The sequence below is a fragment of the Volucribacter amazonae genome (genome assembly GCF_029783845.1).
In the GTDB taxonomy this organism is placed as follows: domain Bacteria; phylum Pseudomonadota; class Gammaproteobacteria; order Enterobacterales; family Pasteurellaceae; genus Volucribacter; species Volucribacter amazonae.
In genome coordinates this window covers 1,091,259-1,321,944 of sequence record NZ_LWID01000001.1, presented here as the reverse complement: position 1 = coordinate 1,321,944, position 230,686 = coordinate 1,091,259, and the positions used below count along the sequence as shown (strand labels likewise).

Here is a 230,686-nt window from a genome sequence, read left to right as displayed (position 1 = left end):
GGAATATTGTCCTTTGCAATGGGGGTTAAATCTAAACCTTGTCGCTGGCTAATTTGTTCAGCTAATTGACTAACCTGCCCCATTTTTCGTTTAATCAACCAAATAATCGCCCCTGTCAGCAAGGGTATAAGCAATAAAAATGGCACAACATTATCCAATGCCACATCAACCGCCAAGGCAATACGATAAGCATTATTTTGCATCACCACCACATAGCCCCGCTCGCTCACATTTAAATAATAGCGATAACTGTCGTCATTATGCTGAAAATCGTAAAATCCTGAGGCTTGTTGAGCCGTAATATCCAATAATCGCTTAGCTGGCGGAGTGGCTGAAGTTTCAATATAAAGCTCTGATTGAGCATTTGACAAGTTTTTATCAGCATACACATTCACTTGTGGATCAATATAATAAGCCACTTCCTTTAGGGTTTTATCTTGTAATTCAAGGGTTTCTTGCAAAACATCATAAAAATTGACGAGGGTATTAATGCCACAAGTGAGCAATAACAAACTGATAATTGCCAAGGTTAATTGGTTTTTAATGGAATTTTTCATCAATTTCCCCCTTGTGCCTTATTAACACACCAGCCTACGCCACGAACATTTTTAATATGTTGTTTACCAATTTTCTTACGCAAGCCATAGATTAAAAAATCTACCGCATTACTTTCCACTTCCTCGCCCCAACCATACAATTTTTCTTCCAACTCTGCCCTTGAAAAAATCTTGCCTGCTCGCAATACCAAGGCTTGTAAAATTAAAAATTCTTTATTGGTCAAAGAGATCCTTTCATTTTGCTGATGAAGATAAACTTGATAGGTTTGGGGATCAAGGGTAAGTTCGCCGTTCGTAGGGTTAGGTTGTGTTTGTTGATGATGACGGCGTAAAATCGCACGCATACGAGCCTGCAACTCCGCTAAATCAAAGGGCTTAATCAAATAATCATCTGCCCCACTGTCTAATCCAGCTAAGCGACTTTGTATATCATCACGAGCGGTAATTATGATAACGGGCGTATCATTGCGTGCCTGTCTGACCTTATTTAACACCTGCAAGCCGTCTTGCTGTGGCAAGCCTAAATCTAACAACACCATATCATAAAGCTGATCCAACCAAGCTCGTTCCGCCTGTTTACCGTCCTTAACCCAGTCCACCGCATAACCAAAATCCTTTAAACTTTCCGCCACCACAGTGGCAATCATTTCATCATCTTCAATTAATAAAATACGCATAATATTGGGGGAGTTTAGTTGTTTTACTTTGAAATAATACGGCGTTAAACCTTGGTTTTGTAAATTAAAACCACTATATATTTTAGCAATTATTCTGTCCTTGGTTTTCTCGTATTCTATTCTCTTGAAGTGCCAATAAAGTAAGTTGCACTAATGTGTAAAATACATTTTGAATATCGAAAAACTAGCAGTAAAAAATCCTAAAACTAACCGCACTTTTGTTGTAAAAAACCAAGTGCGGTCAGTTCTAAGATAATTTCTTTAAAAATTACCCTAATAATCCTCCAATGTATTTGCTCAATGTCATCAAGCTCATTACAGCCATGGCAATAACCACAATAAAGCCGCTGATCGTGAGCCAAATAGGGTGTTTATAATCGCCTACAATGCTGCGTTTATGGGCAGCGAATAAAATTAAGCCTAGTGAGATAGGAAGAATTAGACCATTTAATGTGCCGACAAAAACTAAAACTTGAGCAGGGCGTCCTATGGTGGCAAGGACAACCGTTGAAATCACAATAAAGGCTACAATCCAGCGGTTTTTATGTTGTTCAATTTTCGGCGAGAAACTGGTAATAAATGACACTGAGGTGTAAGCTGCTCCGATCACAGAAGTAATAGAGGCTGCCCAAATAACCATACCAAAAATCATTAAGCCAACTTCGCCTGCTACATGGGAAAATGCGGTAGAGGCGGGATTTTTCGGATCAAGGATCACGCCTTGCGATACCACGCCAAGGACAGCTAAGAATAATACCACACGCATAATTGAGGCAATTAAAATGGCAGAGATTGAGCTTTTGCTCACTTCATTGATTGCTGCTTTGCCTTTTACGCCTGCATCTAATAGGCGATGAGCGCCTGCAAAAGTGATGTATCCACCAACTGTACCCCCTACTAAGGTAACAATAGCGATGACATCAAGTTTTTCAGGCACAAAAGTATGCACGACGGCATCGCCTAATGGCGGATTGGCTTTAACGGCTACATAAATGGTTAAGGCAATCATAATAAAGCCCATAATCTGTGCAAAACGATCCATGGCTTTGCCTGCTTCTTTAAACAGGAAAATTCCTACCGCAATAGCACCACTAATGATAGCACCTGTTTCGGCGGATACGCCTGTCAGAATATTGAGTCCAAGTCCTGCTCCGCCTACATTACCAATATTAAAAGCAAGTCCCCCCATGACAATAAGTAAAGCGAGGAAATAACCTGCACCGGGTAATACGTCATTAGCAATATCTTGTGCTTTTTTTTCGGAAATGGCAATAATTCGCCAAATGTTAAGTTGTGCACCAATATCCAATAGAATTGACAATAAAATCACAAAACCAAAACTGGCTAATAGGCTTTGGGTAAAGGTAGCGGTTTGGGTTAGAAAACCTGGCCCAATCGCTGAGGTTGCCATTAGGAATGCAGCCCCAAGTAAAACATTACGATTGTTTTTTTGCATCTTATTATCCTTATTCTGTTGCTTTAATAGCAATATTATGTTGTTGTAATTCTTGACGAATGCGTTGAGCAAAGGCTAAGGCATGTGCTCCATCGCCATGTAAACAAATGCTATCTGCTTGTACTTTGATAACATCACCCTCTACGGATTTTACTGTGCCTGTTAATACCATTTGTAAAACCTGTGCGATAGCTTCATCATCGCTTTCTACTAAAGCATCTGCTCGGCTACGTGGTACAAGTGAACCGTCTGCTAAATAATGGCGATCGGCAAAGACTTCAGAAATCACTGCTAAACCTTGTTGTTGTGCTGCTTTAATCAATAAACTGCCCGATAATCCCATTAATTTTAGTTTGGGATTAAAAGATTTTATGGTGGAAGCGATTAATTGTGCCAGTGCCATATCTTTAGCTGCTTGGTTATATAATGCACCATGGGGTTTTACATAACTTAATTGTACTTGTTGTTCATCACATAAGGCTTGTAATGCACCGAGTTGGTATAATAAACAGGAGGTTAATTGTTCTGGGGCAAGTTGCATATTGTTGCGTCCAAAATTTTCACGATCAGGAAAACTTGGGTGTGCACCAATGGTTACTTTATTTTGTTTTGCCCAAGAGATTGCTTTACGCATTTCATTATAATCGCCTGCATGTAAGCCACAGGCAATATTGGCTGAGCTGACTAAACTAAGCAATTTTTCATCATTAGCGCAGCCTTCCGCAAGATCTGCATTTAAATCAACGTGTTTCATTTGCCATTCTCCTTACATAATCTAAATATTGCTGATTTTTTTGTTGTTGTGCCAAGGCTTGTTCTACGGAAACTTGGCGGAAGTAAATATCTTGTCCAAAAGGATTTTGAGCCAATCGTCCTAAGTCGGCACGAATGACGGTGGCAATTTTAGGATAACCGCCAGTAGTTTGAGCATCTGCCATTAATACAATAGGTTGTCCTTCTGGTGGAACTTGTACTGTCCCCACAGGTACTCCGTGGGATAACATTTCTAAGGGGTCATTGAGGACTAAAGTTTGCCCTTGTAAGCGATAGCCCATACGGCTACTATTTGATTGTAAACGCCAAGGGGTTTGCCAAAAGGCTTGTTGGCTCTCTGGGGTAAAATGATCATATTCAGAGGAAGCTATCGCAAAAATTTTATTGGTAAAAGCAATAGGTTCAATCCCTACTGAATGGAGATAACAATCTCGTTTTCCTGTGGCAATATGATCGCCAGCTCGTAATAAGCGTCCATGAAAACCGCCAAATCCTGCTTTGAGATCGGTGCTGCGTGAAGCTAATACTTCAGGTACGGCAAAACCACCTGCAACACAAAGATAAGCATAATTACCCACCACAGCACGTTTTAAATGCAATGTTTGTCTTGCTCTTGCGGTATAACGCCAGTAAGGAAAAATGGGTTTTCCATCAAGCTCTGCCTCAAATAATGCTCCAGTTAAACAAAATGGTGTGTCGCAATCAAAGGTAATAGCTAAACGCCCTAAAGCAATTTCAATAGCGGTATCATTAGGATCATTATTAAGTAATAAATTCCCAGTTTGTAAAGCAAGAGGATCCATTGCCCCTACGCTGCCCACGCCCAAACCACGAGAGCCAAAACGTCCTAAGTCTTGTAAATGGGCAAAAGATTGAATGTATTGAATATAAATCATAGCACCACCGTTTCAGCCACAAAACGAACTTGATCACCTGCACTTAATAACACAGGATTTTCTCGGTTTAAATCAAATAGAGCAATAGACGTACGCCCTAATAATTGCCAGCCCCCCGGTGAGGCAAAAGGATAAACTCCCGTTTGGCTGCCACCAATTCCCACTGAGCCTGCGGGTACACGCATTCTTGGCGTTTTATGACGAGGTGTATGCAAATTTTCTGGCAATCCGCCTAAATAAGGAAAGCCCGGTTGAAAGCCCATCATAAATACCGTATAAGTGGGTTCGGTATGACGGCGAATAATTTCTCTTGGTGTGGTTTGATGATATTCTGCCACCGCCACTAAATCTTCGCCTAGAGAACCGCCATAATTTACAGGGATTTCAATTAAGCGTCCTTGATGACGAGGCTGTTGTGTGCTTAATTGTTGCCAACATTGCTCAAGTTGTTGCTGTAAGGCACTAAACTTAGCCTGTTCGGTAATAAATAAGGTAAGGTTATTCATACCAACAACCACTTCGTCAACATCAGCAAAATTCTCAGCGAATTGTGCTAGCACCCATAAGCGTTGTTGTTTTTCTAAGTCGGCGGGTGGAGGTAATGAACACAATAAAGAATATTCACTGGTATAATGAATTGTCAGCATAAAACACCCCAAAGTTAAATCAATAGTAAAACTATATTTATCTTTAAATTTGGGGTTGTCAATCTATATCTAAGTCGGCGATAGCAAATGATAAGAAAATTAATATTTTTTCCTAAAAAGTGCGGTTGTTTTTAGAAAGATTTTAATATTATCCCTAATTATTATTAAATTTTATAGTCATTTCCATTTAAATAAGGCAATATGGTACGCTGAATACCGTACAACTAGTACGGCGAGGCGTACCAACGCCGTATTATTTTAAAATGGGACGACTATATATCAAAGTAAGGATTTTAATTGATACAAATAAGCCAATGCTTGTTTGGGGGTTAATTCATCGGGATCGAGTTTTTCCACCATATCCCAAATGACTTGTTTACTTTCTTGTTCATCAATTAAAGGCAGTTCCACTTGGTTTTGCATAGCTTCACGCAAAGGTACTGTTTGATTTTTCTGAGCAGAGAGGCTTTCCAAATGTTGTAATTTTTGTTTTGCCAATTTGATCACCGTTGGCGGTACACCGGCTAAACTGGCAACCGCAAGCCCATAGCTTTTGCTGGCAGCACCTTCCTGTACTTGGTGCATAAAGGCAATGCTATTATTATGCTCTAAAGCATCTAAATGCACATTTACAGCCCCTGTAAGTTGCTCGGGTAATACCGTAAGCTCAAAATAATGGGTGGCAAATAAGGTTAAGCAACGTAATTTTTGCACAAGCCATTCCGCACAAGCCCAAGCTAAAGCAAGCCCATCATAAGTAGAAGTGCCTCGCCCAATTTCATCAATGAGTACCAAACTTTGTTCAGTGGCTTGATGAAGAATATTCGCCATTTCCGTCATTTCCACCATAAAGGTAGAACGTCCTGAAGCGAGGTCATCTGATGCCCCAATTCGGGTAAAAATACGATCAATTTTACCAATTACTGCTTGTTCAGCAGGCACAAAACTGCCTATATAAGCCATTAAGGTGATCAGTGCCGTTTGTCGCATATAGGTACTTTTACCACCCATATTTGGACCAGTAATAATCAATAAATGACGCTGTTCATTCAATAACAAAGGATTAGCAATAAATGGCTCGGAAATTACTTGTTCTACCACAGGGTGGCGACCTTCTTGAATATCAAGTTCAATCTTATGACTAAAACGTGGTTGTACATAATTCAGCGTATCTGCTCGTTCAGCAAGATTAGTCAGTACATCAAGTTCTGCCAGTGCCAAACTTGCTTGTTGCAATGCGGCTAAGTGCGGTAATAATTGGTCAAAAATTTCCTCATAAAGCTGTTTTTCTAACGCAAGGCTTGCCCCTTTGGCTTTTAACACCTTATCTTCATAGGTTTTTAACTCTGGAATAATATAACGTTCCGCATTCTTTAAGGTTTGTCGGCGTACATAATGGATCGGTGCTTTGTGGGCTTGTCCTTGACTAATCTGAATATAATAACCATGCACTGCATTAAACCCTACTTTAAGGGTATCAATACCTGTACTTTCTCGTTCTCGTTGTTCTAATTCCTCTAAGTAACGAGTTGCACCAAGGGAAAGTTCCCGCCATTCGTCCAGTTCTTGATGATAACCTGTGGCAATTACCCCGCCATCACGAATAATCAGCGGAGGATTTTCAACGATTGCACGTTGTAATAAGTCCACTAATTGAGGAAATTCATTGATTTGTTGTGAACGTAAGGCAAAAATCGGCGAAATGCGTAAAATTTGCTGAATAAAAGGTAATTGTTGTAAGGCATTGCGTAAACGGGTTAAATCTCGAGGACGAGCAGAACGTAAAGCAACGCGTGCTAAAATACGTTCCATATCGCCAACTTGACGCAATAGAGGCTGTAATTCCGTCATTAAGTCTTGTTCAATCAAGGTTGCAATGATTTGTTGCCGTTGTTCTAATTCCGCAATTTGGCGAATAGGTTGATGAATCCAGCGTTTCAATAAACGGCTTCCCATAGGGGTAACACATTTATCTAATACGGACGCTAAGGTATTTTCAGTTCCCCCTGCAAGGTTTTGGGTTAATTCTAAATTTCGCCTTGTGGCAGCGTCCAATAGGATATTGTCGCTATTTTGTAATAAGCTAATACTATGAATATGGGGTAAAGCAGTACGTTGTGTTTCTTTGGCATAATGCAATAAACACCCTGCGGCACAAAGCCCTAAGATTGCCTTTTCAACCCCAAACCCTGCTAAGTCTTTTGTACCAAACTGGCGGTTTAATAATTGTACTGCTGTGGCTAATTCAAATTCCCAAGCAGGGCGGCGGCGTAATCCTTTAATATGGTTAATCAGCGCCATATCCGCAAAGTCTTCACTATATAATAATTCAACGGGAGCAATGCGTTGTAATTCTGCTTGTAAACTGACCGCACTTTCTTGCTCACTTAATTGGAAACGCCCAGAAGTCATATCCAAGGTGGCTAAACCAAAACGATTTTTTTCCTGATAAACGGCAGCAATTAAATTATCTTGTCGTTCTGGCAACAAGGCTTCATCACTGACTGTTCCCGGGGTAACAATACGCACAATTTTTCGTTCCACAGGACCTTTGCTGGTGGCAGGATCGCCAACTTGCTCACAAATGGCAACGGATTCACCTAGTTGTACTAATTTGGCTAAATAACCTTCTACCGCATGATAAGGCACGCCAGCCATTGGAATATTATTGCCGCCTGATTGCCCACGTTTGGTTAAAGAAATATCCAATAATTCCGCTGCTTTCTTGGCATCATCATAAAATAATTCGTAAAAATCCCCCATACGGTAAAACAACAAAATATCAGGATTTTCCGCCTTAATTTTGAGATATTGTTGCATCATAGGGGTATGTTGAGATTGATTATTTGTGGTCATAAGATTTTAGAAATTGTTATAAAATTTGATTCGCTTCTCATTTTAACAAAAAATTTTAGGAAAAAATAAAAATTTACTTGATACTGTATTATTATACAGTATAAAATAAGCCCTGTTCGATGATTAACAGCATAACTAATGATTGAGGTTACTATGGCAAAAAATGACAACAGCAAAAATAAAAGTGTAAATAAAGAAAAACCAACAACAGAAGAAGAAAAAGCGAAAGCACTGGCTGCCGCCTTAGGGCAAATCGAAAAACAATTTGGTAAAGGTTCTATTATGAAATTAGGCGATAGCCAAGCCCTTGATGTGGAATCTGTACCGACTGGCTCAATTGGTCTGGACGTTGCTTTAGGGATTGGTGGATTGCCAATGGGACGGATTGTGGAGATCTTTGGACCAGAATCTTCAGGGAAAACTACCTTAACCTTAGAACTTATTGCTCAAGCTCAAAAAGCGGGTAAAACCTGTGCGTTTATTGATGCCGAGCATGCTCTCGATCCTATTTATGCCGCTAAATTAGGAGTGAATACCAAAGATTTGCTGATTTCACAACCCGATCATGGTGAACAGGCCTTAGAAATTTGTGATGCCTTAGTGCGTTCTGGTGCGGTTGATGTGATTATTGTTGACTCGGTTGCAGCTTTAACCCCGAAAGCAGAAATTGAGGGCGATATGGGGGATTCTCACGTTGGTTTACAAGCCCGTTTAATGTCGCAAGCTCTGCGTAAATTAACTGGGAATATTAAAGCAGCAAATTGTTTGGTAATCTTCATTAACCAAATTCGTATGAAAATTGGCGTTATGTTTGGTAATCCTGAAACCACAACAGGGGGTAACGCCTTAAAATTCTATGCTTCGGTACGTTTAGATATTCGCCGAGTGGGATCGGTAAAAGAGGGAGACGAAGTAATAGGTAACGAAACCCGAGTGAAAGTGGTAAAAAATAAATTAGCAGCACCATTCCGTCAAGTAGAGTTCCAAATTCTTTATGGCGAGGGAATTTCTAAAGGTGGCGAATTATTAGATCTCGGTGTAAAACATAAATTAGTAGATAAAGCAGGTGCTTGGTATTCTTACCAAGGCGAAAAAATTGGACAAGGTAAAAATAATGCCTTGAAATGGCTTGCAGAAAACGTTGAAAAAGCGAAAGAGCTAGAAACCAAGTTAAGAGCGGAATTATTGGCTCACCCTGAAAAAATGCTGATTGAATCAACAGCGGAAGAAGATAACGAAAACCCTAATGAGCAAGATGCGTTAGAGTTTTAATTATGTTATAGTCATTCCATTTTAAAATGATACAGCGTTGGTACGCCTCGCCGTACTACTTGTACTGTCTTCGGCGTACCGCCTTGTCTCATTTTAAATTGAAACAACTATAAAAGTGCGGTAATTTTTGACCGCACTTTTTATAGTCGTTCCCTTTTGAAATAATACTGTGTTAGCACGCCTTGCCCTACTTTTTGTACTGTCTTTGACGTGCCAGCTTGCCTTATTTTAAATTGAAACGACACTATTATAGAGATAACAAGATTAAGAGAAAAATGAATAGAAGACATTTTATCAAAATAGGAGCAGGTGCTTTATTGGCATTAAATACCTCAAGTTTTGCTTTAGCCAATCCACAACATCAAATTCATTTACGCATTATTGCTACTACGGATATTCATGGTTTTTTGACGGATTTTGATTATTATAAGGATACGCCTACCGATAAATTTGGCTTTAGTCGAGCCGCAAGCCTGATTGAACAAGCAAGAAAAGAAGTAAAAAATGTACTATTAGTGGATAACGGAGATTTGATTCAGGGTAATCCCATTGCTGATTATTATGCGGCTAAAGGCTATCCTGCTAAAGAAAAAAATCCAGCAATTAGTGTATTAAATCAAATGCAATATGATGCAGGAACATTAGGTAATCACGAATTTAATTATGGCTTAGATTTTCTGCAAAATAGCATTGAGCAAGCTAATTTTCCAATCGTTAATGCTAATGTGGTAAAAGCCGGAAGTAACGAACCATTTTTTACCCCTTATGTTATTCAAACTAAATCGGTTATTGATGAGCAGGGTCAACCGCAAGTTATCAAAGTAGCTTATATCGGTTTTGTACCACCACAAATTATGGTGTGGGATAAAGCACATTTAACTGGTAAAGTTAATGCCCTTGATATTGTGCAAACAGCTAAAAAATATATTCCACAAATTAAACAACAAGGGGCAGATATAATTATTGCTCTTGCTCATACAGGTCCGTCTGATGAACCCTATCAAGAAGGAGCAGAAAACTCCGCCTTCTATCTTGCTGATATAGAGGGGATTGATGCGGTTATTTTTGGGCATTCTCATCGTTTATTTCCTCATACTGAATTCGCTAACAGTCAAAAGGTCAATATTGAACAGGGAACAGTGAACCACATACCCGCAAGTATGGCTGGTTATTGGGCAAATAATATTAGTGTGATTGATTTGCAAATTAGTCAACAAAATAATCAATGGGTAGTAACCAATGGAAAAGCTGAATTACGCCCAATTTATGATAACGCTCAACATAAAGCTACCGTAGAGAATCACTCTGAAATTACGGCTTTACTTCAACCCATACATCAAGCAACTCGAGATTTTGTTGCCCAGCCTATTGGTTTTTCTCAGCAAAATATGTACAGCTATTTAGCCTTGTTACAAGATGATCCTACGGTACAAATTGTTAATCTTGCCCAGCAAGATTATGTACAAAATGTGATTAAAAATTTACCTGATTTAGCTGATATTCCTGTATTAAGTGCGGCTGCACCTTTTAAAGCTGGGGGGCGTAAAAATGATCCTCATGGTTATACAGAAGTAGAAAAAGGACAATTAAGTGTGCGTAATGCAGCGGATCTATATTTATATCCTAATACTCTTGTGGTGGTCAAAGTAAATGGCGAACAATTAAAAGAGTGGCTTGAATGTAGTGCTGGTATGTTTAATCAAATAGATCCTAATACTGACAAACCACAATATTTACTAAATTGGCAGGGATTTCGTACCTATAATTTTGATGTGATTTACGGCGTAAATTATCAATATGACCTGACTCAGCCTGCGCGCTATAATGGCGAATGTCAGTTAATTAACCCAAATGCCCAGCGTGTCATCAATTTAACCTTTAATGGTAAAGCGGTAAATTCAAACGATGAATTTTTAATCGCTACAAATAATTATCGAGCTTATGGTAATAAATTCCCAGGTACAGGTGAACAACATATTGTTTACGCATCGCCTGATGAAAATCGCCAAATATTGATTAATTACATTAGTAAAGTAAGTCAAGCACAAGGTTCTGTTCAATTAACACGAAATCAAAATTGGCGAATTGTACCGATACAAAGTAAAACTGCCTTAGATATTCGCTTTGAAACCTCTCCAACAGAGAAAGCTAAAGCCTTTATCGCTCAACAAGCACAATATCCAATGCAGTTTAAAATGCAAGATGAAACTGGATTTGCGGTTTATCAAGTTGATTTGACTAAATAAATCAACAGCCCAAAATTCTTTGGGCTGTTTTTTGTGTTATTCGGTTAGACCAGATTGGATACCATGCATATTCGGCAGTTGATGAGCAATGCCTTTATGGCAATCAATACAGGTTTTGCCTTCAATTTGTGCTAAACGGTGCATTTTTTCAGCAACGGTTTTTTGTTGAGTGTAGTCCATACTGTCAAATTTATGGCAGTGACGACATTCAGCAGAATCATTAGCTTTCATTCTTGCCCATTCCCGTTCTGCCATGGCTAAACGAGCAGCCTCAAATTTTTCTTTGGTGTCAACTTTACCAGTAATATGTGCATAAACTTCTCGGCTAGCGATAATTTTGCGTTTCCATTTATCCACAAATTCATGGGGTACATGGCAATCTGAGCAAATGGCTTTGACACCACTACGGTTCATATAGTGGCTTGACATACGGTATTCCGGCACAACATCGTTCATATGGCAATCAGAGCAAAATTGTTCGGTATTGGTGTATTCTAATGCGGTGTTAAAACCACCCCAAAACACAATGCCAGCAATAAAAGCTAAACTCAGTAATGTACCAACGGCAATACGGCTTGGGGTACGAAACCAACGCCAAAAGCGTTTAATCAAGTTGATCATCATCGCTCCTTATTTGCCATAACCCGGCATTGGTTGGAAGTCATTAGGTACAATAGGTTCAACATCAGATTGCGAAACATGGCAATGTAAACAGAAATAACGGCGTGGTGCGGTTTGTCCTGCCACAATATTGCCATCACGATCCGCAAAATGAGTTGGGCTAATGCGGGTTGCCCCTGTTACCCTTGAACCTTCCACACTATGACACATTAAGCATTGATTAACATTTTTGCTAATTTGATACCCCTTTACCGCATGTGGAATCATTGGCGGTTGATTGACATAATTCAAAGGGGCGAGTTCACTTTCTTTTTTGGGCATATTAAAGCCCGGTGTTACATTTTCAGGACTATCTTGTAAAGAATGACCAATATTTCCCTCATTTGCCAACAAGTTGCTAGCAAAAAGTGCGGTCAAAATTAGCATTGTTTTTTTAATCATTTTTGTTCCCCCGAATGATTAAATCTTGTGGTAAAAATAAATACTTTTTCAGCGCAAACATCAACACAACGTCCGCAACTGATACAATCTTTTGAAAGTACGAGTAAACTTTCATTTTTTTTGCCATGTAATGGCGAACGTAACACTTGTGGTTCAGGACAAACGTGATAACAGTCCATACAATTATCGCATTTGGCACGATCGCTGACTTTAATACGAGCGATAGCTTTCGCACCAATCACGCCATAAGTTGCCCCTATCGGGCATAAATGCCCACACCAACCATGTTCAACAATCAATAAATCAAATAAAAAGACCGCAACGACTAGCCACAATGTTGCCCCTAATCCATAAATGATACCTCGTCCCAACGCAGAAACTGGATTTAGCCATTCCCATAACAACATTCCGCTACTGGCACTACCAAGTAAAATCATCAATAACACCACATAACGCAATGATCGTGGTAATTTAGCGGTTTGCCGAATACCCAGTTTACGCCGTAACCAAGCTGCACTATCTGTTACTATATTCAGTGGACAAACCCAAGCACAAAAGGCTCGGCTAGCAATACAAGCGTAAAAAACAATAATGATCAACGCCCCAAGTAATGCTCGCCAATCAGGTAAATAACCTGTGGCAAGGCTTTCTGCCACAATCAATGGATCACTGAGTGGTACGGTATCCAATAATAGGCTACTGCTGTAATTGCCTTTTAATAGCCAAACATCAAACCAAGGCCCGGCTAAAAACATTGCCATAATGCTAAGTTGGGTTAATCTACGCCATAGCAAAAAGCGGTTTGCATACCACCAACCCCATTTTTGTCTGGCTTCACGCCCTGCATATTTGGGTGCATTTGCCATTATTTATTCCCCCCTTGATTGCGATTGGGTAAGAATAAACCTGACTCTGGCACAAACTCAGGTATTGACGTTCGCCCTTTTTGTTCCTTTTCAGCAGGAATAACAGATTGCTCTGTGTTTTGACTATGTTGCCAGCCAAAGCGGTAATGTTTCCCCAACATACCTTTTGCCAAGGATAAAGGTAAAACCTTAATGGCTGCCTCTTCTAAGACACAAGCCTCTTCACATTTACCACAACCTGTACAAGCCTCAGAATGTACTGTTGGAATAAACAACGCATGTTTACCTGTTCGCTCATTACGATGATATTCAAGGGTAATGGCTTTTTCTATCAAGGGACAAACCCGATAGCAAACATCACAACGCAACCCCTGCCAATTTAAGCAAGTTTCGTGATCTAATAAGACCGCCAACCCCATACGAGCTTGGTTAATGTCTTCCGCTTGATTATCCAATGCCCCTGTGGGACAGGCTTTGGCACAAGGAATATCCACGCACATTTCACAAGGTTTTTGCCTTGCCACAAAATAGGGTGTGCCTGCTTCTACTGGCGATAACAAAGAGGCTAAATGCAACATATCATAGGGGCAAGCCTGCACACATTGTCCACAGCGAATACAAGCCGCCGCAAAATGCTGTTCATCAGCTGAAGCAAAGGGGGGACGTAAAGTTACCCCTTGCCGAGCTAAACTTTGTTTTTGTTGTAACCCGAGTAACAATCCCAAACCTGCCACGCCCCCAGCGGTACGAGTCGCATTTTTGAGAAACCTACGGCGTTCTGGCGATAATGTTTTTCCTGCCATAATCAGTTCAAAGTGCGGTCTGTTTGGCGTATAGTCGTTCCACTTTAAAATGACATTGTGTTGGTACGCCTCGCCGTACTCGTTGTACTGCCTTCGGCGTACCGCCTTGTCTCATTTTCAATTGAAACAACTATAAATTTTTACGCTTTTTCCACTTTTACAGCACATTTTTTGAAATCCGTTTCCTTGGAAATCGGATCTGTTGCATCTAAGGTTAATAAATTAGCTAACTGTCCTGCATCAAAGAATGTGGTAAAAATTAATCCTTTTGGCACTTTATTACGCCCACGCGTATCAATATAAGAAATCATTTCGCCACGACGAGAAATGACTTTCACTTTATCGCCATGACGTAATCCTCGTTGGCTTGCATCATCTGGGTGCATCCACACTAAATTATTTGGGAAAGAACGATGTAGCTCAGGCACACGGCGAGTCATTGTGCCAGTATGCCAATGTTCTAATACACGCCCTGTGGATAACCAAAGATCATATTCTTGATCAGGCACTTCCGCAGGTGGCTCATAAGGCACAGCTAAAATAATTGCTTTTTTGTCAGGATAGCCATAAAAAGCTACTTCTTCCCCTGCTTTTACATAAGGATCATAGCCCTCACGATAACGCCATAGGGTTTCTTTGTTTTCTACCACTGGCCAACGTAAGCCACGAGCTTGATGATAAGTATCAAAATCCGCTAAATCATGCCCATGTCCACGTCCAAATGCAGCATATTCTTCAAATAAGCCTTTTTGCAAGTAGAAGCCAAAATGTTCTGATTCATCGTTTAAATGTCCCTCTAATTCCTCAAGGGAATATTTATCCACTTGCCCATTACGGAATAGCACTTCATACAAGGTTTTACCTTTATATTCAGGATTGGCATTTAAAACTTGCTCAGGCCACATTTCATCAGTGGTAAAATATTTAGAAAATTCCACTAATTGCCATAAATCGGAGCGTGATTCGCCCGGTGCTTTCACTTGCTGACGCCAAAATTGGGTACGGCGTTCTGCATTACCATAAGCCCCTTCTTTTTCTACCCACATTGAGGTTGGCAAAATTAAATCCGCCGACAAGGCACTCACTGTCGGATAAGGATCAGACACGATAATGAAATTCTCCTCATCACGCCAACCCGGTAAACGATCTTGATTAATGTTTGGCCCTGCCTGCATATTGTTGTTACACATTTGCCATAACACATTCATCTTACGATCTTTTAACGCTCGATCCTGTGCCACAGCGTGATAACCCACTTGGTCTTGTACCACACCAGCAGGCAATTTCCATAGTTTTTCCGCAGTTTCACGATGTTTTGGATTGGTTACCACTAAATCCGCAGGTAAACGATGAGCAAAGGTACCGACTTCTCGAGCTGTACCACAGGCAGAAGGTTGTCCTGTTAATGAAAAAGGTCCACAACCTGGTAAGGAAATCTTGCCGGTTAATAGATGAATATTATAAATAAGATGGTTCGCCCATACTCCACGTGTATGCTGATTAAAGCCCATAGTCCAAAATGACACAATTTTCTTATCAGGGTCAGCATAAAGTTTGGCTAACGATTCTAATTGATCCTTAGGAATTCCTGACATCTGATGAGCTTTATCCAAGGTATAATCCGCCACCAAGGCTTTTAGCTCATCAAAATTACTGTCATACATTTTACCGCTATTTGGGTTTTTCGCTTTTTGTTGCAATGGATTATCATCGCGTAAACCATAACCAATATCGGTTTCACCACGTTTAAACTTGGTATGTTTATTCACAAAATCCCAATTAACCGCATCATTTTGAATTAAATAATTAATAATATAGTTAAGCACCACCAAGTCGGATTGCGGCTGGAATAACATACCATTATCCGCTAATTCAAAACTACGATGCTCAAAGGTAGATAATACCGCTACATGGACATTATTATTAGATAAACGGCGATCCGTGATACGTGACCATAAAATAGGGTGCATCTCCGCCATATTAGAGCCCCATAATACAAAAGCATCTGCTTGCTCAATATCGTTATAACAGCCCATTGGTTCGTCCATACCAAAGGTACGCATAAATGCTACCGCTGCGGAAGCCATACAATGGCGGGCATTAGGATCAATATTATTAGAACGCAAACCCGCTTTAAACAGCTTGGATTTTGCTACGCCTTCAAAAATGGTCGATTGCCCAGAGGTAAACATACCTATCCCATTCGGCCCATTTTTCTTGATCGCCGCTTTCATTTTTTCTGCCATAATTTTAAAGGCATCGTCCCAACTTACCGCTGTAAACTCACCATGCTTATCATATTTCCCATTGGTCATACGCAACATTGGCGATGTTAAACGATCCTTACCATACATAATTTTTGGCAAAAAATAGCCCTTAATACAGTTTAAGCCACGATTCACTTCTGCATCAGGATCACCTTGTGAAGCAACAACTCGCCCATTTTGAGTTCCCACTAAAACACCACAACCTGTACCACAAAAACGGCAAACGCCTTTTTCCCACTTAATCGTTTTATCATCTGCCGCCAAGGTTTTAATTGGAATAGATAACCCCGCTACTGCCGCCGCGGCAGCCACCGCATTGGCTTTCATAAAATCACGACGTGTTAAACTCATCGTTTTCCCCCACTATTTACTTGATTATTCTTGATCTTGAGTATGCTGAATATCCTGTTGATGATAAACCAATGACACCACCAACACCCCATCAATATTTTTTGCCTTTTCCATATTCTCTAGCAAAATTTGTTCATCATGGGATTGCATTACCACCACTAATTTTCCTGTTTGTTCATCGATTGCTGCGACTTCTGTATGCTCAATAGTTAAAAGTGCGGTCTGAATTGACAATAATTTTTCTGGCTTACCTTGCACCACTAAACCGCATACATGCCAATCATCAGCATTAGTCGGATTGTATGTTTCTTGCATAAATTTATTCTATACGACTTAAGAAGAGCTATTATCTGCATAGATAATCAGGTTATTAATTACCACAAAGGGGTATTCCAAGAAAAAAGTGATATTTTTTTGAGGTAAATCAAGTTATAGCGGTTTAAATTTGAAATAAGACAAGGCATATTAAAGCCCTATTATTTTAAAGTATAACGACTATCGGAGATATAATTATGCTTATTCGCCCTGCTCGTGCTGAAGATGCGGAAGCATTAATTGCCATTTATGCTCCTTATGTGGAACAAACTGCCATTACCTTTGAATATGATGTACCAACAGTCGCAGAATTTGCCGAACGGATTACTTGCATTAGCCAAGATTATCCTTATTTGGTGGCAGAACAAAATGGCAAGATTGTAGGTTATGCCTATGGCAGTGCCTTTGCCAAACGGGCAGCTTATCACTGGAGTGTGGAATTGTCTATTTATCTTGACCAACAACAACGTGGACAAGGAATTGGTCAGCAATTATATCAACAGTTAGAACAACAATTAGCCGAGAGAGGTATGGTTAATCTGCTAGCCTGTATCGCCTTGCCAAATGATGCTAGTATCGCTTTCCATCAAAAACGAGGTTATCAGCAAGTGGCTCATTTCCCAAAAATTGGCTATAAATTCGCTCAATGGCATGATATTGTTTGGCTGCAAAAGCGGTTATTAGTGGAAGATAAAGAGTAAGTCGTTTCAATTTAAAATAAGGCGTGCCAATACGGTATGATTTTAAAATAGGGCGACTATAAAAGTAACGCGTTGAAAAATTTTTCCTAAATTGACCGCACTTTTATTGTCGTTTAAATTTGAAATAAAACAAAACGCGCCAATGCCCTATATTTTAAAGTGTGGCAACGATATTCATCTCATTCCTCCCATTGAAAAAGTAAACTTCAAGCAATTTCACCATATTTGTTGGCAATCCTTCTCTTGAACAGGTAAACTTAGCCACAGCTTTTTTAGTCGTTTCAATTTAAAATAAAACAAGGCGACACGCCGAGAACAACGGCAAGTTATGTCAATGTCTATTATTTTAAAAATGGGGCGACCATAACCTTTTGTTTTAAGCTTAGTTTGTAAAATATTGCGTGAGGTTTACCTTGTCCAAATCATCTCAATTTATCTTGGCATTGGCATTTTTTTGTGGCTTGGCGATGGCAGATCAGCAGGTTGAGTTACGTGTTGAGGGAATTGATAACCCTAAACTTTCTGAAAATGTTCATCTTTATGTCAACAGTATCAGCAATGAAGAAGCTGATGGATCGCCTCGCTATGAAAGTTTAGTGAGTGATGCCATTGATAAGGCTTTGCGTGCAGAGGGATACTATAATTCTACGGTAAGTTATCAATTAGATAATAATCTGTTGATTGCAACGGTAAAACTTGGTACAGCGGTAAAAATTGCTGGTATTGATGTGGATATTTTGGGGCAAGCCAAGCAAGATCCCGCATTTGAACAAATCGCTAAACAAACGCCTAAAATTGGTACATTATTAAATCATGGTACTTATGATAATTATAAAAGCGAATTACAAACTTTAGCCTTAAGACGAGGGTATTTTGATGCCAACTTTTTGATTCATCGCCTTGAAGTGATGCCGTCCACAGGGCAGGCTTGGTGGCGTTTGGTTTTTGATAGCGGTGAACGCTATCATTATGGGCAAATTCGCTTTGAACATTCGCAAATTCGTGAAGATTATTTACGTAATATTTTAAAAATTAAATCTGGTGAACCTTATTTGCTCAATGATTTATCTAACTTAACCAATGATTTTTCTTCCTCAAATTGGTTTAGTTCGGTATTAATTCAACCGCAATTAGATAGCGAAGACAAAATTGTTAATCTTGATGTGCTACTTTATCCTCGTAAAAAAACCAGCATTGAACTTGGTGTGGGTTACTCTTCTGATGTTGGGGCTCGCTTACAAGCAAGCTGGAAACGCCCTTGGATTAATAGCCGAGGACATAGCGTAGGGGCAAATCTCTACTTATCCGCACCAAAACAAACCTTAGAAGCAAGTTATAAAATGCCCTTATTAAAAAATCCATTGCGTTATTATTATGAATTTGCCACAGGGGTGGAACGAGAAAACGATAATGATACGAATTCATTAGCCACTACCTTTAGTGCATTACGTTATTGGAACAGAGAAAGTGGTTGGCAATATTCTGGAGGAATAAGATTACGCTATGATTCTTATACTCAGGCTGATGTGACTAATGACACCTTTTTAGTGTATCCTAGCTTAGGCTTAAGCCGAACAAGATTAAGAGGCGGATTATTCCCAACTTGGGGTGATGCACAAAGCATTAGCCTTGATGTAGGCAATAAGGTTTGGTTATCTGATGTGAATTTTATTAGCTTACGCGCCTCTACCGCTTGGATTCGCACCTTTGCTGAAAATCATCGCTTTTATGTACGAGGCGAAATAGGTTGGTTAAATACCAAAAACTTAGAACGTATCCCACCTGCTTTACGTTTCTTTGCGGGGGGCGATCGTAGTGTGCGGGGATATGGTTATAAAAAAATCTCCCCTAAAAATGCGGAAGGAGAATTAGTCGGAGGTTCTCGGTTAGCCACTGCTACCTTAGAATATCAATATCAAGTTTATCCAAAATGGTGGCTTGCCACTTTCTTTGATTCAGGTTTAGCGGCAAATTCTTTTTCTAGCAGTGAATTACGCCATGGGGCAGGAATGGGCGTGCGTTGGGCTTCGCCAGTGGGGGCAATTAAATTTGATATTGCGACACCCATTCGTGATAAAGATAATAGCCGTAATATTCAATTTTATATTGGTTTAGGTTCGGAACTCTAAAATATGACAGAACAAAAAACAACAGAACAAACAAACAAAACCGCACCTGTTGCACCAAAAAATAAGGATAAAAAAACTTGGTGTCGCCGTATCCTGTGCGGTATAAGTGCGGTCATTATTGGCTTTATTTTTGTCCTACTATTATTACTCACAACCAGTCGTGGGCAAGTGGCTTTAATCAAATTCAGCGATAAATTACTCGATAGTTTAACTATCGGTGATGTAAGCGGTGGTTTACAAGAAGGGTTGGTGCTAAAAAATGTACATTATCATACAGAAGGTATTGAATTTAGTCTGGCACAAGCACGTTTACAACTTGATCTACATTGTTTATGGCAACGCAAAATTTGTCTACAAGATCTCAGCTTAAACCAACCACAAGTTAATATTGATACCGCTTTTTTATCCTCTAATGAAACCGAAAATAATGAGGATAGCACAATGCAACGGATTCGCTTACCAATCAGTTTACAAGCGGATAACCTTGCCATTGAGCGACTTTCTCTCAATATTGATCAACAACAAATTCAGCTAGCACAGTTTAAAAGTGCGGTCAGTTTAAACAATGAATCTGGCTTGACCCTTGCGCCAACAGAAATCACACAATTACAAATTCATCAACAAGTTGCACCAACTACTGAATTAGATCTGACGGAAGCACATGCTCACACAACAACACCAATAGATTGGCAACAACTAGAACAGCGTTTACAACAACCCTTATTAACAAATTTAAATCAGGTTCAACTGCCTTTTGACCTGCATATTACCAATATTGAAGGTACAAATTGGTCTTATCAGCAAACAGATGGCGAACAAATTTTGCAGCATATCACTGTATCAAACCTGCAATTACAAGCAGAGGCTGTTAATGACAAAATTCAATTAACCACCCTAGTAATTAATAGTTCCTTGGGCGATATTAATGGCTCAGGGCAAATTCAATTACAACAGGATTTTCCACTGGATTTTCATCTTAGCAGTACCCTTAATGCGATAAAACATGAACAACAGGTTTTATTATCAGAAACGAAACTTGCTTTACATTTAACGGGCAATCTACTTAAACAAACACAATTATCATTAACCAGTCAAGGGGGCTTAAATGCAGAATTAACGGCACAAGCCGAACTTAATCAAGCCAAAACCCCTTTTCAGCTACAAGTTGATCTTCCTCATTGGCGTTATCCTGCTAGTGGCAATGATCCATTAAACACAAAAGATATTCATTTCATGGCACAGGGTAATCTATTAGATTATCAACTAGATTTTAATGGACAAGCTCAGGGTATGGGCGTCCCTAAATCACAGCTTGCAATGCACTTACAAGGGGGCTTAACCCAAGCTCAAATTCAGCAATTTCAGCTAAATACCTTGGGTGGTAGCGCAGAAATAAATGGAGAAGTTGATTGGCATAATGGTTTAGCTTGGCAAAGTGATTTAACGCTCAAACAGATCAACAGTGCCGAATTAAACCTAGACTGGCGAGCATTATTATCAGGTCAACTAAGTACTACAGGCTACGCCAATGCCGAAGATTGGCAAATTGCGGTAAATAAACTCGCTTTACAAGGGCGTATCAATGGGCAACCCTTGGATCTTCAAGGCAATTTCACTGCCAATAAAACCGAGTTAATCAATATTCCGCAATTTGTGCTGAATTATGGTAAAAATAATTTGCATCTCCAAGGACATTTAAATCAACAATCTGATTTAAAACTGGATATTAATGCCCCTAATTTAACGGGATTATTGCCTAACTTATCAGCAAATTTAATGGGCTATATAAATATTAAGGGCGACATTAATGAACCCAATGTGGATATTGATTTAACGGGCAAAAATATTCGTTTTCAACAACTTTCCATTGCGGACATTAAGCTCACAAGCCACATTACCAGCCAACAACAAATTCAAGGCAATGTTGATCTGAATTTACGCCAATTCCAATTTGATCAATTTAAGCTCAATTCCGCCCAATTACGCTTAAGCGGTAACGAGCAACAGCATCAATTACAGTTACGCTCACAGGGACAACCTGTAGCAGCTAATTTAGATCTTAACGGCCATTTTTCTCGTGCTGAGCAAATTTGGCAAGGTGATCTCACCAATCTCAATATTCATTCCCCTATTGGGCAAGTGAGCAATAACAAAGCCATTACCATTAGCTATAATCACACCGATCTTTTGGCTAGTGTTTCTGCCCATTGTTGGGATAATCCAAATCTTGAACTTTGTTTTACCCAGCCTTTGAGCCTTGGCGAAAATGGCGAGGTGCATTTCACTATACCTCGCCTAAATCTTGCCATAGTCAATCAACTGACTGAACAAGCCAATTTACTTAAAGGACAATTAACCAGCCAAGGACAAGTGAGCTGGTTTGCTGACAAACCCCTTGATTTAACCTTACAAGTAGAGGGCAAAAATCTCGCAGTAAACCAAAAAATTGACTATCGTTCTTTTGAGTTAGCCATAAGTCAATTAAGTTTAGCAACGAGCCTCAAAGAAAATAATCTCGCAGTAAAATCTGAAGTGCAATTAGCCAATAATGGGCGATTAAATACCAATCTTCAAATTAATGATATTGCAAAACAACGCCAATTAGGCGGTTCTTTGGCATTAAACCATCTCAATTTAGCTTTATTCGATCAGCTATTAACACGAGGAGATAGCATTAAAGGAGAAGTAAATGCTAACTTACATTTCTCTGGCGATTTACAGTCCCCTTTACTCAACGGCAATATTCAACTTGAACAATTAAAACTCTCAATGATTGCGCTTCCTGTTCCAATTAACAATGGACAATTAGCAATCCAGTTCAATGGCAATAGCTCAACCTTACAGGGTATGATCGAAAATCAAAATAATGACCGTTTAACCCTAACGGGTTCGGCAAGTTGGCGTGATTTAGAACGTTGGACGGCGGAAGTCAGTGCTAAAGCCAACGAGTTTGAAATAGATATTCCTAATATGGCTCGTTTGCGTATTAGCCCTGATATTCAGGTTTCTGCCACACCAAAATTATTAAATCTCTCAGGTGAGATTAATATACCTTGGGCAAGAATGAGTATTGAACAACTCCCTGAAAGTGCGGTATCAGTGAGCAGTGATGAAGTGATTTTAGATCAAACACCAACAGCACAAATTCGTATCCCACGACAAGTAGAACAACCTACGGGAATGTTAATACAATCCGATTTAAAAATTCATATTGGGGATAATGTCCATTTAGATGCTTATGGATTAAAAACGGGCTTACAAGGTGTTTTATCTGTTAGACAAGAAAAAGGAAATTTAGGCTTGTATGGGCAAATTAATTTACAAAATGGACGTTATAGTTCTTTTGGGCAAGATTTGCTTATCCGTAAAGGACAAATTAGTTTCTCAGGATTACCTTCTCAACCCTTGTTAAATATTGAAGCTATTCGCAATCCAGACGTTATGGAAGATACAAATGTTACCGCAGGGGTAAAAGTGGTAGGCTTAGCCGATTCTCCAGAGGTAACCATTTTTTCTGAACCAAGTATGTCGCAAGCACAAGCCTTATCTTATTTATTAACTGGGCGTTCCTTAGAAGATAGTGGTGATGCAGGTTCGGGTAACTCCGTGGGTGCGGCGTTATTAGGCTTAGGTTTAGCCAAAAGTAGTAAGCTAATTGGCGGAATAGGCGAAGCCTTTGGTATTCAAGAGCTAAATTTAGGTACACAAGGTATTGGCGATAGTTCACAAGTTGTGGTAAGCGGTTATATTACGCCAAGATTACAAGTAAAATATGGCGTAGGGCTATTTAACGGCTTAGCCGAATTTACGGTAAAATACCGCTTAATGCCACGCTTATATTTACAATCTGTTTCTGGTGTCAATCAGGCCTTTGATATATTGTATCAATTTGAATTTTAACGAGTATTGAATATGAATGATTTATTTCCTCAAGCACAAGCATTATTGAACCAGCATCACAATGAAGGGCGAGAAATTGCAGCCATTGATCTTGGCTCAAACAGCTTTCATCTTATTATCGCTCGTATTATCAACGGCTCAGTCCAAATTCTCTCAAGACTCAAACAAAAGGTACAACTTGCGGAGGGGCTTGATGAAAATAATGTATTAAGCCAAGCAGCAATTAATCGTGGCGTACAATGTCTTGCATTATTTGCCGAACGATTACAAGGGTTCTCGGCGGAAGATGTTAATGTAGTCGGTACTTACACCTTACGTCAAGCCATTAATAAACAACAATTTCTTGACCAAGCAAGCAAAGTATTTCCCTACCCCATTCATATTATCAGTGGGCAAACAGAAGCAAAAATTATCTATGCTGGTGCATCACATACTCAACCTGAAACAGGGCGTAAATTTGTAGTAGATATTGGTGGTGGCTCTACAGAAATGATCATCGGCGATGGTTTTACCCCATTAGTGGCAGAAAGTCGCCATATGGGCTGTGTTAGCTTCGCCAAACAATTTTTTCCACAGGGCATCATTTCGCCGCATAATTTTGAGCGAGCTTATCAATCCGCCTTGAGTAAAATTGAAGATTTAAGTTTTGATTACCAACAATTAGGCTGGCAAGCTGTTTTAGGCTCTTCTGGCACAATTAAAACCGTAAGCCAAGTCATTAGTGCTAACATTGATAAAACAGGCATTATTACCCCAAAATACCTTGAACAACTGGTCAACCAAGTGTTACAAGTGGATCATATGGACAAGCTACAATTAGCGGGCTTAATTGAAGAACGTGCTGATGTTTTTGTACCCGGTCTTGCCATTTTAAAAGCAGTATTCCACACTTTTAATATTCAACAAATGCGTTACTCAGACGGCGCATTACGTGAGGGCGTAATTTATAGCTTAGAAAAAACCTTTCAAGTTACCAATATCCGCCAGCGTACTGCCGCAGGCTTAATGGAACAATTTAACATTGATGAACACCAAGCCTATCGGGTTTATCAAACTGCTAAACTACTTAGCCAACATTATTGCCATTGGAAAATCACTCCCCTTAGCCAAGAAATGAAAAGTATCTTGTTATGGGCTGCACAGTTACATGAAGTGGGGCTTGTGATTAATCATCGAGGGCTTACCAAACATTCCAGTTATATCCTGCAACATTGCGAGCTTCCCGGCTTTGATAAAGAACAACAAGCCTTACTTGCCACCTTAGTACGCTATCACACAGGTCCATTAAATCGGCGTAAAATTGCTAAATTTGCTCGTTATCACGACCTTGATGTCCTTGCCCTTATTCGCTTGTTACGCCTTGCGGTTATTTTTAATAAATCTCGTCAAGCAACTGAATATACCGATAAAATTTCTCTAAAAATCAACCGCACTTTACTTGAGTGGCAATTAACCCTGCCACAAGATTACCTAGATCGTAATCCTTTAATTTTAAATGAGCTTGAAATGGAACAAAAATGGCTAAGCCATAAAAGTGCATTGCGTTTATCTTGGCAACAAAATTAACCCTTTGCTTAAATCCACCAACGGCGTTACTGCATATTGAATAACGCCAGTTCTTATCGTTGTTCTATCTTGAAAATAGTATGGCAAGACGTACCAACGCCCTGTTTTTAATAGTGGACTATATTTTAAACGTTGATTTAAGGTGCGGTAAGTTTTGGGATTTTTTTACTGTTAGTTCTCCGTATTGACGAACGGGTTTCGCCCGTTGGGCGACTCACTTTTCTTTGCTCGTGCAAAGAAAAGTAAGCAAAAGAAACACGCCCCTAGAAAAAGCCTTTTTCCACCCTTTCACTAAGAACGATATACGAATAATTTTGGAACTCGCTACGCTCAAACAGCCAAAATTATTCTATCGTTCTAAGTTTAGGCTGGGGCTTTTTAAGGAGGTAAGGGAGCGTTATTGTTATTTTTGCGGTAATCTATTGATAATAAATTCAAAAGTGCGGTCAATTTTTTAATTATTTTCCCCAAAATCTTAATTTTCCGATCATTCCCCCTTAAAAATTCCCTGTGTAAAACTTAGAACCATAGGTACATTTCTGCTGTCTGAGCCTTGCAAAGCAAGGCGAGTTCAGAAATGTGGCGTGATGGTTCAAGTTGAAACACAGGATCAGAATTTTTCTAGGGGTGCATTTCTTTGCTTACTTTCTTTGTGCAAGCAAAGAAAGTAAGTCGCCAACTGCGAAACCCGTTAGCCAAGACGGAGAAATGAAAGTGAAAAAATAATTCAAAAATCAACCGCACTTTAACAATATAGCCGTCCCTCGTCAAAACAATACCGAATTGGTACACCTTGTCTTATTTTAAATTGAAACGACTATACTTTTAATCCATTAACTCAATATCAAGACACACTTTGCTTTTTATAGTCTAAATATAATACTGTTGCCGCTACCCGAGAATGAACATTGAGTTTACGCAACAAATTGCGGATATGGACTTTCACCGTTTCTTCCGAAATAAATAATTGCCCTGCGATTTGTTTATTAGATAGTCCTGTTGCAATTAATTGTAATACGTCCATTTCTCTATCCGTAAGCGAATGAATAGGTTCTTTGGCTGGGTGATGCTCTAATAATAGCTGTTTGACCGCATCGCTTAATACTACTTCGCCCTGAGCAATTTTTCTTAGTTGCTCTAGCAATAGATCTGGTTCGGTATCTTTTAATAAATAGCCGTCAGCCCCTGCCTCAATTAAAGCAAAAATATCCGCTTTCGCATCAGACACCGTCAAAATCACAATACGTGCATCAACATTCTCGTCACGCAATGCCCTTAATGTATCTAAGCCTGATAATCCTTTCATATTCAAATCAAGAATTATCACATCAGGTGCAGTTTTCAGTGCTAAAGCAATACCTTCATTGCCATTGCCCGCTTCGCCAACCACCTGAAAACGGTTCTCTAAGCTTAATAATTGTTTAATCCCCCGCCGCATAAGTGGGTGATCATCAATAATTAGAATATTCTTTTGTTCAAGCATATACGCAACCCCAAAAATGAAAGGACTATAAAAACGCCATTATTATCAAGTTATGTAGAATAAAATAAACTTGTCTATTATATAGCAAATTCGCTTAATTACCATTAGCGAGAAGTCATGATCTGCACTGGTAGGATAATGAATAACTTAAAAGTGAAACAATGAAAATTAACTCGCACATTGTTAAAAAGATTTTTTCTTTTTTGTGAAACGTTTCACAAAATCCTTTCAACAAATACCTTATAATAACAAACAGTAACATTATGTTTACAATATAAGCGTTTCAATTTGAAATAAGGCAAGGTGTACCAACACCCAATTATTTTAAATTGGAGCGACTATAGTTGTTTCAATTTAAAATGAGACAAGGCGGTACGCCGAAGACAGTACAAGTAGTACGGCGAGGCGTACCAACACCGTATCATTTTAAAGTGGAACGACTATATAATATGAATAACCACTTTTTAACGGAGTATATATGGCATTATTTTTAAGTATTTTCCCCATTATTTTACTGATTTATCTTATGGTAAAACGTAATGGAATGCCCTCTTATATAGCATTACCGCTAATTGCACTATTAGTGTATATTTTACAGATTACTTATTTTGATCAACCTGCGATTTTATTAAATGCCAATATCATTTCAGGTTTAATTTCAACCCTTACCCCTATTACCATTATTTTCGGTGCAATCTTATTTAACCGTATGATGGAAGAATCTGGCTCTACCAACATTTTACGCCAATGGCTCGCCAATATTAATCCTAATCCAGTGGCACAACTTATGATCATTGGTTGGGCTTTTGCCTTTATGGTGGAAGGGGCATCGGGTTTTGGTACACCTGCCGCTATTGCTGCCCCAATTTTAATGGGATTAGGTTTTAATCCGATTAAAGTGGCTATCTTTACCTTAGTGATGAACTCTGTGCCAGTGTCTTTCGGTGCAGTAGGCACACCAACTTGGTTCGGCTTTGCCCCATTAGGCTTAAGTGAACAAACCCTATTAGAAGTGGGTTATCAAACCGCTATTATTCACTTCTGTGCGGCATTTATTATCCCTGTGATTGGTTTACGTTTTATTGTGTCTTGGCAAGAAATTAAACGTAACCTCGGTTTTATCTATATCAGTGTCTTTGCCTGTGCAATCCCTTATCTGTTATTAGCAACATTCAATTATGAATTTCCGTCCTTACTTGGTGGAGCGATAGGTTTATTTATCTCCGTATTAGTTGCCAACAAAGGCTGGGGAATTGCTAAAACGGAACAGCAAGAACAGCCACAAAAAGTATCAGGTTCAGCCTTATTTAAAGCCTTATTACCGACTTTATTATTGGTTTCCATTTTAGTGGTAACCCGTATCCACCAATTAGGGCTAAAAGGCTTATTAAACGACACCACCGAATGGTTTAGTGTTTCCTTGGGTTGGTTAGGGCAATTTGAAGTCAGTCGTGCTTTAATTTTGAGCTTAAATAATATTTTAGATCAAGGGGTAAATGACAGCTATCGTACCTTATATGTTCCCTCGCTGATTCCATTTATTGTTACCGTACTGATTTGCTTAGCGGTATTTAAAGTCAATGGTAAAACCACTAAAGTGATTTTTAGTAGCAGTTTTGCTCAAGCGAAAAAACCATTCTTCGCCCTTTTTGGTGCATTAATTATGGTAAAACTGATGTTGCTCGGTGGCGAAAAATCCATGGTACAAATTATTGGACAGGGCTTTGCTGATGCCACAGGTTCAAATTGGACGTATTTCTCCTCTTATCTTGGTGCCATCGGTGCATTCTTCTCAGGCTCAAATACGGTATCTAACCTAACCTTTGGCGGTATCCAATACTCCATCGCACAAACTGCTGGACTTTCTACCACTTTAATTTTAGCATTACAATCTGTCGGCGGTGCGATGGGTAATATGGTGTGCTTGAATAACATTATTGCAGTATGTAGCGTATTAAACGTACAAAACCAAGAAGGTTATATTATCAAGAAAACCGTGATTCCAATGTTTATTTATGGCATTATCGCTGCCTTAGTTGCCGTAGTGATTTTTTAATTTTCTTTATCTTTATAGTCGTTTCAAGTGGGACGACTATGTTTAATTTTGTGGGACAAGTCGCTCTTTTCTAATAAGTTATAGAAAAGAGCGGACTTTATTTATGGAGTGATTTATGAATGTCAATTTCTATGTTACCTGCATTGGCGATGCGTTAAAAGCCAATGTGGCGAAACAGTCTGTGCTATTACTTGAAAAGCTAGGCTGTCAAATAACCTTCCTTGAACAACAAAACTGTTGTGGACAACCTGCCCTAAATAGTGGCTATGTACATTCTGCGATAGCAGGTATTAAGAACCTTATTCAAACTTTTGAAGTCAATGATTATCCAATCGTTGCCCCAGCGGGATCTTGTGTGTATGCCATAAAAAGTTATGCCCATTATTTGCAAGATGAACCTGAATGGGCAAAACGAGCAGAAGCGGTGGCAAACCGTTTTCACGATCTTACCGATTTTATTGTGAACCAGTTAAATATTACTGACGTGGGGGCAAAATTAGAAGGTAAAGCGGTGTATCATCCCTCTTGCAGTCTATTCCGTAAATTAGGCATTACCAGTGAACCCATCGCCTTACTTAATAAAGTGCAAGGACTAGAATTATTACCCATTGCTAATCAACAAACCTGTTGCGGTTTTGGTGGCACATTCTCGGTCAAAATGGCAGAAATTTCGGGAGAAATGGTAAAAGAAAAATGCCAACACATTATGGAAGTTGAGCCAGATTATCTCATTGGTGCGGATGTGAGTTGCTTACTCAATATTGGCGGACGTTTACATCGTGAAGGGCGTTCAGTCAAAGTGATGCACATCGCCGAAGTGTTAATGAGCCAATAGGAGGAGTTATGTCATTAAAAACCAGTAATACTGCCTTTAAACCACGCATAAAAGAAGAAATTAACGACCAAATTATGCGTAAAGCCGTAGTAATGGCACAAGAACGCATTGGCAACAATCGCCAAGTTATGGTTGATGAACTTGGGCATTGGGAAGAATGGCGTGATCTTGCCAAAGAAATTCGTAACCACGTATTAGAAAATTTAGATGCCTATTTATACCAATTATCAGAAAAAGTTACCGAAAATGGTGGGCACGTTTATTTTGCAGAAACCGCTGAAGAGGCAACTAACTACATCAAACAAGTGGCGTTAGCCAAAAATGCCAAAAAAATCGTTAAATCCAAATCTATGGTAACCGAAGAAATTGGCTTAAATCACGCCCTTGAAGCAGAAAATATACAAGTGATTGAAAGCGATCTTGGTGAATATATTTTACAAATTGCAGGCGATAAACCCTCGCATATTGTGGTGCCAGCCATTCATCGTGATCGTCATCAAATTCAACAAATTTTACAACAAAAATTAGGCTACCAAGGGGACGCTACCCCTGAACAAATGACCCTCTTTATTCGCCAGCAATTACGCAAAGAATTTATAGAAGCAGATATTGGTATCAGTGGTTGTAACTTTGCGGTTGCTGAGACAGGTAGCGTTTGCTTAGTAACCAATGAGGGTAACCTACGTCTTGCCACCAGTTTACCGAAAACCCACATTGCAGTAATGGGTATGGAACGTTTAGCCCCAACTTTTAAAGAAGTGGACGTATTAATTACCTTACTGGCTCGTAGTGCAGTAGGCGCAAAACTTACCAGCTATAATACTTGGCTCACTGGCCCACGCCTTGAGGGCGAAACCGACGGTCCAGAAGAATTTCACTTGGTGATTGTGGATAACGGACGCTCCAAAGCCCTAGGTTCAGAATTTCAAGAAGTCTTACGCTGTATCCGCTGTGGGGCTTGCTTAAATACTTGCCCAGCCTATCGCCAAATCGGCGGACACGGCTACGGCTCAATCTATCCCGGCCCAATCGGTTCAGTAATTTCCCCTATTCTTGGCGGCTATGAAAACTTCAAGGATCTCCCTTATGCTTGTTCACTTTGTACCGCTTGTAACTCCGTATGCCCAGTGAAAATTCCCCTAGCCCAACTGTTACTCAAACACCGACAAAACATTGCAGAGCTAGGCTTAACTCATAAACTGGAACAATTTACCATTAAAGCCTTTACCTATGCCAATAGCCACCCAAGCCTATGGAAAGTGGGTATGAAAGCAGGGGCAAGAATCAGTAGCCTTATGCTTAAAAATGGCAAAGCGCCTATCAAATTTGGGGCAATCGGACAATGGACAGAAGCCCGAGATCTGCCGACCTCCGATGGCGAAAGTTTCCGTAGCTGGTTTAAAAAACATCAAGCACAACAAGGATAAAAGAAAGGACAAAGGATAACATTATGTTAGATCAACAAAATCGCCAAGCATTCCTTGCGCGTTTAGCCGAAAAAATGGGGCGAGCAAGCAGAACAGAAGTAGTAGGGCATTATCCACAGGTCAACCATTACCCTAGCACACGCCTTACTGAACTAAGCGAACAAGAACTATATCAAAAATTCGTTACCACCGCTGAGCAAACCTTAGTGGAATGTGTCGCCACCACGCCACAAAACGCCGCTCAAGATTTGCTCCAGCTTTGTGAAAAATACCAAGCCAACCGCATTATCTTAAATGATGATCAACGGCTAGTGGATTACGGCTTAACTGAAGCAATCAGCCAGCAATATCAACACCATATTTGGTCAACACAAACAAGCCAACAGAACCGCGAATTTGCCACCAATGCGGATATTGGTATTGTCTTCGCTGAATATGGCTTAACGGAGTCAGGGGGAATCGTCCTTTTTTCAAAACCACATTATGGACGTTCAGTGAGCTTACTGCCTAAAATTTCCATTGTGGTATTAAAACGTAGCACAATTCTCCCTAGGGTCGCCCAACTCAGCGAAATCCTCCATCAAAAAGCCCAACAAGGCGAACGTATGCCCTCTTGCATCAACCTTATTTCAGGCCCAAGCTCAACCGCCGATATTGAACTGGTCAAAGTCGTAGGGGTACACGGCCCAATTAAATGTGCTTATTTGATTATTGATGATAAATACACCGCTTAATGCCTAATGGCTGAATAGGCAATATAAACAAAGTGCGGTCAGTTTTACAAAAATTTTTCCTTATAAAAATTTCAAAAACTGACCGCACTTTTATAACACATGCATTTTGTTTAAGGTTGCACAATTAATACTTTCATCTCATTCCAATTAAATTGGGAAAGTATGTGTTTTACATTTTCTAACGAGATAAAATCCGTTAATTGTTGCATTTCGGTTAAATAGCGAGGATCTGCGTATTGTTGTTCACTCAAAATAAGTCTTGTTAGCCAAGTATTTATTTGTTTTAGCCTATTGCTTTCTTGTTGTTGAAAAAGAGTTTTGACTTGCTCAATATCCTGTTCAGTTATTGTATTCGCTAGTTGTTGTAATACTTGTTCTGCTTGTTTGATTAACTTCTCGCTATTTTCAGGGCTTGCTGTGAATTTTAATTCACTTTCAATTTGTTGTGTTTGCGGATTAAGTTTACTTGTGAAACTTAAACTGTATATGCCAAGTTGTTGATCTCGCAAGGTTAATTTTAATTTGTCGCTTGCAATTTGCTGTATTAGCGATACCAACATTGCCTCTTTCCCCTGCCAAGGATAAGGGGTCGCCCACCACATAGTAATATCCTGTTTAGCTTGATTACCTAAGGATAATTGAGCAGTTTGTTGCCCTTTGGTCATCAATAATGGGGCAAAGGTTAAAGGTTTACCACGAGGAATAGTGGCTAAATAGGTGCTAACAAGTTGTTGCATTTCATCTTTGCTGAGATGATTAGCAATATAATAAGTGGTTGGCGTTTGTTGCATCATTTGCCATTGTTGGTTGAGTTGCTGTTCATCAAGTTGTGCCAATTCCTCAGTATGTTGAGGAAGATGATAAATGCTTATATTTTTACCATATTTAAGCAGTTCAGTGGTTTCTCTTAGTTTCTGTTGATGAGGTTGGCGAAGTTGCCGTTCAAGTTGTTGTTCAATGCTTTGTTTAATATCGTCAATATCCTCTGCTTTAATCTTGGTTTCTTGTTGTATTGCATAGAATAAACGTAATAATTGGGCAAAATGGGCATTATCCGCTTGCCCGCTAAAAGTCAGTTCCTTTTCTGTTTGATTTAAGGATAAACTTAACTTTAAGTGTTTTTTCCATTGTGCTAGCTGTTCTTGTTGCCAATCAAGGGGAGCGGATTGGGCGATAATTTGGCTAGCAATTTGACTTTGCCAATTAATGAGTTCTTTAGCTTGAAAACCTGCTTGACTAATCGCTCTAAAATAACTTTTATCATCAGCTAAATCTGTTTTTAACCACACCACTTTATCGCCATTAGCGAGATGCCAATGAATGACATTTTGTTCGGTAAAATCTTGCTGTTTAACAATATTGCCTTGTTTTTTTAATGGTGCAAATTCCATTGGCTCAAGTTGAGGGGGAATATAAGGCGGTGTTATTTCTTGTTGTGCCACTTGTTCCTTTAGTTGTGCCAGTTGCGATTGATTAAGGGAAAAGGTTGGAACGGCATTAGGCAGTTGGTATTGCACAATCTGATCTGGCGAGGATAGCCATTGATTAAGCCGTTGTTGCACATCTGCTAGCTGGATTTCCGCTAATAATGGCGCAAGCATTTCGGCTATTTTGGCTTGTGAAAAATAGCTTTTATCCATCAGTAACGTATTATTTAAACGTTGTACCCATTGGCTAAAATCTGCACTTTGCTGATTGTTACGAGCAAAAGCAATTTGTTCTCCGCTCAGTGTTTTTTGTTGTTCAAATTCAGCTTGTGTGAAAGGATAGCGTTTTAAGCGTTCAACTTCTTGTAAAATTTGTTGTAAACCCTGTTGATGAGATTGTTTTTCTACCCCTGCGAAAATGCCTAATGCCACCGTATTTTTGCCAATTTCTGATTTACGCACCACCAAAGAATTAACCCCTTGAGCTAATTGCGATTGTTGGTTGCGTAAACGTTGATTAAGCATTGCAAGGGTTAGGCGATCAATTAACCTTGCTTTGCGTGCTTGTTTATCATCGCCACGACTTTGGCTTTCATCAAACCGCCAAATATAAGCGATTTGGCTTACCGCACTTTGTGGATCTTGCAGTTGATGAATACGAATTTGATTGCTGAGCTGGGGCTCATAATAATCTCGTTCAGGTAAGATTTTAGGTCTCGCTTGAGCAAAATATTGTCGTATGTGGTCTATGGTGTCTTGTGGATTCACATCGCCAACAATTAATAATGTCATATTATTTGGCACATACCATTGCTGGTAAAATTGTTTTAAACTTTCAAGGCTAATTTGTTCAATATCTTCTGCTGTGCCTAGCACTGAACCTCGAGCATAACGTGAATTGACGCGGACTGATTGTGTACGTTGCAAATTCATTCTGGCAGCCACACCTTGTTTGCTACGCCATTCTTCCAAGACAATTAAACGTTCCTTAGCTAAATCCTGCTCAGTTAATTGAGCGGAAAAAACCATTTGGCTCAGTATTTGCAAACTATCAGCAAGAGTTTGCTTGGCAGGTGGAAGCAACATATAGGTGGTACTCTCCGCATTGGTTACCGCATTATAATGACGACCTCGTTGCCAGCCCTGTTGATGCAAATGGGTCATTACCCCTTGTGGATAACCTTCACTGGCACGAAATACCATATGTTCCAACATATGGGCAACACCATTTTGCTGATCAGTTTGATCGATTGCCCCCGCTTTTACTTTAAGCCGAATTTCTATTCTTCCTTTATCCTGCTTTAGGGGCAAAATAAAGTAGTTTAAGCCATTTGTTAATTGCCCTTCAATCAGTTGAGGCTCTGTTTCAGCATAGCTAAAGGTAGCAAACAATAGGGTAAATAACAGAAACATTACTCGCATTTTTACTCCTAATAACAAAAGTGCGGTCTATTTTTAAAAAATTTTTTATTAATAATGCAAGGACAGCCAAAATAGCTGTCCATTAATTCTATACTTGTATTACCAGTTATAACTTACCCCAAACCAGAAATTTCTACCCATTTTATAGGTACGATTATTACCGCTATTATCGGTGGCTGAAGCCACAATTTTGCGGTTTAGCACATTATTAATATCAAGGGTAAATTCAATATATTGGTTTTGATAAGTGGGTTGTTGATAAGTAAAACGCCAATCCCACATAAAGTAACTGCCTTGTTTTTTCTCCTCATAAACAATCACATTACCCTCATAGTCGCCACAAATGGTGCCATAGCTTGGGCAAGCGGTTCTGGTTGAGGAAAAGTGGCGATAGCCTGAGTTATAACTTAAACGATGCCCCCAATCTAACCGAATGGCAGGGAAATGCAAATCAATATTAAGGAATGTTGACCAAGGGGAATTGTAATCTGTGGCAGGCAAACCATCAGTAATATCCATTAATTTGCCATTTAAGATCATTTTGTCATAGCCCTCGTCAAGCGCAGTGGCATCATATTGGTTGAAATTAGTGCGAGTTTTACTGATTCTTGCCCCAATATCCCAATTTAATTGAGCATAATGTAAATTATAGCTTTCAAGCGGTTTAACGGTTAAGGTAAAACCATTGGTTTTACTGCGTCCATCATTGGTTTGTTGATAAGTGCGTGTGGTGCTGTCATAAAGTGAAGTAAATTGATCTCTGCCACGACGCTGTACCCATTTAAACGTCCATAAAGTATCCCAAATATTTTGGCTAATACCTAACGTATATTCATCACTATAAGGGGTTTTTAGTCCTTCAACATTATAATCTCTTAATGTCAATGTTGATTGTCGCCATTCGCCAGTGGCAGAAGAACGGGTATATTGTTCACGATAAGTAATACCATTGCGTAATTTATAAGCCAAAATATTACTTGCATAATAACGGTTTATCCCACCAAATAATTGCGTTTTTTGGTTACCAAAAACATCATAAGAAGCAGAAAAACGAGGGGCTAAATCGGTATTCCCTAAGGATTGTGAACGATCCATACGCAAGCCTAATACCGCATTAAAATTATGCCAACTGATACTATCCTGTAAATAGAGGGAATAGACATTATCATTAGCTTTAACTGTACGAGCAGGATAATAGCTCATCGTCCGAGCATATTGTTCATTTGGGATACATAAACTACAATCATTTCCCGTATTGCTGGATTTTGCATAAATATAGCTATAAACATCTTGCATACGCTGATATTTTGCTCGAGCAAAATCCACTTCCCAGCCAAAGCTGATTTTATGCTCTAGTTGTGCGGTATCAAAGGTTTTGATCTCAAAATTTTGTTTTAAGGTGTAAGTTTCTTTTTCCGTTTTAAATTTACCATAACCCCCTTCGGCAGCATAAGTACAACTACCCGAGCGAGAATAAGAGGAACACCAATCAATGCTTGCGGTACTTTGATAGTAACTATAAGTATTACTTTCGTGTTTAATTTTATTGCCCGATTGATTATAAGCAATTTGGCTGGTCATTTTTAACCAATCAAACTCTTTTTGCCATTCTAAATTAAAGCGAAAACCACCGCCTGTATTGGTAAAAGCCCCCTCTTTAATATTGCGTTTCAAGTATTTTGATTGATGAGGAGAATACATTAATGTCGCTCGCCATAAATCGCCATTATCAGGCAAATAAACCCCTCTTAACAAAAAAGTTTCATTTAAGCGACGTTGATTTTCCCAAATATCTAAGCCTGAATGATGATAAGGCATTTTAGATTGCGTACGAGAATAGCTAAATAATAGCCCTACTTTGTCATTAATTGGCTGATTTAATACAATGCCAAATTGCTGTTTAGTAAATTGGGGCTGATCGCCTAAAGTTTCGGCAGCCTCAAAACTTTCTCGATCATCAACATGAAATTTCGCCCATTCATCACGGGTAATCCGATAAAATACTTTACCACTGGCTCTAGTCAAATCAGGATCTTTCAACTCTGCATTAATCACACCACCAGAAAATTGCCCATATTTGGCAGAAATATTACTATCAAAGACTTCAACATTTTTTAATAAACTGCTATCAATCCAAAAACTTTGTGTACCGCCACCGGGTAAATCAGTGGGGCTATAACCGTCCACATCAGTACCGTTAATAACGCTATTATTCCCTGCAGGATTGAGATTGTCATTATTGGAAATACCATCAATGGTATAGTTATTGTTATAGAATTTCTCGCCATGAATAGATACTTCATTTGGGGCTATTTCACCCCCTAATTCCGAGCGATCGGCATCATTGGAAAAAATAACATTGGGATTGCCTTTCAATAGTTCGGTAATGTTGCCATTTCCTGTTGGACTGCGAGCAATTTGCTGTTCAGTGATTTTTTGTGTGCCGACTTGTTGGCTAAAAGGTGTGTCAGAAACGATAATGGTATCAAGCGTGGAATTGGCTAAATTTTCGTCATGGGGGGGGGTAATTCCATTTTCTACCGCATTACTTTCAACGGCATAAAGATGCACACTAAAGGCGTTAGCAATCAATAATGTCAACAGTTGTTTTTTAAACATAAAGACTCCTCGTATTTATGGAAATATCGCTATTTGCAAAACACAATAGCAAATTGAAATAAAGCTAAAAGGTTTCAGTTGAAAATTAAAATAAGATTAATTCTCAATCAATAAAGCGAAAAATGTTATTTTTTTCTTGGTTTGTTGTCAAGATTTAATCAATTTATGCAATAAATTAATCATTTGGAGTTATGCTTTAACCATAAAAACCTTGACCAAGCACAATTAAGGTATAAAATATGCCCAATTTATTTTTGCATAAAAATAAATAATCTAGCTAAATATAGTCGTTTCAATTTAAAATGAGACAAGGCAGTATGCCGAAGACAGTACAAGTAGTACGGCAAAGCGTACCAACGCTGTATCATTTTAAAGTGGAGCGACTATAAAAGATAACCTTATTAATTAGCTATCAATAAAAGACTTAATCTATCTTACTCGGAGTTCATATGTCAGGATTATTTGTACAAACCGATCCTAGCCGTCGTCGCTATGGAATCGCTATTTTTGTTGGTATTGTGGCAGGATTAATTTCTGCTTTCGTAAAATGGGGGGCGGAACACCCATTCCCACCGCGTAGCCCTTTTGATTTTTTTGCAGCCGCTTGCCAAGATCCAAGCCAAGCAATCGAAGTTTGCTCCCGTGCCTTTTTAAATCCGCCTCACGTATTTTTACGTGACTATATTGGTATTGACCCTACCGCTGCGGTATTTACTTTTGCTGATCATGGTTTTGACTGGATTGGCGTTACCCATATAACCTTTTCCTTAGTTTTTGCTATTGGTTATTGTCTTGTAGCAGAACGTTTCCCTAAAATTAAATTTTGGCAAGGCATTGGGGCTGGGATCATCGCCAATATTTGCGTGCATTATATTTCTTTCCCTTTACTTGGCTTAGTGCCACCAGTTTGGGAATGGCCAGCTTATGAACATATTTCAGAATTAGTTGGGCATATTTTCTGGTTCTGGACTATTGAGGTTATTCGCCGTGATTTGCGTAACCGCATTACCAAAGAACCTGATCCAGAAGTGCCTTTAACTTCACCTTATCGTTAATTCAATCAGCCGAGCTTTGCTCGGCTTTGTTTTTTAATAATATTTGCGTTGACACACTTTGCTGTATTATCTGTACTGTCTGTGGTGTGTTTTTTGTTTTATTTCAATGTGAAACAACTTATATAGTAAAATTCAATTAAATACGCTACATCATTCATATGGTATACTCACAAGACTACCGACAAATGATATTAGTCAAACTCAAAGGTAGCGCAAGCTTTAGAGAATTGGCAGAAGTGTTTCAGTTCAGTATCCACACCATCCAGAAGAACCCCTGAACGAAAGAAACGTATTGTTAAACCTGATAAGATTGATAACGCGCTTCTTAAAGCCGATGTTGATGCTTATCCCGATGATTATCAATAGCTGTGAACAGCGTTTAGGTTGTCGTCAAAACGCCATTTGTACGGCTTAAAAAGCTAGGGATAACACGTAAAAAAGATGTTAGCGTATTCTCAAGCAGATATTGAAAAACGAAAGTCTTTTCTTAATGAGCTAAAAGCATTTAAAAAAGGGGGTAGAAAAATCATTTGTTTAGATGAAATCGGTTTTAAAATGCATGACAACAGAGCGCATGGGTATGCTCAAAGAGGTAAGCCTTGTATTAGCCAGTACAACAGGTAACTTAAAAATCAGAGCAATGCCATTGGTGCTGTGTTCAATCAACAGCTTTTTGCTGTGGGGCTGTATGATTGCAGTATCAATAGCGATGTTTTTCATGGTTGGGTCAAGCTGTTATTACTTGGGTATGGGCAGCTCTCCGATAACAGTGTCATTGTGATGGATAATGTCGCTTTTCATAAACGTTCAGACACAAAAGCGCTGGTAGAAACAGCAGGTCATACCATTCACTGGCTCCCTCCTTACTGTCCAGACCTTAATCCAATTGAACATATTTGGGCTTGGATAAAGTAAAAACGCAAAGAGTGGTGGTTAAATTGCATCAACCGTCTATTCTTTTATTTTATGTGATTATGTGGTGATTTTTAATGGGTTTTACTATATCTGCCTGATAAGGCTATACATCATCAATATCTGGAGAAATATGAAAAATTTAAGTGGCTGTATTATCAAGTAAATAATGGTTGATAAGTTTTATGGGTAATACTTTTTTGAGAAAGAATGAGGTTAATATTGAGTTTATGGCATATTCAAAGCAAGTTATAGCCGTCCTACTTTAAAATAATACGGCGTTGGTATTCCTCGCTGTACTACCTTGTGCTATTTTAAATTGAGATGACAATAATCTTTTGCAAATCGGTTTGTTCAGAATGGCATTTTGATTTGCCATTGTTAAATATTGCATAACAAAATAAAGAAATGTAGTGGCTATATATACTTTGAAATAACGCCACTATCCAATCAATTTTAAGACGCTTAGATCATAAAAATGTCCTGTAAGATAATCAAGGATAGATTGTTTTACTAACGGACTGCGGGCGGTTTGATTTGGTTGTTGGCAATAATGATTGAATTGCTCTAAAGTAAGCCATTGTCCGCCTACAATTTCAGGATCTTGGGGGATAATAGTGGTTGGTTCTGCTAACTCAATGGCAAAGGTAAAACGAATAAAGTGGGTTTGTGTTCGTGGTGCGTGCCATTGATAAATATTGATTAACTTTTGTGGCTGTGCTTGAATACCTGTTTCTTCAAATAACTCTCGGCTTGCTCCTTGTATTAAACTTTCCTGTTCTTCTAAATGGCCTGCGGGTTGGTTCAGAGTTAATTTGCCATGTTCATATTCTTCAACAAATAAAAACTTGCCTTGGCTATGTACCACACAAGCTAAGGTTACATTAGGTTTAAACATATTATGTCCTGATTTGTAGAAATTGATATAAGTCTATAAGCTCTTGGGTTGATAAACGGCGATATTCACCACTGGCTAAGCCCTCTAAATTAAAACAGGCGATTTGATAACGCACTAAACGTAAGGTTGGATAACCAATATGTGCGGTCATACGACGTACTTGGCGATTTTTACCTTGTTTAATTTTTAATTCTAACCAAGCCGTTGGAATCGTTTTTCTCTGTCGGATAGGGGGCGTTCGTTGCCATAAATTTGGTGGGGAAATTGACCGCACTTTGGCTGGTAAGGTCATACCGTCTTTTAATTCCACCCCTTGTTGTAGCCGTTGTAAATCTTGTGGCGAAGGAATATTTTCTACTTGTACCCAATAAGTTTTCTCCGTTTTAAACTGTGGATCGGCAAGTCGGTGTTGAATTTCGCCATTATTAGTTAGGATTAATAATCCCTCGCTATCACGATCTAATCTGCCTGCAGGATAGATATTAGGGATAGGAATAAAATCTTTTAGGGTTAGTCGCCCAATTTCATCGGTAAATTGGCATAGCACATCAAAGGGCTTATTAAATAGTACAACTTCGGTTTGTTCTAGGTTAAGTTGTGTTGTAGATTTGATTCTGTTTTTTGCTTGCCAAGTTGTGAGCTTTCGCCGTTTTATTGGCTTATTTCTTGGTTGCTGATGGGGTGTTTTCTTGATTATCATTTGTCTATTATGTTATGTGTTGAACCAACGCCAAATAAAAAAGCCTGCAAAGGTGCATAAAATCCCGCCTAGAAGATGTGAGGTCATCACTAAAAATGCGGAGGTATATTTTTCATCAAGTAAATTCTGCACAATTTCAGCAGAGAAAGAGGAAAAAGTGGTAAAACTTCCGAGAAAACCAGTAATAAAAAAGAGTTTCCATTCGGTGGATAATTGGGGAAATTGTAACATGACAGCTAGCATTATGCCGATTAACAAACAACCGATATAATTGGCTAATAGCGTGCCTAATTGTAAGCTGTGGAGAATAGGATTAAAGAGTAGCGTTAATCCCCAACGTCCTGTCGCACCAAGTATTGCACCAATACAAAGGTAAACAAAATTCATCATAATCTCGTTTTGTATAGTCATTCCACTTTAAAATGATACAGCGTTGGTACGCCTCGCCGTACTACTTGTACTGTCTTCGGCGTACCGTCTTGTCTCATTTTAAATTGAAATGACTATAATAGGGTTATTTCAATTTAATAAAGAAAGGGTATCTTGCGATACCCCTCTTACATTTGCTTTATTGCATCAATTATTTAATAATTTTAGCAACAACACCTGCACCTACTGTACGACCACCCTCACGGATCGCAAAGCGTAAACCTTGATCCATTGCGATTGGGTGAATTAGACTTACAGTCATTTTGATGTTATCGCCTGGCATTACCATTTCCACGCCTTCTGGTAACTCGATTGTACCTGTTACGTCAGTAGTACGGAAATAGAATTGTGGACGGTAACCTTTGAAGAATGGGGTATGACGACCACCTTCTTCTTTTGATAATACGTAAACTTCTGATTCAAAGTCGGTGTGTGGTGTGATTGAACCCGGTTTCGCTAATACTTGACCACGTTCGATCTCTTCACGTTTGGTACCACGCAATAACGCACCAATGTTCTCACCCGCACGACCTTCGTCTAATAATTTACGGAACATTTCAACACCGGTTACGGTTGTTTTGGTGGTTGGTTTGATACCAACGATTTCTACTTCATCACCAGTGCGGATAATACCACGCTCTACACGACCTGTTACTACGGTACCACGACCTGAAATTGAGAACACGTCTTCAATTGGTAATAAGAATGGTTGATCGATAGCACGCTCTGGCTCTGGGATATAGCTGTCTAAATGACCTGCTAATTCAAGAATTTTTTCTTCCCATGCTACATCGCCTTCTAAGGCTTTTAACGCAGAACCACGTACGATTGGTGTATCATCACCTGGGAAATCATATTGAGAAAGAAGCTCACGCACTTCCATTTCAACTAATTCTAATAATTCTTCATCATCAACCATATCACATTTGTTTAAGAATACGATGATGTATGGTACACCTACTTGGCGACCTAAAAGGATATGCTCACGAGTTTGTGGCATAGGACCGTCTGTTGCTGCTACTACTAAGATAGCACCGTCCATTTGTGCCGCACCAGTGATCATGTTTTTAACATAGTCCGCGTGTCCCGGACAGTCAACGTGTGCATAGTGGCGAGTTGGTGTATCGTATTCAACGTGTGAAGTATTGATAGTAATACCACGCGCTTTTTCTTCTGGTGCATTATCAATTTGATCGAATGCTCGCGCAGCACCACCGTAATGTTTTGCTAGTACTGTGGTAATTGCCGCAGTTAAAGTTGTTTTACCATGGTCAACGTGACCGATTGTACCAACGTTTACATGGGGTTTGGTACGTTCAAATTTTTCTTTAGACATTGCTAAATTCCTTTGTGAGATAACCATAGCATAAATAATGCTATGGTTTTGTTAAAAAATTATTTTTTACGTGCTTCAATAACTGCTGCCGCTACATTAGCTGGCGCTTCAGCATACTTCAATGGTTCCATTGAGTATGATGCACGACCTTGAGTTTGTGAACGTAAGTCAGTGGCATAACCAAACATTTCTGACAGTGGTACTTCTGCACTGATCATAGTAACAAACTCATTACTTTCTTGACCGTTCACGATTGCACGACGACGGCTCAAGTCACCAATTACATCACCTACATACTCAGGTGGCGTTTCTACTTCAACTTTCATAATTGGCTCAAGTAACACTGGGTTTGCTTTCGCAAAGGCAGCTTTAAATGCGATAGAAGCTGCTAATTTAAACGCTAACTCAGAAGAGTCAACATCATGGTAAGAACCGAAGTGTAAACGAATACCGATATCAACCACAGGGTAACCCGCTAAAGGACCAGATTTAAGTTGTTCTTGGATACCTTTATCTACCGCAGGAATATATTCACCCGGGATAACACCGCCTTTGATTTCGTTGACAAACTCGTAACCAGGACCTTCTGGATCTAATGGGTACATATCAATAACTACATGACCATATTGACCACGACCACCAGATTGTTTTGCGTGTTTACCTTCAACATCTTTAACGGCACTACGAATAGTTTCACGATAAGATACTTGTGGTTTACCGATGTTCGCTTCTACTTTAAATTCACGTTTCATACGGTCAACGATAATATCTAAGTGTAACTCACCCATACCAGAGATAATGGTTTCACCAGATTCTTCGTCAGTATGTACACGGAATGAAGGGTCTTCCTGAGCTAAACGACCTAACGCAAGACCCATTTTTTCTTGGTCTGCTTTAGTTTTAGGTTCAACAGCAACAGAAATTACTGGTTCAGGGAATTCCATACGCTCAAGAATAATTGGTGCATCTACTGCACATAATGAATCACCTGTGCCTACATCTTTCAAGCCGATTGCCGCAGCAATATCGCCCGCACGAACTTCTTTGATTTCTTCACGTTTATTGGCGTGCATTTGTACAATACGACCAAAACGTTCACGTTTTTGTTTGGTTGAGTTAACTACGGTATCACCAGAATTAATCACCCCAGAATAAACACGGAAGAAGGTTAAGTTACCCACAAATGGGTCAGTGGCAATTTTAAATGCAAGTGCTGCAAATGGTTCATCATCACTTGCATGACGCTCACCTTCAGTTTCATCAGGTAAAATACCTTTAATCGCTGGAATATCTGTTGGTGCTGGTAAATATTCAATTACCGCATCAAGCATCGCTTGTACACCTTTATTTTTGAAGGCAGAACCACAGGTTACTAGAATGATTTCATTTTCTAATACACGTTGACGTAAAGCTGACTTGATTTCTTCTTCTGTTAGCTCTTCGCCACCTAAGTATTTTTCCATTAATTCTTCTGAAGACTCAGCAGCTGCTTCAATAAGGTTATTACGCCATTCTTCACAAGCTTCAAGCATATCCGCTGGAATATCTTCATAAGTAAATGTCATACCTTGATCAGCTTCATTCCAGTTGATTGCTTTCATTTTAATTAAATCAACCACACCTTTGAAGTTTTCTTCAGCACCGATTGGTAATTGTAAAGGTACGGCATTACCCCCTAAGCGAGTTTTGATTTGCTCAACAACGCGTAAGAAGTTTGCACCAGTACGGTCCATTTTATTTACAAAAGCGATACGAGGTACTTTATATTTATTTGCTTGACGCCATACTGTTTCAGATTGTGGTTGAACACCACCTACTGCACAGTAAACCATTACCGCACCGTCAAGTACACGCATTGAACGCTCTACCTCAATAGTAAAGTCAACGTGTCCCGGAGTATCAATCACATTGATACGGTGTTGTTCAAATTGTTGCGACATACCGCTCCAGAAAGCTGTTGTTGCCGCAGAAGTAATTGTAATACCACGCTCTTGCTCTTGCTCCATCCAGTCCATGGTTGCGGCACCATCATGCACCTCACCAATTTTATGACTTACACCAGTATAGAACAAGATACGCTCAGTAGTAGTGGTTTTACCCGCATCAATATGCGCACTAATACCGATATTACGATAGCGTGAAATAGGAGTTGTACGAGCCATTATTATTTCCTTGTTTGGAATCTAAATGTGAAATTTTAATATGCGTAAGGCTTTATCCATTTTGTTCACACAAAGATGAGATAAAGCCTATAAAACGTTGCTAAAAGCTGATTACCAACGGTAGTGAGCAAACGCTTTGTTAGCTTCAGCCATACGGTGAACGTCTTCACGTTTTTTCACCGCTGCACCTTTGTTATCTGCTGCATCAGATAATTCGTTAGCTAAACGTAATGCCATAGATTTATCACCACGCTTACGCGCAGCTTCAACAATCCAACGCATACCTAACGCATTACGACGTACTGGACGTACTTCAACAGGTACTTGGTAAGTAGAACCACCAACACGACGAGATTTAACCTCAACAGTTGGGCGAACATTTTCTAACGCCGCTTCAAAGGCTTCTAAATGTTCTTTACCTGTACGTTGTGCTAACGTATCTAAGGCGTTGTAAACGATTTTTTCTGCGATAGATTTTTTACCATCTACCATTAAAACATTGATAAATTTAGCAAGTAACTCTGATCCGAACTTTGGATCTGGAAGGATCTTGCGTTGACCAACAACACGACGACGTGGCATGGTATTTCTCCGTATATAAAAATAATCTTCAGGATATCCAAAACTCTTGTATAACATACCGCACTTTGGGCGGTATTGATTTTTTACTGGAGTTTATGGTTAATTAATTTACTAATTAGCGTTTGGCCTTACTTAACGGAGTTCCATTAAGCTTTAGGACGTTTAACGCCGTATTTAGAACGGCCTTGTTTACGATCTTTCACGCCTGCACAGTCAAGTGCACCACGAACGGTGTGATAACGCACACCCGGTAAATCTTTAACACGACCACCACGGATAAGCACAACACTGTGCTCTTGAAGGTTATGACCTTCGCCGCCGATATAAGAGGTTACTTCGTAACCATTTGTTAAACGAATACGGCATACTTTACGTAATGCTGAGTTCGGTTTTTTAGGTGTAGTTGTGTACACACGAGTACACACGCCACGTTTCTGCGGGCAAGCCTCTAGTGCAGGAACGTTGCTTTTTACAACCTTTTTAACACGCGGTTTGCGTACTAGCTGGTTGATAGTTGCCATTAAATAAGCTCCAGTTTTTAATGATTATATAAAACACATATTTCTTGTTTACTATCTGATATACAGATAGACACGCAATTCTAGACCTCAAAATGCAGGCTGTCAAGAAATAAGCAGAGATCTTCGTTATTTAAGTAAGGAAATTTATCGTTGTTTCAATTTAAAACTAAGACAACAATAAAAATTATAAACTCAGTTGTGGATAATATTGTTCCGTTAATTGCACAAGATCTATCAGCGAAATCAACCGCACTTTTTGCGGTAATAATTCAAGGATATTGCGTGCTTGCACGTCAATATCCAATACATAACAATCCGCCAACAACTGAGGATATTTGAGTGCCAATAAAACACCGTCTTGCCACAATAATACGGCATCTTTTTCGCCACATTGTGCCAAATAATATTGAAGTTGTTGGGCAGAATAATCTGCCTTTGCAAAGGTATAAAGCATGGTAGTTAAAAAGTTAAAATTTTTTCAGCTTGAGCCAATGTTTGAAAAAGGTCATTTTCCTTTAGCCTTATCACAGGTAAACTTGGCGATAAATGGCTTAATCCTAAGGCTTGCCAAGATCGCTGACAAAGATAACATTGTTCAATATCATATAATGTCAGCAATTTTAAACTTGCCGCCACATCTTTTTGTAAAATCCGATCTGATTGTTGATTAGGCAATAAATTTAGCACCCCGTCATCAAGAAAAAAAACGGCGATTTGATCTTCAGCACAAAAGGCACTTGTGGCTAATAACGCATCAAGCCCTTCACGTATTGCTGATGAGCCATAAGGGGGAGAGCGAAAGACAAAAGCCACTTTAATCATAATGTTATCACTCTATCAGCGGTTAATAAGGCTTGGCTAAACTCGCCTAAGCCTGCTAATTGAAAGCCTTCTGCTAAATTTGTTTGTTGAGGATTAAAGGCACTATGTTCATCAACAACCCCTCGCCGTTGAGCAGCAGCAATACATAAATGCAATGGCACTTGATATTGTTGGCTTAATTGTTGCCAAGCATGGGTTAAATTAAATTCATCATTGGCAGGATAAACAAAAGCGTTGCCATGGCTTACCCCCTCTTGATAAAAGAAAATTTGGTTTAATTGATGCCCAGCAACTAATAAGGCTTGAGCAAATTGATAGGCTAAAAATGCCCCTTGCGAACCATATACCGCTTGTTTTACCACCAATACATATTGCATTATTTTGCCTCGTCTTGCTTGATTTGACGAATATACAAATAAACGGTATGACGAGAAATATTTAAACGCTCTGCTACCTGATTAATGGCATCTTTAATATCAAAAATACCTTTTTCAAATAGGGAAACCACGATTTGCCGATTTTTGTTATTATTTGCCACGAGCCGATCGGCAGTTACTTCTTCAATGGTATGTTCTAAAGTTTGGGAAACCAATTCTTCCACAGAACTCGCAAAATTCACTGGCGAGGTTTCTTGCTGTTGCACTGTGGGCATAAAACTGTGTAAAAACTGCGAAACAGGCACATCTAAGTTAATATTAATACATAATAGACCAATAATACGTTGTTGTGGATTACGAATAGCAATAGTGATGGATTTCATTAAACCATTCCCTTTTGCTCGGGTAAAATAAGGCTTAGACACATTCTCTGATTTCATATTATGCAGGGATTTTAACGCAAAATCCGTAATAGGCGAGCCTACTTTGCGGTTGGTATTATGCCCATTGGCAATACAAATTGCCGAATGTTCAATATCCGCTAAAGAATGTAGCACAATCTCACAATGTTCCCCAATTAACAAAGCCAATCCCTCTACCACTGCTTGATAAGAATTGAGAATACTTTGATCTTGCTCCGTAAAAGGACGTTTATCCGTCAACATATTAATAACCTATTTTTTTCAAAAAGCACCGCACTTTAATCGGAATAAAGTGCGGTCTGATTTTCATTTATTTTTTCGCAGGAATAACGTCTAATAATTCAATATCAAAAATCAAGGTAGAATTGGCAGGGATATTACCTGTGGCTTGATCGCCATAAGCCAATTCTGGTGGTAAAACTAATTCTATTTTGCCCCCTTTCTTGATAAGTTGAATACCCTCAACCCAGCCCGGAATAAGCTGATCTAATTTGAATTCAACAGGCTGACCACGTTTTACCGAGCTATCAAATTCAGTACCGTCAATTAATTTACCCACATAATGGACTTTAACGGTATCTTCAGGTTTAGCCGAAATGCCTTCCCCTTGTTTTTCTATTTTGTATAAAAGACCAGAGGCGGTTTGTTTAACATCTTTTTGTTTTGCATAATTTGCACGATATTCATCGCCCTGTTGTTTGGCTTCTATTGCGGCTTTTTCTAACTTCGCTTGTTCAATTTCAGCAAGTCTATTGGTAAGTGCTTGTAAACGCTCGCCAACTTCTTGATCCGATAAGCTCACTTTGCCCTGTAAACTGTCTTCCACCCCAGCGAGAATACGTGAAGTATCAAATTGAATAACGTCTTTTTGTGAATCCACCATATCTTCAAGCTGTTTGCCCATGGCAACCCCTAACGCATAAGAAGAGTCATCAATAAAGGTTTTATCGGTAATTTGCTGTGCCATAAGGTTGGCAGAAAATAAAGTTGTTACCAATAAAGCAACCGATGATAATTTTTTCATATAATATCCTTGTTAAGTTAATAAAAAATCAATATTCACTTTCCTGTTTATCATAGAATAGGTTAAAGTGTCTTAGCAACAATTTATCGCATTTATTTGGAATAATATATGGACAATGTGCAAAATTTTAAACAGCGAATAAAGGAATTGGAAATGAAAGTTACTTTTCAGGAAAGTGTGATTGAAGATTTAAACCAATCCTTAGTGGCACAACAATTTCTTTTAGATAAAATCCAGCGTCAATTACGTCATCTAGCCAATAAACTCAAGGATTTACAACCGAGCAATATTGCTAGTCAAAGTGAAGAAACGCCACCTCCCCATTATTAATCATAATAACGAGAAAACATTATGCAGGCTTATCAACTCGCACAATATATTGATCATACCGCATTGAGTGCGGAAAAAACTGAACAGGATATTTTAACCCTTTGCCAAGAGGCATTGCATTATGGCTTTTATTCTGTGTGTATTAATCCTTGCCATATTCCGTTAGCGAAAGAGAAATTACAAGGTAGCAAGGTAAAAATTTGTACGGTAGTCGGCTTTCCTTTAGGGGCTAACGCAACGGCAGTCAAAGCCTTTGAGACACAACAAGCCATTTGTGCAGGAGCTGATGAAATTGATATGGTGCTCAATATCGGTTGGTTAAAATCGGGTCTTTGGGCAAAGGTTGAACAAGATATTGCCCAAGTTAAACAAGCCTGTGGCAATATACCGTTAAAAATTATCTTGGAAACTTGTCTATTAAGTCCCACAGAAATTACACAGGCTTGTGAAATCTGTCGGCAACTTAAAGTGGCTTTTGTTAAAACATCAACGGGCTTTAATCGCAGTGGTGCAACGGTTGAGGTAGTAAAACAAATGGCTAACCTTGTGGGCGATAGTGTAGGGGTAAAAGCCTCTGGCGGTATTCGTGATCAGAAAACAGCGTTAGCAATGATTGAAGCCGGGGCGACTAGAATTGGAGCAAGTGCCAGTATTGCCATTGTGGAAAATACGGATTTAACAAGCTCTTATTAAAAATAATTAGCCCCTTAATTGTCTATTATAAGTAAACTGTTAAGGGGCATGTAAAAAATTAATGTCTGTTAAGACGCTTATTTAGCAAAGTAGGCTTCAAGATCTTCACTACCGCCAATATATTGACCGCCGATAAAGACCTGTGGCACAGAAGTTTTGCCAGTAATTGCACGCACAGAAATGGTACTTGCATCACGTCCTAATACGATTTCTTCAAAGGTATAACCTTTCACTTTTAATAATCCTTTGGCTTTTGCACAGAATGGGCAACCTGGTTTTGTGAAGATAGACACTGAAGGTTTTGCTTCCCATTTTGGATTTAAGTATTTGATCATCGTATCTGCATCAGATACTTTGAACGGATCGCCCGGCTCGTTAGGTTCAATAAACATTTTTTCAACGATGCCGTTTTTAACTAGCATAGAATAACGCCATGAACGTTTACCAAAGCCAAGATCTTCTTTGCCCACTAACATACCCATACCTTCGGTAAATTCACCATTACCGTCAGGTAATACCGTTACATTTTCACATTCTTGATCCATTTTCCAAGCATTCATAACGAAAGTATCGTTTACAGAAAGGCAGATAATTTCATCAACACCTAAGGCTTTGAATTCACAAGCTAATTCATTATAGCGTGGTAAATGTGTTGAGGAGCAAGTAGGGGTAAATGCACCAGGTAATGAGAAAAGTACCACTGTTTTGTTATCAAATAATTCTGCACTTGTTACATCAACCCAAGCATCGCCTTGGCGAGTATGGAATGTAACTTGAGGAACTTTTTTTCCTTCCATATTTGTCATGATTGTTCTCCTAATAATTTTAATGATAAATAACTTAACTTAATCAATTTTTATGTGTGTATTATAAAAAAGAATATGGTATAGTTAAAATCAATTAATTCTATTCTTTTAATTGCTCTTTTCTATGTTTAAAACGAGGTAATAATGAATATTCGTGATCTTGAATACTTAGTGGCGTTGGCAGAATATAAACATTTTCGCCGTGCTGCTGATGCTTGCCATGTCAGTCAACCAACCCTAAGCGGACAAATCCGTAAATTGGAAGATGAGCTTGGCATTATATTATTAGAAAGAACCAGTCGCAAGGTGTTATTTACCCAATCAGGTTTATTGTTAGTTGATCAAGCTCGCACCATTTTGCGAGAAGTCAAATTATTGCGTGAAATGGCGAGCAATCAAGGTAAAGACATGACAGGACCTTTACATATAGGCATCATTCCAACCATTGGTCCTTATTTATTGCCTTATATTGTGCCTACCTTAAAACAAGCCTTTCCAGAATTAGAGCTTTATTTGTACGAGGCACAAACTCGCCAGTTATTAGATCAACTAGAAACGGGGCAACTAGACTGTGCAATTCTTGCTCGTGTGCAAGAGTCCGAGTCTTTTATTGAAAGTCTGCTTTTTGAAGAAAAAATGTTGTTAGCTGTGCCAGAAAATCACCCATGGGCAAACGAGCAAAATATTAGTATGGATAAGCTCAAAGGCTTAGAAATGTTAATGTTAGATGATGGGCATTGTTTGCGTGAGCAAACGCTGGGTTATTGTTTTGCTGCTGGTGCAAAAGAAAATGCCCATTTCCAAGCCACGAGTTTAGAAACCTTACGCAATATGGTGGCAGCTAATGCTGGGGTAACCTTAATGCCAGAATTAGCCGTGCTTAATGAGCGTGAACGCAGTGGGGTTAAATATATTCGTTGTGCAACGCCTGAACCTGCTCGTTCCATTGCATTGGCTTATCGTCCGGGTTCGCCATTGCGTAATCGCTATGAAAAGGTTGCAATGACTATTAGTAATGTTATTCGCCCAATCCTTAATTCTGAGCAAGCGTAATAGGAAAATTATGGTTGGTATTCGTGCTATTCAAAAAGAAAAAACACGCCGTGCATTAGTTGATGCGGCGTTTAATCAGCTGAGTGCAGAAAAAAGTTTTTCTAGTCTGAGTTTGCGTGAAGTGGCTCGTGAGGCAGGCATTGCCCCTACTTCATTTTATCGTCATTTTCGTGATATGGACGAACTTGGCTTAACTATGGTTGATGAGGCGGGGTTAATGTTACGCCAGCTTATGCGACAAGCTCGTAAACGGATTGAAAATGGGGGCAGTGTTATTGTGATTTCAGTGGATACCTTTTTTGAGTTTATTCATAATAGCCCCAATGTTTTCCGTTTATTATTGCGTGAAAGCTCAGGTACATCGCTAGAGTTTCGTACCGCAGCCGCACGAGAAAGCAAACATTTTGTTGATGAGCTTGCTGAATATATTGCGAATAAAAATAATATTCCTGCTGAGTTAGCTTATGTACAAGCGGAAGGTATGGTAACCATAGTCTTTACAGCAGGATCTAATGCCTTGGATATGAATAATAAAGAGCGTTTGCAGTTAAAAGAACGGGTTATTCTACAATTACGTATGCTGGCAAAAGGGGCAATGTTTGCCCAAGAAAAATACCAAATAGACAGTAAAGGCTGAAAATAAGGCAAGGCGTGTATTTTAAACTATCATAAACGAATACGCACCACTGTTCCCCCTTGTGCTGCACGATAAATGGTTAAATTTGCTTTTAATTGAGCAGCACGTTCTTGCATAATATTAAGCCCATAATGTCCGTCAGGTTCTTGTAAAGAGGCAATACCAATACCATTGTCTATGACCATAATTTCACGCTCACCATCGTCATTGGTATGGGCAATCACACGAATTTCACTGCCTTGTGAGTGTTTAATGGCATTTAAAATAGCTTCTCGTACAATTTGCAAAGCATGTACCTGTTGCTGGGCATTAAAGGTTTGTGAGGGAAGTGAGCAAGCTAAATGGATAGCTATTTCCGTTTGGCTTTGTAAAGAAGCGATAACCTGCTCTAGTGCTAAGGTTAAATTTGCCTCTTGAATGGTTAAACGGAAAGTGGCGAGTAGCTCACGCAACTGAATATAGCCATCACGCAAGGCTTGTTCAAATTCGTTAATAATGGTTAAGCGTTGCTTTTGTGCCTGTTCTGAGTTTTCTTTACAGTTATGTTTTAATAAGGTTAGCTGGATTTGTAAGAAGGACAACACCTGTGCTAAGGAATCATGTAATTCTCGTGCAATGATTGCTCGTTCTTCCATTAATAACAGTTGCTGTTGTTGACGCTGAGTTTGGCTTACATACAATGCCCGTCCTAACATTTGAGCAATATTTTGAATAGTACGATGATCAGGGCAAGGAAAGCCTGCTTGCCAACGTAATTCGCCCAAACATTCTTCCTCCACCATAATGGGGGCTGATTGACAAGGATAATCCGTAACAAGTTTTCCTAGTTGACAAGTTAATTGCTGTTGTTGATAAATTTCAATATCAAGATAACGCAAATGTTCGTTGGCGTAGACTTGTGATAACACTTGTTTTAGTAAATTTTGATTTAATTCATGGCTACTTAATTGTTGTGAGCAATCATATAATGTGGATAAAGTGCGGTTAAATTGGCTTAATTTTTTGGTTTTTTCATCAACTTGTTGCTCAAGAGAATAATACAATTTGTGTAAGTCGCTTGCCATTTTGGTAAATACCCGGGCAAGCATACCTAATTCATCATCTTTTTCGGTATTTAATTTCACATGGTTAAAAATACCCATTTGTACTTGCCCACTTGCCTTAGCAAGTTGGTGTAACGGAATAACCACTTGTTTACGGGTATAAAAAATTACATAGGAAACCATTGCCACAATCCACAACATAGATAAGCAAATAATAGCAACCACAATAATTAATTTCTTTTCTGCATATTGTTGCAAAGCGTATACAAATTGATCCACTTGATCCACATAATGTGCAATATTGGCACGATAAGCCGTTTGATTATCGCTGCGAACATAATGCTCCATAACCTGCCAACGCTGGATAAGATTACGATAGGCTTGTTTTACATTATCGGATACCAAAAAGTGATTATTCAGCTCAACCAAGGCTTGTGAATGTAAACTGAGCCGATAGCGGCGTAAATCCTGTTCTACCTGAGAGGGAGCATACTGCATAGTATAAATTAAACGATAACTCTGCATACGCAGAGAACCTGAAACATTAATTAATTCCGCATCGGATTTATTGCTTGCCATAATGGCTAAACTTAATGAGGTAATAATGCCTGCGAAAACAATAATAATGAAAAGATAATTAGCAATGCGTGTTGAAACAGAATGTTTAATATTCACAAATTCATTCCAGCGTAAATAAAGTGTAAAAGGAGACGTTCAGTAACTTTGCTATGCTACCATAACTTAAATGTAATACCTTGTCTTATTTTAAATTGAAATGATTATAGTGATTTCAACTATATAAAAGTGCGGTCAAAAAACAGAAAGGATTAAGAGCAGTATAACTCTTAATCCTTCTATTCTTTAATGATAGTTGTTCTACTTTAAAATAAAATTAAAAACTGACCGCACTTTTTAATTTTTTCAGCGCATTACTCTCAAGCTGACGAATACGCTCAGCGGAAACATTATATTTTGCCGCTAAATCGTGTAATGTCGCTTTATTTTCATCTAGCCAACGGGCTTTAATAATATCCTGACTACGAGCGTCTAAAGCAGATAATGCCGTAGCAAGTTCTTCTGTGGCTTGATTTTCATAATTTTCATTTTCCAATTCAGCCGCAAAATTTGAATTTTTATCTTCTAAATATAATGACGGCGAATATACTTCATCATCATTATCTTCATTAGGTAAGTCAAAAGCCAAATCCGATCCCGTCATACGAGATTCCATTTCTACTACATCTTTAGCACTCACACCAAGTTCATCGGCAATAAGATTGACTTCATTATCACTAAACCAACCTAAACGTTGTTTTGTTTTTCTTAGATTAAAGAAGAGTTTACGTTGAGCTTTAGTCGTGGCAACTTTAACGATACGCCAATTACGCAATACATATTCGTGGATTTCCGCTTTAATCCAATGTACCGCAAAAGACACTAAACGCACCCCCACTTCAGGATTAAAACGTTTAACCGCTTTCATTAAACCAATATTTCCCTCTTGGATTAAATCCGCTTGCGGTAAACCATAACCAGAATAGCCTCGTGCTACATGAATAACGAAACGCAGATGAGAAAGAATGAGCTTTTTCGCCGCTTCTACATCTTCATGATAGTACAAACGTTCAGTCAAGCTCTTCTCTTCCTCTGCTGTTAGCATCGGATATTCATTGGCAGCACGAATATAACCTTCAAGACTACCTTGAGGAACAAGCATCATTGTTTGTGTTTCTTTATTCATTATCTTCCTTCTTAATTCAATAAAAAATTACCTAGTTGTTATAACATAAATTTGACTAGGGTCAAGAGAGAAATAACATTATCTGTCTTTTTCTCACTTTTAATTAGACTGGTTTAATGGGGAAAAGTTCTGCCCTAGACAGAAATAATTGTGAGTATTAAAGTACGGCTAATGCGTTTGCATAGTCAGGTTCTTGCTTAATTTCAGGCACTAACTCACTATGTAAAACTTGGTTATTTTCATCTAAAACAATGACTGCACGAGCCGTTAAACCAGCAAGTGGACTTGAATTTATTGCAACACCGAGTTGTTGGTGTACTTCTTTATGGCGAAAAGTGGATAAAACCACTACATTTTCAATCCCTTCTGCACCACAAAAACGTGCTTGGGCAAAAGGTAAATCCGCCGAAATACAAAGTACAACCGTATTCACTAACTTTGCGGATTGTTGATTAAATTTACGCACAGAGGTGGCACAAATTCCTGTATCAATACTTGGAAAAATATTTAATACCTTACGTTTACCAGAAAATTCACTAAGTTTTACTTCTGATAGCTCTTTATTGGTTAAACAAAAATCTGCAACCTTCTCTCCAACTTGTGGAAAATGACCACCGATTTCTATGGGATTTCCTGCTAAGGTTACCGTCATCTTATTTTTCTCCTAATGATTTTGAGCAATAATATCCTCGTTTCAATTTATCTTAGCATTATTTACAAAATAATGTATATGAATTTAACGATTGCAATAATTATAGTCGTTTGTATTTGAAATAAGACAAGGCGTACCAACGCTGTATCATTTTAAAGTGGAACGACTATAAAAAAGTCCTAGCATAACTAGGACTTAGTTTAAGGCGACTATTGCCTTGATGATTATCTTTTAGTTAAATGGCGAATTAAACTTCTTCCCCATAATAGGCTTTTGTCAGAATTTCTTCCATATCTTCCACCACAGGTAAACGAGGGTTCGCTGGTGAACATTGATCCTCAAATGCCGCTAAAGCAATGGCACGACGAGCTGCTAACCATTCTTGTTCATCAAGCCCTTGCTGTTTAAAGGACATTTTAATGCCAACTTTTTCTGCTAAATCGTGGCAGGCTTTGGCATAAGAGGCAACCCCTTCTGCTGGTGTGGCACAAGGTAAACCAAGCATACGTGCAATTTCTTGGTATTTAACGTCTGCTTTATAATAGTTATATTTCGGCCAAGTAGAGGTTTTGGTTGGTTTTGTGCCGTTATAACGAATCACATAAGGCATTAAGATCGCATTGGTACGTCCATGTGGGGTATGGAAACGCCCACCAATTTTATGGGCTAAAGAATGGTTCATACCTAAGAACGCATTGGCAAATGCCATACCTGCAATGGTTGAAGCATTGTGCATTTTTTCTCTTGCCTCAGGATCTTTGTGATTAACGGATAATTCAAGGTATTCAAAAACTAGCTTAATGGCTTGTAAAGCTAAACCATCAGTAAAGTCATTGGCTAATACCGAAACATAAGCCTCTGTTGCGTGAGTTAATACATCTAACCCTGTATCCGCTGCGACATGGGCAGGTACGCTCATTACTAAAGCAGGATCAACAATGGCGATTGTCGGTGTTAAAGAATAATCAGCAATAGGGTATTTTTTATCGCCCTCTGTAATTACCGCAAATGGCGTTACCTCTGACCCTGTCCCCGAAGTGGTTGGAATACCAATAAATTTGGCTTTACGTCCTAATTGTGGGAATTTAAAGGCACGTTTACGAATATCCATAAATTTCTGCACAAGATCGCGGAAATCCACTTCAGGCTGTTCATAGAACAACCACATCACTTTTGCAGCGTCCATGGCTGAACCACCACCTAAGGCAATAATGGTGTCAGGTTGGTAACTGCGTAATAATTCTACCCCTCGGCGTACGGTGGCAATAGACGGATCTGGTTCAACATCGGCAAAGAGTTGGTAAGTAACATGATTGCCTCGAGCGGTAATTTGTTTCGCAATTTTCTCTACAAAACCTAAGTCAACCATTGTTCTATCTGTAACAATTACAACCCTTTCTAGCCCTTTCATAGATTGTAAATATTGAATTGAATCACGTTCAAAATAGATTTTTGACGGGACTTTGAACCATTGCATATTATTTCTCCGTCTTCCCACCCGTTTAATATTTAATAAATTCACCGCACTAACATTATTGCCTACTGAGTTTTTACCGTAAGAACCACAACCTAAGGTCAATGAAGGTAGGAAAGAATTATAAACATCACCAATACCACCAAAAGTAGAAGGGGAATTCCAAATTACCCGAATGGCTTTTACTCGTTCGCCATAAGCCTTTGCAATCTCGGCATCATTGGTATGAATTGCCGCAGAATGCCCTAAACCATGGAAGTTTACCATTGCCTCAGATAAGGCAAAACCCTGCTCAGTAGAATGGGATTTTAATAAGGCTAAAACAGGCGATAATTTTTCTCGTGTTAATGGCTCTTTTTCTCCCACTTCTGCACATTCTGCCACCAAAATATTGGTTTTAGCGGGTACAGTAAAACCTGCTTGTTCGGCAATCCACGCAGCAGGTTTGCCCACTACATTAGCATTTAATTTTGCACCAGCACAATTTTTACTGTTTGCTTTAACCCCAAAAATAAACTCTTCTAATAATGCCTTTTCTTTTTTGTTTACAAAATAAACACCATAAGACTTCATTTCTGCCACAAATTCTTGATAAACCTCTTGATCTACAATCGCCGCTTGCTCGGAAGCACAAATCATACCGTTATCAAAGGATTTAGACATCACAATATCATGCACCGCTTGCTTGATATTTGCCGTTTTTTCCACATAAGCAGGCACATTACCAGCACCCACGCCCAAAGCAGGTTTACCGCAAGAATATGCGGCTTCTACCATCGCATTTCCCCCAGTTGCCAAAATTGTGGCAATACCCGGGTGTTTCATTAATGCGGAAGTTCCCTCCATGGACGGTTTTTCAATCCATTGAATACAGTCGGCAGGTGCACCAGCAGCGACAGCAGCGTCATAAACCACACGAGCTGCGTGGGCAGAGGATTGTTGAGCTGATGGGTGAAAAGCAAAAATAATTGGATTGCGGGTTTTTAAGGCGATAAGGGATTTAAAAATAGCGGTAGAGGTTGGATTAGTGGTTGGTGTAATACCGCAAATTACCCCAACAGGATCAGCGATTTCTGTAATGCCCGTTACATCGTCTTCGCTAATAATCCCTACTGTCTTGAGATGCCGCATATTATTAACCACATACTCACAAGCAAACAGGTTTTTGGTGGCTTTATCTTCAAACACACCTCGCCCTGTTTCTTCATAAGCGTGCATAGCTAATACACCATGCTGATCAAGAGCCGCCACAGAAGCCTTAGCCACAATATAATCCACTTGCTCTTGATTGAGCTGGCGAAATGCCTCCAAAGCCACTAAGCCTTTTTCAACCAAAGTATTCACTTCAGCCTGCGCAGGCGAAGGGTTATGATCTAGATTACCCATAGTAATTTCTCCTAAAGTTGTTTAATTTTTAAATTATTTTACTGGGAAAAATTATACCTATTTGGTGTTAGAGATAAATACTATTTTAGTGATTAGTTAGAATAAGTCTTGATCTAGATCAAGATTTTTATAAACAAATTGAGAAGCTGAGAATAACGAATTTTACAGCAAATGTAGTAGCTAAATTTTGTAGAAATACACCGCACTTAATATATAGTCGTTCCACTTTAAAATGATACAGGTTGGTACATCTTAATCCCCAAATAATATGAAAAGGCAATAATTTAATTATCGCCTCATTCTGTTAAATATTTCCGTTAAATATTCATCTGCTGGAATAAATTTAACCGATCTGGCACTAAATAAACCTGTTCCGCCACTTTATATTGTGCTTGTTGATAGTTATCTTTGGTAAGAATAACCTCAATGGGTTGTTCACTTTGTGGGCTGGCGATTTCAATTCTGACAATAAAGCCGATAGCGTTGATATGGGTAATTTTGCCAGAGGCTAACGCATTTGTTGACTGGCGAGAAAGGGTAAGTTCATAGGGGCGGATATAGGCAGTGGTGGCACTATCCCCTTGGTTAGGGTGTTGTTGATTTAACTTATGGGAAAATTCGCCCACAATAAGATTGCCTTGCTCAATATGCCCGTGAAACACATTCACATCGCCCACAAATTGAGTAACGAAAGGGGTTTGAGGGGCATAATAAATTTGGCTAGGATCGTCAATTTGTTCTACTTGCCCTTTGTTCATCACCACGATACGGTCGGAAACATCAAGGGCTTCATCTTGATCGTGGGTAACAAAAATGCTAGTTACATTTAATTGTTGATGCAAATCTCGTAGCCAACGGCGAAGTTCTTTACGCACTTGTGCATCTAATGCCCCAAAGGGTTCATCTAATAACAAGACGTTGGGCTGTACCGCCAAAGAACGTGCCAATGCCACCCTTTGTCGTTGTCCGCCTGATAGTTGGTTGGGGTAAGATTGCGCCAGCCAATCCAGTTTGACAAGGCGTAATAGATCCATTACTTGTTGCTCAATTTGCTCTTTCGGCAGGCGTTCTCGGCGAGGCTTTACTTGTAAACCAAAAGCAACATTGTCAAAGACGGTCATATTTTGAAACAAGGCATAATGTTGAAACACAAAGCCTACCCCACGTTTAGCGGCAGAAAGTTGGGTAACCTCTTTATCGCCAAACCAAATTTGCCCACTATCAGCGAACTCAAGCCCTGCAATAATGCGTAATAAGGTGGTTTTGCCACAGCCACTCGGGCCGAGCAAGGCAGTGAGTTTATTTTGATCAAATTGTAGGTTGATATTTTTTAGGGCGTGAAAATTGCCAAAATATTTTTCCAGTTGGGTGATTTTTATGGACATTGTGTTTTCCTCACGGTTATGGCTTATTTCAGCATATCTAAATGTTCAATCCCATCTTCCAAATAAATAGCGGAAATAGGTTTAAAGCCAAAGGATTGGTAAAAATCCTGTAAGTAGGCTTGGGCTTGTAGGGCGATAGGGATACCTTGCCATTGTTGTGCAATAAATTGCAGAGCTTGTTGCATTAATTGTTTGGCAAGCCCTGTGCCTCGTGCCTGTTGGCTTACAAGAATTCTGCCGATATAGATTTTATTTTCCTTAGGAATAATACGGCAATAGGCTGTAATGGCGGAGGATTGATCTGTGCAGAACAAATGCCAAGCAAGGAGGTCTTGGTCATCAATTTCTTGATAAGCACAATGTTGCTCAACTACAAAAACTGCCACGCGTTGTTTATAGATTTCCACTAATTGGTGGGTTGAAAGTTGGTTAAAGTGTTTTATTTGCCATTCCATTTTGTTCCTCTTTTTATACTGTTTGTTTAAAAGTGCGGTTGTTTTTTTATTTATTTTTTATTTTTGCCAATATTTTTTATTGTTGGCGATTTGTTTTTCTTTCTTTGTATTTGCTAACGAATTTCGCCGTTGGCGACTGACTTTCTTTGCTTGCACAAAGAAAGTAAGCAAAGAAATGCCCCCCTAGAAAAACCTTAATCTTCACTTCGGCAAGAACCATTACGACTTATTTCTGAACTTGCCTTGCTTTGCAAGGCTTCGGACAACAGAAATAAGTCTATGGTTCTAAGCCTTGTTCAGCGGTTTTTAAGGGGAAAGGGGCATTATTCCCTTTTCTCTTAGTTTTATTAACCAAAGTGCGGTTAGTTTTTTATTTATTTTTCGTTTTCGCCAATGCTTTTTATTGTTGGCGATTTATTTTTCTTTCTTTGTATTTGCTAACGGATTTCGCCGTTGGCGACTGACTTTCTTTGCTTGCACAAAGAAAGTAAGCAAAGAAATGCCCCCCTAGAAAAACCTTAATCTTCACTTCGGCAAGAACCATTACGACTTATTTCTGAACTGCAAGGCTTCGGACAACAGAAATAAGTCTATGGTTCTAAGCCTTGTTCAGCGGTTTTTAAGGGGAAAGGGGGCATTATTCCCTTTTCTCTTAGTTTTATTAACCAAAGTGCGGTCAGTTTTTCATTTATTTTTTCTGTTTTTACCAATATTTTTTATTACTGGCGACTTACCTTCGCTAATTTTCGCTGTTGAATAAACATTACCACTTGTTGCACTACCAATGTCAAAATCGCTAATAATGCCAATAAACTAGCGCAAGCAAAGGCGGCGATAAACTGATATTCATTATAAGTAATCTCCACATACAACGGAATGGTATTGGTTAAGCCACGAATATGTCCTGATACCACACTAACCGCCCCAAATTCCCCCATTGCTCGTGCATTACTCAAAATAACCCCATAAATCAGCGGCCATTTTATTTTAGGTAAGGTAATTTTATAAAACAGTTGCCAAGGCGATGCACCAAGAATTAAGCCTGCTTGTTCCTCGCTGTTTCCTTGAGCGGTCATTGAGGGGATCAGCGATTTGGCAATAAGCGGAAAAGTAACAAATAAGGTGGCTAACACAATGCCCGGTAAAGCAAAAATCACACGAATATTTTGATCCTGTAACCAAGCACCGAACAAACCGTCTAAACCAAATAGTAGCAGGAACATTAAGCCTACCACCACGGGCGAAATAGAAAAAGGCAAGTCTAATATAGCGGTGAGTACGCTTTTGCCTTTAAAGTTAAAGTAAGCAATAGTCCAAGCAATAATAATCCCCAGCACCAAATTAATCGGTAAGGTAATCAATGCCACTTTTAAAGTTAAATAAATGGCAGCCAGGCTTTCTTCATCATTCAATGCCAACCAAAATTGTTGCCAGCCTTCCGCTAATGCGGCATAAAAGATAGTCAGCAATGGCATTAAAATAATAATAAAAAAGAAAGCGAGAGCGAATAAAATTAAGCTAATTTGTTGCCAAGTTAATGATTTTTTAGACATTTTTTCGTCCTTTTAGGCTTTCGGTTGCATTTTTTTGCTCACTGACCATTGAGCAATATTCATCAGCAAAATTAATACAAAGGAAATGGATAACATTAATAGAGCAATGGCGGACGCACCCTGTACGTCATATAAATCTAATTTAGACATAATAATCAAGGGAGCAATTTCGGACACTAACGGTACATTGCCTGCAATAAAAATCACTGAGCCATATTCGCCTAGACAACGAGCAAAGCCCATACCTGCTCCACCAATAATGGCAGGTAAAAGGCTAGGTAAAATCACTTTGCGTAAGGTGGTGCATTTTGATGCCCCTAAAATGGCGGCTGCCTCTTCATAACTTGGATCAAAGTTGGCTAATACAGGTTGAATGGCACGCACCACAAAAGGTAAGCTGACAAAAATCAATGCCATTGTGATGCCAGCGGGGGTATAAGCCACTTGAATCCCCAAATGGGCAAGGGCTTGTCCAAATAAACCTGTTGGGGCATAAAGGGTGGCGAGGGCAATGCCTGCCACTGCGGTGGGTAGGGCAAAGGGTAAATCAATTAAGGCGTTCAATAGTTTTTTGCCATAAAAATCATAACGCACCAGTACCCAAGCCAATAATAAGCCGAATAAAATGTTCACCAATGTGGCGATAGCTGCCATTTTAAACGAGAGTAAGACAGAGGCTATCACACGTTGGCTCGTAATGGTTTGCACGAAATCATTCCAGTGCATTTGTTGGACGGAGAGGATCAATAAAACCAACGGCAAAATCACCATTGAAGCTAGCCATAATAAGGTAACAGTTAGCCCGCATTTAAAGCCGGGTAACACTGAAAATTGACTTATTCGCCAGTTATTCTTTTTTATTACCGCCACAGAACCCCCACGAATTAAAACCACATAGATGAAATAGACGAAAAAATAAGGCTAACTTTGCCGAATATTTTTCCAACTTGCAAAGAACATAAAATTATTTTTTATCTGTTTTAGTTATAAGAATTAATCTTATTGATCTTTGTTTATTTCAAAATTGAATAATAAATGCTTTTTAATTATTTCTTTAATGGGGGATTTTCACTTATAAATTTAGGGCAAGTGAATTAGGAAAACATTTTGAATGTTATTTATTTCTTAGAAAATTATTAAATAACGGATTTCGCCGTTGGCGACCTACTTTCTTTACTCGTGTAAAGAAAGTTTATATTGACGGTAAAAAATAAATAAAAAACTAACCGCACTTTGATTAATAAAACTAAGAGAAAAGGGAATAAAGCTCCCTTTCCCCTTAAAAACCGCTGAACAAGGCTTAGAACCATAGACTTATTTCTGTTGTCCGAAGCCTTGCAAAGCAAGGCAAGTTCAGAAATAAGTCGTAATGGTTCTTGCCGAAGTGAAGATTAAGGTTTTTCTAGGGGTGCATTTCTTTGCTTACTTTCTTTGTGCAAGCAAAGAAAGTAAGTCGCCAACGGCGAAAACCGTTAGCAAATACAGAAAAAGAAAAGTAAATCGCCAACAATAAAAAGCATTGGCAAAAACAAAAATAAATGAAAAAACAACCGCACTTGCGTTAGTAAACCAAAACCAACAAACTAGGAGCAAACAATGAAAAAATATTTATCTGCAGTATGTTTGATCATTTTGATTGCTCTTATTGCCTTTACCCTAAGCCATAAGCCCAACCATAAAACCGTCTTACTCAACGTGGCTTATGATGTGATTCGTGATTTTTACCAAGATTACAACCCTTGGTTTTTACAACAAACAGGCTTACAAGATCAACTTAGCATTTCGCAATCACACGGCGGAGCCAGTAAACAAGCCATTGCGGTGGCAAGTGGCTTACCTGCTGATGTGGTTACTCTCACCCAAAGTAGCGATATTGATATTTTAGTGAATAAAGGCTTGGTCGCCACAGATTGGCAACAACAATATCCCAATAATGCCTCGCCTTTTGGCAGTGTAATGGTGCTACTGGTTAAAAAAGGCAACCCAAAGCACATTCAAGATTGGTCGGACTTAGCCAGACCTGATGTAAAGGTAATTTTGCCTAATCCAAAAACCTCTGCCAATGGACGCTTTGCTTATTTGACACTTTTAGCTTATGCCCAACGCCACTTTGCCGATGCTCCTCAACAACAGCAATTTTTACAACAAGTGCTAGCCAATGTGCCGATTTTAGAGGCGGGCGCAAGAGGGGCAACCATTAGCTTTACTCAGCGACAAATGGGCGATGTTTTAATTGCCCCTGAAAATGAAGCTGCATTAGCAAGCAAAGCCATTGGCGACAGTTTTGATTTAGTCTATCCAAGTTTAACCCTTTATACCCCAGTATTTGTGGCGGAAGTGGTAAAAAATACCCAGCATAATCATACCGCCCATTATGCTCAACAATATTTGCAGACCCTTTGGTCGCCAGCGGCACAACAGTTGGCTGCCAAGCATTATTTTCGCCCAGTGGATCAACAAGTGGCGAAACAATATCAAGCCAGTTTTCCTGCCATTGAACAACTTGATGCCAATCAAACCTTTGGCAGCTGGCAACAAATTAATGCTGAGCATTTTGCCGATAATGGGTTATTTGATCGTTTATATATTGCCGCTCAAGCAGAAAAAACGCGGTAATTTTTGTCTTTGTGGAGTGAAAAATGAATTATTTTCCGATTTTTGCCGATCTAAATCATCGCCCTGTGTTGGTGATTGGTGGCGGTTCAGTGGCGACACGCAAAGTGTCTTTATTACTTAAAGCCAACGCTGAAATTCGCCTAGTTGCCCCCAAATTATCCGCTAAATTAAATGAGTTGGTGGCGCAAGGCAAAGTGATTTGGCTGGCTAAAACCTTTAATGCGGAACAAGTGCGGTCAGTTTTTTTAATTATTTGTGCCACCAATGATAGCGAGTTTAATCAACGGGTTTACCATATTGCTCAGCAACAACATAAATTGATTAATACCGTTGATGACCAGCCCCATTGTAATTTTATTTTTCCGTCCATTATTGATCGCAATCCCATTCAAATTGCGATTTCCAGTGGCGGAACAGCCCCTGTATTAGCCCGTTTATTACGCGAAAAATTAGAGGCGTTATTGCCACAGCATCTCGGCACAATGGCAACCATTGCAGGACGTTGGCGAGATAAAATTAAACAAAAAATCAAAGGCTTAACCGCAAGAAGACGTTTTTGGGAGCAATTATTTAATGGCAAGTTTGCCCAGTTAGTAACCAATCAACAATTAGCCCAAGCGGAGCAGGAACTGGCACAACAGCTTGAACAAGATTATCAAGGCGGTTTTGTGTCTTTGGTGGGGGCAGGTCCTGGCGATGCTGGGTTATTAACCTTAAAAGGCTTGCAGGAAATTCAGCAAGCGGACGTGGTGCTATACGATGCCTTAGTATCCAAAGAAGTATTGGAGTTAGTTAGACGTGATGCGGATTTGGTATTTGTGGGCAAGCGAGGCAAAGGCGAGCAAACCAGCCAGCAGAAAATTAACCAATTATTGGTGCAATATGCTCAACAAGGAAAACGTGTGGTACGGCTAAAAGGTGGCGATCCCTTTGTGTTTGGGCGTGGTGGCGAAGAATTAGAGGCATTAAAAGCAGAAAATATTCCTTTTGCCGTTGTGCCGGGCATTACCGCTGGCATTGGGGCAACCGCTTATGCAGGTATCCCATTAACTCACCGAGATTATGCACAAAGTGCGATTTTCGTAACAGGACACCGCAAAGATCAGGCAGAACAACTAGAATGGCAAAGCCTTGCTCGTTCGCAACAAACCCTGGTGATTTATATGGGGACAATTAAAGCCAAAGACATTGCCGACAAATTAATCCAATTTGGACGAGCCGCCACCACCCCAGTGGCGATAATTAGCCAAGGTACTCAACTTAGTCAGCAAACCTTAATTGGCGAGTTACAACAGTTAGCGGAACTCAGTGAGCAAGTGCCAACCCCTGCTTTAATTGTGATTGGCGAAGTCGTGCAGTTACATCAGCAACTGGCTTGGTTTGGCGAGCAAAAACAGGCGCAAAAAGCACCGCACTTTACCATTGATAATTTACGCATTAGTCAAGTGGCATAGGGGGCGAGCAATGAGTTTAATTAAACCAAAATTATGGCAAATTCCTACGCCAAATAATGAGGTGGTGGCGAGTTTAGCGGATAAGGTACAAACCCTAACTGAACGGCTACAACAGATTGCTCAACAACATCAACAAGCCCGTTTTGCCAGTAGTTTAGCGGTGGAAGATATGTTGATTACCGATATTATTGCGAAACAACATCTTCCCATTCAGGTGTTTACCCTAGATACAGGTTTATTACATTCCGAAACCTTGGATTTGTTACAACAAATTGCCCAAATTTATCCGCACTTGGATTTTCAAGTTTTTCAGCCACAAGCGGATAAAGCAGAGCAATTTGTGCAAGAATTTGGCAAACACGCCTACTATGAAAGCGTGGCGTTACGCAAACAATGTTGTTATATCCGCAAAATTGAACCCCTTAACCGCGCCTTAGAGGGAGCGGACGCTTGGCTAACAGGGCAACGGCGTGAACAATCGGTAACCCGTACTGAATTACCCTTTGCCGAACAAGATGAGGCTCGTGCAATGGCGAAATATAATCCGATTTTTGATTGGTCAGAACAGCAAGTGTGGGCATATATTTTGCATTATCAAGTGCCTTATAACCAGTTGTATTTACAAGGCTTTCCTAGCATTGGCTGCGATCCTTGCACCCGCCCAGTAAAAGAGGGCGAGGACATTCGTGCTGGTCGCTGGTGGTGGGAAAATAAGGATAGTAAGGAATGTGGGTTGCATAAATAGGAAGAGTGTTTCGCACTTTGTGCGACCTACTTTCTTTACTCGTGTAAAGAAAGTAGGCAAAGAAACACGCCCCCTAGAAAAAGCCTAATCCTTGCTTTCGGCAACAACGATATACGAATAATTTTGGAACTCGCTACGCTCAAACAGCCAAAATTATTCTATCGTTGTAAGCCTTAGCAAGGGGCTTTTTAAGGGGGGAGTAAAAAATAAATAAAACTAAGAGAAAAGGGAATAAAGCTCCCTTTCCCCTTAAAAACCGCTGAACAAGGCTTAGAACCATAGACTTATTTCTGTTGTCCGAAGCCTTGCAAAGCAAGGCAAGTTCAGAAATAAGTCGTAATGGTTCTTGCCGAAGTGAAGATTAAGGTTTTTCTAGGGGGGCATTTCTTTGCTTACTTTCTTTGTGCAAGCAAAGAAAGTAAGTCGCCAACGGCGAAATCCGTTAGCAAATACAAAGAAAGGAATGTAAATCGCCAATAGCGAAACTATCAATAAATATAGAAAAATAATTTAAAAATTAACCGCACTTTTTAAGGAGTGATAACAATGACAACACAACCACAACTCAACAACGGACACCTTGATTGGCTAGAGGCTGAGTCCATTTATATTATCCGTGAAGTGGTGGCAGAATGTGAAAACCCCGCTTTATTATTTTCTGGCGGTAAAGATTCTGTCGTTTTATTGGCGTTAGCTCGCAAAGCCTTTCAGCTTGGCAATCGCCCTGTACAATTACCCTTTCCCCTTGTGCATATTGACACAGGGCATAACTATCCTGAAGTTATCGCCTTTCGTGATCAAGTGGTGGCAGAGTTAGGGGCAAAATTGGTGGTAGGCTCGGTAGAGCAATCCATTGCTAACGGCACAGTGGTGCTACGCAAAGAAACGGACTCACGCAACGCTGCTCAAGCGGTAACCCTATTGGAAACCATTGCGGAACAAGGCTTTGATGCCTTAATGGGCGGGGCAAGACGTGATGAAGAAAAAGCCCGAGCCAAAGAGCGAATTTTCTCTTTTCGTGATGAATTTGGGCAATGGGATCCGAAAGCACAACGTCCTGAATTATGGGAACTTTACAATGCCAAATTGCATAAAGGCGAAAATATGCGTGTTTTCCCTATTTCTAACTGGACGGAATTGGATATTTGGCAATATATCGCCAGAGAAAATCTTGCCTTGCCTTCCATTTATTATGCTCACCAACGTGAAGTGGTACGCCGTAAAGGCTTGTTAGTGCCTGTAACGCCATTAACACCGAAAGCACCGCAAGAAACCAGCGAGGTATTATCGGTGCGTTTTCGTACTGTGGGCGATATTAGTTGTACCTGCCCTGTGGCAAGTGAGGCGAGTACGCCATTTGACATTATTCGTGAAACTGCATTAACGGATATTTCCGAACGCAGTGCCACCCGTTTAGATGACCAAGCCAGTGCAGCGGCGATGGAACAACGCAAAAAACAAGGTTACTTTTAAGGAGCAGAGCGATGACAACCTTTACTACCCCATTACGTTTTATTACCGCAGGCAGTGTTGATGATGGCAAAAGTACCCTGATTGGTCGCCTGTTATACGATAGCAAAGCCCTATTAAACGATCAGCTTAGCTTATTAACTCAATCACAACAAAATAATCAGCAAGCCATTGATTTTTCTTTATTAACCGATGGTTTAGAAGCAGAGCGTGAACAAGGCATTACCATTGACGTTGCCTATCGTTATTTTTCTACCGCAACCCGTAAATTTATTATTGCCGACACACCGGGACACGAACAATATACTCGCAATATGGTAACAGGGGCATCTACCGCCTCAGCCGCTGTGGTGTTGCTTGATGCCTCACAAATTGATTTTAGTCAGCAACCCCTTGCATTATTACCACAAACCAAACGCCATTCTGCTATTTTGCGTGAATTAAATTGTCCGCATATTGTGGTTGCCATTAATAAAATGGATTTATTGGGCTATGACCAACAAAAATTTGAGGCAATTTGTCAGGCTTATCAACAACTTGCCCAACAATTAGCCATTCCTCAGGTGCATTTTATTCCGGTTTCTGCCTTATTGGGCGACAACATTGTGCATAAAAGTAGCCAAATGCCTTGGTATCAAGGCGAGCCATTATTGAGCTTATTAGAAAATTTGCCAACGGTGGATAACCAATATCAACAACAGGATTTTTATTTCCCTGTGCAATTTGTGATTCGCCAAGATGCGGATAAACAAGATGATTTTCGTGGTTATCAAGGGCGAATTGAGGCTGGGCAAATCAAAGTGGGGCAACAGGTACGCATTGAGCCGTCAGGTTTGCAATCCACCGTAGCAGAAATTATCACGCCAAAGGGCGAAGTTGAGCAGGCTCAAAGTGGGCAAGTGGTTACCTTGCGTTTAACCGATGATATTGATATTTCTCGTGGCGATGTGTTAGTGGCATTGGATTCGCCATTGCAACCTACTAAAAATCTGGTGGCAACCCTATGTTGGTTTGATCAACGTCCGTTAAATACCGCTCGCAAATATTTGCTTAAACATAGCACCCAAACCCTATTTGCTAAGGTGCGTCAAGTGAATAATGTGCTTAATGTGCAAACCCTGACCCAAGAAACAGGGGCAACGAGCTTACAAATGAATGATTTAGGCGAAGTGGAATTGAGTTTGCAAAAACCGATTTTGGCGACACCTTATGAGCAAAATCAAGCCATTGGTGCCTTTATTTTAATTGATGAAGCCACTTATCATACGGTGGCAGCAGGTATGATTCGTGTGGTGGAGGCATAATCAATGAGCAAAATTGACCTACCCTTTCAGCCAGAACAACTGCAATTATTACAGCAATGTTTACAACAGAGCGATGCTCGCCAATTAGCTTGGCTTTCAGGTTATTGTTGGGCATTATCCGCTCAACAGGCTAATGCAACGCAGGATATTGCACAAAATTTATCGCCAAATCAGACCGCACTTCAAGCCGAACCCTTAAAGGTTACGGTATTATCTGCCTCACAAACAGGCAATGCCAAAGGGGTGGCAGATCAATTAGCCCAAGCCTTACAAGCGGTGGGGATTGAGGTGCAACGTAAAAATGCAGGCGATTATAAAGCCAAGCAAATTGCCGATGAAACCTTGTTATTATTAGTGAGTTCCACCCAAGGGGACGGCGAACCACCAGAGGAAGCGGTAAGCCTTTATAAATATTTATTTGGCAAAAAAGCCCCTCAACTCGCCCAACTGAGTTTTGCGGTATTAGGCTTGGGCGATTCCTCTTATCCTGATTTTTGCCAAGCAGGCAAGGATTTTGACCAACGTTTAGCGGATTTAGGGGCGACACGTTTACTTGAACGTGTAGATTGTGATTTAGATTTTAATGAACAAGCGGAACAATGGATTGCCCAAGTGGTTACCCTTTGTCAGCAAAAACAGGGACAAACCCAACAATTACAAGCGGTGAATGTGGGCAATGAAACGGTCGCCACCGCTCAAGTTAGCCCTTATAACAAACAAAATCCTTTTACCGCCACCTTATCGGTTAATCAAAAAATTACCAGTCGCCAAGCGGAAAAAGACGTGCGTCATTTGGAGATTGATCTCGCCGGCTCAGGCTTGCAATATCAAGCAGGCGATGCCTTGGGGGTATGGTTTGAAAACGATCCAAATTTGGTGGCAGAAGTGTTGCAAGCGGTACAGCTCAATGGCGATGAGCAAGTCAGTATTAACAATGCCCCTGTTACCTTGCGACAAGCCTTAATTAGTCAGCTTGAATTGACCCAAAATACAACGGTTTTTGTGAAAAAATATGCGGAATTAAGTCAGCATAATGCGTTACAAGACTTAGTGGCAGATCCGCAAAAATTGAATGATTATGTACAACAAACCCCGTTAATTGGCGTATTACAGCATTATCCAACGGCATTAACGGGCGAGCAATTAGTCAGTTTATTGCGTCCGCTAACACCAAGACTGTATTCCATTGCCTCGGCACAAGCGGAAGTGGGCGAAGAAGTGCATTTAACCGTTGGCGTTGTGCGTTATCAATATGATGATAAAGCCAGAACAGGCGGCGCATCAGGCTATTTAGCGGATCGTGTTGAAGAAGATGGCGAAGTGAAAGTCTTTATTGAGCCTAATGCCCATTTCCGTTTACCGCAAGATAACAGCAAGCCTATTATTATGATTGGTTCAGGCACAGGTATCGCCCCTTTTAGAGCCTTTATTCAGCAACGTATCGCCGAAGAGGCAGAGGGACAAAACTGGTTGATTTTTGGTAACCAGCGTTCTACCGATGATTTCCTTTATCAATTAGAGTGGCAAGAGGCGGCTAAACAAGGCTATTTGCATAAATACAGCTTTGCTTGGTCAAGAGAGCAACAAGAAAAGGTCTATGTTCAACATAAAATTTTGCAAGAAGCCACCGCACTTTGGCAATGGCTACAACAAGGGGCGTATATTTATGTCTGTGGTGATGCCTCAAAAATGGCAAAAGACGTGGAAAATGCCTTAATTCAAGCGGTAGCTCAAGCAGGGGCAATGAGCCTTGAACAAGCTGAAGACTATATTGAACAACTACGAGAAGATAAACGTTATCAGAGGGATGTGTATTGATCTGAGGACGGAAGACAGAGGACTGAAGACAGAGTTATTTTTATATATTTAACTGATGGGTGTTTTAACTCTTTATTCTGTTCTCTGTTATTTATCTTCTGAAAGTTGCTAACAATAAAACTGTTGGCAAAAAAACAAAAATAAATAAAAAACGACCGCACTTTTAGCAACATTGAGCATAGAACAACAAACTTGGAGTGAAAATATGACCGACAAAACAACCGAATGGAAAAACAAACCTCTCGCCGATAATGAACGGCTTAAAGATCAAAGTGATTACTTACACGGCACCATTGCTCAAGATCTCAATGAACAACTTACAGGCGGATTTAGCAAAGATAACTTCCAATTAATCCGCTTTCACGGTATGTATGAACAAGATGATCGGGATATTCGTGCTGAACGCATTGAGCAAAAACTTGAACCTAATAAAAATGTAATGTTGCGTTGTCGTTTACCTGGGGGAATTATTTCGCCGCAACAATGGTTAGGTATCGATCAATTTGCTAGTGAACAAACCACTTATGGCAGTATTCGCTTAACCAATCGCCAAACGTTCCAATATCACGGTGTACTAAAACGTAATATTAAAGCAATGCACCAATGGTTGCATCAACTTGGGCTAGATTCCATTGCCACCGCAGGCGATGTGAACCGTAATGTGCTTTGTACTTCTAACCCCGTAGAAAGCCAACTGCATAAAGAAGCCTATGAATGGGCGAAAAAAATCTCTGAACATTTGTTGCCTCGTACTACCGCTTATGCAGATATTTGGCTTGATGGCGAGAAAGTGTTTACCACAGAAACCACGAAGCCTTTATTAAAAGAATCCAGCGATAAAATTGAACCAGTGCTAGGCAAAACCTATTTACCTCGTAAGTTTAAAACCACCGTAGTCATTCCGCCACACAACGATGTGGATTTACACGCAAACGACCTAAACTTTGTTGCCATTGGCGAACAGGGCAAGTTAGTGGGTTTTAACGTGTTAATCGGTGGTGGTTTATCAATGGAACACGGCAACCACAAAACCTATCCCAATACTGCTTTAGAGCTAGGCTTCATTGGGCTAGACAACGTATTGGCTTGTGCTGAAGCAGTGGTAACTACCCAACGAGATTGGGGCAACCGTAGTGATCGGAAAAACGCAAAATTACGCTATACCATTCAACGTGTGGGCTTAGATCGGGTGAAACAAGAAGTTGAACAGCGTATGGGCGTTGTTTTTGAGCCAATTCGTCCTTATCAATTTACCGAACGAGGCGATCGTATTGGTTGGATTAAGGGCGAAGACAATAAATGGCATTTAACCCTATTTATTGAAAATGGGCGTTTGCTTGACTATCCTGATCGCCCATTAAAAACTGGTATGCGAGAAATCGCTAAGGTACATAAGGGGGATTTCCGCCTAACCGCTAATCAAAATTTGATTGTGGCTGGGGTAAGTAGCCGTGATAAAGTTAAAATTGAACGTATTGCTCGAGAATATAAATTAATTGACGACCGAATTAGCCCTCAACGTGAACATAGTATGGCTTGCGTTTCACTGCCTACTTGCCCATTAGCAATGGCAGAAGCTGAACGCTTTTTACCTGAATTTATTGATCGGATTGATGAGTTAATGGCAAAGCATCAAGTTAGCCAAGAACATATTGTATTGCGAGTAACAGGCTGCCCAAATGGTTGCGGACGAGCAATGCTTGCTGAAGTGGGATTAGTGGGAAAAGCGGTAGGACGCTACAATCTTCATCTCGGCGGCAACCGAGCAGGCACACGCATTCCTCGTTTATTCAAGGAAAACATTACCGAACCTGAAATCCTCGCCATTTTAGACCAACTTATCGGCAACTGGGCAACCCAACGCCAAGCTGATGAAGGTTTCGGCGATTTTGTTATCCGCACAGGCATCGTTAAACCTGTTATCAACGCCCCTGTTGATTTTTGGGATGTGAGTAAGGTGGCTTAAAAAGTAAATGAGTTTAGTTATAAGGCGAGTTGTTCGCCTTTTTTATAGGTGTAATGGACAAAATGGTTGCTAATAATAACTTTCTCAAATTATTAGCAACTATTTTTTCCACTTGAAAAGCATAATGGGCAGATCAGTAACTATTTACATCATTAAATACCACAAACTCACTTCTCATTCCGTAAAAAGTAACCTTGTGGTATGGGTTGATTATTTGAATTTATTTGCATAATCACTGGTATTTATCCATGCGTGATCTTTTTCCCAGCTAAATTGCCATTTGCGGACAGGGCCTGCCATTACATTGAGGTAATAATTATTGTAACCCGCAATGGTAGCAACGGGGTGGTAGCCTTTGGGAACTTGTACCACATCGCCGTCATATACAGCCATACATTCATCTAGGCTACGATCGTCAGTATAAACTCGTTGTAATGCAAAACCTTGGCTTGGTTCAAAGCGGTGATAATAGGTTTCTTCTAAATAGGTTTCCTGTGTGCTGTGTTTATCATCGTGTTTATGGCTAGGAAAGGAACTTGTATTACCCTCATCAGTAAACACTTCAACCACTAATAAGCTATCAGCAGGTTCGGTTTCTGGCAGAATATTATGCACTAAGCGTTTGTTGTTGCCATATCCTCGTTGTTCAACGCCTACTTGTTGTGGGGAAATTAAACGAGCAGGGTAATTTCCTTGGCTTGGGGCACGACAAACTGCTAATTCTAAGGGGGTTATTGCAATAATTTCCACTTGCTGATGAGGTGGAATATAAACAGAATAAGGCGGAATTCGTTCAAAAGGGGATAAGCGTTTACCTATTTGGCTAAAAGTTTGTTGGGCTGTCTTAATAGTCGCTTGCCCAGCCACTAATACAAAACAGACTTCGGTATTCTCGCTGTTATAGCTTAGTTGTTGCCCTGCTGATAAATGATAGACTTCAAAGCCAACATATTCCCAATTTGCACTGTTTGGTGTTACGCATTGGACTTGTCCATTGGGAGCAGGATTATTTTTTTGTGATTTCGCTAATAATTTGCTCATGATATACCTCGCTATTGATAAATTCTGTCTAAAATCATACCGCACTTGATAAATTTTGCGATGAGATTTTGTCAAAACTGTAATCTATATCACAAAAATGAAATAAAAATTTCATATTTGGGGGTTTTGAATTGAAATTTTTATTTAATTAGCATAATCTAATTATATATTCATTGAGAGTGTGTATTGTCGTTTGATTTGAAATAAGACAGGTATGCCAGAGCAGTATTATTTCAATGTGAAACGGCTATAAGTGTGGTGAGTGGATTCGTTTTTTCCTAATTTGCTTTGATCATTAAAGGAGTTCAGTAATGGAAACAGTATTAAATTTTATTAATGGTAAACAAGTTCCGAGTCGTGGTACAACAGCGTGGCCGATTTATAATCCAGCTACGGGGCAGCAAATTCGTCAAGTGATTATGAGTAGTGCTGAAGATGTTAATGAAGCGATTGATGTGGCGCAAGCGGCTTTTCCTGCTTGGGCTGAAACTTCGCCGTTACGCCGTGCGAGAGTGATGTTTAAGTTTAAAGAATTATTGTTGCGTGATTTTGATAAGTTAGCTCGTGTTATTACTGAGGAGCATGGCAAGGTATATTCTGATTCTATTGGTGAGCTACAACGTGGATTAGAGGTGGTAGAGTTTGCTTGCGGTATTCCGCATCTATTAAAAGGTGAATTTTCTGAACAGGCAGGGCGTGGCATTGATATTCATTCGGCTATGCAACCTTTAGGCGTAACAGTAGGTATTACCCCTTTTAATTTCCCAGCTATGGTGCCAATGTGGATGTTCCCAATTTCTTTAGCTTGTGGTAACACCTTTATTCTCAAACCTGCCAAAGCCGATCCATCGTTATCTATTTATTTAGCAGAATTATTAAAAGAAGCAGGTTTGCCAGATGGGGTATTCAATGTTGTACATGGCGATCGTCACGATAATGAAATTTTAATGCGCGATCCTCGTGTACAAGCCATTAGTTTTGTGGGGTCAACGCCAGCGGCGGCTTATGTGCATAAAGTGGGCGGTGAGTTTGGTAAACGTGTGCAAGCCCTAGGAGCGGCAAAAAACCACGCTATTATTATGCCTGATGTAGATATTGAGACAACCGCTGATGCGTTATTAGGTGCTGCTTTTGGGGCAGCAGGCGAACGTTGTATGGCATTGCCATTAGCGGTAACCATTGATGATGATACCGCTGATAAATTAGTTAAAGCGTTGAAACCAAAAGTTGAGGCTTTACGTTATGGGCCGGGGATTGCAAAAGATGGCGAAAAAGAAATGGATTTTGGGCCATTAATTACCCAACAACATTTGAATAATGTAACAGGTTATATTGATAAAGGCGTGGTTGAAGGGGCAACATTAGTGGTTGATGGACGAGGTAAAAAACCAGCAGGTTATGAGCAAGGGTTCTTTATTGGCGGCACTTTATTTGATCATGTGAAACCTGATATGGTGATTTATCAGGAAGAGATTTTTGGACCAGTGCTAGGTATTGTGCGAGCGAAAAGTTTTGATGAAGCTTTACAACTGATTAATCAACACCCTTATGGTAATGGGGCAGCGATTTTCACTGCTAATGGTGCAGCAGCCAGAGAGTTTACTTATAAAGTACAGGCAGGTATGGTGGGGGTTAATGTGCCTATTCCTGTGCCAATGGCGTTCCATTGTTTTGGTGGATGGAAACATTCTGCCTATGGACAATTAAATGCCTATGGACCAGATGGTGTACGTTTTTATACCAAAATGAAAACAGTAACGACTCGTTGGCCTGACTATCGTGAAGGCAATGAGGGGGCGGCATTTAGTATGCCGACATTATAAATCATCAAAAGAAAGGAATGGAATAACCATTCCTTTTTTATTATAGAGGCAATAAATGATGAACAAGTTACGAATAGGTTTAATTGGCACAGGTTATATAGGGCGTTGTCATGCCATTGCTTATGCTCAAGCCCCAACAGTGTTTCCATTGCAAGCACAATTAGAATTAACCCATTTAGCGGAAATTAATTTGGATTTAGCGCGGCAACGAGCGGCTGAATTTGGTTTTAAACGATTTAGTGCTGATTGGCGAGAAGTAGTTAATGATCCAGAAGTGGATATTATTGATATTTGTACCCCGAATTTTTTACATAAAGAAATTGCTTTGGCAGCGATTGCTCAGGGGAAACATATTTATTGTGAAAAACCTTTGGCGTTGAATGCGGAAGATAGTGCTTTAATGTATCAAGCCGCCCATAATGCTGGGGTAAAAACCTTAGTAGGTTTTAATTATATTAAAAATCCAACCACTCAGCTTGCCAGACAAATTATTCAAAATGGTGAAATTGGCGAAGTGGTGCATTTTTATGGAACACATAATGAAGATTATTTGGCAGATCCGCATAGTCCTTTAGATTGGCATTGTTTAAAACAAAAAGCGGGGTTAGGTGCTTTGGGGGATTTAGGGGCACATATTGTCCAAATGGCACAATTTTTAGTGGGGAGTGATATTCAAAAGGTTATTGGCGATATGCAGACAGTGATCAAAACTCGCCCTGACCCAAATGATTTAACCCAACATTTGGCAGTAGAAAATGAAGATCAGGCAAGTGCCTTGTTACGTTTTGCTAACGGTTGTATGGGAACGATTGAAACCTCTCGCATTGCTTGTGGGCGTAAAATGGGGTTGAGTTATGTGATTACAGGAACCAAAGGCACAATCAGTTATACACAAGAACGTATGGCAGAATTAAAACTTTATTTACATCATGATGATCCCAGTCGGCAAGGGTTTAAAACCATTTTAACTGGACCTTTACACCCCGATTACCGCCATTTTTGTGTGAGTGCAGGACATGGCATCGGTTTTAATGATCAAAAAGCGGTTGAAATTCGTGATCTAATTAATGGTATCGCCAATGATCAACCGCTATATCCTGATTTTTTAGAGGGATATAAAGTGGCTTTAGTGCTTGATGCCATTGCTTTATCTTGTAAACAAAAACGTTGGATTGAGGTAGATACTATTTGCAGCCGTTCCCCTTAAAAACATTAACGTTCTTCTTTCAATAGCCCCAATAATGGCGTGGTATCAGGCATAACGCCACGCCAAAGAGCAAAAGCGTGTGCCGCTTGTCCGATTAACATTCCTAAGCCATCGCTTAATTGCCCCACGCCGAGCTGTTTGCCTCGTTGGATAAAGGGGGTATCCTGTTGTTTGGCGTATTGCATATCATAAAGTGCGGTGGCATTTTTCAAAATTTCTTCATCAATATCCACGACTTGCCCTTGTAAGCCAAGAGATGTTGCGTTAATAATTAAATCAAAATGTTGCAATGGAATATGGGCAAGGTCATAAGCCTTAATTTGACCATAATGGGCAAATTTTTCCGCTAATTGTTGGGCTTTTTCAAGGGTACGATTAGCAATGCTAATATGTTGTTGGGCTTGTAGTAGCGGTAATAGTACGCCTTTACTCGCTCCGCCAGCACCGAGAATAAGAATTTTTTGTTGAGGTTTCAGCCAATTTAAGCGTTGTAAATCGGAAACTAAGCCTGCTCCATCGGTATTATCCGCATATAATTGCCCATTATCTAAACGTTTTAGGGTGTTACAAGCCTCAGCGGTTAAACAACGTTCGCTATGGCTATGGGCAAGGGCAAAGGCTCGTTCTTTAAAAGGGGCAGTAATATTGCAACCTTTGCCCCCTTGGGCAAAAAAGTCTTGTAATTGCTGTTCAAATTGGTCTAAATCGCCTAATTGAGCAGAGTAAGACAGAGTTTGTCCTGTTTGTTGGGCAAAAAATTGGTGAATTTGTGGGGATTTGCTTTGGGCGATAGGATTGCCCCAGACGGCATAGTGATCCATAGTGTTTTCCTTATCCATTTCTAATAATTTGATCGGTAAAAATATCACGAATTTGTGAGGGATTTTGTGCTTGCCCTACGGGTTGATTATAAACAGGAAAATTTAAACCAAATTGTAACCGTACTTCTTCTGCAGTTTTACAAGGGGGCAAGCCAGAAAGATTGGCACTGGTAGAGGTTAAGGCAAAATGGGTGTGGCGACAAAGCTCAACGACCGCAGGGTGGCGGCAGAGGCGAATGGCAATGCTATCAAATTGCCCAGTGAGCCAACAAGGGGTATCGCTGTTGCTTGGCACAACCCAAGTGGTGGGCTGTGATGAAAGTGCGGTCAGTTTTTGCCAATGTTTTTCGCTAAGTGCAGACTGATCGATAAAAGGGAGTAGTAATTCAAGCGTTGGAGCAATGAGGATCAAGCCCTTTTCTTTTGGGCGTTGTTTTAATGTGAGTAATTTCTGCACAGCAACTTCACTATAAGGGTTACAGCCTAAACCAAATACTGCTTCGGTAGGATAGGCGATAATGTCATTTTGTTGGAGGTAAGAAACCAGTTGTTCAATCTTCATTTGTGGTGAAAGTATGTTTACATTGTTTATTGGCACATTGATAAACAGTTGTTTTTTTCTCAATGCTTAAAGGGTAATGGCATTGTGGGCAAGCCAACTGAATGGGCTTGCTTGGCAAGGTAAATTTACATTTGGGATAGCGATCGCAAGCATAAAAGGTTTTACCTTGCCGTCCACGCCGAGCCACTAGATGCCCTTGCCGACATTCAGGGCAGTCAATTTGCTTTTGCGGTGTTTCATTGGGATTATCTTGCACAATAAAATGGCAGGCAGGGTAATTACTACAACCAATAAACATACCAAAATGCCCTTGTTTAAGCACTAAATGATGACCACAATCAGGACATTGTTCATCAAGATGTTTAAGAATTTTGTTTTCTGGCGAATGGTGTAGCGGTTGTAGATAATCGCACTGAGGGTAAGCACTACAACCTAGAAATAAGCCTTTTTTCCCCTGTTTTATTTGCAATGTTGCACCGCATTGTGGGCAGAGATTGGTTTGTTTGGTCGGCGTAAAAAGCTGATTTGCCATATTGATTTGTTGTTATGCAAGTGGTTTTGTTAATCCTAAGGTTATGCTAACGCTTTTTATCGCATTATGCAAAACCAATTCGCTAAAGCCGTTGATATAATCCATCTTGTTCACTGATTAACCCTTGCAGTTGTAAAGCTAATAATTGGATCAGTAATTCTTCTACCGCTAAATTGAGCTGTTCTGCTAGTTGATCAAGGCTAATGCCCGTATGGGGAATATGGGCGAAAAGTTCGGGATATTCTGGTGATATGGCGGGTTCAGTTTTAGGCGGTGTTTGAAGTGGGGGATTGGTTATTGTTGCTGCCACATAATTTTGTGTATAGTGAGAGAGATTTTCAATAATATCTGCCACATTTTCTACTAGCATTGCTCCTTGTTTAATCAGCTTATGACAACCTTGACTAAATTGGCTTTGGATATGACTGGGGAGGGCAAAAATATCACGATTTTGTTCTAGGGCATATCTTGCGGTAATCAGTGAACCGCTATGTTCATTGGCTTCAATAACTAGTGTGGCTAAGGAAAGACCACTAATAATACGGTTACGGCGAGGAAAATTTTTAGCAACAGGAGGTTGTTGAGGCAGAAATTCCGAAATTAATGCCCCTTGATTAGCAATAATTTGTTGAGCAAGCTGTTGATGTTTCGTTGGATAGATATGGTCTAATCCGCTGCCTAATACCGCAATGGTTTGCCCTTGTTGAGCAATGACCGCTTGGTGAGCAAAACCATCAATGCCTAGGGCTAATCCACTCGTGATAATAAATCCTGACGTACAAAGTTCAGAAGCAAAATATTTCGTCCAATATTCTCCATAACTTGAGCAATGACGACTACCAACAATGGCAATTTGGGGCTGTGGAAGACAAGCTAAATTACCTTTGACAAACAAAATGGGGGGAGCGGAATGAATTTGTCGTAACAAATAAGGATAATCAGCTTGGAGAAGGTGGATAATATGCTGATCAGGTTGCTGTTGTTGCCATTGTAGAGCAGGTTCAATATATTGCATTTTGGGGTGAAACCAGGCTTGAATTTGAGTGGAATGCCACCCTATTTGTTGGAACGCAGTACGATCGTAATTAAGTAGATCAGCTAGCGTTACTTGCTGGAGTAAACGAATAATGGTGGACACATTAAGTTGGGGGATTTGTAGTAAACGTAATAAAACGGCAAGTTCCTGATTTTGCATAATATGATTAACCTTCATTAAGGCTTAAAAGTGTTATTAGCTTAAAAGTGCGGTCAAAATAAGGCGAGAATTTTATGTTATCAGCATTTATTTTTGGAATGGGTATCGCAAAATGATAAAAAAATGATGACTTTTTCAATAAAAAGTACATTTTTTGTTGTGTTTTTGTTTAGAAGTTTATGGCGATAAATAAAGAGATAATAAGCGTTTTATTTTGATAATAAATAAGTTATTAGAATGTATCACTAAAGTTTTCGCTTTTTTATGGTATTAATCTCTAGATAAGTCTATTTTTAAGCATTTGACAATATTTTATATTGCTCTATATTCATTGCTTTAATTGATTTTCATTCTAAGGAGCAAAAAATGGCAAAGTCCACTTCTAAGGTTCGAGAAACCTTTGCAGGGCGTAATGCCTTTATTTTAGCAGCAATAGGTTCTGCGGTTGGTTTAGGCAATATTTGGCGATTTCCCTATGTAGCTTATGAAAATGGCGGCGGGGCATTTATTATTCCCTATATTATTGCCTTATTAACCGCAGGTATCCCCTTATTATTTTTAGATTATGCCATTGGGCATAAATATCAGGCATCAGCCCCTTTAGCTTATCGCCGTTTAAATAAAAAATTTGAAATTTTTGGTTGGTGGCAGGTCTTAATTAATATTGTTATCGGGCTTTATTATGCGGTGATTTTAGGTTGGGCAGCGATGTACACCTATTATTCTTTTAATAGTGCTTGGGGGAATGATCCAGCTAGCTTCTTTTTCCATAATTTCCTCAAAATGTCCAGTGATGTAACGGTAGGCTTTGATTTTGTTGCCACAGTGGCAGGGCCTTTGGTTGGGGTATGGTTAGTCACTTTAGCCATTATGGCATTAGGTGTACAAAAAGGCATTAGCCGAGCCTCTTCTTTCTTTATGCCAATTTTGGTCATAATGTTTTTTGCCTTGGTAGTAAGTGCCTTATTCTTACCGGGGGCGGCAAAAGGACTAGATGCGTTATTTACCCCAGATTGGTCAAAATTATTTGAACCAACAGTATGGGTAGCGGCTTATGGACAAATCTTTTTCTCATTATCTATTTGTTTCGGTATTATGATTACCTATGCCTCTTATTTAAAGCGTAACTCTGATCTAACCGGTTCAGGCTTGGTAGTGGGCTTTGCCAACAGTTCTTTTGAATTGTTAGCGGGAATTGGTGTGTTTGCTGCACTGGGTTTTATGGCATTATCAGCAGGTAAAGAAGTGGGTGAAGTGGCGACTTCAGGTATTGGGCTTGCCTTTATTGCTTTTCCAGCTATTATTGACCAAGCACCTTTTGGGGCAGTGATTGGTGTGCTATTTTTTGGTTCATTAGTGGTTGCTGCGTTGACCTCTTTTATGTCGGTATTAGAAGTAATTATTGCCTCAGTACAGGATAAAATCAAAATGAACCGCATTGGAGCGACGTTCTTAGTCGGCGTGCCTATGATGATCGTTTCTACTTTATTATTTGGGACAACCACAGGTTTGCCAGTGTTAGATGTACTGGATAAATTTGTTAATAACTTTGGTATTGTAGCGGTGGCATTAGTTTCCACTTATGCCTTGTTATTAACAGAATCCTTATCTAAATTAGCAGCACATAGCAATAAAACTTCCTCATTTAAATTAGGCATGGGTTGGCGTGTTTGTGCTGGGGCATTAACCCCAATCGTATTGGTCTATATGTTATTTACCGAAATTAGCAAAGTACTTACCGAGGGGTATGGTGGCTATCCGAGTTGGTTTATTGACACCTTTGGTTGGGGAATGGCGATAGGCTTAGTGGTAATTGCTTATCTATTAACCCGCCTAGCTTGGGAACATGAAGATAAATTTGTGGAGGAAGAAGAATGAGTTTAACCGCAATCATTATGATGAGTATTGCCTTAGTGATTATTTGGGGCGGTTTATTGCTTGCCATTAAACGCTTACCAAAAGAATAAAAACTTTTGCAGAATTGACCGCACTTGGGTTATAAAGTGCGGTCAAATTTTAGAATATTTTTGTTTTATTTAAATACAAAAAAGAGAAAACGTGGATAAGTTTGTTGCAAAAATGTGCATTTAAATAAAAAAAGCAAAAAAATTGCAAAAAGCACTTGCAAGGCGAAATGAAATCACTATAATACGCCCCACACAACGACGCTGTAGTTGACAAGATGAAAAATCAGCGTCGTTTTTCTTTCTGAATAGAAAGTTGTTCTTTAACAAGATAATCAGACAATCTGTGTGGGCACTCGTGTGCTTGAGTTTGAAAATATTGAAAATTTTAGATTTAACACACCAGTGCTGAACAATTTATTTGAAGTCAGTATTGAGTGGAAAGATTAAACTGAAGAGTTTGATCATGGCTCAGATTGAACGCTGGCGGCAGGCTTAACACATGCAAGTCGAACGGTAACGGGAAAGAAACTTGTTTCTTTTGCTGACGAGTGGCGGACGGGTGAGTAAGGCTTGGGAATTTGGCTTATGGAGGGGGATAACCACGGGAAACTGTGGCTAATACCGCGTAAAATCGAGAGATTAAAGTAGTGGGACTTTTTAGCCACTAGCCATAAGATAAGCCCAAGTGAGATTAGCTAGTTGGTGGGGTAAGGGCCTACCAAGGCGACGATCTCTAGCTGGTCTGAGAGGATGACCAGCCACACTGGGACTGAGACACGGCCCAGACTCCTACGGGAGGCAGCAGTGGGGAATATTGCGCAATGGAGGGAACTCTGACGCAGCCATGCCGCGTGAATGAAGAAGGCCTTCGGGTTGTAAAGTTCTTTCGGTGGTGAGGAAGGTTGTTGCTTAAATAGAGTAACAAATTGACGTTAGCCACAGAAGAAGCACCGGCTAACTCCGTGCCAGCAGCCGCGGTAATACGGAGGGTGCGAGCGTTAATCGGAATAACTGGGCGTAAAGGGCACGCAGGCGGTTGCTTAAGTGAGGTGTGAAATCCCTGGGCTTAACCTAGGAATTGCATTTCATACTGGGTGACTAGAGTCCTCTAGGGAGGGGTAGAATTCCACGTGTAGCGGTGAAATGCGTAGAGATGTGGAGGAATACCGAAGGCGAAGGCAGCCCCTTGGGGAGAGACTGACGCTCATGTGCGAAAGCGTGGGGAGCAAACAGGATTAGATACCCTGGTAGTCCACGCTGTAAACGCTGTCGATTTGGGGATTGGGCTTTGAAGCTTGGTGCTCGTAGTTAACGTGATAAATCGACCGCCTGGGGAGTACGGCCGCAAGGTTAAAACTCAAATGAATTGACGGGGGCCCGCACAAGCGGTGGAGCATGTGGTTTAATTCGATGCAACGCGAAGAACCTTACCTACTCTTGACATCCTAAGAAGCCTTTAGAGATAGAGGCGTGCCGTAAGGAGCTTAGAGACAGGTGCTGCATGGCTGTCGTCAGCTCGTGTTGTGAAATGTTGGGTTAAGTCCCGCAACGAGCGCAACCCTTATCCTTTGTTGCCAGCACATGAGGTGGGAACTCAAAGGAGACTGCCAGTGATAAACTGGAGGAAGGTGGGGATGACGTCAAGTCATCATGGCCCTTACGAGTAGGGCTACACACGTGCTACAATGGTGCATACAGAGGGCAGCGAGAGTGCGAGCTTGAGCGAATCTCAGAAAGTGCATCTAAGTCCGGATTGGAGTCTGCAACTCGACTCCATGAAGTCGGAATCGCTAGTAATCGCAAATCAGAATGTTGCGGTGAATACGTTCCCGGGCCTTGTACACACCGCCCGTCACACCATGGGAGCGGGTTGTACCAGAAGTGGATAGCTTAACCGCAAGGAGGGCGTTCACCACGGTATGATTCGTGACTGGGGTGAAGTCGTAACAAGGTAACCGTAGGGGAACCTGCGGTTGGATCACCTCCTTATAAAAGAGCTTGAGTGCACGAGGTGTCCACACAGATTGTTTGATAGATAAGAGATGACTCTGCGGGTCTGTAGCTCAGGTGGTTAGAGCGCACCCCTGATAAGGGTGAGGTCGGTGGTTCAAGTCCACTCAGACCCACCACTTGATAAAAGCAAGTGGCAGAGTGAATAGAGGGTATTTGGGGATATAGCTCAGCTGGGAGAGCGCCTGCCTTGCACGCAGGAGGTCAGCGGTTCGATCCCGCTTATCTCCACCAAATCACTTTATGGCGAAATCCTTATGGGTAAAAGGTGATAAGAAATGACTTTTTACCCATGATGATTGATAAGATTATCTGATGTTCTTTAACAAGTAGGAAACAAGCTGAAAACTGAAGACTTTCAAGAAAAGTCTGAGTAAAGACCTTAATTTATTAAAAAGGGTAAATTAAGGACATTCTTAAGTAGACCTCAAGTGAGAGCACTAGAGGTTGTATAGTTAAGTAATGAAGCGTACAGGGCGGATGCCTTGGCAATCAGAGGCGAAGAAGGACGTGCTAATCTGCGAAAAGCTTGGATGAGTTGATAAGAAGCGTTTAATCCAAGATGTCCGAATGGGGAAACCCAGTAGATGAAGAATCTACTATCATTAACTGAATCCATAGGTTAATGAGGCGAACCGGGAGAACTGAAACATCTAAGTACCCCGAGGAAAAGAAATCAACCGAGATTCCGTAAGTAGCGGCGAGCGAAAGCGGAGTAGCCAGTAAGTGATAGTTTTGTTATCAGTAGAAGGTGTTGGAAAGCACCGCCATAGCGGGTGATAGCCCCGTATACGAAGATAATGGAATGGTACTAGGCTTACGAGAAGTAGTGCGGGACACGAGGAATCCTGTATGAAGATAGGGGGCCCATCCTCTAAGGCTAAATACTCCTGATTGACCGATAGTGAACCAGTACTGTGAAGGAAAGGCGAAAAGAACCCCGGTGAGGGGAGTGAAATAGAACCTGAAACCCTGTACGTACAAGCAGTGGGAGCCTGTTAAGGGTGACTGCGTACCTTTTGTATAATGGGTCAGCGACTTATATTTTGTAGCGAGGTTAACCGCATAGGGAAGCCGAAGGGAAACCGAGTCTTAACTGGGCGAGAAGTTGCAAGGTATAGACCCGAAACCCGGTGATCTAGCCATGGGCAGGTTGAAGGTTGGGTAACACTAACTGGAGGACCGAACCGACTAATGTTGAAAAATTAGCGGATGACTTGTGGCTGGGGGTGAAAGGCCAATCAAACCGGGAGATAGCTGGTTCTCCCCGAAATCTATTTAGGTAGAGCCTTAAGTGAATACCTTCGGGGGTAGAGCACTGTTTCGGCTAGGGGTCCATCCCGGATTACCAACCCGATGCAAACTGCGAATACCGAAGAGTAATGCTTAGGAGACACACGGCGGGTGCTAACGTCCGTCGTGGAGAGGGAAACAACCCAGACCGCCAGCTAAGGTCCCGAAGTCTATATTAAGTGGGAAACGAAGTGGGAAGGCTTAGACAGCTAGGATGTTGGCTTAGAAGCAGCCACCATTTAAAGAAAGCGTAATAGCTCACTAGTCGAGTCGGCCTGCGCGGAAGATGTAACGGGGCTAAAATATAGCACCGAAGCTGCGGCATCAGGCGTATCACTAATAAGTCTAATGAGAGACGATTAACAACGTGTTCGCGTAGCGAACGGGTTGTTCAAGCGTCAACCACGTTGAGTGGTAAAGAGGTAGAAAAATAGACATATTAGTGATACGCCTGTTGGGTAGGGGAGCGTTGTGTAAGCCGTAGAAGGTGTATTGAGAAGTATGCTGGAGGTATCACAAGTGCGAATGCTGACATAAGTAACGATAAAACGGGTGAAAAACCCGTTCGCCGAAAGACCAAGGTTTCCTGTCCAACGTTAATCGGGGCAGGGTGAGTCGGCCCCTAAGGCGAGGCTGAAAAGCGTAGTCGATGGGAAACGGGTTAATATTCCCGTACTTGAATAAACTGCGATGTGGGGACGGAGCAGGTTAGGTTAGCAGTAGATTGGATTGTACTGTTTAAGTTTGTAGGTGGGGTTTTTAGGCAAATCCGGAAACCTGATAACACTGAGAAATGACGACGACGCTCTAAGGAGCGGAAGTAACTGATACCCAACTTCCAGGAAAAGCCACTAAGCTTCAGGTTTATTTAAACCGTACTGAAAACCGACACAGGTGGTTAGGTAGAGAATACTCAGGCGCTTGAGAGAACTCGGGTGAAGGAACTAGGCAAAATAGCACCGTAACTTCGGGAGAAGGTGCGCTGGCGTAGTGTGAAGTTTGCACAAATGGAGCACGAACCAGTCGAAGTGACCCGCTGGCTGCAACTGTTTATTAAAAACACAGCACTCTGCAAACACGTAAGTGGAGGTATAGGGTGTGATGCCTGCCCGGTGCTGGAAGGTTAATTGATGGTGTCATCGCAAGAGAAGCACTTGATCGAAGCCCCAGTAAACGGCGGCCGTAACTATAACGGTCCTAAGGTAGCGAAATTCCTTGTCGGGTAAGTTCCGACCTGCACGAATGGCATAATGATGGCCAGGCTGTCTCCACCCGAGACTCAGTGAAATTGAAATCGCCGTGAAGATGCGGTGTACCCGCGGCTAGACGGAAAGACCCCGTGAACCTTTACTATAGCTTGACACTGAACCTTGAATTTTGATGTGTAGGATAGGTGGGAGACTTTGAAGTGGTAACGCCAGTTATCATGGAGTCGTTGTTGAAATACCACCCTTTAACGTTTGATGTTCTAACGAAGACTGCGGAACGCGGTTTCGGACAGTGTCTGGTGGGTAGTTTGACTGGGGCGGTCTCCTCCCAAAGCGTAACGGAGGAGCACGAAGGTTTGCTAATCACGGTCGGACATCGTGAGGATAGCGCAATGGTAAAAGCAAGCTTAACTGCGAGACGGACAAGTCGAGCAGGTGCGAAAGCAGGTCATAGTGATCCGGTGGTTCTGAATGGAAGGGCCATCGCTCAACGGATAAAAGGTACTCCGGGGATAACAGGCTGATACCGCCCAAGAGTTCATATCGACGGCGGTGTTTGGCACCTCGATGTCGGCTCATCACATCCTGGGGCTGAAGTAGGTCCCAAGGGTATGGCTGTTCGCCATTTAAAGTGGTACGCGAGCTGGGTTTAGAACGTCGTGAGACAGTTCGGTCCCTATCTGCCGTGGGCGTAGGATAATTGAGAGGGGCTGCTCCTAGTACGAGAGGACCGGAGTGGACGCATCACTGGTGTTCCAGTTGTCTCGCCAGAGGCATTGCTGGGTAGCTAAATGCGGAAGAGATAAGTGCTGAAAGCATATAAGCACGAAACTTGCCTTGAGATGAGTTATCCCAATCGAGAGATTGTAAGGGTTGTTTGAGACGAAGACGTAGATAGGCTGGGTGTGTAAGCGTTGTGAGACGTTGAGCTAACCAGTACTAATTGCCCGAGAGGCTTAACTATACAACGCTGTAGTGTTTTTGCGTGGTAGTAAAGGATAAAGAAGAGAGTATCAGACAGTAGAGAATAGAGAGTTAAAGGTAGACAGCTTGTTTTTGAAGTTAGAGAGAAGAATAAAAGATAAAAGAAAAGGCGAAAGATAAGCGAGAAGTCAATCATCGAAAGGATTATCTTGGCGGCGATAGTGCGGTGGTCCCACCTGACCCCATGCCGAACTCAGAAGTGAAACGCCGTGACGCCGATGGTAGTGTGGGGTCTCCCCATGTGAGAGTAGGTCACCGCCAGGTTGTTATTTATGAATAGTGCCCCTGTTGTAAAGCAATGGGGGTTTTTGTTTATTCAGAAAAAATTTTGGGGCTGTACTAGAGATAACTATAGTAAAATCTAATTAAATACGCTACAATATTCACATGGCATACTCAAAAGACTACCGACAAATGATATTAGCCAAACTCAAAGGTGGCGCAAGCTTTCGAGAATTGGCACAAGAGTTTCAGCTCAGTACTAACACCATCCAGAGATGGAAGAAAAACCCTGAACGAAAGAAACGTATTGTTAAACCTTATAAGATTGATAACGAGCTCCTCAAAGCCGATGTTGAAGCTTATCCCGATGATTATCAATGGCAGCGAGCACAGCGTTTAGGTTGTAGCCAAAACGCCATTTGTACGGCTTTAAAAAGGCTCGGAATAACACGTAAAAAAAGACGTTAGCGCATTCTCAAGCAAATACTGAAAAACGAAAGTCTTTTCTTAATGCGCTAAAAGCATTTAAAAAAGCGGGAAGAAAAATCATTTATTTAGATGAGAGCGGCTTTAAAATGCATGACAACAGACCGCATGGGTATGCTCAAAGAGGTAAGCCTTGTCTTAGCCAATCCAACTGGCAACTTAAAAACCAGAGCAATGCCATCGGTGCTGTGCTTAATCAACAGCTGTTTGCTGTGGGGTTGTATGATTGCAGTATTAATAGCGATGTTTTTCATGGTTGGGTCCAGCAGTGATTACTTCCGCAACTTCCTGATAACAGTGTTATTGTGATGGATAATGCTGCTTTTCATAAAGGTTCAGACACAAAAGCATTGATAGAAGCCGCGGGGCATACCATTCTCTGGCTCCCACCTTACAGTCCTGACCTTAATCCAATTGAACGCACTTGGGCTTGGATAAAGCAAAAACGTAAAGAGTGGCGGTTAAATTGCATCGATCGTCTATTCTTTTATTTTATGTGGTTGTGTGGCGATTTTTAATGGGTTTTACTATATGCGTGTGTACCTTGTTCGGGTAACTTAGTAGATATATTAATATCATTCTTATTTTCATTAACTATATAAGTATGGGAAATCTAAATTTTAGAGAAAGGGATATTATGTGAGTACTGTGGGTCTAAATATAAAAATCGGTGTAATGGACAAAAATGTGGGATTTTGTCCATTTTTATTCCAAGTGGACAAAAGTGTGGGATCTCATTATTTTTATATCATTTTATTGACTCTTTTTATTCAAAAAATCCTTTATAAACATAACCTTACGATTTCTACTTAATCCATTATGATTAATTAATTTCCGCTTAAGTTCACTAAATAAACCTTCTAACCGATTTGTTGTTTTTTCAATATTTTAATTCCTCATACTTTTCAAAAGTAAATAAATACTTTTCATCATATTTAATACTCGCTAATGCCCCTCTTAATCCTTTATGTTTATAAGGAAAATAACCTTTTTCATTACATTTCTCTGAGCGTTCATTCAAATAATCTTGATGTTTTAAATACCAATAATGCAAACGACGAAAAAAATCATGTTTTTGGCTTTCTTTTAAGGTTTTCATAATAATTTTTAATTCCTTTCCAGCCTGAGATTGATGTTTTTTTCTTAATTTTCTCATCACCATTGCCACAAGATGAAAATGGCACATTTGAACAGGTGTATTGAATATCTCTTTTAACAGCCCACGACGACCATCACAGGTAATTGATTGAATAATATAGCCTTTTTCTCTTAATTTATTTAAAGCTATTTGATAATAAATAGCCTTTTCTGTTTTTACAATTTGATGATAAATCACTTTTTCTGTCAAGCTATCCATTAACACTAACACACCAAAATCTCGCTTAAAGAAAGTGGTATCCATAATAATATTTAAATGTATTGATAGAGGAAGTTTTAACGCTGTTTTAGGGGCTTCATCAATATCTCTTTGGATTGTTTTAACAGAACATTGATATTTAATGGCAAGCTCTTTATACGTTTGTTTTCCTTGAGAATAATAAAACCAAATTTCGGTGGGATTTAATTTATTTTGAAAGGTAAAAGTTTTATTACAATGATTGCATTTATAGCGTTGAATGGTATTTTTCTTTCCATGTTTGTGGATTGAGTTATTTTGACAATATGGACAATTTTTTATTCATTTTCAAAAAAGTAGGTTAAAGCCTTGCAGCATAAGGTCTTAACCCACTTTTTTCCCACATTTTTGTCCATTACACCTAAAAATCGTAGAGGAATGAATCAAAAAAAAGAATATATTTCCTCCTTTAAGGGATAAGCAATGTGATTGTGCGGTTATCAGTGCTCATATGCCCATAAGGGCATATGAACTAATAGGGCTCTTATAGGATAACCTAAAAAACGCACGTTTTACGTGCGGATTTTTATTTATACGTTATCAATTTTACCCAATAATGAACGCAAACGTTCTTGCCAGTTTGAATGTTCATTTTTTAGGCTTTCATTTTCACGACGTAAGTTATCATTAGTTTGTTGCGTTTCATTTTTCTCTTGTTCTAACGCCTGAATTTTTTCATTTTTTTCTTCAATTTCTAATTGAAGTAATTGGATTGTTTCAACAGCTTGTTTAATTTTTTCTTCTAGTTGATCTAAAATTTCTAAAGACATGACAATTTCCTTTGTTAATAACCTGAAAAATTAATGACTTATTCTACCGCACTTTAGTCATGGAATTAAAGGATAAAATAAAAATTTTACTTTTCCTGATTATCAGGATTACGCAAACGTTTGCTAAATGTTAGAATAGCCAGCAAATCATCATCAAATATAAGGATTAGACTATGAATAGAGCATTAGCCATTGAATTTTCACGGGTTACCGAAGCGGCTGCCCTTGCTAGTTTTGCTTGGTTAGGGAGAGGCGATAAAAATGCAGCGGATAATGCTGCGGTTAGTGCGATGCGATTAATGTTAAATCTTATTGATATGCAAGGCACTGTGGTTATTGGCGAGGGCGAAATTGATCAAGCCCCAATGCTTTATATTGGCGAAACCTTGGGAACAGGAAAAGGCGAAGAAGTGGCGATTGCAGTGGATCCCATTGATGGCACGAGAATGACCGCAATGGGACAAGCTAATGCTTTATCGGTTTTAGCTGCTGGAGGAAAAGAAACCTTTTTATCTGTGCCTGATATGTATATGGAAAAATTGGTTGTCGGTCCACAAGCTAAGGGAATGATTGATTTAAACCTAAGCTTGGAGCAAAATTTACGCCGCGTTGCCTCTAAAATGGGGAAATTACTTTCTCAACTCAATGTGATGGTACTTGCTAAACCTCGCCACGAACAAGTAATAGCCCAAATGCATGCTTTAGGGGTACGGGTTTTTGCTATTCCTGATGGCGATATTGCAGGCTCTGTATTATGTTGTTTGCCAGAGGGCAATGTAGATTTATTATATGGCATTGGCGGTGCTCCTGAGGGTATCGTTGCTGCTGCCGCAGTGCGTGCATTAGGGGGTGAAATGCAGGCAAGACTGATACCTCGCAATCAGGTTAAAGGGGAAAGTAGTGAAAATCAGCAAATTGCACAACAAGAAATTGCTCGTTGTCAGCAAGCAGGGGTAGAAGTCAATCAGGTGCTAAAATTAGAACAGCTTGTGCGTGATGACAACCTTGTTTTTGCCGCAACAGGGATTACCAATGGCGATTTATTAAAAGGTATTCAACGCAAAGGCAATTTAGCTAGCACAGAAACCTTAGTCATTCGGGGGCGTTCTCGTACAATCCGCCGTATCCAATCTACCCATTATCTTGATCGTAAAGATGGCGCATTATATCGTTTGATTAATGTATAGAAAAATTTTTTAAAACAGACCGCACTTGGGAGAAATACTGATAATATCAATCATTTGAGCTTCTAGCAGAATATTAATATTGCTCAACTTATTTCTATTTTTCAACAGAATAAGGTTGAGCAATTTTATGTTTTAGTTATTTGGCTAGAAAGTACGTTATTAATGTTGATTTCTTAACTTTAATAATAAGAATGCTCACCACGTTGATGCTCTGTAACATCTTTTGCCCCTGTGAGCTCATCAGGGAATAGGCTAACTAATTGTTTTTCTACCCCATCTTTTAAGGTTACATCTACCATTGAGCAACCGTTACAACCGCCGCCAAATTGTAAAATCGCTACGCCATCATTGGTAATCTCAATTAGGGTTATATGCCCGCCATGGCTTGCTAATTGTGGATTTATTTGGGTTTGAATAACATATTCAACACGTTCAATTAATGGCGCATCGTCTGCCACTTTACGCATTTTAGCGTTAGGGGCTTTTAAGGTAAGTTGTGTGCCTAATTCTTCCGTAACATAGTCAATTTCCGCCTCTTCTAAAAATGGCAAACTTACTTCATCAACAAATGCTGAAAAACCGTTATATTTCATTTCGGTATCAGTATCTTCAATGGCGTCAGCAGGGCAATAAGAGACGCCACATTCGGCATGCGGTGTACCTGGATTGACCACAAAAATACGAATATTTGTCCCTTCTGCTTGTTGTTCCAATAATTTTCTAAAATGCCCTTGTGCGGCATCTGAAATCATAATTTGCATAATCACGTCCTAATTTCATTATAAATAGCAATAATAGTTGACTTGTTCACTCAACTAATAATACGCCTAGCAAGACATTTTTTCTAGTAATATCTTGATTATAGTTGTCCCATGTTAAAATAATACGGCGTTGGCACGCCTTGTGTTATTTTATAGTCGTTTCAATTTAAAATGAGACAAGGCGGAACGCCGAAGACAGTACAAGTAGTACGGCGAGGCGTACCAACGCTGTATCATTTTAAAGTGGGACGACTACAAATTGAAACCACTAATATCATCGGCTAATTTGTTTATTTTACACTGCTATATAACAAAAGCTAGGTTTTGCATAACCCCCAAACTTGAATATGTTTAATTCCTGCGGCACGCAATAGGGCGATAATGGCATTAAGCGTTGCCCCAGTGGTAATCACATCGTCAACTAATGCCACTGATTGGTAATGCTCAGCTTGAAAGCTCGGCATTAATTGAAAGGCATTTTTCATATTTTGTTGTCTTGCTAAGGCATTTAGCCCACGTTGGCTTGAGGTATATTTTCGCCGTTTGAGCCAGCGATTTGAATAAGGAATTTGCAAATGTTTAGCCAATAAACGCCCTAACAGATCCGCTTGATTATAACCTCGCCACCATTGCCGCCAATGATGCAATGGAACAGGCATAATTAAATCAGGTAAAATTAATCCATGGGTGCGTCTAGCTTGCCAAATGGCTAACAATAATAATCTTGCTAAGGTTCTGTCTAGCCAAAACTTACCTCTAAATTTAAATTGATGAATATATTGTGCTAATGAGGATTGATAGTTTCCCACCACTACTAAATGATCCCAGCTAAAGTCTAATGTTAGGCAATGACCACAAAAATGGCTATTTTCCACTAAACTATGCCCACAACCGCTACAATATGCCGTATAAACAATAGATTTGTAGCAGCGACTACAAATGCCATGATGCCCAATATGTAATAAACGTTGACATTGAAGACAACGAAAGCCCCAAATATTCATAAAAAATTTTGCTAAAAATTACCGCGCTTTTGTCATTATAATCCCATCGTAAATCCTGTCTATAAAGGGATTAAATCTTTGCGATCTTGATCGAAAAGATAACAAATTTCGCCTATAATAATAGGGAAAATATGTTCTTTTTAAAAAAGAACTTAGCTTAATAAGGAAAGAAAATGAACATAAAACATTATCGTGATCAAATAAAAATCGTATTTTTTGATATTGATGACACCCTCTATTTAAAACATCAGGATCACTTACCAGACAGTATTCAACCTGCTATTCAACAATTAAAAGCCAATGGTATTATTCCTGCCATTGCCACAGGAAGAACCTATTGTGCCTTTCCACCAGTGTTGCAACGATTAATTTCTGAGGAAAATATTGAGGCTTTGGTAACCATGAATGGACAATATGTGAGTTATCAACATAAAACCGTCAAAAAATATCCTCTAGCAAAAGCAGATCTCTTGCGTTTAACCCAGTTTTTTCAGCAACAACAAATAGAATATGCTTTTATTACGCAACAAGAAATTTTGGTTTCTAATATTAATCCCCCGCTAGAAAATGCCCTTAATCCGATTACTAAAAATTATCGTTTAAATGAAGATCCTGATTATTTATTGCATAATGATATTTTTCAGTTGCTCGCCTTTTATCCGCAACAACAGGATCAACTCATTGCCGATAGTCATATTTTGCAAAATGTTAAAACCGTACGTTGGCACGAGGATTCTGTGGATATTTTTGATGCCAAGGGTTCAAAAGCCAGAGGAATTCGTGCTATGTTAGAGCATTTAGGGCTTGATATGCAACAAGCTATGGCATTTGGTGATGGGTTAAATGATATAGAAATGCTACAAGAAGTGGGTGTTGGCATTGCGATGGGCAATGCCCATGAACAATTAAAACAACAAGCCGATTATGTTACGGATACTGTCGCTGAACATGGTATTGCCAATTTTCTCAGTAAAGCGGGGTTGATTTAGTATAGTAAAATAATACCCTGTTGGCACGCCTCGCTATACTCTTTTAACTGGCTTCGGCGTGCCGTCTTGTCTTTTTTCTAACAGGTCTGTTGTCGCCAAGCCAGCACTTTGATACGCAATAAATCATAACCCCAGTTAAAGAAAAAAGCGTAAAGCATAATTAATAAGGTTAAACCAATATCCGCCAGCAAGGCTTGTAGCCAAGTAAGTTGTAGAAAATAAGCGATCACCGGAATGGTAAATAATAACAACCCAGCTTCAAAACTTAACGAATGGAAAATTCTGAGTTTTACCGAGCGGTTCTCTCGTTCGCCTGTTGCCCATTGATCAAAAAAGTAGTTAAACACAAAATTCCAAAGCATAGCAATGCTTGCCATTAAAACACCTACACCAAGGGCTTTATTAAGATGAGTATTGCTCAATAGTAGGACGGCTATTGCTGATACGGTTATCGCACCGACTTCAAATAATATTGCGTGAAATAAACGTTCTTTGAATTGCATAATATTTTCTCCATGAGTGTTTAAAGACGGCTATTATCCATTGTCTTTTCAGATAAATAAAATTATCATCTATCATATTTTGTGATAGATGGGGAGTGATAATGTATAGCTTAGAACAATTAAAAATCTTTGTGATAGCAAGTGAAAAAGGCTCGTTAGCGGAAACCGCAAGAGCATTAGGACGGGCACAGTCAGGGGTAAGTCAAGCAATGGCGAATTTAGAGGTGGACTTAAATCAAACGTTATTTATTCGGTCAAAAAGCGGGCTGACGCTGACGTCGGCGGGCAAAAGTTTATTGCCTTTGGCTCGCCAATTATTACGCCAAGCTGATTTTTTTGATCAACAGTTATTGGCGTTGCAACGCAATGAAGAGGCGGAAATCAGTTTAGCGATAGATGAAAGTTTATGGAGCGAGGGGCTTTTACAGGCATTTACCCCATTGCAACAACAGTTTCGCCAAACACGTTTTCACCTGATTACCGCTTCAACCTTTGACATTGAGCAAATGGTGGCAGAGGGTAAGGTACAATTAGGGGTCATTTATCAAGATTTTGATATGGCAAAATTTGTGGAATTTGATTTCCATTTTTTAGGCAATTATCGGTTTATTACGGTTGCCTCGCCACAGCATCCGCTCGCCCAGTTAGCGGAAGTATCACCTCAAGATTTGATGAATTATGTGCATTTAACCCATCGTAGTTTAAACGGGCAAGAGCTATGGTTTGCAGGCAGCGATAGTGAACATTGTTGGTACGCCAATGATCGGCTTACCATTTATCAATGGGCATTACAAGGCATTGGCTGGGCGGATTTGCCTGAGCAAATGGTGCAAGCGGATCTCACGAATGGACGTTTAATTCGTTTACCTTTAGCCGTAGAGCCTGAGGGCAATCAAGTGGGGGTTGTATGCTTACGTTCACGCAGTCATTCGCATGGTGCAGTGTCCGAATGGTTATTGGCAATGTTTAAACAGTTTTTTGCTCAAATTAAGGGCTAAAAGTGCGGTGGGTTTTGATGATATTTTTGCGTTACCCTTTGACGACAATTTTGAAGGAGAAAGAATGAAACAATATTGGCAACCTATTGCGATAACAGAGCAAGATCTTGAAAAGGTTTATCAGCTTTGTTTAAGCAATCCAAATTATTATCAAGCAATGAAAGAGTCTTTAACACTTGATAAAATTCGCCATAATTTGACCGCACTTCCGCCACAAGCCAAAGCGGAAGATAAATTTTATTGGGGATATTGGCATAATCAAACCTTAATTGCGGTTTTGGAGGGCGTTTTTCATTACCCCACAGAGGATTGTGTGCTTATCGGCTTTTTTATGGTGGATCAATCTTGGCAAAGACAAGGGATTGGAGCAAGCATTATTCAGCAGTTCCTAAATCAATTAGATAAAAGCGGAATTTCCCAAGCCATTTTAAGTTACCCCTCAGACAGTGAAAGCAGCCGCCGTTTTTGGCTAAATTGCGGTTTTACCCCAACCGGCGAACGTGATGAGTATGAGGATTTGACTTTGGTGGTGATGGCGTGGGGGGAATTTAAGAAAATATAAGGATAATGATGGGTAATTTTAGGGTATTATTTGAATTGAGTAAAAATATCAAAATAGCAAACAACTTTTACTAAACACCTAGAATGCAACACAATATGTTCTATATTGATTAGAAATAAAAATTCAACGACTGGTAGGCGAGAATAATATATTAAAAATACCAATAAAGAAATCAAAGAGTCCCCATTGTACAGTAGTGATTGTAAACATCAAGAAGAAAAAATTGTACTGATAGAAAAATAATGGAAGTTAGAAAGTAAACATAATAAACATGATAGGAATGATTTGCTAATAAGATGAAATTGATGTAGTGTGTTAAGCATTAGAAATCGGATTACAAGTGGATGCAAAACGAATTGTTTTTGATTGAATGGAGAATAATTTAATGATACAAAATAAAGATCATATTGGCTCTCGTTGGTGGAAATTTGATTTTCATACTCATACCCCTGCTTCCTTGGATTATCGTGGAGATAAAAACACCACGCCAAGAGAATATTTACAAGGCTATCTTAATGAAGGAATTAACTGTATTGTTATTACTGACCATAATTCGGGAGTTTGGATTGATAAATTAAAAGACGAATTAAATTCTTTGAAAAGTCAAGATAATAAATGGGAGGATATGTTTATATTTCCAGGTGTAGAGCTTTCATGTAATGGTGGTGTACATTTGTTAGCAATTTTTGATCCCAGTAAAAATTCTTCAGATATTGATAAAATTCTAGGAGCTGTTGGTTATCAGGGTAAACATGGTGATAGTGATAAGGTTACGACAGAAAGTATTTTAAACATTATTCATATTATACAAGAGCACGGGGGGATTACTTGTGCTGCGCATGTAGATCAACCCAAAGGTCTTCTTGTATCAATAAATGACCATAATACATTACAACCTATTTTTGCCACACTGGATGCTATTGAGGTTATTGATCCTAAACATGAACTTATTCAAAAATATGAAGATTCATTGAAAGACTTTGCTTCTGTGCTAGGTTCTGATAGCCATCAATCAAGTGATATTGGAAGGGGTTATACATGGATTAAGATGTCTAACCCTTCTATCGAGGGGTTAAAGTTGGCTTTGCTTGACCCTGAATTAGCTGTTCGTCGTAGTGATGATAGTCCTAATTATCCGCAACGATTGGATCACTTAAAAATTAAAAAGATTACCATTGAAAAACTACGTTTACGGCAAAAAAATCCACTTATGATTAATTTTAACCCTGGTTATAATGCTTTAATTGGTGGGCGTGGGAGTGGTAAATCTACAGTATTAGAGTGTTTGCGTTTAGGGCTAGCTAGGGAAAATGAATTACTATCAGGAGAAATTGATAGTGCATTAAAATCCTCTTTTGAAAATTTTAGAAAAGAAAAAACTACTCGTGATTCTCCAGGAATGATACTTAATGATACAAAAATTACCATTGAGCTATCAAAAGGTTATGCTGCATTAGAAGATAAATTTCAATATTGTTGGGAAAAAGGAGAGAATAATACATTCTCAGTGTTAGTAAAGCAATGGCGTAATGATGAGTGGCAGGAAATACAACTAACAGAAAAACAAGCAAGAAATAATTTTCCTGTAAAAATCTTTAGTCAAAAACAGATTATTTCTTTGGCAGATCATCCTCAATGTTTAATTAAATATATTGATGATATGTTAGGAGAGGATAAAAAAAATTGGGAAAATAATTTTAAAATTAAATGTGAGGCTTTATTAGAATCAAGAAAAAAAGTTGTTAGGCTAGAAAAACAAGTTTCCGAAAAACCTATTATAGAATTGCAATATAATGAGGCATTACACAAGACTAGTGTTTTCAAAACTAGAGACTTTGGTAATGTTGGTAATGTTCTTAAGGAATATAAGGAATATGAAAAAGCATTAAAGCAAAAGCAGACTGTTTCTAAATTATTTGATGATCTGAGCGAATATATTCAAAAATTACAAAGTCATTCAGGTGAATCTACTGAGATAAAACAGTTTAACGCTGCAGAGTTTAGTATTGCAGCAGAGTTTGAGGAAACTGTCAATCAGCAAATAAATACTTTATTTGGTCAATTGGCTATTAAACATGAACAAATTGTAAGTATAATTAATGAAATGCATAATAGTGTATTAGTTGCTAAAAAAACTATTGAACTTAGTGATTGGTACAAAGAAAATGAACAGCATATTGATAGTTATCAAAGTTTAGAAGGAATCAATAATGCTGAAGATGTCTCTAATGCATTAATCCTTGAAAAAAAATTAAAAAATCGTTTAGAAGAAATTAAAAAGATTAGTACTGAGCTTGAACAAGCAAAAAATGATGTTGTTCAAGCACAAATAGCGTTAACTCAAGAACGTTTAAAATTAACAGAATTACGACAGAAGTTTCTAGATAAAGTTTTGGAAAGTGTTCCAACTCTAAAAATTACTCTTCATTCAATGTGTGATGTTGAAGATGGAGAGGTCAGGCTGCGAGAAATTCTGCGTATAGAAAAAGAGAAAACATTTGTTAAAGAAATCTATGGAGAAACAGATGATATCCCACCTAAATTATGTGGCATACTTTGGGATCTAATTGATCCTGATATAGATTTATCTAGGGCTGATCGTATTCAAAAGATAAAAAATTCACTTGAAAATATGAGCGATCAAGTGCTAAATACAAAATTACATGGAAGGTTTGTAAAAAAACTAAAGGATATGAATTCAGATGTTGCCACCACAGTTTTTGATGAATTGTCTGTATGGTATCCAGAAGACTTAGTTGATATTCAATATAAGAGAGAAAATTCAAATTCATTTCAAAGTCTTAAACAAGCATCTGCGGGCCAGAAAACAGCTGCAATTTTATCTTTTTTATTGGCTCATGGTGATGATCCTCTGTTAATGGATCAGCCAGAAGATGATTTAGATAATGCATTAGTGTCTCACTTGGTGGTATCACAGCTGAGGAATAATAAGAATAAAAGACAGCTTATTGTTATTACTCATAATGCCAATATTGTTGTAAACGGTGATGCTGATTTGATAATTCCAATGGAATTTGCAGGTGGTCAAATAGTTAATAATATTTCAGGTGGATTACAGGAAAAATCTATAAGGAAAAAAATTTGTGAAATTATGGAAGGGGGAGAAAAAGCGTTTGCACAACGTTATAAACGAATCTTGAAAGATATAAATAGGTAGTTATTTTGATTAATAAAATGAAAGTTTATATACAAATAAAGGAGCACTTTAGTCAAGTACCAAGTATTCGTGCTATGCGAATATTTAGTATGTTTAGCGAAATAGGATTTATATTAATAAACAGGGAAAAGTTTTGTTATTTAATAAATATTCTGGGATAATGAAAGATATTTCAATTGAAAGTTTAATAATAGGTTTTCTGAATTTGCTAAAAATTTTTCAATACAAGAGTATGGCTTAAGGTCAGAAATCCTTTAAGATTGAAGGGATTGTTGGCAATATGGCCCTATTGGCAGTGCATCATAAAAATATTAATGATCAATCAATGCAAGAATTAAAAAAGAGATTATTGCCTTACTCTTCTTATCTTGGGGCAAGGCACAATGTAGCTTGTTACCCAATCAATAAATAGTGAGTGATATATTAATAAAGCAACAGTATAATGCTTATTTCCAAAGGAATATTTAAAAGAGAACAAAAAACTAATGCGATTGGACAAGATTTTACCTATATGAACCACTTAGAACTAGTTTGGATAGAATGTACCTTTAATTATCAAAAATTAGGCAGAAGAGCAAGGTTATGATAGCTTTATTTATGAAAATTATAATGAAGGAGAATATTGTTTTATTCCATTAAGAAAAGATCAAGTTGCTAAAACCAATAAGTCATTATCTTTTGCAGAAAAATATTATCAAAGAAAAGTTACTGGAATAATGAAAAATATGGTCAATAATCTTGAAAAATATCCCGAATTTAACTGTAAATATTTCTTATGGGGTAATGAAATATTGGAAACCTAAAAACATTTTATCTAAACTATTTTTATGCTTTAGCACTTAATATCATATTAACAATAAAGAGAAAACCCTATGACCCAACTCCTTGAACTCACACATCGTGAAATTGGCGATTATTTGGAATACCCATTGCCCAAAAAAGTCAAAGCCACTTTTGCAAGCAGTAATCAAATCCAAATTCAAGGATTGGCAACAGCAATTAAACCAGCTTAAAGATACGCTAGAAAGCGCAGGTGTTAATCCTGATAACGTGTCTAAGGTACAGGAATTGCGAGGTAAAATTGAGCAAGCCCACCAAGGCGGTATCAATGCTGAGGCTGCGGTGTTCTCGCATTTATTAACTTTTTTCTCGCGTTATTACGAGGACGGCGATTTTATTAGTCAACGCCGTTATAAGGGCGATACTTATGCCATTCCTTATAGTGGTGAGGAAGTGATGTTGCATTGGGCGAATAAAGACCAGTATTACACCAAATCGGGCGAGCATTTCAGCAATTATCGTTTTAAATTAGACGATGAGCGTGAGGTGTATTTCCGTTTGGTGAGCGCCGATGTAGCAAGAGATAATCGTAAAGATAACGATGGCAAACGTTTGTTTGTGTTAGCTACCGAACGCAGTGCACAAAGAGCAGATGAAGACGGCGAAATCATTGAAGAGTCAATTGTTCCGTTTAAAATCAGTGATGATGGCAAAACGTTGGAAGTGTTTTTTGAGTATCAATTGTTCGGCAAAGGGGAAAAACAAGAAACCTATAATCAGCAAACCTTAGCCACTTTGCAAACCTGTCTTCCCCCCCCCATACAGGATTTTCCGATAAATGGCAAGCCCTTTGGCAAAAAGACCCTACCGAGAAAAATCCCAACCGCACTTTACTGGAAAAGCATTTAAGCGTTTATACCCAGAAAAATACCGCTGATTATTTTATTCATAAGGACTTGGGCGAATTTTTGCGCCGCGAATTGGATTTTTATATCAAAAACGAAGTGATGCACTTGGAGAATATCCAGCACGCTGATGGTTTTAAGCAGATTGAATCGTCGTTGCGTCAAATTCAGGTACTGCGCACCATTGCCCTTGAATTGATTGATTTTTTAGCGCAATTGGAAAATTTTCAGAAAAAATTGTGGCTGAAAAAGAAATTTATTGCCAGCTGTCATTATTTGGTTACTCTCGATCGTCTGCCCGAAGAATTGCTGCCTGAAGTGTTGGCAAATGAAAACCAGTTGCGTCAGTGGCAAGGCTTATTTCATTTTGATAAAAACGTCTATCAGGGAGATATTAAAAAATTTTTGCAAAACGAACCGCACTTGGTGGTAGATACTTCACTTTTCCCAACTCAATTTCAATGGAAATTGCTTTCTTTGTTGTCTGATAAATACGATTTGGACGACAGCACCGATGGGGTGTTAATTCATGCCGATAATTTCCAAGCACTGAATTTATTGCAAGCGCGTTATCGTGAGCAGGTGAAATGTATTTATATTGATCCGCCGTATAATACCCAAAATGATGGTTTTATTTATAAGGACGGTTATCCACATTCCAGTTGGTTGTCTTTAATGGAAAACCGATTGCTAGCCGCTTATTCTTTATTGCGTCAAGATGGGGTTAATTTTATTTCTATTGACGATAACGAGCAGGCGCAGTTGAAGATTTTATGCGATGAGGTTTATGGTGCAAGTAATTTTATTTCATCAATTTGCCATAAGTCTAGGGCTTCTATCTCTAACGATAAAATTATTTCTCAAAATCATAATTTTCTACTATTTTTTTCTAAAGATTACTTATCTATACACTGTCAAAGAAAAATGTTTGGTGTTATAGCCAATTTAGATGGATATAATAAGGTAGATAAAAATGGTGATAAATATAAACTTACTCCTGTTGATGGACCTGGAGGGGCGTCAAAAGGAAATCCTTATTATGAATTTATGGGAGTTTCTGGTTACTGGAGGTATTCTTTTGAAACAATGAATAAACTTTATGAGCAAGGTCATTTAGTAGTTACAAAAAATAATATACAGAAAAAAACATACCTTAAGGATATGATAAATAAAAGACAAACTGTAACAACTTGGTGGGAAGAAGGATTTTTAACTTCTAATGGAACAAGAGATCTTGATCATATTTTGACTAATGATTTTAGTAATCCGAAAAATATTAATCTTATAAAACAAATTGTTGATATCTCATCTAATTATATTAATGAACCTTTAACCCTTGACTACTTCGCAGGCTCTGGCACCACTGCCCACGCGGTGATTAATTTAAACCGCGACGATGGCGGAAAACGCAAATATATTCTGGTGGAACAAGGCGAGTATTTTGACACGGTACTCAAGCCGCGCGTGCAAAAAGTGATTTATAGCGAAAAATGGAAAAACGGCAAGCCCGATGCGGATAAAGACAAAGGCTTTAACGGTGTTTCGCAGTTGGTGAAAGTCCTCAAGTTGGAAAGTTACGAAGATACCCTCAATAATCTGGAATTAAAAGGGCAGGCGAAATTATTTGATAGCCTGTCTGAAAGCGCGCGTGAAGATTATTTATTGCGTTATATGTTGGCGGTGGAAAGCAAAGGTTCGTTACTCAATACTGATCATTTTAAAAATCCCTTTGCCTATCAATTAAATATTGCAACGGATTCAGCTGGCGCGTATCGTCGTCAAACCATTGATTTGCTGGAAACCTTTCATTATTTAATTGGCTTGCGTGTGGCAAAATGGACGGATAAGCGCGAGGCGCGCGGTTTTGTGTTGGTGGAGGGACGGCTACCGAATGGTGAAAGTTGTTTGCTGGTATGGCGTGATGGTAACAAAGTGAGTTATCAAGAAGTGGACAAATTATTTGAACAGCTCAATATTCAGCCCAATTCAAATCAATATGATGTCGTTTATCTGAATGGCGATCACAATATTGCGACACTGTGGCAAAGCGATGATGGTAGCGAAACACGCGCACTGAAATTGCGTCCAATTGAACCTGAATTTTTGCGTTTGATGTTTGGGGAGGAGGCGTAATGGCGAAGAAAGCAAAACAAAAAGGGGAAAAATCACAAGCTAAAAGCAGTTTTCATCAACATTTGCTGCTTAATCGTTGGTTGTTGTCCTTATTCAATCAAACGCAATTGTCTGCATTTAAGGAACGTTTGAACGATGAGCGTTTGCTAGGACTTGGCAACGATGGGCAGACGCACTTTTTTGCGCAATTAAACAGCGCGTTTTTTAGAAACGATCGGCTTTCGGAGCAGGATTTACGCCGTTACGATTTGAATATTATTGCTCATTGGCAAAAAATTACCAGCAAACGCAATGAAGCAGAGGGGCATATTTTGGAAATGAAATATTTCCAATACTTGTCGTTGTTGTTTACGGAAATTTATTTGGATTGGTATGTTCATCGTCAAGAGGCATTACTTTCGCAATTAAATCGCGTATTAGAGGAATATAATAAAGATCAAACGCGCAAATTATCCCCTTATCAAGCGCAGGATCTCAATAAAATCGCCTTTTGGAGCGCCACAGGCAGTGGCAAAACCTTGTTAATGCATATCAATCTGTTGCAATATCAGCATTATGTGCAAGATAAAATAGACAATATCATTATTTTGACCCCCTCTGAGGATTTAAGTCGGCAACACTTACAGGAGTTGGAACAATCAGACTTTTCAGCCACGCTGTTTGATAAAAATGCAGGACGTTTATTTCAAGAAACGATCTTTGTGATGGATATTAATAAACTGGCGGATAAAACAGGCGAGAAAACCGTCGCCGTGGAGGCGTTTGCGGGCAATAATTTGGTGCTAATTGACGAGGGGCATCGTGGTATGTCGGGCAGTGAATGGTTAGCGCGCCGTGAAAAGCTGATTGATAAAGGCTTTGCCTTTGAATATTCGGCAACCTTTGGGCAGGCAGTTGTTGGCGCAAAAACGGCGCTGGAACAAGAAGAGGAATATCGCAAAGCCAAAGCCAAATTGCTGTTTGGCAAACGATCCCTAAATGGACTAAACGAAACGCAATTAACACAAATTGCGTTATCCGATTTGGAAAAACAACAAGCCAGACAAACGGCGATGTTTGAAGTCTATGCCAAAGCGGTGTTATTTGATTATTCATATAAGTTTTTTTATGAAGATGGCTACGGCAAAGAAAGCCTGATTTTGAATTTAAAAGATGAAGATTATGCAATGCACAGTGATGTGTATTTAACCGCCTGTCTTTTGGCATTTTACCAACAGCTTTATTTGTTTGATAAGCACCGTCAAGCGCTGCGTGAATGGAACATTGAAAAACCGCTATGTGTCTTTGTGGGCAACAAAGTGGCGGACGAAGATAGCGATGTGTTAAAAGTCTTGAACTTTTTGGCACTATTTTGCAACGAACCCGCACGCATACAAAGCTGGTTGCACGACTTATTAGCGGATACCGCGCGCTTAACCGACCGTGCGGGCAACAATATTTTCTTTGGACGTTTTACCCCACTGATGGAATTTTTGGGCAAAGAGTCTGATCTTTATGCGGATATGTTGCAACGCCTTTTTCATGCCACCGCGCGTGGGCGTTTGCGTTTGACCTTGCTGAAAAAAAACACAGGCGAATTGGCGCTATCGGTAGGGAATGCTTCTGCTTTTGGCGTGATTAATATTGGTGATGCGACGAGTTTTTATAAAACCGCGGCGCAACAAACCGCTTTTGACTGCGACAGCGATGATTTTTCAGACAGCCTGTTTCACCATATCAACCAAACCGACAGCCCCACTCATTTGCTTATCGGATCGCGTAAATTTGCCGCTGGCTGGTCAAGCTGGCGCGTATCCACGATGGGGCTTTTGAATATGGGTAAAAAAGAAGGTAGCCAAATTATTCAATTATTTGGGCGTGGTGTGCGTTTGAAAGGTAAAGATTTTTCCCTGAAACGCAGCCTACCTGCAAACCGTCCGAAAAACATTCATTTAGAAAAACTGGAAACTTTAAATATCTTCGGTATTGCCGCAGGCTATATGGAACAATTTAAACAGTATTTACGCGAAGAGGGCATCACACCGAGCGATGAATTATTGGAAATTCAATTTAAAGTCCGCCCGAATTTACAAACTGCGCGCCTTAAAACCCTGCGTTTACAAGACGGCTACAAAGACAATCAAGCAAAAGGTTTCAAGCGCCAAGTGCGGGTAAAATTGTACGAAATTCCAGAAAACTGGCACAACAACACCGACAATATTCAACGACAATTGGCAAATTTACAAGCAGAATTGGATTGTTATCCCAAAATTGAACTTTATCACAGCCACAAAGAACAACGAACAGTGATGGATAAGCGTCAAGTTAATCGGTTTAACAAAAGGGTGTTTGAATGTTTTGATTGGGACAAAATCTATCTTGCCTTGTTGGATTTTAAACTCAAAAAAAGCTGGTTTAATTTGCAATTAGACAAAGCGTGTTTGCGTCAATTTGCCGAACAAAACCATTGGTACAAACTCTATGCTCCTGATGAAGAACTTACTATCAACACCTTTGCTGATATTAACAAACAACAAAGTTGGTTAATTGAACTGCTTTGCCGTTATACCGAACGCTTTTATCAACGCCTCAAAGCTTTATACGAAGGGCAATATTATCAAATCGTAGAAGTGGACGAAAATCACCCCTCACTGCAAAACACCTATTTATTTAAATTCAAGCAAGCAAACGAAGATGGAGAAGAATACCATCAACGCTTGATGGAATTAAAAAATATTGTTGAAAATGGCACACTGCAACAGGCTTTGAGCTGGAATAATGGCAGTAAAAACATTACGGCAATTTGTTTTAAACCACATTTATATTATCCATTGATAAACTTAGACAATCTGGAAAATCTCCCCTTTACTATGCAACCTTTGGATATGAATGAGGCGAGTGAAATCCGATTTGTTAAAGACTTACAATCCGCCTTTGAAAACGGCGAATTGGCAAAATGGATTGGCGATAAGGATTTGTATTTACTCAGAAACGCCGCCAATCGTTCCAAAGGCTTGGGCTTTGCTTTAGCAGGCAATTTTTATCCTGATTTTTTGTTATGGATTGTAGATAAAGACAATCAAAAACAATGGCTTAATTTTATTGATCCCAAAGGTATTCGCCAAATGAGCCTAAACGATCCCAAATTCGCCCTTGCTGAGGAAGTTAAACGGCTAGAAAAAGAATTGGCTTTGGATATTCAGTTAAACGCGTTTATTTTGTCGGTAACCGATAGTAAGGACTTAATAAATGCCCAGACGATAACCGAAGAAATGCTAAAAGAAAAGAATATTTTGTTTATGAAGGAGGATTGTGGGTATTTAGAAGAGATGTTTGGGCGAATTTTGCTGGGGTAGGGGGGTAGTTTTTATCATTGCTCGTTATTTATCTGTTTGCTCTCTTTAGGAGAGTAAACGGATATTTTTATCTACTGAAATGTTATTTTCCCATATCCACCACAATCCTCTATAATGGATTTAATAGTCTAAAATTCAGTAATGAAGTGCGGTCTCAAATAACCTAAAAAAATGTTTTTGTATAGCCTTGATTCCATAAACGAACGCACTACTGTAGAAGAAGCATTGCAAACTCAAGTGCCAGATAACCAGCTAAATCAGGATAAAAACTGTCTTGATCCAAAATATTTTCTAATTCTGCTCGGCTATCTACCATTGATAATGACCAAAGTTGAGGTTTGGGAAGTATCAGTATAGTCGTCTCAATTTAAAATAATACAGTGTTGACACACCTGGCTCTACTAATTGTATTGTCTTCGGTGTGTCGCTTTGTCTTATTTTAAATTGAAACGACTAGATTCTTAAGGTTAATTATTTTTATTCAAAAATTTTACCGCTGTATCAGGGAAATCGGTAAATATCCCGGTTGCACCTGCTTGATTTAATAAAGCATCGTACATTTGTTCTACATTATCAAAGAAAGTAGGTAAGGCATCTTGGCGAACAGTATAAGGGTGTAATTCAAGTTTGGTGCTTGCAATATCAACAACCATTGGGGTATAAACAATATGATTTGGTTGCGAAGTTTTATCATTAATTAACATATACCAAGCTGGCCCCACCCCATCGGCATATTTAGCAATCTTTTTCATTGCACCTTGGTTAAACATCCAATTATAATCATAATTAATCCACTGCCCTTGAGCATTTTTTTCTTGGGTTTCTTGCCAGTCGTTATAAGCGATTAATTGTACCAGTTTTATGTCCATTGCCAGTTGCGGTAAAAGTTCTGTTTTGATCCGTTTCAATTCATTAAAGTCGAACGTTTGTAAATAAACTCGATCATTTTTATTGCTATAACCGTATTTTTTCAGGACTTTTAAGGTGGCTAACGCAATATCTTTGCCTTCTTGATGATGTAACCAAGGGGCTTTGATTTCTGGATAAATCCCAATTTTTTTGCCTGTAGATTTTTCTAAACCTTGGATAAATTCGAGTTCTTCTTCAAAAGTATGAATACGAAAATGCGATTGCCACATTGGAAAACGATTTGGATAAACTTGGACTTGTTTACCCTCTTTGAGCGTGAAATTTTCTGTCATTTCTAGCGACTTAATTTCTGCTAAGGTAAAATCCATCACATAATAACGCCCATCTTGGCGATGACGTTTAGGAAATTTTTTTGCTACATCAGTAAGACCATCTAAAAAATGATCGTGAATAACAATGAGATGATTATCTTTGGTCATAACAAGATCTTGTTCTAGATAATCTGCTTGTTGCCCAAAAGCTAAAGCTTTTGCTTCGAGAGTGTGTTCAGGTAAGTAACCACTTGCACCACGATGGGCAATGACTAATTTTTCTTGATTATTCATAATGTTTACTTGATGAGTACAAGCTGTCAGACTTATAAGTGCGGTCAATATTGCCAATGTTTTTACTTTCATTATTTTCTCCATAATATTAAGGTTTACACAATAAAAAAGGAAGAACATTGTTATTCTTCCTTTTGATTGTTTGGTTAATTATTTACCATAATGATCTTCAAGTTTGGCTTTGTGTTTACCTTCTGCCACCATAACGATGAACATCAGTAATACCGCTAAAACACCGCCACCAATCATCACATAGAAACCACCGTCCCAGCCGTAATGCTCAGCTGCCCAACCTACGACTGCTGATGCCGATACTGTACCACCAAGATAACCAAATAATCCTGTAAAGCCCGCAGAAGTACCTGCCGCTTTTTTCGGTGCAAGCTCAAGGGCGTGTAAACCAATTAACATCACTGGACCATAAATTAAGAAACCAATGGTTGTCATCAAAATGAAGTCAGTTAATTGATATGGATTTTCATACCAAGCATGTCCCGCATATTGGGCGATTTCATTATCAGGTGTTGCTGGATTTAGCCATAGAGCGGTAACAGCTACGGTGGTTAAAATCATAAACACGAAACCTGTTACCCCACGTTTGCCTTTAAAGATTTTATCTGATACCCAGCCGCATAATAATGTCCCCGGGATTGCGGCTAATTCATAAATGGTGTAAGCCCAAGCTGTACCTTTAATATTAAAATGTTTTACTTCGCTTAAATAAACTGGCGACCATTTTAATACACCATAACGAATTAAATAGACGAATACATTTGCAATGGCGATATACCATAACAATTTATTTTTTAAAACATAAGTAACAAAGATTTCTTTTGCGGTAAGTTCTTGCTCGGATTTTTTCTCATCATAATTATCAGGATAATCATTACGCCATTTTTCAATCGCCGGTAAACCGCAAGATTGAGGGGTATCTTTCATCACAAAATAAATAGGGATAGATGCAATCATTGCTGCAATACCCGGATAATACAAGGCTTGTTGCCAAATATCTTTGGCGGTAGCCTCTACGCCATGGGTTGAATAGTAAATCGCTCCTGCTAACAACACCATCATACCCGGCACCATACCGCCTAGGTTATGTGCACAGTTCCAAATTGACACGATTGAGCCACGTTCTGACTTAGACCACCAATGCACCATTGTACGTCCACAAGGTGGCCACCCCATACCTTGGAACCAACCATTTAAGAAAATTAAGGTAAACATCACTAAAATACCTGATGTTGCCCAAGGCATTAAGCCCATTAGTGTCATACATAAACCTGACAATAATAGCCCAAAAGGCAAAAAGACTTTTGGGTTAGAGCGGTCAGAAAGGGATGCCATAAAGAATTTTGATAAGCCGTAAGCTAAACCAGCCCCAGTACCAATAATCCCCAATTCGGCTTTATTATACATTCCTGATGCAATTAAACCGGGTTGTGCTAAATCAAAGTTAGCACGAACAAAATAATACGCTGCATAACCAAAAAAGATCCCAGCAAACACCTGCCAACGCAAGCGTTTATAGGTGGAATCTATTTTGTTGGCAGGAAGTTCCGCAATATGCGGAGCAGGTTTGAATGGACCAAACATAAACATCTCCAATTAAATGTAGTTTATAAAACGTAAAATAGGGTAATTTTGCCAAGGCAAGATAACATAAAAATAAAATACATAGGAAAGTTTGTTGATTAAATGTGATAGCTATCACAATATATTTATACTATTTGAGCGAAAAATAACAAAAAAGATCCATTTAATTCAGCTTTCTGTTCTTTTTTGCCTATTGTAAGGATAATTTTGTTTAATTATGAAAGCAAATAGCCTTGTTGAGGTAAATATGGTTGCCCAATTTTAAAATAATACGGCGTTGGCATGGTTTTGTACTATTTGGCTATCTGCGATGTACTATCTTACTTATTTCAAATGAAAACGACTATACTTATAACGCCAAAATTTCTTTTACAAAGGGAATGGTTAATTTGCGTTTTGCTTGTAGTGAGGCTTTATCTAATTGTTCAAGTACATTAAATAAAGTGTGGCTATCACGTTCTAAACGTTTTAATAAAAAATTGGCGGTATCATTAGGTAGCTCTATACCTCGGCGTTGAGCTTTTTGTTGTAATACCTCAATTTTTTGTTCATCATCTAAGGGCTGTAATTGATAGGTTTCGCCCCACGTTAATCTTGAGGCTAAATCTGCTAACTTAATAGGTAGGGTTTTGACAGAATGATCAGCGCTAATCACTAAAAGTGTTTTGCCATTTTCTTTTATGCGATTAATTAAATCAAAAATCGCTTCTTCCCATTGCAGATCGCCGAGTACAGTATGAATATCATCTAAACACACTGCGGCTTGCTGTTCTAGGTTGTCTAGCACTGCTGGAGAAAAATAGCGAGATTCCTTAAGCGGTACATAAATGGCTGGGCGTTGTGCCAACAGAAAATGGTTAGAAATGGCTTTGAGCAAGTGAGTTTTGCCACTACTTGCCGTTCCCCAAATAAAAAAGAAGGGTTGGCATAATTGGCTAAAGTTAGCTTGCAAAGAATTAAGTAGCAATAAATTATTGCCACCATAAAAATTTTGCAATGTATCATCATCAATTTGATGAATGGGTAACGGAAGTTGTTCGGTCAAAAACTCACCTTAATGTTATTTTGCTCGCTTGCGTATTTTATCTTATTTCTGGTGATCTTGGCTAATTTCTGAATTTTTGGTTTTAGGTAAAATTAAATTGAGCAAAATTGCTACCACCGCACATAAACTAATACCTTTTAGGGAAATTTCACCAACATTAACAAACATACCGCCAATACCAAAGGTCATTACCACAGAAATAATGCAAAGGTTGCGTGCCTCTGTAACGTCAACTTTGGCTCGAATTAGGGTACTCATACCCACAACGGCAATAGAGCCAAAAACTAGCATCATAATCCCGCCCATCACAATGGTTGGAATGGTGGAGAGAAATGCCCCCACTTTACCACAAAAAGAAATAGCAATCGCCCAAACTGCTGCCCAAGTCATAATATTCGGATTGAAATTACGCGTAAGCATCACTGCCCCTGTTACTTCCGCATAAGTGGTATTTGGTGGACCGCCAAGAAATGATGCGGCAGAAGTGGCAATACCGTCCCCCAATAAAGTGCGGTGCAATCCCGGTTTTTTTAAAAAATCTTTGCCTGTTACTGAGCTAATCGCCATAATACCGCCCACATGTTCCACCGCTGGGGCGATAGCAATAGGTAATAAATAGAGAATAGCCTCTAATTTAAATTCTGGTGTGGTAAGCTGTGGTAGGCTAAACCAAGGGGCATCAAATACAGGTTGGAAATCAATTAAACCAAGGCATAAACAAAGGATATAGCCCACCAAAATACCAAACATAATCGGCACTAATTTCATCATTCCCTTGGCAAACACTGCAACGACTAAGGTGGTAATCAGGGTAACCATTGACACCAAAATGGCATCATTGTAAGCATAGCTACTGTTTTTACCCAATGCCATATCCACTGCCACAGGGGCTAACCCCATACCGATAATAATAATCACAGGCCCTACCACCACAGGGGGAAAAACCCGTTGTAACGCCTCAGCCCCTTTTACTTTCACTAAGGCACTCAAGGCAAAATAGACCAAGCCCGTAAACACCAAACCGCCCATGGTTACCGAAATGCCCCAAGTTTGGATACCATATTGAATTGGGGCAATAAAGGCAAAAGAAGAAGCTAGGAAAATCGGCACTTGGCGACCAGTACAAAATTGGAATAATAATGTACCAATGCCGGCGGTTAATAATGCGGTATTGGCATCAAGCCCTGTAATTAAAGGGACAAGTACCAATGCCCCAAAGGCAACAAATAACATTTGTAAGCCCACAAAGGCTTGTTTTGGTTGGCTTTGTATCGCCACATTTTGTTCATTTTGCATAAAGTTTCAACTCTCTGACTGAATTAACTTTGTTAATGGATTAATAAAAGGATTGATAGAAAGATAGAAAAAGTGCGGTCTGTTTAGCAAAAATTTTTGTAAAATAGACCGCACTTCAACTTATTTCGTCCCAAAGATTTTATCGCCTGCATCGCCCAAGCCCGGCACAATATAGCCTTTCTCATTTAGACATTGATCAATAGAGGCGGTATAAAGCTCAATATCAGGGTGAGCCTGTTGTAATGCGGTAATCCCCTCAGGGGCAGCGACTAGCACTAACACCTTAATTTGATTACAGCCTTTTTGCTTTAATAAATCAATGGTTGCAATCATTGAACCACCAGTGGCAAGCATAGGATCAACCACAATGGCTAAACGTTCGGATAAATCACTTGCTAATTTTTGGAAATAAGGCACAGGTTGCAAGGTTTCTTCATCACGATAAATCCCTACTACACTAATTCTGGCACTGGGAATATGCTCTAACACCCCGTCCATCATACCCAAACCTGCACGCAAAATCGGCACGACAGTAACTTTTTTCCCCTTAATACGATCCACTTCCACTTGACCGCACCAACCGTCAATAATCACTTTTTCGGTTTCTAAATCCGCAGTGGCTTCATAGGTTAATAAACTGCCCACTTCGGTGGCTAATTCACGGAAATGTTTGGTATTAATATTAGCGGCTCGCATTAAGCCCAGTTTATGTTTAACCAAAGGGTGTTTCACTTCCACGATTTTCATTATCTGCTCCTTTTGCCTTATTCAACACAAATCAACGAATTTTAAATCAGAATAACGGGAATGAACAGTGAAAAAATGAATTTCTCGCAAAAATGACCGCACTTTTTATACTTTAGTGGTTTTACAGTCAATAAAATAAGAATGATGTACATATCTGCTAAGTTACCCAAGCAAGGCAATACAGCACGCATATATTTTGAATGGTATGTTTTTTAATACTCAAATTTAAGTGAATGAATGAGCTTTTATTAATTTTCAAAAAAGCGAGTTGATGCTTTATACAGTAAGGTTTCAGGACACTTTTTAGTAACTATTTTGCCCATTATGCAAATTTTTAAACGAAATAAGAGTAGAAAAATATTTTTCTACTCTTATTTATAGAGCTAGATAGGCATTGGATTATGAAAGTCATAATTACAATTCTAGCAATAATCAATCACCCCCTATAATATTGGAGGTGATTGTATGATTTTTTAAGTTACCAGCTAAAGCCAACACCTACACTACCAGACATATCGCCTCGAGAATTGGTGCTACCTGATAATTTAAGCATCACTTTACCAGAATCACTTACTTTTGAGTAACCCATTGCTACGGCATTTTCACCACCATATGTACCTGCGGAAATAGCAAAAGTATTTTGTCCTGATAATGACGCCTGTGGTAAACCAGCCATTGCAACTGCACCTGCAATACCGCTTCGTAAACGACGATCCATTCGGTTCATTTCTTTCGCCAAATGTTGAACAGCTTGTCTGTTATTGTTTACTTGCTGGCTTAAGGTATAGAATTGACCGCCTGTAATAGCATCAGTTGAACCTTCTTTCACTTCGCCACTAGCAATATTCGTAATTCTATTACCACCATTATTCAAGCCTTTGTCGGTTAAACTTACGATTGAAGTATCATCTCCATTAGCTGGTTTTATAGTAACTCCAGTTCCATCGACAACAGTGGTTGACGTTGTTGTTACTGAACCATCAGCTTGAGTTGTTTTTGCAACATAAGTGGTACTATTCATCTCTTGGAGATCTTTAGCGAGTTTAACTTTCACTCCATCTGATCCAGAAGCGACTACTCCAATATTGTTGTCAGATAAATTATTATTTGCTCCACCAATAATATTGAATGTACTACCTAATTCACGTTTAACGGTTATGCCATCATCGCCTTGGAATGTCATTCCACTATTTTTCAATTCGTAAATTTGACCTGCATTAACCGCTTTTTTGCTACCCTCCTCAATGGTAACGTCAGCAAGGTTATCAATCGTTTTATTGCCAGCATCAATACCACTATCTTTGGAGATACTAATATCGCCAACGGCAACGCCTGTATTGGTAACTTTGACGATACCTTCAATATTTAATCCGTCTTTAGTTAGAGCAACATTGTCAACGGTAACGCCAACGGTATCAATGTATGTATCGCCAATTTCAATACTGCCATCGGAAGTTAAATCTAAGTGTTTATTTAGCTTAACATTTAGAGCGTTATCTTTAACTTCGGTTGTAATATTTGTACCATCACCTTTAATGTTAATCTCACTACCTAAATCTCCTGTAATGGTATTGCCTTTTTCATCACTTAGACCAAAACCACCACCATTATTTGAACTCGTAATTGAGTTAATCGCACCTTGTAAATCACCGATGTTGGCTACATTATTTAATGTATCACCTTTAGCCTCAGCTAATTTCGTTTCACCTAAGCCACTTGCGACATTGGTAATTTGATTTCCACCATTATTTAGCCCTTTTTCTAATGATAAACTAACGGTTTTGCCATTACCAGTAAGACTGATTTCAGTAGCACTATGACGACTAATATTACCGTTACTATCCGTCATGGTAATTAAATTCGCTTCAACGGAAGTTCCATTAGCTGGCTCGGTAGCAGTTCCCATTTCACCAAATGTTGCACTGGTTAAATTACTTAGTTCTTTTGCTAAACGAACCTCTAAGGCATTTGTCGTGGTATTTGCTACAACCCCGATATTTTTATCAGCTAATTCAGTGAGATTAGTTTCTGTTGTTTCTCCACCAGTAACATTCAACTGCTCGTTTAATTTACGTTTAACAATTTCGTTTCCATCGCCTTTAAATGTTAAACCATCGTTTAATGTTGCTACAGTTTGTTTTTGGTTATTGTTATCGGTATATTCAATACGTGTAATACTTGTACCATCAACAGCATTAGCCCCATCTTTGCCATTAACAATCAAGGTGGCGTTTGAGCTACTGTCTTCGCCTTTCCCGTTAATCACAACTTCATCTGATTCAACTTTTGCCCCACTAATTCCATCTTTGGTTAGTGAAATTGGCGTTGCTCCTGCTTCACTTGGGGTAATGGTAATACCGTTTTTATTAATAACGGTTTTACCATTATCATCATCGCCAAAGGTTACACTGTCTAAACCAGTTAGTGCTTTCGCTAGCGCAATGGTAATATTACCCGAGCTATCAACTTGGCTCATAATGTTTTTACCTGAATCAAACTTAGACCAATCACTATTAGCAACGGCACCTCGAATATTTACTTGGCTATTTAGCTTAGCTTGATATGCGGAGCCATCGTTCGCACCAAATACCAAACCATCATTTAAGGTTGCTACTGTTTGTTTTTGACCATTATTATCAGTATATTCAATACGTGTAATACTTGTATCATCAACACCTTTAGCGCCATCTTTGCCATTAACAACTAAGGTGGCGTTTGATGTGTTATCTTCGCCTTTTCCGTTAATCACAACTTCATCTGATTCAACTTTTGCCCCACTAATTCCATCTTTAGTTAGTGAAATTGGCGTTGCTCCTGCTTCACTTGGGGTAATAGTAATACCGTTTTTATTAATAACGGTTTTACCATTAGTATCATCGCCAAAGGTAATGCCATTCGTATCGATTTTGGTTTTACCCACAAGCAGGGTACCATCACTGCCTAAATCAATATTTCTCGCTAGTTCTATGGCAATTGTTCCTGTTGTGGTATTTGACGTAACTTTAATGTTTTTCGCCGTAGTTGCATTACCAGTTGCTCCACCAGTAATGTTTAACTGTTCATTTAATTTACGTGTTACAACATCAGTATTATCGCCTTTAAACTTCAAGCCATCTTCCAAGGTTGCGACAGTATGAGAATTATTATCCGCATCGGTGTATACAATCCGAGTAATGCTATTATCATCTAGATTTTTCGCTCCAGCATCACCATTGGTTCCATTATCGCCATTAGTGCCATTCACACCATCTTTACCTGCTATGGCAATGGTAGTTGCACCAGTGGTGGTTCCTTCTTCTGAAGTGGTTCCCCCCATTTGGATAGTTTTAGTTTCAATATTATCGCTTGAAACTTTTGCTCCACTGATACCATCTTTAGTTAGGCTGATGGTATCGCCCTCTTTTGGAGTAATAGTAATACCGTCTTTATTGATAACGGCTTTACCATTATCATCATCGCCAAAGGTTACACTGTCTAAACCAGTTAGTGCTTTCGCTAGCGCAATGGTAATATTACCCGAGCTATCAACTTGGCTCATAATGTTTTTACCTGAATCAAACTTAGACCAATCACTATTAGCAACGGCACCTTGAATATTTACTTGGCTATTTAGCTTAGCTTGATATGCAGAGCCATTGTTTGCACCAAATTTCATACCGTCATTTAATGTTGCCACAGTTTGTTTTTGGTTATTATTATCGGTATATTCAATACGTGTAATACTTGTATTATCAACACCTTTAGCGCCATCTTTGCCATTAACAACTAAGGTGGCGTTTGAGCTACGGTCTTCGCCTTTTCCGTTAATCACAACTTCATCTGATTCAACTTTTGCCCCACTAATTCCATCTTTGGTTAGTGAAATTTGCGTTGCTCCTGTTTCACTTGGGGTAATAGTAATACCGTCTTTATTAATAACAGTTTTACCATTAGTATCATCGCCAAAGGTAATGTTATCAGCACTTACTTTGGTATTGCCTACGAGTAAGCTACCATTGCTACCTAAATTAATATCTTTTGCTAATTCGATGGCAATTGTTCCTGTGGTGGTATTTGACGTAACTTTAATGTTTTTGGCAGTGGTTACATCGCCAGTTGCTCCACCAGTAATATCTAACTGTTCGTTTAATTTACGTGTTACAACAGCATCATTATCGCCTTTGAACTTCAAGCCATCATCTAAAGTAGCGACAGTATGATCTGTTGTACCATCGTTATACACAAGACGAGTAATATTATTTCCATCAACACCTGCTGCCCCTTTAGTTCCGTCTTCTCCAGTTACACCATCTTTTCCTTTAAGCGCTAAGGTAGCTGTGCCGTTGTCATTACCGCTTCCATTAATTACAACTTCTTTTGTTTCAATTTTGTCTGCTGAAACATCGCCACTGGTTTCAATAGTTAATTTGCCTGATTCATCACGACTTAACTTCACATTTTTACCAGCAACAACAGTAAGAGTTTCTTCTGGAGTAATTGTTTTCGCATCACCTGTTGCTTTATCATCAATGGCTCCATCGCCTTTTTCAACAGCTAATGTCCATCCTTTATTGGCTTTATTTACGGACTGTTGCACAGTAAATAACTGTCCACCTGTTACCACATCTTTGGAATTTTCCGCAAGACTACCATCGCCCACATTGGTAATAGTCTTACCGCCTGCGTCAATACCAGCGGTAGTTACACTTGGACCATCAGTAATGGTTAAGCCATTGCTATTTAAGCTGGCTTTGCCACCTTCAAAGGTAATACCATCGGCACTTACTTTGGTTTTATCCACTAATAAGCTACCATCGCTGCCTAGATCAATATTTTTTGCTAATTCGATGGCAATCGTTCCAGCCGTATTTGAGGTTACCTTGATATTTTTCTTAGTTGTTACATCGCCAGTCGCTCCGCCAGTAATCTCTAACTGTTCGTTTAATTTGCGTGTTACAACATCCTCATTATCGCCTTTAAACTTCAAGCCATCATCTAAAGTGGCGACAGTATGATCTGTTGTACCATCGTTATACACAAGACGAGTAATATTATTTCCATCAACACCTGCTGCCCCTTTAGTTCCGTCTTCTCCAGTTACGCCATCTTTTCCTTTAAGAGCTAAGGTAGCTGTGCCATTGTCATTACCGCTTCCATTAATTACAACTTCTTTTGTTTCAATTTTGTCTGCTGAAACATCGCCACTGGTTTCAATAGTTAATTTGCCTGATTCATCACGACTTAACTTCACATTTTTGCCAGCAACAACAGTAAGAGTTTCTTCTGGTTTTATGGTTTTCGCATCATCAGTAGTAGCTTTATCATCAATGGCTCCATCGCCTTTTTCAACACCTAATTTCCAGCCCTTATTAGCTGTTTCTGCAGATGTTTTCACATCAAACAATTGTCCACCAGTAACCACCTCTTTAGAGTTTTTTGTAACACTACCATCACCCACATTGGTAATAGCCTTACCGCCTGCATTAATACCAGCGGTAGTTACACTTGGACCATCAGTAATGGTTAAGCCATTGCTATTTAAGCTGGCTTTGCCACCTTCAAAGGTAATACCATCGGCACTTACTTTGGTTTTATCCACTAATAAGCTACCATCGCTGCCTAGATCAATATTTTTTGCTAATTCGATGGCAATCGTTCCAGCCGTATTTGAGGTTACCTTGATATTTTTCTTAGTTGTTACATCGCCAGTCGCTCCGCCAGTAATCTCTAACTGTTCGTTTAATTTACGTGTTACAACGTCCTCATTATCGCCTTTAAACTTCAAGCCATCTTCCAAGGTTGCAACGGTATGTGTGCCATCAGAGTCAGTGTAAACAATACGAGTCATGCTCTTATCATCTAAATTGTTTGCTCCAGCAACACCACTGGTTCCATTATCGCCATTAGTGCCATTCGCACCATCTTTACCAGCGATAGCAATGGTAGTTGCTCCTGTGGTAGTTCCGTCTGAAGTTGTTCCCCCCATTTGAATGGTTTTGGTTTCCACTTTATCTGCTGAAACATTGCTACCAGTTGCAATAGTGATCTTACCGCCCTCTTGGGTAAGGTTAATGTTATTACCAGCCTCAATGGTTACCTTAGCATTTTCGCCAATAGATTTCTCTTCTGTACCAGATACAGTGCCTCCTGTTGTGGCGGCAGTGGTTAATGTCCAACCAGAATAAGAAGATCCACTATTTTGACTGCTTGTTATATCTTTAATAGCGGCTTGTAATTGGTCTTCCGTTGCGGCTCTCCCACTTGTAATATTATCTTTATCCCAGCTAGTATTGGTTAAGCCTGTAATGGTGCCATCGGTGCCATTAATGGTAATCTTTTTATCACCACCAATAGTAATGGTATTTGCTAAAGATAAGGCAATGCCATTTGCTGAGGCAGTAGAAAGAATATTGCTATCGCCAGTGATATTAACCGTACTATTTAGAGCAAAGGTATAATTTGTTGTACCGTTACCAACTTTAATGCCCTCTTGTTTTAATGTAGTAAACTGTTGATAATTTACCGCATCGCCATTGCTTGTGCCATTTGCCACATTGCTGATTTTTTTATTACCAGCGTCAATACCATCGGTAGTTACATTTGGGCCATCAGTAATAGTTAAACCGTTGCTATTGAGACTTGCATTGCCACCATCAAAGGTAATGCCATCTGAACTTACTTTGGTTTTATCGACGGTTAAACTACCGTCAGAACCCAATTTAACGTCTTTTACTAACTCAACATTTAAAGTGCCATTCTCAGTATCCGTAGTAACTTTAATATTTTTATCGCTTGTTGTTGTGCCTGTCGCACCCCCTTTAATGGCTAAAGATTGCCCTAACGTGCGATTAACGGTCTCCCCTGAATCTGCCGTAAAACTTAAATTGCTTGTTGCTACATCTTTTAATTGTGCCACAGTTACCACATCATCATCTAGCACACCATCGGCGACATTGGTAATACGGCGAGCAATGGTGCTACTACCCACTGACACAATCCCTGCTTTACTTTGGTCTTTTGCGGTGCGATATGATGTCGTTTCTGCAGTTACTTTATCGCTTTCTATAACTTTAGATAATGAACCAATTGCCACAGAGTTATTTATGCTAGCATTTGCTTGATAACCTAAGGCAACGGCAGTTTTTGTTGCATTAGCTTGCCCACCTAGTACGGTTGCTCCGCTATCACCTGTTGAGTTATAACCAATTACTACACTACTTGCATTGCCTGTACTATTTGTCCCTAGCACAATTGAGCCAGTACCATTACCTGTGGCATTTACCCCAATAACAATTTCATTACCATGAGTTAATGATGTCGTTTTTGACTCACGTCCAATGACAATGGCATCAGCACTATTTGCTACCGCTTTTTGTCCAATAGCAATTGAACTTTCGCCCTGTGCATTAGCGGCATTACCCATAGCAATGGTGCTTGCATTGTTAGAAATTGAGCTAACACCAATCGCAATGGCATCTGTTCCTGTTGCACTTGCCGCCGTTCCAGTGGAATTTGCTTTGAAGTATTTATTTTCGCTTGAACTGCCAGTGTTGATATTTCCCGTTAGAGCGATTTTAACGCCTGTTGAGGTAGTGGTTACCTCAATATTATCGCCACCCTCTACTTTAATGCTATCGCCTAAATTGAACGTGTTTTGTGTTGTAGCGTTACCAAATTTAATCCCTTTCGCAATTTTTTCACTTACCGCAAAAAGTTGTTGCCCTGTTACGGCTTCTTTGGAGGTTGCGGATAGCGTGGCATTGGACATATTGGAGATTTTTTTGCCGCCCATATCTAAGCCATTGCTATTTAGATTGACAGAACTGTCAGTAAAGAGAACACCATCAGCAGAGACTTTTGTATTTCCCACAGTAAGGCTACCACTGCTGGTTAAATTCACATCTTTCGCTAGCTCGACTAACAGGCTATCACCGCCAGCGGTAACTTTAATATTATTGGCAGCGGTTGTCGTTGTGCTATCCGCACCGCCTTTAACGGTAATGGTATCGCCCAAGCCTTTTTGCACACCTGTACCCGTATCGCCATTAAAGGTAATCTTTTTCGTAGCTTGTGTATTAACTTCTCTGATAGCTTCTTCTATCGTTGTTTTTCCTGTGCCACCCACATTATTCAGGGTAACTTTACCATCGCTACCAATGGTTGCATTGCTACCTAAAACAGATTTTAAGTTATTTTGAGCTTCTTTTAATTGAGCGACAACCACGACATCGTTATCGTCTTGACCACCTGCTACATTAATAATACGGCGTTTTACGTTATCGCTCCCTACGGAAACCACGCCACTGGTTGTATCGGAATTGGTTGTTTGTGTAAGATAGGCTTGAGTATTGGTTGCAATCGTCGTAGCAGCGGCAACAGAGTTAGAACCTAATGCCACAGAATTTGCCGCATTAGCATTAGCATTCGTACCAATTGCCGTTGCATAATTCGCACTGGCGTTGGAATTTACCCCAAGGGCTAATGATTGTTCGCCAGATGACTTGGCAATATCACCAATCGCAATAGCAAATTTTCCAGAAGCGTTAGCGGAGGTACCAACGGCAAGGGAGCTATAGTTACTTGCTGAGGTATTATATCCCAACGCCAAAGCATTTTCGTTAAGGGCTTTAGAGTCTTTCCCTAATGCGACAGCACTTTTACCGTCAGAAGCATTTGCATTATAGCCAATAGCAACAGTCCCTTCTTGGTTGGTTCTAGCGGCGTAACCTAATGATAAGGAACCTACACCTAATGCTTTTGTTTCATAACCTAATGCGGTGGCAGCATCAGCGTATGTATTTGAATCTCGACCAATTGCAACAGAGTTTTTATACATAGAAACGGAATTTTGTCCCATCGCAATACTAGCATAGCCATCTGTAATTCTTGTTCCGTTGCTGTGCATTGAGCCTACTTTACCACCGGACATCGCAATACCGTAATCACCCGAAACATAACTGTTCCCTAAGGCTACGGAAGAAGTCCCATTTACCCCCCCCCAGCCCAATAATACAGCGGAGCCTCCTTTTGCGGTGCCGCCACCGATAGTTACCGCTGAAGCACCTAATGCTTTTGAGGCGGCACCAATTGCTACCCCATTGGTATTCCCTTCTACCTGTGCTGAGTCAGGACCAATGACTAATCCATGACCATCCAGAAATTTTACACAACTTTGTGGGTCGGACTTACTGGTACAACTTCCTGAAATAATAGCATGTGCGGTATTGACTCCTACGACATTTGATACTAATAAGGCGGGTAAACTTAAGGCAAAGAATTTACAAAATGATAAGGCGACATTGCCTTGAGATTTCTCCTCTGGCGAATGGCTACTTGCTTTACATTCGCCTTTACTTAATTCCGAGGTAACCACTAAACGTTGTAAAGTTTTGTTCCAAATAATTTTAAAAATTTTGTTCATAACGAGCCCTATAATAAATTAAATGTGTAATAATATGTAAAAATCATCAATTAAATTTCGAGATTATAGTATAGATATAAATGACAATGATAACAACCGTAAATATCGTTAAATTAATACCTAATTTAGGTATTAAAACATAAAATGCTTGTAAATCAGGTTGCAATGATAGGTTAGATGCTGAAACCTGTAAGCTGTGTTAATAAAAAGTGCGGTGAGTTTTTGAGATTTTTTGGTTTTTTATCTGATTTTGTTAATGGTGCCTTGGCGATAGGACAGAAAACAGAGGACAGAATAATGGTAAACTAATTTAGTGATAGCTAAGATTAATGTTGTATTTTGTCTTTGGTAGTGTAAGGAAAAGAAAACAAGGGTGTAGGGTTGCAGGGAAAATACCTAATATATAACCATTTAACTCAACGCTTAGCTAAGTCAAATAGCAAGATTTATACAGAAAATCCTGCCTATGACGATTTGGTTTTTTATTATGATTTATAGTAGGTCAATCATTTACAAGAATACTGTTTAAAAAAGGGGATAATCAATAACCTTACAGAATCTTTTTCTCACCCTTATGGCGAGCTTTATCACAAGATGACTAATAAATATCTACTATATTATGTCAATGAAATGGCATAGAAAGTGTTTTTCGTTGTTAAGACGTGAACGGTAAATAATAGTATTAAGGGAAAAATATTTATAGAGGGGTAATCCTTATATCTTTTCCTCGTTTGGGTAATCTTAATAATCTATTTTATTCCAATAAAAAGCGAGAGAACGTATTTTTCTCTCGCTTTTTCCCATTTTTTATCCATTACATCAAGAGTTAATATTATTAACTTTTTATAATGTTAAAAACGTAATATTCTAATTATTTTAGCTTACCAGCCTTTTACCACACCGTCTTTAAAATGTTTTTTCGCTTCGGCTTCTACTTCATCAGTTTGGTAGGCTTTTACGAAATTTTGTATGGCGGGGCTGTCTTTGTTATCTTTGCGTGCAACGATGATATTTACATAAGGAGAATCTTTGTCTTCTACAAAAACACCATCTTCAATGGTTAATCCAACTTGTCCTGCATAGGTATTATTAACCACCGCTAAGGTTACATCATCTAAAGCTCGAGCAGCCACAGAAGTATCTACTTCTTTAATTTTTAGATTTTTCGGATTTTCAACAATATCTAATGTGGTAGAGAAAAGATTAGTGTTGTCTTTTAATTTTATTAAGCCTTGTTTTTCCAATAAAATTAATGCACGAGCGAGGTTACTTGGATCATTAGGTACCGCAACGACATCACCTTCTTTAAGCTCATCAACATGTTTAATTTTTTTGGAATAGCCTGCTAATGGGTAAACAAAGGTATTGCCTACAATAACCAGATTTTTTAGGCCTTTTTCTTGGCTATCTTTATCCAAATAAGGTTTGTGTTGCATGGCGTTAGCATCAAGATCTTTACTGGCAACTGCTGAGTTTGGTAGGGCATAGTCATTGAATAATACATATTCAACATCTAAGCCATATTTCTCTTTTGCTACTTTGGCAGCGACTTCTGCTACTTCATGCTCAGGACCCGCCATTACGCCGACTTTAATTTTTTCTGCTAATGCATTGGTTGAAATAAGGGTTGCAAGTGCAGTTAATGCAAATACTTTAGTTAATTTCATAGGTAAACCTCTTTCGTTGAATAACTAACGATGATCGACTTTTTTTGCCAGATCATCACCGATTTTTTGGCTGATCATTACGATCAACACGATGATTATGGTTGAAAGCCATTTAACATAGCCCATATTACGATATTCGCCATAGTTAATGGCTAAACTACCTAGACCTCCACCGCCGACAATGCCTGCCATTGCAGAATAGCCAATTAAGGTAACTAGTGTCAGCGTAATACCATTCACTAAGGCAGGTAATGCCTCAGCAAGATAGAATTTGCGGATAATTTGCCAGTTTGTTGCCCCCATAGCTTTACCTGTTTCCGTTAAACCTACTGGAATTTCCATAAAAGCATTAGCGGTAAGTCGAGCAACAAAAGGCATTGCAGCGACACTAAGAGGCACAATGGCGGCGGTAGTACCGAGTTTAGTGCCGACAATAAATTTTGTTACAGGCAATAAAATAATTAACAAAATAATAAAGGGAACAGAACGCCCAATATTAATGATGGCATCAAGGATACGATGTAAGGTTAAGTTTTGTAATATTTGTCCTTTGCCACAAGTGAAAGTATAAATACCTAGAGGGACACCGACTAAGACAGCAAAAAAAGTTGCCACAAAGCTCATATAAACAGTTTCCCATGTTGAGGTTGCGACTAATTCCCACATTTTGGGCGTTAATTGGTTTAAAAAATCATTCCACATAGCCTAACACCTCGACTCGAACATTATTTTCCATTAAATAAATTTTGGTTTGGGTAATAGCATCTTCATCGCCTTCTACTTCAGCAATGGTATAGCCGAATTTCACGCCACCGGCATAATCAATTTGTGAAGTAAGAATGCTCAATTCAACACCATATTTTTTTGATGCTTGAGAAAGTAAAGGGGCATCAACAGAACGTCCTGTAAACTCAAATTTGATAATCGGATAGGCTTTTTCGTGTTTTGGACTTTCGGATAGTTTTTCCAAATATTCTTCAGGTAAATTAATATGAAATGTAGAACGGATAAATTCTTGCGCCAATTCTGTTTTGGGATTAGAGAAAATCTCGCTGACAGAACCTTGTTCAATTAATTGCCCTTTATCAATTACAGCCACTTGATCGCAGATACGCTTAACCACGTCCATTTCGTGAGTAATCAATAAAATGGTAATGCCTAAAGTGCGGTTAATTTCTTTTAATAATTTTAAAATGGATTGCGTTGTGGCAGGATCTAAGGCACTGGTCGCTTCATCACAAAGTAAAACCTTTGGATCAAGGGCTAAAGCTCTTGCGATTGCTACACGTTGTTTTTGCCCTCCCGAAAGATTTGCGGGATAAGTGTCTTTCTTATCTGTCAATCCAACTAAAGCTAAAAGTGCGGTCACTTTTTGTGTTATTTTTTCCTTAGGTTGTTGAGCAAGTTCTAATGGTAAAGCAATATTGTCATAAACTGTGCGTGAACTCAGTAGATTGAAATGCTGAAAAATCATACCAATATTACGGCGTTCATGTACAAGCTGTTGCTGATTAAATTGAGTAAGATCTTTGTTATCGACAATGACTGAGCCGAAAGTTGGTGTTTCTAATAAATTCACACAACGAATTAATGTGCTTTTACCTGCACCAGAAGCACCAATAACACCAAAAATTTCACCTTTTGGTACGGTCAAGTTGATATTGTCCAAAGCAGTTAATTTCTTGCCTGCGACATCAAAAATTTTACTGACATTTTTTAATTGGATCATATAGAAAGCGATTTCCCGAATAATATTATGTCAACATAAGGTTAAATTGCCATTTTAGACGTCTAGATCGCTATGTCAATAAATATTACGGATATTTTTAGATGATATGGCTATTTCTTTGTTCGGTTTCTTATAAGGCTATGATGATGGATAATATTTGCTAAAACGGTATAGGCAGGCGATAATTTTGTGCCAACAATTTTAAAGTAAAATGAAATAATGAAGGATTAATTTATGAATAAAGCTGTTTTTTTAGATCGAGATGGCACGCTAAATATTGATTATGGTTATGTGCATGAAATTGACAAATTCCATTTTATTGAAGGAAGTATTGAAGCCTTACAACAATTAAAACAAGCAGGTTATTTGTTAGTGCTGGTAACCAATCAATCAGGTATTGCGAGAGGCTATTTTAGTGAACAACAATTTTTACAATTGACAGAATGGATGGATTGGTCATTAGCAGATCGTGGTGTTGATCTTGATGGTATTTATTATTGTCCACATCACCCTGAGGGAATGGGGGTATTTAAACAAGTTTGTGATTGTCGTAAACCCAAAGCAGGAATGTTATTACAAGCCATACAAGAATTACATATTGATCCTACACAATCAATTATGATTGGCGATAAACTTATTGATATTATGGCAGGAAAAGAAGCAAAAATTGCAACGAATATTTTAGTGAAATCGGGACAATGTGTTGATATAGAGGGAGAAAAAATAGCAGATATCGTACTTAATTCTATTGCTGATTTACCGAGTTGGCTTGGTATATCGTAGCAAAATATTCAACAAACTTTATGTTTTGTATCTATTTCAAGAAAAGTGCGGTCAAAATTTCATTTATTTTATCAATCTTAAGAATGTGCGCAAGATAGGTTGTGTTGAAAGAAGCAACGAAAAATGAGTAGAAAATATTAAGATTGTTTAAGAAAAAAGCAATTGTGATTTTTTTATAAAAAATCCCTTGCAGGCTAAGAAAAGATCCCTATAATACGCCTCCGCAACGCAATGATGTGACATTTAACAAATGGATAGCATTATTCTGAAGTTAAACAAGATAATCAGAATATAAAAATTTGATTGACAGCGTATTGCGAATTGACTAGAATAGTCAGCCTTGCTTTTAGCAAGATGTTCTTTAACAAGATAATCAGACAATCTGTGTGGGCACTCGTGTGCTTGAGTTTGAAAATATTGAAAATTTTAGATTTAACACACCAGTGCTGAACAATTTATTTGAAGTCAGTATTGAGTGGAAAGATTAAACTGAAGAGTTTGATCATGGCTCAGATTGAACGCTGGCGGCAGGCTTAACACATGCAAGTCGAACGGTAACGGGGAAGAAACTTGTTTCTTTTGCTGACGAGTGGCGGACGGGTGAGTAAGGCTTGGGAATTTGGCTTATGGAGGGGGATAACCACGGGAAACTGTGGCTAACACCGCGTAATATCGAGAGATTAAAGTAGTGGGACTTTTTGGCCACTAGCCATAAGATAAGCCCAAGTGAGATTAGCTAGTTGGTGGGGTAAAGGCCTACCAAGGCGACGATCTCTAGCTGGTCTGAGAGGATGACCAGCCACACTGGGACTGAGACACGGCCCAGACTCCTACGGGAGGCAGCAGTGGGGAATATTGCGCAATGGAGGGAACTCTGACGCAGCCATGCCGCGTGAATGAAGAAGGCCTTCGGGTTGTAAAGTTCTTTCGGTGGTGAGGAAGGCTACTGTTTTAATAGAGCAGTAGATTGACGTTAGCCACAGAAGAAGCACCGGCTAACTCCGTGCCAGCAGCCGCGGTAATACGGAGGGTGCGAGCGTTAATCGGAATAACTGGGCGTAAAGGGCACGCAGGCGGTCACTTAAGTGAGGTGTGAAATCCCTGGGCTTAACCTAGGAATTGCATTTCATACTGGGTGACTAGAGTCCTCTAGGGAGGGGTAGAATTCCACGTGTAGCGGTGAAATGCGTAGAGATGTGGAGGAATACCGAAGGCGAAGGCAGCCCCTTGGGGAGAGACTGACGCTCATGTGCGAAAGCGTGGGGAGCAAACAGGATTAGATACCCTGGTAGTCCACGCTGTAAACGCTGTCGATTTGGGGATTGGGCTTAAATGCTTGGTGCTCGTAGTTAACGTGATAAATCGACCGCCTGGGGAGTACGGCCGCAAGGTTAAAACTCAAATGAATTGACGGGGGCCCGCACAAGCGGTGGAGCATGTGGTTTAATTCGATGCAACGCGAAGAACCTTACCTACTCTTGACATCCTAAGAAGCCTTTAGAGATAGAGGCGTGCCGTAAGGAGCTTAGAGACAGGTGCTGCATGGCTGTCGTCAGCTCGTGTTGTGAAATGTTGGGTTAAGTCCCGCAACGAGCGCAACCCTTATCCTTTGTTGCCAGCATTTGAGGTGGGAACTCAAAGGAGACTGCCAGTGATAAACTGGAGGAAGGTGGGGATGACGTCAAGTCATCATGGCCCTTACGAGTAGGGCTACACACGTGCTACAATGGTGCATACAGAGGGCAGCGAGAGCGCGAGCTTAAGCGAATCTCAGAAAGTGCATCTAAGTCCGGATTGGAGTCTGCAACTCGACTCCATGAAGTCGGAATCGCTAGTAATCGCAAATCAGAATGTTGCGGTGAATACGTTCCCGGGCCTTGTACACACCGCCCGTCACACCATGGGAGCGGGTTGTACCAGAAGTGGATAGCTTAACCGAAAGGAGGGCGTTCACCACGGTATGATTCGTGACTGGGGTGAAGTCGTAACAAGGTAACCGTAGGGGAACCTGCGGTTGGATCACCTCCTTATAAAAGGGCTTGAGTGCACGAGGTGTCCACACAGATTGTTTGATAATTTATAGTGAAGATAAGCGAGTGAAAGTATCTTTATATGTTGTCCCCATCGTCTAGAGGCCTAGGACATCGCCCTTTCACGGCGGTAACCGGGGTTCGAATCCCCGTGGGGACGCCATATAAAGATGATTTTAATCGATTATCTGATGTTCTTTAACAAGTAGGAAACAAGCTGAAAACTGAAGACTTTCAAGAAAAGTCTGAGTAAAACCTTAATTTATTGAAAGGGTAAATTAAGGGCATTCTTAAGTCAGCCTCTAAGTGAGAGCACTAGAGGTTGTATAGTTAAGTAATGAAGCGTACAGGGCGGATGCCTTGGCAATCAGAGGCGAAGAAGGACGTGCTAATCTGCGAAAAGTCTGGAGGAGTTGATAAGAAGCGTGATAACTCCAGAATATCCGAATGGGGAAACCCAGTAGATGAAGAATCTACTATCATTAACTGAATCCATAGGTTAATGAGGCGAACCGGGAGAACTGAAACATCTAAGTACCCCGAGGAAAAGAAATCAACCGAGATTCCGTGAGTAGCGGCGAGCGAAAGCGGAGTAGCCAGTAAGTGATAGTTTTGTTATCAGTAGAAGGTGTTGGAAAGCACCGCCATAGCGGGTGATAGCCCCGTATACGAAGATAATGAAATGGTACTAGGCTTACGAGAAGTAGTGCGGGACACGAGAAATCCTGTATGAAGATAGGGGGCCCATCCTCTAAGGCTAAATACTCCTGATTGACCGATAGTGAACCAGTACTGTGAAGGAAAGGCGAAAAGAACCCCGGTGAGGGGAGTGAAATAGAACCTGAAACCCTGTACGTACAAGCAGTGGGAGCCCGCTCACTCAATGTTATTGAGTGGCGGAAACGTTGAAAAAACAGACCGCACTTTAGGGTTAATTTTTCGTGAAACGAAAAATTTAACCCCCAAAGAAGCAGTGAGATTGAGTGAGCGGGTGACTGCGTACCTTTTGTATAATGGGTCAGCGACTTATATTTTGTAGCGAGGTTAACCGCATAGGGAAGCCGAAGGGAAACCGAGTCTTAACTGGGCGAGAAGTTGCAAGGTATAGACCCGAAACCCGGTGATCTAGCCATGGGCAGGTTGAAGGTTGGGTAACACTAACTGGAGGACCGAACCGACTAATGTTGAAAAATTAGCGGATGACTTGTGGCTGGGGGTGAAAGGCCAATCAAACCGGGAGATAGCTGGTTCTCCCCGAAATCTATTTAGGTAGAGCCTTAAGTGAATACCTTCGGGGGTAGAGCACTGTTTCGGCTAGGGGTCCATCCCGGATTACCAACCCGATGCAAACTGCGAATACCGAAGAGTACTGCTTAGGAGACACACGGCGGGTGCTAACGTCCGTCGTGGAGAGGGAAACAACCCAGACCGCCAGCTAAGGTCCCCAAGTCTATATTAAGTGGGAAACGAAGTGGGAAGGCTTAGACAGCTAGGATGTTGGCTTAGAAGCAGCCACCATTTAAAGAAAGCGTAATAGCTCACTAGTCGAGTCGGCCTGCGCGGAAGATGTAACGGGGCTAAAATATAGCACCGAAGCTGCGGCATCAGAGTAAACTCTGTTGGGTAGGGGAGCGTTGTGTAAGCCGTAGAAGGTGTATTGAGAAGTATGCTGGAGGTATCACAAGTGCGAATGCTGACATAAGTAACGATAAAACGGGTGAAAAACCCGTTCGCCGAAAGACCAAGGTTTCCTGTCCAACGTTAATCGGGGCAGGGTGAGTCGGCCCCTAAGGCGAGGCTGAAAAGCGTAGTCGATGGGAAACGGGTTAATATTCCCGTACTTGAATAAACTGCGATGTGGGGACGGAGCAGGTTAAGTTAGCAGTAGATTGGATTGTACTGTTTAAGTTTGTAGGTGGGGTTTTTAGGCAAATCCGGAAACCTGATAACACTGAGAAATGATGACGACGCTCTATTGGGCGGAAGTAACTGATACCCAACTTCCAGGAAAAGCCACTAAGCTTCAGGTTTATTTAAACCGTACTGAAAACCGACACAGGTGGTTAGGTAGAGAATACTCAGGCGCTTGAGAGAACTCGGGTGAAGGAACTAGGCAAAATAGCACCGTAACTTCGGGAGAAGGTGCGCTGGCGTAGTGTGAAGTTTGCACAAATGGAGCACGAACCAGTCGAAGTGACCCGCTGGCTGCAACTGTTTATTAAAAACACAGCACTCTGCAAACACGTAAGTGGAAGTATAGGGTGTGATGCCTGCCCGGTGCTGGAAGGTTAATTGATGGTGTCATCGCAAGAGAAGCACTTGATCGAAGCCCCAGTAAACGGCGGCCGTAACTATAACGGTCCTAAGGTAGCGAAATTCCTTGTCGGGTAAGTTCCGACCTGCACGAATGGCATAATGATGGCCAGGCTGTCTCCACCCGAGACTCAGTGAAATTGAAATCGCCGTGAAGATGCGGTGTACCCGCGGCTAGACGGAAAGACCCCGTGAACCTTTACTATAGCTTGACACTGAACCTTGAATTTTGATGTGTAGGATAGGTGGGAGACTTTGAAGTGGTAACGCCAGTTATCATGGAGTCGTTGTTGAAATACCACCCTTTAACGTTTGATGTTCTAACGAAGACTGCGAAACGCGGTTTCGGACAGTGTCTGGTGGGTAGTTTGACTGGGGCGGTCTCCTCCCAAAGAGTAACGGAGGAGCACGAAGGTTTGCTAATCACGGTCGGACATCGTGAGGATAGCGCAATGGTAAAAGCAAGCTTAACTGCGAGACGGACAAGTCGAGCAGGTGCGAAAGCAGGTCATAGTGATCCGGTGGTTCTGAATGGAAGGGCCATCGCTCAACGGATAAAAGGTACTCCGGGGATAACAGGCTGATACCGCCCAAGAGTTCATATCGACGGCGGTGTTTGGCACCTCGATGTCGGCTCATCACATCCTGGGGCTGAAGTAGGTCCCAAGGGTATGGCTGTTCGCCATTTAAAGTGGTACGCGAGCTGGGTTTAGAACGTCGTGAGACAGTTCGGTCCCTATCTGCCGTGGGCGTAGGATAATTGAGAGGGGCTGCTCCTAGTACGAGAGGACCGGAGTGGACGCATCACTGGTGTTCCAGTTGTCTCGCCAGAGGCATTGCTGGGTAGCTAAATGCGGAAGAGATAAGTGCTGAAAGCATATAAGCACGAAACTTGCCTTGAGATGAGTTATCCCAATCTAAGGATTGTAAGGGTTGTTTGAGACGAAGACGTAGATAGGCTGGGTGTGTAAGCGTTGTGAGACGTTGAGCTAACCAGTACTAATTGCCCGAGAGGCTTAACTATACAACGCTGTAGTGTTTTTGCGTAGAGAAGAAAGAGTTAGAGGATAGAGAGTTGAAGTAGGCAGCTTGTTTTTGAAGTTAAAGAGAAGAAAGAGAAAAGGTAAGAGAGAAGTTAATCATCAAAAGAATATTCTTGGCGGCGATAGTGCGGTGGTCCCACCTGACCCCATGCCGAACTCAGAAGTGAAACGCCGTAACGCCGATGGTAGTGTGGGGCATCCCCATGTGAGAGTAGGTCACCGCCAGGTTTTTTATATTGTAAGAATATTTTAATTGAGTATTTTTACAATATAAAATTTTTTGGCAGCAATAGTGCAGTGGAACCACCTGATTCCATGCCGAACTCAGAAGTGAAACGCTGTAACGCCGATGGTAGTGTGGGGTTTCCCCATGTGAGAGTAGGTCACTGCCAATTTACCATACATAGCGGAGTGGTAGTTCAGCTGGTTAGAATACCTGCCTGTCACGCAGGGGGTCGCGGGTTCGAGTCCCGTCCATTCCGCCAATTCTAGGGGCGTAGTTCAATTGGTAGAGCACCGGTCTCCAAAACCGGGTGTTGGGAGTTCGAGCCTCTCCGCCCCTGCCATTTATCATTTCTTTTCTCAAATAAATTTATTACTTATAGAATAATTCTTATTTTTTTAATTCAATTGTGATAGTAAGCTCTTTTTGTTCTTTACGAAAATGAGATAATACTTATTCTGAGTTGAGAGCGGTCTATTTTGAAATTATTTTTCCCAATAATCTTAATATTTTTCAATTATTTCCTTTTTTAAACTCTTTTGTGTAAATTTGAGATCATAGATACATTTTTGTTGTCTTGAATCTTACGGAGCAAGGACATTTTTACTTATTTTTCATATAAGCGAAAAAAGTAAGTTGTATAAATAGGCTTATTCCACTTTGAAAAATATTTCAAGTGGAATAAGGATAAAAGAAAAAATCACGAAATTAACCGCACTTTGGATTTGGTAATATTGTATTATTTTTTTAGGCTAAATTAATGTGTTATCAACGCCATAGACAACAAGGTTATTGGGTGAATACATTGTACTTGACTTGACATATCAATTTGCCATTTACAGGTTTCACATTCAGACACCACATAATCAAAACCGCCTTGATTAATATGATCAAATAGGCTTTTGCCAATGGCTTGAGCTGTATCATAATTCTCGGTTTTAAATCCGTAAGTCCCTGCAATACCACAACATTGTGAAGGTAATTTGACAATTTCTAAGCCCGGAATTTTACGCAATACGTCTAGGGTATAAGGTGCCCAGCCTGCTTTTTCTACATGGCAAGCGGTATGATAAGCAATACGCAATGGTAATTTTGCCAAAGGTAATTGTTTACCTTGGGCAAAAAGTTTATATAAATAACGGGTAACAATATCAATATGATTACGTACTTTACTATTGTCCATACCTAATACGTGATGATATTCATCGCGTAAATTCATGGTACAACTTGAAGAAGTCCCCACCACATCAAGTTCTCGTTCACAAACGGTATTTTCTAATTGTGCGAGGTTAAATTTTGCTTGGGCTTTAGCTCGTTCTGGAAAACCGTTTACTGTAAGAGGTAAACCGCAGCATTTTTCTTTTTCCAACAACAAGACGCCAATATTCATAGCATTGAATACATCAATGAGTTCTTTGCCTAGTTGTGGGTTATTGTAGTTGACATAGCAACCGTGATAATAAGCGATTTTTTCAGGATATAGTGCTTGCCGTTCCATTTGGTGTTTTTTGTACCAATGACGAAACGAGCCAAAAGCATATTTAGGTAAGGTGCGATGACGACTGACGTTGAGGGTTTTATCCAGTAAAAAACGTGTGGCTTTTAAGCCGACAATTTTATTAACAATGGGTGCAAAAGGCGTATTCATTTTGCCCATAATATCCGTATTACTTAATACGGCATCACGCAGTTTGTGGATAAGTTTTTTATTTTGTTGGTCGAGATGATTATTTCTGGCACGAACAATAATATCGCCAATTTTTACATCGGAAGGACAAGTGATTTCACAACGTTTGCAATTTGTGCAATATTTTAGGGCTTCATCATAAAGTGTCGCACTTTTTAAGCGTAATCTTTCGCCATCGGGACCTGCTTGTTTTGGCCCCGGGTAAAATGGGTTTTGACGAGAAACAGGGCAAACGGCAGTACAAGCGGTACATTTTATACAGCTTTCAAAACTCTCATCAACATATTGATGCGTCATTGTGGGTAGGGTATTTTGTTTTGCTTGCTCAATCAGTTGATTAATGTTCATATTGTCCCCCTATGTATTCTGCCACAGATAATGCTGTGGCTATGGCTACTCCTGAACCACAACCTAATTGGATAGGGTTATATCCGCCAATCACATTACCTGCGGCAAATAAATTTTCTAAAAACTGACCGCTCTTTTGTACCTGACAATGTTGATTAATGATGACACCTGTGGCTTGGTAAGGCTGTGGTTGGCTAAAGCGAGCGGTCGTCCAAGATAAGCGTTCGTTGGCAATAAAATCTTGAGTTTGGTAAATATCAGCACCAAAAACAGGTTCATAAATACGATCAAAATCGGCAATCAACCCATTACTGAAAAAACTGCCGGTGGCTAACACAAAATGTTTGGCAGAAATGGCTATATCTTGATGAATTTGGGTATAGATTTTACTGACATAATGGCCATTAAACTCGGCATATAATGCTCTGTCACCATTCATCATTAAGCCGCCAAGCTGTTCAAAATGTTGGCGTAATTGTTTATGTTGGCGAATACCCAATAAAGAGGGGGGCAGCGTTGGAAGTTCAAATAATGCTAGTCCTGTGGCTTCACACAATAGATTGAAAAAATCTTGGCTATCTAATCCGAAACAAGCTGGTAAAAAGACGGCTTTTGCCCCTTGTGCTGATTGTTTAATTTCACGCACTAAATCGCCAAAAGCCAATTTATGCTCTAATAATTGGGCAATATTAACACTACGAAATTCGCGCGACTGTTGCCGAAGTTGATCCAGTTCTGGGATATGTAAATAGCCTGTACGCAATGTACAATGGGCAAAAGCCGATTGCTGTTTAAGATTATCCGCTAACATTTGAGGTTGGAAATCGTGGTATCCTTCAATACCCAATACGGCAATATCATCATAAGCAAAAGGTTTACCAGTTTGTACGGTAGGTACGCTATTTGGCGATAACCAAGTGGCACGCAATCCTCCTAACGGGGTAACACGATAATGGTTTTGTTTTGTTGAACCAATGAGATTTAGCTCAAGCGAACGAGCAAGTTGTTCAAATACTTGTAATTTGGCTAATACTTGGTCTTTTCCCAATAAGATATAAGGGTGTTGTGGTGCTTGTTGAGCAAGTTGCTCAAAAGTGTGGTCAAAAGATAAACTTTTTTTTCCATCGGGTAAGCAGGCTAATAAATCTAATGATCCTGAAGAAAAATCAATGCCTGCTTGCCCATTATTAATAATGGCACAGCGTTGCCCTTGTTGCTGTAATTGTATGCCACAAGTAAGCCCCGCTAATCCGCCTCCGATAATCACGACATCAAAATTCATTGCTATCTGTCCCTTTTTGCGCTTGGTCATCAAGCGGTTGAACATCATTTAATCCTAATAAACTGTAATACACCCAGCTTGTAAACTCTGCTTCACGCATAGCTTCCCCCCAAGCAATAGGCTCAATACCACGCCAGCGTTCCTCCATAAAAGCCGCTAATTGTGTGGTAGATTGGCGTGGTGTGGCGACTTGAAACCTCGCCATTAAACCTGCAGCACGACAAGCACAAAGCTCCGCTTGACAAGTACCCATTCCCACTCGGGTACGGCGGCGTAAATCCACTAAATTATTCACATTAAGCTCATCAACGGCATAACGCACTTCTCCTGCGGTTACTGCTTCACATTCACAGACTAAACTGCGATCTAGCCGATCTTTAGCTAATAATCGAGCCGCTCTTGAGCCATGGCGATAAACTGCGGAAATGCGAATAGGGTTAGGTAATGAAATTACTTTACGATGGGTATCCTCGGCACTTTCATTTGATCCCGGTAAAGGGCGGTATGCGGTTTCACAAGATTTATGATGATTTAATTTTTGACAAACTAAATCTGTTGTCCATTCTGCCATCAAGCGATAGGTCATTAGTTTCCCACCTGTGATGGTAATAAATCCTTCTAACCCATCACGTTGAGCGTGATCGAGCAATACAATACCTCGGCTTACATTACGTCCAGAAGGATCATCATCCGTTGCCACTAATGGACGAACCCCCGCATAAGCTCGTAATACCCGAGTATGGCGTAAACTTGGTGCTAATTTTTCGCCCTCTCGGAATAAAATATCCACCTCCTCAGGTGTTACTTGCATATTATCAATTTGATCATAAGGAATTCGGCTTGATGTCGTACCAATGACACAAATGGTATCGCCTGGTACTAATATATCCGCATCGGCAGGCTTACGGCAGCGATTAATCACTAAATTATTAATTCGATGCCCCATAATCAGCAATGCCCCCTTGGCAGGGAACATTTTTATTTTTAACTCAGCATATTCTGCAATACCTTGTCCCCAAATTCCCCCAGCATTGACTACCACAGGGGCAAATATTTGTCGCTGAATGTGGTGTTTATGATCGTAAACCTCAACCCCGATCACTCGTCCTCCTTCACGAATTAAGCCTTTCACTTCACAATAAGTGAATATTTTTGCTCCATTTTCTTTAGCATCAAGCATATTCGCCGCGGTTAAACGAAAAGGATCAACCGTACCATCAGGTACAACAACCGCACCAATCAAGTTGGGATTAACAGAAGGTTCTAATCTTTTGGCTAAATCAGGTTCAATCGCTACTGCTTCTATACCAGAAGCTGAACAGCTTTCCAGAAAGGTTTTTTGATAAGCAAGGTCATCTTCTGGTAAGGTTATAAATAACCCTTTTGAATCTTCAATACAATGACGGGCAATACGTTTAAGAATTTGATTTTCTTCAATACATTCTCTGGCAGACTCTTGATCATTGACGGCATAACGTGCTCCACTATGCAATAGCCCATGATTTCGCCCCGTTGCCCCTGTGGCAATATCACGCCGCTCAAGCAAAATACAACTTAATCCTCGCAAAGCACAATCACGTGCAACTCCAGCACCTGTTGCACCACCACCAATGATAATCACATCGGTTTGCATACGCATATTAGCCTGCAAATTTGTCGCTAATTGCATCATCTTATCCCCACAATACCTAAAAAATTCGCTTACGAATAAATTATTGTTATTTTAGCAGGAAATAATCATAATTATGAGCGAAAAAGAACAAAATTGCTAACTCGATCACATTTTAATGGTATTTTTACACTCAATAAGATCTACATAGATTAAAGGAAGTAAGTTATCCTATTTTGAAAAAGGAGCAAATTTTGTTAGGGAAATCAGAGAAATAACATAAAAAATAATTTAAAAACTGACCGCACTTTAATTCAAAATCAGTATTCTTATTTTGGTTAATAGTAAAACCCTATAAAAAAACTGCCTGAAATGATTTCTCTTTCAGGCAGTGGTTAAATGAAATGATGGATTTCAATTTTCTTTATTTAACACCCCTTACTCAATCCGCTCATCATGACAGCTAAGGTCAAGACCTTTGCGTTCGTCATCTTTTTCTACACGTAAGCCAATGACTTTATCAATGATTTTGAGTAGGATAAAACTTCCTATACCACTATAAGCAATGGTGATTAATACACTTTCTGTTTGTAACCATAAGGTGGTGTCAGTGCCAGAAATATCGCTAGAAACGAATACTCCGGTGAGAATTGCCCCCACAATACCGCCGATACCATGAATACCAAAGGCATCTAAAGTATCATCATAGCCTAACCAATATTTTAAGCGTGTTACGGCAACAAAACAGATAGCACTGGTAATCAAGCCGATAGCTAATGCACTTTGTACTGATACAAAACCAGCGGCAGGGGTAATGCCAACTAATCCTGCAATCGCCCCAGAGGCTAATCCTAAGGCAGAAGGTTTATGTTTTAATAAGACTTCAATAAGTACCCAAGTTAATGCCCCAGCAGCAGCGGCAATTTGGGTGGTGGCTAATGCCATTCCTGCACGTCCGTCAGCGGCTAAAGCCGAACCTGCGTTAAAGCCAAACCAACCAATCCAAAGCATCGCTGTACCGATTAAGGTAAGGACTAAGTTGTGCGGTAAAATGGTTTCTCGTCCGTAGCCAATGCGTTTGCCAATCAAGATGGCTGCTACTAAACCTGCCACCCCTGCATTAATATGGATTACTGTACCACCCGCATAATCTAATACACCATCTTGAGCTAACCAACCGTCCATACCCCATACCCAGTGAGCCGTAGGCACATAGATTAGTAATGACCATAATCCCACAAAAACTAATAACGCCGAGAATTTAATCCTTTCAGCAAATGCCCCTGTAATAATGGCTGCAGCAATAATGGCAAATGCCATTTGGAAAACCATAAAGACAGATTCAGGAATGGTTGGCGCACCCGGATAAATAGTGAGTTGTTCTTGTTCAGTGAACACATTTAAGCCGTTTAAAAAGAAACGTTCTGTGCCACCAATGAGGGCATTGTTTGGGGTAAAGGTTAAACTATAACCAAAACAAAGCCATAAAATTGCAATTAAACAGCAAATGGCAAAACTTTGTACCATAGTAGATAAGGCATTTTTCTTACGCACCATACCGGCATAAAATAAGGCTAACCCCGGGATTGTCATAAATAACACTAAAATCGCCGCAACAGTTACCCAAGTGGTGTCCCCCGCACTGAGTTCAGACATAGGTCTAATCCAATCGGTTAATTGTGCAAATGCCATAGAAGGGGATAGCAGGCTTGCTAGTAAAATCGTCTTTTTCATCATCAGTTCCTCAAATTCTCGCTAAAATTACACCGCACTTTCATCAGTTTCGCCTGTTCTAATCCGCACAATACGGTCAACGGGCTTCACAAAAATTTTGCCATCGCCAATTTTGCCTGACTTGGCGACCGAACAAATTGCCTCAATAGCGGGCTCAACTTCTTCGTCCATTAATACAATATCAATTTGAATTTTTGGTAAAAAATCAATGGTATATTCAGCACCACGATAAAGTTCGGTATGTCCTTTTTGTCGCCCACAACCTTTGACTTCACTAATGGTCATACCTTTAATGCCGATTTCATACAGTGCATCACGCACTTCATCTAAACGAAAAGGCTGAATAATTGCACTCAGTTGTTTCATAAAATCCTCCAGTATCTGCTATTTTTGGTTTTTTCTAGGTTAAACCCTTGTCATAAGGTGTTTTTATTATTAGATCAAAATCAATGTATTTGCAATAAATTTGTATAAAATTCTAATAATTTTTTCTGAAAAGTGAAAATTATTTATTGTTTGTTGTTATTATTTAGTGATTAGATAATCTCTTTGTAGTTTTTGTCTTCTTGCTACTTGAACTAAAGTGCGGTGAGTTTTTGAGATTTTTTGCTTTTTTATCTGATTTTGTTAATGGTGTGAAAAGGCTAGCAAAGCTAGGAATGTACAACACAAAACGCAGTAAAAATCAATTTCAAAATTTACTTTACATAAAATGTATTGATTACTAAATACCCCTAATGATTAGATATTATCTAATTTTTCAGTTTTTCTTTGTAAACTTAACCAATCTAAAACCGATTGCCCATCAAAGTGTGGTTCATTTTGATAAAGTTTTAAAAATACTGCATGGGGTTCTACTGCTTGTTTATCAATGATAATTTGTTGGTAGTAATGGGTATAAATTGGGTTATTTTTCGCAAGTTGGGTGGTGATTTGTTGGGTATTTTGTGCTGGCACAACTTGATCAAGTTCGCTATGTAAAAAGCATAAAGGTATTGCACGAATTTGGGCTAATTGTTGTGTAGGTAGTATTTGGGCAGGACAAGCAATAATTCCTGCACTAAATAAATTGGGCTGCATTGCCAATAGACGCAATGCTTGATAACCGCCCATTGATACGCCTATCAAATAAATTCGTTGTTTATCAATGTTGGGATATTGTTGTAATAATTGCTCAATTAAGGCGAGTAAATCCTCGCTATAATCCCGTTCCCCTTGATAGGTTCGTTGTTGCCAAACAAAATGCTTTAGCCAAAAGCTGGGGCATTGTGGGGCTAAAATATAGGGTTGATTAAAGGCTTTTTGCCATTGTTGATCTAAGAAGGTGGTTGCCAGTTTATCAGCGAGGATATTTTGTTGTTGTTTCCCTCTTTCGCCTGCACCATGTAAACACACAATTAAACTATGTAACGGCGAGGAAGAGGCTTGATGATGAGGTGGGCAGGCTAAACTGTATGTAAAATCAGCAAATGTGTATTGATGAAAGGCTTGTTGTTCGGGGCAAATTATCTCTAACCATATACATTGTTCTGGCGATATTTTTGTATGTTGTAAGCGAAATTGTAATGGGCATTTTTGTTGACAAAAATCAATAGGAGCAAAATGATAGAGTTTTGTTATTGGATTATGTAAAGCTGATTTAATATGTAGCATAAAGCGGCGATCGTGGTGCTTTACACATTCAATATCAAGGGGTTGCCATTGTTCGGTTAATTTAGGATTTTTTATGAATAATTGAAATTTATGGGGCATAAAGTTGGGGATCGGTTGCTGTAAATCCACTTGAATAGCGGTAACTTCTGCCCCTAGCAGTTTTACGCTAGCAATGGGTTGGCATTGACAGAATGGTATTGGCATAATCTTCCCTAAAAGTATTGAGCATAATGTAGTGTTCTATCTTATTTTAAATTAAAACCACTGTATAAGGTGTTTTTAAAATCAATCTTTTGCGATAGGTTTATATAGAAGTCTAATGAATTTTTATAAAAAAGAAAATAACTGATTTAATTGCGTTTTTTAGGGGGTGGTTAATTTCTTGTTGTTATGTTTTAAAGTGCGGTGAGTTTTTGGATTATTTTTTACTGTTAGTTTTCTGTCTTTGCTAACGGTTTAGCCGTTCAGAGGACAGAATAATAAAAACGCTAATTTATTAATATTTAAAGTGAATACTGTCTTCTGTCTTCAGTCATCTGTCCTCTGAATAGTAAAGAAAGTAAGTCGCACGAATGTGCGAAATACATTTGTGAAGTCGGAGAAATGAAAGTGAAAAAATAATCTCAAAACCCACCGCACTTTAACCCGAAATATAGCTTCCCACTCTAAAATAATACCACGTTAGCAGACCTTAGCTTATTTTAAATTGAAACAACTATAATGAGTTAAATCAATAACTTGATCGCAATAATGGTTCACCAAATGATGATCGTGGCTGACAATAATTAAAGCACAGTGAAAAGAATTGCATTGTTCTACCAATAAATCCATGGTTTCTTGTTGGGTAATGGGATCGAGCCTTGAGGTAACTTCATCGGCAAATAATAAAACAGGGTTGAATAATAATGCTCGTAAAATGGCAATACGTTGTAATTCGCCGCCTGATACATTTTCTGCGGTGCGTTGTAAAATAGCGGGGTCTAATTTTAGTTGCTCAAGTAAATAAGGAATACGGCGGCGATCAAGGTTGTGCTTATTAATTACATCATCAAGTAAAATCTGTAATTTAATTTTTCCAGCAAATGCAGAGGGCGGATCTTGATATAATTTCAACACTTGCTGCGGTTTCGGCGGAATTTGCCAGCAAATTTCCCCTTGATGCGGTGCTAATAGACCACAAAGGCAATCCCCCAATGAACTTTTGCCTATGCCACTTTCGCCCACTAAGCCTAAAACTTCCCCTTGATTTAGGCTGAAATTAAGTGTTGAAAATAGACGGCGTTTTCCTCTTGCAATGCTAAGATCTTTTACGGTTAATAAGGTTTGTGCGTTGCGTTGTGGTTTTGCTTTGGCTTGCCAATTTTCTGGTGCGGCGGCAATTAATTGTTTGGCATAATGCGAACGAGGTTGGATAAATAATTGCTGGCTATCGCCTTGTTCCAGTAATTTGCCTTTTTTCATTACCATAATTTCGCCACCGAGCTGTTTGGCAACATCAATATCGTGGGTAATCACTAACAATGCTCCGCCTTGTTGAGCAATTTGGGCTAATAATTGGATAACAATATTTTTATTTTTCTGGTCTAGCCCTTTGGTGGGTTCATCAGCAATAACAATATAAGCACCGCTCGCGGTTGCCATAGCAAAGGCAGCTCGTTGTGCCATACCGCCTGAAAGCTGATGAGGGTAATAATTAATAAACGGCTCTAAGCCAAGTGCGGTGAGTTTTTGTAATGTTTTTTGCTGGGCGGTTAGCCTATCCTGTTGTGCCACAAAATAAAAACTTTCCCACACCTGTTGTTGAATGGACATGGTGGGATCAAGTGAGCGTGTGGGTTCTTGGGCTAACATAGCAATTTGTTTGCCCCATTGCCCTTGAGGTTGTCCTACAATAGTAACTTCGCCTTGTCGGCTTAGATCGCTAGGTAATGCCCCCATAATGGCTTGTGCTAATAAACTTTTGCCTGAACCTGTTTCGCCTAAGATAATGAGATTATGACCTTTTTTTACGCTAAGGCTAATGGGTTCCACTAATTGCTCCCCAGACTTTGTTTGCACTGATAAATTAGTCGTTTGAATAAGAACGGTCATTATCGCACCTTACCAGATAATAATTGAAAACTTAACACCAATAAAAATACCGCTAAAATCGGCTGAAGAAAAATCCATGGTGCTTCATAATAATAAGGAAATAATTCGGTCATCATTAAACCGAGTTCAGCGGTGGGTGGTCTTAATCCGACATTGACAAAGCCTAAAGTGGCTAATGCTAATACCGCATTGCCTGCGGCAAAGGCACTGAGGGTAAAGACAATAGAAGCCAGCTTCGGTAAAAAATGGCGTTTTAAACAATAAAAAAAGCCCATTCCCATTAATTGGGAAGATTCAATTTCGCCACTACGGGCAATACTTTGGCTTATGGTGCGAATTACACGGAAAAATTCTACCCACATAACCAAAGCAATCCCCAAATATAATGACCAAAAGGATCCCGGAGCAAGGGCGGCAAACAATAAAATAAACAGCAAGCCTGGTAATGCCATGATAATTTCACTGATAAAATTTAAGATACGATCAAGCCAACCGCCTAGGTAGCCAGCCATAATGCCAAATAATAAGCCAAAAGCGAGGGAAACACTGACCGAAAGCAGAATTAAGCCAAAGGATAATCGCATAGCAGCGGCAAGCCTTGCTAGCATATCCCGTCCAAAATGATCAGTACCTAACCAATAAAGTGTGCTGGGTTTTTGCAAGGTTTTGTTTAAGTTTTGCAATGCCTCGTCCATAGGATAGAAATAAGGTTGCAAATAAGCAAAAGCAAATAAAAAACATAATAAAAATAGACCGCACTTTTGGGCGAAAGAAAGGGATTTTAACATAGTGCTGTTCCTTGAGATTTAATGCGAGGATCAATGCAAGCAGCTAACATATCCACCAACATATTTAATAGGACAAAAATCGCCCCCATAATCAGTGCGGTACCTTGAATAAGGGGAACATCACGCGCGATAACGGCGTGGACTAATGCGTGTCCGCTACCCGGCCAAGCAAAAAGACTTTCAACAATCACAACACCTTCAATTAAATAAATCAGTTGTACCGAATGATAAGCCAAAATTGGAATAGCCACATTGCGTAAACCATGACGATAAAAACATTGCCATGGTGTTAAACCTTTTAATTGTGCATATTGATAATAGTCAGTTTGTTTGACACTTACCATAGCGTGGCGGCTAATACGCACTGACACCGCACTCAAGCCTAAAGCTAATGTAAGGGCGGGCAAGATAAAATATTGCCAACTGCCATAGCCTGCGGCAGGTAGCCACTTTAGCTTTACCGCAAAGAGAATGATTAAGCCAATGCCAATAATAAAAGCAGGGATAGAACGCAACAAGGTGCTTAACCATAAACTGGCTTTATCTACCAAGCCATCAGGTTTGCGAGCTGCCCATAAGCCTAATGGCGGTCCAATAAATAATGAAAGCAATAATGCCACTATCGCCAAGGCAAAAGTATGCCCAAATTGATGCCCAATTTCCTGCCAAACAGGTTGTCCGCTGACTAGGGAATTACCCAAATTAAACTGCAATAAATCCGTTAACCAATTAAAATAATTTTGCCACCAAGGTAAATTTAATCCTAATTCAGACCGCACGAGTTCCGCTGCGGCGGTATCCGTTTGATCATAACCATAACGACTGGCTGCAATACGATAAGCCATATCGCCCGGCAAATTTCGGGTTAATAAAAAAGTCAAGGTTCCCACTGACCAAATCACTAACATAAGTTGAATAATTCGCTTTGTAAGAAGATTTAACACACCAATAAGCCTAAATTTTAGTTAGAAAAGGCGAATAATGTAGCATAGATAAGCATACTTTGCATTAATTATTTTTTACTGAAAAATAAGTTTGTTGATATTATCGTTCTATTTGGGATTAAAGTGCGGTGGGTTTTTGGTTTTTTACGACGATTGTTTCTCCGACTTTATATTTCACCATTGTCAGCTTTCAGAGGACAGAATAATAGGATATTATAATGGTAGAATAAATCAGGAGCCCTAATAGAAGGTTAATAAACTATCATTTACCCCAGAACAGTACTTTAGAGTTGTGTAGCGATACTATTTTTCTTAAGGTCAATGAAGTTTAGGTGTAATGGACAAAATGGCTTGAAGCCTTATAGTACAAGGCTTTAACTCACTTTTTTGAAAATGAACAAAAAACTTGTCCTTTTTGCCTAAATCTGAATATTAAGAAATATGGCATTCAAAATAATATTCAACACTATAAATGCTATCATTGTAATAAAACCTTTACCTTTAAAAATAAATTAAATCCCACTGAAATTTGGTTTCATTATTCTCAATGAAAACAGACGTATAAAGCGCTTGCAATTAAATATCAATGCTCTGTTAAAACAATTCAAAGATATATTGATACAGCCCCGAAAAATATCTTAATTTTACCCACATCAACTTATTTAAATATTATTATGAATACCACTTTCTTTAAACGAGATTTTGGTGTGTTAGTGTTAATGGATAGCCTCGATTTATCATCAAATTATGAAAACAAAAAAGATATTTATTATCGGACAGTACTAAATCGGTTAAGAAAAAAAGCTATAGTAAACCCATTAAAAATCGCTACATAACCACATAAAATAAAAGAATAAACGGTCGATGCAATTTAACCGACATTCTTTACGTTTTTGCTTTATCCAAGCCCAAGTGCGTTCAATTGGATTAAGGTCAGGACTGTAAGGTGGGAGCCAGAGAATGGTATGCCCCGCGGCTTCTATCAATGCTTTTGTGTCTGAACCTTTATGAAAAGCAGCATTATCCATCACAATAACACTGTTATCAGGAAGTTGCGGAAGTAATCACTGCTCGACCCAACCATGAAAAACATCGCTATTGATACTGCAATCATACAGCCCCACAGCAAAGAGCTGTTGATTAAGTACAGCACCGATGGCATTACTCTGGTTTTTAAGTTGCCAGTTGGATTGGCTAAGACAAGGCTTACCTCTTTGAGCATACCCATGCGGTCTGTTGTCATGCATTTTAAAGCCGCTCTCATCTAAATAAATGATTTTTCTTCCCGCTTTTTTAAATGCTTTTAGCGCATTAAGAAAAGACTTTCGTTTTTCAGTATTTGCTTGAGAATGCGCTAACGTCTTTTTTTACGTGTTATTCCGAGCCTTTTTAAAGCCGTACAAATGGCGTTTTGGCTACAACCTAAACGCTGTGCTCGCTGCCATTGATAATCATCGGGATAAGCTTCAACATCGGCTTTGAGGAGCTCGTTATCAATCTTATAAGGTTTAACAATACGTTTCTTTCGTTCAGGGTTTTTCTTCCATCTCTGGATGGTGTTAGTACTGAGCTGAAACTCTTGTGCCAATTCTCGAAAGCTTGCGCCACCTTTGAGTTTGGCTAATATCATTTGTCGGTAGTCTTTTGAGTATGCCATGTGAATATTGTAGCGTATTTAATTAGATTTTACTATATATTATTCAATCAACTACCTGCATATCTGTCGTAGATTATTAAAAAATATTCAATACGCCTATTCAAATGAGTCATTTTCATCTTGTGGCAATGGCGATGAGAAAGTGAAGAAAAAACATAAATCTCTAGCTGGAAATGACTTAAGAAAACATTAAAAGAAAGTCAAAAGCATGATTTTTTGTCGTTTACATTATTGGTATTTAAAACATCAAGATTATTTGAATGAACTCTCAGATAAATGCAATGAAAAAGGTTATTTTTCTTATAAACATAAAGGACTAAGAGGAGCATTAGCGAGCATGAAATATTATGAAAGGTATTTATTTACCTTTGAAAGGTATGCGGAATTAAATATTGAAAAAACAACAAATCGGTTAGAAAGTTTATTTAGTGAACTTAAGTGGAAATTAATTTAATCATAACGGATTAAGTGGAAAGCGTAAGATTGTGTTTATAAAGGATTTTTTAATAAAAAGAGTTACTAGCAATTTGAGAAAATTATTATTAGCAACTATTTTGTCCATTACACCATAAAATTTAAAACTATAACATGTTATATTGAAATTACTATACATCGTATACAACTATTGGTATTTTAAATTGGTGCTTTTTATTAAGTGGTAATATCACCTGATAATATATTCCAAATTTTCCGATATTCACTTCCTGTTAGTATATTTGAGTATTTTTGTGAAGCTTTATTCCACTTCGCATTATCTGCTCGTTTTAAAAACCACCGAGCTTCCTGAACTGAGTAATTATCTTTAGAAATAGTTTCCTTAAATATTTCACCAAAGGATTCTGCTATACTACGTGGCAGAGCGTTCATTCGTAATAAAACTGCTTCTTCAGTTTTTACGCCATGATAAACCATTGATGGTAACAGATTAATATTACGTTTATCTTCATCAGAAATTTTATCAAAATCTATACCTAATTTGCTGAGAGCAGAAAATCCCCAAGTTCCGTTATTAATCAACGTCCGATATATTGCTTTACAAGCATTAGTAATTGATGAAGTATTATCCTCACTATTAAAATACTCCTTAGCAATTTCTTCAATATTTTTACCAGATACCCAAGCTTTGGTAATATCAGCAATTTGTGAGTGTCCAGAGCCCTGTGAAGTTATTTCTTCCAAATTACGTTGTAATTGCGGTACCTTCAGCATGACACCAAATAGATCAGACATTCCTGATTGTTCACCAAATAAACTATCAGGTTTCCAATCATTAACTGTTAGTTTTTTCTCTAATTGATTGATTTCTGTCATTGCTTTGCTAATACCTTCAGGAGAAAATCCTGTCATATCAGCTAAAGCAACAAATCCGGTTTTATCACTTAGTGATTGAGCGTATTGGCGTGTGGCCTCTAACAATTGTTGGGCTTTCTGCTTATTTTGTGAATCACTTTCTAAAATACCATATCCCAATGTATTTCGTAAAAGTTGTTCGGTCTCCGAAAGTACTGCTTCAAGATTTTTCTTTTCACTCCATAAATGTGCCACATAACAACGAAAATCTTCCCAATCAGGACTGTATATTTTGTTATGTAATTCATTCAATTCTCCTGCGTTCTCTAACTGTTCAAGCATTTGAATTAAACGGGAAACAAGCTCACTAGTTGCCCTTTTGACATAATTAACAATTTCATTTGGCTTATTGCTTGCTGCAATACCAACAACCCCAACACTCTCATGGTTCATTCTGCCCGCACGGCCAGCAAGATTCCAAAATTCTCTTGGTAACATTTCAATACCATATGGATATTTATATGTTGCAAGGAAAACCGACGATACAGGGAAATTAATACCTTGAGCAATCGTTGTTGTTGCACAAAGTATTTTGAGTTTCCCTTCTTCAGCAAGCCATTCAATTAAAGCTCGCATTTCATCTGATAGCCCTGCATGATGAACACCAATACCTTTTGAAAGCATATCAATTAGCTCAAAATCTGCTCCAATTTCAGCTTGAATAAATTTTTGAACCAAAGAAATTTCATTAGGAATGTTATTTAAAACTGGCATATCTTTAGCTACGTTACGAGCCATACTCCAAACGTGTGAAATATTGTTTGTAATAGCAAGACTAGTTCCACGCTCTGACATAATTTTTGCCATTGCAACAGTTTGTAATGTAGTAGTAGCTTTACTTTTAGCAACATCTACTGGTCTAACCCTTCCAACAAAATGTTGCCCTTTTAAATGAATCGTTTTTTGTGTCGTGATTAAAGTCTCATATTGTAAACGCCAATTACCTCTTCCTTCTGCTTCCACAGCACGAAACATTCCTACAATTCGTTCATTTGGCTTCCAAGCAGTTGTTCCTAAACTGATTGTTCGACCTGCATTACGATCATGTGCAAGCCAGCGTGCTAGAGTTTCAGCCTTTTCAACAAAAGGCATAAGCAATAGAAAATTGGCTCTATCACATTCCCCCTTAATCGTTGCGAGCAGTAATTCTATTCTTAAGCCACGTTCTTCATCTTCAATATTGTGTGCTTCATCCATAACAACCAATACCAGTGGTCGTGGTACTTTTTTATTACGAATGACTAATTGTAGTTTTTCAGGGGTAGCTACTAAAACATCAAAACTTTTAGTTCTGTCTTGTTGGATTAAAAGTTCGTCTTCAAAAGTATCTATATCAATCGCCCCTGTGAGCTGCTCGACTTTCACACCAATAGGTTCAAAATCTTTACGTAAACGTCGTGTAATTTGGGATACTAATGCTTTAGTGGGTGCAACATATGCGATCCAACACCCTTCGTCATTATCTGAAAATTGGTTGAGTGCCTGTAAAATTCTAAATTGAGCCAGTAAAGTTTTACCACCGGATGTAGGCATATCCACCACAACCGCAGTAGCTGCTACATCTAATAAACCTTGTTCCTGTATGGCATTTTTTTGTGGTGGCATTAACTCAAACAAGGCATTAGCCCGAGTAACTTGATTAACAAATTTTGTTACTCGGGAGTTAATACGACGGGCTACCCACCAAATTGAAGATTCAGCCATTTGGCGGGCTGCTGCCTGTAACCATCTGAGCAAAATTTCAAGTTGAGCATCTGCACTATCAATAGCAGCTTCTATAGCTGATTCAAAATGTTTATCCAATAATTGAGCAACGGCAACAGGCTCACCTTGTAACATATAACCAGCCTGAATCTCCGTTGCTTTTGCCCAATGATACAAGCTAATCAAACGTAGTGCTTTTACTCTATTTTCTGCATTATCAGAATCTGCAAAGAAATTAGTTTCATATGTTTTCTGTTCTTCTCTAAGCCGATTAACAATGCTATTTATTTCATTGATACTTTTCCAATTCTTATGACGAAATAAATGAATCCAACAACGAAATAAGTTGTGCAGAATTTTTATATCCCAATTAGAATTATTTTCAGATGGAATATTTAATTTATCTTCATTCTCATTTAACCAACGATGTAAATCTATACTTTTTTGCCCACAATAAGCCAATGCAGATATATGTAAAATATGAAATATTCTTTTCTCATTATTTTCTGAAATAGGGAGTAAGCGATAAAAATCAAAAGCCTGATGAGCAGCAGCCATACCTTGTATTCTTAGCTCGCTGTCATCAGAAGTCGGGCTTAATAAAGTAGATAATCCTTCAATAGCAGCCAATTCATAAGCCATAGCAGTACGCTCTAATAAATTATAATCCGCAGAAGTAAAACAAAAACCAAATTCCATTTGTTTTCCCACGGCATTATTTACAATCAATTGATTTGCCAAATTGAATGCCTTTTCAATCTCTTCATTGCCAATAGCTTGAATAGCCCAATGCTCTTTTAATCTTCCCAAAGATTGTTGGGTAATATTCATATTACACCACCATTTTTATATTGCATAATTTTACGGCTTAACTGCGAAATACTTTGACTTGGTAAATATAATGCTAGAAGCTCGATATACGTTTCAGAATATTGATTTTTGACTAAGTTATTTATTCTATTTTTAATATCTCTTTCATTAGGTTGTACATCTCTAATTAAAACACCAAAAATCCGTATATTTTTAGAACATTTCAAAAACTTTTGAGCAGCTCTTTTAAAATAATTTTCCCAATCTTGACCTCGACTTCTAAAGGCAAGATAATTCATTAAAGTACACTTTGTTTCATCATTATCTTTTAAATCTTCAATTTGAGATTGAAGACCTGAACGACCGACCATGACACCTGGTGGATATTTAGATTCACTAGATGTTTTTACTTCTCCATAAGCAAAATAAATCTCATCTCCTATAACCTGAAAACCAACTAAATCCGCTCCTGGTAAACTAGATCCTATTTTTCTTTCATCTCTACTATCGGGCCATGGAAAAAAACATTGACGATGTTCCGATAAATAGCACTCTGCAATCCCTTCACCTACACGCCAGTCTTCAGGATCCATACCAAAAGGAACTAAATTTTTTTCAATATCGTCTTTCGAGAAACCTGTTTCCGCTAAGATATTTATAATCTGTTTTTGTCCTACTATATCAAAAACCACTTCTTGAACTTTTCCCGCTAATGCTGTATTTAATTCATCATCAGAGTAAGATAGTCCACAACCTGTAGTTGGATGTACTCCAAGTTGATATTCCATTTTACCTACAGGTATAGTCATGTTGTAACTCCCAATCCTATAATAGATAAATATTATGATTGAATTTTATTATAAAATTAGCAAATCTGCATCCTATTTTCCTATATCGATAAGGTAATACCTGTAGTAGAATAAATCAAGATCCTCAATAAGCAACTAATAAATAAATTAGCGTATCCATTATTCTGTCCTCTGATCAATAAAGAAAGTACATCGCTAACGGCAAAATCCTTAGCCATTAACAGAGAAAATAACAAAAAAACCAAAAATCCACCGCACTTTGCATTAATTATGGTAAATTTGACCATTATTTACACAAGATTTTCTTGTGATTGAGAATGATTTTCTATATACTCACGCCGATTTTTTGTTTAATCTTTAACCGAGGAACTGAATAATGAATAAGTTTAATTTCAACCTTATTTATCTTTCCCTATTTGCAGGGATTTCTTTTTCTACTTTTGCTGAAACGAGTCAGGTAGGGGGTAGTGATGAAAGTGAACTAGATCAAATTAATGTTGTTACCGAGTTTGAAAAATACAAAGCTACCGATAAATTAAAATCTGATGTCAATTTAAGTTTGCTTGGCAAACAATCTGCCTTTACTTCCTCTATCAATGTCGTCAATTACGATGAAAAAGCCATTGAAGAAACGGGTTCAAGAAATCTTGTTGATGCTATTTCAAAATTAGATTCTTCTGTTATGAATTTTGGGGGCGAAACCAATACGTTAGGTGGAATTTATGTGAGAGGTTTACAACTTGATGCTCGTCAATTTAGTGTCAATGGTTTAGCAGGTCTTTATTCTAACTATGCTTCTCAATTAACGGGTATAGCCTCAGCTCAATTAATTAAAGGTGCTTCAACGGCTACGGTTGGTATGGATCCGGAAGGTTCGGCAGGTGCTTCAGTGAATATTGAAACTAAACGAGCTACTGATAAACCGATTAATAAAATTGGTTTTGGTTGGTATGCCAATAATCGTTTACAAGAGACCTTTGATTTTGGTCGCCGTTTTGGCGAAAACAAGGAGTGGGGTATTCGTATTGGAGGACTTTATCGTGATGGTAACACGCCTCGTACTGGTTATAGTGAAAGAGACAAACAATTTTCTTTAGGAGCTGATTATCGTGGCGAAAAATTGCGAGTAGGTATTGATTTTCTCTATGCAAAACGTGCGACTAAAGGTGGGAGAGCAAGAATACAAGATATTCAGAACTTAAGTTATGCTCTCGCTTCGGCACCTAACGGCAAAACGAATTTAATCCCGAGTTGGTCAGGACAGACCACCGATACAAAAACCATAATGATGACCTTTGAATATGATTTGCCTTATAGCATGATGTTATCTGGTGGTATTGGTTATATGCGTGCTAAATATTATGGGGCTTTTGGAAATTTAGAAATGCAAACAGCTGATACCTATAAAATTGATTCTATGCGTGCCAATGATTTTACCCATAAAACCACTAGCGCAAATTTAAAACTAAGCGGTGAGCATTTTACAGGTCTAGTAAGTCATAACTGGAGTGTAGCTTGGGATAGCGTAATACGTACGCGTGATCATTACCAAGGAAAAAAAGCAACAGATAATACTATTTATAATATCTACAATCCCGTTTTACCAAGTACAGCAAGCTATTCATCAGAATTAACTACCCATTCTGTGGATCAACGCTTACAAGCTCATAGTTTAGCTTTAGCCGATACCCTTGGTTTCTTTGATGAACAATTAAAATTGACGTTAGGGGGACGTTTGCAATGGATCAAACAAACTAACCATGTAAAAAATACCACGCTTAGAGCAAACCGCTTTAGCCCGATGATTGCTGGTTCTTGGATTGCCAATCCTAACCTTGTTTTCTATGCGAATTATTTGGAAGATTTAGAACCCGGTAATGCCGATCCAGATACAGGAGAAATGTTAAGCCCACGAGTAACTCGCCAAATAGAAACGGGTGTACGCAAAAATTGGGGCGAAAATCTAACAACGACCTTAAGTATTTATCAATTAAGAAGACCGGGGATTGTGCCTAGTACTGGCAGAGAACAGGGCGAGGAGCGTAATCGCGGAATTGAGTTAAATATCTATGCAAGTTTATTGGACGGTAGTTTACGCCCTAACCTCGGTATTACCTATAATAAAGGTGATCTTATTAATTTCCCAACCTATTCAGGTAGTACTGTTACGGGTAGCCAAGTCGCCAGTCCTCGTATTATCGCCAAAGCAGGGGTGGAATGGGATACACCATTTGTTGATAATTTAACCTTGAATGGTGCGGTACAATATTATGGATCTTCTTATCAAGATACAGCAAAAAACTATAAATTCCCGTCTTATACCACAGTAGATATTGGTGCAAAATATCTTGTTAAATTAGATAATACGCAATCTTTAACATTCACAATGGGCGTAGAAAATCTGTTTAATGAAAGTTACTGGCAAGTACAACGTGGACTTTATGATCGTAGCTTTGCAGTATTAGGTATGCCTAGAACGTATTGGGCGAATGTGGAATATTCTTTCTAATTGATTTATATAAATAAAAGGGCGAAAATTATCGCCCTTCACTATTTATCAATAATTATTTATGAACTTTTACACATACTTATACCTACAAAGTCAAACCTCCTTTCAAGGGTATATAAAATACCTTATCATTTTTATTGCATTGATGATTATGTTAGTGGCTAATTTTTTATATTTACGCCATAGAATGGAAACAAAATATCGTGATTTGAGTATTATCTTTTTACTTATTGTTATTTTCCTACTTGGGGTGCAATATAATTATTATTCCTCTAATCTTTCTGCCGCTGCAAATAGTTCAAGAATGATAACATTTTTAGATTCGGTAATTTATACTCAACAGCTTGAACATAAAGATATTTTAGTGAATAGCCGAACACCTTCTAATGGTATGATTTTATCTATTAAAGAAAATTATTATGAAGTACATTTTAATAATGACTTTTCTGCTTATTCATTAGCCCCTATTAATTTAGTTAATCCTCATATTAATATTATCCAATCTACAACTGAGCATTAATATTTATGATCGAATCTTATTATTTATTAAGCCTGAAATTACTTATGGGTATTCTTGGTTTAGTATTACAAATTAATTTAATGGGAAAAGGTAATCTTGCTCCTACATCAGCAATGGATCAAGTGCAAAATTATGTACTAGGTGGCATTATTGGTGGGGTAATTTATAACGATAATATTGGTGTTTTACAATTTTCTTTAGTTTTAGTGTTATGGACATTATTGATTTTTAGTCTTAAGTTTATTAAAAACCATAACCATTTGGTGAAAGGATTAATTGACGGTAAACCCGTTTGGGTCATTATGAATGGCAAAATTCAAGTGGGGGAATGTATGCGTAATGGTATTTCAGCCCATGATTTAATGTTTAAATTACGTTCTGCTGGCGTTTATGAAATCGCCACTGTTAAACGTGCAGTATTAGAACAAAATGGGCAACTTTCAATTATTCAATATGGCGATAAAAGTTTACGTTATCCTTTAATTTTAGCTGGTGGTATTGACAATGATATATTAGATATTATTGGTAAAGATGAACAATGGATTGAACAACAACTGCAACAACAAAATATTAAATTAAATCAAGTCTATATTGGTGAATATTTAGACGGCAAATTAGTTACGCATTTATATGAACATTAATTGATTAATAAAAAAATGAACTGGCAAACGGAACTTAATAATAGCTTTTATTGGCTAATTTCTTCACTTTTTTGGGTATGTTTAATGCTAAGCCTGACAGCTTGGCTATTAAAATATACGGATTTTGGCAAAAAATTTTGGTTAATTACCCGCCCTTGTGTACAACAAAGCGGGGGGTATAAAATTTTGCTGATGATTGTCCTATTGCTTACGCTGATTTTGCTTGAAGTCCGTATTAGTGTCCTTAATTCATTCTTTTATAATGGCTTGTATAGTTCATTACAAAAACAAGATGCCAATGCCTTTTGGTTTTTTGCTGGCATTAATGCCCTTTTAGTATTAGTCAATATTACACGTTCCATTATCAATGATTTAATTCGCCAAGTTTTTGAAATTAAATGGTTAGAAAAACTCAATGCGGTCATGTTGCAACGTTGGCTTGCTAATAAAAATTATTACCGCCTAAAATATGAAAAAACCTTGCCCGATAATATTGATCAACGGATAGAACAAGACGCACGAGAATTTATTACCGTTACTGTAGATATGGTGCGAGGGGTCATTAATGCCATTGTGTCCACCATTGAATTTACCATTATTTTATGGGGCTTATCAGGCTTATTGGTGCTTTTAGGGGTAGCGATTCCTAAAGGCGTGGTCTTTTTTATTTATATTTTTATTATTATTGCCACCGCACTTTCTGTCTGGATTGGACACCCTCTGGTTAAACTTAACTTCAATAAAGAAAAATTAAGCGGTAACTATCGTTATTCGCTTATTCGGGTCAGAGATCACGCCGAAAGTGTTGCTTTTTATGCTGGCGAACAGCAAGAACACCATTTACTCAAGGATAAATTCAATCAAATTATTAAAAATCGCTGGAAAATTGTATTAAAAATGCTAGGGCTGGACGGCTTTAATACAGGAGTAACCGAAGTCGCCAAATTATTGCCGTTAATGTTACAAGCCCCTCGCTTTTTTGCTGGGCAAGTTACCCTTGGCGATATGCACCAAACGGTACAATCCTTTAACCGCCTAATGCGAGCCTTATCTTTTTTCCGTTTATTCTATGAAGAGTTTACTCTCTATCAAGCTCGCTTAAACCGTTTATCAGGCTTTCTTGCTAAACTTGATGAATTAGATGATAACCAAATTTATCAGCCTACTGCTTGTGGTAATCAAGTTAAACTTTGCCAGTTTGGAATTAAAGATCAACATGGTAACATTTTGCTTGCTAACCTCAATTTACAACTTAATGCAGGCGATGCCCTGTTAATTCAAGGGCCATCAGGCACAGGCAAAACCACCCTTTTGAAAGCCATTGCAGGTATCTATCCCTTTGAAACTATGGGCTATGTAGAAACCCCTTGTGATTGCCGTAGTTTATTCCTACCGCAACGCCCTTATATGCCACAAGGCACGTTATATCAATCCATTTGTTATCCCGATATTCAAGCCAGCAAAGCCCAAGTTTGCAGTATGATGAAACGTTGTAAACTGGAAAAATACCTTAGCCATATTGACCAAGATCTTGATTGGCAAGCCACCCTTTCCCCCGGTGAATTACAACGTGTGGCTTTTATCCGTATTTTACTTAGCCAACCTAGTGTGATTTATTTAGATGAAACCACCTCTGCCCTTGATGAGCCCACAGAACAATGGCTTTATTCCTTAATTCGCACCGAGTTACCACAAGCCATTATTATCAGCATCGGACACCGAGGTACATTGCAAAAATTCCATAATAAACGCTTTGATATTACCGAAAAGTGCGGTGGGTATTAGCAGAATTTTGTTAAAATAAAGAAAATGGATTTATGACGAACTGTTTTATCCAACAGAAACGATTGATGTATCGCCGTTTTAGTTCAAACGGCGAGGGATAAGTGAGCAAAGTGCGGTAGTTTTTCGCTAAATTATTTAAGACTTTCTCGCTTGATTTACGGTTATCAATAATTGTTGGATTGTTGGGTCATTAAAAATTTCATCAATCTCTGCCGTAAGTTTGCGTTGCCAATTAGCATATTGAAAACTGGTGCCCGGGATATTGACGGGTTCACGCATATTGAGCCAATCTTCAGGTTGAAAGCCAAATAAGGCACTATTTACCTTAGCCACATAGCTTTGTAGTTGATGTGTAAAGGTTTTGGTTACCTTACTTTCTAGGCTTTCATCAATTCCTTGTTCAATGGCGATTTGATGTTGTCGTAAGCGTTGTAGAATTTGCTTTTTGGCATTAATGCGATCTTGCTTTAATTGTTTGAGGATTTTGGGATCGGGGTACACGCCAAATTGTTGCCCTAAGGTAAAATCATAGCCTTGCCAATAACCGTTGATAGTGGGTAAATCGTGGGTGCTTAATGTAGTCATTGATTGATAAGGATAATCCTGCAAATCTCGGTTTTGCCCCTGTTGATCAAATTCAAAATAAAAGATTTTATAGGAGAAAATGCCTGCATCGGCTAATTTTTTTATGATTTCTTTGGGTACTGTGCCAAGATCTTCGCCAATAATTAAACATTGGTGGCGTTGGCTTTCCAGTGCCAAAATGGCAATAAGATCATCAACAGGATAACGAATATAAGCCCCATTATGTGCGGTATCGCCTTTAGGTATCCACCATAAACGCAGTAAAGCCATAATATGATCAAGGCGTAATGCACCACAATGTTGCATATTGGCTCGTAGTAAATCAATAAAGGGTTGGTAGCCTTGTTGGATTAAGCTATGGGGGTTCATTGGGGCTAATCCCCAGTTTTGCCCTTGTGGGGCTAAAATATCAGGGGGAGCACCGATAGAGGCATTTAGGCTATAAAGGGATTGATTTTGCCAAGTTTCTACACCGTTATTGGCAACACCTACTGCGAGATCGCGGTAAAGCCCAATGGACATACCTTTTTGGCTACAAAGTTGTTGGCATTGGGCAAATTGTTGTTCGGCTAAAAATTGTAGCCAAGCGTAAAATAAGACTTCATCAGCATATTGTTGGCGGAATTGTTGTACTGCGGGCGAATGGTAATCTTGGTATGCTTCTGCCCAACTATCCCAGCCACCGAGTAAATGGGATTGCTGTGTTAGATGATGATGTAATGCGTCAAATGTGGCTTGCTGTTGCAGTGCCTCGCCGTTGGTTTGTATAAATTGGGCGAAATCTGAGAGAGGATTTTGCTGTAATGTTGTTTTTACCTGATTAAAGGCGAGCCTAAGCCCAGTTAATTTTAGCTTGATGACTTGTGGGTAATCAATCCAAGCAAGGTTTCGTAGCTCGGCGAGTTGTTGTTGAATGGTTTCGCTGTTAAACCAATCTTGTGCTTGGGGGCTTTGTTGAAATTCAGCGACTTCATTCACATGGATATAAGCAATATTGAGCCAGCGGCGAGAAGAAGGGCTATAAGGGCTGATTAAATCGGGATTGGCTGGAAATAAGGAATGAATAGGGTTTAAACCGATAAAATCAGCTTGATAATGGCTAAAATGTTGAATGAATTGTTTGAGATCCGCAAAGTCGCCGATGCCCCAATTTTGTTTGGATTTTAGCCCATAAAGCTGTAAAAACGTTCCCCATAATTTTTGTTTTTGTTGGATAACTTGAGGTTGATAACATTGATGAGGGCTGATAATAATGCGACAAGTATATTGCTTTTTTTGTCCGTTAAGGGTTAATTGATGATAACCTAAGGGTAAATCATTCGGTAGTTGAATTGCATTGCGTTTCACTTTGCCGGTAATTTGCTTGCCATTTTCTAGCACTAATTGCCATTTTGCTTGATAATGTTTGTTTAAGCCTGTCAATTTGACAAAATAAGGCTGTTTATGTTGTGAAAAGACTTTCACATTAGGCAAGGGAATGGATTGGGTTTTATGCTTTCCGTTCAAGGCATTAAATAATTTTTGTTTTACCTGATCAGCAATATGTTGTTTTACCCCTGTTTCTGTTTGGAAATAAGGTAAAATGCCTGCTTGAATACATTTTTTATTGAAAATTGACCGCACTTTCATGGTATTTCTCTAACGATAAAATGATTTATTTTAGAGTCGTTCCTTTTAAACTGATATGGCGTTGGTACACCTGCCGTACTTTTTGTAGCATTTTAGGCGTACTGCCTGGTCTTATTTTAAATTGGAACGACGATATTATAGGGTTATTTTAACCAAATACGTTGTTGATAATCAGCAATGGCACGATCTGAACTGAACATACCTAAACGTGCTGTATTTAAAATGGCACTTTGCCACCAACGTTGTTGATCGCCATAAGCCTCGCCAACGGTTTTCTGAATATCCACATAACTGGCAAAATCCGCTAATACTAAAAAAGGATCTTGGTTGATTAAATTATCCTGTAATGTTTTAAATAATTGCGGTTCATTGCCACAAACAAGAGGATCACTGAGAAAATCAATGGCTTGTTTAAGCGGTAAATGTTGTTGATAATAATCCCTTGGGTTATAGCCTGTCGCAAGTAATTTACGCACGCTTTCTACCGTATGCCCAAACAGGAAAATATGTTGCTCACCCACCATTTGAGCAATTTCCACATTTGCCCCATCAAGAGTTCCTACGGTTAATGCCCCATTTAATGCCAGTTTCATATTGCCTGTGCCTGATGCCTCTGTGCCAGCCATTGAGATCTGTTCAGAAATATCCGCCGCAGGAATAATTTTTTCCGCTAAGCTGACACGATAGTTAGGTAAAAATGCCACTTGTAATTTATCTCGTACACTTTTATCTTGATTGATGACCTTGGCGACACGATTAATGGCACAAATAATATCTTTTGCCAAATAATAACCCGGGGCTGCTTTGCCCGCAAAAATAAATAATCTTGGGGTAATGTCTAAATTTGGATTGGCTTTTAATGCCTGATAAGTGGCAATAATATTTAAGAGATTAAGATGTTGCCGTTTATATTCGTGGATACGTTTAATTTGAACATCAAAAATCGCCTGAGGATTTACTTTAAGATCTAAGGTTAAGGCAATTTCTTTGGCAAGTTGATGTTTGTTATATTGTTTGATTTGTTGGTATTCATCACGAAAACCAATATCATCAACATATTTTTCAATCTGACTAAGTTGAGTGAGATCCTTTAACCAATCCTTTGGTAAACTTTTGGTTAATAATCCGCTTAAGCTTGGATTGGCTTGGTAAATCCAGCGTCTTGGGGTAATGCCGTTTGTTACATTACAGAATTTTTGCGGAAACAGTTGATAATATTCAGGAAATAATTCTGTTATCAATAATTGCGAGTGGATTTCTGCCACGCCATTAACTTTAAAGCAAGTTACTACGCAAAGATTTGCCATTCTCACTCGATAATCATACAAAATAGCGACTTTTTTCCAGATTTCGGCATTATCGCCAAATTTGGCTTGCACTTGTTGTTGAAATAATTGGTTAATTTTTTCCACAATAATAAAATGACGTGGGAAGAGTTGTTGGAACAAATGTTGATCCCATTGTTCTAAGGCTTCAGGTAATAGAGTGTGGTTGGTGTAGGCAAAACTATGGCAACAAATATCCCAAGCTTGTTGCCAAGCGAGATGATATTCATCTAATAATACTCGCATTAACTCCAAAATCGCTAAAGTTGGGTGAGTATCATTTAATTGGATAACCTGATGTTGGGCAAAGGTTTTGATGTCATATCCCATTGCTAAATGGCGAGCTAATATATCCGCTACCGAGCAAGCCACATGAAAATATTGTTGCATTAAACGCAAGCGTTGCCCTGCTTGATGATTATCATTTGGATATAATACTTTGGTTAATGCGGTGGCTTGTACAATTTGACTTTCTGCTTGTAAAAATTCGCCCTCATTAAATTGAGCAAAATTAAATTCAAGTTCATTGTCCGCCTGCCATAATCTTAGGGTTTGTAAATGTTTATTTTGATAGCCAACCACTGCTAGATCATAAGCCTTTCCTTGTACTTTAATGTCAGGTTGCCAATGATAACGATCCTCTGCAATGTGGGTGATGCTACCTGCAAAGCCGATATATTGCGTTTTACTTGCATTATAGGTTTGCCAAGGATAATGTTCTCTATCCCAAAAATCGGCAGTTTCTTGTTGTTTTCCTTGGGCAAAATGTTGTTTAAATAAGCCATATTGATAATTTAATCCGTAACCTGTTGCAGCTTGCCCAAGAGTTGCCATAGAGTCAAGAAAACAGGCGGCTAAACGCCCTAATCCACCATTACCTAAAGCAGGATCGGTTTCTTGTTCTAAAACATCAACAATATCTACCCCATAGTCCTGTAAATAGGCTTTAGCCATATCATAATAACCAAGATTAATCAGATTATTGCCTGTTAATCGTCCAATCAGAAATTCCATAGAAAGATAGTTCACATGTCGCCCTTTCTGGTTGTCGTTGGGTAGTTGTTGATAGGCAATATCTCTCGTCCCCTCTGCTAGTATTTGATACCATTGGGCTAAATTAAATTGTTTTGGGCTATTTACCTCAAAGTAACGACAATATTTTTTTACTAATTGTTCAAACGGATTAAAATTCTGTTGTGCCATAAAAACCTCCATAGGATATGATAGAATTGAGCATTATGGTTATTATGTCTAATTACATATAAAATAAATCCTACCTAACCTAAATTTATAGGTATGATTGCTAAGCAGTATAAAAGTAGTAGAAAGACGAGAAAGAAGTTGAGATATCACTATGTTAATTCCCTCCAAACTGACCCCTTCATTTCGTTTACAAAATAGTATTGTGCGTCAACGTTTATTACAATTACTTGATAATGCGGCACAATATCCTCTTGTGTTGATGAATGCTCCAGCAGGTTATGGTAAAACTACCCTGATTTCGCAGTGGATTAAAGATAAAAGCACTTATCATATTGGTTGGTATGCCCTTGATGAAAGCGACAATCAAACCGAGCGTTTTGCTACCTATTTTAGTACTGCATTATTTAATGCCATGGGGCTTGAACCTACTATTTCAGAGCATAATCAAAATGAATATAAAGCCAATTTACAATTACTTTTTGATCAACTGTTGGTTAGTGTATCTCATTTCGATCATCATCTTTATTTGATTATTGATGATTATCATTTAATTGAAAATGAACAAATTCATGAGGGATTAAAATATTGGTTAAAACACCAACCACAGAATATGACTCTAATCTTACTTTCTCGCTCAACACCGCCATTAGGTATCGCCAGTTTGCGTGTGCAAGAATTATTATTAGAAATTGATATTCATCAACTTTGTTTTGATCATCAAGAAACCATACATTTCTTTAAGCAAAAAGTAGATCCGAATTTAGCCAGTACAGAAATTATTAGCCTGTGTGATGAAGTAGAGGGTTGGGTAACTGCACTCCAACTTATTAGCCTTGCTACCAAACAACATAACATTTCATTGCAAGAGGCAACTCAACGTTTTACTCGCTTAAGCTCGCATATTAGTGAATATCTCAATGATGAAGTATTAAATCAAATTGATAAAGATACTCGCCATTTTTTATTGCAATGTTCAGTGCTACGCTCAATGAATGAACAATTGGTACAACATTTAACGGGTGTGGCAGATAGTCGCCGTAAACTTGAAGAGCTTGAAAAACAAGGTTTATTTATTCAACAAATTGAGGCGGAACACCATTGGTGGCGTTTCCATCCATTATTTGCTTCATTTTTATGGCAATGTTGCCAAACGGAATTAGCTGATCAGCTACCGCTTTTGCACCAACGTGCTTCCGAATCTTGGTTAGCCCTAGGCTATTCTACAGAGGCACTATATCATGCTATGCAATTACAAGATCATAAAATGTTACTGAGAATATTACAGCAATATGCTTGGCAACTTTTCCATTTTGGCGAATTTAAGTTACTAGAACAATGCCTAGCAAAACTTGATGATAATACCTTGGTTTACCATGCCAATTTAGTGTTATTAAAAGCGTGGTTAGCTCAAAGCCAGCATCGGCATAATGAAGTTAATGAGATTTTTTCACATTTTGATCAAGTATTTAGTCAATATAATGTGGCTCTAACCTCTTCCAACCAAGCGGAATTTGATGTATTAAGGGCTCAAGTCGCTATTAATGAAGGCGATGAAGATAAGGCTTTAAGACTCGCTAGCCAAGCCTTGGCACAATTACCAGCGGATTTTTACTATGCACAAACTGTGGCAACTTCTATTATTGGTGAGGCTCATCATGTGAGAGGGGAGTTAAATATTGCTTTGCAATGGCTACAAAAAGCGGAACAAATGTCTTATCGTCATCATACCTACCATAATTTACTTTGGTCATTGTTACAACAAGCGGAAATTTTACTGGCACAAGGCTTTTTGCAAGTCTCTTATGATATGCTCAATAAAGCTAATCAGTTGGTACAGGAAAATCATTTGCAAAACGTGCCAATGTACGAATTTTTATTGCGTACCAAAGCCCGTATTTTATGGGAATGGTATAAATTAGATAAAGCGGAATCTATGGCAATTGCAGGCTTGGAGATTCTTAATCAGCCAGATCAATTACAATGCCGAGTGTTATTAAGTAAAATTTCTTTAGTCAAAGGGGATTTAGATAACGCCACACGCATTATTAAACAAATTGAAGATTTTCATCATAGCCGCCGTTATCATTCTGATTGGCAAGCGAATTTTGATTCAGCTAGGTTATTGTTATGGCAAATGAATAATGATGTCTTAGCTTGTCAAAACTGGTTGTTACATAGTTGGCAACCTGCTCATTATCATAATCATTTTAATCAAGAGCAAGGGCGTAATTTGGCACGAGCTAATTTGTTAATTGGTAATATTCAACAAGCTGAACTGTTATTAAATCAACTGATTGAAATTACACGTAAATTACATTTAACCAGCGATCTTAATCGAGCATTAATTTTGCGTAATCGTTGTTTCTTTTTGCAAAATAAAACCGCACTTGCTCAACAAGATTTAATTGAGGCACTAAATTTGATTCGTCAAACTAATTTTATTAGTGCGTTTGTGGTGGAAGGCGATTTAATGGCGATTCAAATTCGCCAGCTATTGCAACTAAGGGTATTAGACGAATTGGTCTTACCTAAAGCACAATTTATTTTACGCAATATTAATCAATATTATCGCCATAAATTTGCTCATTTTGATGAAAATTTTGTTAAACAACTCTTGAATAATCCTCAAGTACCTGAATTATTAAAAATTAGCCCATTAACTCAACGAGAATGGCAAGTGTTAGGTTTAATCTATTCAGGTTATAGCAATGAGCAAATTGCAAGTGAATTACAGGTTGCTACAACCACCACTAAAACCCATATTCGTAATTTATACCAAAAAATTGGGGTAAATAACCGAACAGAGGCGATTGAATATACTAAAAATCTTTTGCAGATTATGGGATATAAATAAAGTGCGGTGCGTTTTGGGTTTATAGTCGTCCGACTTTAAAATAATACGGCATTGCTCTGTCTAATTTAAATTAAAACAACAAGATTTTTTTGAAATGCCTAAATAAACTGATCCTGTTGTGATTTGTTAAACAATGCAAAACGTGCTATTTTAGCGAGCTATCTTTTTGATTTATTTAATAAAGGTTAATAGTAAAGGTTAATTATGACATTTTCATTTTCTCGCTTTATGTTATTTCTAAAGGTTTTTTGGTATCGCTTCAATCAAAATAATTTACCTCAAGCGGCGGGTTATTTAACTTATAGTACCACCTTGGCGATTGTGCCGTTGATTATGGTGGTGTTTGCGATTTTTGCTGCTTTTCCTGTTTTCCAAGAAGTTACCGAAGCATTAAAGCAATTTATTTACACCAATTTTGCCCCTTCGGCAGGCGATATTGTGGGAGAATATGTGGATCAATTTGTGCAAAACTCAAAACAAATGAGTGCGGTGGGGATTATTGGTTTAGTAGTGGTGGCATTGATGCTAATGCGTTCCATAGATGGCACGTTAAATAGCATTTGGCAAAGCAGTAAACCTCGCTCGGTGGTATTTTCTTTTGCTATTTATTGGACTATTTTGACCATTGGGCCGTTATTTGCTGGAGCGAGTATTGGGGTAAGTTCTTATTTATCTGCTTATTTGGCGGATTTAGGCGATGGCATTAAATTGCCTTTTGGTTTAAAAATATTAAGTTTCTTACCTTTTTTACTCACTTGGTTAGCTTTTTCGGTTATTTATATGATTGTGCCGAATACTAAAGTCAGCTTTAAGCACGCCAGTATTGGGGCATTAGTGGCGGCGATTTTCTTTACCTTAGGTAAAGCGGCGTTTGCTTGGTATATTGCTACATTCCCCTCTTATCAGTTAATTTATGGGGCAATGGCAACCTTGCCAATTATGTTGTTATGGATTCAGTTAAGTTGGACTTTTGTGTTGCTAGGGGCTCAGCTTACTGCTGTATTAGCGGACGTAAAAGCTATTCATCTTGGCGATAGTGAAGAATTATTAGAACAAATTAACAGCAATAAGGAAAAACTATGATTGCTTTAATTCAAAGAGTTCGTTATGCAAAAGTAGAGGTGGCAGATAAGATTGTCGGACAAATTGAGCAGGGCTTGTTGGTGCTGTTAGGTGTAGAGCAAGGCGATGATCAAGCCAAAGCCGATCGTTTACTGGGCAAGGTGTTAAATTATCGGGTTTTTAGTGATGATGCAGGCAAAATGAATTTAAATGTTCAACAAGTGGGCGGACAAGTATTGGTGGTGTCGCAATTTACTTTGGTGGCAGATACTCACAAAGGCTTACGCCCTAGTTTCTCTCGTGGGGCAACCCCTGCGGAGGCTGAGCGTCTTTATCATTATTTTGTACAACAAGCACAACAAAAAATTATAACGCAAACAGGGCAATTTGCGGCAGATATGCAGGTATCCTTACAAAATGACGGCCCTGTTACCTTTTGGTTACAAGTGTAAATTCTTCTTGGCGAAACCCTCTATTTTTATGGTAGAATGCTTGGCAGTTTTATAGCGATAATTTTTATTTTATAGTCGTTTCAATTTTAAATAACATAAGGCGAGCTAACGTTGTATTATGTTAAGGTGGAAGGACTGTATATTAAGAATGATATTTATCTCTATGAAATACAAATAATTTTTTAATCGTTTTGCGATTTATCTATTTCTAAAACAACCACAAGTATGGTTGTTTTTGTTTTTTATATTCACAAAATAATATTTATTTACTTCGCTGATTGGAGAAAATAAATGTTTATCCACTTGCTTAGATTATTGAAATCAACGCCAAAAATATTCGGTTTCAATTTCACAAAGCATAATAATAAAGAAGGATATTAAGATGACTTTTAATACATACGAAACCTTGGCATTAGCTTGTTTTGTACTGCTCCTTGGCTATTTTTTAGTTAAACGTATTCGTTTTTTAGATGCGTTCAATATTCCTGAACCTGTGGTAGGCGGATTTATTGTGGCATTGTTGCTAACCCTTGCCTATCAAATATGGGGAATTAGTTTTAATTTTGATACTGATTTACAACGTAATATGATGTTGGTTTTCTTTAGCTCCATTGGGTTAAGTGCCAATTTTGCTCGTTTAATCAAAGGTGGCAAGCCATTGGTTATTTTCCTATTTGTTTGTGCCTTATTTATTGTAGTGCAAAATACGGTGGGGATTTTTTCTGCTATGGGCTTAGGTATTGATCCTGCTTATGGGCTTATTGCAGGTTCTATTACTTTAGTGGGGGGACATGGAACAGGTGCAGCTTGGGCAGAAACGCTGACCAATCGTTTTGGTATTTCCAGTGCTTTAGAGCTTGCAATGGCTTGTGCAACCTTTGGTTTGGTGTTTGGTGGCATTCTTGGTGGACCAGTGGCAAGTTTTCTATTAAAAAGAATGCATAAACAACAAATTCCAGAGCCTGATGAAGATACTAATGATGTGGAAGAAGCCTTTGAGCGTCCAAAATATCGCCGTAAAGTGAATGTACGTTCCATTATTGAAACCATTGCAATGCTGTCTATTTGTTTATTGGTTGGGCAACAAATTGATATATGGACAACAGGCACTATAGTACAACTTCCAACCTATGTGTGGTGTTTATTAGTGGGAACGATTATCCGTAATGGTCTTGTGCATCTTGTGAAATTTAAAGTGGCTGATGAAGCTATTGATGTACTGGGAACAGTGGGATTATCTTTATTCCTTGCTATTGCGTTGATGTCATTAAAACTTTGGGAATTAGCAGGACTGGCTTTACCTGTATTGGTAATTTTATTAATCCAAGTTGCGGTAATGGCATTGTTTGCGATTTTTGTAACCTATCGTGCTATGGGTAAAGATTATGATGCGGTGGTATTAAGTGCAGGGCATTGTGGCTTTGGTTTAGGGGCAACGCCTACCGCTATCGCCAATATGCAAGCGGTAACTTCACATTATGGCCCTTCGCATAAGGCATTTTTGATCGTGCCAATGGTAGGGGCATTTTTTATTGATTTGATTAATAATATTTTGGTAAATGTTTTTTCTGAGGTCATTGCTTATTTGCATTAGTTTCTGATTATTTCCAAATCTTAAGTGCGGTGGTTTTTTGAAAAATTTTTTTAAAACTTACCGCACTTTTTTAAAAAATAAAGATGGCTTATTTTCTTAACTTAACCTGCTCAACCGTATGGTTTTTTCCTTTGGTCAAAATTAAATTCGCTCGTTCACGAGTAGGTAAAATATTCTCTCGTAAATTTAAGCCATTGATATTTTCCCAAATTTGTTCCGCAATTTGTATGGCTTCAGGTTCAGATAAAGAAGCGTAATGCTTAAAATAAGAATTGGGATCGGCAAATGCACTTTGGCGAAATTTCAAAAAGCGATGGATATACCAGCTTTTTAGCAGTTTTTCATCGGCATCAACATAAATAGAAAAATCCACAAAATCCGAAACAAAAGGTTTATTGGATTTATCGTGGCTTACTTGTAAGACATTTAGCCCCTCTAAAATAAGAATATCGGGTTGATCAATAATATTGTATTCATCAGGGATAATATCATAGGTTAAATGGGAGTAAATAGGAACTTTGAGTGCAGGTTTGCCTGATTTTAAATCCGCCATAAATTGAATGAGTTTAGGTGTATCATAAGAAACGGGGAAGCCTTTTTTATCTAAAATATTACGTTGTTTTAAGGTATCAAGTGGGTGCAAGAAACCGTCCGTCGTAATAAGTTCTACCTGTCTTGAACGAGGCCATTGTGATAATAAAGATTGTAAAATACGGGCTGAAGTGCTTTTGCCCACTGCAACACTTCCAGTAATGCTAATGACGTAAGGTACTTTGCTTTTCTCAATGCCTAAAAAACGGTTTAATACTGTTTGACGGCGAATGTTTTCTTCAATGTAGTAATTAATAAGCCTTGCTAAGGGTAAATAAATGGTGCTGACTTCATCAAGTGCCAATTCTTCATTAAAACCCAGTAAAGGTTTTAAGTCCTGTTCGGTGAGTTGTAACGGTACAGATTTACGTAACTCCGCCCATTGTTGGCGATTAAATTGTAAAAATGGACTTGTTTGTGAACAAATCGCAAGAGAGTTAGGAGTTATCACAATAGTTTTTCGCTTAATTTAAAGTGTTTTTAACCAGAAAGTGCGGTCAAATATACAATATATTTTGTGCTGATAGGATAAAAAAATCGATTTTTATGGAAAAATGTGCAGATTTTGTCTGATTATTAGGCGAATAACAAAAAAATCACTTTTTTTTATAAAAAAGGCTTGTCAGCCATAAAAATTTCCCTATAATACGCCTCACTTGCTTACGACGCCGACTTAGCTCAGTAGGTAGAGCAACTGACTTGTAATCAGTAGGTCACCAGTTCGATTCCGGTAGTCGGCACCATTAAGCGTAACCAAGTTTTTAATGTGGAGGGATTCCCGAGCGGCCAAAGGGAGCAGACTGTAAATCTGCCGGCTCAGCCTTCGAAGGTTCGAATCCTTCTCCCTCCACCATTTTATATCTGATGGGACAGATGAATTGAGAACGCGGGCATCGTATAATGGCTATTACCTTAGCCTTCCAAGCTAATGATGCGGGTTCGATTCCCGCTGCCCGCTCCAAAGCGCTGATATAGCTCAGTCGGTAGAGCGCATCCTTGGTAAGGATGAGGTCGGCAGTTCGATTCTGCCTATCAGCACCACCTCAGCATTTCATATCTCTTCAGAATAAATTAAACAGTTTTCTATTAACTAGGGTTAATGTGGGATAAACCACGTTTGTAACCATATTTGTTTAGAGGAATTCTCAATGTCTAAAGAAAAATTTGAACGTACAAAACCGCACGTTAATGTGGGTACAATCGGCCACGTTGACCATGGTAAAACAACTTTAACTGCGGCAATTACCACAGTACTAGCAAAACATTACGGTGGTGCTGCGCGTGCATTCGATCAAATTGATAATGCACCAGAAGAAAAAGCGCGTGGTATTACTATCAATACTTCACACGTTGAATACGATACACCAACTCGCCACTATGCACACGTTGACTGCCCAGGACACGCGGACTATGTTAAAAACATGATCACTGGTGCGGCACAAATGGACGGTGCTATCTTAGTAGTAGCAGCAACAGACGGTCCTATGCCACAAACTCGTGAGCATATCCTTTTAGGTCGCCAAGTAGGTGTACCATACATCATCGTATTCTTAAACAAATGTGATATGGTTGATGATGAAGAATTATTAGAATTAGTTGAAATGGAAGTGCGTGAGCTTCTTTCTCAATATGATTTCCCAGGTGATGATACACCAATCGTGCGTGGTTCTGCGTTAAAAGCCTTAGAAGGCGATGCAGCATGGGAAGAAAAAATTCTTGAATTAGCAGGTCATTTAGACAGCTATATCCCAGAGCCAGAGCGTGCTATCGATCAACCATTCTTATTACCAATTGAAGACGTGTTCTCAATTTCAGGTCGTGGTACCGTAGTAACAGGTCGTGTAGAGCGTGGTATTATCCGCACTGGTGATGAAGTAGAAATCGTTGGTATCAAACCAACCACCAAAACAACCGTAACCGGTGTTGAAATGTTCCGTAAATTATTAGACGAAGGTCGTGCGGGTGAGAACATTGGTGCGTTATTGCGTGGTACCAAACGTGAAGAGATCGAACGTGGTCAAGTATTAGCGAAACCAGGTTCAATCACACCACACACCGACTTTGAATCAGAAGTTTACGTATTATCAAAAGAAGAAGGTGGTCGTCATACTCCATTCTTTAAAGGTTACCGTCCACAATTCTATTTCCGTACTACTGACGTAACAGGTACAATTGAGTTACCAGAAGGCGTGGAAATGGTAATGCCAGGCGATAACATCAAAATGACTGTAAGTCTAATTCACCCAATCGCAATGGATCAAGGTTTACGCTTTGCGATCCGTGAGGGTGGTCGTACAGTAGGTGCAGGTGTTGTTGCTAAAATTATTAAATAATAGATTGTAACAAGCAATGTAAGAAGGGTATCGTAGGATACCCTTTTTTATCATTGATGATAAATTCTAGAAAAAGCCACAAAGATTCGTAGAATTTAATATGCAATAGTAAAATAAAATGCTACAATCTTGCGTTCGCAAGAATACCTATTTTTCATTTCATTGATGGGTTAATTATGAGTCAAAATATTGTCGATAAAAAGAAAAATCATCACGAAGATGATAAGACAAAAAGCCGTGCTTTAAATTCATTTTTATGGATTATTATTGCTTTAGTTGTTGCTGTGGCAGCGTTGGGTAATGTCTATTTTACAGATCAAATTTCTACATCTATTCGTGTTGTTGCGATTATTGTTCTATTATTAATTGCATTAGGACTAATGGCAGTAACTAATCAAGGAAAAAAAGCCTTAGGCTTTTTTAAAGAATCTAAAATAGAATTGCGTAAAATTGTTTGGCCTACTCGTCAAGAGGCAACACAAACGACCCTAATTGTAATGGCGGTTACTGTGGTGGTTGCCTTGGTATTATGGGGGCTAGATTCAATTATTATGTCTTTAGTAACATTCTTAACTGACTTGAGGTTCTAATATGACAGAGAATGCACCAAAAAAACGTTGGTATGTGTTGCAGGCTTTTTCTGGTTTTGAAAATCGTGTTGCAACGATTTTGCGTGAATATATTAAGCAACAACAAATGGAAGAATACTTTGGTGAAGTATTAGTACCCGTTGAAGAAGTGGTTGAAAACGTAGCGGGCAAACGCCGTAAAAGTGAACGCAAATTCTTTCCCGGTTATGTGTTAGTGCAAATGGAAATGAATGATTATACTTGGCAATTAGTGCGTAGTGTACCTAATACCATGGGCTTTATTGGTGGTACACCCGATAAACCTGCCCCAATTAGTAATCGAGAAGCAGAGCATATTTTAAATAGTTTACAACAAAAAGGCGATAAGCCTAGACATAAAACCACATTCCAGCCGGGCGAAGAAGTGCGTGTCAAAGAAGGTCCATTTATGGATTTCAATGGTACAGTGGAAGAAGTGGATTACGAAAAAGGTCGCGTGAAAGTGTCTGTGTCTATCTTTGGTCGTGCTACACCAGTGGAATTAGAGTTTTCTCAAGTAGAAAAACTTATTTAAAATAGACCGTACTTTAGTAAGAATTTGTTAAGTCCAACTAATCTATATGATGAATTGGACTTGCTATTGTGGTTGTATTTGATAGAATACCGCCTCTTTTCTTAAGAGAAGTGAGATTTTCTCGCTTTAATTTTTATCAGATAGTTTATCTATCTTAACAATAAGGGGAGCTGAAAGGCGTTATTACCCAATAAAAGGAAATTAAAATGGCAAAAAAAGTACAAGCCTATATTAAGTTGCAAGTTGCAGCAGGTATGGCAAACCCTTCACCACCAGTTGGTCCTGCATTAGGTCAACAAGGTGTTAATATCATGGAATTCTGTAAAGCGTTTAATGCGCGTACAGAGAGCTTAGAAAAAGGCTTACCAATTCCTGTGGTTATCACTGTATATGCAGATCGTTCATTTACCTTTATTACCAAAACTCCACCAGCGGCGGTATTATTGAAAAAAGCAGCGGGTATCAAATCAGGTTCTGGTAAACCAAATAAAGATAAAGTAGGTAAAGTAACCCAAGCTCAAATTCGTGAAATTGCTGAAACTAAAGCAGCGGATATGACAGGTGCAACGATTGAAACAAAAATGAAATCTATTGAAGGTACTGCACGTTCAATGGGTTTAGTGGTGGAGGACTAATCAATGGCTAAACTAACTAAACGCATGAAAGCAATTAAAGCAGGCGTTGATTCAACCAAAAACTACGAAATCAATGAAGCAATCGCAGTATTAAAACAATTTGCTACAGCAAAATTCAATGAAAGTGTTGATGTTGCAGTAAATTTAGGTATTGATGCACGTAAATCAGATCAAAATGTGCGTGGTGCGACTGTTCTTCCACATGGTACAGGTCGTTCAGTGCGTGTTGCGGTATTTACTTCAAATGTTGAAGCTGCAAAAGAAGCAGGTGCTGATTTAGTGGGTATGGAAGATCTTGCTGAGCAAGTGAAAAAAGGCGAAATGAATTTTGATGTGGTAATTGCTTCTCCAGATGCAATGCGTGTGGTAGGACAATTAGGTCAAATCTTAGGTCCTCGTGGCTTAATGCCAAACCCGAAAGTAGGTACAGTAACGCCTAACGTAGCAGAAGCAGTGAAAAATGCAAAATCTGGTCAGGTTCGTTATCGTAATGACAAAAATGGTATTATCCATACGACTATCGGTAAAGTTGACTTCTCTGCAGAGCAATTAAAAGAAAACTTACAAGCCTTATTAGCCGCTTTAGTGAAAGCAAAACCTGCTTCAGCGAAAGGTGTTTATATTAAGAAAGTAAGCATTTCTACTACCCAAGGTGCGGGTGTTGCAGTAGATCAAACAAGTTTATAATTTATAGACTTTACAAGGGCATAAAAGGTAAGTATAATTTATGCCCTTATTTTGGTTCATTTTATGAACTACTGGTTGGTGCTTGACCTTTATTTCAAGCCCCGTCCAAGACCGCAAGGGAATGATCGCTATCGTTCTTAATTATCTTGCGTAGATGGTGAACAGAGTACGAAATTTTCTGCTTCTGTACACCGAATTTGTCCTAACAATTTTCTGTGGATTATTGTTAGGTTGTTTAATTCCGAGTTATCGGAGTGTATTCAGGAGCTAAAACCAATGGCATTAAATCTTCAAGACAAACAAACGATTGTTGCTGAAGTAAACGAAGCTGCCAAAGGTGCCCTATCTGCTGTGATCGCGGATTCTCGTGGTGTAACCGTAGATAAAATGACTGAATTACGTAAAGCAGCTCGTGAAGCGGGTGTAACTATGCGTGTTGTACGTAATACCTTATTACGTCGTGCGGTAGAAGGCACTGATTATGAATGCTTAAAAGATACGTTTGTAGGTCCAACACTTATCGCATTTTCAAATGAACACCCAGGTGCAGCTGCACGTTTGTTCAAAGATTTTGCAAAAACTAATGATAAGTTTGAAATTAAAGGTGCAGCCTTTGAAGGTAAAATTCAAGATGTAGAATTCTTAGCAACTTTACCAACATACGAAGAAGCAATCGCACGTTTAATGGGTACAATGAAAGAAGCAGCGGCAGGGAAACTTGTTCGCACTTTGGCGGCATTACGCGACAAATTGGAAGCGGCTGCTTAATTTTAAGCAACGTTTTTATCAATCATTTTTATTTTAGGAAACAATTGTTATGTCATTAACTAACGAACAAATTATTGAAGCGATTGCTTCTAAATCAGTAACTGAAATCGTTGAATTAATCTCTGCGATGGAAGAAAAATTTGGTGTATCAGCAGCAGCTGCAGCAGTAGCGGTAGCAGCAGGTGGTGATGCAGCAGCTGCAGAAGAGAAAACTGAATTTGATGTTATCTTAGCCGCAGCAGGTGCGAATAAAGTTGCAGTAATTAAAGCTGTACGTGGTGCAACTGGTTTAGGCTTAAAAGAAGCGAAAGACTTAGTTGAATCTGCACCAGCAACCTTGAAAGAAGGTATTGCTAAAGCAGAAGCTGAAGCACTTAAGAAAGAATTAGAAGAAGCTGGCGCACAAGTAGAAATTAAATAATCTACGAATAAGCCACGTTTCTTAGGCTTAATGGCTGTGGGTTATCCCTCAGCCATTTTGTGCTATCCTAAGCAAGAATAAATCAACCGTTATTTATTTTTGTTTTATTCAAGTCTTAGTATTGATAATAAGATTGAATTTCACCCCACTACAGAAGTAAGGTTCAGAGTGCGGTCATTTTAAACGGTTAATCATTGCCGCAATGTCATAGTTAAATCCCATAGCTATTGCGGTTGGGTCACTGAACAGCAAGCAGAGGAACCCTATGGTTTACTCCTACACCGAAAAAAAACGAATTCGTAAAGACTTCGGCAAACGTCCGCAAGTTTTAAACGTACCTTATTTATTAACAATTCAATTAGACTCTTTTGATAAATTTATTCAAAGAGATCCAGAAGGTCAACAAGGCTTAGAAGCCGCTTTTCGTTCTGTATTTCCTATTGTCAGTAATAATGGGAGTACGGAGTTACAATATGTTAGTTATACATTAGGTGAACCTGTATTTGATGTGCGTGAATGTCAAATTCGTGGTACGACCTATGCTGCTCCATTACGTGTTAAGTTACGCCTAGTGAGTTATGATAAAGAATCTAGTGCGGGAGCAATTAAAGATATTAAAGAACAAGATGTTTATATGGGTGAAATTCCATTAATGACAGAAAATGGTACTTTTGTCATTAATGGAACAGAGCGTGTTATTGTTTCACAATTACACCGTAGCCCAGGTGTATTTTTTGATAGCGATAAGGGTAAAACCCATTCTTCAGGTAAAGTATTATATAACGCAAGAATTATTCCTTATCGTGGTTCTTGGTTGGATTTTGAGTTTGATCCAAAAGATAATTTGTTTGCACGTATTGACCGTCGCCGTAAATTGCCTGCGACCATTATTTTACGTGCGTTAAATTATACCACCGAAGAAATTCTTGATCTTTTCTTTGATAAAGTGATTTTTGAGATTAAAGATCAGAAATTATTAATGACTTTAGTGCCTGAAAGATTAAGAGGCGAAACAGCAACTTTTGATATTGAGGCAAATGGTACAGTTTATGTTGAGCGTGGTCGCCGTATTACTGCACGCCATATTCGAGCTTTACAAAAAGATAATATTAGCCAAGTAGAAGTACCAACAGAATATATTATTGGTAAAGTTTCTGCGAAAGATTATGTGGATTTAGAAACGGGCGAAGTGATTTGTGCGGCAAATATGGAAATTTCCTTAGAAATTTTAGCGAAGCTAGCACAAGCAGGATATACCACGATTGAAGCCTTATTTACTAATGATTTAGATCATGGGCCATATATCTCAGAAACTTTACGCATTGATCCGTCTTATGATCGTTTAAGTGCTTTAGTTGAAATTTATCGTATGATGCGTCCGGGCGAACCACCAACGAAAGAGGCGGCAGAGGCATTATTTGATAATTTATTCTTCTCATTGGATCGTTATGATTTATCCGCGGTAGGACGTATGAAGTTCAATCGTTCTATTGGTTTAGAAGAAGCCTCAGGCAGTGGCGTATTAAGCAATGAAGATATTATCAATGTGATGAAAAAGCTCATTGATATTCGTAATGGTCGTGGTGAAGTTGATGATATTGACCATTTAGGTAACCGCCGTATTCGTTCTGTGGGAGAAATGGCAGAAAACCAATTCCGTATTGGTTTAGTGCGTGTTGAACGTGCTGTTAAAGAACGTTTATCCCTAGGTGATTTAGATTCGGTAACTCCACAAGATTTAATTAATGCGAAACCGATTTCAGCGGCAGTAAAAGAATTTTTTGGTTCATCACAGCTTTCGCAATTTATGGATCAAAACAATCCATTATCAGAAGTAACCCATAAACGCCGTATTTCTGCTTTAGGTCCGGGTGGTTTAACTCGTGAACGTGCGGGCTTTGAGGTGCGAGATGTACATGCTACCCATTATGGTCGTGTGTGTCCAATTGAAACACCTGAGGGACCAAACATTGGTTTGATTAACTCATTATCTGTTTATGCACGAACCAATAATTATGGCTTCCTTGAAACACCATATCGCAAAGTGGTCAATGGGCAGGTTACAGAAGAAATTGAATATTTATCAGCCATTGAAGAAGGCAATTATGTAATTGCACAGGCAAATGCTAACTTAGATGAAGATTTCCGCTTTACTGATGCTTATGTTACTGCTCGTGGTGAGCATGGCGAGTCAGGCTTATATCGTCCAGAGGAAATTCATTATATGGACGTATCAACCCAACAAGTGGTTTCTGTGGCGGCGGCATTAATCCCATTCTTGGAGCATGATGATGCGAACCGTGCGTTGATGGGAGCAAACATGCAACGCCAAGCTGTACCTACATTGCGTGCCGATAAACCATTGGTTGGTACAGGTATGGAAAAACCCGTTGCCTTGGACTCTGGGGTTGCGGTTGTGGCGAAACGTGGCGGTATTATCCAATATGTGGATTCTTCACGCATCGTGGTAAAAGTGAATGAAGATGAAACCGTTGCAGGCGAATCGGGCATTGATATTTATAATTTAATTAAATATACCCGTTCTAACCAAAATACTTGTATTAACCAAATTCCTTGCGTGTCTTTAGGCGAGCCGATTGAGCGTGGCGAGATTATGGCTGATGGCCCATCTACGGATCTTGGTGAATTAGCCCTTGGGCAAAATATGCGTGTGGCATTTATGCCTTGGAATGGTTATAACTTTGAAGACTCAATGTTAGTGTCTGAGCGTGTGGTGCAAGAAGATCGTTTTACCACCATTCATATTCAAGAATTATCTTGTATTGCTCGTGATACTAAATTAGGGGCAGAAGAAATCACCGCCGATATTCCAAATGTGGGCGAGGCAGCTTTAAGCAAACTTGATGAATCAGGTATTGTATATATTGGTGCTGAAGTAAAAGGTGGCGATATTCTGGTGGGTAAAGTCACACCAAAAGGGGAAACCCAATTAACACCAGAAGAAAAATTATTACGCGCAATCTTCGGTGAAAAAGCCTCTGATGTGAAAGATTCATCATTGCGTGTGCCAAATAGCGTATCAGGTACGGTTATTGATGTACAAGTGTTTACTCGTGATGGTGTGGAGAAGGATAAACGTGCATTAGAAATTGAAGAAATGCAGCTTAAACAAGCGAAAAAAGATCTTGTGGCTGAATTAGAAATTTTAGAAGCAGGTTTATTTACGCGTGTCCGTAACTTGTTAGTAAATAGCGGTGTTGATGCTGTTCAATTAGATAAACTTGAACGCACAAAATGGTTAGAGCAAAGTTTAGCTGATGAAGAGAAACAAAATCAGTTAGAACAATTAGCCGAACAATATGAAGAATTACGTAAAGACTTTGAGCATAAACTTGAAGTGAAACGTAATAAGATTATTCAAGGTGATGATTTAGCACCTGGTGTGTTAAAAGTGGTAAAAGTTTATCTTGCGGTGAAACGCCATATTCAACCCGGAGATAAAATGGCAGGTCGCCACGGTAATAAAGGGGTTATTTCAAAAATTAATCCAGTGGAAGATATGCCGTATGACGAAAATGGTCAACCTGTTGATATTGTATTAAATCCACTTGGTGTACCATCACGTATGAATATCGGTCAGATCTTAGAAACCCATCTTGGCTTAGCGGCGAAAGGGATTGGCGATAAGATCAATGAAATGATCAAACAAAAACAAGACGTTGAGAAATTACGTGGTTATATCCAGAAGGCTTATGACTTAGGTGAAGGCTCACAAAAAGTAGATCTTAGCACCTTTAGTGATGAAGAAGTGATGCGTTTAGCTCAAAACTTGCGTAAAGGTATGCCATTAGCGACACCTGTGTTTGATGGTGCTCATGAAAAAGAGATCAAAGAGTTACTTGAATTAGGTGGTTTACCGACTTCTGGTCAAATTACCCTTTATGATGGTCGTACAGGGGAAAAATTTGAGCGTCCAGTAACCGTTGGTTATATGTATATGCTTAAATTGAACCATTTAGTTGATGACAAAATGCACGCTCGTTCAACAGGGTCTTATAGTCTTGTTACTCAGCAACCATTGGGTGGTAAAGCACAATTCGGTGGTCAGCGTTTCGGGGAAATGGAAGTGTGGGCATTAGAGGCTTATGGCGCTGCTTATACCTTACAAGAAATGTTGACAGTGAAATCTGATGACGTGAATGGACGTACCAAAATGTATAAAAACATTGTGGGCGGCACGCACGAAATGGATCCGGGTATGCCAGAATCCTTTAATGTATTGTTGAAAGAAATCCGTTCATTAGGGATCAACATAGATTTAGATGAAGAGTAATGGTGCTTTAAGCCAAATTAATACGCCCAAGTGCGGTGAGTTTTTAAAAAATTTTTTAAATTTTGACCGCACTTGAATTAGTTTAACTCCGACGGGAGCAAATCAGTGAAAGACTTAGTGAAGTTTTTAAAAGCGCAAGCAAAATCAACAGAGGATTTTGATGCGATAAAAATCGGTTTAGCCTCTCCAGATACCATTCGTTCATGGTCATTTGGTGAAGTGAAAAAGCCTGAAACTATTAATTACCGTACCTTTAAACCAGAACGTGATGGTTTATTCTGTGCACGTATTTTTGGGCCAGTAAAAGATTATGAATGTTTATGTGGTAAATATAAACGTTTAAAACACCGCGGTGTGATTTGTGAAAAATGCGGTGTTGAGGTAACACAAGCCAAAGTACGTCGTGATCGTATGGGGCATATTGAACTTGCTTGTCCAGTTGCTCATATTTGGTTCTTAAAATCTTTACCGTCCCGTATTGGTTTATTATTAGATATGCCATTACGCGATATTGAACGTGTACTTTATTTTGAAAGCTATATTGTGATTGAACCGGGTATGACTGATTTAGAAAAAGGTCAGTTATTAACCGAAGAACAATTTGTTGATGCGGAAGATCGTTGGGCGGATGAATTTGATGCCAAAATGGGTGCAGAAGCTATCCAAGCCTTATTGCGTAATATGGATCTTGAGCATGAATGTGAAACTTTGCGCGAAGAATTACAAGAAACTAATTCTGAAACCAAGCGTAAAAAAATCACTAAACGCTTGAAATTATTAGAGGCCTTTATTCAATCAGGCAATAAACCTGAATGGATGGTATTAACAGTATTGCCTGTATTACCGCCAGATTTACGCCCATTAGTGCCGTTAGACGGTGGACGTTTTGCCACTTCAGATTTAAATGATCTTTATCGCCGTGTGATTAACCGAAATAACCGTTTAAAACGCTTATTGGATTTAATTGCACCAGATATTATTGTGCGTAATGAAAAACGTATGTTACAAGAGTCCGTTGATGCTTTATTAGATAATGGTCGTCGTGGTCGTGCGATTACAGGATCAAATAAACGTCCACTGAAGTCTTTGGCAGATATGATCAAGGGTAAACAAGGTCGTTTCCGTCAAAATCTCTTGGGTAAACGTGTTGACTATTCTGGTCGTTCTGTAATTACCGTTGGTCCATATTTACATTTGCACCAATGTGGATTACCGAAAAAAATGGCATTGGAATTATTCCGTCCATTTATTTATGCCAAATTAGAAAGTCGTGGTTTTGCGTCAACCATTAAAGCGGCGAAGAAAATGGTTGAGCGTGAAGATGCTGTAGTTTGGGATATTTTAGCGGAAGTTATTCGTGAACACCCAATTTTATTAAACCGTGCACCAACCTTGCACCGTTTAGGTATTCAGGCATTTGAACCTATCTTAATTGAGGGGAAAGCCATTCAATTGCACCCATTAGTTTGTGCGGCATTTAATGCGGACTTTGATGGTGACCAAATGGCGGTACATGTGCCATTAACTTTAGAAGCGCAATTAGAAGCTCGTGCGTTGATGATGTCAACCAATAACATTTTATCACCAGCCAATGGTGAGCCGATTATCGTACCTTCGCAAGACGTGGTATTGGGGCTTTATTATATGACCCGCGAAAAAGTGAATGCGAAAGGTGAAGGAATGTTATTGCAAGATCCGCGTGAAGCGGAAAAGGCTTACCGTACGGGGCAAGCAGAATTGCACGCAAGGGTCAAAGTACGTATTACGGAATACAATAAAAATGATGCAGGCGAATTTACTAGCGAAACTCGTTTAGTGGATACCACCATTGGGCGTGCCATTTTATGGATGATTGCGCCTAAAGGTATGCCATTTAGCTTATTCAACCAAACATTAGGTAAAAAGGCGATTTCAAAATTAATTAATGAAAGTTATCGCCGTTTGGGTATGAAACCAAGTGTTATTTTTGCTGACCAAATTATGTACACTGGTTTTGCTTATGCTGCGCGTTCTGGCTCATCAGTAGGTATTGATGATATGGTGATCCCAGAGAAAAAATATGAAATTATCTCTGCAGCGGAAGAAGAAGTAGCAGAAATCCAAGAGCAATTCCAGTCAGGTTTGGTTACTGCGGGCGAACGCTATAATAAAGTGATCGATATTTGGGCGGCTGCCAATGAGCGTGTAGCTAAAGCGATGATGGAAAATCTTTCTACGGAAGAAGTGATTAACCGTGATGGTTTACCAGAAAAACAAGCCTCATTTAATAGTATCTTTATGATGGCAGATTCAGGGGCGCGTGGTTCGGCAGCTCAGATTCGTCAGCTAGCGGGTATGCGTGGCTTGATGGCTCGTCCAGATGGCTCAATTATTGAAACCCCAATTACCGCAAACTTCCGTGAGGGATTAAACGTATTACAGTACTTTATTTCTACTCACGGTGCACGTAAAGGTTTGGCAGATACCGCATTAAAAACAGCGAACTCTGGTTATTTAACGCGTCGTCTCGTTGATGTGGCACAAGATCTCGTTATTATTGAAGAGGATTGTGGTACTCACGAAGGTATTACTATGACCCCATTAATTGAAGGGGGCGATGTTAAAGAAGCCTTGCGTGATCGTGTATTAGGTCGTGTTGCTGCGGAAGATATTTTAAAACCGGGTACTGAGGAAGTATTAATTCCACGTAATACCCTGCTTGATGAAAAACTTTGTGATCTGATTGACGCAAATTCGGTGGATAGCATTAAAGTACGTTCAGTGGTAACTTGTGATACGGACTTTGGGGTTTGTGCGAAATGTTATGGACGTGATCTTGCTCGCGGTCATCTCATTAACCAAGGTGAAGCCGTTGGGGTTATTGCCGCACAATCTATCGGTGAGCCGGGAACTCAGTTGACCATGCGTACCTTCCATATTGGTGGTGCAGCATCTGCGGCAGCGAAAGAATCAAGTGTACAGGTTAAAAATACAGGTACATTGAAATTAGCTAATGTAAAATTTGTTACCAATAAAGAAGATAAATTGGTCTTAACTTCACGTAATACAGAACTTACCATTGTTGATGCCTTTGGACGTACCAAAGAACATTATAAAGTCCCTTATGGTGCGGTATTAAGTAAAGGCGATGGACAGGAAGTTAATGCTGGCGAAACCGTTGCTAACTGGGATCCGCATACTATGCCAGTGGTATCAGAAGCCACAGGTTTTGTAAAATACGTTGATATTGTTGATGGTTTAACGGTTACACGTCAAACTGATGAACTTACTGGTTTGTCTTCTATTGTGGTACAAGATGTTGGGGAACGAGCAAGTTCAGGTAAAGATCTCCGCCCAGCGTTAAAATTAGTTGATGCCAAAGGTAACGATATTTTAATTCCGGGAACTGATGTTGCTGCTCAATATTTCTTACCGGGTAAAGCTATCGTTACTTTAGAAGATGGGGCTGAGGTAAGAATTGGTGATGCTTTAGCACGTATTCCACAAGAGTCAGTAGGAACGAAAGATATTACTGGTGGTCTTCCACGGGTTGCGGATCTGTTTGAAGCACGTAAACCGAAAGAAGCAGCAATTTTGGCTGAGATTTCAGGGGTTGTTTCCTTTGGTAAAGAAACTAAAGGGAAACGTCGTTTATTAATTACCCCAACTGAGGGTGATGTTTACGAAGAAATGATTCCAAAATGGCGTCAGCTTAACGTGTTTGAGGGCGAAATGGTACAACGTGGTGATTTAATCTCTGATGGTGCAGAAACGCCACATGATATTTTACGCTTACGTGGTGTACACGCTGTTACTGAATATATCGTTAATGAAGTCCAAGAAGTTTACCGCTTACAAGGGGTAAAAATTAACGATAAACATATTGAGGTTATTGTACGTCAAATGTTGCGTAAAGCCATTATTACTAATGCCTACGATAGTGAATTCTTAGAAGGCGAACAAGTTGAAGTGGCTCGCGTTAAGATTGTAAACCGTAAGCGTGCTGCTGAAGGTAAACCTCTGGTTGAGTTTGAACGTGAATTACTGGGTATTACTAAAGCTTCACTTGCAACAGAATCTTTCATCTCTGCAGCATCTTTCCAAGAGACAACACGTGTCTTGACAGAAGCAGCAGTGGCAGGTAAACGTGATGAATTACGTGGTTTGAAAGAAAACGTGATTGTTGGTCGTTTAATTCCAGCAGGTACAGGTTTTGCTTACCATCAAGGTCGAGCCAAAGATCGTATGGTTGGTAATACTAAAGTTGCAATTTCTGATGAAGAAGTAGAAGATTTCTTAAATGAAAATGCAGCGGAAATCGCAGCTAATAACTTAACTGAAATGTTAAATATGGCAGCAGAAGAAACTGAGGAATAAGAATCTGTTTTGCTTTAATTAAGAAAGACCTAGCTTAGCTAGGTTTTTTTATAGTCGTTTCATTTATAAAATAATACAGCGTTGGTACGCCTTGTCTTATTTTAAAGAGGGACGACTATAAAAATTTTTGAAAAACACACCGCACTTTTAGTCACACAATACTTTTTCTTGAGCTAAGAGAAATTGATAGCCTTATAAAAAATCAGCATTACCATAAAGGTAATGCTGATTTATAATTGTCCCACTTTAACATACGCTTTGTATTAGTTTAAATTGAAGCGACTATATATTAATTTTGTGATCCAGCTCAAAGATAACAAATTTTATTTGTTGAAACCTAATTATTATTCATATAATCTTGTTATGTGTTCGTTTTAATTTGAAATAAGATAAGAGAGTAAGGAGATTCAATGTCATATTATTTCAAAGTAGAACGACTATATATTAAAAATTTTTAACTATTTATGTTTAATATCATAGTTTATATGGCGTAAATTTTTTATTAAGAGGAACTTGTATGTTAGAAAATACTAAAAAATTTTTCCAGTCGGAGTCAGCTAGCGGAATATTACTGCTTACTTTTGCGTTGTTAGCAATTATTTTTGCTAATACAGGCTTTAATACTGTTTATTTTGCTTTCCTTAATATCCCTGTTAGTGTGCAATTTGGTGCATTTTCTATTGATAAAACCCTTATCCATTGGATTAATGATGGCTTTATGGCGGTGTTTTTTCTGTTGGTTGGTATGGAAGTGAAGAAAGAATTGTTAAAAGGATCACTATCAAGCTATCAACAAGCAATTTTTCCTGCCATTGCAGCGATTGGGGGGATGGTAATACCAGGAATGGTTTATTATTCAATTACCAGTGTAGAACCGAGCTTACAAGGCGGTTGGGCAATTCCTATGGCAACAGATATTGCTTTTGCTGTTGGAATTGTGGCTTTATTAGGTAAACGTGTGCCATTGGCGTTAAAAGTTTTTTTATTAGCTTTAGCCATTATTGATGATTTAGGGGCAATAGTGATTATTGCTTTATTCTTTTCTTCAGGATTAGATACCTTATCTTTAGTAATTGCGGCATGTGCCATAGCTGTACTAGTTATTATGAATCGTTATAAGGTTTCTTCGCTATGTGCTTATATGGTAGTGGGGTTAGTACTTTGGGCCGCTGTATTAAAATCTGGTGTCCATGCAACCTTAGCAGGGGTAATTTTAGGTTTTTGTATTCCGTTAAAGGGAAAAAATGGTGAGAAACCGTTGCAAGACTTTGAACATATTTTAGCACCTTGGTGTTCATTCTTTGTTTTGCCTTTATTTGCATTTGCTAATGCAGGGGTTTATTTGGGTAATATTAATTTAGCAATGTTGACTTCTCCGTTACCATTGGGGATTGCATTAGGCTTGTTACTAGGTAAGCCTTTAGGTGTATTTGGTTTTAGTTTTTTATCAGTGAAATTAGGAATTGCGAAATTACCGCAAGGGGTTAATTTTACTCAAATTTTTGCCGTAGCGGTGCTTTGTGGTATTGGTTTTACGATGTCAATGTTTTTAGCAGGATTGGCTTTTGGCGATGAGGCAGGGGATACCATTAATACCTTATCACGTTTAGGCATTTTATTAGGTTCTTCATTATCAGCGGTGATTGGTTATTTCTTATTGAAATCTTGTACCAATAAAGTGAGTGAATAATATGCCACTTAACTTTAATCAACTCTATTATTTCTGGTTGGTATGTAAAAGCGGCTCGGTTAGCCAAGCCGCTCAACGTTTATCGCTAACCTCACAGGCAATAACTAGTCAAATTAGAGCGTTAGAAAACCGATTCAATGGGAAATTATTTAAACGACAAGGACGGGGTATTGAGCCTACTGAACTCGGAAAAATAGTGTTTCGTTATTGTGAGAAAATGTTTGCTTTGAGCCAAGAAATGCTTGAAATTCTTGATTCGCATCAAGATCAGTATTTATCGTTTGATGTTGGTGTAGCTGATGCTTTATCAAAACCATTAGTTAGCCAAATTTTGCAAAAAACGCAACAGCAAAATAATCGAATAAAATTGCGTTGCTTTGAATCAACCCATGAATTGTTATTAGAACAATTGTCTCAACATCAAATTGATATGTTTCTTTCCGATTGTCCAGTGGATTCAGCCCAGCAGGAAGGGATTTACTCAATTAAATTAGGGGAATCTCCTCTCAGTTTTTTTGCTTTATCCCCCAATATTGAAAGGCCTTTCCCCTATTGTTTAGAAGATAACCCAATGTTACTACCTAGTGCTAAAACTGCATTAGGGCGTAAATTACAATCTTGGATAAATATCAAAGGGCTACATATTCAAGTTATCGGTGAGTTTGATGATGCGGCATTAATGAAAGCCTTTGCGCTATCACAAAATGCTATTTTGGTTTTACCTTCTATTTGTCGCAAGGAGCGAGAAAATTTAGTAGAGATAGGACAAACGAAAGAAATAAGCGAATCCTATTATGCGATTTTTGTTGAACGAGTGATTCAACACCCTGCGGTAAAGGCTATCTGTTCTGAAGATTTTAGTGATTTGTTTTGTTTACAAGATTTATCAAACTAAAAATCGTGAAATTTTTATAATTTCCTTTGACTATTTTGTCCGCTAAGGGTAATATTCTCGCCCTATGCAGAAGGTAAAATTACCCTTAACCGTTGATCCGGTTAAAGACGCTCAACGAAGATTAGATTATGTGGGTTATTACGCACAGGATCAACTCGTACGTTTAACTGAATCAGTAAGTCAAGTGCTCAGTAATGTGCAGGTGACTTTGTCGTTTTTTATTGATCCACAAAAATTGGTGGTAATGGAAGGAAAAGCAAGCGTTGATGTAGAGTTAGTTTGTCAACGTTGTCAACAACCTATGGTTAAGACTTTAACCGCGGCGTTTTGTTATAGCCCCGTTGCTAATTTGGATCAAATTGATGTATTGCCTGAAATTTATGAGCCAATAGAGTTTAATGAGTTTGGTGAAATAGATTTAATTGGTACTATTGAAGACGAGTTAATTCTTACGTTGCCGTTAGTGCCAATGCATGAAACTGAACACTGTGAAGTGTCCGTGGCGGAGCAAGTTTTTGGTCAATTGCCAGAAGAGCTGGCAAATAAACCGAATCCCTTCGCTGTATTAGCTAGTTTGAAGCAGAAGTAAATTTAGGAGTATAGCCAATGGCTGTTCAACAGAATAAAAAATCTCGTTCACGTCGTGATATGCGTCGTTCGCATGATGCTTTAACCACAGCTGCGTTATCAGTAGATAAAGCAAGTGGTGAAACCCATTTACGCCACCACGTTACCGCTGATGGTTACTATCGCGGTCGTAAGGTTATCAATAAATAATTATTGATTTCCTCATAGGTGATCATTTGAGCCGTCTAACCCTTGCGTTAGATGTGATGGGCGGGGACTTTGGTCCCCGTATTACTATCCCTGCATCTATTTTGGCGTTGGAGCAAGATCCAACGTTGGAACTCTTATTATTTGGCGATAGCCAACAAATTACCCCATTACTGCAAAATAGCCCAATATCAATTCAACAACGCTTACATATTTGTCATTGTCAGCGTGAAATTAATAATCAACAAGGTTTATCTTATGCTTTGCGACATAGTAAAGGGAGTTCTATGCGGTTAGCTATTGAAGCGGTACAAAAGGGTGATGCCAAGGCTTGTGTAAGTGCAGGTAATACCGCTGCATTAATGGGCTTGGCAAAAGTGTTACTTCCCTCTTTACCCGGGATAGATCGTCCAGCTTTATTATCGCTTATTCCAACTATCAATAATGGTTGTTCAGTGATGCTTGATTTAGGTGCAAATATTGAATGTCGTGCTGAAAACCTTTACCAATTTGCATTAATGGGCGCAATTTTTGCAGAAAATACCTTAAATATAATGTATCCTCGTATTGCCTTATTGAATATTGGAATTGAGGAAATTAAGGGTTATAAATCTATTCGTGATGCAGCCCATTTAATTGAAGGAAATGCAAATTTACAATATGTTGGTTTTATTGAAGGAAATTTATTATTAAATGGTGTTGCTGACGTCATAGTATCTGATGGCTTTAATGGTAATATTGCCTTAAAAACCTTAGAGGGAGCAATGATGAACTTAATGTCTGTGTTGAAAGAACGCTCTTTCTTTGCTTATCCTCGTTTAAATAGAATGGTAAGTTGGTTAGTTAAACGCTTTTTCAATAACAGTTACCAACGATTAGCCCATTTTAATCCTGAACAATATAATGGTGCATCACTCATTGGTTTAAATGCAGTGGTAGTGAAAGCACATGGCTCATCTACGGTGAATAGCTTTGTTTATGCGATTAAAGACGCAGCATTGCAAGCACGTCAAGCTATCCCGAATAAAATATTAATTGGTTTAGAAAAAAACTAATAAGTAGAGATTATGTATAGCAAAATATTAGCTACTGGTTGTTATTTACCAGCAAAAATCAGGACAAATACTGATTTAGAAAAAATGGTTGATACCTCTGATGAATGGATCACACAACGTAGTGGCATTAAACAACGCCGTATTGCCACTGAGCATGAAACGGTGGCGACTATGGGAGCAGAGGCGGCTAAACAATGCCTTGAAATGGCACAATTACAGGCAGATGAAATTGATTTAATTGTGGTGGCGACCACGACAAATTCGCATGCTTATCCGAGTGCGGCTTGTCAAATTCAAGGTTTATTAAATATTCAAGATGCTATTGCTTTTGATTTGGCAGCGGCTTGTACTGGCTTTGTTTATGCGTTAAGTGTGGCGGATCAATTTATTCGTACAGGTAAAGTCCGTAATGCCTTAGTGATAGGTTCTGATTTAAACTCTCGTCATTTAGATCCACAGGATCGTAGTACTTTGGTATTATTTGGCGATGGTGCAGGAGCGGTTATTTTAACGGCAAGCGAACAACAAGGCATTATTTCCACCCATTTACACGCTTCCGCAGAAAAAAGCGAAATGTTAATGTTACCGCAAGCAGAACCTGAGCATAACCAGTCTGGCTATATTGTGATGCAAGGTAATGAAACTTTTAAATTAGCAGTGCGAGAACTCTCCAACGTGGTGGAAGAAACTTTAGCTGAAAATCAACTAGATAAAAAAGAAATTGATTGGTTAATACCACATCAAGCGAACTTGCGAATTATCGCCGCTACTGCGAAAAAATTAGCTATGCCAATGTCGCAAGTGGTGGTAACTTTAGATCAATTTGGTAATACCAGTGCAGCAAGTATTCCCACTGCATTAGATATTGCTGTGCGTGATGGGCGTATTCAGCGTGGGCAATTGTTATTATTAGAAGGTTTTGGTGGAGGCTGGACTTGGGGGTCTGCCTTAGTGCGTTTTTAATGATTTAAGCATAATTTAGGATATAAAATGAAAAAATTTGCAATGGTTTTTCCGGGACAAGGTTCGCAATCAGTGGCAATGTTAGCGGAGTTAGCAACACACTTTCCCTTGGTAGAACAAACCTTTAAAGAAGCCTCAGAGGTTTTAGGTTATGATTTATGGCAATTAACACAACAAGGTCCAGCGGAAGAATTGAATAAAACGTGGCGAACTCAGCCCGCACTTTTAGCGGCTTCGGTAGCTATTTATCGTGTATGGCAACAACAATATCCACAGTTACAACCAACGTTAATGGCTGGGCATAGTTTAGGCGAATATTCAGCGTTAGTTTGTGCGGGTGTATTGAATTTTCAAGATGCTATTCAATTAGTAGAATTACGCGGAAAATTAATGCAACAGGCTGTACCAGAAGGGACAGGAGCAATGTATGCCATTATCGGTTTAGATAATGACAGTATTATTAAGGCTTGTGAGCAAAGTGCAGAAGGTGAAGTGGTATCAGCAGTGAACTTTAACTCACCGGGACAAGTGGTCATCGCAGGGAATAAAGCGGCGGTAGAACGTGCAGCGGCGGCTTGTAAAGCGGCAGGGGCAAAGCGTGCTTTACCTTTAGCGGTTAGTGTGCCTTCCCATTGTGCGTTAATGAAACCTGCGGCAGATCAGCTAGCGGTATCTTTAGACAGTGTTGCCTTTAAAACGCCACTTGTGCCAGTGATAAATAACGTTGATGTTAAAGCAGAGAATGAAAGCGAAGCTATACGTCAAGCACTCGTTCGCCAATTATATAGCCCCGTACGCTGGACAGAAACTGTTGAAAAAATGAATGCACAAGGTATTGAATACCTTGTTGAGGTCGGACCGGGCAAAGTATTAATGGGCTTAACCAAAAGAATTTGTGATAATTTACAGGCAACAGCAGTTAATGATAGTGCTTCATTAGCAGCGGTAGAACAATTATTAGCTTAATCAATTTAGAGGAAAGATAATGCAAGGTAAAATCGCTTTAGTAACAGGAGCAACACGTGGAATTGGTAAAGCCATAGCACAGGAATTGGCAGCTAAAGGTGCAACCGTCATTGGCACAGCCACTTCTCAGCAAGGGGCAGAAACCATTTCAGCCTATTTAGGCGAGCAAGGTTGTGGTATGGTGCTAAATGTAACAGAGATAGAAAGCATTAATCAGCTATTAGCAAAAATTAAACAACAATATGGCGAGATTGATATTTTAGTGAATAATGCTGGTATTACACGTGATAATTTATTAATGCGTATGAAAGATGAAGAATGGTTTGATATTATGCAAACCAATTTAACCTCGGTTTATCATTTATCTAAAGCCATGTTGCGTAGTATGATGAAAAAACGCTATGGCAGAATTATTAATATTGGCTCAGTAGTTGGTTCAATGGGAAATCTGGGGCAAAGTAATTACTGTGCTGCCAAAGCAGGTTTAATCGGTTTTAGTAAAGCCTTAGCGAAAGAAGTTGCCTCAAGAGGCATTACTGTCAATGTGGTTGCACCGGGTTTTATTGCAACGGATATGACAGAAGTCTTAAATAACGAACAAAAAGACAGTATTCTTGCTAACGTACCAGCAGGACGTTTAGGTGAAGCACAGGATATTGCCAAAGCTGTGGCATTTTTAGCCTCTGATGATGCAGGTTATATTACTGGCACAACATTACATGTTAATGGCGGTTTATATATGAGTTAATCGCAAAGTGCGGTGTGATTTACAAAAATTTTATCCCTTTAATTGAATAATTAAAGGGATTTTTTATTAGGACATTTCTTATTTGCTACAAAAACTGCAATAACCCATCAACAATCGGCACAACGATAATAAACAATACAGTGCTGGCAGTGACTACATTGGTGGCAAAAGGTACATCGCCTTTGGCTTCGTTAGCTAAAATCGGTAATACCGCTAACGCAGAAACCGCAGATTGAATGATTAAAGTTTGTTCCTCAAGATAATTTAATGGGAAATAATTTCTGCCCAGTAAGATCACAGCAAACATAATCAATGGCGATAACACAAATTTACCGACTAATGCCCCTACTGTATCTTTATCAAAGCGAATGCTCGCTAGTCCTGCTCGATATAAGGTAAGACCGATATATAACAGAGATAATGGTGTAACAGTTGCACCGATATATTGAAGCGAAGAAAAAATAAATTTAGGTACAGGTATGCTAGTAAACAAGAAAATTAATGCTACTAAAAACCCCATTAATGGTGCAGGCAATAATTTATGCCAATCAAAATGGTGTTTTTTATTTTGCTTTTCCATACTATCAATACTGATCAAATAGACCCCAAAAGTCCAAGTAGAGATGGTATTCAGTACATAGTACACCAAAAAATAAGGCATACTGACTTCGCCAAATAACGCTACGTTAAGGGGTAAACCAATAAAGATAGTATTCGCATTCACAATGGTATTAATAAAAACACCACGCCGTCCTGACCGCACTTTTAGTACATTGACAAGTAACCAAGCTAGCACATAGCCAATAATAATGGCGATTGCACCATAAACTAATCCCTCGGAAAGAGAAAGTAATTTATCTAAGCTAAGGTAATTTAGCACAGCAGTAAAAATTGAGGCTGGCAGGGCAATATTCATTATCCATTTGGAAATATTTTCAGCAAAATCAGTAGAAAAATATTGTTTATACCCAAGCAGAAAACCAAGGCTGATTAATAGAATAATGGATAGTACACTTTCTATGGCAGTTAAAAAGACCATTTAATAACTCCTTAAAAAGAGCAGAGGACATTGCCCTCTGTCTTTTCCCTCATTATTTGTCTTCTGAACCATAAACTGGTTGCCACATTTGTTCGTGTACAGTTTGAATCCAATCATCGGATTGTTTTGTTGCCACGCCGTCAGCTACCGCTTGTTTCGCCACAGCCACCGCCACCGTTGCAGAGGAAGCTCTTAAATTTGCTACTGGTGGTAAAATGGCTGCTCCTAAGGTTGAAGCATTGACCTGTGATGCTACCGCCTCTGCGGCTGCCTGCAACATATTGTCTGTTACCTGTTTTGCCCCAGAAACAATTACCCCTAACCCTAATCCTGGGTATAGCAAGGCATTATTACCTTGTCCAATTTCATAGCCCACACCATTATATTGTACAGGTTCAACAGGAATACCCGTGGCAATCAAGGCTTTTCCTTTCGTCCAAGGCACAAGATCCGCAGGCATCGCTTCAATTTTTTCTGTTGGATTAGATAATGGCAGAATAATTGGACGTTCACAGCCTTCGGCTAAGGCCTCAATCACTTGTTGGGTAAACGCACCGTGATCCGTTGAAGTACCGATTAAAATGGTTGGTTTTACACGTTTTACCGTTTCTAATAGGCTATCGCCTGAATGTCCTTCTGCCTGAGGACGTGCATAGGCTTGTTGATAGTCTGGTAAGTTTTCCATTTGTTCACTGACTAAACCATTCACATCAATTAACCAAATTTGTGATTTAGCCTGCTCAGCAGAAAGCCCTTCACGCACCATAGCGGCGTGGATCTGATCCGCCATACCCGTACCCGCCGTACCTGCGCCATAGACTAATAAACGTTGTTCAGCAAAACCTTGCCCTTTCGCTTTTAACCCTGCAATAACTGCTGACATCACAATCGCACCAGTGCCTTGCATATCATCATTGAAAATACGATATTGATCACGATATTGCATTAAAATACGGCGAGCATTACCTGCCCCAAAATCTTCAAAATGCAATAACGCATTTGGGAATAATTCTGCCGCGGTTTTTAAATAAGCTGCAATAAAATCATCATAGCGTTGCCCACGTACACGAGAATGACGGTTACCGAGATAATCAGGATCGTTTAATAATTGTTCATTATTTGTACCCACATCAAGGTTTACCGCAATCACACGTTCAGGGTGAATACCTGCGGCAGCGGTATAAACAGCCAGTTTACCCACCGAAATATCAGTACCGTTCACACCCCAGTCACCAATGCCCAAAATCGCTTCAGCATCAGAACAAACAATAAGATCAACATCATCTTTGCCTAATCCAAGGCTTTCAAAAGCGGTTTTAATGTCTTCAGGGTGATCAATGGAAAGATACACTGCTCTGCTACGGCGATAATCACGACTCCATTTTTTAATTGCCTCACCAATGGTTGGGTCGTAAACTACAGGCAACATTTCCGCTAAATGATCTACCAATAAACGGTAATAAAGCACTTCATTACGATTATGTAGTTGATCAAGGAAAATATATTTATCAAGGTTTTTAGTGTAGGAGGAAAATTGGCGGTAAGCACGTTGTGCTTGTTGGTCTAAGGTTTCTACAGAGGAAGGCAAACGCCCAATTAAACCGTATTTTTTCCGTTCTTCATAACTAAAAGCAGTACCTTTGTTAGTGAGCGGATTGGTCATGATTTCTGGTTTATGACTCATATTTTACCCCTTAATTAAGATTGAGTTGAAACATTAAGAATAACGACTGTTTAAAATCTAAACTCCCGCGGGGGGGGGTATTTTAATATGGAAAAAAGTTAAATAGCAAGATGATTTACTTAACTTCAGTAAAAATATTAGGATAGTATGAGATTAGTCCTAAATCTCAGTATATTCTTTAAAAAATACAGGAAAATATTTGTAGTCAATATTATTGATATAGTTTTGCTTTACAGTAAAGAAAGGAGAATGATGAAGATAAATGTAATGGAAATGAGTGTAAATATAAAGAGGGGTTTAGCAAGCCTTAAATACTATGTTTATAAAGGATGCTTCAAATAAAAAGATTTGTTAGTAATTTTAAGAAATAATGATTAGCAACTATCTTGGCCATACATACTTTACAGAGCAAAAAACCCTTAACCAAGGATGTTTAAGGGCTTTTCTTAAATTTGGCTCCTCCTGCTGGACTTGAACCAGCGACATATGGATTAACAGTCCACCGTTCTACCGACTGAACTAAGGAGGAAGAGATGGTGCCTCGAGGCGGAATCGAACCACCGACACGGGGATTTTCAATCCCCTGCTCTACCGACTGAGCTATCGAGGCGTTACGCTCATCGCGTCAACGGGGCGTATTAAACCGTTTTTTCGCATTTAAGTCAACAGCTATTTTAAAAATATTGTGTTTTTTTGTTTGACTGCGTGCTTTATATTCAATACGCATAAATTTAACCCGATTTCCGTTTAAATTTTAACGGCGAACACGATAAGTTTTCTGGGCACTATCTACCTTAACCAAATAATTTCTTGCCTGTGATGACGGGTGATTAGTGGTTAAAATACGATAAACTTGTTCAGGATAAAGACGATTAATTTTATCAATCGCCGTCGCTTTATCTTGATCAAATACTCGCAATACTGCACCCGCCCCGCTATTATAAGCCGAAATCATCGCAAAACGTTTGGCGGTTGGATCGGTAATACCATCAAGATATTTATTTTGTAAAATCCATAAATAATGCACACCAGCATCAATATTTTTAGCAGGATCAAATAAATAACTTTTTGAGGGTTGCCCTGACATACCTTTTTCGCGGAAAATATCTCGTCCCGCCGTATGTGGCACAACCTGCATTAATCCCATGGCATTCGCATAACTAATGGCATAAGGGTTGAAACTTGATTCCGTTTGCATAATGGCTAATACCAAGCTTTCATCAATGCCATATCGGCGAGCAGATTTACGCACCATAGGTAAATATTTTTGAGCCCGTACGGCAACATGATTAGCAATCATTGGAATAGTAACAAATTGAACATTATGCCCATTATTTAATCGTCTAGTTTGCAATTTATTTTGGATAAGATAATTAGCAAAATTATTTGCTACCGTTACGTTGCTAATTGATCCACCAAGATGATCAATAACCTGACCAACTAAGAAAGGACGAGAACTGATAGGCACATCACCATCAGCAAAGAGATCAATACCATTTGCATCAGACCCCATTAATAATGTATGCACAATCGCATTACGTAAACGATCCAAGTTTGCTTGGGTTTCTATGGTAATGACCCCTTCATCAAAGCTGACATGACTGCGTGTGGTATAACCATCGGTATATTTCACATAGTCTTTACGGCTTGCTACCAATAATTCATTCACGCCCCAAATACGGTCAATATTATGGGAAAATTGCCCAGTTAAAATATCTAACCCTCTCGTATCCTTAATAAAGGCCTCATCAAAGGGATCAACGGATTTATTTGAACTACTACAAGCAAAAAGAAAAGGCACTATCGCCCATGCAAGATATTTTTTCATAACTTATTTTTCTGATGGTGGAACATAACCTTCAATATGTACATCTTTTCCTTCAAACAAAAAACTTACCATTTCTCGCTCAAGTAATTGGCGATGTTCTACATTCATCATATTGAGTTTTTTTTCATTTACTAGCATTGTTTGCTTTTTCAGCCACTCGCTCCAGGCTTGTTTACTGATAGAATCAAAAATACGTTTTCCAAGTTCTCCAGGATAAAGCTGAAAATCCAAGCCTTCTGCCTCTTGTTTTAAATACTCACAAAAAACGGTTCTTGCCATAATACCCTCTCGTTTAAATGATGAATAAAAAATTCCACAACTTAACTAAAATTAAGTTTATGTTGTTGAAATTGACATAATAAATTTTTCACTGGTGTGGCTAATCCTATCGGTTCAGGATTATCAGGATCATACCAATATTTAAGTTCAGTGCCTACCTGAGATTTATATTTCGCCGTTTTTTCTGCAATTTTTCGCCAATCTGTACGCTCTTGTTGCTCAATAGGTGGGGTTAATTGTGCATAAATTGGGTAAATATCTAAATGAAAGTGGCTAAATGTATGACGAAAACTTGTCCATTCTTGATAATGCTTTATACCTTGCTGCTGCAAAAAAGCCAATAATTCATCTTTGCTCTCAAATTGCGGAAAACAATATAATCCCCCCCATAAACCTTGATTAGGACGTTGTTGTAAATACACTTTACCTTGTTGAGCCAATACTAAAAAATAGCTAGTACGCTCTGGCAAAGATTTTTTGGGTTTCTTACCCGGATAACGTTGCCAATCTTGCTCTCCATAAGCCTGACATTGAAAACTTAATGGACAAAGACCGCACTTAGGTTTACTACGAGTACAGACCATTGCCCCAATATCCATCATTGCCTGATTAAAATCGGCAATCCGTTCACGAGGGCTAACTTCCGCACTTAACGCCCATAATTGCTGTTCTACAGCTTTTTCCCCTGCCCAACCAACAATGGCAAAATAACGGGATAACACCCGTTTTACATTGCCATCTAAAATCGGGTAGGGCTGATTTAATACCGAAGATAATATCGCTCCCGCTGTACTACGCCCAATCCCCGGTAATGCCACCACCTCAGCAAAGTCTGTTGGAAATGCCCCTTGATATTGATCTCGCACAATCTGAGCGGTTTTATGCAAATTTCTTGCTCTCGCATAATAACCTAACCCCGTCCATAAATGTAACACTTCATCTAAAGGAGCATTAGCCAGCTCACTAATAGTAGGAAAGCGCTTTATAAAGCGTTCAAAATAGGGAATAACCGTAGCCACTTGGGTTTGCTGTAACATAATTTCAGATAACCAAACCTTATAGAGATTTTTTTGTTGTTGCCAAGGCAAATGTTTACGACCAAATTGGTCAAACCAAGCTAATACAGCCTGAGCAAAAGGGGCTGACACAGAAGATTGAGCGAGCATAATAAAATAACAGCAAAATAATAATAGTGGGCAAGTGTAGCATAAAGGCAAAGCCAGCACCTACTGTTTATTTTACCTCTTATTATATAGTCGTTTCAATTTAAAATGAGGCAAGGCGATACGCCGAAGACAGTACAAGTAGTACGGCGAGGCGTACCAACACTGTATCATTTTAAAGTGGAACGACTATACTTATAAACAGAAAAATAGCCAGTGATAAACTGGCTATTGTGTTTTATTAATCTAACGAATTAGAACGTATAATTTACCCCAACAGTGAAATTTCTACCTATGCCAGGTAAGGTATCGCCACGTTGAGTATGCGGATAATAGAATTTATTGAACGCATTATTAAGCGAAACATTGACATTCATATCATCATTATTGAAAGGTTTCCAGTTAAGATAAAAATCATGTACTGTATAACCATTACGTTCTACTTCTGTAGTATCACGCACTAATACTGATCCTTTAGCATCTTGTACCGTACGATTACGCCAACCTAATTCAAGATTCGGTTGAGTAAAGCGATAAGCTAAACCAGCTGTCCAAGTTCTTCCCACTTGCACTGCGAACTCAGGGTTGGCACTAAGTAAATTATCAGGGTGAGTATCATAAATTCTCGGTTTACTTTGTGCTACCCCAACTCGTGCAGTAAAGCCGTTATATTCGTAAGAAGCACTTAATTCATAGCCATGATTTTTAATATAACCCGCATTTACCGTTTCTCTTACTCTAACACCCGCCACTTGATGTCGGTCTTGCGGATTGGCTAACGCATCATTAATTTTTTGCCAGAAGTAACTTCCTGCTAAAGTAAAACCTGCATATTTATAGTTAAAGCCTAATTCTGTGTTGCGAGCCCGCTCGGCGACTGTACCATCAGCAATAGAGATTACCCCTCTTTTACCATGGGTCATTAAGGCATCATATAAACGTGGGCTACGAGAAGCATAGTTATGATTGATGTTAAAACTTAAATTTTCTAATGGCATCCAAATTAACCCAAAACTTGGATTAAAGCGTCCATCAGAAACAGATTTACCGTCCATTGCTTTAAGGTTAAAGTAATCGTAACGCAATCCTCCCGTTAAAATAAAATCACTAATAGAATGAATAACCTCAACATAATTACCTACATCGGTTTTTTTCGGTTCAGTTAATGAGTAATTAGGTAATAAGAAAGCATGAGGAATAATTTTTTGATCACGATAATTCACCCCATATTTAATGAGAGTATTTTGTCCTAATGGAGAATCAAGATTAATATTAAAGCCACGAGTATTAATTTTGGTAGTAGTTGGACCTTCTACGTTACCGCAATAGCCACAACCACTGTCGTCAGCAGAATAGCGTTTATTTTGCATAAAATACGCATTGGCAGTTAATTCACTAATAAAGCCTAATTCTTTGGCTGTCCATTCTAGATTGGTATTGGTTAAAGTGGTTTCACGATAGGCGGGTGATTGACGAGCAAGGGTTAGTCTTGGTCCACCGATAGCAAATTCTTCACGAACTAAACGTACTCCTCGGTGTTGGTCGCTTAAATGGCTTAAAACAAAACGATGATTAGCAAAAGTTGCCCCTAATTTGATTAAATAACTGCGTTTATCTAACGCACTATAGGGTACCGTACCCCCCCCCTCAAAGTTCTCAAATCCCTTGCCAGGCTTGTAATCATGGTCATTGATACGATTAAAGGAAATTAACGCATCAAAATGCCCAGCCTTACCAAAAACCGTTGCACCATAAGAATAACCATCATTGCTTGCATAACCTGTATTTAATTTAAAACCATAATCACGCTGGCTATTGGCAAGCAAATCTAATGCATCAACGGTTTTGGCGATAATTGCCCCATTGGTTGCCCCAATCCCTGCACTGGCTGCACCGGCCCCTTTTTGTACAGAAATACTTTTTAATAAAGAAGGGTCAATAATAAAACGCCCTTGATGATAAAGAATTTGGCTATCAGAATAAGCATTATCCACTTTAATATCTACGGAGTTTTGCCCCATTCCACGAATGGTTAAAAATTGAGAAGTCCCGTTACCACCGCCAAAATCAATAGACGGTTCTTTCGCTAATACTGTACGCATATCGGTTGCCGTTCCCTCGTCCATTTCTGGCAAAGTAACAATATCCGTTTCTACTTTTGTACCCTGGTGTGCCGAAATCACGATTTCGTCAAGTGTAACGGTATTTGAATTTTGCTCAGCTAACAAAGATGAACTTGCTAATGTGCCTAGCACTATTAAACTAATAGAAGTAAGCCTAAATTTTGTAGACATATTCATTTTCCTTTAGGTTATCCATAAAAAAGCGGTAATATTTACCGCAACCAAACATACGTTTACAACGAAACGTAAATTAACTTTATCATTTAACTCAAATTAATACAAATGATATTTATTATCATTAGTCACATATCTCATTTAATCGGTTTCCTAAAAGTGCGGTCAGTTTTTGCAAATTTTTTGTTTCTTATCCAGCTTTCCCTTCAATAAAAAAATCCTTATAATCATCAATTTCATTAATGCTAATCACAAAAATATTATGAATAAACAACAAACCACTTTTGCTGAGCGTAAACGTAAAACCGTTGAAGTGGCAGAATTTACCGCTGATGGACGGTATAAACGTAAGGTGCGTAGCTTTGTTTTACGTACAGGGCGATTGAGTGAGTTGCAAAAAAATGCGATGAATAGCCACTGGCAAACTTATGGGTTAGAACATCAATCCTCTCACTTTAATTTCCAGCAAATTTTCGCTAATGATAACCCTGTTATTTTGGAAATCGGTTTTGGTATGGGCAAATCCTTAGTAGAAATGGCAAAGCAAAATCCTAACAACAATTATTTGGGAATTGAAGTCCATACGCCCGGTGTTGGGGCTTGTATTGCGTATGCCGTAGAACAAAATGTTAAAAATTTACGGGTTATTTGCCACGATGCCACTGAAATTCTGCGTGATTGCATTGCTCCTGAAAGTCTAGCGGGATTACAACTTTTCTTCCCTGATCCTTGGCAAAAAAGCAAACATCATAAAAGACGTATTGTTCAACCTGACTTTATTCAGCAAATTATCTCGGCATTACAACCTCAAGGCTTTATTCATATGGCAACAGATTGGCAAAATTATGCTGAATATATGTTAGAGGTGTTGCAACAAAATCCGAATATTAACAATCAGTCGCCGAATAATGATTATATTCCTCGCCCTGCCTCTCGCCCTTTAACCAAATTTGAACAACGTGGGCAAAAATTAGGGCATGGCGTGTGGGATCTCTATTTTATTAAAACCTAAGCAATAATAAGGAAAAAATATGGCTACTAAACATAATAAAAGACAACGCAAAAAATTGCATCTTGCTGAATACCAAGAATTTGGTTTTTTAGTTAATTGGCAATTTGCGGAAGGCACTTCCATTGAGCAAATTGATGAAACGGTCGATCGTTTTATTGAAGAAGTAATCAAACCGAACCAATTAGCTTACGAAGGTAGCGGTTACTTACATTGGGAAGGTTTGGTTTGCTTAGAACAAACAGGAAAATGTGATGAATCCCATCGGCAATTGGTTAAACAATGGCTAGAAAATAACGGATTACAACAAATTGAAATCAGTGAATTATTTGATATTTGGTGGGATTTACCCAATAAATTATAGTTTTTTTAAATAAGACAAGGCGTGCCAACGCTGTATTATTTTAAAGTAGGACGACTTATAAAATAATTTTATTTCTCACCGCACTTCAATGCCAGTTAATCTTCAAAAACTGGCATTTCTTTGCTTTATTTTGAACTAATTAATATTTCTTGCTGTCATAACCCTTGTGATAACTTCATCACAGCGTTTATATTTTTATTTGGAGAAATCTATGAAAAAATTTGCAGTAATTTTGCTGACCGGTTTACTCAGTAGCACATTTGCCATTGCCGCCAATAACCACCATCATCATAATCACAACCAACCGAACACCGAATTTGGTCAAGCCTATCTTTCCTCAATGACCGAAATGCACCACGATATGGAACAAGCCGCCTTTGCACAAAATCCCGATATTTCTTTTGCACAAGGTATGATTGCACATCATCAAGGTGCAATAGAAATGGCAAAAATTCAATTAAAGTATGGCAAAGATCCTGAAATGCGTAAACTCGCCGAACAAATTATTCAGGCTCAAGAACCTGAAATTAAGCAAATGGAAGATTGGTTAAAACAACAGGCTAAATAATTCTACATAAAATTAGACCGCACTTTTGTGCGGCCTAATCATTTTGCTTATTGACTTATCTGTTTAATCCAAGCAAACAATTCCTCTAAATCATAATCTCCACTATGCGGACGATCCCAAGCTAACGCAAAATCCACTTGATAGCCTTGGTTTTGCAATGATGTGGCTAAAATAACAGGAATGGCTAAACTGGTATCGCTGTCTTTTGTGCCATGACGAATCCGCCAAAATTGTGCATTGGTTTGCGTATTATTTAAATAATTAAGGGGGTTCATCAGTTTCACCACGTCCTGATCCGCTTGCTGACTATCGGCAATCAAGCTATGTTGTTGAGAATAAGGCGTAAAATGACGCTTATCTATACTTGCCGTACCAAATAACTGATTTTCGCCACTACTTAAATCTAACGCATCAAATGCAGGTGGCGTTTTCATACGCCCCATATAGTGCAAATAAGCGTTAAAATCAAGATCGGTAACTTTGCCCTTTTCAATTTGCAGCCAGCTAAATTGACTTAAATCCTTACCTTGTGATAATGCCGTTTGAGCAGAACGCAATACATAAGATTTTACATATTGCTGAAAACTACCTTGCCCTTGTTTATCTAAACTTAATAGATTGCCCTGTTCATCGGTCAGCGCAAGGCTATTAAGATAAGCAGGAAATTGCTGTTTTAATTGAGCGGAAACTTGAATTTGTTGATTATCTAATGTACCCAGCACTTCTTTGCGTTGCACATTATAATCCAACATACTCACATCAATTTTTTTGTAATCATTAATGCCATTAAATTGCCATTCATACGCCATATCTGCGTGTTCAAGATTAGTAATTGGACAATAGGCGGATACCGCAAAAATACGATCACTGGCATTCGCCGCCCCTAATGCTTGCAAATAAGGTTCATAATCTTGATTATCGCCCGTTGCACCAAGCAAAGCAGAAACCGCCCCGCCTGCACTCGTTCCATTAGAAATAATTTTATTGGCATCACCCGGCATAATTGAATCATTAAAATGCAAATAACGCACCGCTGCTTTTAAATCCACAATCACTGCGGGTGCTTTCCCTGTATATTCGCCCTGTGTATTTTGAGTAGTACGCCCTCTTGCCCCCGGCGAAGCGACAATTAAGCCCTGTTCCAAGGCTGCTGCTACCGTTTTTGCTGCTTGTCCAGCAAAGCCTTGTGCTTCACTTGTCGCAGTAGCAGGTTTCGCGGGCATATAACCACCGACTTGATTAGGTAAAAAAATCGGTGCATTTTCTGCATTATATTGCCCGATACTTTTCCCTTCAAAATAAGCCTCTGGAATATAAATATTCATAATTTGATAATTAGTATCCACAGGATTGCTTACATACACAATATTTTCATAAGCACGAATCGCCATTGATTTGCCATTTACCGTAATGGTTTGAGATTTATATTGCTGTGGATCAAAGATAAGATCCTGACTAGCAAATACCGCCGTTGAGGTTAAACAAGTGGCTAAACTCAACACTTTAGCCCATTTTTTACTACACATAAATTTCTCCTAAAAATAATTGAAAAAATGACCGCACTTTAATTAAGTCCACTATGATTAAGACAATCTCTAAATAAAAACATTGTCAATAAAACACAAAATTTGTTCAAAGTAAAGCAAAGTGAAATCAAAACCACTGATAATAATTACAGTTATTTTGCTGGATATATTGACAGGCATTTTTAATTATTTATAATACTGTACAAACAAACAGTAAGCAGGAGCATTATATGAAAAAGATTGATATTCGTTTTGCCAAAGAAAGAGACAGTAAAAAAGCCATTATGCAAGACAAAGTGATTGCCCGATTACAACAAGTGCTACCCGAACGCATTGCTACAAAATTTGACGATGTCTATGTCCGAATCCGCATATCTACCTCACAAGGCTTTGATCTTAGCGGTTTTTCTAGTACAGAAAAAGAAAAAATGCTCGAGTTCTTAGAGGAAATTTGGAACGATAGCACTATTCTTGATGATTTATTTGAGGATTAATCAAAACAAATGGGCGAGATATTCTCGCCTATTCATTACCGTTTAAAAGAATCCTCAATTTCTTTGATCCAATCTAACTCATATTGGCTAAAGCCTGCTTGAATACGGGCATCAGTATTAATCACACCTTTAAAAATCACAATACGATATTGATGTAATAATTCGCTAAAGGATTGCATAGGGTCTAAACCTCGTTTTTTAGATAAAGCATGATACCAATGATTACCTATTGCAACATGTCCAATTTCATCACGCAAAATAATATCTAAAATCTCCACCGCTACAAAGTCTTTACGTTGAGCAATTTTTTCTTGTAATACAGGCGTGGCATCTAATCCCCTCGCTTCCAACACTCTCGGTACTAACGCCATACGCCGCCAAATATCCCCCGCAGTGGCTTGTGCCATTTCCCACAACCCTGCGTGAGCTTCAAAATCACCATATTGATAGCCCAATTTTTTTAAATGCTCATTAACTAAAGTAAAATGCAATGCCTCTTCTTTGGCAACTTTCAACCAATCTTGCACAAAGGTTTGTCCTTGAGCTAATTCTTGTTGTGCTGCTCGCCCAAAACGCCAAGCCGCATCTAAACCAAGGTTAATCGCATTAAATTCAATATGGGCAATAGCATGTAAAGTAGCAGCATAGCCTTCTTGACTGGCAAAAGAACGCTTTGGCACATCTTTAGGAGCAACAAGTAACGGTTTGCTAGGAAACCCTGCGATTTCTTGTACTGGCTCAACTTCTGGAAAATCCTCAAGTTGCTGCAAAGAAATAGCAGGTAATAATTGTTCATAAAGCTGATTAACTAAAGCAACCTTATGTTGCGGATCTGTTTCTTGCAACGCATAGGTTATTGCTTGCCAAAAAGGCTGCCATTTAGCATTCAAATTTGCCATTGATTGTCCTTATAATTAATTATAGTCGTTCCACTTTAAAATAATACAGTGTTGGTACGTCTCGCCGTACTATGTGTACTGTATTCGGTGCGCCACCTTGTCTTATTTTAAATTGAAACGACGATATTTTTCGGTGATTGCAAAAATTTTCATTTAACTATTTTACTATTTTAAATAAAAAACCACACTTAGCCAAAACTAAGTATGGTTAATTGGTAATACGAGATTAAAGTGTAGAATAATGTGATATTAATAAACACCCTGTGCTAACATTGCATCGGCTACTTTTACGAAACCTGCTACATTCGCACCAATCACATAATTAATGTTTTTCTCGCCTGCCACAGTACCGTATTTTTTACAGTTAGCGTGAATATCTAACATAATATTATGTAATTTTTGATCCACTTCTTCCGCAGTCCAGTATAAGCGTTGTGAGCTTTGTGCCATTTCAAGCCCTGATGTTGCCACACCGCCTGCATTCGCTGCTTTACCCGGACCAAATAATACATCAGCCGCTAAGAAAGCATCGGTTGCCTCAATGGTGGTAGGCATATTCGCGCCTTCTGCCACGAGCTGTACACCATTGGCGATTAATTTTTGTGCATCAGGTAATTCTAATTCATTTTGTGTTGCACAAGGTAAGGCAATATCTACTTTTACTCCCCAAGGGCGTTCGCCTGCGAAATATTGTAAACCAAATTGCTCGGCATAATCTTTTACACGACCACGTTTGACTTCTTTAATTTCCACTAATGCGGCTAATTTTTCTGTGGTAAATCCTTCTGGATCGTAAACATAGCCTGAAGAATCAGAACAAGTAACCACTTTCGCCCCTAATTGTAAGGCTTTTTCAATGGCATATTGAGCAACATTACCTGAACCAGACACTGCTACGGTTTTATCTTTAAAGCTATCGCCTTTTTCCGCTAACATTGCTTGAGCAAAGTAAACTAAGCCATAACCTGTTGCCTCTGGGCGAATTAATGATCCACCAAAAGAAAGACCGCGCCCTGTGAAGACACAAGCGGCTTGGTTGGAAAGTTTTTTCATATAACCAGCTAAGTAGCCTACTTCACGTCCACCAACACCAATATCGCCCGCAGGTACGTCGGTATCTGGTCCAACATGGCGATATAGCTCAGAGATTAATGCTTGGCAGAAACGCATGACTTCGCCGTCAGATTTTCCTTTCGGATCAAAGTCTGAACCACCTTTACCGCCACCCATAGGCAAAGTGGTCAATGCGTTTTTAAAGATTTGTTCAAAGCCTAAGAATTTTAAAATAGAAAGGTTGACTGATGGGTGGAAACGCATACCGCCTTTATAAGGACCAATGGCACTATTAAATTGAACGCGGAAAGCACGATTGACTTGCACTTGCCCTTTATCGTCCGTCCAAGCGACACGAAATTGGAAAGCACGCTCAGGCTCAACAATACGCTCTAATAAGGCTTGTGATTGATATTTTGGGTTGGCTTGAATAAATGGCCAAATTGAGGTAAACACCTCACGCACCGCTTGTAAAAATTCAGGTTGATGACCATCACGTTGTTCTAATTTGGCTAGAAACTCTTCCACAGAGGCGTAGTTACTCATGTTGTTCTTCCTTATTTTTGTTGATGTTGTTTATGTTATGCAAATAACCACTCTTATGGTGGCTGTTTTTGAATATAAAATAAAATATATTCCTATTGCAAATACTTTTTTATTTTTTATGAAATTTTAATGAAAATCATTTATATTTTTAACAAAAAACAAGATATTTTCTAACCTTCATTGCTATATTCTGCTTTAGTGTATCAAAAAAGTGCGGTCTATTTTCACAAAATTTTTTATGTTTTTATGTTTAAAATCAATCTATTACCGACAAACTCCAGTGATTAATTGTTGCAATAAATGAATAGTTGGCTGAATAAATGCCGTATCCAGATATTCATCGGGTTGATGTGCTTGTTCAATAGAACCGGGACCAAGCACTAAAGTAGGGCAAAGTTGTTGGATAAAGGGTGCCTCTGTACAATAATTTACCACTTCACATTTTTCTCCCACCAATTTTTCAACCATTTTGACGACTTGTGCCGAATGATGACATTCATAACCCGGTGTTGGACTATGTAAGTGGTATAAAGAAATATGTTCGCCCCATTGTTGTAATAAAGGTTCAAGGGCTTGGCGTACCAGCTCATCAAGATCTTGTAAGGAAATATTGGGTAATGGGCGAAGATCAAAATGTAATTCACAGCAAGCACAAATGCGGTTTACCGCATCGCCGCCATGAATTGCCCCAAAATTCATTGTTGGGTAAGGAATAGCAAAATCGGCATGATGATATTTTTGTTTAAGTTGATCTCGCAACTGCATTAAATAGCCTGTTGCTTGGTGCATTAATTCAATGGCATTAATCCCTTTATCAGGATCACTTGAATGTCCTGATTTTCCCACGATGCGTAATGCCTGCCCAATATGCCCTTTATGGGCACGAATAGGCTTTAACGAAGTTGGTTCACCAATAATGGCACAAGCAGGGCGGATATGGCTATGTTGCGCAAAGGTTCTTGCCCCTAGCATAGTGGTTTCTTCATCAGCTGTCGCAAGGATACGAATGGGTTTGCTAAGTTGGTTGAGATCTAACTGTTTCAATGCCTCAATAATAAAGGCAAAAAAACCTTTCATATCCGCTGTACCCAAACCATATAATTTATTATTTTTTTCGGTGAGCTTGAAAGGATCGGTTGTCCATCGTCCTTGATCAAAAGGAACAGTATCCGTATGCCCTGCTAATAATAATCCTCCTTCGCCTTCTCCTCTAGTTGCCAATAAATTAAATTTATGACGACTTCCTTCAACGGCGATAATTTCAGTGCGAAATCCTAATGGCATTAACCAATCTGCGAGGGTTTCTACCAAATGTTGATTAGATAAATCTTGTTCAGCCTCAATGCTACTAATGGTTGGTGTTGCAATAAGTTTCGCATACATAGCCAAAAAAGACGGTAATTGCGACATAGTCTAAGCTCCCTAAGGTTAGATTGATTTTTATCTATACTAGCAATAAAAAAATTTAGCGTCTATTCTGTCTTTGGTGCGCAGCCTTGTTTTATAGTCCGTTCCACTTTAAAATGATACAGCGTTGGTACGCCTCGCCGTACTACTTGTACTGTCTTCGGCGTACCGCCTTGTCTCATTTTAAATTGAAACGACTATATTTTAAATTGAAACAACTATAAAACAAATGTGATCTATATCACAAATTCATCATCATATAGCAAAATATAGGAAATTTTCTTAAACAAATTAAAATCTTATCTCAAGCTAAAATAAATTAAACAGCATAAGATTATCTCCATTAGATTATTGAATAAGAGGTATTAATTATGTTTAATTTTTTAGCTCAAGTAAGAAAACCAACCTTAAATCTTCCTATTGAAGAACGGCGTAAAATGTGGTTTAAACCATTTATGCAATCCTATTTAGTTGTATTTATCGGTTATATGGCAATGTATTTAATTCGTAAGAATTTTAATATTGCACAAAATGATATGATCGAAACTTATGGGCTAACCAAAACTGAATTAGGTATGATTGGTCTTGGTTTTTCTATTACTTATGGTATTGGTAAAACGCTAGTTTCTTATTATGCGGATGGTAAAAACACCAAGCAATTTGTCCCTTTTATGCTTATTTTATCAGCTATTTGTATGTTGGGATTTAGTGCAAGTATGGGGGGCGGAAGTGGTGCATTATTCCTAATGATCGCTTTTTATTCTTTAAGTGGCTTTTTCCAAAGTACAGGGGGATCATCAAGTTACTCAACCATTACCAAATGGACTCCACGTAAAAAACGAGGATCGTATTTAGGGTTATGGAATCTTTCCCACAATGTGGGTGGTGCAGGTGCAGCAGCTGTGGCATTATTTGGGGCAAATGTCTTTTTTAACGGCCATGTAATAGGCATGTTCATTTTCCCATCTATTGTGGCATTAATTATTGGCTTTATTGGGTTACGCTATGGTTCGGACTCACCTGAAGCCTATGGTTTAGGAAAAGTAGAGGAATTATTTAATGAACCTGTCAGTGAAGAAGATTTGGATGCCGAACAAGAACAATTAACAAAATGGCAAATTTTTGTTAAATATGTACTAAAAAACAAAGTCATTTGGCTATTATGTTTTGCCAATATTTTCCTTTATATCGTACGTATTGGTATTGATCAATGGTCGCCTGTCTATGCTTACGAAGAATTAGGTTTCTCAAAAGATGCCGCCATTTCAGGTTTCGCATTATTTGAAGTAGGAGCATTAGTTGGCACTTTCCTATGGGGATTTTTATCGGATTTAGCCAATGGGCGTAGAGCATTAATGGCCTGCATTGCATTAGGCTTAATTATTTTTGTTTTACAATATTATCAATACGCAACCAACGAAATTGCTTATTTGGTTACATTATTCATTTTAGGTTTTCTCGTATTTGGACCACAATTATTAATCGGTGTCGCCGCCGTAGGATTTGTACCTAAAAAAGGTATTGCCGTTGCTGATGGTATCAAAGGTACTTTCGCTTATTTAATTGGCGATAGTTTTGCTAAACTTGGGCTAGGTATGATTGCTGATGGCACACCTATTTTTGGTTTAACTGGCTGGGCTGGTACCTTTGCAGCATTGGACATTTCAGTGATTTGTTGTATATTCTTACTTGCTTTTGTAGCATTAGCGGAAGAAAAGAAAATACGAAAAAATAAGGCTAAACAAATAAAATCATAATTTACTAAGTGCGGTAGATAGATGTATTTATCGCACTTTTTTATTTCTCATCCAATCAGGTTAATTACACTATATAAAATTTATAATTAACGTTATAATAAACCGAATTTTAAGTTAATCTCTTTCTTAAAAGTAACCTAATATTATGATTAATATTGCACTTATTGATGATCATCTCATTGTTCGTTCGGGATTTGCTCAACTACTCAATTTAGAACAAGATATACAAGTTATTGCAGAGTTTGGTTCAGTGAAAGAAACTAAACATCGCCTTGCTGGTATTAAGGTTGATGTTTGTGTAATTGATATTTCTATGCCAGAGGAAAGTGGTTTAACATTACTAGAATATATTCCTTCGCATATTCATTGCATAATGTTAAGTGTCAACGACTCTGAAATAATGGTAAGAAAAGCATTTGAGCTTGGTGCTAAAGGTTACTTAAGTAAAGGTTGTAGTCCCGATGAATTGATCCAAGCAATACGTACTGTATATGCAGGAGGTTGTTATTTACCCCCAGAATTAACCGCTAAGTTAGTTTCTAATAAACATCAGAAAATTGTAGAACAATTAACAAAACGAGAAAGAGAAGTCTGTGAATTATTAATTGCTGGTTTTGATGTTAAAGAAGTTGCTGAAAAACTTGGTTTAAGTTTCAAAACTGTCCATGTACATCGTGCAAATGCGATGAGCAAACTTGATGTAAAAAATAATGTTGAATTAACCAATTTATTTCATGCTTATAACTAATCGATTATTTTTTATTTTAATTAGTAATATTTATACTGGTTTTCTAATAAGCTGTACTTATTTCTGTTTATGGGTTATCGGTGATTATTTACTAAATAATAAAGTTCTTGCCTTATTATTTCTTCCTTTCTATTTGAGAATAGGTATTTTACTACATATTAACATTAGATTTTGGTTTATTACTTTGCTCTGCGAATGGTTTCTAATTATATTGATTTATTCCACTTTACCACAAAAAACATATTTTCTAATATACTTGGCAAGTTTAATTACAACGTTTATCTGCTATGGTTTAAAGCCTTTTTATCTTTCTCTTCAACAACAGTGGAAAAAACTCTCTTTTCAGCTCATTTTAATTATTCTTTTTAGTATATTAAATTGTATTTTATTTCTTTCTAATGAAATCCCTACCAAAATTAACTTTATCGTCAATCTAACAGGTGGATTATTGTTACTACCTTTTTGTTATTTAATTAAAGAATATGTATTTAATCATCATTGGGTTCCTATTACAGCAAATTTAGTTCATAAACCTCTTTCATTACGGACACGTCATATTAGTCTCTATATATTACTCTTTTTAGTTAATATCTATATTCAAATGAAATTGCCTATTACATTTTCTCGTTTTAGTATTTTTTGCCTTGCAATTCCAATTATTTTACTGGCATTTCATTATGGTTGGCAGGGGGCTTTGCTTGCTACATTATTAAATAGTATTGCTCTTATTGCAACTAACCATAATTTTTCTAATATTGAAGTTTCGGATCTTTTACTGACATTATCAGCACAAACTGTTACAGGAATTTTTCTTGGATTAGCCATTCAACATCAACGGGATCTTCATCAAAGCATTACTACAGAATTATTAAAGAATAAATTGCTCACTAAACAGCTTATCAATACTGAAGAAGCTATTCGTAAAGAGATTGCTAGAGAATTACATGATGAAATTGGGCAGAATATTACAGCAATAAGAACACAAGCGAATATTATCAAACGTTTAGATAAAGCAAAAATAACTGAAAATTATATTAATATGATAGAGTTATTATCATCAAATGTTTATGATACTACAAAAAGCTTACTTAATCGTTTAAGACCAAAATTACTTGACGATCTTGATTTATATCAGTCTATACAAAGTCTATTTATTAATCTAGGGTTTGAAAAATATAATATTAAAACAGAAATAAAATGGTATAACCCCAATAATGTTGAACTAGATCCAATCATAGAAATAACCTTATACCGACTATGCCAAGAGGCATTAAATAATATTATTAAATATGCTAAGGCAAACAAAGTAACTTTATCGCTTCATTTTAGTTTAAATGATGTTCAACTTATGGTACAAGATAATGGTATTGGGTTTGATCCTATACAAATTTTTACTGGTTATGGCATCAAGGGTATGCAAGAAAGAACAGAGGTTTTAAATGGAGAATTTCATTTATCTTCAACGACATCTGAAAAAAATACAATAAAACAAGGTACAATAATTAAAATAAGACTTCCTCTAAATAACAATGAAAAATAATCATCAAATTTATCATTACTGGCGTATCCATATTATGATTGCAATGTATATTGGCTACGCAGGTTTTTATCTAACTCGTAAAAGCTTTAATTATGCAGTACCAGAGCTTCTCTCAGATCTCACTCTGGATAAAAATGATATTGGTCTCATAACAACATTATTTTATCTTACTTATGGTATTTCTAAATTTATTTCGGGTTTTTATTCAGATCGAGCCAATCCCCGTTATTTTATGGCAATAGGATTAATGCTCACAGGCATTACTAATATTTTATTTGGTTTATCAAGCTCAATGATTGTTCTAACCAGTTTATGGGTCATTAATGCTTGGTTTCAAGGTTGGGGGTGGCCTGCTTGTTCCAAATTACTTACTAGTTGGTATTCTCGCTCTGAACGTGGACATTGGTGGGCTATATGGAATACAGCTCATAATATTGGTGGCGCCCTTATTCCCTTAATTATCGGTTATTTGACCTTGCATTATAGCTGGCGTTATGGAATAACCGTTGCTGGTGGAATAGCTATTCTCATTAGCTTATTCTTATTATGGCGATTACGCAGCACGCCAAGTTCAATGGGCTTACCAAGTATCGGACAATGGCGTCAGGATAAACTTGAACTTGCACAAGAAAATGAAGGAAAAGACTTGTCTTGGTCTCAAATTTTACATCAATATGTTTTTTTAAATAAATATATTTGGCTATTAGCTTGTAGTTACGCTTTGGTTTATATTGTTCGCACAGGGATTAATGATTGGGGAAATCTCTATTTAACAGAAAAATATGATTATAACCTTGTACAAGCCAATACTGCGCTTTCCTTATTTGAGCTAGGTGGCTTTATTGGCTCATTAGTTGCTGGTTGGGGATCTGATAAGTTATTTGCAAGCAATCGTGGGCCAATGGCATTAATTTTTGCCATTGGTATATTTTTTTCTATCACTGCATTATGGCTAATGCCTGAACAAAATAGTTTACTACTTGCGGTTTTGTTCTTTTGTGTTGGCTTTTTTGTCTTTGGTCCACAAATGTTAATAGGTATGGCTGCCGCTGAATGTTCACATAAACAAACACCGGGAACAGCTACAGGATTTGTAGGACTGTTTGCTTATCTTGGTGCGGCTTTAGCAGGCTATCCCTTAGCTATCATTATGCTACATTTTCATTGGACAGGCTTTTTTATGGTTATAACCTGTTCTGCCGCCGCTATTGGTTTACTACTTTTGCCTTTTTTACGTGCACAAAATTAGTTATTAGCCGAAGATTTTGCTATATTATGCAGCAAATTAACAAGGAAAAACGATGAATTGGTATCAAGCATTATTTTTATTTAAAGGGCGGTTAAATCGTCAAGGGTTTTGGCAGGGTATTGCCGTAGCTTTGGTCTTATTATTTGCTTTAGCCACCTTATTCCCTATGCAACAATTATTCCAGCAATCTCATACGGCATTTATTCCTTTGCTTGGTTTAATCTTAGTGAGCTGGATTATCTTAGCGGTTTGTGCTAAACGTTTGCACGATCGAGGGCGTTCAGCTTGGGCGTTGATGATGCTATTTTTGCCTGTTTTATGTTATTTTTCTGCCCCTGATAGCGGCTTAATGGCTTGGGCATTAGGGCGTTTTATGCCGATTTTTATTACTACCTTGTTATTGTTAGATTGGGGCGTATTCAAAGGGATAGATAAAGCCAACCAATATGGTGAACAGGGGCTATCTATTCGTTTAAAATCTTAGGAAATTATTATGTCTGAACTCAAATTAAATTATCATAAAACCCATTTTCTTACTAGTGCACCTGATATTCGTCATCTACCCGAAGATCAAGGCATTGAAATCGCTTTTGCCGGGCGTTCTAATGCAGGAAAATCAACGGCATTAAATGCGTTGACCAATCAAAAAAATCTGGCTCGTACTTCAAAAACACCGGGACGTACTCAGCTTATTAATTTATTTGAAGTAGAACCCCAATGTAAATTGGTGGATCTGCCCGGTTATGGTTATGCCGCTGTGCCTGAAAAAATGAAATTACAATGGCAAAAAGCCTTGGCTGAATATTTGCAGAAACGGCAATGTTTGGCAGGCGTTGTGATTTTAATGGATATTCGCCACCCACTTAAAGATTTAGATCAACAAATGATTGAATGGGCTGTATCTGCTCAATTACCCATTTTATTATTGCTTACCAAAGCGGATAAACTCAGTCAAAGTGCGAGAAGTAAGCAGGTCAAAATGGTGCGTGAGGCGATTTTACCTTTTCAAGGCAATATCCAAGTAGAGGCTTTTTCGGCGTTAAATAAAATTGGTATTGATAAGTTATCTGCCAAACTTGACCAATGGTTTAGCCCAAATTTTCTTTAATAAATTTTATTTTTGCGATCCTTATTCCAAAAAGTGCGGTTAAAATAAAAATTAAATTTATTTTGACCGCACTTTTTTCTACCCTATTGGCTCATCATTACCTTGCATTAGGAATATTATGACCTTAGCCATTGTTTATAGCCGAGCCTCTATGGGCGTACAAGCCCCTTTAGTAACCATTGAAGTGCATATTAGTAACGGTAGCCCGGGGTTTACCTTAGTGGGCTTGCCCGAAACTACAGTAAAAGAAGCTCGTGATCGGGTGCGTAGTGCCTTGCTTAATGCACAATTTCGTTATCCACCGAAAAAAATTACCGTCAATCTTGCGCCAGCGGATTTACCTAAAGAGGGGGCAAGATTTGATTTACCCATTGCCATTGGTATCTTAGTCGCCTCAGGGCAAATTGACGGCGATAAGTTACGTCAATTTGAATTTCTTGGCGAGTTGGCATTAACCGGGCAATTACGTGGTGTGCAAGGCATTATTCCTGCTATTCTCGCTGCTAAAAAACAACATAGACAACTGATTATAGCCCCACAAAATACCAATCAAGCCGCATTAGTCGGCGATCATCTTAGTTATGTAGCTAAATCTTTATTGCAAGTGGTGCAATTTTTAAATAAACAAATTGAACTTCCCTCAGCCAATCAAATTGCAACGACACACCCTGAGCCAACTCCCACTGATAGTATTGATCTTACCGATATTATTGGGCAACAACACGCCAAACGTGCTTTAACCATTGCGGCAGCAGGGCAGCATAACCTCCTATTCATTGGCCCACCCGGTACAGGCAAAACCATGCTTGCTAGCCGTTTAACCAGCTTATTGCCAAATATGACCGAGCAAGAAGCCATAGAAACCGCCGCTATTAGCAGTTTAGTACAAAATGAACTTAATCTAACCAACTGGAAACAACGCCCATTTAGAGCCCCGCATCATAGTGCCTCAATGGCGGCATTAGTGGGTGGTGGCACAATACCTCGCCCGGGCGAAATCAGTTTAGCCCATAATGGCGTGTTATTTTTAGATGAATTGCCTGAATTTGAACGCAAGGTATTAGATGCGTTACGTCAACCCCTTGAAGCTGGGGAAATTATTATTTCTCGAGCCAATGCCAAAATCCGTTTTCCTGCACGTTTTCAATTAATTGCAGCCATGAACCCTAGCCCAACGGGGCATTATCAAGGGCAACATAACCGCACTTCGCCTCAACAAATTATGCGTTACCTCAATCGGTTATCAGGGCCTTTTTTAGATCGTTTTGATTTATCCATAGAAGTGCCTTTATTGCCACAAGGGGCATTACAGCATCATCAACAGCGAGGGGAAAGTAGCGAACAAGTGCGTAACAAAGTTTTACAAACTCGTGAATTACAACTGGCTCGCCGTGGTAAAGCTAATGCTTACCTTAACAATAAAGAAATTGAGCAAGATTGTCATTTAGCCACAAATGATGCGCAATTTCTGGAAAATGCCCTAACTCAATTAGGGTTATCCGTTAGAGCCTATCATCGCCTATTGAAAGTGGCACGCACCATTGCTGATTTAAACCAAGAACCGCAAATTCAGCGTCCTCATTTAGCCGAAGCTCTTGCTTATCGAGCAATGGATCGTTTATTGCAACGTTTAACAAAAAATTAAATAAAATTATTTCAAAAGAGACCGCACTTTAATGCAAAAACAATTATCGCTATTTATCATTGTTCAACTTTAAAATCATATAGCGTTGACACGCCTTGGCGTACTACTGGTACTGTCTTCGGCGTGTAGCCTTGTTTTATTTTAAGTTGAAATAACTATATAGTGAAAACTATAATAAAATACTGCCCAACAAAGCAATCGTAAACCCGACTAATCCAATCATGGTTTCTAATACGGTCCAAGTTTTTAAGGTGGTTTTGGTATCCATTTCCAGAAAACGGCTTACCAACCAAAAGCCAGAGTCATTAACGTGTGATAACGCGGTTGAGCCTGAAGCAATGGCAATAACGATAAAACATAAATCAAACTGACTTAATCCTGAGGTGGCCGCTACTGTTGGGGCAATAAGTGCCGCTGTGGTTGTTAATGCAACGGTTGCCGATCCTTGTGCCACTCTTAAAGTTAATGAAATAATAAAGGCGGCAACAATCACTGGCATACCAGTATCCGCAAACATTTGGGCTAATACCTCACCGATACCACTGGCTCGCAAAACACCACCAAACATACCGCCCGCCCCTGTAACCAAGACAATGGAACAAATTGGTCCTAATGCGTTATCACAAATTTTCTCAATTTGTTCATAACTGCGTTGTTCTTTTAATAACAAAATGGCAACAATAAGGGTAATTAATAGGGCGATTGGCGTTTTGCCTAATAAACGTAAACATTCTACCCAAAGCTGTGAACCGTCAATCACTTGTGCCACTGACAAGGTATTAAGCCCTGTATCTAATAAAATTAACACTAATGGAAGTAATAATAAGAACAATACCCTAGCGAAACTCGGCGGATTAATTACCGCCGTTTCATTAATGGCGGTGGCATTAAGAAAGGCTTTAGGCAAATCAACGTGAATTTTACGCCCTAAATAGGTGCTAAATAAATATGCAGCAAAATACCAAGTAGGAATCGCACAAATGATCCCTACAATAGTTAATAACCCCATATTCACGCCCAATAACTCGCCTGAAGCTACTGGTCCCGGATGCGGTGGGGCAAAAGCGTGCATAACGGCAAATGCTCCTGCAGCAGGGAAAGCATAACGTAATACTGAACCGCCAAATTGTTTCGCCACACTAAAAATAATGGGTAACATTACCACTAACCCCGCATCAAAGAAGATAGGAAAGCCGAATAATAATGAGGCAACGCCCAAAGCAAAAGGGGCTTTTTTCTCGCCAAATTGATTAATTAAGGTATCCGCAAGCACTTTTGCTCCACTGGTAATTTCCAGCAATCTGCCAATCATTGCCCCTAGCCCAACTAATAATGCCACTGAGGCTAATGTGCCACCAAAACCATTTAATAATGTAGGTAAAATTTTGTTGACCGGAATACCTGCCGCAAGTGCGGTAAATAAACTCACAATAATTAAGGCAACAAAAGCATGCACCTTAAATTTCATAATCAAGAGCAACAAAAGCAAAATGGCAACGATCATAATTCCAATTAACATAAGCATTTCCTTAATTAAAATTTATCGGATATAGTTGCCCCACTTTAAAAGAATACAGCGTTGGCATACCTCGCCGTACTGCTTTGTTTTCTTTTAAATTGAAACAACCATAAACCCTAACCAAAATAGTTACTGGTAACATACTTATTTTTTCGCTTTTTGTAAATTGTCTTTGCAGACTAATGCGTAAAATTGCGATCTACTTCACAATTTCAACATTAAACAAAAAAGTGCGGTGGCTATTTTCATTATTTTTTGCGATGATAATCAAAAATTTTTGTTACTGGTAACGTTGTTTAGAGGTAAGTATTATGTCATGTAGCAAAGGAAGAAGTTTTATTTTAATGGGCGTATCAAGTACAGGAAAAACCTCTATTGGTACGGAAGTTGCCCATCGGCTTGGCTTAAAACTGATTGATGGCGATGATTTACACCCTCGTGCCAATATTTTGAAAATGGGAAAAGGGCAACCTCTTAATGATGATGATCGTGCTCCTTGGTTAGAACGTATTCGTGATGCGGCCTTTAGTCTTGAGCAAAAAAGCGAACAAGGTATTATCATTTGTTCCGCCTTAAAACGCCAATATCGTGATCAAATTCGTGCTGGCAATAGCAATATTACCTTTATTTTTTTACAAGGGGATTTTCATTTAGTATTAGAACGTATGAAAAAACGGCAGGGACATTTTATGAAAATAGAGATGTTAAAAAGCCAATTTGATACCTTGGAAGTTCCTCAAGCCGATGAAACAGATGTTATTCATATTGATATTAATACTTCTTTTGATGAAGTTGTAGAACGATGTATCCAAGCAATTCGTCCGTTGTTATAGCATTTATAGTCGTTCCACTTTAAAATAATATAGCGTTGATACGCCTTGCCGTACCCTCTTATCATATTTTAAATTGAAATGATTATAATGTTTCGCCAAGATGAATTTGATAACCTAAATCTACGATTAAACTTTGTTGTGGAAGCTGGTGAATACGATCTAATAATTCTTGTGCCGCTCTTGTGCCAATGGCTAAACGAGGAGTAATGACAGTGGCGAGTTGTGGGGTAATGGATAACGCCACATCATGCCCATGAAACCCAGCGATTGCCATTTGCTGTGGTACTTTAATACCTAAACGTTGGCATTCAAATAATGCTCCAATGGCTAAATCATCATTGGTACAAAAAATCCCATTGGTTTCTGGATATTGTTCAAGGGCTAAACGTAATTGCTTTGCCCCTAAGGTAAAAGAGGAAGGTTCAGAAGTAATTAAGCTATGTGGAGATAATTGATGTTTACGCATAGCATATTCATATCCTTGCATTTTTAGTTGAGTCCGTTTATCCATACGAGCAGTAAGGTAAACAATTTGCCGATAACCTCGTTGAATCATCGTTTCGGTCATTGTTTGTGCCGCACCAACATTATCAAAACCAATAGATTGTTGTAATCCCATTTCGCTACTATCCATAATTTCAATAACGGGAATATTTGCTACTTGCAACATTTTTAATGTACGCGCAGAATGATGATTTTCCGATAAAATTAGTCCATCAACATGATAAGACAATAGGGATTCGATCCGCTGTTCTTCTTTTTCCACACTGTAACCATAGTGAGCAAGCATTGTTTGGTAACCTGCTTGATCTGTAACTTGTTCTATGCCTTTAATCACGTCAGCAAAAACTTGATTGGTTAAAGAGGGAACTAAGACCCCTATAGCTTTACTTTTCGCATTAGATAAAATATCAGGGGCTCGATTAGGAATATAGCCAAAGGCTTCTATCGCTGCTGCAATTTTTTCTCTAGTGGTTTGAGAAACTTTATTAGGATCACGTAAATAACGACTTACTGTCATCTTGGTAATACCAAGATGATTAGCTATATCTTGTAAAGTAGGGCGTTTATGCTTCATTTTTACCTATTTTAAACCTAAACTAACATTAACTTGATATTCATCTCTTGAATTGCATTTTGTGCATTTTCAATTAAATCTTTATCACAAATAATCTTGTCAAACGTTGTTAAAGGAAATAAAAAGAAAGTCGCCACTTTGCCATATTTAGATGCATCACTCACTAATACCTTTTGATGTGAAGATTGTACAATCGCTTTTTTCACTGGAATTTTATTTTCATCTGGCGTAGTAAGCCCTTTTATATTCCAAGAAGAGGTAGAAATAAATGCCATATCAATAGAAATATTACGTAGAAACTGAGCGGCTAGTTCCCCCACCGAAGAATGATTTGGTTTATTGACAAATCCACCTGTGTGGATTAATTGGCACTTACCTTGTTCCGAAAGAAATTCAGTGATCACAAAATCATTAGTAATCACTAACAAATCTTCACGCTGACAAATACGTTTAGCAATTTCCAAGGTTGTGGTTCCCGCATCTAAATAAATCGTGCTATTTGCTTTAATTAATTCTGCGGCTTGTGTCCCAATACGTTGTTTTTGTGGATAAAATAATAAAGATTTATCAATACGAGCAGGCTCACTGGCTAAACGTTCGTGTAATTGAATACCGCCTGAAACGCTAATAATTTTCCCTTCATCTTCCAGCTTTTTGATATCTCGCCGTATTGTCATATGGGAGACTTGAAATAGCTCTACTAAATCATTAATACCAAGTATTTGCTGCTGATGAATAAGATTAAGGATCTTCTTTTGCCGTTCTACTGGGATCATAACTTCCCCTCTGACTCCATAAGTTGCTGAAATTATACTCCTTTTCTTAATATTCGCCTACATTAAACAATAAGTTTCTTATTTTTATAAATTAACAAATTTTAACTTAATGTTAATATTTGTGATCTTGATCGCAGACTTTTTCAGAAAAAAACGTTAAAGTACAAAATAGCTTAATTCATCAAAAGAGGAAATTATTATGACCACACATTCATCTTATTCAGTTGCTATTGTCGGTTTAGGAGCTATGGGAATGGGGGCTGCTAAATCTTGTATTCGAGCAGGCTTGGACACTTATGGTATCGATCTTAATCCACAAGCATTAGAAGAATTAAAACAAGCTGGTGCGAAGGCGGTAGCCACAAGTGCGGTGGATTTTGCACAAATTTTAGATGCTGTTTTATTATTAGTCGTTAATGCTCAACAAGTGAAAGCCGTATTATTTGGCGAAAATGGGTTGGCTTCTCAGTTAAAAGCAGGAACGGCGGTAATGGTATCGTCCACCATTTCCGCACAAGATGCACAACAAATTTCACAAAAATTAACAGAATTTGGTTTAATTATGCTTGATGCTCCAGTTTCTGGTGGTGCAGCAAAAGCAGCTAATGGCGAAATGACCGTTATGGCATCAGGTTCAGAGCAAGCATTCGATAAATTACAACCTGTATTATCAGCGGTAGCAGGTAAAGTCTATAACATTGGTCAAGATATTGGTTTAGGAGCAACCGTCAAAATTATTCATCAGTTATTAGCAGGTGTACATATTGCCGCAGGAGCAGAAGCAATGGCATTAGCTGCCAAAGCAGGTATTCCTTTGGATTTAATGTATGACGTGGTTACTCATGCCGCAGGTAATTCGTGGATGTTTGAAAACCGTATGAAACACGTGGTGGAAGGCGATTATACCCCATTGTCTATGGTTGATATTTTTGTCAAAGATTTGGGATTAGTGAATGACACAGCGAAGGCCTTGCACTTTCCGTTACATTTAGCCAGCACCGCTTATGCTATGTTTACCCAAGCCAGTAACGCAGGCTATGGTAAGCAAGATGACAGTGCGGTTATCAAAATTTTTAGCGGTGTGAATTTACCCTCTAAACAAGGAGAAAAATAAAATGCTAGGAGTTATTGCTGATGATTTTACTGGTGCAAGTGATATTGCCAGTTTTTTAACAGAAAATGGATTAAAAACGGTACAAATGAACGGTGTGCCAACACAACCATTGAACGAACAAGTTGATGCCATTGTAATTAGCCTGAAATCTCGTTCTAATCCTGTACAACAAGCGGTACAACAGTCTTTACAGGCATTAGATTGGCTAAAAACACAAGGCTGTGAGCAGTTTTATTTTAAATATTGCTCAACCTTTGATAGCACTGCCAAAGGAAACATAGGCCCAGTTACCGATGCTTTGCTGGAGGCTCTAGGCGAAACCTTTACAGTAATTAGCCCAGCCTTACCCGTTAATGGACGTACGATTTTCAATGGTTATTTGTTTGTTGGAGAACAATTATTAAATGAATCTGGTATGCGTAATCACCCTATTACCCCAATGAAAGATGCCAATTTAATACGTTTAATGGACGCTCAAGCACAGGGTAAAACAGGTTTAGTCGCTTATGCTGATGTGAGTCAGGGGGCAAATCAGGTTAAAGCACGTTTAACCGAGCTACAACAGCAAGGCTACCGTTATGCAGTGGTTGATGCGGTGGATAATAGCCAATTAGCTACCTTAGCAGAAGCCATTACGGATTTAAAGCTCGTTACGGGCGGCTCTGGCTTAGGGGCTTATATGGCAGCTCGTTTAAGTGGTGGGCAAACAGGAAAAAATGCCTTTGCACCAACTTCTACAAGAGGAAAAACGGTAATACTATCTGGTTCTTGTTCTTTAATGACCAATCAGCAAGTGGAATATTATCAACAATATGCCGCCAGTTATTGGCTAGATGTGGCACAAACGCTTAACAACCCTAATTATGTTGAGGAACTTTATCAATGGGTTGTCAAGCATTTAGACGATGAGTTTGCTCCAATGGTTTATGCTACCGTTCCTGCCGAAAAATTAGCACAAATCCAACAGCAATTTGGTGCAGAAAAAGCTAGCCACGCCATTGAGCAAGCCTTTGCTAAGTTAGCACAAAAATTAAAAGATTATGGCGTAACGCATTTTATTACCGCAGGCGGTGAAACCTCAAGTATTGTGGTACAGCAATTAGGTTTTCAAGGCTTCCACATTGGAAAACAAATTGCACCGGGTGTGCCTTGGCTAAAAGCCATTGAACAGCCGATTTTTCTTGCCTTGAAATCAGGTAATTTTGGTTGCAAAGATTTTTTCCGTTTTGCACAGGGTATGGCAGTATGAAAGAACAACAACAAAAACAACAAATGGTTGAATTAGCACGTTCTTTATTTGAACGTGGTTATAGTGTAGGTGGTGCGGGTAATCTCTCTGTACGACTTGATGCACAGCGTATTTTAGTTACCCCAACAGGATCTTCATTAGGGCGTTTGCAAGCTGATCGCCTTTCTGTATTGGATATGCAAGGCAATTTATTAGAGGGGGATAAACCCTCTAAAGAATCGGTTTTTCATTTAGCTATGTACCAAACCAATCCGACTTGCCAAGCCATTGTGCATTTACACTCAACCTATTTAACGGCGTTATCTTGTTTACAGGGGCTTAATCCTGATAATGCAATGCAAGCCTTCACGCCGTATTATGTTATGCGAGTAGGGCAATTACCGATAATCCCTTATTACCCACCGGGCGATATCAATATTGCAAGAGAATTAGGCGAGCGTGCCAATACCGCCAAAGCCTTTTTATTAGCTAATCATGGGGTAGTGGTAACAGGTTCAGATTTGATTGATGCCGTAGATAATTGTGAAGAATTGGAAGAAACTGCCAAGCTCTATTTTATCTTACAAGGGCAAGCTATCCGCTATCTAAGTGATGATGAAGTGAATTTTCTAAAAAACAGAGGAAAATAATATGCCAAAATTTGCCGCCAATTTAACGATGATGTTTAATGAAGTGCCGTTTTTAGAGCGTTTCGCTGCCGCTGCCAAAGCTGGATTTAACTATGTAGAATACCTTTGGCCTTATGATTATCCTGCTCACGAACTGAAAGCCAAACTCGATCAATATGGGCTAAAACAAGTGCTATTTAACACCCCAGCAGGCAATATTGAAGCTGGCGAATGGGGCATTGCTGCAATCCCCGGGCGAGAAAGCGATAGCCAACGTGAAATTGATCTTGCTTTAGAATATGCCATAGCCTTAGGTTGCCCTAATGTTCATATTATGGCGGCGGTTGTTCCTGACGGAGCTGATCGTCAGCAGTATCAACAAACCTTTATTAAAAATGTACGTTATGCCGCAGATAAGTTTAAACCCTATGGTATTAATGTACTGCTTGAAGCATTAAGCCCAGAAGTTAAACCCAATTATTTATTAAAAAGTCAATTTGATACCTTAGCGATTGTTGAACAAGTTGCACGAGATAATGTATTTATACAACTTGATTACTTCCACGCCCAAAATGTGGACGGTAACCTCTCTCGTCTTACTGACAAATTGGCTAAACATATCGCCCACATTCAAATTGCCTCTGTACCTGATCGCCACGAACCTGATGAAGGCGAAATTAACTATCAATACCTATTTGATAAGTTAGACGCAATGGGCTATGAGGGATATATCGGTTGTGAATATAAACCTCGTGGCGAAACCGAACAGGGGTTAGCGTGGTTTAGTCGGTATAAATAACCCTCTAATCTAAGTTTAACCATTATTTAATTATCCATTAACTACCATATTTCATTGCTCGTTTTAACGAGCAATGAGGAGGACTTTTTATGTCAAATGAAATGTTAATCCTTATCGGACTTGCCAGTGTCATTGCCTTGTTAATCATTATGATAAAAGGAAAAGTACACCCTTTTCTTGCATTAGGGTTAGTCAGTATCGCTGTCGCATTAAGTGCAGGCATTCCAATGAACAAAGTCGTTCCTACTTTAATTAGCGGAATGGGTGGTACATTAGGCGGTGTAGCCCTTATTGTGGGATTAGGAGCAATGCTCGGTAAAATTATTGAAAAATCTAATGGTGCTGATGTGCTTGCTAATTGGTTACTCAATAAATTTGGCGAAAAACATGCACCATTTGCCCTTGGTATGACAGGGTTTATCTTCGGTATCCCCGTTTTCGTTGATGTTGGTTTTATCGTATTAATTCCAATTATCTTTAGCGTGGCGAGACGTATAGGGGGCAATATGTTGGTATATTCCTTACCTATTGGTTTATCAATGCTACTCGTCCACGTTTTACTCCCACCTCATCCGGGGATCGTTGCAGGGGCACAAAGTTTACAAGCAGACATTGGTTTAGTGTTGGGTATCGGATTGATTGCCGCTTTACCGACTTATTTATTAGGGCATCTTTGCATTCCCTTTTTTACCAAACGTAATTTTGTCGCTGTACCAACTTCAAGCGATCTTATTCAACAACAAAAAAAGATCGCACAACAAGAGCAAGGCTTACCAGCTTTCGGGACAGTATTAGCGATGATTGTATTCCCACTGTTGTTGATTATGTTAGGTACGGTAACCGCAACCACATTACCAAAAGATAATCTCATCAGAGAAATCTTTAGTATGGTGGGAAGCTCTCCCTTTGCGTTATTAATGGCGGTATTTTTATCATCTTATGTTCTAGGTATTCGCCGAGGTTGGAATACAGATCGTTTAGAAGAAATACTCAACTCAGCTCTTGCACCAATCGCAGGGATTATTCTTATCACTGGTGCAGGGGGAATGTTTGGTAAAGTATTAGATGCCAGTGGGGTTGGTAAAGCACTTGCTGATGTATTGGCAAGCACAGGTTTACCTCTATTACTTCTTGCATTCATATTATCAGCTTTACTGCGTGCTGCCCAAGGTTCAGCGACGGTTGCCACTATTACTACCGCCACCATTCTTGCACCAGCAGCTATTGCAGAACAATATACAGGATTACAAATCTCACTCCTTACCTTGGCGATTGGAGCTGGCTCAATGACCTTATCACATGTTAATGACTCCTTATTTTGGGTATGGACAAAATTCTTTGGTATTTCCATTACCGAAGGCTTAAGAACATGGACAATTTTATCCACAATCTTTGGCACAATTGCTTTCTTATTTGTCAGCTTAATTTGGTTTATCTTTGTCTAATATCATCTAAAAAGTTAGGGAAAATCCCTAACTTTTTTATTGCCTCAGAGGAGAGAATGAAATGAAAAAATACGTTCTATTACTTTTATTTTTCTTCAATGCCACAACATTCGCTCAATCATTAAGAAATACTGAAAATCCCCCTATCATCAATGTGAGTTTATTAAGTGAAATTACCGCCAAAGGGCAAAAAATTACCGCAGTTGCTTTAGAGTACGAAGATGACTTATTAGCAGGTAATAACCTCAAAACCATTTATCAAGTGAAAACCAGCTTAGATCAACAAGAATTACAAGAACGAACATTACTCAAGGCTTATAGCAATCATCGTCCTGAAAGAAGTGAAAAACCACAACAAGGACGTTTTGTGATTATTGAATTGGCTCAAGATGATCCTAATGCCGATGTTTATCAGCTAAATAAGGCAAATGAAACCCCGCTCACTGTACGAGAAAAAAATGCTGGAGGACAAATTATTTACAGCCAAAAAACACAAATTAGCCGTATACCAGAATATTACCAACAACGCTTAATCTATCACATTTACCAAACAGGCAATTTACCTTTACTCAATGGTAAAACCATTTTTCCTACACAAATCAAACAATCAGCTGAAAGAAAAAATATCATTACCCCTTTTATTGATCAATTTACTTCCCACCGTATTTATCTCAATACCCCAGACAACCAACTTCTTTATCGTTTATATACGCCACCACATCAACAAACTAAATTCCCTTTAACTATTTTTTTACATGGTTCAGGACAAGTAGGAAATGATAATCTTGCTCAGTTATTATCCAGTAAAGGAGCTGTGGGGTACTGATAATATTTGCATAAAGAAAAATAATAATTTGGTTGAAAAAAATTGGCGTGAAACCTTATAAAATGGGGCTTCACGCCAATTTGCTATTTTGTTTTATGCAAAAAATAAAATGTTCAGAAATGAGCAAAAATGAGCAGAAATTGCATTTTTATTTGCATAAAATGATCGGCTTTTAAACTGTTTTTAAAAGTCCTTAGATTTGCGGTATATCTGGCAGTTTTCTCTTTTAAAATATAAAAATTAATGTCCAAGTTGAACTTGGTAACTTGGACGTTTCAGTAAACCTATATAAAAACGTCCAAGTTATATGTAATTTATTGAAATTTAACGGGTTTATGGAAAAATACTCGTTTTCAACTTATTTTAAACTGTTCCTTTTTCCTAATATTGAAAAGGATCTAAATATATTCTCTGTTCCTTTTGTTCCTTTTATTTGATTTATCAATGCTACCGTTACTATACTTTGAAAAAGCAAAGGAACTAAAATAGGAACAATGTTTTAACGTCCAAATTACCAGTATTCATCATTACTAACCGTTAGCGTGGCGAAGTATATCTTCTTTTCGGGTTCTATCATCTTCATTACTAGGCTTAATATTTGCTAATGATGTTGATACCATAGTATTTATCATCATATTGATGGCTTGTTTCTGTTCTTGATTACAACGCCTAAAATTAAGAATAATCTGTTTCTCTTCACTACTTAGCTCTATGTCATTTTGAACTGATTTTTGCATGACCTCTGAAACAGCATTTTTCAATGCGATAAAGGCTTCATCTACGGTAAGGGAATTTATATTAGTAGATGAATGGCTTTGTTTTTCAATTTCACCAGTCAATAAATAATTTGGAGAAACATTTAGCGTTTCTGCTATTTTTATAATCATTGAGGCTTGCGGCTCTCTTTCATTCATTTCCCAACCTTGTAATGCTGATAGTGATACATCAACTGCTTTTGCTAACTCCGGGCGAGTTAAATTTAATTTTTCTCTATGTTCTCTTATCCTGTTGCCTATTAAAGAGCTATTTTTAAACTTTGAAGCCATAACTTTAAAAAATCCAATGTTAAATACTAATTTTTTAAAGTTTAAAATTAAGTTTTAAAATCAATGATTTATGTGTCTTATCTATAAAAACATTAAAAAATAACTTTAAAAATTCATTTTTAAACTTTACACGATTCATTTTTAGGTTTATTATCTCTTGTGTTAAGTCAATGAGGTTATCTAATGAGTACATTAACACAAACTAAAAAAACAGCTGAAGATTGGCATCGAGCCGACATCATCGCTGCATTACATAAAAAGGGCTGGAGTTTACGCCAGCTCTCGTTAAAGCACGGTTACAGTCAAGCTAGCACATTAAAAAATGCGTTAGACAGACCTTGGTTAAAGGGTGAAAAAATAATAGCAGAAGCTATCGGTATTCCACCAGAAGAAATCTGGGCAGAACGATTTGCTCACCGTAATAATAAAAAATTTGCTGATAAGTAATTCATAAAGAGGTTTTTATGAGTCAGAAAAGTTTGAAAACACATTATTCAGCAAAAGAATTATTAGAGTTTAGTTTATCTGATCTCCCTAAATCAGTGCAAGGAATTATTTATCAAGCAAAAAAACAACTTTGGAAAACTCAAAAAAGAAAAGGCAAAGGTGGTGGTGTTGAATATGCTCTGTCTTCTCTACCAACTGAATTGCAGAAAGAAATTTTAGATAAAGTTTCTAAATCGGTCGTGCAAAGTAAGCCAAATTCACAACAAATTATTAAACAAATAAACCTAGACGAACTCACCACCAATCAACGCCAAATCGCTGATGCAAGAATGGCTTTAGTGGCTTATGTTCAACAGTTAGAGCAAGCCTTGCCGCGTTATAAAGCGATAAGAATGTTGTGTGATAACGCTAAAAAGGGCGAGTTGCCTAATGAAGTGATGCAATTAGTCCATATTGCTAATGCTAAAAATGGTAAAGGTTGTGGGCGTGTACTGTCAGAAAGAACATTAAATCAATGGGTTTTAGATTATAAAAAATGCAATAGTCCCGCAGAGCGATTAAAAGCCTTAGCACCAGCTAAACGTATGGCGAAAAAAGCGGAAGATATTGCTTGGTTATCTGATTTCTTAGCTTGTTATCGCACCACAAAAGGGGTTTCTATTGCCGAAGCCTATCAGCAATTTTGCCATACATGGCAACAAGCCTATGTTGATCAGCCATTAATGTTAAAGCGTTGCCCAAGTTTAGGTGTGGTGCGGCGTGCAATGGATAAATTGCCAACCCATATCAAAGAAATTGGACGTAAAACAGGGGCGGAATTACGAGCGTTGAATACTTATGTTAAACGTGATTGGTCGGTGTTGCGAGCCAATGATGTTTGGGTAGGCGATGGACATTCTATGAAAATGAAAGTGCAACACCCTGATCATGGTCGCCCTTTTATCCCTGAATTAACCTTAGTGATGGACGCTGCCAGCCGATTTATTGTGGGGTGGTCAGTTTCCCTTTCTGAAAACTGTATTGCGGTCGCCGATGCTATTCGTAATGGGGTAGAAAATCATGGTATTCCTGCCATTTATTATTCTGACAACGGTGGCGGTGAAAAGAACTGGACATTAGACGCTGATATTACAGGGATTTTACCAAGACTGGGCATTAACCATCAAACAGGTATTCCCGGCAATCCGCAAGGGCGAGGCATTATTGAACGGGTCAACCAAACCTTAGCTTTAAGAATCGCTCGTCAATTTGAAACTTATCATGGCACAGGGGCTGATCGTGAAACGGTCAGAAAAACCCATACAGCGGTGTTAAGCCTTGACAAAGCCTTACGCAAAGGCAATAGCGAATTAACCGACAAACAACGTTGGGCAATCGGTAAATTGCCAACGTGGAAACAGTTTATTGATGCGGTGGAGGCAGGTGTGAATTGGTACAACAATGAGCATATTCATCGTGAAATTGGGACAACGCCAGCAATGAAGCGTAAAGCCTTATTAAATGACGATGACATTGTGTATATCACACCGATTGAGGCTCGAGATATGTTTAGACCGCAAGTATTACGGGTCGCACAACGAGGCTGGGTGTCGTTATTTAATAATGATTACTTTAGTCAAAAATTGCTTGATGTGGACGGTGAGAAAGTGGCGGTATCCTTTGATATTCATCAAGCCGAGACGGTAATTATCCGCACTTTAGAGGGGAGCTATCTATGCGAAGCTCAGTGGAATGGGAATAAACGTGAAGCCTTTCCATTGTCCTTTGTTGAGAAAACTCGCCAAGAACGTCAGCAACGGCGAGCCAAAATTAAACAAGAACAGTTACAAGCCATTAATGATGAGCTTAATCCTGTTATTCAGATTAACCCTAACAGTAATTTATTACACCAGTTGGCAACCAAACAAGTGATACCACAGAAAAGCAAAATTGCGATTTTACCATCAGAATTACAGCACAAGGGGAAATAAACCATGAAAGAACAATTAATCCACTATATGCAACAAACAGGTATGACACAAACACAAGTCGCCAAAGCCTTAGGCAAATCCAACGCAGTCATCAGCCAATATTTAAAAGGCGAATATAAAGGGCGAGTTGATGAAATTGATCAGGCTGTTGAGCGACTTATCAGCCGTCAGAAAGACAAAGTGATTGATAGAAAATTTGATAACAAATTTGTACCGACCTTTGTGGCTAAACAATGCCTTGATGTGTTGCATATTGCCCACGTTGAGGGCGAAATCAATGTGATTACAGGCGAGGCAGGTTTAGGCAAAACCCAAGCCTTAAAACAATACAAAAACGAAAATCCAGAAGTGATTTTAATTGAAGTAGAACCAAGTTGCTCGCCAAAAGTGTTATTGAAAACCCTCTGCCAACAACTGAATGTGAATGATACAGGGGCAAATCACGATCTATTTTCTCGTATTACCGACAAACTTGGCAATAACAAAGGATTTAGCCGATTAATTATTGTTGATGAAGCTGAATTGTTAAGCACCAAAAGCCTTGAGTATTTACGTCGTATTCACGACCTAACAGGCTGTGGGCTGGTGCTAGCAGGTATGCCGAGATTAATTGTGAATTTAAAAGGGAAATATGGCGAATTGGCTCAACTTTATAGCCGAGTGGCGTTGGCTTGCGATTTGGGCAATAGCCTACCTGATGAAGATGTTTGTTTATTGGCTGAAAATGGATTGGGAACATCAGCTTTTAATCAAAAACTGATCCAAGCAAGCAAAGGTAATGCTCGTCGCTTAAACAAATTAATGCGAGGGGTTATCCGTATTGCAGAAATTAACCATCGGGACATTGATGATGAGTTGATTGATGCCTATGCAAAAATGTTAATCCACTAAGGAGGAAGAAATGAAAGCTCGGCAAAAACAAATTTACGCAATTTATCGTGGCGAGCTGAACCTAGGCGACGGCACAGCGGAAGAGCTAGCCAAGAAACTCAATATTAGTGAAAAAAGTATTAGAACCAAGGCAACGCCGAAGTTTATCCAGCAAGATAAAAATAACAAACGCCTAATTGTAATCAAACTGGGGAAAGAGGAAATAGCGCAATGAAAAAATATGTAACCTTAATCATACCGCTCTTGTTATCAGCCTGTCAGCAAGCGGAGGAAGATTTATGCGATATCGTTTGTTGGCAAGAACGAGCGGCTCAAGAATGGCGGCATCAATATGGCGAATTTCAGCCGAAATTAACCCCAGAGGAAGAGCAATATATTCAAGATTGGCTGATTAAGCATTACCCGAATACGGATTTTTATAACGACATAGGAGAATAAAACGTGCTGGAAATAGGAAAAATATATCTGATTACCCGAAAAGACCCTTTATTTATTAAATATTGTGTTTTATGGGGAGAAGAAAACCGCAACAACCCTAATCAACTTATTGATGTGTTGGTACATGGGATTAGTCATTTTGAAGTTTTAGTGAAAAAAAGATCAATAAAAGTTGTAGCAATTTTAAATGAAAACAAGGAGTCATTATGAGCAAAACAGTCATTGAAGGAAAAACTTACTGGAAAGATGCGAAAGGGCATTTAACCCCAGATGAGTTAGTGAGGGAAATAGATAAAGAGCGTGATGCCCTAGTGCGTGATTTTGTTGAAAAGGCAATGAATGTACAACAGGCAATGAAAGCCTTTAAGCAACAAGTTTTCAATGATGTTGGGGCATTTGTTGACCTGTCTTCGGAAAAATACGGGGTAAAAATGGGCGGGCGTAAAGGGAATTTAACCCTCTTTACCTATGACGGTAAATATAAATTGCAAGTGGCGGTATCTGACCATATTCGGTTTGATGAGCGTATTCACGCAGCCAAAACCTTGATTGATGAATGTTTGCATGAATGGTCAGTTGAAGCCCGCCCTGAACTACGTTCATTAATTGATAGCGCTTTCCAAGTGGATAAGGAAGGTAACTTAAGCACTGCTCGTATTTTTTCATTAAGAAAGGTAGATATTCAAGATGAGCGTTGGCTAAAAGCCATGCAAGCCATTTCGGACAGTATGCAGGTGGTTAGCAGTAAAGATTATATCCGCTTTTATGAACGCGATGAGCAAGGTAAATATCAGCCAATTTCACTCGATTTGGCAGGGATTTAAAGCACATTTAAACGCCTTTTAAAGCCCTGTTAAGAGGCGTTTGGAATGTGTTTTAGTTACGCAAATAAGGAGAAAAGATGAAACACAATTTTAAACAATTAAGCCAATTGGCGGCAGAAGTAGAAAAGGCTGGCGACCTGAGTTATGCCGCAGAGTTATGGCGAAAATCGGCAAGTTTAGCCCAAAATCCGCAAAACCAAGACTATTGCTTAAACCGTATGGCGTTTTGCTTACATTGGAAAGGAGCGAAGAATGGACATTAATAGCAAGCTCGATTTAAAAGAACAGATGAATATCAGTATTAACCTGATGATTGATAGCCTACATATGCTGGATTGTGATGATATTGGGGCGACATTGCAGATGTGGCAAACCGCTATTAATAAAGCAAAAGAAACGAAAATTAGAATGGTAAGAGTGGCGAATAGCCTTAATCAATAAGGAGAAAGAAATGGAGCTTGATGGAAAAGTATTATTAACCCTTGAAATTGAGTTGGACGAAAGTACCGCCAGTAAATTGGTCTTCTCAAAGAATACTGAGGTATTAGGCGGCAAAGTCTTACAAGTCAATTGGGAAGGTAGCTTATTTGGGGAAGTTAATTGGTACCGAGCATTGTTAGATGGCGAAGCCATGGCTTTTTTGGGAGCGAGGGATATTCCTGATGAACGATTAAAGCGTGCTTTCTCTAAGGCATTAAATGAATTAGTAGCGGAAATCAAAGAGGAAGAAGCTAAGCAAGATAAGGACGAGTTGCCGTATTTTCAAGGCTAAATGAATTTTGAGGAGGTAAACACATGAAAACCTATGAATATATAGCTCTTTCAAAATGGAATGATACACCGACAAAGGAAGAGTTTTTAGAGAAAATAGAAAATGGATATTGGTATAAGTTTTTCTCAAATGCTAGTCAATTAGATTTAGTTGCTGAGCAAATTTTAGAAGAAAATTATATAGATTGGGATCTTTATGACGAGAATGAGGATATATACATTGCAGTTAAGGAAAATAATAGCGACTACTGGGAATTGTTCCTTGTCAGAGCTATTTATCAGTTAAGCACGACAAGCGAGCACATTTTATGTTCTGAAGATTAAAAGCTATTTACAGCCCATTAAACCAGTGGGCTGAATAATGGGTTTAACGAAAGTAACACTGATTTGAGGAGGTAAACACATGAAAACCTATGAATACATCGTCCTATGGGATTTGATTGATGATACACCAGAAGTAGAAGAGATATTAAAAGAAATAGAGGGAAAACAATGGACGTCCTTTAAATCAAATAGTAGTACTTTATTTTTGGTTGCCGAACAAATTTTAGAAAAAAATCACGATGAGTGGGAAATTTATGACGAAGATGATGGCGTATTT

The 230,686-nt window shown here is 38.8% G+C and carries 179 protein-coding genes, 11 tRNA genes, 7 rRNA genes and 3 pseudogenes (2 of these 200 only partly in view); 112 read left to right on the top strand and 88 right to left on the bottom strand.

Annotated features, from left to right (window positions below; all coding sequences use genetic code 11):
• The 7 genes from A6A20_RS06400 to mutS form a co-directional block, all read right to left on the bottom strand.
• Positions 1-557, bottom strand: the start of a protein-coding gene (locus tag A6A20_RS06400; RefSeq protein ID WP_279572660.1) for an ATP-binding protein. It extends 748 nt beyond the left edge of the window; only the first 557 of its 1,305 coding nucleotides appear in the window; it begins with the start codon at positions 555-557; the stop codon falls past the left edge of the window.
• Positions 557-1,234 carry a response regulator transcription factor gene (locus A6A20_RS06395; protein ID WP_279572659.1) on the bottom strand — a complete coding sequence of 226 codons (678 nt, stop codon included), beginning with the start codon at positions 1,232-1,234 and terminating at the stop codon, positions 557-559. Before A6A20_RS06395 ends, A6A20_RS06400 begins: the two co-directional genes overlap by 1 nt.
• A gap of 268 nt (positions 1,235-1,502) precedes the next feature.
• Complete coding sequence (locus A6A20_RS06390) at positions 1,503-2,690, bottom strand: NRAMP family divalent metal transporter (protein WP_279572658.1); 1,188 nt, start codon at positions 2,688-2,690, stop codon at positions 1,503-1,505.
• 10 nt (positions 2,691-2,700) lie between these two features.
• Positions 2,701-3,444 carry a 5-oxoprolinase subunit PxpA gene (gene pxpA, locus A6A20_RS06385; protein WP_279572657.1) on the bottom strand — a complete coding sequence of 248 codons (744 nt, stop codon included), beginning with the start codon at positions 3,442-3,444 and terminating at the stop codon, positions 2,701-2,703.
• Positions 3,431-4,360, bottom strand: a complete 930-nt coding sequence (locus A6A20_RS06380) for a 5-oxoprolinase subunit C family protein (RefSeq protein WP_279572656.1) — start codon at positions 4,358-4,360, stop codon at positions 3,431-3,433. Before A6A20_RS06380 ends, pxpA begins: the two co-directional genes overlap by 14 nt.
• Entirely contained in the window at positions 4,357-5,007 is a 651-nt protein-coding gene (gene pxpB / locus A6A20_RS06375; RefSeq protein ID WP_279572655.1) for a 5-oxoprolinase subunit PxpB, read from the bottom strand. Before pxpB ends, A6A20_RS06380 begins: the two co-directional genes overlap by 4 nt.
• 279 nt (positions 5,008-5,286) lie before the next feature.
• Positions 5,287-7,863 (bottom strand): DNA mismatch repair protein MutS, encoded by a 2,577-nt coding sequence (mutS, locus tag A6A20_RS06370; RefSeq protein WP_279572654.1) that lies wholly within the window; start codon positions 7,861-7,863, stop codon positions 5,287-5,289.
• 153 nt (positions 7,864-8,016) lie between these two features.
• On the opposite strand from mutS, the gene recA reads away from it, so the two are divergent.
• On the top strand, positions 8,017-9,135 hold the full coding sequence (recA, locus tag A6A20_RS06365; protein ID WP_279573758.1) for a recombinase RecA: 1,119 nt from the start codon (positions 8,017-8,019) through the stop codon (positions 9,133-9,135).
• Between the two features lie 275 nt (positions 9,136-9,410).
• On the top strand, positions 9,411-11,381 hold the full coding sequence (gene cpdB, locus A6A20_RS06360) for a 2',3'-cyclic-nucleotide 2'-phosphodiesterase (RefSeq protein ID WP_279572653.1): 1,971 nt from the start codon (positions 9,411-9,413) through the stop codon (positions 11,379-11,381).
• A 36-nt stretch (positions 11,382-11,417) separates the two neighbouring features.
• On the opposite strand, the gene A6A20_RS06355 is transcribed toward cpdB, so the two are convergent.
• From A6A20_RS06355 to A6A20_RS06330, 6 genes are all read right to left on the bottom strand, one after another.
• Positions 11,418-11,993 (bottom strand): NapC/NirT family cytochrome c, encoded by a 576-nt coding sequence (locus A6A20_RS06355; RefSeq protein WP_279573757.1) that lies wholly within the window; start codon positions 11,991-11,993, stop codon positions 11,418-11,420.
• 18 nt (positions 11,994-12,011) lie between these two features.
• Complete coding sequence (locus tag A6A20_RS06350) at positions 12,012-12,443, bottom strand: nitrate reductase cytochrome c-type subunit (protein ID WP_279572652.1); 432 nt, start codon at positions 12,441-12,443, stop codon at positions 12,012-12,014.
• Entirely contained in the window at positions 12,440-13,309 is an 870-nt protein-coding gene (gene napH, locus A6A20_RS06345) for a quinol dehydrogenase ferredoxin subunit NapH (protein WP_279572651.1), read from the bottom strand. Before napH ends, A6A20_RS06350 begins: the two co-directional genes overlap by 4 nt.
• Positions 13,309-14,112: a ferredoxin-type protein NapG gene (gene napG / locus A6A20_RS06340; RefSeq protein ID WP_279572650.1), complete on the bottom strand. Its 804-nt coding sequence runs from the start codon at positions 14,110-14,112 to the stop codon at positions 13,309-13,311. Before napG ends, napH begins: the two co-directional genes overlap by 1 nt.
• A gap of 140 nt (positions 14,113-14,252) precedes the next feature.
• The gene (gene napA, locus A6A20_RS06335; protein WP_279572649.1) at positions 14,253-16,730 is read right to left on the bottom strand and encodes a nitrate reductase catalytic subunit NapA; all 2,478 of its coding nucleotides are present in this window, start codon (positions 16,728-16,730) and stop codon (positions 14,253-14,255) included.
• A 24-nt stretch (positions 16,731-16,754) separates the two neighbouring features.
• On the bottom strand, positions 16,755-17,045 hold the full coding sequence (locus A6A20_RS06330) for a chaperone NapD (RefSeq protein ID WP_279572648.1): 291 nt from the start codon (positions 17,043-17,045) through the stop codon (positions 16,755-16,757).
• Between the two features lie 197 nt (positions 17,046-17,242).
• On the opposite strand from A6A20_RS06330, the gene A6A20_RS06325 reads away from it, so the two are divergent.
• The 4 genes from A6A20_RS06325 (at position 17,243) to ppx (ending at position 25,341) form a co-directional block, all read left to right on the top strand.
• Positions 17,243-17,746, top strand: a complete 504-nt coding sequence (locus tag A6A20_RS06325) for a GNAT family N-acetyltransferase (RefSeq protein ID WP_279572647.1) — start codon at positions 17,243-17,245, stop codon at positions 17,744-17,746.
• 401 nt (positions 17,747-18,147) lie between these two features.
• The gene (tamA, locus tag A6A20_RS06320; protein WP_424585422.1) at positions 18,148-19,875 is read left to right on the top strand and encodes an autotransporter assembly complex protein TamA; all 1,728 of its coding nucleotides are present in this window, start codon (positions 18,148-18,150) and stop codon (positions 19,873-19,875) included.
• A 3-nt stretch (positions 19,876-19,878) separates the two neighbouring features.
• On the top strand, positions 19,879-23,775 hold the full coding sequence (gene tamB / locus A6A20_RS06315; protein ID WP_279572646.1) for an autotransporter assembly complex protein TamB: 3,897 nt from the start codon (positions 19,879-19,881) through the stop codon (positions 23,773-23,775).
• 12 nt (positions 23,776-23,787) lie between these two features.
• On the top strand, positions 23,788-25,341 hold the full coding sequence (ppx, locus tag A6A20_RS06310; protein WP_279572645.1) for an exopolyphosphatase: 1,554 nt from the start codon (positions 23,788-23,790) through the stop codon (positions 25,339-25,341).
• An 844-nt stretch (positions 25,342-26,185) separates the two neighbouring features.
• Here ppx and narL read toward each other — a convergent pair.
• Positions 26,186-26,824 carry a two-component system response regulator NarL gene (gene narL / locus A6A20_RS06305; RefSeq protein ID WP_279572644.1) on the bottom strand — a complete coding sequence of 213 codons (639 nt, stop codon included), beginning with the start codon at positions 26,822-26,824 and terminating at the stop codon, positions 26,186-26,188.
• Positions 26,825-27,302: 478 nt separating this feature from the next.
• Here narL and A6A20_RS06300 point away from each other — a divergent pair, with 478 nt between their 5' ends.
• From A6A20_RS06300 to A6A20_RS06285, 4 genes are all read left to right on the top strand, one after another.
• Positions 27,303-28,880, top strand: coding sequence for an L-lactate permease (locus A6A20_RS06300; protein ID WP_279572643.1), 1,578 nt, complete (start codon positions 27,303-27,305; stop codon positions 28,878-28,880).
• Between the two features lie 115 nt (positions 28,881-28,995).
• Positions 28,996-29,715, top strand: coding sequence for a (Fe-S)-binding protein (locus A6A20_RS06295; protein WP_279572642.1), 720 nt, complete (start codon positions 28,996-28,998; stop codon positions 29,713-29,715).
• Positions 29,716-29,723: 8 nt separating this feature from the next.
• A complete protein-coding gene (locus A6A20_RS06290) occupies positions 29,724-31,142 on the top strand; it encodes a LutB/LldF family L-lactate oxidation iron-sulfur protein (protein WP_279572641.1) in 1,419 nt (472 codons plus the stop codon).
• A 23-nt stretch (positions 31,143-31,165) separates the two neighbouring features.
• Positions 31,166-31,876, top strand: coding sequence for a LutC/YkgG family protein (locus A6A20_RS06285; protein ID WP_279572640.1), 711 nt, complete (start codon positions 31,166-31,168; stop codon positions 31,874-31,876).
• Positions 31,877-31,986: 110 nt separating this feature from the next.
• Here A6A20_RS06285 and A6A20_RS06280 read toward each other — a convergent pair whose 3' ends face one another.
• Complete coding sequence (locus tag A6A20_RS06280; protein ID WP_279572639.1) at positions 31,987-34,725, bottom strand: M16 family metallopeptidase; 2,739 nt, start codon at positions 34,723-34,725, stop codon at positions 31,987-31,989.
• Between the two features lie 99 nt (positions 34,726-34,824).
• Positions 34,825-37,344 carry a TonB-dependent receptor plug domain-containing protein gene (locus tag A6A20_RS06275; protein WP_279572638.1) on the bottom strand — a complete coding sequence of 840 codons (2,520 nt, stop codon included), beginning with the start codon at positions 37,342-37,344 and terminating at the stop codon, positions 34,825-34,827.
• Between the two features lie 449 nt (positions 37,345-37,793).
• On the opposite strand from A6A20_RS06275, the gene A6A20_RS06270 reads away from it, so the two are divergent.
• Together A6A20_RS06270 and A6A20_RS06265 are read left to right on the top strand one after the other, a co-directional pair.
• Positions 37,794-38,399: a YagU family protein gene (locus A6A20_RS06270; RefSeq protein WP_279572637.1), complete on the top strand. Its 606-nt coding sequence runs from the start codon at positions 37,794-37,796 to the stop codon at positions 38,397-38,399.
• 645 nt (positions 38,400-39,044) lie between these two features.
• Positions 39,045-39,314 (top strand): transposase, encoded by a 270-nt coding sequence (locus tag A6A20_RS06265; RefSeq protein WP_279573755.1) that lies wholly within the window; start codon positions 39,045-39,047, stop codon positions 39,312-39,314.
• 439 nt (positions 39,315-39,753) lie between these two features.
• On the opposite strand, the gene A6A20_RS06260 is transcribed toward A6A20_RS06265, so the two are convergent.
• From A6A20_RS06260 to fkpA, 12 genes are all read right to left on the bottom strand, one after another.
• Positions 39,754-40,209 carry an NUDIX domain-containing protein gene (locus A6A20_RS06260; protein WP_279572636.1) on the bottom strand — a complete coding sequence of 152 codons (456 nt, stop codon included), beginning with the start codon at positions 40,207-40,209 and terminating at the stop codon, positions 39,754-39,756.
• A gap of 1 nt (position 40,210) precedes the next feature.
• Positions 40,211-40,909 carry a pseudouridine synthase gene (locus tag A6A20_RS06255; protein ID WP_279572635.1) on the bottom strand — a complete coding sequence of 233 codons (699 nt, stop codon included), beginning with the start codon at positions 40,907-40,909 and terminating at the stop codon, positions 40,211-40,213.
• 12 nt (positions 40,910-40,921) lie between these two features.
• Complete coding sequence (gene crcB, locus A6A20_RS06250; RefSeq protein WP_279572634.1) at positions 40,922-41,299, bottom strand: fluoride efflux transporter CrcB; 378 nt, start codon at positions 41,297-41,299, stop codon at positions 40,922-40,924.
• A gap of 190 nt (positions 41,300-41,489) precedes the next feature.
• Positions 41,490-42,674, bottom strand: a complete 1,185-nt coding sequence (tuf, locus tag A6A20_RS06245) for an elongation factor Tu (protein WP_279572633.1) — start codon at positions 42,672-42,674, stop codon at positions 41,490-41,492.
• 59 nt (positions 42,675-42,733) lie between these two features.
• Complete coding sequence (gene fusA / locus A6A20_RS06240; RefSeq protein ID WP_279572632.1) at positions 42,734-44,836, bottom strand: elongation factor G; 2,103 nt, start codon at positions 44,834-44,836, stop codon at positions 42,734-42,736.
• A 111-nt stretch (positions 44,837-44,947) separates the two neighbouring features.
• The gene (gene rpsG, locus A6A20_RS06235; RefSeq protein ID WP_279572631.1) at positions 44,948-45,418 is read right to left on the bottom strand and encodes a 30S ribosomal protein S7; all 471 of its coding nucleotides are present in this window, start codon (positions 45,416-45,418) and stop codon (positions 44,948-44,950) included.
• A 146-nt stretch (positions 45,419-45,564) separates the two neighbouring features.
• Positions 45,565-45,939, bottom strand: coding sequence for a 30S ribosomal protein S12 (gene rpsL, locus A6A20_RS06230; RefSeq protein ID WP_013745731.1), 375 nt, complete (start codon positions 45,937-45,939; stop codon positions 45,565-45,567).
• A 184-nt stretch (positions 45,940-46,123) separates the two neighbouring features.
• Entirely contained in the window at positions 46,124-46,393 is a 270-nt protein-coding gene (locus A6A20_RS06225) for a DsrH/TusB family sulfur relay protein (RefSeq protein WP_279572630.1), read from the bottom strand.
• Positions 46,394-46,398: 5 nt separating this feature from the next.
• Complete coding sequence (gene tusC / locus A6A20_RS06220) at positions 46,399-46,761, bottom strand: sulfurtransferase complex subunit TusC (protein ID WP_279572629.1); 363 nt, start codon at positions 46,759-46,761, stop codon at positions 46,399-46,401.
• Positions 46,758-47,138: a sulfurtransferase complex subunit TusD gene (gene tusD / locus A6A20_RS06215; RefSeq protein ID WP_279572628.1), complete on the bottom strand. Its 381-nt coding sequence runs from the start codon at positions 47,136-47,138 to the stop codon at positions 46,758-46,760. Before tusD ends, tusC begins: the two co-directional genes overlap by 4 nt.
• Positions 47,138-47,803, bottom strand: a complete 666-nt coding sequence (locus A6A20_RS06210) for a helix-turn-helix transcriptional regulator (RefSeq protein ID WP_279572627.1) — start codon at positions 47,801-47,803, stop codon at positions 47,138-47,140. The genes tusD and A6A20_RS06210 overlap by 1 nt, the downstream gene beginning before the upstream one ends.
• Positions 47,804-47,870: 67 nt before the next feature.
• Positions 47,871-48,584, bottom strand: coding sequence for an FKBP-type peptidyl-prolyl cis-trans isomerase (gene fkpA, locus A6A20_RS06205; RefSeq protein WP_279572626.1), 714 nt, complete (start codon positions 48,582-48,584; stop codon positions 47,871-47,873).
• Between the two features lie 108 nt (positions 48,585-48,692).
• Between fkpA and A6A20_RS06200 the strand changes: the two genes are divergently transcribed.
• Together A6A20_RS06200 and deoC are read left to right on the top strand one after the other, a co-directional pair.
• Positions 48,693-48,914, top strand: coding sequence for a SlyX family protein (locus A6A20_RS06200; protein WP_279572625.1), 222 nt, complete (start codon positions 48,693-48,695; stop codon positions 48,912-48,914).
• A gap of 21 nt (positions 48,915-48,935) precedes the next feature.
• Positions 48,936-49,607 carry a deoxyribose-phosphate aldolase gene (gene deoC / locus A6A20_RS06195; protein WP_279572624.1) on the top strand — a complete coding sequence of 224 codons (672 nt, stop codon included), beginning with the start codon at positions 48,936-48,938 and terminating at the stop codon, positions 49,605-49,607.
• A 77-nt stretch (positions 49,608-49,684) separates the two neighbouring features.
• Here the strand turns inward: deoC and A6A20_RS06190 are convergent, their stop codons facing one another.
• Complete coding sequence (locus A6A20_RS06190; protein ID WP_279572623.1) at positions 49,685-50,413, bottom strand: glutathione peroxidase; 729 nt, start codon at positions 50,411-50,413, stop codon at positions 49,685-49,687.
• Positions 50,414-50,557: 144 nt separating this feature from the next.
• On the opposite strand from A6A20_RS06190, the gene oxyR reads away from it, so the two are divergent.
• Together oxyR and fabR are read left to right on the top strand one after the other, a co-directional pair.
• Positions 50,558-51,466 carry a DNA-binding transcriptional regulator OxyR gene (oxyR, locus tag A6A20_RS06185; protein ID WP_279572622.1) on the top strand — a complete coding sequence of 303 codons (909 nt, stop codon included), beginning with the start codon at positions 50,558-50,560 and terminating at the stop codon, positions 51,464-51,466.
• 10 nt (positions 51,467-51,476) lie between these two features.
• Positions 51,477-52,103 carry an HTH-type transcriptional repressor FabR gene (gene fabR / locus A6A20_RS06180; protein ID WP_279572621.1) on the top strand — a complete coding sequence of 209 codons (627 nt, stop codon included), beginning with the start codon at positions 51,477-51,479 and terminating at the stop codon, positions 52,101-52,103.
• A gap of 29 nt (positions 52,104-52,132) precedes the next feature.
• Here the strand turns inward: fabR and narQ are convergent, their stop codons facing one another.
• The 8 genes from narQ to cysT form a co-directional block, all read right to left on the bottom strand.
• On the bottom strand, positions 52,133-53,821 hold the full coding sequence (gene narQ, locus A6A20_RS06175; RefSeq protein WP_279572620.1) for a nitrate/nitrite two-component system sensor histidine kinase NarQ: 1,689 nt from the start codon (positions 53,819-53,821) through the stop codon (positions 52,133-52,135).
• Positions 53,822-54,038: 217 nt separating this feature from the next.
• A complete protein-coding gene (gene rpoH, locus A6A20_RS06170) occupies positions 54,039-54,887 on the bottom strand; it encodes an RNA polymerase sigma factor RpoH (RefSeq protein WP_279572619.1) in 849 nt (282 codons plus the stop codon).
• Between the two features lie 157 nt (positions 54,888-55,044).
• A complete protein-coding gene (gene tpx / locus A6A20_RS06165; protein WP_279572618.1) occupies positions 55,045-55,539 on the bottom strand; it encodes a thiol peroxidase in 495 nt (164 codons plus the stop codon).
• Positions 55,540-55,786: 247 nt separating this feature from the next.
• Positions 55,787-58,399, bottom strand: a complete 2,613-nt coding sequence (adhE, locus tag A6A20_RS06160) for a bifunctional acetaldehyde-CoA/alcohol dehydrogenase (RefSeq protein WP_279572617.1) — start codon at positions 58,397-58,399, stop codon at positions 55,787-55,789.
• Positions 58,400-58,716: 317 nt separating this feature from the next.
• Positions 58,717-59,784 carry a sulfate/molybdate ABC transporter ATP-binding protein gene (locus A6A20_RS06155; RefSeq protein WP_279572616.1) on the bottom strand — a complete coding sequence of 356 codons (1,068 nt, stop codon included), beginning with the start codon at positions 59,782-59,784 and terminating at the stop codon, positions 58,717-58,719.
• Between the two features lie 23 nt (positions 59,785-59,807).
• Positions 59,808-60,239, bottom strand: a complete 432-nt coding sequence (locus A6A20_RS06150; protein WP_279572615.1) for a GNAT family N-acetyltransferase — start codon at positions 60,237-60,239, stop codon at positions 59,808-59,810.
• Between the two features lie 719 nt (positions 60,240-60,958).
• Positions 60,959-61,792 carry a sulfate ABC transporter permease subunit CysW gene (gene cysW, locus A6A20_RS06145; protein WP_279572614.1) on the bottom strand — a complete coding sequence of 278 codons (834 nt, stop codon included), beginning with the start codon at positions 61,790-61,792 and terminating at the stop codon, positions 60,959-60,961.
• Positions 61,793-61,804: 12 nt separating this feature from the next.
• On the bottom strand, positions 61,805-62,632 hold the full coding sequence (cysT, locus tag A6A20_RS06140) for a sulfate ABC transporter permease subunit CysT (protein WP_279573754.1): 828 nt from the start codon (positions 62,630-62,632) through the stop codon (positions 61,805-61,807).
• 756 nt (positions 62,633-63,388) lie between these two features.
• Between cysT and A6A20_RS06135 the strand changes: the two genes are divergently transcribed.
• The 7 genes from A6A20_RS06135 (at position 63,389) to cysI (ending at position 73,165) form a co-directional block, all read left to right on the top strand.
• Positions 63,389-64,408: a sulfate ABC transporter substrate-binding protein gene (locus tag A6A20_RS06135; protein ID WP_279572613.1), complete on the top strand. Its 1,020-nt coding sequence runs from the start codon at positions 63,389-63,391 to the stop codon at positions 64,406-64,408.
• A 23-nt stretch (positions 64,409-64,431) separates the two neighbouring features.
• Complete coding sequence (cysG, locus tag A6A20_RS06130) at positions 64,432-65,862, top strand: siroheme synthase CysG (protein ID WP_279572612.1); 1,431 nt, start codon at positions 64,432-64,434, stop codon at positions 65,860-65,862.
• A 10-nt stretch (positions 65,863-65,872) separates the two neighbouring features.
• On the top strand, positions 65,873-66,607 hold the full coding sequence (locus A6A20_RS06125) for a phosphoadenylyl-sulfate reductase (protein ID WP_279572611.1): 735 nt from the start codon (positions 65,873-65,875) through the stop codon (positions 66,605-66,607).
• 546 nt (positions 66,608-67,153) lie between these two features.
• Entirely contained in the window at positions 67,154-68,080 is a 927-nt protein-coding gene (gene cysD / locus A6A20_RS06120; RefSeq protein WP_279572610.1) for a sulfate adenylyltransferase subunit CysD, read from the top strand.
• A gap of 11 nt (positions 68,081-68,091) precedes the next feature.
• Entirely contained in the window at positions 68,092-69,381 is a 1,290-nt protein-coding gene (locus A6A20_RS06115) for a sulfate adenylyltransferase subunit 1 (RefSeq protein WP_279572609.1), read from the top strand.
• 3 nt (positions 69,382-69,384) lie between these two features.
• Positions 69,385-71,199: an NADPH-dependent assimilatory sulfite reductase flavoprotein subunit gene (gene cysJ, locus A6A20_RS06110; RefSeq protein ID WP_279572608.1), complete on the top strand. Its 1,815-nt coding sequence runs from the start codon at positions 69,385-69,387 to the stop codon at positions 71,197-71,199.
• A 205-nt stretch (positions 71,200-71,404) separates the two neighbouring features.
• Positions 71,405-73,165, top strand: a complete 1,761-nt coding sequence (gene cysI / locus A6A20_RS06105; RefSeq protein WP_279572607.1) for an assimilatory sulfite reductase (NADPH) hemoprotein subunit — start codon at positions 71,405-71,407, stop codon at positions 73,163-73,165.
• A 210-nt stretch (positions 73,166-73,375) separates the two neighbouring features.
• Here cysI and iolB read toward each other — a convergent pair whose 3' ends face one another.
• Positions 73,376-74,206 carry a 5-deoxy-glucuronate isomerase gene (gene iolB, locus A6A20_RS06100; RefSeq protein ID WP_279572606.1) on the bottom strand — a complete coding sequence of 277 codons (831 nt, stop codon included), beginning with the start codon at positions 74,204-74,206 and terminating at the stop codon, positions 73,376-73,378.
• Between the two features lie 311 nt (positions 74,207-74,517).
• Between iolB and A6A20_RS06095 the strand changes: the two genes are divergently transcribed.
• Together A6A20_RS06095 and A6A20_RS06090 are read left to right on the top strand one after the other, a co-directional pair.
• The gene (locus tag A6A20_RS06095; RefSeq protein WP_279572605.1) at positions 74,518-76,029 is read left to right on the top strand and encodes a CoA-acylating methylmalonate-semialdehyde dehydrogenase; all 1,512 of its coding nucleotides are present in this window, start codon (positions 74,518-74,520) and stop codon (positions 76,027-76,029) included.
• A gap of 58 nt (positions 76,030-76,087) precedes the next feature.
• The gene (locus A6A20_RS06090; protein WP_279573753.1) at positions 76,088-77,236 is read left to right on the top strand and encodes a Gfo/Idh/MocA family protein; all 1,149 of its coding nucleotides are present in this window, start codon (positions 76,088-76,090) and stop codon (positions 77,234-77,236) included.
• A gap of 5 nt (positions 77,237-77,241) precedes the next feature.
• Here A6A20_RS06090 and aroE read toward each other — a convergent pair whose 3' ends face one another.
• The 4 genes from aroE to dprA form a co-directional block, all read right to left on the bottom strand.
• On the bottom strand, positions 77,242-78,057 hold the full coding sequence (aroE, locus tag A6A20_RS06085; RefSeq protein WP_279572604.1) for a shikimate dehydrogenase: 816 nt from the start codon (positions 78,055-78,057) through the stop codon (positions 77,242-77,244).
• A 10-nt stretch (positions 78,058-78,067) separates the two neighbouring features.
• The gene (gene tsaC / locus A6A20_RS06080; protein WP_279572603.1) at positions 78,068-78,619 is read right to left on the bottom strand and encodes an L-threonylcarbamoyladenylate synthase type 1 TsaC; all 552 of its coding nucleotides are present in this window, start codon (positions 78,617-78,619) and stop codon (positions 78,068-78,070) included.
• Positions 78,609-79,151: a DNA topoisomerase family protein gene (locus A6A20_RS06075; protein WP_279572602.1), complete on the bottom strand. Its 543-nt coding sequence runs from the start codon at positions 79,149-79,151 to the stop codon at positions 78,609-78,611. Before A6A20_RS06075 ends, tsaC begins: the two co-directional genes overlap by 11 nt.
• An 82-nt stretch (positions 79,152-79,233) precedes the next feature.
• Entirely contained in the window at positions 79,234-80,346 is a 1,113-nt protein-coding gene (gene dprA, locus A6A20_RS06070; RefSeq protein ID WP_279572601.1) for a DNA-processing protein DprA, read from the bottom strand.
• Positions 80,347-80,712: 366 nt separating this feature from the next.
• Between dprA and A6A20_RS06065 the strand changes: the two genes are divergently transcribed.
• From A6A20_RS06065 to A6A20_RS12695, 9 genes and pseudogenes are all read left to right on the top strand, one after another.
• The gene (locus A6A20_RS06065; RefSeq protein WP_279572600.1) at positions 80,713-82,224 is read left to right on the top strand and encodes a sodium-dependent transporter; all 1,512 of its coding nucleotides are present in this window, start codon (positions 80,713-80,715) and stop codon (positions 82,222-82,224) included.
• The gene (locus A6A20_RS06060) at positions 82,221-82,313 is read left to right on the top strand and encodes a methionine/alanine import family NSS transporter small subunit (protein WP_132690812.1); all 93 of its coding nucleotides are present in this window, start codon (positions 82,221-82,223) and stop codon (positions 82,311-82,313) included. The genes A6A20_RS06065 and A6A20_RS06060 overlap by 4 nt, the downstream gene beginning before the upstream one ends.
• Before the next feature lie 385 nt (positions 82,314-82,698).
• A 16S ribosomal RNA gene (locus A6A20_RS06055) occupies positions 82,699-84,242 on the top strand.
• A 63-nt stretch (positions 84,243-84,305) separates the two neighbouring features.
• A tRNA-Ile gene (locus A6A20_RS06050) sits at positions 84,306-84,382 on the top strand.
• Positions 84,383-84,421: 39 nt separating this feature from the next.
• Positions 84,422-84,497 (top strand) — tRNA-Ala (locus A6A20_RS06045).
• 219 nt (positions 84,498-84,716) lie between these two features.
• Positions 84,717-87,728 (top strand): 23S ribosomal RNA (locus A6A20_RS06040).
• Positions 87,729-87,896: 168 nt separating this feature from the next.
• Positions 87,897-88,012: ribosomal RNA gene (rrf, locus tag A6A20_RS06035) — 5S ribosomal RNA — on the top strand.
• The 16S, 23S and 5S rRNA genes sit together here with 2 tRNA genes alongside, the layout of an rRNA operon.
• 123 nt (positions 88,013-88,135) lie before the next feature.
• Entirely contained in the window at positions 88,136-88,438 is a 303-nt protein-coding gene (locus A6A20_RS06030; RefSeq protein ID WP_279571743.1) for an IS630 transposase-related protein, read from the top strand.
• A gap of 77 nt (positions 88,439-88,515) precedes the next feature.
• Positions 88,516-88,974, top strand: a pseudogene (locus A6A20_RS12695) (IS630 family transposase).
• Positions 88,975-89,336: 362 nt separating this feature from the next.
• On the opposite strand, the gene A6A20_RS06015 reads toward A6A20_RS12695, so the two are convergent.
• Together A6A20_RS06015 and zapB are read right to left on the bottom strand one after the other, a co-directional pair.
• Positions 89,337-90,101: an IS256 family transposase, variant Zn-binding type gene (locus A6A20_RS06015; RefSeq protein ID WP_424585442.1), complete on the bottom strand. Its 765-nt coding sequence runs from the start codon at positions 90,099-90,101 to the stop codon at positions 89,337-89,339.
• Positions 90,102-90,382: 281 nt separating this feature from the next.
• Positions 90,383-90,622 carry a cell division protein ZapB gene (zapB, locus tag A6A20_RS06010; protein ID WP_279572598.1) on the bottom strand — a complete coding sequence of 80 codons (240 nt, stop codon included), beginning with the start codon at positions 90,620-90,622 and terminating at the stop codon, positions 90,383-90,385.
• Positions 90,623-90,795: 173 nt separating this feature from the next.
• Between zapB and glpX the strand changes: the two genes are divergently transcribed.
• A complete protein-coding gene (gene glpX, locus A6A20_RS06005; protein ID WP_279572597.1) occupies positions 90,796-91,809 on the top strand; it encodes a class II fructose-bisphosphatase in 1,014 nt (337 codons plus the stop codon).
• Between the two features lie 179 nt (positions 91,810-91,988).
• Here glpX and nfuA read toward each other — a convergent pair whose 3' ends face one another.
• Positions 91,989-92,570 carry a Fe-S biogenesis protein NfuA gene (gene nfuA / locus A6A20_RS06000; RefSeq protein ID WP_279572596.1) on the bottom strand — a complete coding sequence of 194 codons (582 nt, stop codon included), beginning with the start codon at positions 92,568-92,570 and terminating at the stop codon, positions 91,989-91,991.
• Between the two features lie 317 nt (positions 92,571-92,887).
• A complete protein-coding gene (locus A6A20_RS05995) occupies positions 92,888-93,574 on the bottom strand; it encodes an amidophosphoribosyltransferase (RefSeq protein WP_279572595.1) in 687 nt (228 codons plus the stop codon).
• A gap of 173 nt (positions 93,575-93,747) precedes the next feature.
• Here A6A20_RS05995 and A6A20_RS05990 point away from each other — a divergent pair, with 173 nt between their 5' ends.
• A complete protein-coding gene (locus tag A6A20_RS05990) occupies positions 93,748-94,563 on the top strand; it encodes a Cof-type HAD-IIB family hydrolase (protein ID WP_279572594.1) in 816 nt (271 codons plus the stop codon).
• Positions 94,564-94,640: 77 nt separating this feature from the next.
• Here the strand turns inward: A6A20_RS05990 and A6A20_RS05985 are convergent, their stop codons facing one another.
• Positions 94,641-95,066 (bottom strand): PACE efflux transporter, encoded by a 426-nt coding sequence (locus A6A20_RS05985; RefSeq protein ID WP_279572593.1) that lies wholly within the window; start codon positions 95,064-95,066, stop codon positions 94,641-94,643.
• Between the two features lie 101 nt (positions 95,067-95,167).
• Here A6A20_RS05985 and A6A20_RS05980 point away from each other — a divergent pair, with 101 nt between their 5' ends.
• The 7 genes from A6A20_RS05980 to A6A20_RS05950 all read left to right on the top strand — a co-directional run bounded on the left by A6A20_RS05980 (position 95,168) and on the right by A6A20_RS05950 (position 106,957).
• Positions 95,168-96,064 (top strand): LysR family transcriptional regulator, encoded by an 897-nt coding sequence (locus A6A20_RS05980; protein ID WP_279572592.1) that lies wholly within the window; start codon positions 95,168-95,170, stop codon positions 96,062-96,064.
• 64 nt (positions 96,065-96,128) lie between these two features.
• The gene (locus tag A6A20_RS05975) at positions 96,129-96,626 is read left to right on the top strand and encodes a GNAT family N-acetyltransferase (RefSeq protein ID WP_279572591.1); all 498 of its coding nucleotides are present in this window, start codon (positions 96,129-96,131) and stop codon (positions 96,624-96,626) included.
• A gap of 385 nt (positions 96,627-97,011) precedes the next feature.
• The gene (locus A6A20_RS05970) at positions 97,012-99,804 is read left to right on the top strand and encodes a TrlF family AAA-like ATPase (protein ID WP_279572590.1); all 2,793 of its coding nucleotides are present in this window, start codon (positions 97,012-97,014) and stop codon (positions 99,802-99,804) included.
• 872 nt (positions 99,805-100,676) lie between these two features.
• Positions 100,677-100,817, top strand: a complete 141-nt coding sequence (locus A6A20_RS05965) for a hypothetical protein (protein WP_279572589.1) — start codon at positions 100,677-100,679, stop codon at positions 100,815-100,817.
• Positions 100,759-101,493 carry a hypothetical protein gene (locus A6A20_RS05960; RefSeq protein ID WP_279572588.1) on the top strand — a complete coding sequence of 245 codons (735 nt, stop codon included), beginning with the start codon at positions 100,759-100,761 and terminating at the stop codon, positions 101,491-101,493. Before A6A20_RS05965 ends, A6A20_RS05960 begins: the two co-directional genes overlap by 59 nt.
• A gap of 47 nt (positions 101,494-101,540) precedes the next feature.
• On the top strand, positions 101,541-103,622 hold the full coding sequence (locus A6A20_RS05955) for a site-specific DNA-methyltransferase (RefSeq protein WP_279572587.1): 2,082 nt from the start codon (positions 101,541-101,543) through the stop codon (positions 103,620-103,622).
• Positions 103,622-106,957 carry a DEAD/DEAH box helicase family protein gene (locus A6A20_RS05950; protein WP_279572586.1) on the top strand — a complete coding sequence of 1,112 codons (3,336 nt, stop codon included), beginning with the start codon at positions 103,622-103,624 and terminating at the stop codon, positions 106,955-106,957. Before A6A20_RS05955 ends, A6A20_RS05950 begins: the two co-directional genes overlap by 1 nt.
• Positions 106,958-107,424: 467 nt before the next feature.
• Here the strand turns inward: A6A20_RS05950 and glpQ are convergent, their stop codons facing one another.
• The 9 genes from glpQ to metN all read right to left on the bottom strand — a co-directional run bounded on the left by glpQ (position 107,425) and on the right by metN (position 125,912).
• Positions 107,425-108,504: a glycerophosphodiester phosphodiesterase gene (glpQ, locus tag A6A20_RS05945; RefSeq protein ID WP_279572585.1), complete on the bottom strand. Its 1,080-nt coding sequence runs from the start codon at positions 108,502-108,504 to the stop codon at positions 107,425-107,427.
• Between the two features lie 78 nt (positions 108,505-108,582).
• Positions 108,583-110,028, bottom strand: coding sequence for a glycerol-3-phosphate transporter (glpT, locus tag A6A20_RS05940; protein WP_279572584.1), 1,446 nt, complete (start codon positions 110,026-110,028; stop codon positions 108,583-108,585).
• 349 nt (positions 110,029-110,377) lie between these two features.
• Positions 110,378-111,073, bottom strand: coding sequence for a DnaA inactivator Hda (hda, locus tag A6A20_RS05935; RefSeq protein ID WP_279572583.1), 696 nt, complete (start codon positions 111,071-111,073; stop codon positions 110,378-110,380).
• 42 nt (positions 111,074-111,115) lie between these two features.
• Positions 111,116-112,369, bottom strand: coding sequence for a nucleobase:cation symporter-2 family protein (locus A6A20_RS05930; RefSeq protein ID WP_279572582.1), 1,254 nt, complete (start codon positions 112,367-112,369; stop codon positions 111,116-111,118).
• A gap of 120 nt (positions 112,370-112,489) precedes the next feature.
• The gene (gene upp, locus A6A20_RS05925; RefSeq protein ID WP_279572581.1) at positions 112,490-113,116 is read right to left on the bottom strand and encodes a uracil phosphoribosyltransferase; all 627 of its coding nucleotides are present in this window, start codon (positions 113,114-113,116) and stop codon (positions 112,490-112,492) included.
• Between the two features lie 478 nt (positions 113,117-113,594).
• On the bottom strand, positions 113,595-122,516 hold the full coding sequence (locus A6A20_RS05920; protein ID WP_279572580.1) for a YadA-like family protein: 8,922 nt from the start codon (positions 122,514-122,516) through the stop codon (positions 113,595-113,597).
• 881 nt (positions 122,517-123,397) lie between these two features.
• Complete coding sequence (locus A6A20_RS05915; protein ID WP_279572579.1) at positions 123,398-124,183, bottom strand: MetQ/NlpA family lipoprotein; 786 nt, start codon at positions 124,181-124,183, stop codon at positions 123,398-123,400.
• Between the two features lie 24 nt (positions 124,184-124,207).
• Positions 124,208-124,885, bottom strand: a complete 678-nt coding sequence (locus tag A6A20_RS05910) for a methionine ABC transporter permease (RefSeq protein WP_279572578.1) — start codon at positions 124,883-124,885, stop codon at positions 124,208-124,210.
• Entirely contained in the window at positions 124,875-125,912 is a 1,038-nt protein-coding gene (metN, locus tag A6A20_RS05905; protein WP_279572577.1) for a methionine ABC transporter ATP-binding protein MetN, read from the bottom strand. Before metN ends, A6A20_RS05910 begins: the two co-directional genes overlap by 11 nt.
• Positions 125,913-126,146: 234 nt before the next feature.
• Between metN and gmhB the strand changes: the two genes are divergently transcribed.
• From gmhB to A6A20_RS05865, 8 genes are all read left to right on the top strand, one after another.
• Positions 126,147-126,695: a D-glycero-beta-D-manno-heptose 1,7-bisphosphate 7-phosphatase gene (gmhB, locus tag A6A20_RS05900; protein ID WP_279572576.1), complete on the top strand. Its 549-nt coding sequence runs from the start codon at positions 126,147-126,149 to the stop codon at positions 126,693-126,695.
• Positions 126,696-127,181: 486 nt separating this feature from the next.
• Positions 127,182-128,725 (top strand): 16S ribosomal RNA (locus A6A20_RS05895).
• An 87-nt stretch (positions 128,726-128,812) separates the two neighbouring features.
• Positions 128,813-128,888: transfer RNA gene (locus tag A6A20_RS05890), tRNA-Glu, on the top strand.
• A gap of 165 nt (positions 128,889-129,053) precedes the next feature.
• Positions 129,054-132,062, top strand: a 23S ribosomal RNA gene (locus tag A6A20_RS05885).
• Between the two features lie 131 nt (positions 132,063-132,193).
• Positions 132,194-132,309, top strand: a 5S ribosomal RNA gene (gene rrf / locus A6A20_RS05880).
• Between the two features lie 51 nt (positions 132,310-132,360).
• Positions 132,361-132,476, top strand: a 5S ribosomal RNA gene (gene rrf, locus A6A20_RS05875).
• Positions 132,477-132,489: 13 nt separating this feature from the next.
• Positions 132,490-132,566 (top strand) — tRNA-Asp (locus A6A20_RS05870).
• 5 nt (positions 132,567-132,571) lie between these two features.
• Positions 132,572-132,647 (top strand) — tRNA-Trp (locus tag A6A20_RS05865).
• Positions 132,648-133,061: 414 nt separating this feature from the next.
• Here the strand turns inward: A6A20_RS05865 and glpC are convergent.
• From glpC to A6A20_RS05820, 9 genes are all read right to left on the bottom strand, one after another.
• Positions 133,062-134,339, bottom strand: a complete 1,278-nt coding sequence (gene glpC, locus A6A20_RS05860) for an anaerobic glycerol-3-phosphate dehydrogenase subunit GlpC (protein ID WP_279572575.1) — start codon at positions 134,337-134,339, stop codon at positions 133,062-133,064.
• A complete protein-coding gene (gene glpB / locus A6A20_RS05855; RefSeq protein WP_279572574.1) occupies positions 134,329-135,621 on the bottom strand; it encodes a glycerol-3-phosphate dehydrogenase subunit GlpB in 1,293 nt (430 codons plus the stop codon). Before glpB ends, glpC begins: the two co-directional genes overlap by 11 nt.
• Positions 135,611-137,293: an anaerobic glycerol-3-phosphate dehydrogenase subunit A gene (gene glpA, locus A6A20_RS05850; RefSeq protein WP_279572573.1), complete on the bottom strand. Its 1,683-nt coding sequence runs from the start codon at positions 137,291-137,293 to the stop codon at positions 135,611-135,613. Before glpA ends, glpB begins: the two co-directional genes overlap by 11 nt.
• 375 nt (positions 137,294-137,668) lie before the next feature.
• A complete protein-coding gene (locus A6A20_RS05845) occupies positions 137,669-138,964 on the bottom strand; it encodes an ammonium transporter (RefSeq protein ID WP_279572572.1) in 1,296 nt (431 codons plus the stop codon).
• Positions 138,965-138,991: 27 nt separating this feature from the next.
• On the bottom strand, positions 138,992-139,330 hold the full coding sequence (locus tag A6A20_RS05840) for a P-II family nitrogen regulator (RefSeq protein ID WP_279572571.1): 339 nt from the start codon (positions 139,328-139,330) through the stop codon (positions 138,992-138,994).
• A 375-nt stretch (positions 139,331-139,705) separates the two neighbouring features.
• Positions 139,706-140,821: a carboxylesterase family protein gene (locus A6A20_RS05835; RefSeq protein WP_279572570.1), complete on the bottom strand. Its 1,116-nt coding sequence runs from the start codon at positions 140,819-140,821 to the stop codon at positions 139,706-139,708.
• Positions 140,822-141,313: 492 nt separating this feature from the next.
• On the bottom strand, positions 141,314-142,708 hold the full coding sequence (locus A6A20_RS05830; protein WP_279572569.1) for an ABC transporter ATP-binding protein: 1,395 nt from the start codon (positions 142,706-142,708) through the stop codon (positions 141,314-141,316).
• Complete coding sequence (locus A6A20_RS05825; protein ID WP_279572568.1) at positions 142,708-143,496, bottom strand: ABC transporter permease; 789 nt, start codon at positions 143,494-143,496, stop codon at positions 142,708-142,710. Before A6A20_RS05825 ends, A6A20_RS05830 begins: the two co-directional genes overlap by 1 nt.
• The gene (locus A6A20_RS05820; protein ID WP_279572567.1) at positions 143,490-144,440 is read right to left on the bottom strand and encodes an ABC transporter permease; all 951 of its coding nucleotides are present in this window, start codon (positions 144,438-144,440) and stop codon (positions 143,490-143,492) included. Before A6A20_RS05820 ends, A6A20_RS05825 begins: the two co-directional genes overlap by 7 nt.
• Before the next feature lie 416 nt (positions 144,441-144,856).
• On the opposite strand from A6A20_RS05820, the pseudogene A6A20_RS12750 reads away from it, so the two are divergent.
• Positions 144,857-144,991, top strand: a pseudogene (locus tag A6A20_RS12750) (transposase-like zinc-binding domain-containing protein); the annotation flags it as partial.
• A gap of 267 nt (positions 144,992-145,258) precedes the next feature.
• Here A6A20_RS12750 and A6A20_RS12690 read toward each other — a convergent pair.
• Positions 145,259-145,714, bottom strand: a pseudogene (locus tag A6A20_RS12690) (IS630 family transposase).
• 80 nt (positions 145,715-145,794) lie between these two features.
• Positions 145,795-146,097: an IS630 transposase-related protein gene (locus A6A20_RS05805; protein ID WP_279571743.1), complete on the bottom strand. Its 303-nt coding sequence runs from the start codon at positions 146,095-146,097 to the stop codon at positions 145,795-145,797.
• 208 nt (positions 146,098-146,305) lie between these two features.
• Here A6A20_RS05805 and A6A20_RS05800 point away from each other — a divergent pair, with 208 nt between their 5' ends.
• Entirely contained in the window at positions 146,306-146,551 is a 246-nt protein-coding gene (locus A6A20_RS05800; RefSeq protein WP_279572564.1) for a hypothetical protein, read from the top strand.
• A gap of 197 nt (positions 146,552-146,748) precedes the next feature.
• Here the strand turns inward: A6A20_RS05800 and A6A20_RS05795 are convergent, their stop codons facing one another.
• Both A6A20_RS05795 and A6A20_RS05790 read right to left on the bottom strand, forming a co-directional pair.
• Positions 146,749-149,982, bottom strand: coding sequence for a DEAD/DEAH box helicase (locus A6A20_RS05795; RefSeq protein WP_279572563.1), 3,234 nt, complete (start codon positions 149,980-149,982; stop codon positions 146,749-146,751).
• Positions 149,979-150,770 (bottom strand): hypothetical protein, encoded by a 792-nt coding sequence (locus A6A20_RS05790; RefSeq protein ID WP_279572562.1) that lies wholly within the window; start codon positions 150,768-150,770, stop codon positions 149,979-149,981. The genes A6A20_RS05795 and A6A20_RS05790 overlap by 4 nt, the downstream gene beginning before the upstream one ends.
• Positions 150,771-151,146: 376 nt before the next feature.
• Between A6A20_RS05790 and A6A20_RS05785 the strand changes: the two genes are divergently transcribed.
• The 4 genes from A6A20_RS05785 (at position 151,147) to A6A20_RS05770 (ending at position 156,225) form a co-directional block, all read left to right on the top strand.
• On the top strand, positions 151,147-153,279 hold the full coding sequence (locus A6A20_RS05785) for a TonB-dependent receptor (protein ID WP_279572561.1): 2,133 nt from the start codon (positions 151,147-151,149) through the stop codon (positions 153,277-153,279).
• 61 nt (positions 153,280-153,340) lie between these two features.
• The gene (locus tag A6A20_RS05780; protein WP_279572560.1) at positions 153,341-153,799 is read left to right on the top strand and encodes a DUF3290 domain-containing protein; all 459 of its coding nucleotides are present in this window, start codon (positions 153,341-153,343) and stop codon (positions 153,797-153,799) included.
• A gap of 8 nt (positions 153,800-153,807) precedes the next feature.
• Positions 153,808-154,440 carry a DUF421 domain-containing protein gene (locus A6A20_RS05775; RefSeq protein WP_341670589.1) on the top strand — a complete coding sequence of 211 codons (633 nt, stop codon included), beginning with the start codon at positions 153,808-153,810 and terminating at the stop codon, positions 154,438-154,440.
• 15 nt (positions 154,441-154,455) lie between these two features.
• On the top strand, positions 154,456-156,225 hold the full coding sequence (locus A6A20_RS05770; protein WP_279573752.1) for an ABC transporter ATP-binding protein/permease: 1,770 nt from the start codon (positions 154,456-154,458) through the stop codon (positions 156,223-156,225).
• Positions 156,226-156,360: 135 nt separating this feature from the next.
• Here the strand turns inward: A6A20_RS05770 and malQ are convergent, their stop codons facing one another.
• Positions 156,361-158,439 (bottom strand): 4-alpha-glucanotransferase, encoded by a 2,079-nt coding sequence (gene malQ, locus A6A20_RS05765; RefSeq protein WP_279572558.1) that lies wholly within the window; start codon positions 158,437-158,439, stop codon positions 156,361-156,363.
• A gap of 143 nt (positions 158,440-158,582) precedes the next feature.
• On the bottom strand, positions 158,583-160,967 hold the full coding sequence (gene glgP / locus A6A20_RS05760; protein WP_279572557.1) for a glycogen/starch/alpha-glucan family phosphorylase: 2,385 nt from the start codon (positions 160,965-160,967) through the stop codon (positions 158,583-158,585).
• Positions 160,968-161,118: 151 nt separating this feature from the next.
• Between glgP and malT the strand changes: the two genes are divergently transcribed.
• The 4 genes from malT to gltS all read left to right on the top strand — a co-directional run bounded on the left by malT (position 161,119) and on the right by gltS (position 166,929).
• A complete protein-coding gene (gene malT, locus A6A20_RS05755) occupies positions 161,119-163,821 on the top strand; it encodes an HTH-type transcriptional regulator MalT (protein WP_279572556.1) in 2,703 nt (900 codons plus the stop codon).
• 204 nt (positions 163,822-164,025) lie between these two features.
• A complete protein-coding gene (locus A6A20_RS05750; protein ID WP_424585421.1) occupies positions 164,026-164,904 on the top strand; it encodes a virulence factor BrkB family protein in 879 nt (292 codons plus the stop codon).
• A complete protein-coding gene (gene dtd, locus A6A20_RS05745) occupies positions 164,901-165,335 on the top strand; it encodes a D-aminoacyl-tRNA deacylase (RefSeq protein ID WP_279572555.1) in 435 nt (144 codons plus the stop codon). Before A6A20_RS05750 ends, dtd begins: the two co-directional genes overlap by 4 nt.
• Before the next feature lie 382 nt (positions 165,336-165,717).
• Positions 165,718-166,929, top strand: coding sequence for a sodium/glutamate symporter (gene gltS / locus A6A20_RS05740; protein ID WP_279572554.1), 1,212 nt, complete (start codon positions 165,718-165,720; stop codon positions 166,927-166,929).
• A gap of 88 nt (positions 166,930-167,017) precedes the next feature.
• Here the strand turns inward: gltS and coaA are convergent, their stop codons facing one another.
• Entirely contained in the window at positions 167,018-167,971 is a 954-nt protein-coding gene (gene coaA, locus A6A20_RS05735; RefSeq protein WP_279572553.1) for a type I pantothenate kinase, read from the bottom strand.
• A gap of 216 nt (positions 167,972-168,187) precedes the next feature.
• On the opposite strand from coaA, the gene A6A20_RS05730 reads away from it, so the two are divergent.
• The 21 genes from A6A20_RS05730 (at position 168,188) to fabG (ending at position 189,248) form a co-directional block, all read left to right on the top strand.
• A tRNA-Thr gene (locus A6A20_RS05730) sits at positions 168,188-168,263 on the top strand.
• Positions 168,264-168,288: 25 nt separating this feature from the next.
• A tRNA-Tyr gene (locus A6A20_RS05725) sits at positions 168,289-168,373 on the top strand.
• Positions 168,374-168,406: 33 nt separating this feature from the next.
• Positions 168,407-168,481 (top strand) — tRNA-Gly (locus tag A6A20_RS05720).
• 4 nt (positions 168,482-168,485) lie between these two features.
• A tRNA-Thr gene (locus A6A20_RS05715) sits at positions 168,486-168,561 on the top strand.
• Positions 168,562-168,668: 107 nt separating this feature from the next.
• Entirely contained in the window at positions 168,669-169,853 is a 1,185-nt protein-coding gene (tuf, locus tag A6A20_RS05710) for an elongation factor Tu (RefSeq protein WP_132691845.1), read from the top strand.
• A 176-nt stretch (positions 169,854-170,029) separates the two neighbouring features.
• The gene (gene secE / locus A6A20_RS05705; RefSeq protein ID WP_279572552.1) at positions 170,030-170,443 is read left to right on the top strand and encodes a preprotein translocase subunit SecE; all 414 of its coding nucleotides are present in this window, start codon (positions 170,030-170,032) and stop codon (positions 170,441-170,443) included.
• Between the two features lies 1 nt (position 170,444).
• On the top strand, positions 170,445-170,996 hold the full coding sequence (gene nusG / locus A6A20_RS05700; protein WP_132692015.1) for a transcription termination/antitermination protein NusG: 552 nt from the start codon (positions 170,445-170,447) through the stop codon (positions 170,994-170,996).
• 206 nt (positions 170,997-171,202) lie between these two features.
• A complete protein-coding gene (gene rplK, locus A6A20_RS05695) occupies positions 171,203-171,631 on the top strand; it encodes a 50S ribosomal protein L11 (RefSeq protein ID WP_132692017.1) in 429 nt (142 codons plus the stop codon).
• A gap of 3 nt (positions 171,632-171,634) precedes the next feature.
• Positions 171,635-172,318 carry a 50S ribosomal protein L1 gene (gene rplA / locus A6A20_RS05690; RefSeq protein WP_279572551.1) on the top strand — a complete coding sequence of 228 codons (684 nt, stop codon included), beginning with the start codon at positions 171,635-171,637 and terminating at the stop codon, positions 172,316-172,318.
• 276 nt (positions 172,319-172,594) lie between these two features.
• Complete coding sequence (gene rplJ, locus A6A20_RS05685) at positions 172,595-173,086, top strand: 50S ribosomal protein L10 (protein WP_132692021.1); 492 nt, start codon at positions 172,595-172,597, stop codon at positions 173,084-173,086.
• 49 nt (positions 173,087-173,135) lie between these two features.
• The gene (gene rplL / locus A6A20_RS05680; protein ID WP_132692023.1) at positions 173,136-173,507 is read left to right on the top strand and encodes a 50S ribosomal protein L7/L12; all 372 of its coding nucleotides are present in this window, start codon (positions 173,136-173,138) and stop codon (positions 173,505-173,507) included.
• 265 nt (positions 173,508-173,772) lie between these two features.
• Positions 173,773-177,801, top strand: a complete 4,029-nt coding sequence (gene rpoB / locus A6A20_RS05675; RefSeq protein ID WP_279572550.1) for a DNA-directed RNA polymerase subunit beta — start codon at positions 173,773-173,775, stop codon at positions 177,799-177,801.
• A 105-nt stretch (positions 177,802-177,906) separates the two neighbouring features.
• A complete protein-coding gene (gene rpoC / locus A6A20_RS05670) occupies positions 177,907-182,157 on the top strand; it encodes a DNA-directed RNA polymerase subunit beta' (protein ID WP_279572549.1) in 4,251 nt (1,416 codons plus the stop codon).
• A 517-nt stretch (positions 182,158-182,674) separates the two neighbouring features.
• Positions 182,675-183,847 (top strand): Na+/H+ antiporter NhaA, encoded by a 1,173-nt coding sequence (nhaA, locus tag A6A20_RS05665; protein ID WP_279572548.1) that lies wholly within the window; start codon positions 182,675-182,677, stop codon positions 183,845-183,847.
• Between the two features lies 1 nt (position 183,848).
• On the top strand, positions 183,849-184,742 hold the full coding sequence (gene nhaR, locus A6A20_RS05660) for a transcriptional activator NhaR (protein WP_279572547.1): 894 nt from the start codon (positions 183,849-183,851) through the stop codon (positions 184,740-184,742).
• 64 nt (positions 184,743-184,806) lie between these two features.
• Positions 184,807-185,331, top strand: a complete 525-nt coding sequence (gene yceD, locus A6A20_RS05655; RefSeq protein ID WP_279572546.1) for a 23S rRNA accumulation protein YceD — start codon at positions 184,807-184,809, stop codon at positions 185,329-185,331.
• 17 nt (positions 185,332-185,348) lie between these two features.
• Positions 185,349-185,519, top strand: coding sequence for a 50S ribosomal protein L32 (gene rpmF / locus A6A20_RS05650; RefSeq protein ID WP_032108325.1), 171 nt, complete (start codon positions 185,349-185,351; stop codon positions 185,517-185,519).
• A gap of 26 nt (positions 185,520-185,545) precedes the next feature.
• Positions 185,546-186,571: a phosphate acyltransferase PlsX gene (plsX, locus tag A6A20_RS05645; RefSeq protein ID WP_279572545.1), complete on the top strand. Its 1,026-nt coding sequence runs from the start codon at positions 185,546-185,548 to the stop codon at positions 186,569-186,571.
• Positions 186,572-186,583: 12 nt separating this feature from the next.
• Positions 186,584-187,534: a beta-ketoacyl-ACP synthase III gene (locus tag A6A20_RS05640; RefSeq protein WP_279572544.1), complete on the top strand. Its 951-nt coding sequence runs from the start codon at positions 186,584-186,586 to the stop codon at positions 187,532-187,534.
• 27 nt (positions 187,535-187,561) lie between these two features.
• Positions 187,562-188,500 (top strand): ACP S-malonyltransferase, encoded by a 939-nt coding sequence (gene fabD / locus A6A20_RS05635; protein ID WP_279572543.1) that lies wholly within the window; start codon positions 187,562-187,564, stop codon positions 188,498-188,500.
• Positions 188,501-188,519: 19 nt separating this feature from the next.
• Positions 188,520-189,248 carry a 3-oxoacyl-ACP reductase FabG gene (gene fabG / locus A6A20_RS05630; RefSeq protein WP_279572542.1) on the top strand — a complete coding sequence of 243 codons (729 nt, stop codon included), beginning with the start codon at positions 188,520-188,522 and terminating at the stop codon, positions 189,246-189,248.
• Between the two features lie 85 nt (positions 189,249-189,333).
• On the opposite strand, the gene A6A20_RS05625 is transcribed toward fabG, so the two are convergent.
• The 8 genes from A6A20_RS05625 to A6A20_RS05590 form a co-directional block, all read right to left on the bottom strand.
• On the bottom strand, positions 189,334-190,287 hold the full coding sequence (locus A6A20_RS05625; protein WP_279572541.1) for an AEC family transporter: 954 nt from the start codon (positions 190,285-190,287) through the stop codon (positions 189,334-189,336).
• Positions 190,288-190,339: 52 nt separating this feature from the next.
• Positions 190,340-191,971, bottom strand: a complete 1,632-nt coding sequence (locus tag A6A20_RS05620) for an NAD-dependent malic enzyme (protein ID WP_279572540.1) — start codon at positions 191,969-191,971, stop codon at positions 190,340-190,342.
• Between the two features lie 453 nt (positions 191,972-192,424).
• A tRNA-Asn gene (locus A6A20_RS05615) sits at positions 192,425-192,500 on the bottom strand.
• A gap of 5 nt (positions 192,501-192,505) precedes the next feature.
• Positions 192,506-192,581 (bottom strand) — tRNA-Phe (locus A6A20_RS05610).
• A 144-nt stretch (positions 192,582-192,725) separates the two neighbouring features.
• A complete protein-coding gene (gene mltC / locus A6A20_RS05605) occupies positions 192,726-193,799 on the bottom strand; it encodes a membrane-bound lytic murein transglycosylase MltC (RefSeq protein WP_279572539.1) in 1,074 nt (357 codons plus the stop codon).
• Between the two features lie 3 nt (positions 193,800-193,802).
• Complete coding sequence (locus A6A20_RS05600; RefSeq protein ID WP_279572538.1) at positions 193,803-194,078, bottom strand: oxidative damage protection protein; 276 nt, start codon at positions 194,076-194,078, stop codon at positions 193,803-193,805.
• A gap of 41 nt (positions 194,079-194,119) precedes the next feature.
• The gene (gene mutY, locus A6A20_RS05595) at positions 194,120-195,244 is read right to left on the bottom strand and encodes an A/G-specific adenine glycosylase (protein ID WP_279573750.1); all 1,125 of its coding nucleotides are present in this window, start codon (positions 195,242-195,244) and stop codon (positions 194,120-194,122) included.
• Positions 195,245-195,495: 251 nt separating this feature from the next.
• Positions 195,496-197,535, bottom strand: a complete 2,040-nt coding sequence (locus A6A20_RS05590) for a TonB-dependent siderophore receptor (protein WP_279572537.1) — start codon at positions 197,533-197,535, stop codon at positions 195,496-195,498.
• Between the two features lie 265 nt (positions 197,536-197,800).
• Between A6A20_RS05590 and trmB the strand changes: the two genes are divergently transcribed.
• From trmB to copM, 3 genes are all read left to right on the top strand, one after another.
• Positions 197,801-198,550: a tRNA (guanosine(46)-N7)-methyltransferase TrmB gene (trmB, locus tag A6A20_RS05585; protein ID WP_279572536.1), complete on the top strand. Its 750-nt coding sequence runs from the start codon at positions 197,801-197,803 to the stop codon at positions 198,548-198,550.
• 19 nt (positions 198,551-198,569) lie between these two features.
• A complete protein-coding gene (locus tag A6A20_RS05580) occupies positions 198,570-198,911 on the top strand; it encodes a YggL family protein (protein ID WP_279572535.1) in 342 nt (113 codons plus the stop codon).
• A 211-nt stretch (positions 198,912-199,122) separates the two neighbouring features.
• Entirely contained in the window at positions 199,123-199,479 is a 357-nt protein-coding gene (copM, locus tag A6A20_RS05575) for a CopM family metallochaperone (protein WP_279572534.1), read from the top strand.
• Between the two features lie 47 nt (positions 199,480-199,526).
• Here copM and A6A20_RS05570 read toward each other — a convergent pair whose 3' ends face one another.
• Positions 199,527-201,005, bottom strand: a complete 1,479-nt coding sequence (locus A6A20_RS05570; protein ID WP_279572533.1) for a subtype B tannase — start codon at positions 201,003-201,005, stop codon at positions 199,527-199,529.
• Positions 201,006-201,235: 230 nt separating this feature from the next.
• Between A6A20_RS05570 and A6A20_RS05565 the strand changes: the two genes are divergently transcribed.
• Positions 201,236-201,499: a DinI-like family protein gene (locus A6A20_RS05565; RefSeq protein WP_279572532.1), complete on the top strand. Its 264-nt coding sequence runs from the start codon at positions 201,236-201,238 to the stop codon at positions 201,497-201,499.
• Between the two features lie 35 nt (positions 201,500-201,534).
• Here A6A20_RS05565 and A6A20_RS05560 read toward each other — a convergent pair whose 3' ends face one another.
• From A6A20_RS05560 to argE, 3 genes are all read right to left on the bottom strand, one after another.
• The gene (locus A6A20_RS05560; protein WP_279572531.1) at positions 201,535-202,398 is read right to left on the bottom strand and encodes a ferritin-like domain-containing protein; all 864 of its coding nucleotides are present in this window, start codon (positions 202,396-202,398) and stop codon (positions 201,535-201,537) included.
• 249 nt (positions 202,399-202,647) lie between these two features.
• A complete protein-coding gene (gene gdhA / locus A6A20_RS05555; RefSeq protein WP_279572530.1) occupies positions 202,648-203,997 on the bottom strand; it encodes an NADP-specific glutamate dehydrogenase in 1,350 nt (449 codons plus the stop codon).
• A 264-nt stretch (positions 203,998-204,261) separates the two neighbouring features.
• Positions 204,262-205,407 (bottom strand): acetylornithine deacetylase, encoded by a 1,146-nt coding sequence (gene argE, locus A6A20_RS05550; protein WP_279572529.1) that lies wholly within the window; start codon positions 205,405-205,407, stop codon positions 204,262-204,264.
• 368 nt (positions 205,408-205,775) lie between these two features.
• Here argE and uhpT point away from each other — a divergent pair, with 368 nt between their 5' ends.
• The 7 genes from uhpT to A6A20_RS05515 all read left to right on the top strand — a co-directional run bounded on the left by uhpT (position 205,776) and on the right by A6A20_RS05515 (position 213,451).
• Positions 205,776-207,161, top strand: a complete 1,386-nt coding sequence (gene uhpT, locus A6A20_RS05545) for a hexose-6-phosphate:phosphate antiporter (protein WP_279572528.1) — start codon at positions 205,776-205,778, stop codon at positions 207,159-207,161.
• 145 nt (positions 207,162-207,306) lie between these two features.
• Complete coding sequence (locus A6A20_RS05540) at positions 207,307-207,909, top strand: response regulator (RefSeq protein WP_279572527.1); 603 nt, start codon at positions 207,307-207,309, stop codon at positions 207,907-207,909.
• Positions 207,896-209,449: a signal transduction histidine-protein kinase/phosphatase UhpB gene (uhpB, locus tag A6A20_RS05535; protein WP_279572526.1), complete on the top strand. Its 1,554-nt coding sequence runs from the start codon at positions 207,896-207,898 to the stop codon at positions 209,447-209,449. The genes A6A20_RS05540 and uhpB overlap by 14 nt, the downstream gene beginning before the upstream one ends.
• A complete protein-coding gene (uhpC, locus tag A6A20_RS05530; RefSeq protein ID WP_279572525.1) occupies positions 209,439-210,698 on the top strand; it encodes an MFS transporter family glucose-6-phosphate receptor UhpC in 1,260 nt (419 codons plus the stop codon). Before uhpB ends, uhpC begins: the two co-directional genes overlap by 11 nt.
• 52 nt (positions 210,699-210,750) lie before the next feature.
• Positions 210,751-211,182 carry a DUF805 domain-containing protein gene (locus A6A20_RS05525; RefSeq protein ID WP_279572524.1) on the top strand — a complete coding sequence of 144 codons (432 nt, stop codon included), beginning with the start codon at positions 210,751-210,753 and terminating at the stop codon, positions 211,180-211,182.
• A gap of 9 nt (positions 211,183-211,191) precedes the next feature.
• On the top strand, positions 211,192-211,806 hold the full coding sequence (yihA, locus tag A6A20_RS05520) for a ribosome biogenesis GTP-binding protein YihA/YsxC (protein ID WP_279572523.1): 615 nt from the start codon (positions 211,192-211,194) through the stop codon (positions 211,804-211,806).
• A 118-nt stretch (positions 211,807-211,924) separates the two neighbouring features.
• Positions 211,925-213,451, top strand: a complete 1,527-nt coding sequence (locus A6A20_RS05515; protein ID WP_279572522.1) for a YifB family Mg chelatase-like AAA ATPase — start codon at positions 211,925-211,927, stop codon at positions 213,449-213,451.
• 169 nt (positions 213,452-213,620) lie between these two features.
• Here A6A20_RS05515 and A6A20_RS05510 read toward each other — a convergent pair whose 3' ends face one another.
• Positions 213,621-214,970, bottom strand: a complete 1,350-nt coding sequence (locus A6A20_RS05510; RefSeq protein WP_279572521.1) for a GntP family permease — start codon at positions 214,968-214,970, stop codon at positions 213,621-213,623.
• A 311-nt stretch (positions 214,971-215,281) separates the two neighbouring features.
• On the opposite strand from A6A20_RS05510, the gene A6A20_RS05505 reads away from it, so the two are divergent.
• Positions 215,282-215,803 (top strand): gluconokinase, encoded by a 522-nt coding sequence (locus A6A20_RS05505; protein WP_279572520.1) that lies wholly within the window; start codon positions 215,282-215,284, stop codon positions 215,801-215,803.
• Between the two features lie 82 nt (positions 215,804-215,885).
• Here the strand turns inward: A6A20_RS05505 and gntR are convergent, their stop codons facing one another.
• Positions 215,886-216,881, bottom strand: coding sequence for a gluconate operon transcriptional repressor GntR (gene gntR / locus A6A20_RS05500; protein ID WP_279572519.1), 996 nt, complete (start codon positions 216,879-216,881; stop codon positions 215,886-215,888).
• Between the two features lie 17 nt (positions 216,882-216,898).
• Positions 216,899-217,657, bottom strand: a complete 759-nt coding sequence (locus tag A6A20_RS05495; RefSeq protein ID WP_279572518.1) for a DeoR family transcriptional regulator — start codon at positions 217,655-217,657, stop codon at positions 216,899-216,901.
• A 199-nt stretch (positions 217,658-217,856) separates the two neighbouring features.
• On the opposite strand from A6A20_RS05495, the gene ltnD reads away from it, so the two are divergent.
• The 6 genes from ltnD to A6A20_RS05465 all read left to right on the top strand — a co-directional run bounded on the left by ltnD (position 217,857) and on the right by A6A20_RS05465 (position 223,698).
• Positions 217,857-218,771, top strand: a complete 915-nt coding sequence (ltnD, locus tag A6A20_RS05490) for an L-threonate dehydrogenase (protein WP_279572517.1) — start codon at positions 217,857-217,859, stop codon at positions 218,769-218,771.
• Position 218,772: 1 nt separating this feature from the next.
• The gene (gene otnK, locus A6A20_RS05485; RefSeq protein ID WP_279572516.1) at positions 218,773-220,020 is read left to right on the top strand and encodes a 3-oxo-tetronate kinase; all 1,248 of its coding nucleotides are present in this window, start codon (positions 218,773-218,775) and stop codon (positions 220,018-220,020) included.
• A complete protein-coding gene (otnC, locus tag A6A20_RS05480) occupies positions 220,017-220,649 on the top strand; it encodes a 3-oxo-tetronate 4-phosphate decarboxylase (RefSeq protein WP_279572515.1) in 633 nt (210 codons plus the stop codon). Before otnK ends, otnC begins: the two co-directional genes overlap by 4 nt.
• Before the next feature lies 1 nt (position 220,650).
• Positions 220,651-221,427: a 2-oxo-tetronate isomerase gene (gene otnI / locus A6A20_RS05475; RefSeq protein WP_279572514.1), complete on the top strand. Its 777-nt coding sequence runs from the start codon at positions 220,651-220,653 to the stop codon at positions 221,425-221,427.
• An 89-nt stretch (positions 221,428-221,516) separates the two neighbouring features.
• A complete protein-coding gene (locus A6A20_RS05470) occupies positions 221,517-222,872 on the top strand; it encodes a GntT/GntP/DsdX family permease (RefSeq protein WP_279572513.1) in 1,356 nt (451 codons plus the stop codon).
• 61 nt (positions 222,873-222,933) lie between these two features.
• On the top strand, positions 222,934-223,698 hold the full coding sequence (locus A6A20_RS05465) for a hypothetical protein (protein WP_279572512.1): 765 nt from the start codon (positions 222,934-222,936) through the stop codon (positions 223,696-223,698).
• A gap of 530 nt (positions 223,699-224,228) precedes the next feature.
• Here A6A20_RS05465 and A6A20_RS05460 read toward each other — a convergent pair.
• Complete coding sequence (locus tag A6A20_RS05460) at positions 224,229-224,744, bottom strand: helix-turn-helix domain-containing protein (protein ID WP_279572511.1); 516 nt, start codon at positions 224,742-224,744, stop codon at positions 224,229-224,231.
• Positions 224,745-224,927: 183 nt separating this feature from the next.
• Between A6A20_RS05460 and A6A20_RS05455 the strand changes: the two genes are divergently transcribed.
• The 12 genes from A6A20_RS05455 to A6A20_RS05400 all read left to right on the top strand — a co-directional run.
• Positions 224,928-225,191, top strand: coding sequence for a helix-turn-helix domain-containing protein (locus A6A20_RS05455; protein WP_279572510.1), 264 nt, complete (start codon positions 224,928-224,930; stop codon positions 225,189-225,191).
• 17 nt (positions 225,192-225,208) lie between these two features.
• Entirely contained in the window at positions 225,209-227,161 is a 1,953-nt protein-coding gene (locus A6A20_RS05450; RefSeq protein WP_279572509.1) for a Mu transposase C-terminal domain-containing protein, read from the top strand.
• Positions 227,162-227,164: 3 nt separating this feature from the next.
• Positions 227,165-228,052, top strand: a complete 888-nt coding sequence (locus A6A20_RS05445; RefSeq protein ID WP_279572508.1) for an AAA family ATPase — start codon at positions 227,165-227,167, stop codon at positions 228,050-228,052.
• Between the two features lie 10 nt (positions 228,053-228,062).
• Positions 228,063-228,266: a hypothetical protein gene (locus A6A20_RS05440; protein WP_279572507.1), complete on the top strand. Its 204-nt coding sequence runs from the start codon at positions 228,063-228,065 to the stop codon at positions 228,264-228,266.
• A complete protein-coding gene (locus A6A20_RS05435) occupies positions 228,263-228,490 on the top strand; it encodes a hypothetical protein (protein ID WP_279572506.1) in 228 nt (75 codons plus the stop codon). Before A6A20_RS05440 ends, A6A20_RS05435 begins: the two co-directional genes overlap by 4 nt.
• A gap of 3 nt (positions 228,491-228,493) precedes the next feature.
• Positions 228,494-228,700, top strand: coding sequence for a hypothetical protein (locus A6A20_RS05430; protein WP_132691879.1), 207 nt, complete (start codon positions 228,494-228,496; stop codon positions 228,698-228,700).
• A complete protein-coding gene (locus A6A20_RS05425) occupies positions 228,697-229,314 on the top strand; it encodes a DUF3164 family protein (RefSeq protein WP_279572505.1) in 618 nt (205 codons plus the stop codon). The genes A6A20_RS05430 and A6A20_RS05425 overlap by 4 nt, the downstream gene beginning before the upstream one ends.
• A 77-nt stretch (positions 229,315-229,391) precedes the next feature.
• The gene (locus A6A20_RS05420; RefSeq protein ID WP_279572504.1) at positions 229,392-229,577 is read left to right on the top strand and encodes an ANR family transcriptional regulator; all 186 of its coding nucleotides are present in this window, start codon (positions 229,392-229,394) and stop codon (positions 229,575-229,577) included.
• Positions 229,567-229,755, top strand: coding sequence for a hypothetical protein (locus A6A20_RS05415; RefSeq protein ID WP_279572503.1), 189 nt, complete (start codon positions 229,567-229,569; stop codon positions 229,753-229,755). Before A6A20_RS05420 ends, A6A20_RS05415 begins: the two co-directional genes overlap by 11 nt.
• A 10-nt stretch (positions 229,756-229,765) precedes the next feature.
• Positions 229,766-230,086 (top strand): hypothetical protein, encoded by a 321-nt coding sequence (locus A6A20_RS05410; protein ID WP_279572502.1) that lies wholly within the window; start codon positions 229,766-229,768, stop codon positions 230,084-230,086.
• Between the two features lie 23 nt (positions 230,087-230,109).
• Positions 230,110-230,409, top strand: coding sequence for a hypothetical protein (locus tag A6A20_RS05405; protein ID WP_279572501.1), 300 nt, complete (start codon positions 230,110-230,112; stop codon positions 230,407-230,409).
• Between the two features lie 79 nt (positions 230,410-230,488).
• Positions 230,489-230,686, top strand: the 5' portion of a protein-coding gene (locus tag A6A20_RS05400) for a hypothetical protein (RefSeq protein WP_279572500.1). It continues 105 nt past the right edge of the window; only the first 198 of its 303 coding nucleotides appear in the window; the start codon lies at positions 230,489-230,491; the stop codon falls past the right edge of the window.

Excerpts from the sequence above, each read along its gene's own strand:
- A6A20_RS06395 (WP_279572659.1), bottom strand. The coding sequence starts at position 1,234 with ATGCGTATTTTATTAATTGAAGATGATGAAATGATTGCCACTGTGGTG.
- A6A20_RS06390 (WP_279572658.1), bottom strand. The coding sequence starts at position 2,690 with ATGCAAAAAAACAATCGTAATGTTTTACTTGGGGCTGCATTCCTAATG.
- pxpA (WP_279572657.1), bottom strand. The coding sequence starts at position 3,444 with ATGAAACACGTTGATTTAAATGCAGATCTTGCGGAAGGCTGCGCTAAT.
- A6A20_RS06380 (WP_279572656.1), bottom strand. The coding sequence starts at position 4,360 with ATGATTTATATTCAATACATTCAATCTTTTGCCCATTTACAAGACTTA.
- pxpB (WP_279572655.1), bottom strand. The coding sequence starts at position 5,007 with ATGCTGACAATTCATTATACCAGTGAATATTCTTTATTGTGTTCATTA.
- mutS (WP_279572654.1), bottom strand. The coding sequence starts at position 7,863 with ATGACCACAAATAATCAATCTCAACATACCCCTATGATGCAACAATAT.
- recA (WP_279573758.1), top strand. The coding sequence starts at position 8,017 with ATGGCAAAAAATGACAACAGCAAAAATAAAAGTGTAAATAAAGAAAAA.
- cpdB (WP_279572653.1), top strand. The coding sequence starts at position 9,411 with ATGAATAGAAGACATTTTATCAAAATAGGAGCAGGTGCTTTATTGGCA.
- A6A20_RS06350 (WP_279572652.1), bottom strand. The coding sequence starts at position 12,443 with ATGATTAAAAAAACAATGCTAATTTTGACCGCACTTTTTGCTAGCAAC.
- napH (WP_279572651.1), bottom strand. The coding sequence starts at position 13,309 with ATGGCAAATGCACCCAAATATGCAGGGCGTGAAGCCAGACAAAAATGG.
- napG (WP_279572650.1), bottom strand. The coding sequence starts at position 14,112 with ATGGCAGGAAAAACATTATCGCCAGAACGCCGTAGGTTTCTCAAAAAT.
- napA (WP_279572649.1), bottom strand. The coding sequence starts at position 16,730 with ATGAGTTTAACACGTCGTGATTTTATGAAAGCCAATGCGGTGGCTGCC.
- A6A20_RS06330 (WP_279572648.1), bottom strand. The coding sequence starts at position 17,045 with ATGCAAGAAACATACAATCCGACTAATGCTGATGATTGGCATGTATGC.
- A6A20_RS06325 (WP_279572647.1), top strand. The coding sequence starts at position 17,243 with ATGCTTATTCGCCCTGCTCGTGCTGAAGATGCGGAAGCATTAATTGCC.
- tamB (WP_279572646.1), top strand. The coding sequence starts at position 19,879 with ATGACAGAACAAAAAACAACAGAACAAACAAACAAAACCGCACCTGTT.
- ppx (WP_279572645.1), top strand. The coding sequence starts at position 23,788 with ATGAATGATTTATTTCCTCAAGCACAAGCATTATTGAACCAGCATCAC.
- narL (WP_279572644.1), bottom strand. The coding sequence starts at position 26,824 with ATGCTTGAACAAAAGAATATTCTAATTATTGATGATCACCCACTTATG.
- A6A20_RS06300 (WP_279572643.1), top strand. The coding sequence starts at position 27,303 with ATGGCATTATTTTTAAGTATTTTCCCCATTATTTTACTGATTTATCTT.
- A6A20_RS06295 (WP_279572642.1), top strand. The coding sequence starts at position 28,996 with ATGAATGTCAATTTCTATGTTACCTGCATTGGCGATGCGTTAAAAGCC.
- A6A20_RS06290 (WP_279572641.1), top strand. The coding sequence starts at position 29,724 with ATGTCATTAAAAACCAGTAATACTGCCTTTAAACCACGCATAAAAGAA.
- A6A20_RS06285 (WP_279572640.1), top strand. The coding sequence starts at position 31,166 with ATGTTAGATCAACAAAATCGCCAAGCATTCCTTGCGCGTTTAGCCGAA.
- A6A20_RS06280 (WP_279572639.1), bottom strand. The coding sequence starts at position 34,725 with ATGCGAGTAATGTTTCTGTTATTTACCCTATTGTTTGCTACCTTTAGC.
- A6A20_RS06275 (WP_279572638.1), bottom strand. The coding sequence starts at position 37,344 with ATGTTTAAAAAACAACTGTTGACATTATTGATTGCTAACGCCTTTAGT.
- A6A20_RS06270 (WP_279572637.1), top strand. The coding sequence starts at position 37,794 with ATGTCAGGATTATTTGTACAAACCGATCCTAGCCGTCGTCGCTATGGA.
- A6A20_RS06260 (WP_279572636.1), bottom strand. The coding sequence starts at position 40,209 with ATGTTTAAACCTAATGTAACCTTAGCTTGTGTGGTACATAGCCAAGGC.
- A6A20_RS06255 (WP_279572635.1), bottom strand. The coding sequence starts at position 40,909 with ATGATAATCAAGAAAACACCCCATCAGCAACCAAGAAATAAGCCAATA.
- crcB (WP_279572634.1), bottom strand. The coding sequence starts at position 41,299 with ATGATGAATTTTGTTTACCTTTGTATTGGTGCAATACTTGGTGCGACA.
- tuf (WP_279572633.1), bottom strand. The coding sequence starts at position 42,674 with ATGTCTAAAGAAAAATTTGAACGTACCAAACCCCATGTAAACGTTGGT.
- fusA (WP_279572632.1), bottom strand. The coding sequence starts at position 44,836 with ATGGCTCGTACAACTCCTATTTCACGCTATCGTAATATCGGTATTAGT.
- rpsG (WP_279572631.1), bottom strand. The coding sequence starts at position 45,418 with ATGCCACGTCGTCGTGTTGTTGGTCAACGCAAGATCCTTCCAGATCCA.
- rpsL (WP_013745731.1), bottom strand. The coding sequence starts at position 45,939 with ATGGCAACTATCAACCAGCTAGTACGCAAACCGCGTGTTAAAAAGGTT.
- A6A20_RS06225 (WP_279572630.1), bottom strand. The coding sequence starts at position 46,393 with ATGCTTTATACCTTTGCAAAGGCAGATTATTCTGCCCAACAACTTCAA.
- tusC (WP_279572629.1), bottom strand. The coding sequence starts at position 46,761 with ATGATTAAAGTGGCTTTTGTCTTTCGCTCTCCCCCTTATGGCTCATCA.
- tusD (WP_279572628.1), bottom strand. The coding sequence starts at position 47,138 with ATGCAATATGTATTGGTGGTAAAACAAGCGGTATATGGTTCGCAAGGG.
- A6A20_RS06210 (WP_279572627.1), bottom strand. The coding sequence starts at position 47,803 with ATGTTGACGGATAAACGTCCTTTTACGGAGCAAGATCAAAGTATTCTC.
- fkpA (WP_279572626.1), bottom strand. The coding sequence starts at position 48,584 with ATGAAAAAATTATCATCGGTTGCTTTATTGGTAACAACTTTATTTTCT.
- A6A20_RS06200 (WP_279572625.1), top strand. The coding sequence starts at position 48,693 with ATGGACAATGTGCAAAATTTTAAACAGCGAATAAAGGAATTGGAAATG.
- deoC (WP_279572624.1), top strand. The coding sequence starts at position 48,936 with ATGCAGGCTTATCAACTCGCACAATATATTGATCATACCGCATTGAGT.
- A6A20_RS06190 (WP_279572623.1), bottom strand. The coding sequence starts at position 50,413 with ATGACAAATATGGAAGGAAAAAAAGTTCCTCAAGTTACATTCCATACT.
- oxyR (WP_279572622.1), top strand. The coding sequence starts at position 50,558 with ATGAATATTCGTGATCTTGAATACTTAGTGGCGTTGGCAGAATATAAA.
- fabR (WP_279572621.1), top strand. The coding sequence starts at position 51,477 with ATGGTTGGTATTCGTGCTATTCAAAAAGAAAAAACACGCCGTGCATTA.
- rpoH (WP_279572619.1), bottom strand. The coding sequence starts at position 54,887 with ATGAATAAAGAAACACAAACAATGATGCTTGTTCCTCAAGGTAGTCTT.
- tpx (WP_279572618.1), bottom strand. The coding sequence starts at position 55,539 with ATGACGGTAACCTTAGCAGGAAATCCCATAGAAATCGGTGGTCATTTT.
- adhE (WP_279572617.1), bottom strand. The coding sequence starts at position 58,399 with ATGGGTAATCTAGATCATAACCCTTCGCCTGCGCAGGCTGAAGTGAAT.
- A6A20_RS06155 (WP_279572616.1), bottom strand. The coding sequence starts at position 59,784 with ATGTCCATAAAAATCACCCAACTGGAAAAATATTTTGGCAATTTTCAC.
- A6A20_RS06150 (WP_279572615.1), bottom strand. The coding sequence starts at position 60,239 with ATGGAATGGCAAATAAAACACTTTAACCAACTTTCAACCCACCAATTA.
- cysW (WP_279572614.1), bottom strand. The coding sequence starts at position 61,792 with ATGTCTAAAAAATCATTAACTTGGCAACAAATTAGCTTAATTTTATTC.
- A6A20_RS06135 (WP_279572613.1), top strand. The coding sequence starts at position 63,389 with ATGAAAAAATATTTATCTGCAGTATGTTTGATCATTTTGATTGCTCTT.
- cysG (WP_279572612.1), top strand. The coding sequence starts at position 64,432 with ATGAATTATTTTCCGATTTTTGCCGATCTAAATCATCGCCCTGTGTTG.
- A6A20_RS06125 (WP_279572611.1), top strand. The coding sequence starts at position 65,873 with ATGAGTTTAATTAAACCAAAATTATGGCAAATTCCTACGCCAAATAAT.
- cysD (WP_279572610.1), top strand. The coding sequence starts at position 67,154 with ATGACAACACAACCACAACTCAACAACGGACACCTTGATTGGCTAGAG.
- A6A20_RS06115 (WP_279572609.1), top strand. The coding sequence starts at position 68,092 with ATGACAACCTTTACTACCCCATTACGTTTTATTACCGCAGGCAGTGTT.
- cysJ (WP_279572608.1), top strand. The coding sequence starts at position 69,385 with ATGAGCAAAATTGACCTACCCTTTCAGCCAGAACAACTGCAATTATTA.
- cysI (WP_279572607.1), top strand. The coding sequence starts at position 71,405 with ATGACCGACAAAACAACCGAATGGAAAAACAAACCTCTCGCCGATAAT.
- iolB (WP_279572606.1), bottom strand. The coding sequence starts at position 74,206 with ATGAGCAAATTATTAGCGAAATCACAAAAAAATAATCCTGCTCCCAAT.
- A6A20_RS06095 (WP_279572605.1), top strand. The coding sequence starts at position 74,518 with ATGGAAACAGTATTAAATTTTATTAATGGTAAACAAGTTCCGAGTCGT.
- A6A20_RS06090 (WP_279573753.1), top strand. The coding sequence starts at position 76,088 with ATGAACAAGTTACGAATAGGTTTAATTGGCACAGGTTATATAGGGCGT.
- aroE (WP_279572604.1), bottom strand. The coding sequence starts at position 78,057 with ATGGATCACTATGCCGTCTGGGGCAATCCTATCGCCCAAAGCAAATCC.
- tsaC (WP_279572603.1), bottom strand. The coding sequence starts at position 78,619 with ATGAAGATTGAACAACTGGTTTCTTACCTCCAACAAAATGACATTATC.
- A6A20_RS06075 (WP_279572602.1), bottom strand. The coding sequence starts at position 79,151 with ATGGCAAATCAGCTTTTTACGCCGACCAAACAAACCAATCTCTGCCCA.
- dprA (WP_279572601.1), bottom strand. The coding sequence starts at position 80,346 with ATGCAAAATCAGGAACTTGCCGTTTTATTACGTTTACTACAAATCCCC.
- A6A20_RS06065 (WP_279572600.1), top strand. The coding sequence starts at position 80,713 with ATGGCAAAGTCCACTTCTAAGGTTCGAGAAACCTTTGCAGGGCGTAAT.
- A6A20_RS06060 (WP_132690812.1), top strand. The coding sequence starts at position 82,221 with ATGAGTTTAACCGCAATCATTATGATGAGTATTGCCTTAGTGATTATT.
- A6A20_RS06030 (WP_279571743.1), top strand. The coding sequence starts at position 88,136 with ATGGCATACTCAAAAGACTACCGACAAATGATATTAGCCAAACTCAAA.
- zapB (WP_279572598.1), bottom strand. The coding sequence starts at position 90,622 with ATGTCTTTAGAAATTTTAGATCAACTAGAAGAAAAAATTAAACAAGCT.
- glpX (WP_279572597.1), top strand. The coding sequence starts at position 90,796 with ATGAATAGAGCATTAGCCATTGAATTTTCACGGGTTACCGAAGCGGCT.
- nfuA (WP_279572596.1), bottom strand. The coding sequence starts at position 92,570 with ATGCAAATTATGATTTCAGATGCCGCACAAGGGCATTTTAGAAAATTA.
- A6A20_RS05995 (WP_279572595.1), bottom strand. The coding sequence starts at position 93,574 with ATGAATATTTGGGGCTTTCGTTGTCTTCAATGTCAACGTTTATTACAT.
- A6A20_RS05990 (WP_279572594.1), top strand. The coding sequence starts at position 93,748 with ATGAACATAAAACATTATCGTGATCAAATAAAAATCGTATTTTTTGAT.
- A6A20_RS05985 (WP_279572593.1), bottom strand. The coding sequence starts at position 95,066 with ATGCAATTCAAAGAACGTTTATTTCACGCAATATTATTTGAAGTCGGT.
- A6A20_RS05980 (WP_279572592.1), top strand. The coding sequence starts at position 95,168 with ATGTATAGCTTAGAACAATTAAAAATCTTTGTGATAGCAAGTGAAAAA.
- A6A20_RS05975 (WP_279572591.1), top strand. The coding sequence starts at position 96,129 with ATGAAACAATATTGGCAACCTATTGCGATAACAGAGCAAGATCTTGAA.
- A6A20_RS05970 (WP_279572590.1), top strand. The coding sequence starts at position 97,012 with ATGATACAAAATAAAGATCATATTGGCTCTCGTTGGTGGAAATTTGAT.
- A6A20_RS05965 (WP_279572589.1), top strand. The coding sequence starts at position 100,677 with ATGACCCAACTCCTTGAACTCACACATCGTGAAATTGGCGATTATTTG.
- A6A20_RS05950 (WP_279572586.1), top strand. The coding sequence starts at position 103,622 with ATGGCGAAGAAAGCAAAACAAAAAGGGGAAAAATCACAAGCTAAAAGC.
- glpQ (WP_279572585.1), bottom strand. The coding sequence starts at position 108,504 with ATGAAAGTAAAAACATTGGCAATATTGACCGCACTTATAAGTCTGACA.
- glpT (WP_279572584.1), bottom strand. The coding sequence starts at position 110,028 with ATGTTTGGTCCATTCAAACCTGCTCCGCATATTGCGGAACTTCCTGCC.
- A6A20_RS05930 (WP_279572582.1), bottom strand. The coding sequence starts at position 112,369 with ATGCAAAATGAACAAAATGTGGCGATACAAAGCCAACCAAAACAAGCC.
- upp (WP_279572581.1), bottom strand. The coding sequence starts at position 113,116 with ATGAAAATCGTGGAAGTGAAACACCCTTTGGTTAAACATAAACTGGGC.
- A6A20_RS05920 (WP_279572580.1), bottom strand. The coding sequence starts at position 122,516 with ATGAACAAAATTTTTAAAATTATTTGGAACAAAACTTTACAACGTTTA.
- A6A20_RS05915 (WP_279572579.1), bottom strand. The coding sequence starts at position 124,183 with ATGAAATTAACTAAAGTATTTGCATTAACTGCACTTGCAACCCTTATT.
- A6A20_RS05910 (WP_279572578.1), bottom strand. The coding sequence starts at position 124,885 with ATGTGGAATGATTTTTTAAACCAATTAACGCCCAAAATGTGGGAATTA.
- metN (WP_279572577.1), bottom strand. The coding sequence starts at position 125,912 with ATGATCCAATTAAAAAATGTCAGTAAAATTTTTGATGTCGCAGGCAAG.
- gmhB (WP_279572576.1), top strand. The coding sequence starts at position 126,147 with ATGAATAAAGCTGTTTTTTTAGATCGAGATGGCACGCTAAATATTGAT.
- glpC (WP_279572575.1), bottom strand. The coding sequence starts at position 134,339 with ATGAACATTAATCAACTGATTGAGCAAGCAAAACAAAATACCCTACCC.
- glpB (WP_279572574.1), bottom strand. The coding sequence starts at position 135,621 with ATGAATTTTGATGTCGTGATTATCGGAGGCGGATTAGCGGGGCTTACT.
- glpA (WP_279572573.1), bottom strand. The coding sequence starts at position 137,293 with ATGATGCAATTAGCGACAAATTTGCAGGCTAATATGCGTATGCAAACC.
- A6A20_RS05845 (WP_279572572.1), bottom strand. The coding sequence starts at position 138,964 with ATGAAAAAGACGATTTTACTAGCAAGCCTGCTATCCCCTTCTATGGCA.
- A6A20_RS05840 (WP_279572571.1), bottom strand. The coding sequence starts at position 139,330 with ATGAAACAACTGAGTGCAATTATTCAGCCTTTTCGTTTAGATGAAGTG.
- A6A20_RS05835 (WP_279572570.1), bottom strand. The coding sequence starts at position 140,821 with ATGCCAATACCATTCTGTCAATGCCAACCCATTGCTAGCGTAAAACTG.
- A6A20_RS05830 (WP_279572569.1), bottom strand. The coding sequence starts at position 142,708 with ATGACCGTTCTTATTCAAACGACTAATTTATCAGTGCAAACAAAGTCT.
- A6A20_RS05825 (WP_279572568.1), bottom strand. The coding sequence starts at position 143,496 with ATGTTAAAATCCCTTTCTTTCGCCCAAAAGTGCGGTCTATTTTTATTA.
- A6A20_RS05805 (WP_279571743.1), bottom strand. The coding sequence starts at position 146,097 with ATGGCATACTCAAAAGACTACCGACAAATGATATTAGCCAAACTCAAA.
- A6A20_RS05800 (WP_279572564.1), top strand. The coding sequence starts at position 146,306 with ATGATTTTTTGTCGTTTACATTATTGGTATTTAAAACATCAAGATTAT.
- A6A20_RS05795 (WP_279572563.1), bottom strand. The coding sequence starts at position 149,982 with ATGAATATTACCCAACAATCTTTGGGAAGATTAAAAGAGCATTGGGCT.
- A6A20_RS05790 (WP_279572562.1), bottom strand. The coding sequence starts at position 150,770 with ATGACTATACCTGTAGGTAAAATGGAATATCAACTTGGAGTACATCCA.
- A6A20_RS05785 (WP_279572561.1), top strand. The coding sequence starts at position 151,147 with ATGAATAAGTTTAATTTCAACCTTATTTATCTTTCCCTATTTGCAGGG.
- A6A20_RS05780 (WP_279572560.1), top strand. The coding sequence starts at position 153,341 with ATGAACTTTTACACATACTTATACCTACAAAGTCAAACCTCCTTTCAA.
- A6A20_RS05770 (WP_279573752.1), top strand. The coding sequence starts at position 154,456 with ATGAACTGGCAAACGGAACTTAATAATAGCTTTTATTGGCTAATTTCT.
- malQ (WP_279572558.1), bottom strand. The coding sequence starts at position 158,439 with ATGAAAGTGCGGTCAATTTTCAATAAAAAATGTATTCAAGCAGGCATT.
- glgP (WP_279572557.1), bottom strand. The coding sequence starts at position 160,967 with ATGGCACAACAGAATTTTAATCCGTTTGAACAATTAGTAAAAAAATAT.
- malT (WP_279572556.1), top strand. The coding sequence starts at position 161,119 with ATGTTAATTCCCTCCAAACTGACCCCTTCATTTCGTTTACAAAATAGT.
- A6A20_RS05750 (WP_424585421.1), top strand. The coding sequence starts at position 164,026 with ATGACATTTTCATTTTCTCGCTTTATGTTATTTCTAAAGGTTTTTTGG.
- dtd (WP_279572555.1), top strand. The coding sequence starts at position 164,901 with ATGATTGCTTTAATTCAAAGAGTTCGTTATGCAAAAGTAGAGGTGGCA.
- gltS (WP_279572554.1), top strand. The coding sequence starts at position 165,718 with ATGACTTTTAATACATACGAAACCTTGGCATTAGCTTGTTTTGTACTG.
- tuf (WP_132691845.1), top strand. The coding sequence starts at position 168,669 with ATGTCTAAAGAAAAATTTGAACGTACAAAACCGCACGTTAATGTGGGT.
- secE (WP_279572552.1), top strand. The coding sequence starts at position 170,030 with ATGAGTCAAAATATTGTCGATAAAAAGAAAAATCATCACGAAGATGAT.
- nusG (WP_132692015.1), top strand. The coding sequence starts at position 170,445 with ATGACAGAGAATGCACCAAAAAAACGTTGGTATGTGTTGCAGGCTTTT.
- rplK (WP_132692017.1), top strand. The coding sequence starts at position 171,203 with ATGGCAAAAAAAGTACAAGCCTATATTAAGTTGCAAGTTGCAGCAGGT.
- rplA (WP_279572551.1), top strand. The coding sequence starts at position 171,635 with ATGGCTAAACTAACTAAACGCATGAAAGCAATTAAAGCAGGCGTTGAT.
- rplJ (WP_132692021.1), top strand. The coding sequence starts at position 172,595 with ATGGCATTAAATCTTCAAGACAAACAAACGATTGTTGCTGAAGTAAAC.
- rplL (WP_132692023.1), top strand. The coding sequence starts at position 173,136 with ATGTCATTAACTAACGAACAAATTATTGAAGCGATTGCTTCTAAATCA.
- rpoB (WP_279572550.1), top strand. The coding sequence starts at position 173,773 with ATGGTTTACTCCTACACCGAAAAAAAACGAATTCGTAAAGACTTCGGC.
- nhaA (WP_279572548.1), top strand. The coding sequence starts at position 182,675 with ATGTTAGAAAATACTAAAAAATTTTTCCAGTCGGAGTCAGCTAGCGGA.
- nhaR (WP_279572547.1), top strand. The coding sequence starts at position 183,849 with ATGCCACTTAACTTTAATCAACTCTATTATTTCTGGTTGGTATGTAAA.
- yceD (WP_279572546.1), top strand. The coding sequence starts at position 184,807 with ATGCAGAAGGTAAAATTACCCTTAACCGTTGATCCGGTTAAAGACGCT.
- rpmF (WP_032108325.1), top strand. The coding sequence starts at position 185,349 with ATGGCTGTTCAACAGAATAAAAAATCTCGTTCACGTCGTGATATGCGT.
- A6A20_RS05640 (WP_279572544.1), top strand. The coding sequence starts at position 186,584 with ATGTATAGCAAAATATTAGCTACTGGTTGTTATTTACCAGCAAAAATC.
- fabD (WP_279572543.1), top strand. The coding sequence starts at position 187,562 with ATGAAAAAATTTGCAATGGTTTTTCCGGGACAAGGTTCGCAATCAGTG.
- fabG (WP_279572542.1), top strand. The coding sequence starts at position 188,520 with ATGCAAGGTAAAATCGCTTTAGTAACAGGAGCAACACGTGGAATTGGT.
- A6A20_RS05625 (WP_279572541.1), bottom strand. The coding sequence starts at position 190,287 with ATGGTCTTTTTAACTGCCATAGAAAGTGTACTATCCATTATTCTATTA.
- A6A20_RS05620 (WP_279572540.1), bottom strand. The coding sequence starts at position 191,971 with ATGAGTCATAAACCAGAAATCATGACCAATCCGCTCACTAACAAAGGT.
- mltC (WP_279572539.1), bottom strand. The coding sequence starts at position 193,799 with ATGAAAAAATATCTTGCATGGGCGATAGTGCCTTTTCTTTTTGCTTGT.
- A6A20_RS05600 (WP_279572538.1), bottom strand. The coding sequence starts at position 194,078 with ATGGCAAGAACCGTTTTTTGTGAGTATTTAAAACAAGAGGCAGAAGGC.
- mutY (WP_279573750.1), bottom strand. The coding sequence starts at position 195,244 with ATGCTCGCTCAATCTTCTGTGTCAGCCCCTTTTGCTCAGGCTGTATTA.
- A6A20_RS05590 (WP_279572537.1), bottom strand. The coding sequence starts at position 197,535 with ATGTCTACAAAATTTAGGCTTACTTCTATTAGTTTAATAGTGCTAGGC.
- trmB (WP_279572536.1), top strand. The coding sequence starts at position 197,801 with ATGAATAAACAACAAACCACTTTTGCTGAGCGTAAACGTAAAACCGTT.
- A6A20_RS05580 (WP_279572535.1), top strand. The coding sequence starts at position 198,570 with ATGGCTACTAAACATAATAAAAGACAACGCAAAAAATTGCATCTTGCT.
- copM (WP_279572534.1), top strand. The coding sequence starts at position 199,123 with ATGAAAAAATTTGCAGTAATTTTGCTGACCGGTTTACTCAGTAGCACA.
- A6A20_RS05570 (WP_279572533.1), bottom strand. The coding sequence starts at position 201,005 with ATGTGTAGTAAAAAATGGGCTAAAGTGTTGAGTTTAGCCACTTGTTTA.
- A6A20_RS05565 (WP_279572532.1), top strand. The coding sequence starts at position 201,236 with ATGAAAAAGATTGATATTCGTTTTGCCAAAGAAAGAGACAGTAAAAAA.
- A6A20_RS05560 (WP_279572531.1), bottom strand. The coding sequence starts at position 202,398 with ATGGCAAATTTGAATGCTAAATGGCAGCCTTTTTGGCAAGCAATAACC.
- gdhA (WP_279572530.1), bottom strand. The coding sequence starts at position 203,997 with ATGAGTAACTACGCCTCTGTGGAAGAGTTTCTAGCCAAATTAGAACAA.
- argE (WP_279572529.1), bottom strand. The coding sequence starts at position 205,407 with ATGTCGCAATTACCGTCTTTTTTGGCTATGTATGCGAAACTTATTGCA.
- uhpT (WP_279572528.1), top strand. The coding sequence starts at position 205,776 with ATGTTTAATTTTTTAGCTCAAGTAAGAAAACCAACCTTAAATCTTCCT.
- A6A20_RS05540 (WP_279572527.1), top strand. The coding sequence starts at position 207,307 with ATGATTAATATTGCACTTATTGATGATCATCTCATTGTTCGTTCGGGA.
- uhpB (WP_279572526.1), top strand. The coding sequence starts at position 207,896 with ATGCTTATAACTAATCGATTATTTTTTATTTTAATTAGTAATATTTAT.
- uhpC (WP_279572525.1), top strand. The coding sequence starts at position 209,439 with ATGAAAAATAATCATCAAATTTATCATTACTGGCGTATCCATATTATG.
- A6A20_RS05525 (WP_279572524.1), top strand. The coding sequence starts at position 210,751 with ATGAATTGGTATCAAGCATTATTTTTATTTAAAGGGCGGTTAAATCGT.
- yihA (WP_279572523.1), top strand. The coding sequence starts at position 211,192 with ATGTCTGAACTCAAATTAAATTATCATAAAACCCATTTTCTTACTAGT.
- A6A20_RS05515 (WP_279572522.1), top strand. The coding sequence starts at position 211,925 with ATGACCTTAGCCATTGTTTATAGCCGAGCCTCTATGGGCGTACAAGCC.
- A6A20_RS05510 (WP_279572521.1), bottom strand. The coding sequence starts at position 214,970 with ATGTTAATTGGAATTATGATCGTTGCCATTTTGCTTTTGTTGCTCTTG.
- A6A20_RS05505 (WP_279572520.1), top strand. The coding sequence starts at position 215,282 with ATGTCATGTAGCAAAGGAAGAAGTTTTATTTTAATGGGCGTATCAAGT.
- gntR (WP_279572519.1), bottom strand. The coding sequence starts at position 216,881 with ATGAAGCATAAACGCCCTACTTTACAAGATATAGCTAATCATCTTGGT.
- A6A20_RS05495 (WP_279572518.1), bottom strand. The coding sequence starts at position 217,657 with ATGATCCCAGTAGAACGGCAAAAGAAGATCCTTAATCTTATTCATCAG.
- ltnD (WP_279572517.1), top strand. The coding sequence starts at position 217,857 with ATGACCACACATTCATCTTATTCAGTTGCTATTGTCGGTTTAGGAGCT.
- otnK (WP_279572516.1), top strand. The coding sequence starts at position 218,773 with ATGCTAGGAGTTATTGCTGATGATTTTACTGGTGCAAGTGATATTGCC.
- otnC (WP_279572515.1), top strand. The coding sequence starts at position 220,017 with ATGAAAGAACAACAACAAAAACAACAAATGGTTGAATTAGCACGTTCT.
- otnI (WP_279572514.1), top strand. The coding sequence starts at position 220,651 with ATGCCAAAATTTGCCGCCAATTTAACGATGATGTTTAATGAAGTGCCG.
- A6A20_RS05470 (WP_279572513.1), top strand. The coding sequence starts at position 221,517 with ATGTCAAATGAAATGTTAATCCTTATCGGACTTGCCAGTGTCATTGCC.
- A6A20_RS05465 (WP_279572512.1), top strand. The coding sequence starts at position 222,934 with ATGAAAAAATACGTTCTATTACTTTTATTTTTCTTCAATGCCACAACA.
- A6A20_RS05460 (WP_279572511.1), bottom strand. The coding sequence starts at position 224,744 with ATGGCTTCAAAGTTTAAAAATAGCTCTTTAATAGGCAACAGGATAAGA.
- A6A20_RS05455 (WP_279572510.1), top strand. The coding sequence starts at position 224,928 with ATGAGTACATTAACACAAACTAAAAAAACAGCTGAAGATTGGCATCGA.
- A6A20_RS05450 (WP_279572509.1), top strand. The coding sequence starts at position 225,209 with ATGAGTCAGAAAAGTTTGAAAACACATTATTCAGCAAAAGAATTATTA.
- A6A20_RS05445 (WP_279572508.1), top strand. The coding sequence starts at position 227,165 with ATGAAAGAACAATTAATCCACTATATGCAACAAACAGGTATGACACAA.
- A6A20_RS05440 (WP_279572507.1), top strand. The coding sequence starts at position 228,063 with ATGAAAGCTCGGCAAAAACAAATTTACGCAATTTATCGTGGCGAGCTG.
- A6A20_RS05435 (WP_279572506.1), top strand. The coding sequence starts at position 228,263 with ATGAAAAAATATGTAACCTTAATCATACCGCTCTTGTTATCAGCCTGT.
- A6A20_RS05425 (WP_279572505.1), top strand. The coding sequence starts at position 228,697 with ATGAGCAAAACAGTCATTGAAGGAAAAACTTACTGGAAAGATGCGAAA.
- A6A20_RS05420 (WP_279572504.1), top strand. The coding sequence starts at position 229,392 with ATGAAACACAATTTTAAACAATTAAGCCAATTGGCGGCAGAAGTAGAA.
- A6A20_RS05415 (WP_279572503.1), top strand. The coding sequence starts at position 229,567 with ATGGACATTAATAGCAAGCTCGATTTAAAAGAACAGATGAATATCAGT.
- A6A20_RS05410 (WP_279572502.1), top strand. The coding sequence starts at position 229,766 with ATGGAGCTTGATGGAAAAGTATTATTAACCCTTGAAATTGAGTTGGAC.
- A6A20_RS05405 (WP_279572501.1), top strand. The coding sequence starts at position 230,110 with ATGAAAACCTATGAATATATAGCTCTTTCAAAATGGAATGATACACCG.